This window comes from Photobacterium sanctipauli (assembly GCF_003026495.1).
In the GTDB taxonomy this organism is placed as follows: Bacteria; Pseudomonadota; Gammaproteobacteria; order Enterobacterales; family Vibrionaceae; genus Photobacterium; species Photobacterium sanctipauli.
The window spans coordinates 57,672-256,579 of sequence record NZ_PYMA01000006.1; the positions used below are offsets into that span (position 1 = coordinate 57,672).

Genomic DNA, 198,908 nt, shown 5'->3' on the forward strand with positions numbered 1-198,908 from the left:
ACACGCGGCGGCATTGATATGTCGCAAGACAGCAAATTCAACTATGGCCTTTTGTATAAAATCGGCTCATGGGCAGATACCCGTATTAGCTATGAGCGAGGCAACACTTGGACGTTCGGTTTTAGCTTAAGTACCAACTTCAACAATTTGAAAGCCAGCTGGCAAGATGAGCCCGCTCCCACTTACAAACCTCAAAATAGCAAGGCTGCCGATGAACTAACCAGCAATGAATGGAACCAACTGGCTCAAGATCTTCACCAAATCGCAGGCTATAAAGATCCAACCATTTATGCTGATGATAAGTCCATTACCGTCGTGGCTGAGCAGAACAAATACCGCGATCGAAATGATGCCCATCACCGGGCTGCCACAGTCATTGCCAACCAAGGTGTGGCTGTTGATCAATACCGCTTGGTCGAAACGTCTAACAAACAGTTGGTCACCGAAACCCAAATCGACAGTCAACAGTTTGCCAAAGCGGCCAATCATGAATATTTCGGTGCTTCCGTTGAAGATGCAACAATAGTTACGAACCCGAAAGAGCCTGAAGGTGAGCAATATGCCGCTGCAGACAAACCTTGGGAAGTGAATGTTGCCCCTACCCTTCAGCAATCCTTTGGTGGTTCAGAGAGCTTTTACCTATTTAATCTTGGGGTAAATGCAGGTGCCAACTACTGGTTTGGTAACCATGTTGAACTAGGTGGCTCGGTTTACTTTAATATTTACGATAACTACGACAAGTTCCTATACGAAGTACCTAGGGATGCCACCGATAACATTCGTGTCCGTACCTTAGTGCGTCAATATATCAGTGATAACCCCGTTCGCCTTGATAACTTACAGCTGACTTGGATGGATCGCCTCGCGGATAACTGGTATGGCCAAGCCTATGCCGGCTACTTGGAGATGATGTTCGGTGGCGTGGGCGGTGAATTACTCTACCGACCTCAAGGCAGCAACTGGGCATTTGGCGTTGATGCCAACTATGTGGTTCAGCGTGATCCAGACTCGCAATTCGGTTTCTACACCGAGGACACGATTACCCAAGAAGGTGAAACCTATCAGGTACAAACCGGTACTGTGACAGGCCATGCAACCGCCTATTACCAACCTCAATGGAGTTGGCTGCCAAATACACTGTTTAAAGTAAGCGCTGGTAAGTACCTTGCAGAAGACATTGGTGTGACTATCGACTTCTCTAAACAATTTGATAGTGGGGTGATCGCCGGTGCCTTTGCTGCCCTAACCGACATGTCGGCTGACGAGTTCGGGGAAGGCAGTTTCAACAAAGGCTTCTACATTTCTATCCCGTTTGATGTGATGACAGTGAAGCCAAGTACTAACCGAGCGACTATTTCGTGGCTACCACTCACCCGTGATGGCGGACAGATGCTAAACCGTAAATATGAATTGTTTGGGGTAACGGACCCAAGATCACCTTGGTACGGTCGCAAGCCTATGAACTAAGCTGTATATGTTTCATCCAAAACTAATAAAGGGGTATTTTCAAAATATCCCTTTTTTGTAGAAGCCACCTCAACAATCAAAGTGTTTTGATTAGTTCAACAGCTTTACCACTATTTTGTGACATTGAGCCTATATCTTTTCGAATCAATACTATTTGTACGCAAAACAAGCTATCATCCACCTATTAATATAAGTGTCATTAATGACGCAGCTTAAATTTATATCATTATCAATACTTTATATAGAAGAGGTAGAGCATGTTTAGGGTGTATGCTCGTTTTTCGGTGAACTATCCTATTGTTCATAAACTAAATATTCTGCTAGTCGCAGCAATATTTTTGTTAAGTTGTTACCAGCTACTTGCTAATGAAAACCTTTTATTTGGTATCAGCTTATTACTTATCACAATACCAACATTTATTTTTGCCAAGTCATCAGACTATAAGCGAAAGTACCTAAGCACTAATAATTAGTTGAAGTAATTAACATTTTCTGTTTAACAATAAAAAAAGCACCCGAGGGTGCTTTTTTTATCAAATCTTTAATCGCTTTCTAGACAGCATGTTGCTGAAGCTGTTGCCACATATCACGCACAATCAGTTGATCAGCCGGTGCCAATTCAGATTGTGCAGTTGCCAGGCTTGCATCAACCTCCTCCACCATTTGCTCTACCGTTGCTTTGCCAGCCAGTTCACAATTGGCAGCAGACAGTGAAATATGGCCTCTAAGGTAGCCGCCAGCAAAAAGCTCGTCATCCGATGCTGTTTCTACCATCTGGTCAATCAGGGTAAGCAACTTTTCTTCAAATTGCTGGATCATAATTCTCTCTCAAAGTCTGTCGGTTTTAGTGGCCCAACCTGATAAAACTCACGTAAGGCATTAGATAATGTGTGGGCGCGTTCGGGAATACCTTGCTCTAGGTAAGCCAACACTTGCTCATGCACTTTATGGGTAAACGCAGCCCTATCAGGCTCACAGTCACCACTGAGGTTATCACAGCTCACTCTAAAGCGAAAACCACAGCTGGCTGACAAAATCCACTCTATGGCTTGCGGTTTTACTTCTACTTTTTCAAATTCAGCTTGTACCTCGGCGGTCCGCCCATCAGGCTCATACCAGTAACCATAGTCTTCTAATAAGCGTCGTTTAGGGCCTGCAATACACCAATGCGCAATTTCATGAAGTGCCGATGCAAAGTACCCGCGAGCAAAAATAATCCGGTGATGAGGGTGCTGCTCGCCAGCGGGTAAATAGATAGGCTCCTCGCCACCTAATACCAACTCAGTGTTATACGATTCAATAAATACTTCGTTAAATAGCGCAATCAAGTCGGCATTGTTATGCTCAACCGCTTGTTGAGCAACTTCACCCTTGCACTCTCCAGCGAGTATTTCACAACAAACACTCATACTAACGCTTCACCCTATCACCCGCACCTTTACCAATTGCCGTTTGCAGGATGTATGAAAAATATGCCGACAAGGTGAAGGTATCTATCATCTCTTTATCTAGCTCCGCCAACTTGGTCGGAGTTGACATATCAACCCCATTAATTTGCGCTAAGCCCGTAATGCCTGGTAACACATCCATCACACCTCGTTTTTGGCGCTCTTCTATCAACTCCGTTTGGTTGAACAAACACGGACGAGGGCCAACAAAGCTCATCTCGCCTTTCAACACATTAATAAGCTGCGGCAATTCGTCTAGCTTGGTTTTGCGCAGAAAGTTGCCCAGCTTTGTCACCGAACTGGCATCAACTAAGTGGGTAGCCACAGATTCGGTGGCCACGGGCATGGTACGGAATTTATAAAGCGTGAAGGGCTTTCTATACTTACCTACTCGCTTCTGGGCAAACACAGGTGAGCCGGTATCATACAATCCCACCAGATAAATTAGTCCCCAAAATGGAATGGTTAAGCAAATTCCAACCAATGCCAAGAAAACATCGAGAACCCTAAAAAATGGTGACTGCATACAGCTACTACCTATCAATAAATTTGAAGGGCAAGTCTAAAGCTGTGCCTAGCGAAGTGCAAGGCAATATCGGTCATATATTAGCCATCAACTTAGCTTGATCAATAGTATAACTGGCTTGATTCATGACAAGCATTTAAAATGTTTAAGCTATCCATTGGGTGTACCGGTACCGATATGTTTCAACCTATTTTAAGCTTGTTCAGTGCTAAACGTGTTACAAAGCGAGTGATTACTGTTCTCTATGATATTCTGGCAATCAATTTTGCTTTATATGTCGCTATTGCACTGCGGACAGGCAGATTAACTATACCGTTTGGGCCAGAGGAAGTGACTAGCTTTGTCGTTACTGTACTGGTTACCATTGTCGTTTTTGCCAAGCTAGGACTATATAGAGCCGTACTAAGGTACATGATTGTCCCTGCCTTAGGCCATATTGCCCTAGCTGTCATTCTTTCTGCCTTTGCCCTAGCCATTTCCAGCTTCTATACCCACTCGTATATTCATCGTAGTGTTCCTGCCATTTATGCTGGCATTGCAGTTCTTTTCCTAGGGGCTCCCCGGGTTTTGGTCCGCATGTACTTCGACCGTTTCTACCGCAAAGGAAAACCGCATGTACTTATTTACGGTGCAGGTGCGACAGGCCGAGATCTTGCCTATGCACTAAGGCAAGGTTCTGAGTATCATCCCGTTGCCATGCTAGACGATGATAAAAAGAAATGCGGTAACATTATCTACGGTTTAAAGGTGTACCACAGCAGTGAATTCGAAAAACTCAATGGACTCTACCAACCTGTAAAATTGCTGCTGGCTATCAATAATATCAGTACCGGGGAACGTTTAAGACTTGTTAACAAACTCTCGAGTTGGCCTCTAGAAATTCAATCCGTACCCTCTGTTGAAGATATCGCTTCAGGAAAGTCCAGCTTAACGGAAATCAAAGATCTTGAGGTGTCTGATTTACTGGGCCGCGATAGTGTTGAACCGCAAGAAAGCTTAATGAAGGCTTGTATTGAATCAAAAGCTATCATGATTACAGGTGCAGGTGGCTCGATTGGCTCAGAGTTATGCCGTCAAATTGTTCGTCGTAAACCCAAGGTGGTTTTGCTATTCGAATTAAACGAGTACAACCTGTATAACATCGAACGTGAACTTCAGCAGTACATCAAGTTTACTAAGCAAGAAATAAAAATAATCGCCGCATTAGGATCTGTTCAGCATAAAAAACGCCTCGAAAACTTAATGCTCACCTATGAAATCGACACCGTATATCATGCGGCTGCATATAAACACGTACCTATTGTCGAGCACAACACTATCGAGGGCATACGTAATAATATATTTGGAACCTGGTTTACAGCTGAAGCGGCAATGAATTCGGGTGTAAGTAACTTTGTCCTAATCTCTACCGATAAAGCAGTTCGCCCAACCAATGTTATGGGTGCGAGTAAGCGCATGGCTGAACTAGTACTGCAAGCATTAGCAGATTCAGGCAGCAATACAAACTTTACCATGGTTAGATTTGGCAACGTATTGGGCTCTTCTGGCTCTGTTGTTCCGCTATTCCGAGAGCAAATTAAGAAAGGCGGACCTGTTACTGTCACCCACCCAGATATAACTCGCTACTTTATGCTTATCCCTGAAGCTGCACAGTTAGTCATTCAGGCTGGTGCTATTGCCCATAACGGACAAGTTTTCGTGCTCGATATGAGTGAACCAGTGAAAATTCTTGATCTAGCCAAGAGAATGATTCAATTAATGGGGCTTAGTGAAAAAGTGGGCGAGGATTGCGACGGTGACATTGAGATTAAATTCACAGGCTTAAGGCCAGGTGAAAAGCTCTATGAAGAGCTACTCATCGGAGAAAATGTCACCGGTACAGAGCACCCAAAAATTATGACCGCCCAAGAAGACAAGTTAAGCTGGCCTGAAATGGAAAGTGTTTTGAATGAACTTGACGAAGCTTGTCATCAAACTGATCTGGTAAAAGTTCGTGATATATTGCTAAAAACACCGACAGGTTATGTACCAGAAGGCAATATCTACGATCACCTTTATAAAGAGGCCTAACAAATGGGCATACCGAATCAGTTCGGTATGCCATCATTCGCTCATGCTACTTCTTGATAAAAGCGGTATCTATACAACTAGTAGGATTCCATCCAAGTCGTTTCCTTGCCTTCGCATTACTAATTTCTAAATCATCAAATAATTGGGAAGCTAGCGAAGATTTACCTACCAAACCAGCCACAAACTTCATTAAGCGAACAGGAATAGGCAACTGAATCAGACTGACGCCCTCAGCTTTTGCAAGGGCATCCACTAACTGCCTTGTTGATATTGTTTCGTTATCAGCAGCTAAAAAAGTTTGACCCGCTGCATCAGGATGGTAAATACACAATTCGAGAAGCGATACCAAATTATTGATAGAAACAAAACTTTTACGGTTATTCACCATACCAAATGGTAGTAAAGGAACCTTAGTCACTAAGCCCCTTAGCCGCTCTATGTTACCCGGGGCTGCTTCCCCATAAACTAATGCCGGCCTGACAATCACTAGCTCAATACCCAGTTTTTCTGCTTCTAACGTGAGTTGTTGCTCGGCTTCATACTTAGATATTGCATAATCTGAGATAGGATTAACTTTCTGATCTTCAGAAAATGCTTCACCATGAGTAACAGCACCGTTAACACCTATCGAGCTAACAAAAACAAACCGTCTAACACCCGATGCAGCGGCCTGGCATAATAACTCAACAGCACCATCACGGTTAACGTTTCGGAACTCACTCAAGGGGTTAACCGCCGATTCACTGGTAACGTGTGCTCTTGCTGCCAAATGAATAACAGTGTCTACTTTCTCAACAGCCTCATGCCAATCAGTATCTTTTGTAATATTTCCAACACTTACAAGGCCTTCCGCTGTTGTAGACAAGGGGGGATTTAGCTGTTCCGCGTTGCGTACAGCAGCTCTTACTTTGTAAGTACGCCCTAACGCGCCAACTAATGACTTACCGATGAAACCATTAGCACCTGTTACTAGTACTGTTTTCAATGACAACACTCTTAATAGCTAGATAAATATGATATATTATTCTATCAACTTTATTGGTGGTTATCATGTGGTCTATTAGCAACAAGAACAAGTTTCTAATTCAGCGTTTTCTTGACGCAGCATCTGGTTTTTTCCTGTCTTTTTTCTACATTTTCGGCAAAAGAAATAAAAGAATCATATTAAATTCGACAGTTAATAAAGACTTTACCTTTAATTCAAAATACTTGTTTATCAACCATAAAGAAGAATTTGAAAATGCAGGTTTTGAAGTAAAGTTTGTTATTAATGATACAGAAAAAAGACAAGCACTCACAAAAAAATATGGTAGCTATTTTATAAGTACAAAAGGTGTTAAAAACAAAGCTTATATTCTTAGTGCTAATTGTTGGGTTATGAGTACCATGGATCCGCCCATCAGTGGATTATTTATGAAATATAATCGGTTGGTAATACAACTTGGACATGGAACTCCAGTAAAGAATATTGGTTTGATGGATCAATCTGCAAGTAAACTTAAAAAGCTGTACTATCGACTGATGAGTACAAACATCACATACTATCTGAGCCCTTCAGAATTCTTCGCGGAATACATAGGTAAAGCTTTCGGTGTTCGCCAAAATCAAGTTCTCGTTGCAAGACAGCCAAGACTTGATTCAATGTCTTCAGGAAAGTCAGAATTCATTGAAAGCTTCAGATGCAATGATAAAACTAAGTTTATTCTATATAGCCCTACTTGGCGACCATATGGCGATGTACAGCTATTTCCATTTAAGGATTATGAAAAGAGTGAGCTTGAGAAAATGCTTGAACAAAAAAATGCATTTATCTTCTTACGTTTACACCCTAAGTTTGAAGTAGATCTATCAGGGTATTTAAGCTCGCGAGTCATCAATCTAGATTCAAGTAAAGCAGAGGATATTACTGAACACCTTAATCAATTTGATGCCTTAATTACTGATTACTCAAGTATTTATTGTGATTTTGCGATGCTAGATAAGCCTGTCGGGTTTATCCCATATGATCTAAGTGAATACTTAGAAAATGTCGGCTTTTCGCATCCATATGAAGAACTAACATGGGGTACCGCTATTACACAACAAGGTGAACTAGTTAAAATGCATAATAAACAGGATATAAAAGTGGCTAACTTATTGAATATTTCTGAAGACAGAAAAAATATCAGCCACTTAATTATAAATCACTTCTGAAAATAATCTCTGCGTAGGGCTTTTTGAGAAGTAAAGATCGTACGTAGAGATGTTGTTGATATTCTGGCCACTAAAAGAATGAGAATAGCTACCAATATATGGATAGACTTCACAAACAGAACAGCAACAATGCCCAAGAAGAAAATCAGATACAAAATTCCATTACAAACTTGAATAAATTGATTATTATCCAGGTTTAGCATCTTAAGCAATCGTGTTTGATGTGGAGAAAATAACAAATATTCAAGCAATAGAAAGTAACTAACTACAACCGTAACATAAAACAACGCATAATGAGGACTAAGAAGAGTAAAAACTAAAATTGATGCAAGTAGCACTAAAATATCAGAAACTATTTGGCAATAAGGGTTATACGTTCTTAGAACTATCTTTTTCTCAACATCTTTATTATCAAAATGATATTTAGCTTTATTAATGATCGTCTTTTGGTGGTTTGCTATTTTACTTTTATATATTTTTGCCACCATATCAAAAGCATATAGAACAATAACAATAAAAATCATTATACTAATATAAACATTACGCCCTAAAGACTGCTCGATATCCGCTAAAAATGGAATATTTTTTGCTCCTGATAGCAAAAATAACAATTTGATCGGAATGAACATTACTACCATATTTACATATTTACTAAAAAAAATGAAAAATGATAGCTTATTGACTTGTACACCTACCTCATTATTAAAGAATGGAAATAAGTTACGAAGCAAAGAAAAAAAAGCTGTTGTTCTTACAACAGCCGTATTTAGTTTAGATAATATACTCATCATTAATAAATATTGTTAAATATTCTTTGTGATTTCAATAATCTCTGTCGTTGAGATTGATGGAGTTCGAGGAAAGTAGATAACTTCACAGATATCTTTAAATTCATCAAACTTACCTTCCCAGTCATCACCCATCGCTAAAATGTCTGCTTTGTAAAACTCGATATACTCTCTCTTCTTCTCAAGTGAAAGCTCAAAAAAGACCTCATCTACAAACTTTAAAGACTGAACAATCTTCATTCGGCTTTCTTGATCGTAAATAGGATATCGGTTTTTTTTCTTGTGGTTTAAGTCGTCGCTTGAAACCCCAACTATCAGAGTGTCACCAAGAGTAGCACAACGCTCTAGGATGTTAATATGCCCCACATGAAACACGTCAAAGGTGCCAAAAGTAATAACACGTTTAGACATAAGTCACTCCAGTTACAAGAATTTCTCAACAACACGTTTAGCAGAATTACCATCTTCAAATGGGTTAAACTGCAAATTAAAGTCATCATAATTAATTTCTGATGGCGATTTTATCGCATTCGCCAAAGAAATTCTATCAGTATAAATTGGACCTGGTAGATCACGATCAATGTTCAAGTAAAACCCTCTGACATCATCTTCATATGATTGTCTATCATACATGTAAAAGAAGATAGGGCGTTCTAGTATTGCATAATCAAAGAAAACACTGGAGTAGTCAGTTATCAGCATGTCAGAAATCAAATAAAGATCATTAACATCATCATAATCTGAAACATTTTTAAATGAATCGAGACCCATTAAACTTTCAGAGAAATAGTGACCTCTAAAGAGAAAAAGATAGCTTTCATCAAACTGCTTTAAAAACTCAATATCCGAGAGTTGGTTATTGAAATAATATGTACCTTCTTTCGAAGAGAATTGCTGATCTCGCCATGTAGGTGCATAAAGAATAACTTTCTTTTTTTTATCTATTCCTAGCTTACTTTTAATACTATTTATTTTTTCTAGGTTATCTTTATTACAAAATAATGAATCATTACGAGGATAGCCTAACTCAATAATTTTATCATAAGAGAAATTAAACCCAGAACAAAAACGTTTACTAGCATATGTACTTGGTGAAATAAAGTAGTCGTACCTTTCAGAGTCAATAGTATAGCTATAACTACGCCCTTTGATACTTGATGTTACATACTTACCAACTTCGATATCACAACCAAGTTTTTTTAAAGGCGTACCATGCCAACATTGTACATACTTTTGTTCTTTTCTTTTATAAAACCTAAATGGTAAGCGGCAATTAACAACCCAAAACTTTGACGTTGCATATTCATATTCATACTCTTTAGAGTTATAAATAACAACACTAGTATCTGATTGATTAGTAATATAATTAAACTTTTCGTGTTCTTTGCTATTCAAAACCCAAATATAAGAATAGCCTTTATAGTTGTTTCTAATATAATTATATATTGCTAACGGTGAATCACTACAGTTCCTACCTTGAAAGCATTCAAAAATTATTTTTTTATCGTCAACCTTATAATTCTTATATTTAATATGAAATATGAATCTGGATAAGTTTATAGCTATGAATTTGGAAATTAGATCTATATAGTCATTACTTGCTAGTACTTGCTTCAGTTTTCCTACAATTTTTTGCTTAAATTTCATAACTTGTTAAACCAGTAAGGCTAATTTTAAACTAACCTATCACTTTAAATAAAATCTCTTCAAAACTATATGAGCATTGTCATTCGTATAGCTTATACATATTTAAATGCCATATAACGTAATGATCACCCATCAACCTCATCCAAGAAATCATCCAGATACTCTTCGTCCACAGGCTCTTCGTCTATGCTCTTGTTGCCTTGAGCACGGAAGTTCTTGTTCTGGATGTATGCATCTCGGGTGAAGATGTATGGATCTGGTGAGTCGTTAAGCAGCGCTTCTTGCTGAACCAATGCAGCGCGGTCTTCCATACCTTCGAAGGCCCACTTTCCTAGACCTTGCCAGAAGGTCAATAGGTTTAGTGGGAAGTAAAGGCCATCGACAACATCACCAGCCCCTTCACGCAAGGTGATCGGACCGTAGAATGGTACCATAAAGTATGGGCCATTGCCGACCCCGTAATAGCCCATTGAATCACCAAACACTTGCTCGGAAGGTTTGCGGATGTCGGCTGCCGAGGCGATATCAATCAAACCAAACAGGCCAAAGGTTGAGTTAATCCAGAAACGGTTGAAGTGAGTCACGGCTTTTTCACCGTCTTGCATAAGCAAGCTGTTAACCATACTGGCTGGCTCATCTAGGTTCGCCAAGAAATTACGGATACCGCTTCTCAATGGGGATGGGGTGTACTCAACATAGGCTAAAGAAACAGGGCGTACCAACCATGGGTCAAGGTAGTTGTAGTTGATATCCCACATGGCACGGTTAAAGCCTTCAAGGGGATCATACACACCAGAAACATTGTACTCACCGTCACTGGCCTCGAGCTCTGCGAAGATTTCCGCTTCCAGCTCAGCATCGGTTTCATAACCGTCATCGGCGCTAGCTTCACTAGTATCCACCGCGACGATATTGTCTTCAAGCGATGAGGAAGTATCTGTCGTTACGACAGTGCTTGGCGTTGACACTACCGTTTCATCTGGAGAGCCTGCGCATGCCGATAAGGCAAATACAGTAACAAGAACGACGAGCTGTTTGATTTTGAATGCTTTATCCATAGTATCGTTTTGTTTTTTGTCCCTGAATGACGATAGCGAATCCTGAAATAAAAACAGGCTGAATACTACAATAGTATTCAGCCTGTTTATAATTTACCAGCTTAGCGTTTACTCGTGTAGCACTATTTTGATCAAGTGCTTACAACTGTATGAAATCAATACTGCTTATCAATAACAACCGTTGCACTATCACCCAAAGCAACCACCTCGCTTTGACCATACCAGTCACCCGCTTTGCTGCGCAGGCTTCCGTCAGCATCAATGCGCGCTTTGATCATCACTTCCGATAGCGACGTCATCGGACGCTCAGGGATCATGCTATTACTATCATCCAGCGTCAGCGTCATCGGGAATGCAGACAACGGTAGACGCTGTGCCGCAATCGGCATTGGCGCACCATCGGCCGAGTGAACGGATACAAAGACGATACCTTGTGATGGCAACTCAACGTTCGCACCCAGTTCAACCGTCACCGACACCGAATCAGCTGGGTTTTCACCTTTGGTTAGCTGTGATTGAGCACGGGCGATACTACGATCCAGCATGGTCGCGCGCGGATCATCTTCACCCACCAAGTTCTTCATCATTGTCCAGTAGGCAATGGCAGAAGAGAACTCACCACGTTCGAATGAATCGAATGCCAGCAGCGACATTGCGCGAAGGTTGGTGTGATCTTGCTTGATAACCGCACGCAGTAGGCGACGAGCATTATCGCTTTGTGCCGGGTCACCAATCATCATCAGTGTTTGCGCATAGCTCAACTGGATTTCAGGATCGTTTGGCTCAAGGCGGTATGCACGGTTCAGTGCATCTTGTGCTGTGGTCGCATCACGGTTCGCCATGCCGATACGGCCAAGCAGCAACCAGCCCGTTGCATCATCAGGAGTATCGTGAAGACGGGTACGCAGTGCCAACGTCAGATCATCCATCTCTTGCTCAGAGAGTGGATCCGCACCTTGCTCGTCCATCAAACGCTGCGATAGCTCTGGCAGACGAGTTACCGTTTCTTGCCAAGCGGCCACTTTGTCCAAGCTACCAGTCTTCATGTACAAACCGTAACACACCATCACCAGAACAAGTAGACCAGGGATCAGCATCACCGTACTGACTGTCGCTTTATGCTCTTTGGCATTTTCAGGTACGTCATCAAGCAGGGATTGCTGAAGCTCGACAACCAGCTCGTCTTGGTTAACAACCAAGCCTTCGCTGTTTTCTTCTTTCAGCTCGTCCATCCGATCTTTAAAGAAGGCCTTGTTCAACTCATCGCGACTAGCTACCTCATCGTGCTCTTTGCCTCTGTACATAGGTACAACGAACAATAAAGCAGCAACCAGTACCAAGAAGGCTGTGATCATCCAAAACAGTGTCATTACTTCACCTTCCCACTTTGGTTACTTGATGAATCTTGCTTATCCATTTCAGCCATTAGTTCTTTCAGTCGAGCCTGCTCATCAACCTCAAGTTCTTCATTCGAAGACGTTGCTTCCGACGGTTTACGCGAGCGCATTACCAGCACGGTAAAACCAATCACAATAAAGATAACCGGCGCAGCCCAAAGAATAATGGTTGAAGCCATAATCGGCGGATTATAGGTCACGAAATTGCCGTAGCGAGCAATCATGTAGTCAACGACATCTTGCTTGCTCTTGCCTTCGCTCAACATATCGTAGGCTTTCTGGCGCATATCTTGCGCCAGTTCCGCATTGGAATCGGCGATATTGTTGTTCTGACATTTCGGACAACGCAGCGTCATCGTCAGCTCGCGAAACGCTTTCTCTTTTTCAGCGCTATCGAAGTCGTAAACATCAATGGCAGCCACGGCGGGCATTGCACTTATTGCCGTCACGCCTACACCACCGACTACAACCCCTAGCGCCAGCAACGGCGCTAGTAGTAATCGGGAAAAACGTCGAGATAACTTACTCATCCCTTCGCCTCCTCAAGCATTGCGTCATACATTGGTTTCAGCGTGTCGTTCCAGTTACGGTCGTTCACATCACCAACGTGGCGGTAGCGGATAATACCTTGGGCATCAATCAAGAAAGTTTCCGGCGCACCGTACACACCCAGGTCCATACCCAACATACCGTTGCCATCAAACAGGCTGTGGATGTACGGGTTACCCAATTCGTTCAACCAACGCACAGCTTTAAGGCGATCGTCCTTGTAGTTAAGGCCGATAATTTTAACGCCTTCGCTAGCCAACTCGTTCAGGTAAGTGTGCTCTGCGTAACAGGTTGGGCACCATGTCGCCCAAACGTTCAACAGCAGCGGCTCACCGGTGAAAATGTCTTGTTCGTAAAGCTTGCCTGCTTCAACAAGATCTTCCAGCTTAAACTCAGGTACCGGCTTGCCAACCAGCACAGATTCCAGCTTGGTTGGATCATCACCACCAGCATTTTTGTTCAACTGGATCATGAACATCACGACCAGTGCCAAAAAGAAAATCAGCGGAATAAACAATAACTTTTTGTTCATTAGTTAACTTCAGCCTCTTTTTTTGCAGTCTCGACTTTCTTCGCCGATGGCGCTTTCTTGCGGAAGCGGTAGCGTTTATCGCTGATAGCGAGTGCACCACCCAATGCCATCAGGCCTGCGCCGAACCAAATCCAGTTAACAAATGGCTTGAAGTAGATACGAACCGCCCAAGCACCGTTATCCAGTTTCTCACCCATTGCCACATATAGGTCACGGGTAATACCACTATTGATTGCCGCCTCGGTCATCATCGAGCCAGCCACGCTGTAGAAGCGCTTTTCAGCATGAAGGGTCGTGATGTACTTGCCGTTACGAGTGATATCGAAATCAGCAATGTAGCCGTCGTAGTTAGGACCATCAGCATCACGTACACCGTCGAAGTAGAAGTCGTAGCCCTGAACCGTGTAGGTCTCACCCGGCGCCAAACGCACATCCCGCTCGATATCGTAGTTCGAAACGAGGGAGATACCAATAACGGATACCGCCAAACCAATATGGCCCAGTATCATTGCCCAGTGGCTACGACCTAGTTTGCCAAGGCCAACCATAAAGCTGTGACGGTGAGTTGCACGCTCATACAGCTCGAAACCGTGCATCACAACAATCCATATCGCCATTGCCATACCCAGTACCGCCATAGGCTCAAGTACTTCGGTAAACAGCTTCACAGACAAATATGCAAACGGCAGTGTTATCAAGCCAGAAATCATCATCTGCTTGCTGATGTTAGACAGCTTGTCGCGCTTCCAGCGAACCAGAGGACCGATACCCAAAATAAAGGCAAACGGGATCATCAACCAAGTAAACAAGGTATTGAAGAACGGCACACCGATTGAAACCGAGCCAAGGCCGATTTGCTTGTGGACGAGCGGTAGCAGCGTACCAATCAATACCACCAATAGCGCCGCAACCAAAAGCAGGTTGTTAGCAAGCAGCAAGTTCTCACGGGAAAACAGGCTGTAGTTACCACGAGAGCGTACCTGACCACCGCGTAGGGCGTACAACAGCAACGAGCCGCCGATCACCACAACAAGGAAGCCAAGAATAAACATACCGCGGGCCGGATCAGAGGCGAATGCGTGAACCGAGACCAATACGCCCGAACGAACCAGGAAGGTACCTAGCAAGCTTAGCGAGAATGCCGAGATCGCAAGCAGTACCGTCCATGCCTTGAACGTACCACGCTTTTCGGTAACGGCCAATGAGTGCATTAGCGCCGTACCCGCCAACCAAGGCATGAAAGAAGCATTTTCTACTGGATCCCAGAACCACCAGCCACCCCAGCCGAGTTCGTAGTAAGCCCACCATGAACCCAGTGCGATGCCCAGAGTCAGGAACGACCATGCTGCAATTGTCCAAGGACGAGACCAACGTGCCCAAGCAGTATCAAGGCGACCCGTCATCAAAGATGCGATAGCAAAGGCAAACGCAACCGAGAAGCCAACGTAACCCATGTAAAGCAGCGGCGGGTGAATGATCAGACCTGGATCCTGCAGTAACGGGTTAAGGTCGCGGCCATCAACCGGGAAGAACGGCAGGGTACGGTCGAACGGGTTTGACGTCACGATGATGAACAGCAAGAAGCCAATCGCAATCATACCCATGATAGACAGTACGCGAGCCAGTGATTCAAGCGGCATACCGCGGCTATAAATCGCCACCAGTACCGCCCAACCTGCCTGGATCAAAGCCCAAAGCAACAGTGAACCTTCGTGGCCACCCCATACCGCAGACAAGCGGTAATACCAAGGTAGCAATGAGTTAGAGTTACTTGCTACGTAAGCGATGGTGAAATCGTTCGAGTAGAAACCCCAAGACAGGATAATGAATGACACCAACGTCATCCCGAAGATGCCGTACGTTAGCGGGCGAGCCATACGCATCAGGGACTGGTTGCCCACCGATGCACCATATAGCGGATAGATAGAGACGAGGATCGACAGACCCAATGCCACTATCAGACTAAAATGACCTATTTCAGCAATCATTATTGTGCACTGCCTTGTAGTTGTTTATCAGTGTACTGAAGCGGCTCATGAGTTTTCTGCATGGCTTCTGCAACTTCTGGTGGCATGTATTCTTCATCGTGTTTCGCCAGTACTTCAGAAGCAACAATCGTTGTTTCATCCACTAGCTCACCCTGTGCCACGATACCCTGACCTTCACGGAATAGATCAGGCAGAATACCGTTGTATTTCACGGTTACCGATGGGCCAACATCTGCCACATCGAAACTGACCTGAAGCGATTTTGGATCACGCACTACTGTGCCTTCAACAACCATACCGCCGATACGCAGGCGCTGGCCAACCTGAGGTTTGGTACCGTCAGCCTTACCATTAACCAATTCCGTCGGGGTGTAGAACAAATCCATATTCTGATTTAGTGCATACAGCAGTAGACCGATTGTTGCACCGAGGCCAACAACTAGCGCCAATACCAACGTCAGGCGCTTTTTACGTCTCGGGTTCATAGTGTGTTCTCCAATTTTTCCGCTTCTTTAATACGTTGCTCGCGCGCAATTTTGTTTTTGATTTCCGCCGCCAAACGGCGTTTGGTGTTGAGGCTGGAAATAATCAGCCATAGCAATGCGCCAAATGAAATGCCATATGCCGCCCAAACGTACTGGGCATAGCCGCCCATGGCTAGAAAGTCACTAAAAGAGTCAAAATGCATCATGGCCTCACTTCATCAATTCACGCACCCAAGGGCGGTGGCTTTCACGAGCAATAATTTCGTTACGCAGACGAACCAACGTCACTGCGCCAAACAAACAGGCAAAGCCGACAATGTTCAACAACAGTGGCCAAAGCATGCTGGTATCCATTGATGGCTTATCAAATTTGGTGATGGTTGCGCCCTGGTGAAGGGTGTTCCACCACTCTACCGAGAAATGAATGATAGGCAGGTTAATCACACCTACCATTGCCAGAATACCCGCCGCTTTCGAGGCCGTTTTCTGATCATCAAATGCGTTGTATAGTGCGATAACACCAAGGTATAGGAACAAAAGGATTAATTCAGAGGTTAGGCGTGCATCCCATACCCACCATGCGCCCCACATCGGCTTACCCCAGATAGCACCGGTAAGCAGTGCGATAACGGTAAAGACGGCACCGATTGGCGCCATTGCCAATGCCGCAAGATCAGAAAGGCGAATTTGCCATACGATACCGATGAATGCCGCGATGGCCATCGACATGTAGGCCCCCATCGACCAAATCGCTGCAGGCACATGCAAATAAATAATTCGGAAACTGTCACCTTGCTGGTAATCCGTCGGGGCGAACATCAATCCCCAAACCGATCCCACTAAAATGGCAACTAAGGCAATGATTGAAAACCAAGGTAACAAGGTACCGCAAAGACGGTAGCAATTTTCAGCTTTCGCGTAGGGATGTAACCACTTCCACATAATTTTGCTCTACTCGTGTAATAGTAATAAGTACGTTTATTCGGCTAGCTTTGGTTCTGATTTCAGATAAAATCATTACCGAACAACGTTTTTCATCATTATTTGGCGCTGACCCACCGGATATAGTCGGGTGACATGCCTTACTTATCCAGATCGGCCTTGCAAGTTGAATACTCCTTAAGGGGTAATCAAAAAACTAACGCCTGCTTCCTTGTTCTTGCTCAAATTGTCTCATGAGATCGTGTCTCATGAGACAGGGCGAATAACTCTAATTGTAATCATTTATTGCACATTGCTGTGTCTTTATTGAACACTTATACGCAATGAGGCTGCAACCGCGAACGGCGATAACGTTGCCGAACCCACCAACATGGCCCCCATTAGGGCCAGCTGGCCATTGTATGGCATCCCTAGGCTTGCGGCATCAATTGCGGAGGTCGCGAATATAAGCACAGGTATATAAAGCGGCAAAATGAGCAAGCTCAATAAAACCCCACCTTTTCGCAAGCCAACGGTTAACGCCACCCCAATCGCACCTAGAAAGCTTAACGTTGGTGTACCGATTAGTAGGGTCAGTACCACCGCTTTCCATGTCGGCCAATCCAGCGACAGCAAAATAGCCAGCAACGGGCTGATCAGAAGCAACGGCACACCGGTTAACAGCCAATGCGCCAACATCTTGGCAAACGCCAGCACCGGCAAGGGCGTTGGCATCATCAACATCTGCTCTAGCGAGCCATCGACGAAGTCATCACGGAACAGGCGCTCCATCGATAACAAGGCGGCCAGCAATGCCGCCACCCAAACAATCCCCGGTGCAATTCGCGCCAACAAGTTGGGCTCCGGGCCAACACCCAGCGGAAACAAGGTGATGACAATAATAAAAAACCACAACGGGTTAAACACATCCGCCTGACGTCGAAAAGCAATCAACAACTCGCGGCGAATTACTTGTGAAACAGCGCTCAACATCATCCCTTTCCTATCGTCCCAATTTTATTTTTCTTAGGTGATCGCTATCAGCGAACATATCTTGGTGCGTAGTCAGGATAACAATACCGCCACGCATCACATGGGAAAGGAACAACTGCTCCAACACTTTTACCCCTTGCTTATCGATAGCCGTCAACGGCTCATCGAGGATCCATAGCTTATGGTTGCTCAACCACAGCCTTGCCAACGCCACCCGGCGCTGCTGCCCGGCCGATAACTGGCCTGCCGGTACATCCTCTCGCCCAGCCAGCCCAACGTGGGCCAATGCCTGCCACAGGCTGTTTTCACCATGCACCTTAGGCTCACCCTGCAAGTCATTGCTTTCGTTGCTCACATGCATGTTTTCGAAAAACGCCAGATTCTCAAATGCTGTGAGCTCTCGCTTAACACCGGTTTGGTGGCCAAGAAACAGCAAGTCCTGGTAGTAATCCTCACGTGCGGATTCAATATTTTCATTGTGCCAGCACACTTTGCCGCTATCTGCCCGTCCGAGCCCCGCCAGGATCCTTAACAAGGTGGTTTTACCCGCGCCGTTATGGCCTTCAATCTGGACCAGCTCGCCAGTTGATACCGAAAATTGCAGGTCATCGAACAATACCCGTTCGTCTCGGGTACAACTTAACTCTTCTACAGACAACATAAAAATGATGTATCCTAGGTGACACAATTAAGGTCGCATAGTACCACAGCGCTGTTACTGATTGTTAGCGACAAGGTTCGATTGACGTGATCCCAAGGTGATTTATTGTGAACTCAATTCGTGGTGATCATCAGTCCATTGCAGTACAGACCAAAAATGGACAAGCTGATGTAAAAAAAGTGCCACAAGATACAAAAAAAATGTCGACAAATGTTGTCGAGCGCACACAACTGCCCCAGAGTGTACAGTTAACCCCCACCTCTAGCGGGGTCAATACCAAGCACACACCGTTGTCGCAGCTGAGCCAGTTATTACAACAAATGAATGTTTTGCAACGATTATTTACAACTATCAATCCTGCAAGCAACGCGTCCACCCCGCCAGTGGCCTCACCTCTTTCCCAGCTGTTTTCACAATTGTTGCAACCATCGAACCAAGCCTTACTCATTCGCTGGTTACAACAAGGGGCGGGAAAAAATGCCCTTATCGAGCTATTGACCCAACGCCAAGATCCTAACAGTGCACTTCGGCAGTGGTTGGGGCAGCTGCCCCAGCAACAGCAAGAAGAAACCCTCGCTTTGCTGAAGTTGGCTATCGAGCAAAGGCTCGCACCACTCCCTCCGAGCCGCGAACCAGAGTCCATCATGCTCTACTGGCCGCTATTACAGCCAAATGGCAGAGAAGCGAGGATAGCCGTTTACCAACAACACCAAGAAAAGAGGAACGGGCAGCCAGGCAAACCCAAGTGGAAAGTGAAGCTTACCTTGCCCATCGCAACCAACGATAGCCTAGAAGCAACAGCAAATTGGAACGGGGAGCAGCTTGACCTGCTGTTTGAATCTGGCAACGGTCATGTTATTCGAAAAACCGAACAACTGGCCCCGCTGCTCGAAGCCAGACTTGAAATGTTGGGACTAAAAGCGAACAGCATTCAATACAACCAGCTAGAACCTGCGCCACTCACCCCAACGGCAACCACAACATCAGGAATTTTGGTCACAGTATGAATAAACGTGCCATTGCACTGCATTACAGCGGCGGTTCGGATGCGCCCACTGTCGCCGCCAAAGGCTACAACCAGTTGGCCGAACACATTATCGAACAGGTAAAACAGCAGGGGGGCTTGATCCACCAAGACGACGAGCTGTCGACATACCTCGATAAGCTCGAAGCCGGTGATGCCATCCCCGAGCAGCTTTACCGGGTAATTGCCGAGCTGATCGCATTTTCCTGGCTCCTAAACGGAAAAACCCCTCCCGGGTGGGAAGGGTTGGAAGGCATTGATGAAACCGTGTAGCAAGGCTGCTCGGCGAAAAACACCTAAAGCCCAATCAGCGGCGCCGCGGTTGCGCCATCTTTTGCTGTAAGCGCAGCAGCAACTCAGCCTCGGCCTTGGGCAAATCGCATTCTTCCATCAGCTCATTGACATCCGCCCCGAGCTCGACCATTTTGCTAGCTCGGCTGTAAAGCTTGCCATCGGGATCCTGCATTGCCATCTCGCCTTGCCTGTCAGCGATCATTTCCAGGTGCTGGGCCATTTCGGCCAGTTTCTGGCTCATCCCCATCGAGCCAGCACGCAGCTCGTTGAACTGCTTGAGCAAACTCTCATGCTGGTGACGGGCATTTTTCAACACGGTTTCCGTCGCTGCAAATTTGCTTTCAAGGGCCTGGCGTGCCAAACGCTCGCGTTTGACCATTAGCCAAGCGATAAAAACGGCCAGCAACGAAACAGCCAGCGGAAGCCATTGCAACAACATATCAAGCATTATAGGTACGCCATTTCGTCCCATTCATCATCAGAAAGCAGCTTGTTCAAATCAACCAAGATCAGCAACTCGCCATCACGGTTACTTACCCCTTGGATAAATTTAGCACTTTCCTCAGTACCGACACTTGGTGTGCTGTCGATTTCAGAGCTACGTAGGTAAACCACTTCCGCAACGCTATCAACAAGAATACCAATCACCTGCTTTTCAGCTTCGATGATCACAATGCGGGTGTTGTCAGAGATTTCACCCGGCATCAAGCCGAAACGTGAACGGGTATCAATCACGGTCACCACATTGCCGCGTAGGTTGATAATACCCAATACGTAATCCGGCGCGCCTGGCACGGGTGCAATTTCAGAGTAACGCAGTACTTCACGTACCTGCATGACATTGATACCGTAGGTTTCGTCTTCCAGCTGGAAAGTAACCCATTGCAGTACCTGATCGTTACCGTCTTCTTTTTGTATTTCGGCGACACTCACCTGAGACATGCTGTTTCCTCTTTACCTAATTTGCAGCTTTAATATTTACAGCCTTAACATCTAATCCCGCATTAAGCATCGAGATCAGTTCGCTAACATGAATTAGCGCACACATTTTTTCTTTTACCATACCGGCAAGCCAAGGGCGCTTACCGGCCTTTTCCCGCCAGCGCACACTGTGCTCTGTCAGGTTCTCGGTTCCTTGCAGGGTATTACATGCCAGCCCCCACTTACTTTCACCCAGCATCACAAGATAGCGATACTCCTCGCGGTGTTCATCGTCGGCGAGTTTTTCCGGCATCACCCAGCGCGCGGTATCCACCACATCGAGTTGGTGGTCGCGGTTAGTCATCAAGCCAAGGTACCAAGGCGGTCTGCCAAGCAAGTGGTTTACCTCACCAAGTTGGTGAATGCCTCCCAGCTCGGTCAGTGGAACCGCAAAAGTCACACCGTTTACTTCAAAAAACAGTGCCTGAAATTCATTGCCCAGCTGATGCTGTTGGTGCCATTGCTCGGGCGGCTCATCATCCCCCGCCTGAGTCTCAAGGGCCGACGCTTGCAGCTGTGCCTCTTCGTCTGCGCTGTCAGCACTGGTACCAGTGCCATCATCCCCCAGCTCGAGCTCCTCGGAAGGCTGCGATTCTGCCTCATGGGCCATTACCTGTTGCCATTCATCACTGAGGGTTTCGGTTGGCTCCTCAGCCTGCTCCTGAGCTTGCGCCCCTGGTAGCAAACTGTTCATTTGGCTCAGCAAGCGCTGTACATCTTCCAAGTGCTCTTTACTGGTAGGCTCTGGCTCGTACCACGTCAACGCAGGCTTGGCATCGCTGGCTGGCTGTGCCTCGCTAGCAGGCTTAATGTCCAATACCGACTTTGGCGCCAACGCTGGCTCAGGGTGATCGCCTTCCCCGTTAAGGGAATCAAAGTCAAACGGTTGAGCCTGCTCCTGCGGTGCTATAGGCCCAGCAGGTGAAGATACTTCTTGGTGATCTGGCCTGGGTAAGTCCTGATGGCCAGCCTCTTCGCTATTATCCTCAGCACCGATAGCTTCCCCGCTAGCACAGATAAGCTCATCGGCCGTTGGCTCGCCAGCCACTTCAGCTTGACTAGCTTCTTGCTCGGGCGGTTCCTCGGCACTGCCAAACAGTTCCGGCTCCGCCAGCAAATCCAAGAAGTAATCATCCAGCGCCTGTTCGCTGGACAGGCGTGCATTATCGCTCATCCTGCTCCAAACGCTCCAAATAATTCAATAATGTCTTGTAGGCAAATACACCACGGCAACTGCGCGCAAACAATGATGGCGGCATATGTTTGATGCTGGCATCACGGAACTTGGTATCAATGGGTACCGCCGATGCCCAAACTTGGTCCGGGAAGCGCAGTTTCAGCTCCTGCAATGTCTGCAATGAAGCGCGGGTACGCTTGTCATACATGGTCGGCACTATGGTTACCTTGAACCCCGAAGGACGCGACTTTTGCATGATCTGCAAGGTACGCATCATTCGCTCCAGCCCCTTCATCGCCAAGAACTCGGTCTGTACCGGGATCAGTATGCGATCACTGGCTGCCAGGGCATTGACCATCATCACCCCAAGAATAGGCGGGCAGTCGATCAGGACATAATCGTAATCATCGGCCAGGCTGTTCAGGGCTTTTTTCAATATCAAGCCCATGCCACCGCGGTTGCCCATCACCCTGTCCAAGGTCGCCAGCGACATATGGGCAGGAATGATATCAATATTCTTAAACTGGGTATTCAAGATCACCGGCTTGACCGTGTCGCGGTTGATCTCAGTCAACTGGAACAGGTCAAACAAGCTCGCCGGCAGTGCATCCGCATCAAAATTCAAGTAAGTCGACAATGATGAGTGCGGATCGGTATCAACCAACAGTACCCGCTTGTTTCGCTCACTCAGCAAACCAGCCAAGGTGACCGTTGTAGTGGTTTTACCGACGCCGCCTTTCTGGTTGGCGATACTCCAGACAATCACAGTGGGCTCCCTAAGCCAAACCAACTTCGACCAAGATACGCTCGGCGATACGATCTAAAGGCAAGTCTTCGGTTGAAATGCCCGCCTTAGCCACCGCTTGCGGCATCCCGTAAACCACGCAGCTTTCTTCGTCTTGCGCCCATACCGTGGAGCCATTGCTTTTCAACATCCGCGCCCCTTCCCGGCCATCGGCACCCATGCCGGTTAATACCATCGACAATACTTTGTCATGGTAAACCTTGGCTGCCGAGCCGAAGGTAACATCCACACACGGCTTGTAATTCATGCGATCGCCGCCATCTAAAATACGCAAGCGTGACGAGCCAGCTCGGCCATCAACCATCATTTGCTTGCCGCCTGGGGCTAGGTAGGCCATGCCCGGCTTGAGCACATCGCCATCCTCGGCTTCCTTCACGCCGATCTTACAAAGGTTGTTCAAGCGCGAGGCAAATGCCGCAGTGAAGGTCGCCGGCATATGCTGGATAAGCACAATCGGATAAGGGAAGTTGGCCGGAAGCTTGGTCAGGACTTTCTGTAGGGCAACCGGGCCGCCGGTTGAAGTGCCAATCGCCACTAGCTGGTATTTTTTCCCCGACGCCTTAAAGCGCACAGGGGTTTTCGCAGGCGCAGTACGGACTGGCTGGCGGGTCGCCGTCGCTGCAGGTCGAGCCGATGACAGCGGGCGTGCAGTATCACGGCCCGTTGCCGATGCTGCAGCCTGAGCCGATGCCGCCGTTCGCAACGGGCGGCGCATAAAGACACGCTTGCGCGACAATTCATTCACGCGTTTTTGCAGCAGCCCCACCGCCTCTTCACGGTTACGAGCAATATCTTCAAACTTCTTCGGTAGGAAGTCCAACGCCCCGGCATCCAGTGCATCAAGCGTGGCTTTTGCCCCTTCATGGGTCAATGAAGAGAACATCAAAATCGGTGTTGGTGCCGCCTGCATGATTTCACGCACGGCGGTAATACCGTCCATAACCGGCATTTCAATGTCCATGGTGATCACGTCAGGCTGAAGGCGCTTGGTCATCTCAACCGCCTCTTTACCGTTGACAGCATTACCCACGACTTCCAAGCGCGGGTCTGCGTTAATAATTTCACTTACTCGACGGCGGAAAAAGCTTGAATCATCCACCACCAATACTTTTACAGCCATGTTAACTTTTCATCCCGTTATGAGTTTGCCCTAGCCATTTTCTCGCTGATACTGCTGATATAGAGCAAGACGAATTGAGCAAGATTATTTTGCAAGACCTATCGAGCAAAATCTGTTTAGCAAGGCCTATTCCTATTAAGCAAAGCCTAGAGCGATAGCGCCCAATGACGACTTAATGGCTCCGCCTCGACAGCGCAGCCATTAAGCCCATTCGTTTTTATTTTTAGTTATATTTTCAAGCCTCTAGGGCTTAAGTGGGGGCATTAGCGCCCCGCATAATGTTTCAGCAAATTTGGTACATCCAAAATCAGGGCAATGTGACCATCACTGGTGATGGTTGCACCCGCCATGCCCGGCGTACCTTGCAGTAAATCATCGAGCGGCTTGATAACCACTTCTTCCTGACCAATCAGGGTATCGACCACAAAGCCAATACGCTGGTGACCAATCTGGACAATGACCACGTGGCCGTGCTCACGCTCGCGCTTTGGAATACCGACATTCGATAACCAATCTTGCAAGTAGAACAGTGGGATCGCCTTGTCACGAACCACTATCGTCAACTGGCCATCAACCGTGTTGGTCTTGCGCAAATCCAAGTGGAAGATCTCGTTCACGCTGGCTAGCGGCAAGGCAAACGGCTGCTCGGCAACGCCCACCATCAGGGTTGGCAGAATCGCCAATGTCAGCGGCACCTTGATATCAATACGGGTGCCCTTGCCCAGTGCGGAATCGATACTGATTGAGCCGTTCAACTGGCTAATGCCGGTTTTCACCACGTCCATGCCGACACCGCGACCAGAAATATCGGAGATCTCTTTTTTGGTCGAGAAGCCAGGGGCAAAAATCAGGTTATAGCATTCGCTGTCCGTCAATCGCGAAGCCGCATCGGCGTCCATCACACCACGGTCAACCGCAATGCCGCGCAGCTTGTCCGGATCCATACCGCCGCCATCGTCTTCAATCGACAGCAAGATATGATCACCTTCTTGCGAAGCCGATAGCATCACGGTACCAATACGAGGCTTGCCCGCCTTCTCGCGCACATCCGGCATTTCGATCCCGTGGTCAACCGAGTTGCGCACCAGGTGGATCAACGGATCGGCCAGTGCCTCAACCAAGTTCTTGTCGAGATCGGTTTCTTCGCCGCGCATTTCCAGCACGATTTCTTTTTTCAGGTTACGCGCCAAATCACGAACAACACGCGGGAAACGGCCAAACACCTTCTTGATTGGCTGCATGCGGGTTTTCATCACCGCGCCTTGCAGATCAGCCGTTACCACATCAAGGTTGGCCACCGCCTTCGACATTTCTTCGTCGTTGCTATTTAGGCCAAGGCTAACCAAGCGATTGCGAACCAATACCAGCTCGCCCACCATGTTCATGATGGTATCCAGCGTCGAGGTATCAACACGAACTGTTGCCTCTGCCGGTTTGCCTTTCTCTTTTGCCGCAGCAGGCTTTGCCTTGCGCTCCGGCGCTGGCTTCGCTGCCACTGGTGCAGGGGCTGCAACAACCGGTTCAGATACTGGCTGGCTGACTTGTGGCTGTGCTTGGGCAACCACAGACTCGGCAAATGCATTGACCTCATCCAGCATATCTGCCACAGGCTTGGTGGCGAAATCCAGCTCTTCTGCCGACGGGCCTTTGCCGCTGCCATGCAGTTCGTCAAGCAGACGTTCGAATTCATCATCTGTCATGATGTCATCGTCGTCGTTGGTTGCGCCGGTATCAGCCGGTACGCTCGATACAGGTTCAGCCGGAGCAGCTACTGGTGTAACGGTTGAAGCTGGCGTTGTTGATGCTGGCGGAGCAAGCTCACTGTTGCCTGGCCCTTTACCCGCGCCATGCAGCTCATCCAGCAAGCGCTCGAATTCATCATCGGTGATGTCGCCAGTTTCCGATTGGATTTGGCTCACAACGCCACCAGCCGGTACTGGCGCTTCTGGGGCTGGGGTGGCAACAGGCTCAGCAGAGGCCGATGGCCCATTGCCAACGCCATGAAGCTCATCAAGTAGACGATCGAATTCATCTTGAGTGATATCGTCGATGGCATCACCCGCAATGGCCGCCGATGGCTGTGGCGCCACCTCCGGCGCAGGTTGCTGGGGTGCCGGCGCTTCAACAACCGGTGAGGCAACTGGCTCAACAACAGGGGCAACTGGCGCTTCTGGCGCAGCAGCCTGTGCCAATTCTTCGGCTGTTGGCGGCTGGCTAAAGCGGTGAAGCGCATCCAGCAAGCTTTGCTCGGCGGGGTCAACAGGTTCACGGTCCTGAACTTGGCCAAACATCACGTTAATGGTATCCAAAGCTTCTAGGATCACATCCATTAGCTCTGGCGTGACTGCGCGTTTGCCGGTTCTTAGCAGGTCGAAAATGTTTTCTGCACCGTGGCAAGCGTCAACCAGCTCGGTGAGAGAAAGGAAACCTGCACCACCTTTTACGGTGTGGAAGCCACGGAAAATGGCATTGAGCAACTCTGAGTCTTCAGGGCTACGCTCAAGCTCTACCAGCTGCTCCGAAAGCAACTCAAGAATCTCTCCTGCCTCGATCAAAAAGTCCTGCAGGATATCTTCGTCTAAATCAAAGCTCATATAATTCCCCTAAAATCCAAGACTCGACAGCAAGTCGTCGACATCATCCTGGGTGGACATCACATCTTCGCGCACTTCGCTATTCACAATCGGTCCTTCAGGCGACAATACGCGTTCTTCGCGCAACTCTTCAGTTCTGTCTTCCTGATCCATGCCGAATGCTTTTAGGATTTCAACCAGTTGATCTTCTACTTCATGCACAAGTTCGATAACCCGGCGGATGATCTGCCCGGTCAAATCTTGGAAATCTTGTGCCATGAGGATTTCAGTGAGTTGGCTGCGTAGCACAGTGCTGTCACCTTCAACTTGGTCAAGAAGGTGATCGATGTCGTGACAAAGCGACTTGAACTCGGCAAGGGCAATCTGCCCGCCCATCAATCGCTTCCATCTCGGATGTACTTGCTGCAAGGTGTCCCCTAACCTGTCGGCCAATGGTTGAATACTATCAACTGCGTCCATGGTTTTGTTTGCTGCAGCTTCCGTTTTATCAATGACATATGACAAACGGTCGCGGGCATCGGGGATTTCAGTTTTCGCTAAATCATTAATACGAGGATCAAGGCGGAAATTTACCAGCGAATCATGTAGCTGACGGGTCAGCTTACCTACTTCGGCGTAAACAGGGTCTCGGCTGTCTGCAACAAGACTTTGTACCAAGGCGTCTGCTTCAGCCTGCTTATCATTTTCAAGTAGATCAACAAGCTGTTTTGCCTGATCAAGTGAAATCATTATTGTAATAATCCTTTTAGCGCCAAACTGGCAATTACTGCATGCGCTCGAAAATCTTATCTAGCTTTTCTTTCAAGGTCGCAGCAGTAAATGGCTTAACGATGTAGCCATTCACACCAGCTTGTGCCGCTTCGATGATCTGCTCACGCTTCGCTTCTGCCGTGATCATCAGTACCGGAAGGTGCTTCAGATCCGCATCGGCACGGATGTGCTTGAGCAGATCGATGCCCTGCATGCCAGGCATGTTCCAGTCAGTCACGACAAAATCAAAGCCGCCTTTCTTTAACATTGGAAGGGCAGTTAATCCATCATCCGCCTCCTGAGTGTTGTTAAAACCCAGGTCACGTAGCAAGTTCTTGACGATACGGCGCATTGTTGAGAAGTCATCAACAATGAGGATTTTCATGTTTTTATTCAAAGTTGCCTCCACTGAGGTCCCAGTGTTCTTAATCTAATGGGTATTACACAGTCCAAGCTTTGAGCTTCGACCGCAAACGTTGCATCGCCTGACTATGAATCTGGCAAATTCGGGATTCACTGACCCCGATCACAGCACCTATCTCCTTGAGGTTTAATTCCTCGTCATAGTACAGAGATAGAACCAAAGCCTCTCTTTCAGGCAGGGTCTTGATGGCATCCGCTAATGAATGACGGAAATTATCATCTACAACCCCCTGAAATGGAAGATTTTCTTCTAGTGATTCTTCACTTGCTACCGCATCCTCAGACACACCTAGATCTTCCATACCTACTAATCGACCACAATTAACATCATTTAAGGCTTGATGGTACTGTTCGAGTGTCATTTCGAGATGTGTAGCGATTTCCTGATCGTTAGGGTCTCGCCCCAACTCACCTTCAAGCAACGAAATCGCTTCTGTGATACGGCGGCTGTTCTTGTAGACTGAACGCGGTACCCAGTCGCCGCGACGAATATCATCGAGCATGGCACCGCGTATACGGATCCCGGCAAAGGTCTCGAAACTCGCCCCTTTACTCGGATCATAATTTTGTTGAGCTTCAAGCAGGCCAATCATGCCTGCCTGGATCAAATCTTCAAGGAGAATATTAGGCGGAAGCCGCCCCATCAAATGATGGGCAATGCGCTTTACCAAAGATGAGTATCGTTCAATAAAGGCCTGCGGACTTTGCTGATATTGCCCGTATGTCAGAGCCTTATTCACCAATTGGAGCCTCTCTCGGTTCGCGCTTCACCAGTAGTTTCTCGACGAAGAACTCGAGGTGGCCGCCTGCGCTGGTCGGCACCGGCCAAGTCATGGCCTTGTTTGCCAGCGAGGTTAACGCCAATGCTGCCGGGCTGCGCGGGAAGGCTTCAACCACGATCTTCTGGCGCTTAACCGATTGGCGAACCCGATCGTCTAGCGGCACACATGCCACCAGCTCAAGGTTGGCATCAAGAAAACGCTCCGTTACCCGGGTCAACTTGGCGAACAAATCTCGGCCTTCACGGTAGCTACGCACCATGTTCGCGACAATCTTGAAGCGCTGGACATCGTACTCGCGGCTGAGGATTTTGATCAGCGCGTAAGCATCGGTGATAGAGGTTGGCTCGTCGCACACCACCACCAAGACATCCTGGGCAGCACGGGAGAAGCTCAGCACCATGTCGGAGATACCCGCTGCCGTATCAACCAATAGCACATCGATTTCTTCTTCGAGGCTGCTAAATGCTCGGATAAGCCCCATGTGTTGTGCTGCCGTCAGCTCAGCCATTGTCTGGGTACCCGATGACGCAGGGACAATTTTCACCCCGTACGGGCCTTCGACAATGATGTCCTTAAGGTCGCACATCCCGGCCAGTACATGTGACAGGTTTCGGCCAGCACGCAAGCCCAGCATCACATCGACGTTCGCCAAACCAAGATCAGCATCCAGCACCATCACCCGCTTGCCTTGACGCGCCATGGAAATTGCCATGTTCAAGGTTACGTTGGTTTTACCTACCCCGCCTTTACCGCCGGTTACAGTAATGACTTTGGTCGAGGTTAGTTGTGTCATACGGCGCAAGCCGCTTGCTTGATCGTACATGCTATTCTCAATCATAGAAGTCTGCCGCCTGGTTCTCCGAGCTGTCACTGCTCCAGAAATGGGATTGCTGGCTCAACTCTTGTTCTAATAATTCATTTGCCCGTGCAACTAGGTAGTTACCCGTGGCGACCTTAATATCTTCCGGTACGCGCTGCCCATCGGCCAAATACGCAATGGGCAAGGCATGCTGTATCGATACGCAAATCACCTCGCCCAAGCTCAATGATTCATCAAGCTTGGTCAGCACGCAGCCCGATAACGGAATACGGCGGAAGTGCTCAATGGTTTCATGCAATACCCGGCGCTGTGCCGTCGCCGGTAGCACCAAGAAGCTTCTAATCTGCGAACCACTGTTTTGCATCAGGGTATCTAGCTGCTCAGACAGGCGAATATCGCGCTGACCCATCCCTGCGGTATCGAGCAACACTAGGCGACGATGCCTTAACTGGTGAAGTATATCGGCAAGCTCTTCCGCATCTTTAGCAACTCTTACCGGACAACCCATAATTCGGCCATAAGTCGCCAGCTGTTCATGGGCACCAATACGGAAGGTGTCCGTGGTGACCAAGGCAATTTGATCCGGGCCAAAGTCCATCGCGGCACGGGCGGCAAGCTTGGCGATAGTGGTGGTTTTACCCACGCCGGTTGGGCCAAGCAGGGCAACCACACCACCGGTTTCCAAAATGCAGTCTTCAGTCGTGATCAGCTGGTCGGCTAGCAAATCAAGCAATGCCGGCCACGCCTCGTTGCTCGGCACGTCTTCAGGAATATAGCAAGCCAGCTGATCGGCAAGTTCAGGCGATAAGCCCATTTTTTCCAAGCGCTTGATCATCATCGCCCGCATTGGCTCTCGACGTTCGACTTCCTGCCACATCAGGCCCGAAACCTGATGCTCCAGCAGGCGGCGAATGGATGCCATTTCATTGCGCATCGCATCGATTTCATCGTTGCTGTACTGGCTGGCCTTGGCATCGTAACGGCTTGGATCCAAGCGGTTGCCACCGCGGTTTGGTTCTGGTTTACGGCTGCCAAACCCGCCATGGCTGCGATCTTGGCCCAGCGGCTCTGGCTTTTGTACTGACGGACGGCGGTAATCACCCACATCCAGAGAGTGCTGAGGCTGGCGCCCCATTTGGCTTCTAGACGGTTCTTGGCGCAAGTCGCGGCGTGGTTCGTGACGGGAAGCGCCGCCGTCTCGCTGACCGCCAAAGAGCCCATCTCGGCCGTAGTTATTGTTGCGCGATGATTGCTGCTCACGCTGGCTACCGCGCGCAGGTTCGCGATCGTAGCCTTGATGGTTGTCACCATGGTGCTTCGATTGGCGCTTAAGCAATGCCGAAAGTGAGTCAACCTCGGTTTCTGGCTGCTCGGACGACTCATGCTGGCCAGTGCCTTTACCAGCGTCTTTACCGGTATAGTTTTGCAATACGTTGGCAAAGCGGCTAACGGCAGGTTTTTGCAGTTGCACCCTATCATCGGCAAGCTTGCGCTTTGCCTGACCTAGGCGCTCAGCCAAGGCGTCGCGTGCCTGTGGTGCCGCTGGCGGCTCATTGGCCACATCGGTATCGACCGCGGCAACAATCTCGACGCCACCGGTCACTTTCTTATTCGACATGATCACCGCGTCTGCACCCAGTTCTTCCTTGACCTGGCTCAGGGCTGTTCGCATATCTTTTGCAAAAAAACGTTTAATCTTCAATGCTATATTCCCGTTTCATCCGCTATTGCTTCGGCATCAGCCCCACAAAGCCACTGTCCTTCATTGCCACGCGCTAGTTAGCGATGTCACTCTTAGTTCCCCACCGCATTCACGATGCGTATCTGCTTTTCATCAGGCACTTCCTGATAAGACAACACACGTAACGACGGGATAGTATTCTTAACAAATTTCGCCAGCGTCGAGCGCAGTACACCCGAGGTCAACAAGACCGCAGGCTCGCCTTTCAACTCTTGCTGCTGGGTTGCCTCAGTCAGTGAACGCTGCAGGCGCTCGGCCAAACCAGGTTCGATACCTGTCGATTCACCACCGGCGGACTGCATAGTCTTATGCAATATTTGTTCCAACTCAGGCACCAATGTAATCACTGGCAGCTCTGGCTCTATACCATTGATTTCCTGACAAATAAGTCGTTTCAAGCCGATTCGTACTGCGGCAGTGAGGATGTCAGGATCTTGACTCTTACTCGAGTATTCAGACAAGGTCTGAACAATGGTACGGATATCCCGGATAGGGATCCCTTCATGCAGCAAGTTCTGCAGCACTTTAACGACCACGCCAAGCGATAGCTGATCAGGCACAAAACCCTCCACCAACTTCGGTGTGTTCTGGCCCAGCATCTCAAGTAGGTTCTGCACTTCTTCGTGGCCAAGTAGCTGAGACGCACAATTGGTCAGTATCTGGCTTAAATGGGTCGCCAGTACGGTTGCCGAGTCCACCACGGTATAGCCCAACGCCTGCGCATGCTCGCGCTGCGACTCCATGATCCAAACCGCCTCAAGGCCAAATGCCGGATCGGTGGTCGCTTCACCATCAATGGTGCCGAACACCTGCCCAGGGTTGATGGCCAGCTCCATATTCGGGTGAATATTGGCTTCGCCGCAGGCAACCCCCATTAAACTAATACGGTAGGTATTGGGCGGCAATTCCAAGTTGTCACGAATGTGAACAGGGGGGATAAGAAAACCGAAATCTTGCGACAGTTTCTTACGAACACCTTTAACTCGCTCAAGCAACTCGCCACCCTGTTCTTTATCCACCATCGGGATCAAGCGGTAGCCAACTTCCAGACCGATGATATCAACCGGCTGAACATCGTCCCAAGACAGCTCTTTTTGCGGCTGTTGGGTGGCCAGCTCGGTTGAGGGTGCCTCGGCTTCTGCCACTGCAGCAGCTTGTTGTTTCTTGATCCGCCAATAGGCAATACCGCCAATCATGGCTGCCAACAGCAGGAACGGTATGTGCGGCATCCCCGGTACGATACCCATAACGAATAAAATGACCCCAGTGATGATCAACGCCTGCGGGTTGTTGAACATCTGGAAAGCCATTTGCTGGCCCATATCTTCGTCAGTATTTTGACGCGTCACCATCATTGCCGCGCCAATTGAAAGCAATAGCGAGGGTATTTGGGCTACCAGACCATCACCGATGGTCAGCAGGCTGTAGATTTCGATTGCCTCACCAAAGCCAAGGCCGTGCTGGCTCATACCGATGACCAAGCCACCGATGATGTTGATACACAAAATCATGATACCAGCAATGGCATCACCCTTGACGAATTTCGACGCACCATCCATTGAACCGTAGAAGTCGGCTTCTTTTGTCACTTCAAAACGGCGCAAACGTGCTTGGTCTTGGTCAATCAAACCGGCATTCAAGTCGGCATCGATTGCCATCTGCTTACCCGGCAAGGCATCAAGGGTAAAGCGGGCACTCACTTCGGAAATACGGCCGGCACCTTTAGTAACGACCATGAAGTTAATAATCATCAAGATCAGGAAGACAACCAAACCCACGGCGTAGTTACCGCCAATCACCACCGAGCCAAAAGCATCGATAACCTGGCCGGCGGCATCTGGTCCTTCATGGCCATATAGCAGTACCACGCGGGTAGATGCCACGTTCAGGGCAAGGCGCAACAAGGTGGCTATCAAAAGTACGGTAGGAAAAGCAGCGAAATCGAGCGGGCGACGGGTGTACACCGTTACCAGCAATACCACCAGCGCTAACGCGATATTGAATGAAAATGCCATATCGAGCAGCAACGGCGGCATCGGCAAAACCACCATTGCCAACGTGGCCAGTACCATAACAGGGGCACCGACCGACGGCATGGATTTCAACCGTTCTACAGGCAGTTTTTCAAGAAAAGGTAGAGATAACTTCATTAATTCTAATTATTGAGTAACACCGCGCCGCCACTACATGGGCATGTATCCATGCCAATATAAATAAGGACAATTCAGTCGCAGAAGCCGAAACAAGCATACCAACCAACATATATTGGGCTGGTACAAGAATGGGTATTTTACCGCCATATCCCGTAAATCGAAACTAGATTAGCAAGATTCATTCCCGCCAAAGCGACAATAATTTGACATTCACATATATACCTGAAAGGCATGAAATTAATATTGATAATCTTTCGGTATATTCACCGCTTCCTTGGAGAGAACCGGTTTTCTGCCACGCCCTTTACGGTATTGCTTAAGCTGGAAAATATAAGCCAACACCTGAGCCACAGCACTGAATAAGCCGTCTGGGATCTGCTGTTCAAGCTCTGCGGTATGATAAAGCGCACGGGCTAACGGCGGTGCGGGCACAATATCAATTTGGTGTTCATTGGCAATTTCACGGATTTTAAGCGCGAGAAAATCTGTTCCTTTGGCAACGACAACCGGCGCTGAATCTTTTTCAGGGTCATAACGCAAGGCCACAGAGAAGTGCTCCGGGTTAGTAATGACCACATCGGCTTGCGGGACATCCGCCATCATCCGGCGCTGGGCCATTTCACGCTGAAGCATGCGGATACGCCCCTTCACTTCAGGCTTACCCTCGGTATCCTTGTACTCGTCTTTCACTTCCTGCTTGGTCATTTTAAGCTGCTCATTGTGCTGCCAAATTTGGTAGGGCACATCAATGGCGACCACGACCAGCAAGGAGCAGCAAATCAGCAATACAAAACCAAGCAAGATATCCAGCGCATGAAACAGGTTTTGCGGATAGACTTCGACCGTCAGCTGGAAGAGATCCTCCAGGTTGCCGCGCATCAGTACGAACGCTACCCCGGCCACCAGCGAGACTTTCAGAATAGACTTGATTAGCTCAACAATACTCTGCTTGCCGAGCATTTTCTTAAAGCCGCTGATCGGGTTCATTTTCGACATTTTCGGCATCGCTGCTTCCACCGAGAAGCTGATCCCCCCGAGGCCTGCCGCACCCAGTACCGCCGCGCAAAACAAAAAGGCCAAGACCAAAAACAGCGGGAAGGCGATATGCCAAATCGATGCCCAAATGACCGCAAACAAGCGGTTGAGATCGAAGATCTCCTCGCGGGTCAGCGAGAACATCTTGGTCATGACATCGGCCAATCCCTTGCCAAGTGATTCACCAAACCACATCAAGCCGACGGCACCCGCCACCAGCACAGCGACTGAAGCTAATTCTCTTGAGCGCGGTACTTGCCCCTTTTCCCGCGCCTGCTGAAGCCTTCGGGGCGTGGCATCTTCGGTACGTTCCTGACCGTCGGACTCTGCCATTAGCAATCCACCCTAATCAAACTACATACCTGACCAAAACCCAGCTCCCAGCTGTATTCATACTGCGGCATGATCCCCGCCACCAAGAACCAGCTGATCAAAAGACCTATCAGCAAGGCAAACGAAAAGCCCAAAGAAAAAATATTCAGCTGCGGCGCCGCCCTTGTCATCACACCAAAAGACAGGTTCACCGTCAGCAGGGCGATGATCCCCGCCAGGGCCATATTCAGGCCCATTTGGAACATCAAGCCGAACCAGCTGGCCAACTGGTAGTAATCAACCGGCCGCAGCATCGACTCGCCAATCGGCAAGGTCGTAAAGCTCAATACCACCAGGTTTAGCATGGTGAGGTGGCCATCGGTGGCCAAAAACAACATCACGGCCAACATCATATAGAACTGGCCCAATACCGGGGTATTCTGGCCGTTGGCCGGGTCGACCATAGAGGCAAAACCGATACTCGACTGCATACCCAAGATCTGCCCCAATAACACAAAGGTCTGGGTCACAAATTGGGTCACCAGCCCCATGGCGATACCGATCAACACCTGTTGCCCGGTGGTGAGGAACCCGGCAAAAGAGAGCAGTTCAATGTCCTTGGTGACGGCAGGCAAAATTGGCATCACCGCAAACGTCATGGTCACGGCAAGATACAAGCGGATCTTGGCCGACACAAAGCGCGCGCCAAAGAAAGTCATCACCATCATCATCGACGAGATGCGCGTCAGCGGCCAAAAGTAATTGGCAATCCAGTCGAGTAATAAGGCGGAAGAGAAGTTCATCGGCAATAAACCATGCTCAATAGAGCAGTTGCGGGATCTGCTCGATGATGCGATAGAAATAATCCATCAGCATCTGGGTCATCATATGACCAAAGAACATCAGTGCCAGCAGGGTGACGATCAAACGAGGGAGGAAACTCAACGTCTGTTCGTTTATCGACGTGGCCGCCTGAAAGACAGCCACAATCAAGCCGATCAACAAGCCCGGTATGACGATGGCACACACCATCAGCAATACCATGTACAAGGCTTCTTGGAATATCTCGACAAACGCTTCTGGGGTCATGTTCCGAAACTCCCCGCCAAGGTCGATAGGATCAGGTTCCAGCCGTCAACCAACACGAACAACATCAGCTTGAACGGCAACGATACAATCATCGGCGAAAGCATCATCATACCCATGGCCATCAAGACCGATGCCACCACCAAGTCGATGATCAAGAACGGCAAGAACAGCATGAAGCCAATCTGGAAGGCGGTCTTTAGCTCGGACGTGATAAAAGCAGGGATCAATACCGTCATCGACACTTCTTGCGGATCCGTCGCGGTCGAGCCCGACATGTTAACGAAGCTTTCGAGATCTTTGACCCGTGTTTGCTTGAGCATGAATTGGCGAAGCGGCTCCTGCGCTTGCTCCAACGCCTCAACCGCCGTCATTTCTTCGTTAATGTACGGCTGTACCGCATTGGTATTAATCTGGTCCAGCACCGGCGACATGATGAAAAAGGTCAGGAACATGGCGATACCAATGATCACCTGGTTCGACGGCGTTTGTTGCAGGCCCATGGCCTGGCGCAAAATCGACATCACCACCACAATCCGGGTGAACGAGGTCATCAAAATGACAATCGCGGGCAAAAAGCCCAGCGCCGTCATCAGCGCCAATATTTGCAATGTTATCGAGTAGTCTTCGGTACCATCGGGATTGACGGTGACAGAAAATGCCGGGATCCCACCGCCAGCGCCCTTGGCGGTGACCATTTTGGTTGCCCCGCCCTCGCTTTGCATCTCGCTGACCGTCACACTGCTCGCGGCTTCAGTTTCCGCCATCACGGGCAATGTGAACAACAGACTAAAAACCGCCAGAAGGGCGGCTATCACACTATTTCTTATCATCTTTTTTTAATAGTTTGCCCAGCTGGTTGGCAAAGTCTTGCCCGCCGGACACCTCATCCATGGCGATTGGTTGTTCCAACTTACCTAACAACGAAATATTTTGTTGCGTTACCCCAACCAGCATCTGCTCGTCACCCACTTGGAGCAGGACGATACGCTCACGCTGTCCAACGGGCAATTGGCGCAATATGCGCAACGAAGCATCACCCGATTGTACCCCCGGAAACTTCATCCGCTTAAGCAGCCATGCCAGGAACAGGATCACCGTGACCACCAGCACCAGGGAGGCCAATGTTGTTGCGATGTTTAGCTCTGGCGCCGCCGCGGCAGCTGCCGGTAGTGGCAATAGCCCAAACGCAACAATCAGCCCGAAGGCTGATTTAGAAAAACAATTAAAGAGCGTCATTCGTTTCATTCTTAGCGCAATTTCTTAATTCGCTCGGTTTGGCTGATCACATCGGTTAGACGAATACCAAACTTGTCGTTCACCACAACCACCTCGCCGTGGGCGATCAAGGTACCGTTAACCATCACATCCAGCGATTCACCGGCAACACGGTCAAGCTCAACCACCGAACCTTGGTTCAATTGCAGTAAGTTACGGATACTGATTTGGGTACGGCCCACTTCCATCGAAATGGTGACCGGGATATCCATGATGGTATCAAGCTTACGGCGCTCGTCTTCACCAAACGGCGCGGCATCGTCGGTCAATTCTTCCAGCGGTGCGGGTTGCGCGCTATTTTCCTCAGTTGCCTGCTCGGCCAGGGCTGCTGCCCAGTCATCCGCAATTTGTTGGTCATTCTGAGACATTTTTCTACCTACTCTTCATCTTGGCTGTCACTGTGGATATTCAACAGTGCGGTGCCTAATTCGTCACGGTCAAGGAAGGCCAGATCACTTTTCACCATGTCTGGTCGCTTGAGCTTCTCTGTAATTTTCAGGGCGACGTTATCACCCGATTTACCCATCTTGGCGCGATAGGTCGGCAAGTCTTCCACAAATACCGTTGCCGCTTCCGGCATATCAATCGGGATCACATCGCCGGGTTGCAACTCCATCAAGTCACGTAATGACAAGTCCACATCGAGCAGCTTGGCGCGCATATTCACCGGAACATCCATGATTTCATCACGCAATGCCTTGCTCCAGCGAACATCGGTATCCATCTTGTCACTCTGGACACCGGCGTCCAGCAATTCGCGGATAGGCTCAACCATGGAATAAGGCATCACCACATGGAAGTCACCGCCCCCGCCGTCCACTTCGATATGGAAGGAGCTCACCACGATCACCTCGGTCGGGCTCACAATGTTTGCCATGGTCGGGTTAACCTCAGAATCAAGGTATTCGAACTCGACCCCCATCACCGGCGACCATGCCTCGCGATAATCTTCAAAGACTAGCTTCAGCAGCATTTGTACAATACGGCGCTCGGTTGGGGTAAATTCCCGGCCTTCGATTTTGGCATGGAAACGGCCATCACCACCGAAGAAGTTCTCCACCAAAATAAAGACCAAGCGCGCTTCCATGGTGATCAGCGCCGTGCCTTTCAAAGGACGGAACCTCACCATGTTCAAACTGGTCGGTACATACAGGGTATTTTGATACTCACCAAACTTGAGCATCTGTACCCCGTTTATCGATACCTCTGCGGTTTTTCGCAGCATATTAAACAGACTGATCCGCATATGGCGCGCAAAGCGCTCGTTGATCAGCTCAAGGGTGGGCATCCGCCCACGAACAATCCGGTCCTGCGATGAAAAATCAAATGATATGACACCCGATTCGCTCTGGCCGCCATCATCCTCATCTTCTACGTCATCGACACCATGTAACAGCGCATCAATTTCGTCTTGGGTTAATAAGTCGCTCACATTAAACCTATTGCATTACAAAACCAGTAAATAGCACCCGTTCAACCACTTGTTGCCCGGCTACTTTCATCATCGCATCCTGGACCGATGACAATGCCTGCTGACGTAGGTCAATGCGCCCTGTCGGCGTTCTCAATTGCTCTACGGTCGCGGCGCCAAATGTTTGCAACAAGGTACTTTCAATCAATGGAATATGCTGGTTGGCCGATGCCTCGTTGGCATCACCACGCACCATTAGCTGTACCTTGACCTGCACGAGCCTGTCGCGTTGATCACCCGTTACATTAAAGATAAAAGGCTGGGGCAAAATGACATAATACGCTGGCTCACTTGCCACCGGCGCTGTGGACGTTTGGGCTTGTGCCATTTCCGGATCACTGCTGTCATCGCTCATGAAAAACCACCAAGCACCGCCCCCTAAACCGCCAAGCAAGAGGACTGCTGCAACGATGATAATAATCAGCTTCTTCTTTCCGCCGCCGTTTTCTTCATCTGCCATTTGGAATTATTCCTTTCACTCTATGTTCTTATCGGAGCAGTATAACATTATGCATAGTAATCGACGCCCTCTTTAGGCGCGGTTGCCCAAAGCTCATTCACATCGACGCCATGGAAGTCGTCGTCACCCCCAGGCCCTGCGTTGCTACCTTGCTGGCTGCCATTGCCTTGTTGGCCGTTACCCTGCGCTTGGTTCTGCTGACCAGCAAACTGACGGCCGCTATCTTGCTGCACCGACGTCTGGGCTAATTGCACCCCCTGCTGGCTTAGCAATTCGCGTAGCCTTGGCATCGCCTGTTCAACCAGGTCGCGGGTTTGCTGGTTGCCCACGGTAAACTGCACCGAGGCTTGATCGTTATTCATCGATAGCTTGATCTGCAGCTTACCCAACTCTGGCGGATCCAAACGGATATCCACATGCTTCAAGTTCTTCGACAGCATCATTTGCATCCGCTCTGCCAACTGCTCACCACCCTGCTCTTTGTTCAATGGCAGTGGCGGCTGTGTTGCCGCTTGCGCCTGATCGGTAGTGCGTGCTTGCAGCAGTGACTGGGCTGATGCCGCCGTCATGGCTGATTGCTGGTTACCTTGATCTGCACCCGTGTGGTTTTGGCCCGCCGAAGTCGGCTCAAGTTGGTTTTGGCCTAACCCTGCCGCTAAACCTTCGATACCGGCCTTACCCATCTCAGGGTCTACAGCTTCTTGGCTATCAGTTGGTTGCATTTGCCCCATAAAAGCGGCCATTGCCGGGTTCTGCGGCTGATTTAAGCTATTTGGTGCCGTAGTCGCGTCCGCACTAGCTGCTTGGCCTGCAGTAGATGCATTAATCAATGCGTTGGTTGCGGGCTGGCTATTCGCACTTCGGGCACCTACCTGTTGGCTATCCGCTGCTCGCAGGCTCTGCTCGGCATTTTTTGCCAGCTCTGTATTTTCTGCATTTACTGTACCCGCGTTAGCAACACTGCCACCAACAGCAGCTGTGGCGGCTGTATCGTCACCTAACGCTTGGTGCTGCTCAGGCGAAAGCTCACTGTCCACAGCCTTAGTTTGATCCTGCTGTTGACGCGAACCAGCCCCTTGCTGGGCAAACACCTGCGCCAACTGCTCGTCAGTCAGTCCCGTGCTTTCACCTTCTTCTGCCACCATAGCTGGCGACGAATCAGGTGCCAAACTAGACACAATAGCCGCTTCTGCCTTCGCCTTGTCCGGCGCAACATTATCGGCCAGCACAGTTTGTCCTTCCGGCGGCAAAGAGTTGCCTTCTTGTCGCAATTGGCTGGCTTGTCCATCACTATCAACTGCCTGAAGCTGCCTATTCGAATCGGACAAGCGCTTGAGCAACTCTTCACCTTCACTCATGGCTTGTTGCTTATCCTGCGCCGCCGCTGAGTTGCTCTCATTTTTGGCTGACGCAGCAGCATCCGCGCCAGCCGTATGACTGTTGGCCGCCTGAGCTGTTGCCGTTGAGCTAGCCTTCGTATCCAGCTCGATATCAGCCTCTGGCTGGGTTGATGGTGGCTGGACTGATTGCGACTGATCCGCTGCCGCTTTGCCTTCCGTTTTAACAGACGTGGTTTGCTCGGGAGTGCTGCTATCTTCCTGACTCACTTTGCTATTTTTAGCGTTCTCATTAGCCTCGGCGCTCTCTTTTGCAGCCTTAGCCTCGGCTGACTGAGCGTTGCTTGGCTGAGCCGTATTTTCTTTTGCGGTTGCTGCCGCGCCGTCAACAGAAGATCGAGCCTTATCCTGAGGCTTGGCTTCTGGGTTGCCTTTAGCAGCCTTGTCTTTTACCGCACCTTGCAATTGAGCAGAAAAGCCCGGCTTGGATTCATCCGCACTGGCAGGCTTGTCTGTTTGACCAGCTGGCGCAGGCGACGCCCCTTTGGTCGATACCGGTTCTGTTGTCAATAAACGGGATGAAAGCATACGGGCCCTTGCTGAGTAACACTTGGTTTAATCATTAATTACCCAATAGCAATGCAAGAATCACACCATCTTCGCGCTACATTGATAGCCTTCTTTATCGCGAGATACCGGCACTAGCGGGCGGAAGTCATTCGACGGGCAAACTGCAAGGTGGCAAATTCATCCATCAACTTTTGCTCTTGGCGATCAAGTTGCTGCTGTCGTTCTGTTTGCTTCTTATCTAGCAACCACTCAATCGAGCGGCGCTTCTTGCGTACTTCGTTCCAATGCTCGCTGCATTGCTCGATCTGCTGTTCAAACTGCTGGCCTGCCGCCTTCTGCTTGACCAGTGTTTCATCAAGTTGGTTGAGGAACTTCTGCAAATGGCCATATTCGCTGGCCGTCAAACCCTCCTGCCCGCGCACAGACAACTGCTTACAATAATCCAAGCGATATTGTTCAATCTGCTGCAATTGTTGCAAGTAGCTTTGATGCTCTAGCCGAGCTTGGTTCAGTGCCAATGCCGCCTTGTGCTCATCGTCACGGGTACGCTCGAGAATAAATGCGAGGGCTTCATCGGCCATGTGCTTTTCTTCCTTTATTGATATAACCAGCCGCTAAATTCATTTTACGAGCCACTAAGAATAGAGCGCAGCATGTTAACGCACATCTCGTAAGGAACAGACTCCTTCATCTGCTGCTGGAGGTAACCGTCCAATTTCGGTTTAAAGGTAAACGCCTGATCAATCCCCTGATCAGTACCTGGCTTATAGGCACCAATAGAAACCAGATCCTGGTTCTTGCGGCAAATCGACAAAATTTGGCGTACCGCCTTGGACATCAACATGTGCTCTTCGCTGACAATCGCTGGCATCACTCGGCTCACAGAGCGCTCGACATCAATCGCCGGATAATGGCCGGCATCCGCCATTTCACGGGAAAGTACAATATGACCATCCAGGATAGCCCTTGAGGCATCGGCTATCGGATCTTGCAGATCATCACCTTCGGTCAATACCGTAAAAAATGCCGTAATAGATCCTTGGTGCTCACCGCCATTACCGGCCCGCTCCACCAAGGCAGGCAACTTGGCAAACACCGACGGCGGGTAGCCTTTGGTTGCCGGCGGCTCACCCACTGAAAGGGCTATCTCACGCTGCGCTTGGGCAAAACGGGTGAGCGAATCCATCAATAGCAGCACATCCAAGCCTTGATCCCGGAAGTACTCGGCAATGGTGAGTGCCGTCTGGCACCCTTTTAAACGCATCAATGGCGAGGCATCAGCGGGGGCTGCAACCACGACTGCACGCTGGCGGCCTTCCGTCCCCAAAATTTCGTCAATAAATTCTTTTACTTCTCGGCCACGCTCACCAATCAGGCCGACTACCACCACCTGGGCCGTGGTGCCCCGGGTCATCATGCCCAAGGTCACCGACTTACCAACACCTGAGCCGGCAAACAAGCCAATCCGCTGCCCTTTACCGACCGTCAACAGGCCATTGATTGCCTTCAAGCCAACATCAAGCGGCTCTTTGATCGGCTTTCTTGCCAGTGGGTTAATCGGCTCGGCATTAAATGACGCGCGATCAGCCGTATAGATAGGCCCTAGCCCATCGAGCGGGTTACCGACCCCGTCAATCACTCGCCCGAGCAACTCCATACCCACAGGCAAACCGCTCGCATGCAAGATAGGCGTGACCTTCGCGCCCGGCATCACCCCGGTTAGCTGCTCGCTAGGCATCAAAAATAAGGTTTCGCCCGAGAAGCCAACCACTTCCGCTTCCATCTCGCCATTAAGGGTTTCGACTTTACATAAGCTGCCGACTGGCGCGCGGCAGCCGACCGCTTCTAGGGTCAAGCCAACGACACGCACCAAGCGGCCAGACGCCACCGGACGGCAAGCCGTATTTTGGGTTTGATAGCGGGAGAGGCGCTGTGCCAACGATGCCATTACTGGCCTCCGGCAGGCAACTGACTGTTAATACCGCTAAATTGCTTGAGAAGATGGCGAATGCGCTCTTCTAGTTGGTAGTCGACACTTGAGTCACCAGAGTGAACCTGAAGATCGCCCCGGCTCATCGCAGGCTCAGCCTGTAGCGACCATTTGCGCTCAGCTAGGTTATCCTCGCCGTAAGCATCCTTGACCAGAGCCAAATCATCCGGATGCAGGCTCAATGTAATTTGCTGTCCGGCAACCGGCAGTGTTGCCACCACTTCCCGCACGGTATTGAGGATCACCTGCGGGTTAGTTTGAACTTCGACCCGGATCAGCTCCCGGGCCAAGCTTGTTACCATTTGGATAACTTGCTCTTCAACTGCGCTGTCGACTTGCTGCAGTGGATTGGCCATCTTCTCAACTAACTGAGTCAAAAAACCAACCTGCTCGTCAATACGCTGCTGGCCTTGCTCAAGACCTTGTGCCAAGCCTTGTTCAAGCCCCTGAGCCAAGCCTTGCTCTAAGCCTTGTGCCGTACCCTGCTCCAAGCCTTGCACAAGACCGGCCTCACGTCCCTCAGCCAACCCTTCTTCGTAGGCAGATTGGCGGATCTCTTCAAGATCGGCCGCCGTCAGCGGCGGAGGGCCTTGCTCTTCCTCTTCCTCCATTGGCTGTGAATGCCATTGGGGATCATAGTTAAGTGCATTGTCGGTAACTTGCGGATTCTCATCGGCATAGTCCGGATACGCCCAACGCTCAAGCTCTTCCGCCTGATGCTCGGCTACCCGCATAAACCCACGACGACGCTCAGTTGTCATGGCGATTTACCGTGCTTGAAAAACGCTGCTGGCAGGACTTATAGGAACTCATCTGCGCCTCCGCCTGTGAGCATCAGCTCGCCAGAGTCAGCCAAGCGGCGGGCAATAGATAGGATTTCTTTCTGGGCCGCTTCCACATCCGCGACACGGATTGGTCCCATGGCTTCCAGATCATCTTGCAACATTTCAGCCGCACGCTTAGACATATTACGCAAGATTTTTTCGCGCAACATATCGTCGGCACCCTTAAGGGCTTTCTGCAATAGGTCTTGCGGCACATCACGCAGCAATGTTTGGATACCACGATCGTCGACTTCGGCAAGGTTGTCGAACACGAACATCAGATCTTCAATCTGGGTAGCCATGTCTTCATCGTTCTCGCGAATGCTATCCATCAACAAGCCTTCGACATTGTTGTCTAGGTAGTTCATGATTTCTGCCGCAGCCTTCAGGCCGCCAATTTTCGCGGCTTGCGCACCGGCTTGACCCGCGAACTGTTTCTCCATGATGTCGTTAAGCTCATGCAGTGCCGCCGGCTGAACTTCTTCAAGGTTGGCAATACGCATCATCAGATCCAGTCGAACCCGCTCAGGGAACTGGGCAAGGATTTCCGCCGATTGTTCCGGCTCAAGGTATGACAAAACAATGGTCTGGATCTGCGGGTGCTCGTTCAAAATAATGCTGGCAACCTGACGCGGATCCATCCACTTCAATGAGTCCAAGCCACGAGAGCCGCTCCCCATCAAAATTTGATCAACGAGGTTGTTGGCCTTATCTTCGCCCAGTGCCGCCACCAGCGTATTACGGACAAAGTCTTCGCTGCCCATACCAATGCTGGTGTACTTCTGGATATCCTCAAGAAAATGGCGGTGAACCGCAGAGACTTTTTCCTGATTCAGATCGGCCATGGCCGCCATCACCCCACCCACGCGCTGAACTTGCTTAGGCTCCAAGTGGCGGATAATACTCGCCGCATCTTGCTCGCTCAGGCTAAGCAGCAAGATTGCCGCCTTATCAGCCCCGGTGAGCGTGGTGATATCAAACTTTTTTTCGTCTGTGGTTGCGACTTCGTTAGCCATCTTCGTTTACCCAACTTTTCACGACCTGAGCGGCCAGATCCGGTTCATTTGCCACCAGGGCACGGACGGCTTTCAGTAGATCTTCATCTTTATGCAGGTTCGGCAAATCCAAACTACTGCTACTTAACTCGAGCGTATCGGCCCCATCCAACTCGGCGCCAATCAAATCAATGCCGTCGTTATCACCGGCCAACACTGGCAAGCCATTCTCATCCAACGGCGTACCATCTGCCGCCTGATTCGGGTAAAGCAGCTTGCGCATGGCCGGACGCACCAGCACCAACATCACAACCACAATCACCAACGCAGCCGCCAACCAACGAACCCACGAACTGAAATTCGGGTGCTCCCAAATTGGCAGATCGGCCACAATTTGCTCTTCCGGCAAGGCAAATGGCACAGAAATCACTTCCAGCATATCACCACGGGCTTCCGAGAAACCGACACCGCCCATCAACAGGCGGGAAATTTTCGCCAGCTCGGCTTCGGTAACAGGCACTCGCGTAATTTCACCGGTTTCCGGGTTAACCACTTGCTTATAGTCAATGGCAACAGAAACAGTTTGGCGCTGAACAGTGCCGGTTTGGGCACGTTTGTGGCGAATCGTGGTATCTAGTTCGAAGTTACGAGTTGCTTCACGGTGAACCGAACCGTTGTTCGAGCCGGCACCAGACTGCAAGTCGGCAATATCTTGCGGTATGGCGCTGTCAGCCGGAGGCTGGTTACTCAATGCCCCCGGAATACCAGCTACTACATTACCGTTGTTGTAATCTTCGAGCGTGTATTCACTACGGGTGGCTGGGGTATTAGGATCGTATTGCTTACGCGTTTCTTCGACGGCACTGAAGTCCATCGATACATCCACTTGGGAGGTATAGTTCCCCAGACCCAAAACCGGGATCAGAATAGCGTCAATCTTCTCTCTTAATGCCTGCTCTTGCTTGCGCTCTAACTCATATTCTTTACGGCGCGCCGTTGCGCTCGGATCTTCGGTACCCGAGCTCAGCAAACGGCCATGCTGGTCGGTTACCGTCACACGGGTCGGCCTAAGGCCAGGCACAGCGGTTGCCACCATATCAACAATCGAATCAACTTCTTGCTGGCCCAGACTGCCACCGGTGCCCAGCGTCAGGAATACCGTTGCACTCGCTTCCTGGTTATGGCGTACAAACACACTCTGCTTTGGCATTGCCAGCAAGACTTGCGCTTTACGCACTTGGCGGATCTGCTCGATAGCACGCGCCAGCTGGCGCTCGCGGCTGAGTTTCAAGCGCTCACGCTCAAGGCGTTGCGAGACACCGAAGCCCATGTCCTGCAGCAGGATATCGTCACCTTCGGCAACACTGTTATTCAAGCCCGCGCGGGTCATTTCAAGCTTGGTCGAAGAAAAAGAATCGGCTGGCACCCGGATGGTATTGCCATCGAGTGTATAAGGAATTTTTTTCTGGTCGAAATGGTCGAGGATCGGGATCAACTCAGCGGTTTCATAGGTGCCAAGCGGGCGCATCTCCGGCTCTTTGATCCAAGAGATAACAAGGACAATCAAGGCTACGCAGATAGCAACAGACAGCACCAAGATCACTTGGCGCAATAAGTCGAGGTTGCCAAGCATGCTGTCAACGCGCGAGGCACTCTTCTCTTCTACATCCGAGTTTTGCAGCTCTAGCTCAGAGTCTGTCACAACAGGTGCAGGCGCATTGCCTGCCACCGCGAGCTCATTGTTGGTTGATGGTTCCGACACTCAAAAATTCCTGACTTAAACCGGCATATTCATTAGTTCTTTGTACGCTTCGACCATTTTATTGCGTACTTGGACGGTCGCTTCAAAAGCCACACTCGACTTGTTTCGGGCGATCATAACATCTGACAAAGAAACACTGCGGTCGCCTTGGTCAAAGCGGGTCTGCAACTCACTCGATTGCGACTGCAAGCCGTTCACCGATTTAATCGCATCACCCAGTACGGCACCGAAGTCGGCGCTGACTTGCTGCCCGGTGGCAGGACGTGACGCATTCTGTGCTTCCAGCATCATTGCCTGCAGCTCATTCTGTAATCCATTTACCTTCATCTAATGCTCCAGACTGTCAAAAAATTGTCAGTGTAAAATATAAAAAATATATTCTTGGCACACGGCTAATTAACTAATTTATTAGCAGTATGCCGTAAAATAGTACGCTAAGTGATGCTTAAACTGGGATGTCAATTCCAGCATCACGCATTTTCGCCAATTTATAGCGTAATGTGCGCGGGCTGATCCCCAATTTCTCGGCAACATCTTTACGACGCCCGTTACAGGCAAGAATGGTGTCTAGAATAATGGAAAACTCTTGTTCTCGCAGCTCATTTCCTAACCCTTCTGCAGCAGCTGGCTGCATCGTGCCCTTTTCTGTTTCTTGAGCAGGGACCACATTCGGCACCACCGCCGACTCAACCACGTGCTGCAAGCCACCCGCATCCAGCCAATCTAGCCCTTCGAGCAGGATATGCTCGCAGTGAATGGCATGGCCGTCACACAGGATCAAAGCACGTTGGACAACATTGTCTAGCTCGCGAACATTCCCCGGCCAGCTGTACTGCTGAAGCTTTGCCAAGGCTGTGTTATCTAGCTGGGGCACGGGCATTCCCTGCTTCATGCAATGGCGCTCGATGAGGTAAGTTGCCAACGGGGCAATATCCCCCGTGCGCTCTGCCAATGCAGGCCAGGCAATCGGGAACACATTCAAGCGGTAATACAGATCTTCGCGGAAGTTGCCTTCACTGACGTATTGTTTAAGGTCGCGGTTACTGGTTGCCAGCACACGAACATCAAGCTTGATACTCTTTCGGCTACCTAGCCGCTCGACTTCACGCTCTTGCAGTACCCGCAGTAGCTTGGCCTGCAGGTTTAAATCCATTTCGCTAATTTCATCAAGCAAGATGGTGCCTCCCTGCGCTTGCTCGAACTTACCCGGACATGCCTGTACCGCACCGGTAAATGCGCCCTTTTCATAACCAAACAGGGTCGCTTCCAGCATGTTATCCGGAATTGCCGCACAGTTAATGGCAACAAACGGCCCATCATGACGATTAGAATGGCTGTGGATATAGCGCGACATCACCTCTTTGCCCGAGCCACTCGGCCCCAAGACCATCACGCTCGCATCGGTCTTGGCCACTTTTTCCGCCAAAGACAATAGCTTGATCGATTTCGGATCGGCCGCTATCGCTTGTCCCGATTCAGCTTTAACCGGTGCATAGCGGCTAACCATATTAAGCAAAACTTCGGGAGCGAAAGGTTTAGCCATGTAATCAATGGCCCCTTCTTTCATCGCCGAAACCGCATCTTCGATATTGGCGTAGGCGGTCATTAGCAACACCGGTAATTTAGGCCAATGCTGCTTAATACTGCGCAGCAAACCCAAACCGTCCATGCCTGCCATTTGCACATCGGAAACAACAATATCAACAGGTTCAGACTTCAGTAACAACAATGCCTGTTCGGCACTGTCAGCTTCTAGCCACTGATAACCTGCCAGTGCCAGGGTATCGACTAGCGCTTCGCGCAAGCCTTCGTCATCCTCAACAACCAATACGCGGCTCTGATTCATTGTTGTTCTCCAGTTTTTTGTTCTTGTTGGTTATCAGTTGTCGGACTGTCTGGTGCTATATTCAATTCGGCCAACGGCAATGTCACTGTAAAGCAGGCCCCTTTCCCTAGCTCTGACTCCAATGACAGCCGCCCCTTGTGGGCATTCACTACCGTCTGCACCACCGCAAGGCCTAGCCCGGTGCCTTGCTGACGGCTGGTATAAAAGGGTTCAAAAATCTTCTGCTGCATGTCCGGCGCAACACCCGGCCCGTTATCCAACACGGCGATATGTACCCACTGCTCATGAATAACGGCTTTCAATGCCACCTTACATTGCTTGCCCGCCATCTGAATCGCATTGGTGATCAAGTTACTCACCGCACTTGCCAACGCGTTGGCATTGCCCAGTATTTCTTGCTGCTCATCATCACAATCAATGCTGAAATCCACCTGATTGCTCAACACTTGGGTCTCGACCATGGCCTCAAGTTCATTCAGCAAAGTTTCCAGGCTAAAACGCTCAACAACCTTGTTATCACCGCCTTTGGCGAACAGCAGCATGTCATTGACCTGCTTTTCCAGATCATGGAGTCTATCAACGAGCTTGGTCTGGAAGCGATCACGCGTTGCCGCATTGAGGTTCGGCGAACCCAAGTTACTGGCATACAACATGGCACTCGACAGCGGCGTCCTCACCTGGTGGGCCAAAGACGCAACCATCCTGCCCAGTGACGACAAGCGCTGCATTTCACTGATACGGGACTGCAATAGCCGGGTTTCCGTCATGTCGGTCATAAAAATAAGCTGTCCGCTTTCTGACGCGGAAATAGCCAGCTTGACTCGGCGACCATTTCGCAGCGAGACCTCATGGCCATCATCTTCACGGGGCGAGAAAGCCCGTTGGATCACCTGGAACCAACGCTCACCTTCTAGCGGCTCCCCCAACAAGCGGTAAGCCTCGGGGTTGGCTTCGCGCACGATACCTGCAGAATCAAGGAAGATCACCCCTGATGGCATCACATCGAAAGCTTGTTGATATCGACCAACTTGTTGTGCCAGTGTACCTAGCGAGGAATGACTCTCTTCCATTGAATACCCGAAATACGCGCAAAAATATAATTACCAATGGTAGGTAAGCATAATTTATGCCAATAAAAAACTAATTTTATCAGGGTGTTGGAAGTGGGAAAAGAAATTTGACGGCGCCAAGAATTTGACACCGCCGGTAGTCACAGCCTAGCGAAGTGCTTCTTTGCTCAGGCCATATTTACGCATTTTCTCAACAAGAGTAGTACGTCGCATACCCAGCATATCGGCAGCGCGCGCAACGACCCCAGATTGTGCTTCCAATGCCTGTCGGATCATCTCTACTTCAAGTTCAGCGAGCATTTCCTTCAGATTCAACCCTTCCGGTGGTAAATCGTTCATGCCAGCCTGATCCTCAGGCTCTGCATAATGGCTGGCAAACATGTCAGCCAAAGCGGCACGCTCCTGATCTTCGACCGACAAGAAGTTATCCTCCGGCTGGAAATCAGGCAGTTCGCTGTAACGATACTTCATCGGCAAATGGCTCACATCCACCATTTCACCCGGGTAGAGGATAATCAACCGCTCAATCAAGTTCGCCAGCTCACGGATATTGCCAGGCCAATCGTGATCCATCAAAGAGGTAATCGCACGCGGGGTAAAGTGAATAGGCTTCGCCCCTTCAGCTTCCATTCGAGCAAGCAACTCTTGCAGCAGCAACGGAATATCTTCGATGCGCTCACGCAGTGCCGGCATCTCGATTGGGAAAACATTCAAGCGGTAGTAAAGATCTTCGCGGAATTTCCCCTCGCTGATCATGTCTTCCAAGTTGCGGTGAGTCGCGGCCACAATACGGACATTCGCCTTGATGGTTTCGCTGCCGCCAACACGCTCAAAGCTGCGCTCTTGGAGCACGCGCAGGAGTTTTACCTGCATTGAAGACGGCATATCACCAATTTCATCCAAGAACAGCGTGCCGCCCTCGGCTAACTCAAAGCGACCTTTTCGTGCCGAGATCGCGCCGGTAAACGCGCCTTTTTCATGGCCAAACAACTCACTTTCAAGCAAGTCTGGCGGGATGGCACCACAGTTGACAGGGACAAACGGCCCCTTGCCTCGTGATGAATGGTAATGGATATTACGTGCGACAACTTCTTTACCGGTGCCAGATTCACCCAGAATCAGTACGCTGGCATCGGTTGCTGCCACTTGCTCAATCAAATGGCGGATCTGGCTGATCGCTTCGCTGCGGCCAACCATACTACGGAATAAGGTATTTTTACGTCCTAGCTGGGGCGTTTGGAATGCGCGTTTACCAAGGAACTCTTGGCAGTGACGAAGGGCATCGGTAAATTGACCATAATGCAATGGCAACTCTAAAGACCCCACATAATTGGGTAGCCCAGCCAGCTCACTGTCGTGATTGGCCAATGCAATCACGGGGATGTGGTTATGAATGCGAAGAAAATCGAGAATTCGATTCAACAATTTACCGGAACTAATATTACCCAGTAAACAGGCTCCCCACGCATTTTCCCACAGCGAATTATCGACCTCGGATGATGACAATGTTTCATGCTGCTCACCAACAAAGTTCAAAATGACACTTAGATCATGGCGATGCTGTTGATCATCATCAATAACGAGAGTTTTAGCTAAAGCTTGCATAGGAAAGATATTGCCTGCCTTTATAGGATTTATTCTATTTATGGCTTGTAGACCAAATATGACACCACATTCGGCATTAGTTTACACCGAAAAATGTGAGATCACCGAGAACCAACGACCAAATAATTAGGACATTGTAATAAAAGCACAGGATAAGGCAACTGGGGACACGCAAAAGCTGTGACCCCAGTACAAAGGAAAATACAAACCAGCGTGGATTCTGGCTGTTTTTGACGGTGGGTGCTAACGTACCAAAGGCAATTAGCCGAGTTGCGTCATATTGTGATACTCCGCTGGGATCTGATCCCATGCCGATTTGATCTCGCGAAGCATTTCAATGACATCATCAAGCGGCTCTGGCTGGTTTTCTTGGTTAGCCTTGTAGATCTGCTGGATCATGAAATCATACAGTGCATCAAGGTTGGTGGCGATTTCCGCCCCATCTTCCATCGATAAGCAGCTGCGCAAGCTGATCACAATGTCCAACGCCTTGCCTAGACGTTCGCCCTTAACAGCGATCGAACCCTGCTCCATTGCTGCCTTGCCCTGGATCAAGCGCTCAATTGCCCCTGCCATCAGCATAGAAATCACACGGTGTGGTGATGCCGATGTTAATTGACTATCTACCGAGACTCGCTTGTAAGCCTGTAGAGATCCTCTCATTGCCATTGTTCTAACCTACCGAAATTTATTGTAAACCTGCATCGAGCGTTGCCCGTGCTGTAGTCGCTGTACTTGTGCTGCCGATCGTTCGCGATGCTGGCGGATACGCTCAAGTATTCCCGACGTACGCTCTATAGCTTGTTGCCATCGCTGCTTTTCCAGCTTGTCAGGCTCAGCCATCAATTGCTGTAACACCAACTCGCGTTGCTCCAACAGTTGTTGAAGCTGTACCGAATCAACGTCGTCCGACGCCGCCAGTACCCACTCAAGTTGCTGATCAATCTGTTCCAATTTTTTCATCTCGACTCCCGCAGCCCCGTCGTTATGACGGCATCATGCTCATCATCGAGTTCAACTGACTTTTCATTTGTCCCATGGCGTTATCCATGGCGGTGAACTGGTCATGGGTACGCTTTTGCACGCTCTCCATACGGCGGTCTAGCCTTGTCTGTTCACTGTTAAGGCGCATATTCTGATCATTGAGGCTGTTTTGGCGCCCTTTGATACTGCCGGTGATGCCGGTGTGAGCGTGGATCAAGTCTTCAATCTTGCGGGCAAAGCCGTCACGGCTGCCAAAAAATTCACCGACATCGGCAAAGTTTTGCTCCAGCTGGCGATCCAAGACGTCATAGTCAATTTCCAGCCGCCCTTCCATCGTTGTCATCACCCCGAGCTCACTCAAGGTTTTGATCGACTCAGGAGCACCTTCAACCGGGGACGCAAACGCATTACGCAGTTGGTTATCCACGGTACGAACAATACTGTCGCCTACCAGCGGCCCTTTTTCTTGGGTCTCGGGATCAAACTTACCCAGCTCTTGCGACACCGAAAAAAACTGGTTGTAAGCATTCACAAACTGTTCAATCGCACCGCCCACAGCATTACGATCGTAAGCCACATCAACCAAGATATCTTTTGGAACAACCCCGTCTTTGGCTTCCGGCACCGCCAGCAAATTTAGGTCAACGCCATCAATCGCATCTTCAATGGTATTGGTATCGCTGGTCACGACCGCCAAGCCGTCAATCAGTACCCTGGCATCGCCAGCTGCCTGCATTTCGGTCATCGAATTGAGGTCGCTATTGGGGTTGAAGCCAAATTTTTGCAACGTACTCGTGACGGGCGCATCCACCCTGACCTTGATTTGGTTTTGCTCACCACTTTTATCGGCCGTCAACACCAGCCTTGCCCCGACATCGTCCTTAATCACCGATGCCATGACCCCGGAATTTGAAGGGTGGCGGTTGATTAAGCGTACAACGTCAATAATTTTGCTTTCGTCCTCAGGGATCTCGACATCAAACATGCCTCCCCCGAGCGAAACCGTCATCTTACCGGCACCTAGCTTTTGGTTTTCATCAAAAGTGCCCGATACGATTTTATGCGATTGCGCGAGTTGCTCGACCTTAACATTGTACTTGCCCGGAATGGCTTCATGATTAGCCGATGCCGTGATGATATCTGTGTTGTCACTGGTGACGGTACGGGCTGCAAGGGTGTGATTACGACGAAAATCCGCCATCATGTATTTCATTTCATCCAATGCGCTTTTCAGCTTGCCATAGGCACTGACGCTGACATCAATACTCTCGCGCTGCCGATTAATACGCTCCTCTTTGGGCGTACGCTCAGCATCAACGATGGTTTTCACCATGGTGTTGATATCAAGACCGGAAGCGGTGGCTGCTGCGCCTATGTTCATTGACTACCTCGAAATACTAGACTTTCGTCGTTACCAACCCCCCCGAATTTGCCGCTAGCCGGCGGGACAGCACTAGCAAGTCTTCATCCGGAATTTGACGAACCACTTCACCGGTCCGCTTGTCATAAATCGTGACAATGTTCTTTCCAGATTCTTCATCGATTCGAAACGACAGCCCTTTATTGATAGTAGAGCCGACAAACTCCTCGATGCGTTCCACCACCTTTTCCAATTCCTCGCGCTGCATTTGATGCTGCTTTTCAACATTCGGCGATTGTTCGATACGTCTAACATCGCTGTGGCCGCCATCGCTGCTTTTGCTGGTTGCCTGTTGTTGACCCGAGGTGGCAAGGGGTGTCCCTTGAGAATGACTTACCGTTTTATTAGCAATATTTGTGCCAACGGCTGATTGTGAATTGGAAGATGTACGAGAAGAAAAGGAAGAGGAAGAAGTAGAAACGGGTTTGACATCCATATTCTCTCACCTTTTTAAAGCGAAAAGCGGCAAGGTGGTAACACCTTGCCGCTATTGCGAGGGATTAACCTAGTAGGCTTAGTGCCGCTTGCGGCGCCTGTTTTGCTTGAGCCAAGATAGAAGTAGAAGCCTGCTGTAGGATCTGGTTCTTGGTCATGTTAGTTGTTTCTTTCGCAAAGTCAGTGTCACGGATACGGCTGTTAGACGCGTTCACGTTTTCATTAACGTTGTTCAAGTTGTTGATAGTGTGGCTTAGGCGGTTCTGAGAAGCACCTAGCTCTGCACGGTTAGAATCGATGTATTTCATCGCGCCATCAAGTACAGCAACCGCTTGCTGAGCACCGCCTACTGACGTTACATCAACTTGTGCAACCGTTGTATCAGCGGCTGTACCTGCAATCGATGCGTCTACTGCATTACCAGCAGCATCAGTCATTGCGATAGTACCAGTCGTCACGCCAACAGTACCTGCGTCAGAGAATAGCTGTAGTTCGCCGTTTTCTGAAACAGACGCATTGATCTGGTCATTCTGACCGTTAATTCGAGTTGCAATTTCTTCGATGTCGTCACCGGCAACCAGGCCAACATTAATCGCTGTTGCATTACCCGCGCTGTCAGTTACAGATAGCTCGATAGCAGTATCAGCGTCTAGCGTAGAATCTGCAGTCGCAGCATTGCTTGAAACCAGTAGGCTACCACCCATTTTCGCTTCGTCAGCACGGATGTTGTTGAAGCTCATTTGAACCGCTTCACCTGAGTCTGCACCTACCTGGAATGAACGAGAGCCGAAAGTACCGTTTAGAAGCTTAACACCACCGAAAGAGGTCGTTTCTGCGATACGGTTTAGCTCGTCCTGTAGTGCGGTAACTTCCTGCTGGATTGAATCACGGTCTTCTTGCGAGTTAGAGCCGTTAGCAGACTGTAGCGATAGATCACGCATACGCTGCAGGATGTTAGTGGTTTCCTGCATTGAGCCTTCAGCAGTTTGCGCCATTGAGATACCGTCGTTTGCGTTACGTACGGCAACGTCAAGACCACGGCTCTGAGTTGTCAAACGGTTAGAGATCTGAAGACCTGCAGCATCGTCTTTTGCACTGTTGATTTTGCTACCCGTTGCAAGACGCTCCATCGAAGTTGCTGTTGCGTCAGTCGCCTGACCCAGGTAACGCTGAGCGGTCATTGCAGAAACGTTAGTATTTACTGTAACTGCCATAATGTATCTCCTTGTGTATTCAAAATGGCTTGACCAGCCCAGCCGGAAAAACCTTGTTATTCTTTGTACATGGTCTGTAACGGCATGAGTTCAGAAACCTTTAAGACTTTTTTCGATTTTTTTTATAAAGAAAATAAAACGTGATCTAATTCATAAAATCCAGGCAATAAAAAAACGGCAAGAGGTTGCCTCTTGCCGTTTTCAGATTGATTCCTAAGCGAAAAGCTTACTGCAGTAGGCTCATTGCCGCCTGAGGTACCTGCTTCGCCTGGGCAAGAATAGACGTACTTGCCTGCTGTAGGATCTGGTTCTTGGTCATTTCCGTGGTTTCTTTCGCGAAATCAGTATCGCGGATACGGCTGTTAGAAGCCGACACGTTTTCAGACACGTTGGCCAGGTTGTTGATGGTGTGGCCAAGGCGGTTTTGCTTGGCACCCAAGTCAGCACGCTGGCTATCGATGTACTTCAGCGCCGCATCGATGATTGGCACAGCACTCTGTGCACCACCAACGGTTTCAACATCAATTGAAGCCACAGTCACTGCCGTTGCTGGTGCTGATAGGTCAACCGCCGTGGTTGTACCATCTTCATTGTTCATTGTGATGCTACCCGTTGCCAACGCAACGGCACCTTCACCAGAGAACACCTGAAGTTGGCCGCTTTCGTCCACTGACGCATTCAGTTTGTCGTTCTGGCCATTGATTCGCGTTGCGATCTCTTCGATGTCATCACCGGCCACCAGCGTCACGTCAACAGTGCTTACGTTACCCAAGCTGTCTGTCACGCTAAACTGAATCGGTGAATCCGCGCCCAGTTCAGCACCGGCTTGCACAGGCGTGGTTGACTGCAATAGGCTGCCGCCCATTTTGTCGTAGTCGGCACGCACGCTGTCCATACCCATGATGATTGCTTCACCAGAATCGGCACCGATCTGGAATGCTGCTTCACCAAAAGTGCCATTTAGTAGCTTACGGCCACCAAATGCAGTGGTTTCTGCAATACGGTTTAGCTCGTCTTGCAGTGCGTTAACTTCTTCCTGGATCGCCACGCGATCTTCATCAGAGTTTGCACCGTTTGCCGACTGCAGCGACAGATCACGCATACGCTGTAGGATACTGGTCGATTCCTGCATCGCACCTTCTGCGGTTTGAGCAATCGAGATACCGTCGTTTGCATTGCGCATTGCCACGTTAAGGCCGCGCGTCTGCGCAACAAGACGGTTCGAGATCTGTAGACCCGCCGCATCGTCTTTAGCACTGTTGATCTTGCTACCTGTCGACAAACGTTCCATCGAGGTATTCAGATCACTGGTTGCTTTGCCCAGGTAACGCTGCGCAGTCATGGCAGAGACGTTAGTGTTAACAGTTACAGCCATTTTTCTCTCCTTTGACTTTCGCTATTAAGCGAACAGCCTACCCGCAACATCCAAACTCAAAGACAATGAAGCGGGGCCAGCTATAAATAATGAATTCTTTTGGCAATATCACGATAAACCATTGCCACCAAGCACCTAAATGCAAACCTCATGCCAACTTTAAATTACCAGTTTTTCATAAGCTTAAGGCTAGAATTGCATTTTTTTGCGTTTAAACGGCAACTTGGTGCCATCTCATTTACAAAATTTGCCGTTTTTTATGAAGTGTTGCCATGTAACTGGCAATACTTCCCCTGTTACGCGCTAGATATAGTTGAACAGGTTTAAGTCTTTGGTCTTGGCAAACGCCTGCTGCGACGCTTGCAAGGCCATCATGTTTTCATTGAGCTCAATCACCGCCGTGGCATAATCCAGATCTTCCAGTGTGCCTCGCGCCTGGCTCATCACAATCTTGAAGTCTTGGTGCATATCTTCCTGGCGATCCAGGGTTTGCAATCGGGTACCGATTTCAGAGCGGGTTCGGTTGATGTGCTTAAAGCCCTCCGATAACTCAGCTGCGGCCTGGTGCAACTTTGCCGTTGCCGAGGCATCGGATACATCGCTGTCCGATAGTTCGATACTGCGGCGGAAGGCATCAAAAATGTTGACGCTTTCCTGGCGGGATAAGTCAATCACATCCCCATTTTTGATCTCGCCCTCCAGCTCGACCTGCAATGTACCAAACTGGATACCCACGCTCGGATCATAAGGCGCATTGCTCACCATGTTGCCATTCTGGAATAACTGGTAAGAGGTACCGGCATCCGAGGTTGCAAACTCAATCCGGTAGGCCGATTGATCTTGGTTGTTGGTATTCTTAGCCTGCGATAACAACAACAAAGATCCACTCTGCAGCTCATAGTCCGGCTGGTAATCGCCATAAGGGTTAGGTACTTCCATAAACAGCTTGTCACCCGCATCATTGACGGGTATTTCAACCGAAGGGGCAATTTTGGCCATTCGCTGGTAACTATCACCGGCGTAACTCACATTGCCGTTGTTGTCGCGGAAGAACGGTTGCTTGCTGTACTGGTTACCGGCAAAAACAAAATTGCCAGACTCATCCTTGGCGTTTACCACATTCATGAACGAGTTGAACAGCCCCTGCATATCTTGCTTGTGGGCTACCCTGTCATCGCCAGACAATGAACCGTTCACCATCATCATCGACTTACGCTTGGCTTCATCGAGCAGGTTTTCCACCTCGGAAATGGCCGCCTCTTCGTTGTTCAGGCGGTTGCGGGCCAAGGTGATGGACTTCACCGCCTGATCTATCTGGGTGTTCTGCTGGTCAAAGTTCTGGATATAAATCGATGACACTGGATCATCACCGGCAGTAAGCAGCCGCTTACCCGAGGCAAGTTGCTGTTGGTTTTCCGCAACTTTCACCTGCTGGCGATTCATGTCGTTGGCAACATTCTGGTAGTTATGGAAGCTGGCAATTCGGCTAATCATGATCAGTCAGTCTCCTTAACGGGATGCATTAAGCAAGGTGTCGAATGTTTCATTGGCCACCGTCATGATCCGCGACGATGCCATGTAGGCTTGTTGGAACTTCATCATATTGGCCGCTTCCTCATCGAGGTTAACGCCGGCAATTTCTGCCACCCGCCCTTCAGCCGCCTGCTTCTCAACAATACCCACCTCTTTAAGACGGGCAGCCGATGCCTTTTGCACGCCCATTTCGGTATTCAGGCCTTGGTATACGTCAATCACGGTCGAGCGACCGTCATCCATAAATTTGTTCGTTTGCAGCCCCTGCATTTTTATCAGGTTGCCGTTATCACCGTCTGCTGGGTTCAAGCTCACGGCAAACACATCCCCCCCAACAGCGCCCCCAGATAAGGTAAAGCCTGTCCCGCCCACCACGACTTCACCCGCTGGTGGGTACGGCAATGGCTGCTGCAAGATGTTGCCTTTCATATCGAGCACGGCAAATTGGCTGGCATCGGGTGAAACCGCGACTTGGAACTCGCTCAGCCCACCCTTGGCGGTGATACTGAAGTCGGCTTCACCTTGGGTTTTCGTCGCGGAGCTTAGATAACTCTGGGCGGCAATTTTTGCCGGGTCGGTCATTGCCACACTGATATCGCCTGCCGCCGTGCGGGTCGGGCGAAGGATGATCTTCTCGCCGGCGCGCATTGGCGCGTCCATCTCTACCCGGAAGCCATCCACCGAAAAGGCAGGCGGATTGCCGCTTGGGATCACTTTTTGATTGGAGCCGTCAGGGAGTGCCAAGGTGTGCTGGCTACCGTCGAAGGTTAGGTCGTATTCGCCAACCTTCACTGCACTGAGATCTTCAACAAACACTTTAAGCTTGGCATCAGAACCTGCTGGAAGCATGGCGCGAGAAGCGGCAATCGCTGGGTCATTCATATCGCGGAACATCTCGGTACCCACCTGACCATTCAAATCAAGGCCCTGCTGCTGCAGCTCATTAACCGAATGCGAGAAGCCCATCGCAATACGGCCAATCTCATCCATTGCATGGTTAAGAGTCTCGTCACGATACTGGAACAAGGCCGCCATTTTGCCGCCGATGTCTTCATTATTGATGACCTTTAGGGATTGTCCTTCAACAATGGCTAAGCGCGTTTGCTGGGGATCAGGCTTGCCGTTCACCATCCGCAGCTCACTGGCTTCCGTGCCCGAAACCAATGTGTGGCCACTGCCAATCATGATGTTAAAGCTCTCATCATTCTTACGGGTCACCGTCACCTTGGTGTATTCGGACAGCTCATTGATTAAATTTTGGTGGCGATCAAGCAAATCGTTGTCGTGCCCGGCAATGGGTGTTTTAACCAGTGCCTTGTGTACATCCACCAGCTCTTTGGCGATATCATTAACGCGGTTTAGGGTTCTTGAAAGTACTTCGCTCGTTTCTGATTTCTGGCGCGACAAGACATTGAAATTGTCGTTGAGACCCGCAGCAACCATCTTGGATTTTTCGAGTACAACAGTACGTGCCCCCATGTCGTTCGGGGTATCTGACATTGCCTTAACCGCGTCGTACCAGCTATTCATGTCTTCGGGGATTTTCTTGGCACTGTTCGCCAACATATTATCCAGCCGGCCCAGCTGGCCTTCGCGCTCGGTAGCGTAGCTCAAGTTGGTCGTGGTGAGGTTCAGCTCGTTGGTGGCAAACTGATCATACCCGCGGCGAACTTCTGCCGCATGCACGCCAGTACCATACTGGTTGCCCCCCCACCACACAGGATCGTTGGTTTTTTGTACGACTGACTGGCGGCTATACCCTTCGGTATTAACATTATTGATGTTATGGCTGGTGGTATTAAGCTGCCGCTGAGCAGTTAACACACCTTGCGTGCCCATATTGAGCAGGTCAAACGCCATGTAGCCTCCAGTTCCAGGAAAAAATCTCTATCCAACTTAGTAATGCAAAATACATTCCAACTTTTATTTTAATTTAAACGCTTGAATTTTAATGGGATAAAGATTTATAGAGGCAAGCTCTTGCCGAGTATATCGACAGAAACGTCATCACTAAATAGGGGAAGTGTTTGTTAGCACGTAGCAGCAAGTAACAAGTGGTAACAAAAAAAGATCATTGTGATCAAACTATCACAACAGGTAATTAAAAGGTTAATTATATTCCCATCCCTGCATAGCCACGCTAATAATAAGGTTAACAATAATAAAGAAAGCCAACACAACTACGACGAAGAGAGGGCAAAGGAATGCTAATTCGAGCTTATGCGAAATTTTCAGTAAAACACCGATTTATTCACCTATTAATTAGTATTGGTGTACTCATTAGTTTCATTGTTAGCACAATCGGTGTTCTGGCATTAGAGAATTACTTTTTTGGGTATGGCTTTTTAATTAGCTTATTCGCCATACCATTGCTGGCATTCTCTTCAAATTACAAGAATAAATACCTAAATAGAGAAGCCTAGCAATCTTGTTAAATGACCTTAAAGATAGCCTTACCAGTACTCACCTTATGTAAGGCTATTCCATCAAGCCTTTCACTGTTCCCATCACACTAATGATCTTGTCCGAATAGTTAGGGTCGGTCGCATACCCGGCCTTGTGCAAGTTGCGGATGAACTGCGAAGGATCGGCCGGTTGCTCTAGTGCCTTGGCATAGCGCGGGTTGTCGTTGAGAAAACGCACATAGTCGTTGAAGCTATCTTGATAAGAGCCGTATGAGCGGAAAGCCGCCCTTTCCTGTACCGGAATGCCGTTGTGAAATTCAAGGGTATTGGTCGCGACCTTGTTACCTGCCCAACGGGGGTCGGCTTTGATGTTGAACAGGTTGTTACTCGAACCAGCGGCATTCTTGATCACCTTCTTGCCCCACCCAGTTTCAAGGGCGGCTTGAGCGATCAACACCGACGGGTCGGTTCCCAGCGCATGGGCCGCCTTTTCAGCATAAGGCTGCATGCGGGAAACAAAATCTTTGGGGGTTTCAAAAGGTGCCTCTGCATCTAGAGGCGCAACTGGGGCTGCAGGTGTCAATGTTTGTTGTTGCTGCTGCCTTTGCATCATGATTGCAAACGCATCGTCGGCGGCTTTTTCAACCGTGGCATGATCAGGCTTGTTGCCCTCGGCATCCACAGGCAAGCGTAAAGCAGATGCCTCATTGAAGGTGCGGCGAATCGCCAACTCGGTTTCAGCATCGTCTGCTACCGTTTTGGTTTCCGCTTTTTCTTCTTCGCCACCCAATTGCTCAACAATCAGATCTGCCAAGCCTAGCGAGCCCGTTGTGCTCAGTTCGCTTGCCATCTGCTCGTCATGCATTTGCTCGAAGAACTTGGTGTTACTGCTACTCATCAAGTCGGACTCAAATGCCTCGTTGGCTTGGCGCATCGACTTAAACAACATCTGGGTAAAGATAGCCTCGAACTGTTCAGCTGCCGCCCGCAACGACTGATCACTATCTTCCCCCACCCCTGCCCGCAAGCGGTCAAGATTGGAGATATCATGGATGAAACCCGGTGATGTTGTTTTCATAGCAGTCACTCGTGCCCGTAATTAAATAATGATCAGCTGACCTTCAATGGCACCAGCTTGCTTGAGCGCCTGAAGGATAGCCATCAAGTCAGAAGGAGCAGCACCCACCTGATTAACCGCACGTACCAGCTCATCAAGGGTAATGCCCGGCTCGAACTTGAACATACGCGAGTCTTCTTCTGTTACCTGAATATCAGAATTTGGTACAACAACAGTCTGGCCACCAGAAAAAGCATTTGGCTGGCTGACCGAGTAATTTTCTTTGATTGAAACCGTCATGCCACCGTGGGTGATTGCAGCCGGCTTGAGCTTCACATGCTGGCCCACCACAATGGTGCCCGTGCGGGAGTTAACAATGATTTTTGCCGCGCCGTCAGCCGGGTCAAACTCAAGGTTTTCAATAGTTGCCAAGAAGGCAACGCGTTGACTGACATCGCGAGGGGCACGCACACGCACCGACGTTGCATCGACAGCAGCTGCCATTTGCGGGCCTAGAAACTCATTCACGGCATCGGCCATACGCTGGGCGGTGGTAAAGTCCGATTCAAACAGGTTAAACGTTAAGAAATCACCGCGGGCAAACGGGTTTGGCACTTCCTGCTCCACCATCGCACCGTTGGTGATACGGCCAACCGTAGGAGTATTACCCACCACTTTCGAGCCATCGGCACCAGTAGCACTGAAGCCGCCCACAACCAAGCTGCCCTGGGCTACGGCATACACTTTGCCGTCGAGGCCTTTCAGGAAAGTCTGGAGCAAGGTACCGCCACGCAAGCTCTTTGCAGAACCAATGGAGGACACCGTGACATCAATTGATTGGCCTTGCTTGGTAAACGGCGGCAAGGTAGCATTCACCGCAACGGCGGCAACATTCTTTGTTTTCGGCTTGGTACCCGGCGGTAGCTGGATACCAAAGTTTTGCAGCATGGCGTTGAAGCTCTGGTCGGTAAACGGCGTGGTTTCGCCGGTGCCCGGCAAGCCGACAACCAGCCCATAACCCACCAGTTGGTTACTTCGCACCCCGGCCACTTCCGACACATCTTTGATACGTGCGGCGTGCAGCGGCAAGCTAACTAGCAGGATTAAACCGTATAAGAATGTTGTTAATTTCACGTTCTAACCCTATTAGATACTGACGTTAAAGAAGCGAGCAAGCCAGCCCTGCTCTTGTATATCTTGTCGCGCACCGGTGCCCGAGTACTGGATGCGTGCATTGGCAACACGGATTGACGGGATGGTGTTGTCCTGAGTGATATCATCCGGGCGGATAGTCCCGCTTAGGCGGATATATTCATCGCCAGTATTCAAGGTAAGCCAGCGCTCACCACGAATCAGCAGGTTGCCGTTCGGCAGGATCTCCACCACCTCAACCGTGATAGAGCCTTGCAGGCTGTTGCTCTGATCGGCAGAAGTACTACCCGCAAACTTGTTGGCATTGCTTAGCTCGTACGATAGGTTGCGGTCACCAATCGTCACGTCCTGGCCACCCAGCATCAACGGATCCATCGACAGGTCGGTTGATTTGTCCGTATCGGCACTGGCACTCTTTTTCGCTTGGGTTTTCTCTTCCAGCATTACAGTCACAATGTCACCGAGCCCGCGGGGCTTGGTATCATCGTAAAGATCTTGAACATGGGATGTGCTGAAAAGCGAGCCTGTTGCGGTAGCATAATGCTCGGGTTTTTCCTGCGGGCGGATGCTCGCCCATGCCGGATCGCCGGCTTGCGGATCTTCACGGCGACGGATCATATCAATCAAGCCACCGCTTGAGTCTGTCGACCCCTCGACCGCATCCACATTGGTGGTTGCCTGCTCGACATCCGACTCAATGTCTTCTGGCATCGCGACACAGCCCGATAGAAGAATTACCAGCACCACTAAACACTTTTTCATCGCTGCCCTACCCCGTTATAGCTGCTGGTTGACGTAGCTAAGCATTTGGTCAACGGTTGAAATCACCTTGGAGTTCATTTCATAAACTCGCTGTGCCTCAATCATGTTAACCAACTCTTCGGTGACATTAACGTTTGAGGTTTCCAGCATCGACTGGCGGATAGCCCCCAAACCTTCCAAGCCAGGAACCCCTTCTTGTGGATCACCGCTTGCGCCTGTCGGCAAGAATAGGTTCTGACCGATTGGCTCAAGACCGCCTGGATTGATAAAGCCAACCGTGGTGATCTGGCCCAGCACCTGGTTTTCTTGCTGGCCACGGATACGGGCAGAAACCTCACCATCGGTCCCCACCGTAATGCCTACCGCATCTTCCGGAACGGCAATTTCTGGCTGCAGTACATAACCGGAGCCTGTTGTCACCAGCTGGCCTTCCGCGTTAATGGTAAACTGGCCATTACGGGTATAACCCATGTTGCCGTCTGGCATCAGGATCTGAAAGAAGCCCTCGCCTTCAATCATCATGTCCATGGCATTGTTTGTTGTCTGGGTGTTACCTTGGGTGTGGACTTTTTGGGTCGCCACAACCTTAGAACCGGCACCCAGCATCAAACCGGTTGGTAATTCAGTATCTTGGGTTGACTGGCCACCCGGCTGGTTGATGTTCTGGTAAAACAGATCTTCAAATACCGCACGGCTTTTCTTAAAGCCAATCGTTGAGGCGTTCGCCAAGTTATTGGAAATGGTCGAGATATTCGTCTGCTGGGCGTCAAGACCGGTTTTACTTACCCATAAAGCTGGATGCATGTTCTGTTCCTTTTATCGGTTTAGCCTAAACGCAGCAGTGATGAGGATGCGGCATCCATTTCTTCTGCGGTTTTCATTAACTTCACTTGCATTTCGAAGTGGCGCTGTAAATCAATCATGCTGGTCATTTCGCCGACGGCATTCACGTTACTGCCTTCGAGCGCCCCCTTCAGCAAGGTGACGTTGGCATCCGCATCAAAAATCTCACCCGGATTCTTTGATTTGAACAGGCCGTTGACGTCTTTATAAAGACCACCGTTATCTGGCCGAACCAGTTTTAAACGGTCAACCACTTCGATGGCATCCGGCGGCGCGCCCTGCGGTAACACAGAGATAGTGCCATCGTTGCCGATTTCAATTTTGCTGATTGGGAGAGGAATAAAGATAGGGCCACCGTTCTCGCCGACCATCAAGTTACCGTTGCTATTTTGCAGCATGCCAGTTTCGTCGATATTCAAATGGCCTGCGCGGGTATAGGCTTCCTGGCCGGAGGCATCAAGCACGGCTAACCAACCGTCACCTTCGACAGTCACATCGAGGTCTCGACCCGTGGTCATTACCGCCCCTTGGGAGAAATCTTGCCCAGGGCGCTCAGTCATGGCAAAAACACGCGACGGCAAACCTTCGCCGTATGCCTGCATGCTTCTGGCCTGCTCCAGATCGGCACGAAAACCTGTTGTTCTCACGTTGGCAAGGTTGTTGGCATGCAGTTGCATCCCATACATATCTTGCTTTGCGCCACTCATGGCTAAATACAGTGCACGATCCATTATCGACTCTCCAATCACAATCTGGTGATCAGACAAGCAATAAGTATGCCACTATGAGTAATGTGTTTTATATCAATGGCTTGTTGACGTATAAGAATAATTCGTCAAGAGGAGGTGCCAAATTTATGACAAATACGGAAACCCATTGCCGCCTGAAAAATACCGGCGGCAATGGGTATCAATGAAATGAGTACGCTAGATTAGCGGATCTGCAAGATAGTTTGCTGTAATTGATTATCCACTTCAAGGGCACGGGAGTTAGCCTGGAAATTACGCTGTGCGGTGATCAAATCAACCAACTCCTGGGTCATATCAATGTTCGATTGCTCCAGGGTACCGCTCTTAACTGCACCGAAGGCACCCTGTGTTGCCTCACCCCAAATAGCAGCACCTGAATCTTGGCTTGTAACCCATTGAGTACCGCCTTTCGACACCAAGCCTTGCTCATTCGGTACGCGCACCATACCCACTCGGCCTAGCGTCACGTTTTCACCGTTGCTGTATGTCGCAACGATAGAGCCCTTCGAATCGATATCAACCTTCGCTAGGTAACCGGTAGTGGCACCGTCTTCGTTAAAGCGACGGATTTCAAACGGTGCAGCATATTGGGTTGGCTCATCAAAATTGATGCTCAAGGTCTGCTCGGCATTGGCACCGTTCATTTCCAAGCCTGCACCGCCTTCATCTTCAGGTAGGCCAAGTGGCTGGGTAACAATTGGGTTGCCGTTATTAATGGATCTCACCGAACCATCCGTATTGAAGTCCATGTAGTGGCCTTGGTGCCCTGCGCTGATAGGGCCATTGGCGTCGCCCGTTGCCACCTCGCCATCACCTTCCGGTGTCATGTTAACGTCTACCGCCTTCTCGCCGGTTGCGTCGGTCACGGTGTAGTACACCGCCCAGCGGTTTTCCGCATCAGTGCCAACAGGTGCAATCGGGTTACCTTCCGCATCCAACTCCGGCGAACCACCGTTGTCCTTCACATAGTACGTCGTCATCTTGTATGGCTGACCCAATGAGTCATACATGGTTAGCGACGTCGACTTGTTATAGGTATTGGCATCATTGAAATCAAACTTTGCCGGATCTTTAGCTGGGGCAGATGCCGGCAGGTTTACACCGATCTCAATATTCTGCGACTCACGCGGCTGGCCGAACTGATCTGGCACTTTCAGCGCTTGGGATTCGTATGACGTTACCTGATCCGTTTCCTGATCTACCTGGTAGCCAAGCAGGTACTGGCCTTCCGAGTTGACGATCTGGTTGTCTTTATCCAGGTGGAAAGCACCATTACGGGTCAAGCTGTTGTTTTGCGGCTGCAACTTGTCATCAGCAACGGCAAAGAAACCACTGCCCGAAATACGGAGATCCATTGGGTTGTTGGTATAAATACTTGACCCTTCATGGAACTGCTGGGCAACCGTCGAGGTCTGTACACCGCCACCGGTAGTGGTTTTTGAGTTCGAGAAAATCGAGCTTGAGTAAACATCGCCAAACTCTGCACGCGACTCTTTGAAGCCGAAGGTATTGGCGTTGGCAATGTTATTACTGGTGGTGTTGAGGTCTTTCTGCGATGCCCCGATACCACTCAGTGAAATATTAAATCCCATGGTATGAATCTCCTAAATTACCGGTTATACCTGGCCGACTTCCAATACGTCGGATAGTTTGAATGGCGAGTCGAAGCCCGCAAGATTTAGCATGACGTTACCATCACCATTGCCCAGCAGTACGCTGTTCACATTGGCGTAAGTCGATACATCAAACTCGCGGCTTTCACCGCCAACCAAGCCAGCTACCTTCAACGTGTAGCGGCCTTCCGGCAAAACATTGCCATTTTCGTCAGTGCCATCCCATTCGATACGGTGTTCGCCCGGTGGCTTGGAGCCCATATCGAAGGTTTTAAGCAGTTGACCTTGTTCGTTTTCAACCCTGACCATCATGTTGTCGAGTGCCTGCGGCAATCGCACCATGCCTGCCATCGCCCCTTCGGCTGCCTTAACACTCGTTGAGCTAGGGATCAGCACATCGCGCCCCACCAACGAAGAAGCCTGCAAAGCCTGGTTCGATGTCATGGCAGAGTTCAAGCTACCAAATTGCTCATTCATCTGGGTAATGCCATCAACCGTGGCAAAGGATGCCATCTGGGCGATCATCTGATCGTTGCCCACCGGTTTGAATGGGTCTTGCTGGGCCAGCTGCTTGGTCAACAAGGACAGGAAGTCTTCTTGTTTTAGCTCGTTCTTTCCTGTCGCCTTTTGCTCTTCCTGCAGCTTTTGCTCTTGCATGCCCTTAAGCTGGTCAAGGTAAGATAAGTTGCCAGATCCAGCGCCATTAATACTGCTCATCACCGTTACTCCTTATCCTTATTTACCCATCTGCAATGTCTGCATCAGCATTTGCTTGCTGGCATCTGCAACTTGCACATTGCTCTGGTAAGAACGTGAAGCGGAAATCATGTTGGCCATTTCTTCCATCACGTTAACGTTCGGCTTGTAGATATACCCTTCTGCATTGGCAAGCGGGTGATCCGGGTTGTATTCAGCACGAAGCGGCTTTTGGCTCTCAACGATGCCTTTCACCTGCACCGGGACGCTGTCTTCACGCTGGTAGCTCGCACTCTCAAGCGCCGCAGCAAAAATCGGGTGGCGCGCCTTGTAGGTTTCATCGGCAGAGCTGCTCACGCTGTTGGCGTTGGCCAAATTACTCGACGTGGTATTCAAGCGCACAGATTCGGCGCTCATCGCTGAACCGGAGACATTAAAAATGTTAAACAAACTCATCGATTATTCTCCTTTTAATGCCTTGCTCAGGTTTTTGAATTTCGAGCCTAAGAAATCAAGCGATGCCTGGTATTCCAGCGAGTTTTGCATAAATAAGTTCTGTTCTAGCTGAGCATCGACCGTGTTGCCGTCGCCGGTATCCGGTTGGGTTGGTACGCGGTACTTTTGCTCACCCATTACTTTGGTAGAGGCAGAGATATGCCGACCATCAGTACGGCTTAGGCCAATCTTTGCCTCTGACGTTGCCGCATTCAATGCTCGCTGAAAGTCGATATCTTTTGCCTTGTACCCAGGCGTATTGGCATTGGCCAAGTTACTAGCCAGTGTCTCTGCGCGCTTGGCACGGACACCGACCGTGTGCTGGTGCACACCCAATGCTTTATCAAAAGAGATGGACATATCTGCCTCCAAAATTCGTTAGAATTATATAAGCAAAGGCTATGCCAGTTTTGTAAATTAAAGAAGGAAAGAATAAAGAAAGGAGTAACGAACAATTAGAGAGGGCATTCCCTCTCTAATCAAAAGATACGAGACTCAAGCTACGCAAGCCGCGTGTATTACTTCAGCTTGTAGATAATACCCGGATTACAGCGAATCATCTCAAACTTATCGGTGAGGCCAGTCAGTGACTCAGATGCGCCAAGCAACAAGTAACCGCCAGGGTTCAAGCTTGCCGCCATTTGGTTTAGTACCTTGGCTTTCATTTCCGGAGAGAAATAAATCAGCACGTTACGGCAGAAGATAATGTCGAACTTGCCCAGTAAGGCATAGCTGTCTTTCAGGTTCTGCGGACGGAAGTTCACCATACGCTTCACCTTGTCATTGACCTTCATACGACCATCGCCGTTGTTCTCGAAGAACACACGGCGGCGCTCAGGCGACAAACCTCGGCTCAGAGCCAAATTGTCATAAACCCCCGTTCGGCAAGTATCAAGCATGGTCTGGGAAATATCCGTTGCCGTAATCTGGACACCACTGGTGAGCATACCCGGGCGTCGGTTCTGGGTTTCCAGCACCGTCATGGCAATAGAATAGGGTTCCTGCCCCGAAGAACTCGCCGAAGACCACACCTTGATTGGGCGCTTATTGGCCGCCAGTTCAGGCAACAGCTTGTCGGCAAGCACCGTATACGGGTAGGTATCGCGAAACCAAAGGGTCTCGTTGGTTGTCATCGCATCTACCGCGGCAACACGGAGCTCGCGGTTTCGACCCGAGATCACAACCTGCAATAACTCAGACAGTGATGATAGCGAATATCGGCTGACCAACGGAGTTAAGCGGCTACGAACTAAATACTGCTTACTGGCACCAAGTACGATACCGCACTGCGCTTCAAGGAAGCGGCAAAAATCACGATACTCCTGATCGTTTATAGTTATAGCTGTCATCTACTACTCTAAATTCGTTATTATTCTGGCATTGCCGCTTTTACCGCAGCACCAAGCTCGTCAGGGTTAAACTTAGGAATAAAGGCATTGGCCCCTACTCGCTCAACCATGGCTTGGTTAAACACACCGCTCAGCGAGGTGTGTAGGATAACATGTAAATCTTTCAATTGGGGATCATTACGGATCTCAGCCGTTAAGGTGTAACCATCCATTTCCGGCATTTCAATATCTGAAATCACCAACGCCAACTGCTCGTAAATACTTGCGGTGTTGGCCATTTCACGTAGCTTTTCAATGGCTTCTTTGCCGTCTTTCACCAGCACACATTCACAGCCAATCGCTTCGATAGCACGCTGCACCTGCTTACGGGCCACACTGGAGTCATCGGCAACCAGTACGCGACGGACGGCTGGCATTGATTCAATCAACTCTTCCAGCACAGTATCGGTAATGTCGGTATTCACCGGCGAGATTTCATCAAGGATTTTCTCAACATCCAAGATTTCAACCAGCTCATTGTCAATTTCTGTCACCGCTGTCAGGTAGTTTGCCTTACCCGCACCTTTTGGCGGCGGCAAAATCGATTCCCAGTTCATATTGATAATGCGCTCAACCGACGATACCAGAAAGCCCTGAATAGAGCGGTTAAACTCTGAAATGATCACAAAGCAATTGTCGAGATCATCAATCGGTCGGCCACCGGTTGCCAGGCTCATATCAATCACCGAAATCGTTTGACCACGAATATGAGCAATTCCCTTCACCAACGGATGTAAGTTCGGCATGGTTGTTAGCTTCGGGCATTGAAGGACTTCTTTCACTTTAAAGACGTTAATACCGTAGCGCTGGCGTCTGTTTAGTCTGAAAGTTAGGAGCTCAAGACGGTTTTGACCGACGAGCTGGGTGCGCTGATTGACTGAATCCAGGATCCCCGACATAAGGATGACTCCGTGTTATTCGTTTTTATAATTTGATACGTGTTCAATGGGAAATATTTTTACAATTGGCATATCATACCAAATTCAAGCATGCTCTGGTTACCTAACAAGGTATCCAGAACCTCATGCCTAATTTTAGCGACAATCTTGGTAAAAACAGAGCGAAAACCGTGACCCAAAAAACACACTTACCACTCTTACCATTGTTCATCGGCCTGTTAGCCTGTTTCTTTAGCACAATTGTACCTGCTTCGTCAGAAAACATCACCGTTACAGTACAGCGTGCAGCTGAAGCGTTTGTTGCTGAACAAATCACGGTGCCTGAGCGCGGCGAACTTCGAGTCACAGCCGCGACACTCGATAGCCGCCTGCGGCTGACAGAGTGCTCTGCGCCACTCAACACCAGCATTCCCGGCAAGCAATCTTTAACGGGAAATGTGACCGTCCTTATCAATTGCGTGCCAGAAAATTGGCAAGTTTACGTACCTGTGCGCACCCAGCTGCTGCTGCCCCGTGTTGTCGCAGCAAAACCATTGGCACGCGGCATGGTGCTCGGCACCGATGATCTCACAGTCCAGCAGGTGGAATTGCGATTCCAGCGCGGCGTGGTCTTTGAGCGCCCGGAGCAAATCATCGGCTCAAAAATGAAGCGCACCGTTAACATGGGCGAAGCGGTTCAGGGGGGCGATATTTGCCTCGTTTGTCGCAACGACTCGGTTAATATCATCGCTGGCAATGGCGGCCTCAGTATTATTACCAAGGGGAATGCCCTTTCCGACGGCTCGCTCGGCGAACAAATCAGAGTGCAAAACAGCAAGTCAAAGCGAGTTATCGATGCCGTGATCACCGGTGTTGGCGAAGTTACCGTCAATTATTAGGGGAAACCGATAAAATATTGGTACAATTAATACTAAAGTTTCTCCGTGCCCTGCCGATGTAGAGGCTGTCACTAGTATATTGTTCAAAGGCTCACTATATATGGCAAGTATCGATCATCTTCGCTCCGGCCACCCGATGACAACATCGCGCAGCAACCATGGCAATGTGTCAAACGCAGGTACCGGCTCCTCCAAAAGCACCACCAGCTCGTCAATTGGCAGCAACCAAGGCGATGCGGTTTCATTAAGCTCGCAGGGCAAGGCTGTCGGCCAAATCCACCAGCAACTTGCTGCCGAGCCAAGCTTTGACAGCGCAAAAGTCGCGGCAATCAAAGATGCCATCAGCAACGGCTCATACGTGGTTGACGCCGAGAAGCTTGCGGCCAATATGATCAAATTCGAAGATGAGTTGCGCGGCCTTTGATACAGCCGACGGCTACAACCAGCGCCCCGCAGCCCAGCCATGATGAAGAGTGAACCATGTCGCAATCAATTGAACAATTACTAGATCTGCAGCAAGCAACCCTGGTATCACTCTCACGCCTGCTCGAGCAAGAAAAGGCGGCTATTGTCGAACGTAAGGCGGGGGAGATCTCGCAGCTGGCTACCGACAAACTGGCGCTGATCCACAAGGTGCAGCAACAAGACCACCTGATTGCCAGCCACCCGAACCGCGAACAGCTTACCGCATCCCAAGATTTGGCGGTTCGTGTCGAGCAGATCAAAACCACCGTTGCCCGTTGCAAAGAAATCAACGAAGTCAACGGTGAAGCACTGCAACGCGCCCAGCTCAGTTTTCATAAGCTCAATAACCTATTCCAGCAGAGCCGCGGCAAACAACAGATGACCTATAACAGCGAAGGGGTGGCACAAAATATCCGCTCGCTGGGTACTAATATCAAGGCCTAGGCAGCGTTTATCAACACTAGGATCAAAAAGCGGGAGCCATGTGGCTCCCGCTTTCATATCTTCGCTAGCAATGGTGATTTTTCAAGTCAGGTGTTTCAGTGCTCCAAACACGTTAGAATAGCGTTTCTTGGTTAGTCGGCACCTGGTAGACCTCACCGTGCTTCTTCATACGCTCCATCTTATTCAGATCAAGCTGCATCTCGGTCACAAAGCTATCACCTACCGGGTAGCTACGAATAACTTCTGCACCCCGAATAATGCCATCCGCCGCGCCATCGGTACTTTCCACGCCAAGCTGCTGATCTTCCATACCCGCTCGCGCACTGATGCGCATACCGTACACTTGTTCGGTTAGCTCGCGGTAAGCGTCAATCTTGGAGGCACGCATTGCCCGAACGCGCTTCTCCTCTAAAGTTCGGCCACGCTGCTCGCTAATCGAGGCATAGCCCACGGCAGTAATCAAATCATCATTGCGGATTTCGGTCAGAGGCTGGCAACCCACTAACGCGACCAATACCACCAGAAACCAGTAACGCATATTCACTCCTAAGGTTTTAACACCACGGTGTTGCGATCGTAAGTTGTCTTATCATCACGAATGATCACACCGTTTTGGATACGCATTTTATTCAAGGTATCAAGGTCGCGTCCAATCCTATCTGCTGGCAAGAAGCCTTGTGCCGAAGCGATCACAACCCGAGAGCGCATACCGATAATACGCGCATTCACCAGCACACCCGCTCCCTGGCGAAGCATGGTGCCCGTAAGCACGTAATCTACAGGTTGCTCGGCGACTAGCTCGCGCCAGTCTCGGCTAATAGAGAAATCACCATCGGGGGTCACTTTAATCGCCCCTGTCGCCTTGTAATCAACAACGGTATATCCACGCTGCTGCATCTGGTACATGAAGCTTTCGGTCACGCTATTGCCCAACCAGTTTGTTTCGCCCATCTCCTGCAAATCAACAAAAGAAGTGACGGCTAACGGCGTTTTTGCCGTCAAATACTGGTTCGACGTAATAAGCTGCTCGGTAAGCCCTTCAACAAAGAAGTCCATGGTATGACGCGGGGTTTCCTTCAACAGAAAAGAACTGCCCGTGTAAGGCTCCTTACCATTATAAATTGGGGAGTATGTGCATGATACGGTCATCATTGCCAGTATCAGGACTATCCATTTTTTCATTCTAACCAGCTCCAGATGAAAAGAGACTTACTGCTCTTAGCCTGTTATCGTACACAGAGAGAAAAACTTTACCGATTACGTTCAAAAATGCTAATGGGAACACTCTTTGCATAACACTTTGCACAAGGTAACCCCATTATGGGGTTCATCGGTTGCCATCACATACGGCAAGTTTTATCTTTAGCTGGTAGTACACTAGCAATTTTCATACCCAAGTTGACCAGAGTTGGAATAAATGAGTAAAAAATACTTAACCCTGCTCAGTAGCCTTAGCCTGCTGCTCTCCTCACAATCCTTTGCCGCCTGGTTTGAGGTGACGGGTTCGGCAGTCCAACTCGAAAGCGAATCCACGGCAAGGAAGAATGCCCTAGAGGATGCTGTATTTCAGGCAATGAGCTACTCTGGCGCAGACATTTCAACCTTTGGCTATCTGCAGCCTTATCTGGAAACAGAACGCAGCGAATACCAGTTCAGCGGTAACGAAGTACGCCATGTTTCCGTCGTCAAAACACGAAAGCGAAGCGGCAAATATTACCTGACGGCGAGAATTGACATCTACCCATCGGCAAAGACTTGCCACAAGGTACAGTACAAAAAAGGGCTACTGCTTGGTGAGTTCTCTATCGCCTACCCGCAACACGCATCACTGGGCGGGATATACCAACTGGGTGAGTCTTTTACCTCTATATTGAAACGTCAAATCGAGCGCCGCTCGCAAAGTTTTGTTGTCAGCAATACTACCCGGGTACCCATCTCCCCAGGGCAACCTGCGATGATGACCATGCTCGCCGAAGACAACGACGCGCAATACATCATTAGTGGTGAAATTACTGATTTGACTTCGACACTTGACCAAAAACTCTTGCGAAGCGATCAAATCAACCGCCAATTTGCCGCCAACATCCAAGTGATGGACGGCAAGACCGGCGAAACCCTGATGCAGAACAACTATCGTGAAATCGCAGAATGGCCGTTTGATCGGATCAGTACCCTTGATACCCAAAGCGCGCGTTTCTGGCAATCGAGCTACGGGCAAGCCGTGCAGCGTGTTAGCCGCAATATGATGTTAGACCTAGAAAGTACCCTTGCCTGTAGAGCAAGCTTACCTGAAGTGGTCAACACCCATGGCAGCATGGTGCAGGTTAATGTCGGACGTATCCATGGTGTTAAGGCCGGTGATAAGCTCGCCTTGTGGCACAGTGCAGGCTTTATTGATCAGCAAGGCATTCCGCGTAACCGGATGATCCAAACCGATATCACCCTCACGGTTGATCGTGTTTACGAGAAGTCGGCCGAGCTGTTGGTCGAACAACCCGATCTCGCTGCCAGCATCCAGCCAGGTGATTTACTGACCAAACAGCGCGCCGAATAAGATAATCACTTAATATCTTTGAAAATCTTTGTATAATAGCCACTCAAGTTCATACTTGAAGCTCCCTTAGCTCAGCTGGATAGAGCGTCCCCCTCCTAAGGGGAAGGCCACAGGTTCGACTCCTGTAGGGAGCGCCATCAAATTCGAAAGCCCAGCATAATGATATGCTGGGCTTTTTCTCATCTGCCAGAAACAAAAAAACCTCGCAGTGCGAGGTTATTTTATAAATTACCTGTATTGAAAATGATACAAGTAAGAAGAATTTTGGTGGAGCTATGCGGGATCGAACCGCAGACCTCTTCGCTGCCAGCGAAGCGCTCTCCCAGCTGAGCTATAGCCCCAAAACGTAGAATTGATAATAAAAACTTAATGTTTTCATGTCAATACAACATTTTTAAGATTTTCAGCCTTAAACCATAAACTGAGATAGCAGTCACACCTAACAGCAGCCAAAGGCTAACACTGTTAGCATAGTGCTTTTACAGCAAGCACTCATACGCTCTTATTAAGATCTGAAAAATATGATCTTGTCCTAACATTTAATTGTAATTTACTCACCCCATGCAAAATAGCGTGAGTTGTTTATCTTTTTACAATGAAAATGGAGAGAGTGTTATGAAGAAGTTTGCTGCTTTTTGCGCTGCAATGATGTTATCAGCTAGCTTTAGTGTCTCCGCTTATACCCTTGCTGGTACAGCAACAGAGATTCCAGAAGGTGCGTTGAAATACTGTGCAACATCAAAAAATTTCTGGGTTTGTGTCAATAACTATAAGCAGATGCATAAAGACTAACAACTCACCTATAATCGACAAAAAAGCGGAAGCCACATGGCTTCCGCTCTTAATTTTTGCCTAGCTAACCAGACAATTAGCTGTTTGCTTCACGCTCAGCAATGAAAGCAAGTGCCATCTTGATACGTGCTGCAACACGTTCTTTGCCAATCAGCTGCATAACGGCATCAACCGATGGTGACTGGCCTTGGCCCGTTACAGATACGCGTAGCGGCATACCCACTTTACCCATACCTAGCTCAAGCTCTTCACAGGTTTCCTTGATCACATTGTGAAGGTTCTCTGTGGTCCACTCTTCTAGCGCTTCAACTTTTGCCAAAGCCAGTGCCAGTGCTTCTTTCGCGACTGGGCGTAGGTGCTTCTTCGCCGCACCCGCTTCAAACTCACTGAAATCTTGGTAGAAGTAGCGAGATTGCTCAGCAAGCTCGATCAGGGTATTACAACGCTCACCAACAAGCTTGATCACTTCGGTGATAGCAGGGCCGTTAGCAATGTCGATTTCTTTCTGATCTAGATGCCACTGCAGGTATTTCGCCACATACTCGGGCTCTGCCGTCTTGATGTAGTGGTTGTTCAACCAAAGCAGTTTGTCTGTATTGAAAGCTGACGCAGACTTGCTGATAGAATCCAGGCTAAATAGCTTGATCATCTCTTCGAGCGAGAAGATTTCCTGATCACCATGAGACCAACCCAGACGAACTAGGTAGTTCAATAGTGCTTGCGGTAGGTAACCTTCATCACGGTATTGCATCACGCTTACCGCACCGTGGCGCTTAGATAACTTGGCACCATCATCACCTAGGATCATTGCACAGTGGGCAAACTCAGGTACTGGTGCACCTAGCGCTTCGTAGATGTTGATTTGACGTGGCGTGTTGTTGATATGGTCTTCACCACGTACAACCTGAGTAATACCCATATCCCAGTCATCAACAACAACACAGAAGTTGTATGTTGGGCTACCGTCTGTACGGCGGATGATCAAATCATCCAGTTCGCTGTTAGCGATTTCAATACGGCCACGAACGTGATCGTCAAAAACAACCGTGCCTTCTTTCGGGTTACGGAAGCGAATGACAAACGGAGAGTCTTCGGTAGCCGCGGCATTGGCAGCCATCACTTTAGGGTGGTTAGCATCGTAACGTGGCTTAACACCCGCAGCCATTTGCTCTTCACGGATTTCGTCTAGTAGCTCTTTCGGGCAGTAGCACTTGTAAGCCTTGTCTTCTGCAAGCAGCTGGTCGATTAACTGGTTGTAACGATCAAAACGTTTAGTTTGGTAGTAAGGTCCTTCATCCCAGTTCAGGCCAATCCACTCCATACCTTCAAGAATGGCGTCGATCGCTTCCTGTGTTGAGCGCTCAAGGTCTGTATCTTCGATACGAAGTACAAATTCGCCACCCATATGTTTAGCAAACAACCAAGAATACAGTGCTGTACGAGCACCACCGACGTGCAAGAAGCCTGTTGGGCTCGGTGCAAAGCGAGTTTTAACCGTCATTGAACATTACCTAATTAATGAAGGAGCGCAGCCATTGTATGTCGCTGCGATAAAGATGCGGGGTATTTTAACACTGTCATGCAATTCTACAATCGTTGCTCGAAAGCAGGTGCCGACATATTGCCGATAAATGCAAACAGGGGGAGGCATTGCGGCCTCCCCCTGCGATAAATACTTTAGCTAACGCTTACTTTAGGTTACGCATTGCCCACTGCATAAACTGCTGCTGCTCTTCGGCAGAAAGCTCAGCAAACCCCGTTTGCATTATGGCTACTTTGCTTGCTGCTGCGTTGCCTGTTGCTTCGGCAACCGTTGTTTTAGTCGCTTGTGCTGTCTTTTGTGGTTTCACCGCAAGATCATCAACCATGGTAGGGTCAACCACAGCAACGCCATCACCAACCATATTGTACTCTTCAAGCGTTCTTGCATATTCAGGGAAAATACCCAACCCGCTTACATGTAATAACTCCGCTTGGTAATCAACCGGGGCTCCCTTGGTATCGGTTAAAACAAAATCCAGTGTTTTACGGAAGGCCTTGGCATCATCAACATGCTTAAACACCGGGTAGCTTAATTGTAATGGTGACTCAGTAGCATCAAAGCGCATAACCACTGGCGTGAACTTTAATTTAGAGCGGCGCCCATCATCAATAACCAACTGATCAAGAGAAAATAAAATCTGATTCGTCCCCGCCTCTAACTCAAGGACATCTTTATTCTTAAACAGTGGCGAGTCCACTTCTTTTCCATTCAAGACGTGAAGGTCAATCTCTTTAATTACTTTTAATTCACTTGCCAAACTTGGCAAAGAAAGTGCACCTGCCAATACAGCCACAAGCCATTTTTTATTCATCAATTGCCTCACTAAAATCCGATATTTACTTTCTTATACACTAATTTCAAAAAGGCGGCCAAAGCCGCCTTCTCATTATTAGCTATTTCTAAAGTTGAAATTAGAAGTAGTATTCAACACCAACAGATGCTTCATCAAAGCTATCTGATTTCCAACGGCCTTGGTAAGAATCGCCCAAGTCATTGATTGCGTAACGTGCGTATAGAACCGCATTGGTATCGACAAAGTACATCATCTGGAATGAAGTTACGTTATCTTCGGTGTTTTCAATATCTTTACCGTCAACTTCTAGACCAAGGTTTTCAGCGCGAGCTACTTTAGCCTGCCAGTTACCGAAGTTGTAGGTCATACCCACTGAGTACGAATCTTCACGCTCGTCGACACCGCGATCATTATCTGCTTTAGCAATACGGTAGTAAGCGAAATAACCTAGGCCATTAGAAAAACCACCCTGAGAGCCAATCAAGTAAGTTTGGTTATCCCAATATTCAGTGCCACTAACAGGTTCACCTTCTGTATCTACAGTACCAGTAGGGTAAGAGCCTTTAGTTTTGTAGTTCATTTCATAAGCTAGATCGAACTGAACCCAACCCCAGTCACCTTTAAACTGCTGGTGAGCAGCCATACCATGCCAGTAGTTGCTTCCTGCTTTTTCGCTATCGGTTGCACCGGCACGATCTTGCCCAGCACCAACGGCGATATCCATGGTGAAACCTTTCCATAACTCGTTAGTATCCCAACGAATTGTATCCGACTGACGGTCATTGAAGTTGTTACCGCCAATAGTACCACCCCAGTCCCAAACGTTACCCATGCCCGGGTTGGTTGCAGGCCAGTCGATTAGCTCGTAGATTGGTGTTAACACGCGACCAACACGTACTTGACCAAAACGCTCATGCTCAAAACCAACAAACGTATCACGGTGACCAAGCAGGTTTCCGCCGTCTTCAGGACCAAATGACGGATCGACATAGCCAGATTCAATTTGCCACAAGAATGTCCAATCTTGTAGGTTGTCAAATTTAGCAGTACCTTTCCAACCAAGACGAGATTCGTGGTTTGCTTGCGTACCGTTATTGTTCTTTTCATTGTCATACTGGCGATCAGCTACCTGCATAGCGATAACACCGTAGATACCGTGCTCGTATTTACCTTCTGCTTGAGCTGGTACAGCTGCAACTGCGGCTGCCGTAATCGCTGCACCTAATAGAGTACGCTTGAAAATCTTATCCATGGAAAACTCCTAGTATTTATAGCTGTGTCTGATTGAGCCCCAGTTGGCCGCCGAAGGAACAATCAGAATTAATTATTGATTTTGAAATCGTGGATAAGATTAACCGCTTTTTTTTTATCGTGAAGATAGCCCCCAAGAAAATATGATGCTGTTCAAAACACTGAAACCTAAAACAAACAAAAATAAATCAAAACAACAACTTAAACCCAAAACATAAAGTAATTAGCGTTTTCAATCATCACTAAAAACCTCGATACGATCACAACATCGCTGGCAAATTGGTGCTTTTTAGAAAAATAATTAGAACTATTGAGATCTAATTATTTTCTTTGGCAGAATTTATTACTAAATAAGTGATCATGCTCTCACAAGTCATAGATAAAAATGAACCAAATCGTTTTTTGTTAACTTGTTTTGACGTTTTTACCTACCGCCTTACATTCATAAGCTTTTTCCGAAAACCACCTATAAACAAAGCCAATAACAACAACTGAAGGTATACGCCATACCTTAAAATGATAAAAAAGCGATGCTAAGTTTCCTTATTGCGTATGTTTTTTGGCATAAAAGATGAACACTGTGACTAACCCCTTATAACCATGACATCATAATGAATAGTCCTTTTTAGATGTGGTGCATCAAAGTAAAATTGTGATGAAAAATATCTTTAAGGATTTAGTTGCTTTTGAATGCAACTGACAAGGAGAAACTATGAAATTGAAACCGACAGCCTTAGCCATCGCATTACTATCACCACTATCCTTTCCTGTTATGGCTGAGGTGACACTTGAACTGCCTGACAATATCCGCTTACTTGCCGTCAATGAAACGGAAGTGAATAAAGGCTGGGGAAGTATTTTCAAAGCAACTGAAGATTCAATCACTCTGGAAGATGGCAAGAACCAAATAGTTTATCAAGTTGATCATTACTTTTATAAAGGCGACAAACAAAGCGAGCGATACCGTTCAGGCCCGCTCATTTTGACTTTTACAGCAAATAATGAAGAACTATCGTTAGCTATTCCAAACTTCTCCGACAAAGTTCAGGCTGAGAGCTATGCCGAAAAGCCAACCCCAAAATTAACTGATGCAAAAAGCGCAAGCTATCCGTTCAAGCATGATCATCTCGCATTGAAAGGACTTTCAATCAATCATGATTATGCTGAGTATGTGAAAGCCTACAATCAAAAAGGCGGTGTTGCTGCAGTGACCGGCCTTACCGCGCCAGTAGCAGCTACTAAAGTATCAGCAACTGAACAATCACCAACTGTTGAAAAAGCAGCTGTAGCTACTAAAACAGCTCAAGCTGAAAATAAAGGCAGCCAAGCAGATCTCGCGGGCGAGAACCTAAAGTATTGGTTTGAACAGGCAGATCCACAAACAAGAAAAGAGTTCGTTAGCTGGGCAGTACAAAACCTATAGCATCATATGCAAACCACCTATAGCTTTATTAACTAAAAAAGAAGGGATATCCCTTCTTTTTTTTATACCAATCCCTACTACCAATCTAGATAAGTCATTAATCTATGTATTACACAGGAAAAATAAAGAAATAATAGATGGGGTTGGTGTTAGTTTTAGATAACAACAAAAAACGGGAGCTTTAATAAGCTCCCGCAAATAAGACAGTATCGTTAACTAAAGATTAGAAACCGTATTCAATACCAACACGTACTACGAAGGTCTCAGTTTGTTTCGCGTCAGCACCTGTACCAGACTTAATGTCACGCTGAGCTAGACGTAGGTAAGGAACAAAGCCGTTATGAACATACATTAGCTGACCAGAAATCACGCTATCCTCGTCACCATTTTTCATACCATCAGTTTCAGATTCTAGGTTCTCTGTATAACCAACTTTAACGCCCCATGGACCGTTCCAGTACTGGCCGATCACAACCCAAGAATCCTGCTCTGACTTATCGCCCCCTGTCACATCACTTTCGCCAGACTTATAGGCGCCCGCTAGCCCAAAGCCTGCTGGTAGCGAAGCTTCGAAACCAACAATGTAACCGAAGGTATCTGCAAATTGTGCTGCTACTGATTCGGTCAACTCAGATTGACCATTTTCATCAAAGCCCCATGACTCTTCAACAGCATCGGATACCTTACGGTCTGTTTCCGTTTCAAATGCAGCATGCAGCGTTACCATGTCAGCTACACGGTAGTGAGCTGCCGCGCCGTACCAGTTGTTACCATCTACCGACTTGTCACCGCGACCTGTAGCAATATTGAAGTTAAAGCCGTTGAAGTTAGGCGAATCGTAGCGAGCCATGTCACCATGGCGGTCACGGTTGAACTTAACATCGCCGCCCCAGTCCCAAGAAGCACCAAGGCCTGGGTTTGCATATGGCCAGTCGATTATCTCATACATTGGCGTCAGCATACGACCGAAACGAACCGTACCCCAGTCACCTTTCATACCGATGAAAGTATCGCGGTTACCAAGCGTACCACCAGTACCATCTTCACCTACGTAGCCAGATTCAACCTGCATGAAAACAGTGAAGTCATCAAACATTTCTTTACCAGCTCGGAAACCGATACGTGATTCATTCTCGTAATCGTAACCAGTATAAGTGTCTGTCTTAGCACCAGTGCTATCTGTCTCTTCACCATCGTAGTTAACGATTGAAATCGCTGCGACACCGTAAACTTCAACGTTGAAGTCGTTGTTCTCACCGATTTGGTAAGCATTTGCTGACATTGACATTAGCGCTGCTGCTGCAACTGCTGTACCCAAAACCGAACGCTTGAACATCTTTTCCATGGAATAAAACTCCTAAAAATACTAGCTGTGATACTTGTGCCCTAAAGGTTGGCCGCCGAGGGCATCAAGTATTCCTCCCGATATGTCAGTCAGGCTCACGCCTAACCAATTCATATTTTTTTAGTTCTGAACTGAACACTTGTCTTGCTTCATGTCTAAGACTACTTTCACATCAAAAAACATCAAACAGAACTTAATTTATTATTCAAAAAATATGAGCCAGTGCAAAGTTTGACCGATTTAGTGATCGAGATCATACATAATGACACAAACATCAAAATAAACATCAAAATCACTATATAACAATTAGATACAGGGCAAACCATTAACTAACAAACCATTTTTGTATCGACTTTCCAAGCTAAAAAATAATAAAAGACCGCCATTACCCGTTACTATAAAAACGCTAAAACCCTTAAAACCGCCCACTTAAAACACGTCAAAAAATAATTAACAACAGTAAATAAAGAATACAAAAAAAGCCCTTAACAACAATGTGTTAAGGGCTTTAAATCATTTTATCTCGTTAAAATTTAGATTTTGACGAAATTAACGAGACATAAAATCAACCAATGCCTGCTCATCCCAGATTTCGATGCCAAGCTCTTGAGCTTTCGACAGTTTTGAGCCAGCTGCTTCACCAGCTACCAGCAAATCCGTCTTTTTAGACACACTGCCTGTTACTTTTGCACCTAGCTTTTGCAATGCCGCTTTGGCATCAGAGCGTGTTAATTGCGATAGTGAGCCGGTCAATACAACCGTTTTACCATCAAGTGGGAGCTCAGCGCCTTCGTCTGCTTTTTCAATCGCCGGCCAATGAATACCTTCAGCCAATAACGCTTTGATCACATCAAGGTTGTGCTCTTCACGGAAAAAGTTAAATACATGCTCAGCCACAATGTCGCCAACATCTTGTACTTTGATCAACTGCTCTTTATCTGCCGCTTGGATAGCTTCCAAGGTTTCAAAATGGTTGGCAAGGTTGGCGGCAGTTGCTTCGCCCACCTCTCGGATACCCAATGAATACAAGAAGCGAGGCAGGGTTGTTAACTTAGAAGCAGCAAGTGCATCAACAAGCTTTTGTGCCGATTTCGGCCCCATTCGCTCGAGAACTGTCACCACGCCCGGTGATAATTTAAATAAATCGGCCGGGGTCGCCACCATTTCGCGATCCACCAGCTGCTCGATAACCTTCTCGCCACAGCCGTCAACATCCAGTGCCTTGCGCGACACAAAATGTTTCAACGCCTCTTTACGCTGGGCTTGGCAAAACAAGCCACCGGAACAACGGGCAACAGCCTCGCCTTCAACCCGTTCAACCTTTGATTCACACACCGGACAAGCTTCTGGGAACACAATTTCCTTGGCATCGGCAGGGCGTCGGGATTCAACTACCGCGGCAATCTGCGGGATCACATCACCCGCGCGGCGAATAATCACAGTATCCCCTACCATCACACCCAGCCGCTCGATTTCATCAGCATTGTGCAATGTGGCATTGCTAACTGTTACCCCGCCAACAAAGACTGGCTCAAGCTTGGCAACTGGCGTGATCGCCCCGGTACGACCAACCTGAAACTCCACATTATTAAGTAACGTCATTTCTTCTTGGGCAGGAAACTTATAGGCAATCGCCCAACGTGGCGCACGGGCAACAAAACCCAGACGAAGTTGAATAGCAACGTCGTCAGTTTTAATCACCACACCGTCAATTTCGTACGGTAAGGCTTCACGCTTCTCACCAATTTCCTGATGGTAAGCGATCACGTCATCCATGCTCGATAACTGGCGAATTTCGGGACACATCGGCAGCCCCCAGCCTTTTAGCTGAAGCAAGCGATCATACTGACCACCTGCCAGCTCCATGCCTTCAACCACACCAACAGAATAGGCGTAAAAGCTGAGTGGTCGGGTTGCAGTCACTTTAGAGTCAAGCTGGCGCAAGCTACCGGCAGCGGCGTTACGCGGATTGGCAAATGTCTTTTCGCCTTTCTTGGCCGCTTTCTCGTTGAGTGCCTCAAAGCCTTTTTTCGGCATAAAGACTTCGCCACGAACTTCTAGGCGAGCTGGCCAGCCTTCACCGGTCAACTTAAGCGGGATAGAGCGGATAGTGCGCACATTCTCGGTGATGTTCTCACCCGTGGTACCGTCACCTCGGGTTGCAGCCTGGATAAGCACGCCGTTTTCGTACATTAAACTTACCGCCAAGCCATCGAGCTTTGGCTCACAGCAATAAGTCAAAGCGCTTTCAGACAGCAAACGATCGAGCATGCGCTTTTCAAATGCATGAAGATCGTCATCATTAAAGGCATTATCCAGCGAGAGCATCGGAATTTCGTGGGTGATTTGCGTAAAGCCATCAAGCGGCTCGCCACCCACACGCTGGCTCGGCGAATCCACCGTCACCAGTTCAGGGTTGGCTTTCTCAATCGCCAGCAGCTGCTGCATCATACGATCGTATTCAGCATCGGGGATCTCAGGGTTATCTTCTACGTAGTAGCGATAGCCGTGGTACGCTAACTGTTCACGCAGTTCATCTAATTGCTGCTGAATATCATGACTCATTGTTTTTCCTATCATAATACGCCCCTGACGAGCTGGGGTATTAATAAAAATAAAGCCCTTTATACCTTAATGTATAAAGGGCCAAATTGTTTTATTTTTGGCGAGTACCGCTTAAGCGACAGTGTACTTCAGCGCCTTCTCGCGGTATGCGCTAATGCGGTGCGGTGTGATAAGCGCACGCTCATGGTCGAGTACATCGGCACCTAGGGTATCTGCGATTTGCTGAACTGTCTGAAGCATATGTTTAAAGTGCAGATCAGCACGACCAACCTGAGTAGGCAGCATCAAGTAGAATGCTACCCCCGGGGTTTCGAAACTATCATTACCGCCTTCCGGGAAGTGGGCTGGTGCAACCATGTTTGTTACCGAGAAGATCACCGGGCCAGTACCCGCTACATCAGCGTGATAGTGGTAAACCGAGTTCTCGCCAAAAACAAGATTGTGCTGCTCAAACGCATTAAACAGCTTAGTGCCGCGCAACAAATCGCCATTGCGCGCATGTACATTCAAGACAAGGTAATCTGGTGGAAGCTGCTCTTGCTGCTTTTCTACAACAGGCGCAGCAATTTCCGGCTCGGCTTTCTCTTCTTCTACAAGTTGCGGCTCGGCAGCGGCAGTTTCCACTTGGCTTTCTTCAAGTGTTGCACTTGGCTCAACCACAATCATTTCTTCAACTGAAACGGTTGGCTGATCACGCTCAATATCTTCAATGGTCAGGGTTGGCTCAAACTCAGAGCTAATCGACGCAGAAACAGTTTCTGCGGGTGTCGCAACCAACTGCTCGGCCACTTGCTCTTTTTGAAGCGGCGCTTCCATTGATTGACGCGCAGTCTGGATCACTTCAGCAGCCAGCGTCGCCTCTGCGGTTTCTGCGGCCCTAGTAGTTTCTGGGTTAGCAGAAACTTGCGGTTCAACAACACTTGCCGGAGTTTCTACAACTGTTTGTGTTTCAGGTTGAGCAGCTTCTGCTGCTGGCGCGGCTTCAACCTGAGGAGCAACCACCGGCTCACCAGTTGCCGTCATTGAAGGCAGGGGATCATTGGCTGAAGCAATAGGCTGGCTATCCATCAAAGGATCAGCTTGTAACTTTTGGCCGAAATGAAGTTCAGGCTCTTTACGCTCAGGACGGCTAACCTCTGGTTCACTGCTGGCTTGATTCACCACCCTAACATTGCCAATGCCGTCTTGATCAAATCCTTCTTGGTCACGGGCAGACTTGTCTAACTTGCCTAATGGCTTTTCGCCAAACTTAGCGGGTTTTTCCTTACGGCTGCTCCATAAGCCATGCAACAACAAAGCTGCAATCGCTAGCGCACCCACAATAATAAGAACCAGACGCAATTCCTGCATACGAATACTCTGAATTTACCTGTTACCCCATAGGGGAAAATCAACTTTCGTGTACCATTGAGCGTTATCCTCAACCTTCAATGCTACCACTTCATTACTGCCCTTCATTTTGTACTTTTTTGCTTACCGACTACACAGCCAAGTAAAGCAAATAAGAAGGGTTCAACCTCTAATGTATCAAAACTCAAAACGAAATGAGAAGACCAATATCGTTATTCGTGCAAGATAGTGCAGCTGAGCACAAAATCGGATAATCCTTGAGCGATTTTTTTGCTATTTCAGCATTTGAACCTAGGTGGAATTTGCTTCCAGGCAAGTAAGCCCGTTAATATCAGTCAAATAATCATTAACCCTAGCAATATCGCAAGTCTGGCGCTAAGCAAAATAAAGCCTCCAGAGATAGCCAAGGAGCTAATATGCAACAACTAGGTAATAACCCCACCACGGTAAGTGGTGCCGGCTATTTTTTCAAAGGCATGTCATTGGCAATGCAACCAGGGACACGCCGTTTCGTTTTACTGCCGCTGCTTGTCAATATTGTCTTATTCGGCACCGCTTTCGGTTTGGTATTGACGCAACTTGGCACATGGATTGATGGCTGGATGAGTTACCTGCCGCAATGGATGGATTGGCTATCTTATCTACTATGGCCGCTACTTGCCGTCGCGACCCTGGTGACCTTCTCCTATTTGTTCAGCACTATTGCCAACTGGATTGCGGCGCCGTTTAACGGACTGCTGGCTGAACACCTCGAGGCCAAGCTTACCGGCAAACCCGCACCGGATACCGGCGTGACAGAGATCGTCAAAGATCTCCCCCGGATCATGAATCGCGAATGGATCAAGCTAAAATACTACCTACCCAAAGCTATCGGCTTGTTTATCCTGCTCTGGATCCCGGCGATTGGCCAAACCGTTGGTCCTGTTCTGTGGTTTTTGTTCAGCGCATGGATGATGAGCATCCAGTACGCAGACTACCCGTTTGACAACCACAAGGTGCCATTCCCCACCATGCGCGATGCACTAAAGGCGAATCGCGGAAAATCACTCAGCTTCGGTAGCCTGGTAATGCTCTTTACCATGACGCCATTGTTAAACCTTGTTGTCATGCCAATTGCCGTCTGCGGTGCCACGGCGATGTGGGTTGACCACTACCGCGCTCAATACCGCCTCCATTAAGCTCATTGGCCATAACGCCTCTTTATATAGCCAGGCTATTTGCCCATTTTGGTCAAACCAGCCTGGCTATATAACATTAAGCTATATAACAATAAGATATAACCACAAGTTCCTTTTCAACTTCAATTCAGGCGTTATGCTTAATGACACACATCAAATCATGTCATTTACTGAACGTGTTACGAAGGAACGACAACAATGAGCAAGATTTACGAAGATAACTCCCTAACTATTGGTAACACACCGCTAGTTCGCCTAAATCGTGTCAGCAAGGGCAACGTTCTTGCTAAGGTAGAAGCTCGCAACCCTAGCTTCAGTGTTAAGTGTCGTATTGGCGCAAACATGATCTGGGATGCTGAAAAGCGCGGCATTCTAAAAGAAGGTGTTGAACTGGTTGAGCCAACCAGTGGTAATACCGGTATCGCTCTTGCCTTTGTTGCAGCGGCACGCGGCTACAAGCTAACGCTTACCATGCCTGAGAGCATGAGCCTTGAGCGCCGCAAATTGCTGAAAGCCCTTGGTGCCAACCTAGTTTTGACCGAAGCCCCTAAAGGCATGAAGGGTGCTATCGAAAAAGCAGAAGAAATCGTGGCTTCAGCGCCTGAGAAATACCTACTGCTTCAGCAGTTCAATAACCCTGCCAACCCAGAAATCCACGAAAAAACCACTGGCCCAGAAGTTTGGGAAGCTACCGAAGGTGAAATCGACGTATTCGTTTCTGGCGTAGGTACCGGTGGTACGCTGACGGGTGTAAGCCGTTTCATCAAGCAGCAAAAAGGCAAAGCCATCACGACTGTGGCGGTAGAACCAAGTGAGTCACCAGTGATCACTCAAACCCTAAATGGCGATGAAGTGAAGCCGTCTCCGCACAAAATCCAAGGTATCGGCGCAGGATTTATCCCTGGCAACCTAGACCTTGCACTTATCGACGAAGTACAACAAGTTAGCTCTGAAGATGCCATTAACATGACCCGTCGCTTGATGGAGGAAGAAGGTATCTTGGCAGGTATTTCTTCTGGTGCAGCCGTAGTAGCAGCAAATCGCGTTGCAGAAAGACCGGAATTTGCAGGCAAAAATATCGTAGTCGTTCTACCAAGTTCAGGTGAGCGTTACCTATCATCTGCACTATTTGCTGGTATCTTCACCGATAAAGAAACCCAACAGTGATCACATTTTTTGATGATAAAACATCATTAGCAGTCTAAAAGCTCCCCACGGGGGGCTTTTTTGTTGCATTTGTAGCGTAGCTTTAATATAACTGCCATGTGTTTTATTTTTAGCTTCGAAATAAAAGGTCAATTAACGACCATTTCGAAGTAAAGGAAAGAGAGAAAAGTCACAAAAGATTGACTTGGATTAACTTCCGACACCTAACTGATGGGGTAATTTATACTCCAAGTTAGCGAGCTTAGCATAAAGCGGTTAAGCTTACTTTCAGTTACGTCAAATTATTAAATAATATCTATATCGGGGTGAAAAATGTATCAGAAGCAAGTTGAGATCACTGCAGAAAACGGCCTACACACTCGTCCAGCTGCACAGTTCGTTAAAGAAGCTAAAGCATTCGACGCGGACATCACAGTGACTTCAAACGGTAAAAGCGCAAGCGCTAAGAGCCTATTCAAGCTTCAGACTCTAGGTCTAGTTAAAGGCACAGTAGTTACTATTTCTGCTGAAGGTGCTCAAGCTCAACAAGCTGTTGACCACCTAGTTGCTCTAATGGACGAACTGCACTAATACGCAGTCTGTTTATTACTTCCCCTAGTTTTAAGTATATTTAAGGTAAGGCTATGATTTCAGGTATCCTGGCATCTCCTGGTATTGCTTTTGGTAAAGCACTACTTCTGCAGGAAGAAGAGATTGTTCTAAACAAAGCTCCAATCGCTGCAGACCAAGTTGAGAGCGAAATTCAGCGTTTCTTCGACGCTCGAAAAAAATCTTCTGAGCAACTAGAAGTTATCAAAGAAAAAGCACGTGTGACCTTCGGTGAAGAGAAGGAAGCAATCTTTGAAGGCCACATTATGTTGCTGGAAGATGAAGAGCTTGAAGAAGAAATCATAGCCTTCATTAAAGAAAACAATGCATCTGCTGACTTGGCGATCCACTCTATCATTGAAGAGCAGGCATCAACCCTTGAGTCGCTAGATGACGAATACCTAAAAGAGCGCGCAACCGACATCCGCGATATCGGTAACCGTTTCGTGAAAAACGCACTGGGTATCAGTATTGTTAACCTAAGCGCTATCAACGAAGAAGTGATTTTGGTTGCTAACGACCTAACACCTTCTGAAACTGCGCAAATCAACCTAGATTACGTTCTTGGCTTTATTACTGATATCGGTGGCCGTACTTCGCACACCTCTATCATGGCACGTTCTCTAGAGCTACCAGCTATCGTTGGTACTAACGACATTACAGCTCAGGTTAAGAACGGCGACATGCTTGTTCTTGATGCAATCAACAACACGATTGTAATCAACCCATCTGATGATGAGCTAACCAAATTCAAAGCTATCCGCGACGCGCACATTGCTGAGAAAGAAGAACTAGCTAAGCTAAAAGATCTTCCTGCAATCACGCTTGACGGCAAGCAAGTAGAAGTTTGCGGCAACATCGGTACAGTTAAAGACTGTGACGGCGTTAACCGTAACGGCGGCGAAGGTGTTGGTCTTTACCGCACTGAGTTCCTGTTCATGGACCGTGATGCCCTTCCAACTGAAGATGAGCAATACGCAGCTTACAAAGAAGTTGCTGAAGCCATGCACGGCGAGCCAGTGATCATCCGTACTATGGATATCGGTGGTGACAAAGATCTACCATACATGGATCTGCCAAAAGAAATGAACCCGTTCCTAGGTTGGCGTGCAGTACGTATCAGCCTGGACCGTCGCGAAATCCTACGTGACCAGCTACGCGGTATTCTACGTGCATCTGCACACGGTAAGATCCGCATCATGTTCCCGATGATTATCTCTGTTGAAGAAATCCGCGAACTGAAGAAAGCTATCGAAGAATACAAAGCAGAACTACGCGCTGAAGGCCACGCTTTCGACGAAAGCATCGAAATCGGTGTAATGGTTGAAACACCTGCAGCGGCAGCAATTGCACACCACCTAGCGAAAGAAGTTGAGTTCTTTAGTATTGGTACTAACGACTTAACCCAGTATACTCTTGCAGTTGACCGTGGTAATGAGCTGATTTCTCACCTTTACAACCCACTATCGCCTGCGGTACTTACTGTGATCAAGCAAGTTATCGATGCTTCTCACAAAGAAGGTAAGTGGACAGGTATGTGTGGTGAGCTAGCTGGTGATGAGCGTGCAACCCTACTACTTCTAGGTATGGGTCTGGACGAGTTCAGCATGAGCGGAATTTCTATTCCACGCATTAAGAAAATTATCCGTAACGCTAACTTTGCTGATGTAAAAGCTATGGCTGATGAAGCTCTAGCAATGCCTACTGCTGCTGAGATCGAAGCACACGTAGAAAAATTCATCGCAGAAAAGACCATCTGCTAATATAGCAGCAGATAAAATAAAAACGCTTAGGAGCAACGATATGGGTCTGTTTGACAAATTGAAGAAGCTGGTTTCTGACGACAACGCTGAAACTGGTGCTATTGAAATCATCGCACCACTTTCTGGTGAAATCGTAAACATCGAAGATGTGCCAGATGTAGTTTTCGCAGAGAAAATCGTTGGTGACGGTATCGCTATCAAACCAGCTGGCAACAAGATGGTTGCACCTGTAAACGGTACTATCGGCAAAATCTTCGAAACTAACCACGCTTTCTCTATTGAGTCTGACGACGGCATCGAGCTATTCGTTCACTTCGGTATCGACACTGTTGAACTGAAAGGTGAAGGCTTCACTCGCATCGCTGAAGAAGGTCAAACTGTAAAAGCTGGCGACACTATCATCGAATTCGATCTAGCTCTTCTAGAAGAAAAAGCGAAGTCAACTCTTACTCCAGTTGTTATCTCTAACATGGACGAAATCAAAGAGCTGAACAAGCTATCTGGTGCAACAACTGTGGGTGAAACTCCAGTTCTACGCATCAAGAAGTAAGATTGTTTCAATCTTTGCTAAAAGCGCTGCCCTCGGGTGGCGCTTTTTGTTTGCCGATAAAAAATCCCCGATCAGCGATCGAGGATTCATTCAAAGTCTAGCTCCATAGGGCCATAGAGCCGCTTTTGCTCTTCCGTTCTTATAACGAATTCAGCATCTCAACCGACGGTGCAAAGAAGTATGCCCCTGTTACAGCGGTGGTGAATCGCAGCAGCTGGTCAGTCTTGCCGTCTGTCGCACCGTACATGCTCTCCAACATCGCATTGAAGTTATGCTGGGTATTACAGTAGGCAATGAACAATAAGCCGTGATCACCGCTTACCGTGCCGTATGGCAGGCTGTGACGTACAATCTTCAGCCCCTTGCCTTCTTCTTTGATATCAACACGGCCTACATGCGAGGCTGCAGGTACATCTTCCAGCTCAACAGAGTCAGGCTTGGTACGGCCCACGACTTTTTCCTGAGCTTGGATATTAAGGCGGTTCCATGCAGGTAGGTTGTGCACAAAGCGCTGCACCATCACAAAGCTACCACCGGCGAAGTCACCGTCTTGGATCAATGCGACATCTTGGCGCGCTTCTAGTGTTTTAGGGTTTTCGGTACCATCGATAAAGTCGGTCATATCACGAGAGTCTAGGTATTTGAAACCGTAAGTCTCGTCCATGATTTCTACGAACTCGGCAATTGGCTGCATGAACTGGCGAAGTAGGTAGAAATTCAGATCGTGGCGGCTAGAGTTAACGTGCAGCAAGATATCACCACCTGTCGCAGGCGCCGTCACGTCCCCTTCACCCAGCGCCTTGAAATCTTCAAAGCCTGCTGGCGTGCCTTTCTCAAGCGCATGCCAGAACGTTTTGCCAAAGGCCACACTTGCACGTAGATCAGCATGTGGCTGCTGCTCGTTCAATGATGAAACTAGCTGGTGAAGCTGCTGACATTGCTTAACCACCGCCGCATTCTCAGCCGTGACCTTCATCACGACGTAAAGGGCGAATGGACCTGCTTCAGGTAAAATCAAAGGTTGCGCCGTTGCCATAATATTCTCCTAGTATGAACAGCTTATTATTTTATTGCTCCTGATTATAACTCGAAAACACGGCCTGACGTTGATCATCGTCAGCCTGTTTCCCGACATCACTGATTAGGAAAGAAAAAAGGGTTCAGAAATAAAAAAACGCCCCATTAAGGAGCGCTCTTTAGCCAATCATTCAGTCTTATACCGATGTCACTTCAACCTGAAGCTTCACTTGTTTGTCGCTGCTATCATCCACCGTCTCAAACAGTGCCGGCGAGTTAAGGCCCGTCGACAAGGTTGGTGAGATAATGGTACGCCAACCGCCATCGTCCAGGCGTTCTTGCACCTTGAACGCAATCTTCACTTCCTCGGCCGAGACTTCCAACAGCTCAGCACTGCCAACCAGTTCGCGCTTGGATTGGTTCGCTTCATCACCAGTACCAAAGAATACAGTTTCTTCGCCTGGTAGCAAAGATAGCGATGTATTCACCGACTGCGTGTTACCACTGGCACCGGTGAGTTCAAAATTCACATCGAGCAACCAGTCAGCCATGGCTAACGGGCTTAATAGAGCACTAAACAGGACTAAGCCTTTACCCCATTCGTTCATTTGTCTTTACCTCTCTAAGGGCTTATCAGCAAATGTATTTTTTACCCGTGAGCTGCGAAAGAGATAGATCCCTAACCAAGTTGTCAGCAGTAAGCTGATAGCCCGGGCCCAGCTAAACTCCCCGTGGGATAGAATCAACTGGTACACTTGCAAAGCACAATCTGTCGTATAGGCGACCAACAAGATTTTTCTGCCGTGGTGCCAAACGTAATTTATTAATTTATTATTTTTGTGTCGTTGTCCGGTCAGCCACATCAACACCATGGCGGGAAGACCGATACCCATGCCGAGATATAGGTTCTCTGGCAAGGGATACAATATTTCTAATACTTGCGCGCCCTGCTGTCGGCTTGCTCCTGCCATGGCAAATATCACCCACGCCTTGGCACTGAAAAAGAAGCACAGCCACAACATTTTTGATGGCTTAAGCAGGCCATGCTTATCGTAAGCCTCAATCATGTAATTCAAACTCGTTCTCCAAACGCTATTGCTATTAAAGCAATGGTGGTTATCGAACGCATTTTCAATAGTTGGGGCCTACCACGCTAGCCGTTATTTGAGTTCAACGTGGAACTGCATCACTCATATTGTGTAGACACGATAAATCATCTCCACTTTACTACCAGCGACAGAGGTAAATTCTGTGGTTCAACGCACTATTTGGTTCATCATCTTGTCGGATGGATCACGTTTTGTGGGATGAGAAACACCGTTTTTCTAGTTTTATTTCAGAAACAGACAACAGCCCCATCAAGGCATGCTTTAGTAACCAAGCCAGACACTGCCATTAACTTTCATGCACTTAGCGATTTATCCCACCAATCACACCCTGTACATATTTTGTTCACATGTTGAAATATTCCTACGGGAAATACTTTTCCTGTCATTTTAAAACAAAATAGTCCCCGCCTGTTTTGATGCGATTGCAGCCCTGTACCCATCAATCCAAGTCGGTATAATTGGCCTAACACCCACTACTTGTGATTACCAATGGCGATAAAAAAACAACAGAGCACGCCTTCTCCAGAAACGCAGGCTGAGGCGATGAAAATTGCCCGTGCAACGCAAAAGCCGGGCCAGACCAAAGAACAAACCAAGCTGATTGCCCAGGGGATCCAGCACGGGATCGAGCAATATAAAAAACAGCAAAAGGCCAAAGCCCGTGAGCGCGACAAGCTTCGCAAGAAGCAAGCAAAAGATAAAGTTCAGCTTCAAGCCGAGCCGTCACACGACGCAGAACTAAGCTCGGCAACACAGCCTTCAGGCCAACCAGCACCACAATGGCTACCGTGGGCACTGTTGGTGCTGTCATGGGTTGGTTTTATCGCTTACCTGCAACTCGGCTAACGATATATACCCAGCAACTGGGTATATCACCTTAAGGAAGAGGGATGTTATGACACACTTTCATTACCGCTATATCGGCATCGCCCTGTTATCAACTGCATTAATCGGCTGCAGCGACAGCAGCAGCCAAGCCAATACCGATGCCGACTCACTCTCAAGATATCGAATCGATCAGATTTGCGGCGAGAAGCCCAACTGTGTTTCGACCCTTGATACACGGGAGGATCACTATCTTGCCCCCTATGAACTAACACAAAGCAATAGCACTAGTTGGGACAAGATCAAACAGCTTGCGCTAACTTTACCTGGGGTTGCTCTCGCAGAAGAAAAAGAGGGATATTTTCGCCTTGAAAGCACCAGTAAAGTCTTCAAATTTGTTGATGACTTTGAGGTCAAGCTTTTGGAACAACAGCTCGAGGTACGCTCGGAGTCCCGTGTCGGCTATTCCGATTTTGGTGTCAATCGCGAAAGAGCCGAGCAGTTTCGCCAACGCCTTGAACAAGCCGATTATATACAAAAAAGTGAATAGTAATAATTGATAATGATTATCAATTAGATCTATACTGTATTTATCAATTTTGAGGTAAATACATGAATCGGATCAGCTTCTTGCTCTTTTGTATCTTAGGGTGCGTATGTATTGCAGTACTTCAGATCAGCGATATGCTTATTTCTCAACATTCAGTGGCAACGTTCCTGCTTGAATGGGCAGCACTGGATCTTATCTGGCTCGTCATACTGACAATAGGTGTTCACCACTATCGCGTGCACAAGCAAGCAACCAACCAAGTCGATAAATATAAAAAAACCATGCCTTAATCAATAAAGCATGGTTTTTGTGCTCGCCTGTCGGCGGCATACCAATCAAGATAAGCTGGTATTAGATATTTTTGTCTTTACCTAGCGATAGCAACCACACTGAACATGCAGCTACTGCAATAAAGCCAGATAAAATGATCACTGGCATGGCCGCATAGCCAAGAACATGCCAAATGATGGATTCAAGTGTACTCATTTCACACCTCGTTTAGCTTGCTTATTGCCAACCTTCGATACCCGACATATCTGGCAGTTTATGGGCAATACCCTTGTGACAATCTACACAGGTCTTGTCGCCAGAAGCCAGTGCTGTTGAGTGCTGCTTGGCACTGCGGCTGCCCTGCTCTGAGAAGTCCATGTATTCGAATTCGTGACAGTTACGACACTCCTGCGAATCATTTTCTTTCATTCGGTGCCACTCACGATTCGCCAGGTAGCCCCGCCGTTCTTCAAACTTCTCTTCTGTACTGATGGTGCCCATGGCAAATGCCACCAGCTCTTTAGAAGCCTGAACCTTGCGAACAATCTTATCTGTCCAGTTGTGCGGTACGTGACAGTCAGAGCAGATAGCACGCACGCCCGAGCGGTTTGCAAAGTGAACCGTCTCACGGATTTCCTTCACAATCGGTGCGTGACAGCCAGCACAGAACTCTTCGGTGTTGGTTGCTTCCATACCGGTGTTGAATGCACCCCAGAACAGCAAGCCGCCCATAAAGCCCATAAACAACACCAAGCCTACAGCCACTTTACTTGGCGATTTCAGCCGACGCCAAAATGTTTTCAATAATTTCATCTTATAGCCTCTCTGGCACTAATAGCTAAAATTAGCGCAGCGCGTCGACACGCTGGAAGTCGTTGCCAACCAATGGCTTCGCATCTGCCTGAGGAACGTGGCACTGTAAACAGAAGTAACGAGCAGGTGACACATCAGACAGCACCTGACCTTCGCGTGGCGACTGGTAGTGAGTCACGCTGATTTTAGTCGCGCCCATTTCGTTGGCGTTTTTCCAGCTGTGGCAAGCCAAGCACTTGTTGGCATTCTTAGAGACTTCGTAGTTGCGAATGGTGTGCGGTACCAACGGCGGCTGGTATACGTAATCGCTGTCAATCGTGCCCTGATCACGCGGGTAGCGCTTCATAGGATCGGCTGCGCGGGTTGCTTCCAACTCGCTTGCACCGCGAAGTGATTCTAGGCCACCGATGCCGCCTGGGTTGTGCAGCTCTTCTGCACTGTGCACAGCACCGGCTAACATCAAGCCAAATGCCATAACTGCAAGAACTAATCGTTTCATTGTCTTCTCCGCCTAAAGGCTAAATTCAGGTCAAGGAAGGGCTGTCCGGCCAATTACCAGACAGCCAACCTATTCAATTTGTTGCGATTTATACTTTGGTGATCTTAACCGGGCACTTCTTGAAGTCGGTCTGCTTCGATAGTGGATCCGTTGCATCCAAAATCAGCTTGTTCACCAAAATACGGGCATCAAAGAATGGGATAAATACCAAGCCCGCTGGCGGACGGTTACGACCACGGGTCTCGACACGACAACGCACTTCGCCACGGCGAGAGGCAACCAATACTTCGTCGCCACGGCGTAGGCCACGAGCCTGAGCATCGTCAGGGTGGATGTAACACAGGGCATCCGGCACGGCTTTATACAGCTCAGGAACACGGCGAGTCATGGTGCCGGTGTGCCAGTGCTCAAGTACACGGCCCGTTGACATCCATAGGTCGTACTCTTTATCCGGCACTTCCGGTGCTGGCTCAAACGGTGCAAAGATGATGTTTGCCTTACCGTCTTTATGACCGTAGAAACGGAAACCTTCACCGGCAGGCACGTAGGAATCATGACCTTCAGAGAAACGCCATTTGGTTTCTTGGCCATCAACCACAGGCCAACGCAGGCCGCGAACCTGGTGGTAAGTATCGTAAGGTGCCAAGTCGTGCGCTTTGCCACGGCCAAACGTCGCGTATTCCTCGAATAGGCCTTTCTGAACATAGAAGCCCTGTGCTTGAGCATCATCGTTCAATGGCTGAGTTTCACTTAGTGGGAACTTATCAACCTGACCGTTCTTGAACAGCATGTCGTACATGGTCTTGCCACGGTACTGAGGGGCTTTCGCCAGTAGCTCTTCGCCCCATACTTCCTCAACGGTGAAGCGCTTCGAGAACTCCATGATCTGCCAAAGGTCAGACTTAGATTCCCCTTGGGTTTCAACCTGCTGGTACCAAGCTTGGGTACGACGCTCGGCGTTACCGTACGCACCTTCTTTCTCTACCCACATTGCTGTCGGCAGTACCAAGTCGGCAGCCTGAGCCGTTGCCGTTGGGTACGGATCAGAACATACGATGAAGTTTTCTGGGTTGCGGTAACCAGGCAGACGCTCTTCGTTAATGTTCGGACCAGCTTGCATGTTGTTGTTACACATGACCCAGTAAGCATTGATCTTACCGTCTTTCAGCATACGGTCGTGCAATACGGCGTGGTAACCTGGTTTTGGCGGAATCGTGCCTTCAGGCAGTTTCCAAATTTTCTCTGCAATCGCACGGTGCTTAGGATTCGCTACCACCATGTCTGCTGGCAGACGGTGGGCAAAGGTACCGACTTCACGCGCCGTACCACATGCCGATGGCTGGCCAGTTAGCGAGAACGGGCTGTTACCCGGCTGAGAGATCTTGCCGGTTAGCAGGTGAATGTTGTAAACCAAGCTGTTCATCCACACACCACGGGTGTGTTGGTTCATGCCCATGGTCCACAGCGACATCACCTTGGTATTTGGATCGGCGTACTGCTTAGCCAGTTCGATCAGCTTCTCTTGCGATACACCTGACATTTCTGACGCTTTCTCTACGGTGTATTCGGCAACAGACGCCTTGTACTCTTCGAACGTCATCGCGTGCATTGCACCCGAGTTAGCGTTCTTCGCTTTCTTCTGGCGAGGATCTTCGTCACGCAGGCCGTAACCGATATCCGTGTCAGCACGCTTGAAGTTAGTGTGCTTGTTCACGAAGTCCCAGTTAACCGCATCATTCTGGATGATGTAGTTAGCAATAAAGTTACCAATCGCAAGGTCGGTCTGCGGCTCGAAAATCATGCCGTTGTCAGCCAACTCAAACGAGCGGTGGTAGTAAGTCGACAGGACGTTTACTTTTACGTGCGGGTTGCTTAAGCGACGATCGGTCAAGCGAGTCCATAGTACTGGGTGCATTTCTGCCATGTTCGAGCCCCACAGCACGAACGAGTCAGCGTTTTCGAAGTCATCGTAGCAACCCATTGGTTCATCGATACCGAAAGTACGCATGAAGCCCACAACCGCCGATGCCATACAGTGGCGTGCGTTAGGGTCGATGTTGTTCGAGCGGAAACCCGCCTTCATCATTTTGGCCGCCGCGTAGCCTTCCATTACTGTCCACTGACCAGAACCAAACATGCCCACACCCGATGGACCGTGCTTCTCCATCGCAGCCTTCCACTTCTCGGCCATCACATCGAATGCTTGATCCCAAGACACTGGCTGGAAGTCACCCTCTTTGTGGTACTTGCCATCTTTCATACGTAGCATCGGCGTCTGAAGACGATCCTTGCCGTACATGATCTTAGATAGGAAGTAGCCCTTGATACAGTTCAGGCCCTTGTTCACAGGTGCTTCTGGATCACCCTGAGTCGCGACAACGCGACCATTCTGGGTACCCACCAGAACAGAACAACCCGTACCACAAAAACGACAAGGCGCTTTATCCCACTTAATTTTTGTTTCATCAGAGCTAACAATTAAGTTAGTGGCTGTTGCCGGCAAAGAAATGCCCGCGACAGCAGCTGCCGATGCAGCGGCGTTTGCTTTCACAAACGCGCGTCTTGTCATTTTCATGAATCATCCTCAGATTGCGAGTCAAAGTGTTCGATTTGGTGATACACTAAAAACGTGTTTAGAACGTGTTCTAAATTATTTATTTTATCAATGGTGTCAGTCACATAGCCTTGATTTTCAGTTTCAAGAACTACAATAACCTTCCCCTCTTCACTGTCGCCGTAAATTTCAGCATTGGGCATCGCTGCGATTTGTTCCTTCACCGATGCCAAAAACTCCGGCTTTACATGAACAACCAAGCTTGAGATGTGTACTTCTTGTAATGCCATCGCTAATTCTCTTCGTTATTATTTGTCACCATGGTTATTGCCGATGTCGGGCATACCGAAATACATGCCCCACACCCCGTACAGGAATCCGTTTCCAAGTTAGGCTTGGCAACACCACCAGGCTGTAGCTTGAACGTAATCGCCTGCATTTCGCACATGTCGCCGCAACTGCGGCACTCAATGTTGCTCAGTGCCAAGCACCCTTCATTGATTTGTGCGACCTGTTGCCACGGTTGCTCCGCTTGCGGGTGAAACAGCAGCTCAGGGCAAATGTCGGCACAGCGGTAGCAAAACGTACATTCACCACGGTCAAAGTCGACAACGGGAAACCCACCGTCGCCCTTGGTAATAATTTGCGTTTCACAGGCATTGATACACTTGTTGCAACGGGTACATTTATCAACAAACGTATCTTCTTCGACAACCCAAGGCATGCGTTGCAGTACTGGCCGACGTCGGGTTAGCAAGCGACGACGAGAGCGATCAAACATTGACTCCGTCCTTCGTAAAGATTTATGAATAAAAATGATGATTACGAGATTATGCCAGCTTAACTTATTGACCTAATGCCTGTGTGACAACCTAAAACGACCCTCTTCATTAATAAGTTGTCATTTTTTTACACGGCAAGTGTAAATCCAGTAACAAATGCTTAAATACCCAGTTAGGGCTAATTGGCGGGGTAAATTGTTTTGGATCAATAAATTCAAACCATAAGAATCACACTATTAACACGCAAACATATAAACGGCGTTAATAATCAATCAGCAAAGCGCATAAAAACACCATATATAATTACTATAGACCAGCCTAGGTCGGATATACTATTAACACGCCACTAAGCTAAAGATTAATAAGGAAAAAACGTGCAGAATAGGCCGCAAAAGCCCGTTACCACCACGATAGCCCGTGCTATGCTCGCAATACTGCTTTTGTCGGTTGCGACCACCAGTTTTGCCCTTCTTACGCTTGCCTCGAGCTTAAACGATGCTGAGGCCGTGAATGTGTCCGGCTCGCTGCGCATGCAAAGCTATCGCTTGGCCTATGACATCGAAACAGAATCCCCGGCCCTGCTTGAGCACCTCGACCAATTCGAAAAGTCCCTTTTTTCGCCATCAATGGCGGCGCTTGAGCACTGGACTGTTCCCACCGATATCAAGGTGCATTACTACAACCTGATTGGCCGCTGGGAGAGCTTGCACCCGCTCCTGAACAACGGCAATGAACGAGCCTTCCTGGCCGAGGTCGAGCAATTCGTCGATCGGATTGACCAATTTGTTTACGAGCTGCAAGAATTTTCGATCATCAAGCTTCAGGTGCTTTCGGTGGTGGGAGGGCTTGGGCTTAGCCTTATTTTGATTGTCGCCCTGTTCACCATTCACTTTACCCAGCGAAAAATCGTTGCCCCGCTCACTGAGCTGGTCAGCGCCAGTGAACAAATTCAGGAAGGGCAATTCAACCTGAGCCTTAAAGTCAAAAGTGATAATGAATTGGGGATCCTGGCCGATACCTTCACCACAATGGCGGCAGAGCTTGGCAAGCTATATCGCAATCTCGAAAAAACCGTCGATGAGAAAACCCGCCGCCTAAGGCAGGCTAATGACTCGCTTCAAGTGCTGTATGACTGCTCGCAAGAATTGAAAGAGAGCCGGCTGACCTCGAAAAACTTCGCAGCCATGCTTGATACTTTGCTGGCCATTGAAGGGCTCACTGCGGCTAAGCTGATCATCGAAGAAAGCAACGGCGTTAACACTGAAATTAATTCAGGCACGCCAACTGAGGGCAACTGGCACTACCAGGACCTTGAACTCGATGGCCAGAGCCTCGGCCAGCTATGGTGGCAATACACCCTGCCGTGCCCCGATCAGCATTTGCTGGAAAATATCTGCCGTACCCTTGCCCGTGGCATTTACTACAGCAAGGCACAAAAACAGGCAGAACAATTATTATTAATGGAAGAGCGTGCTACGATTGCGAGAGAGCTCCATGATTCATTAGCACAATCACTGTCTTACTTGAAAATTCAAGTAACCTTATTGAAGCGCCAACTGGGAGCAAACGACAAGGAAAACGCCATGATAATTATCGGTGACATCGACACCGGATTATCAAATGCCTATACCCAGTTACGCGAGTTGCTAAGTACTTTCCGCCTCACCATCAAGGAAGCTAACTTTGGCGAGGCGCTGATTGAAATGCTCAAACCGCTCGAAGAACAAAGCGATGCCCTGCTTATCATTGATAACCAGCTGTCATCACTCAACCTTGACGCCCAGCATCAGGTTCATTTGCTGCAGTTGATCAGGGAAGCGGTGCTCAATGCGATAAAACATGCGAAGGCAGACGAAATTATTGTCACCTGTCGCCAAGATAATTGCGATGTCACCATTAGCATCAAAGATGATGGTGAAGGGTTCAACCCCCATAATGAAAAGCTCAACCATTACGGGCTCGCTATCATGGCTGAACGTTCATCGCGATTAAACGGAAACTTAGATATTAAAACAACCCAAGGTGCGGGTAGCGAAGTCATCCTCGACTTCCAGCTGGCACCCCAAGGATAAAAGTATGACGTGCTGGAAAATTATGATTGTGGATGACCACCCGCTGATGCGCCGTGGAATAAGCCAGTTATTAAGCTTTGAAAGTGATTTCGAAATCATTGGTGAAGCAAGCAACGGTGCCGATGCCGTCCAGCTTGCTTGTGAAAATGAACCCGATTTGATCTTGCTCGATCTCAATATGAAAGGCATGTCCGGGTTAGATACACTCAACGCCATGCGTGCCGAAGGTGTGCAGGCCAGTATTGTTGTGCTGACCGTATCTGATAGCCGTGCCGACGTGAAAGCACTGATCAATGCCGGTGCTGATGGCTACCTACTAAAAGATACCGAGCCAGATCAACTGATCGCCCTACTTAAGCAGGCACTATGCGGTGGCAAGGCATACAGCGACCTTGTGCGCCAGTACCTAGAAGAAAGCAACGATCAAGACTCGCTGCTAGACAGCCTGACCGACCGTGAAATGCAGATCCTGCAGGAAGTCGCCAAGGGCTATCGCAACAAGCAAATAGCCGATTCGCTATTTATCTCTGAAGCGACAGTAAAAGTACACATGAAGAGCCTTTTGAAGAAACTCCAGGTGAAATCGCGTACTGCTGCCACGGTGCTTTACCTCGAGTCACAAGACCAATAACCGGTGCGGTTCTCGAAATATGCCCTACTGTTGTTAGCAGGGCTGGCGCTTTCTGGCTGTAGCGTGAAGCCGCTTATGCCCGAAGCCCAGTCCGTCGACATCCTATGGGGCAACCAGCCCGAGCTGGCGCAATGCACCAAGCAATCAAGCCTGATTGGCACCGAGGGCCACTGGTACACCTTCTGGTTCATCAGCAACAAAGACTTGATGCGAGGGGCGCTAAATGATCTGCGCAACCAGGTACACCTGTCGGGCGGCAATACGGTGCAGCTTTATAGCCCGCAAGCATTCGACACGTCAGTGACGATACTCGGCAACAGTTACTACTGTGCTCCGCAGGCAACAAATTAAAGGCAATAAAAAACCGCATCACTGCGGTTTTTTTATTAGCTTGATACGGAAGAGATAATATCCCTTTCTCGCGATTCAACCCATTGTAGATCAAACGGTCCCCAGTCACTTAATTGGTAATAACCATCATTGTGACGTTTACCGTCTTGAACAAACGCTAACTCAATGCCAAAACCAGGTAGGGCTTTTAGTACATCTTGAATGGTACGACGTGGCCAACCAGTAATTTCAATCAGTTTTGGTACGTTGGGGCGCTCAAGTTGCTCAACCAACAATGCAAGATAAAGACGACGGGCAAAAACCGGATTCAATTCCATTTAGACCTCCATAATTTGAGGTTTTATTATTCCGTCTTCTGCAAAAGGGGTGTTGAGTTTGATCAAAAGGAGGGAGGATTCCCCCCCTCTTCTAGCACAGACAAGTGAGTTTGATCACAATTCTTTTTATTCCCTAGCACATTGGTAACAAAAAGTCACAATCAATCAATAACTTGCAAACAAGGCACGTGAAAGATGTATTGGTATCTTCAATGAGGCTTAACAATAATTAAAAACTGTAGCCCACCGACAGCATGAACACCCAAGGGTCGATGTCTGTTTTCACCTTCTTATCAACGCCATCTTGCTTGAAGGTCACATCAGTGCTGATATCGGCATACCAAATAGAGCCGCCCACAAACCATTTGTCGTCAATCATATAATCAAGGCCCACATTTGCTGCCAGCCCCCAGGAATCATCCAGCGACAAATCACTCAGGCCAACGCTCTTACCGGTGCTATTGAACTCTTCGTTAAAGAAAGTTGTGTAGTTAATACCGGCACCAACATACGGGCGCAATTTACTGCTACTGTCCATGAAGTAGTATTGCAGCATAAAGGTTGGTGGCAAATGCTCAACCTCGGCGATATCGCCAGTGGCATCCAAAGAGACCTTATGGCTGAAAGGTGTCGCAGCCAGCACTTCGATACTAATGTTATCTGTCAGCATGTAGCCGAACGTCAAGCCTAGCTGGGTATTTGAATCGACACTGAACTCGCCTAGATTCCCCACCCCATCAAGGATCACATCGTCACTGCTCTCGTTCGGCGAAACGACGGCGGCACCCGCGCGGACAATAATATCGCCTTTCTTATGGGCAAGGGCTTGAGGGGCTGCAACAACGGCTGCCATGACGGCAAGGGCACAAAGGGTCTTTTTCATTATTATTGACTCCATTCTTATTTTAATTGGGTAAGCCTGTTTTTGGCTTATCGACTTCACTTTTGAACGGAGCAAAATGTAACCAGTTTGATATCAAGCTGTATTGATTGAAATCAATTTACAAAAATTAACAATAACAAATAACTTTTGATACAGATCAATAACTTAAATAGCACTGCTTTTTATAGGTGAATAGACAAACAAAATGTCACCAATCTGGCCCATTCTATCCGACCCACCTCACAGAACTAGCACGTAAAAATAGCGCCAACACTCTAATCAACCAACTGCATTGCACTTAATTGCTATTTCGAAAAAACACTATTTACCGTCCCCGCTATCAACAATACCGTCCCCGCTATCAGCAAGCTGGCTAACATCAGTGATACAGCCTGCTTGCCAAACCTCTCCTACACTAATGGCAGGTATTTCCCAGCAAGCCGGAGACAACTATGACCCCTGCATTTTGGTGCATCCTGATCATTATATTCTTCAATTACCTCCTAGCAGGGATAGGTGGCTGGTTAACCATCAAACAAACGGGCAAATTCGATATCAACCAACCCAGGGTGCAAGCCAGGGAACTGACCGGCGCGGCGGCAAGGGTCAAGGCAGCCCAAGCTAATGGCTGGGAAGTCACGGTTGTTTTTGCCTGTTGCGTGTTCATCGCCCATTTCGCCGGCGTGCCGGAAACCGAGGCCACCCTGCCCGCCTCGGTGTTTGTGGTGTCTCGCTTCTTATATATGGTCTGTTACGCCTGCAAGCTCAGCCCATGGCGCACCATTATCTTCTTGGTCGGCCTCGCCGCCTGTTTCTGGCTTATTAAACTAGCGGTGACATACAGCGCCTAAGCCATTGCGAAGGCTTGGCAATCCCGCTATAAAGGAAGGCTAACTCCAAAACTAACAGTCAGTCGAAGAAACACTATGAGTACAATTGCCTACGGGATTAAGAACTGCGATACCATCAAGAAAATGAAGAAGTGGCTAGAAGCAGAAAGCATCGAATACCGCTTCCACGACTACCGCACCGATGGCCTAGACCGTGACATGCTAGTTCAATTTGAGCAGCAGCTTGGCTGGGAAGCCATGGTCAACAAACGTGGCACCACCTATCGCCAGCTCAGCGATGAACAAAAGGCAGGCCTAAACCAGGAAACAGCCATTGCGCTGATGCTGGAGCACCCGGCAATGATCAAACGCCCGCTGCTAGTCCACAACGACAGCTACCACCTAGGCTTTAAGCCAGCTCAATACCAAGAAATTTTCCAAACTAATTAATGAAGGATACAAGGATGTCTGACAGCCCGGTGATCGCACTCGCCAAAGATTTTATTAGCCGCCAGTCCGTCACCCCGGAAGACGCTGGTTGCCAGGACGTAATGATTGCGCGCCTTGAGCAACTTGGCTTCAAGATTGAAACCATGGTGTTCGAGGATACCACCAACCTTTGGGCCCGCCGTGGTACCGAGGCCCCATTGTTTGTGTTTGCCGGACATACCGACGTGGTACCCGCTGGCTCACTCGCGCAATGGCATACCTCGCCATTTGAACCAACCATCATTGATGGCTACCTGCATGGTCGCGGCGCGGCAGACATGAAAGGTTCGCTGGCATGTATGATTGTCGCGATCGAACGCTTTATTGCTGAAAACCCTGATCACAAAGGCTCTATCGCGCTGCTGATCACCTCCGACGAAGAAGGCCCGTTTATCAACGGGACTACCCGCGTGATCGATACCCTTGAAGCCCGCAACGAGAAAATCGATATGTGCATCGTGGGTGAACCATCGAGCACCCACGCCGTGGGCGATGTGGTCAAGAATGGCCGTCGTGGCTCAATTACCGGTGATGTTATCGTTAAGGGCACACAGGGCCATGTGGCCTACCCGCATCTTGCCGATAACCCGGTTCACCGTGCAATGCCTGCACTGGCCGAGTTGGCAGCGACCACCTGGGATAACGGCAATGCCTACTTCCCGCCAACCAGCTTCCAGATCGCCAATGTGGCCGCCGGCACCGGTGCCTCGAATGTGATCCCGGGGGAATTCCATGTGCAGTTCAATTTCCGCTTCAGTACCGAACTGACGGTGGATGATATCAAGCGCAAGGTACACTCGGTATTGGATGCTCATGGCCTGGACTACGATCTTAAATGGACCTTCAGCGGCCACCCGTTCCTTACCGACGAAGGCACCTTGCTTGAAGCGGTTGTTGAAGCCATTGAAGAAGTGAATCACAGCAAGCCAGAGCTGCTCACGACTGGCGGTACGTCCGATGGTCGCTTCATTGCCCGTACTGGCGCGCAAGTTATCGAACTTGGCCCAGTAAACGCCACTATCCACAAGGTGAATGAGTGCGTGAAGGTGGCTGACTTGGAGAAGCTAACCGATATGTACCAAAAGGTACTGGAAAAAGCCCTTTAATGTTCAAACACCCTACCGAAGTCCGGCAGCATACTGCCGGACAGCTTACCGGCCAGAAAGACACCCACTTGGTGCCTTTCAGGCAACACTTTATCCACCAGCAGGTGGCCGCGCCGTTAAAAGCCCTACAGGATGCAGCCCAGCTCGCGGGCTTTGATCTCCAGCTTGCCAGCGCCTTTCGGCCGTTCGAGCGCCAATTGCTGATTTGGAACAACAAGTTCTCTGGCAACAGGCCGCTGCTCGACAGTTGCAGCCAGCCACTGGATCCGAGCAAGCTCGATGAGCTTGAAAAAATACACGCTATCATGCGCTGGTCGGCACTACCGGGGGGTAGCCGCCACCATTGGGGAACTGACATTGATGTTTATGCCGCCAATTGCCTCCCCGAAAACACCCAGCTACAACTTGAGCCTTGGGAGTATCAAAAGGCAGGCCACCAAGCGGAATTCAGCCAATGGCTTAATGATAATATGGCCGAGTACGGCTTTTACCTTCCCTACCAAGAAGACAGGGGCGGTGTCGCCATAGAGCCTTGGCATATCAGTTACTTCCCAGTTAGCAAATACTTGCTTCGCCAGCTAACCCCAGACATGCTTGAACGCACACTTAGCGAAACTGAGATAGCAGGAAAGTCGCAGATTCTGAAAAACCTTGATAGTCTCTATAGTAGGTACATAGAGAATATCTGTGAGGTGTAAATGGAATGGCTATTAAACCCGTGGGTTATTTCCATCATTATCGTAAGCGTAGTGGTGAGTAATATTGCGGCGTTAAAGTACACCGCAAACATGAAATTTGGCTATAAGGACAAAGTCAAATACATGCAAGACAAGCACAACCGCGAGCAGCAGCTTGATGAGCTGATAGAAAAGCAAGCCGCGAATGATGTGAACAAAGAAATAAGAAAGCTGAAAGATCAGGCATAAAAAACGGGAACCCTAGGTTCCCGTTTTTACATCTCAATACAGCCCATCCCCAACGAACTACAAAGAGGAAGCGCGGAGTTTACGGACGTAAATGAGCACTTCCGATGTAGTTATCGCATTAACTGGCGACGATAAATCAATTAAGCTCGTGGGAGGTAATCAGCGATCCCTACCCACTTATAACTTGTCAGCTCTTCCAGCCCCATTGGGCCACGTGCGTGTAGCTTCTGGGTAGACACCGCCACTTCTGCACCCAGGCCAAATTGGGCGCCATCGGTAAAGCGGGTCGACGCATTCACGTATACTGCTGCCGAGCCAGCTGCATTCACGAAACGCTCTGCTGCTTGCAGATCGTTGGTCATGATGGCATCTGAATGGCTCGCGTTGTGCTTGCGCATATGAGCAATGGCTTCTTCGACGTCTTTAACTACTTTGATACCCAGGGTGAAGCTTAACCACTCGGTATCGAAATCGCCTTCGGCCACTTTACGCAGGCTTGCCGCCTTGCCTTCTAGCAGGGCATAGGATGCCTCATCGGCAACCAGCTCAACCTTGCTCTTGTTCATACGCTCGGCCAGGCGGGCGAGGAAAGCTTCAGCAATGGCTTCGTTCACCAATAAGGTATCGAGCGCATTACAGGCCGACGGGCGCTGCACCTTGCTGTTTTCAACCACGTCAAGCGAGCGTGATAGATCTGCCGAGCTGTCAACATACACATGGCTGATCCCAAAACCACCGATGATCACAGGGATGGTGCTGTTTTCTTTACACATCTTGTGAAGGCCTGCACCACCACGCGGGATGATCATATCCACGTACTGATCCATTTTAAGTAGTTGAGATACCAACTCGCGGTCCGGCTTTTCAATGTACTGTACCGACGCTGCTGGTAGGCCTGCCTTCTCCAGTGCCACTTGGATCACCTTTACCAACTCCATGTTGGAATGGAAGGTTTCGCGGCCACCGCGCAGGATGCTGGCATTACCGGTTTTGAGGCAAAGTGCCGCAATGTCGATGGTCACGTTTGGACGCGCTTCGTAAATCACCCCAACCACACCCAGAGGTACACGGCGGCGGCTCAGGCGCATGCCGTTTTCCAGCACCTTGCTGTCAAGCTCGGCGCCCACTGGATCGTTGAGGCCGATCACGTTTCGTACATCGTTGGCAATACCTGCCAGACGTGCCTCGTTCAGTAGCAAGCGGTCAATCAGCGCATCGGCCATGCCCGCTTCACGGGCGGCATCGATGTCTTTGGCATTGGCTGCCAAGATAGCCTCTTGGTTGGCTTCCAGTTCATCGGCGATGATTGCCAACGCTTGGTTCTTCTGCTTGGTTGCTGCTGTCGCCAGTTCAAACGCGGCCTGTTGCGCCTGCTGGCCCATCAGTTCAAGATTCATGTGCTATTCCTTTTAATTCTGGTTAGTTATCACGTTTAAATGACCACAAGATCATCGCGATGAACGGCTACAGGGCCATATTCGTAACCCAGTACCTTATGAATGTCTTGGCTGTGCTTTCCTGCAATCTTGGCCAGATCCGCACTTGAGTAGCGGCTGATCCCGCGGGCTAGCAATTCGCCTTTGCTGCTGAAGATACGTGCCACCTCGCCACGCTCGAACTCACCACTGACGCGGGTGATCCCTTTCGAAAGCAGGCTACTGCCACGCTGTTGCACTGCCGCAACCGCGCCATCATCAATCACAATATCCCCTGCTGGCGGAGGGCCGGCCAAGATCCAACGCTTACGGCTTTCAAGCGGTGACTCCAACGGCAGGAAGCGCGTGCCCACCGACTCACCCTTCACCAAATCGGCAATCACATCGGTACGGCTACCGGCAGCAATGATCACTTCGATACCCGCACGGCGAGCCACGTCAGCAGCTTGCAGTTTTGTCGCCATACCGCCCGTGCCCAAGCCGCCCACGCTACCGCCTGCCAGTTTACGCAGGGTTTCATCGATGGTGTGCACTTCGCGGATCAATTCGGCGTCCGGGTTGTTGCGAGGATCCGCGGTGAACAAGCCTGGCTGATCGGTCAAAAGCAGCAGCTTGTCGGCACTAGCCAAAATACCAACCAAGGCCGACAGGTTGTCGTTGTCACCCACTTTGATTTCGGTGGTGGCAACCGCGTCATTTTCGTTCACCACAGGGATAATACCGTTATCCAGCAGGGCCACGATCATATCTCGGGCGTTGAGGTAGCGCTCGCGATCGTCCAAGTCAGCGCGGGTCAGTAGCATCTGGCCAACATGCAGGCCGTAGATACCAAACAGGCTTTCCCACTCTTGGATCAGGCGGCTTTGGCCAACAGCGGCCAGCAACTGCTTGCTCGCCATGGTTTTGGGCAGTTCGGGGTATCCTAAATGCTCACGTCCGGCTGCAATTGCACCAGACGTCACAATAATCACTTTATGCCCCTGGCGGCGTAGCAAGGCACATTGCCTTACCAGCTCAACCATATGCGCACGATCAAGCTGCAACGTGCCACCAGTCAATACACTGGTGCCAAGCTTAACCACGATCGTTTGCGAGCCAGAGGAAGATTGCTTGACCGCTTGGTTTCCTTGCTCAGATTCAGAGCGAGTTGCCGCCAAGCCTGTCTTTTGTACATTTAGGGAATTGATATCTGCCATTGGGATCAAACAATAAATATGAAGTAGGGCAATGTTGTATCAATACGCTTGTAAAATCACAAGAAAAATGCGCCTATTTGGCGCATTTTTTCCGCATAAATTATTTCGCTCTATTCTAAGCAGCGCTGCCCAGCTCTGCTTCTTCCAGTGCTTTCGAGGCAGTTAGGCTTAATTCAAACTCATCTTGCAGCAAAGCGGTCAATTTTGGATAAAAATCATCAAGGGTTTGCTGCACCGCCTGCTCATGTTTCGCCGGCACTGGCTCTTTCCGCCATTCTCCTTCAGCATCGTAGCGGCCGAAGTAGTATTGGTACTCAAAACCACTGTCTGTTGCATCGAGCTCCAGCCACCAGCCCCAAAACTCGCGCTCTTCAGGCGCTTTCTTGGCACTAATGCAACTAGAGAGGCAGTCAAAGAAAAAATGACCTTCTGAAGAATGCTGCTGACGTAGGTACGGGCCAATTGCTGTCAGCTTTGTCATGAGGCGGCCATGCGGAGGAAAAGTCGTCTGCGTTGTCATAAGTGTATCTCCATCCCTAGCAATAACTATCAGCCAAGTACCGAGTTGCTTAATAGCACCTGACTAGCGCGTAAATACCATTTAAGCCATAAATCGCATCTATAGCAACAATTTATTTACATAACCGCGCAGGAGCACCAGCCTGATGGCATGGGTTGCCACCAGGGCCAACTTACTCACCCGCTAAGCCATTTTATCCTTAAGCCATTCAAGCACGGCGGTCATCGAGCGGTGATAGCCATCGTGAAGAGGCTTTTCAGGTAATTGCACTGCCTTGCCACCACGGCTCGACATGGCTATCAATTGGTTATCCATATCACTGCAAACTGGATCGCCTTTCAGGCTAATCCCCAGCATCGGGACATCCACCTTGCGACGGCCTAGCAAGCCCTGCAATTTCAGTGACCATGCCGGTAGGTGTGACGTCAGGCTCGCCTTTGATACCCCATGCTTGCCCATCCGCGAGGCAATCATGTCCAGATACATGCGCGGCATCGCATCAAGGCGCTTAGGCTCGGTTAAAACACTATTGATAATACCGCCGACGCTGATACAGGTTCTCAACCGGCTTGGCTCAAGGAAGCCGAGGCGAATGGCAGCATTGCCACCGAAGCGCAGGCCCAACATCGCCACGCGGTGGTGATCAACCCAAGGCACGTCTTTCACTTGCTGCAGCAATGCCTGGTGCAAACGACTGGTATCCTCGGTCAGGCTCCAGGCTGCACTATGGCCAACAGACGGCATATCAAGCGTGATCATGGCATAGCCAGCCGGGCCAAGGTAATCATGGTATAAACGCCAGAGATCCGATTGCAGGGTATCAAGCCCCCCGCTCACAATCACCGTCGGGAGTAGCTTGTCGGTACGAGGCAAGTGAATGAAGGCTTGGAATGTCTTGTTCTCGTACTTCACATCAATAGTACGCATCTGATGCGGCATACTTTCCATTGCCTCGCGGTAGGTCTGGTTGGCCTGCAGCTCAGCTTGGGCTGCCAGATCATCCCCCTTGATATGCGGATAGGCAGCAATGCTGTAGTACATGCTGGCAGTTAATAGCTTATCGGCCGCCTTGGACTTATCGCCATTACTGAGCAAAGCCCGACCCGCTTTCTGGTAGGCCGCTGCCGACTGGCACCACTCGTATACCCAGTTGCCCGGCTTGTAGCCAATCACGGTATCAAGCAAGTCATCCCGGGTGCGCGGCGCGTCTGATTTCGCCATGCGGGCAAAGATGGCCTCCATCTCGATAGGATCGACGCCTTGCCAAGCCCACTGCGGGCGGCGAAGTACCCGGTACCACCCGGCCTCGCTATCACCGTCAAGGGCGTTATGCACAGGCTTGTCTGCAACATTGGCCAGCTTCACCAAGCTTGAGGTTTCTTTGGAAGTCTGCCTAGGGGCAAATAGCTTTTCAGAAAGGTTCTGTTTCGACGTTTCAGACACGATAGGCTCCACAATTCAAATCGAAATGAGTAGATAAAAATACATAGGTGCCCCATTGCGATGACAAGGCAATCCGTTAAAAGCATCTATTCATGACCCACCCGAGTCGCTGATTTATCATTTGTTCTCAGCCGCTCGGGGTTAATATAAAAATTATATCATTCAATTAGGTACTATTTAGGAAACAAGCTCAAAGACTCAAACAATGGGCGAAAAAAAAGGAGCGAAACGCTCCTTTTTTGACTTCAGTGTAATCAGGCGATTACTGCTTAGCGATTGGATCAACGAAAGTAACAGCCATATCCCATGGTTGCTCAATCCAAGTATCCTGAGCGATGTCTACCACGTAGTCATCAACTAGGTGCTTACCAGCAGGCTTCGCACATACTGTAACGAATTTTGCTTTAGGGTACATCTGACGGATCATTTCCGCCGTGCCGCCTGTATCTACTAGGTCATCGATAACAATGAAGCCTTCACCGTCACCGTCTGCTTGCTTAAGAACTTTCATGTCACGCTGATGATCGTGGTCGTAGCTTGAGATACAAACCGTATCAACATAACGAATACCCAGTTCACGAGCTAAGATCGCAGATGGAACCAAACCACCACGGCTAACGGCAATGATACCTTTCCACTGATCGGCAGGAAGAAGTTTCTCTGCTAGCTGGCGGGTGTACATTTGCATGTTGTCCCAAGTGATGATGAACTTATTACTCATATCCGATGAACCTCTGAGTCAGCGGCTTAACCGCTGGGTGTATTTATAAACTGTTATAGGAAAATAATCTTAGCGATAAACAGGGCAGCAATCACCCAAACGCTAATATTCACGTCTCGTCCCTTGCCACTCATTACTTTAACAGCAGCATAGGTAATAAAGCCAAGGCCGATACCTTCAGCAATAGAATATGTTAACGGCATCAGCAGACAAACTACAACTACAGGCGCCGCTTCTGTCAGATCACGCCAATCGATGCTTACTAGGCCCGACATCATCAAGATCGCAACATAAAACAGTGCACCTGCCGTCGCATAGGCCGGAACCATGCCTGCCAATGGTGCAAAGAATAATGCAAGCAGGAATAATACGCCAACAGTAACTGCAGTTAAACCTGTACGTCCACCTACTGCAACACCCGATACACTTTCAACAAAAGAAGTGGTATTCGATGTACCCAACACCGCACCAACAGACGTTGCAGTACTGTCGGCCAATAGCGCACGGTTAAGGCGTGGCAGCTTACCATCCTTATCCATCAACTCTGCTTTGGTCGCAACACCAACCAGGGTGCCTGCCGTATCGAACAAGTCAACGAACAGGAATGCAAAGACTACAGAGACCAAGCCCACCTCAAGCGCGCCAGAAAAGTCCATTTGCATGAAAGTTGGGGCAACACTTGGTGGCATAGACACGATACCGGCGTACTGTACTTCACCAAATAGGATACTCAGAACAGTGACCGCCAAGATTGCGATCAGCACAGCCGCCTTGTAACCGCGGTGAACCAATGCAATGGTCAGGAAGAAGCCCAGTGCCGCCATCGCAGCAGGGAAACTGGTGAAATCACCAACCTGTACCAGTGTCGCCGGGTTATCAACCACGATGCCAGAACTTTGCAAGGCAATGAATGCCAAGAACAAACCGATACCCGCTGAAATACCTGTACGCAAAGCCAGAGGGATAGCATTGATGATCCACTCGCGCACGCGCAATACGCTTAGCACAATGAAACACAGGCCCGATAGGAATACTGCCGCTAGCGCAACCTGCCAAGTGTGGCCCATACCCAACACGACACCGTAGGTGAAAAACGCATTCAAGCCCATGCCTGGCGCCTGTGCTACAGGGTAGTTTGCCACGAAGCCCATGATGAAACAGCCAACTACCGCAGCCAAACATGTCGCAACAAAGACTGCGCCCTGATCCATCCCCGTTGCCGACAGCATCGTCGGGTTAACGAAAATGATGTAGGCCATGGTTAAAAAGGTCGTCAGACCCGCTAACAACTCGGTACGTACATCCGTACCGTGCTCTTTCAGTTTAAAAAGTTTCTCAAGCATTGCTCTCGGTTCCTTGGAGATATTTCAGCATTGTTTAAAGCCTGATGACGTATTAACTTCGACCAGCCACCAAGCCTAAAAAAGGAAAATAGAAAACGATTGCGTCCTCTATTTTTGGGTGGCGATTATAGGCGTGATGAAAAGCAATTTCCAGCAAATAAAGCAATTATCAGTAGCACATGACAATAACCGAATAAAAAACCAACCGCACAAGAAAACAAAAAACAATAAATCATTAAAAATCAATGCATTAACATCTCATTATCATGTGTGTTTTTTAATCACTTAATATTTTTTACTGCCGCGCAAACGTTTTATCTCAAGCTTGTTAACACCGAAATTAAAGGCTTGATGAAAATGTAATGGAATACAGGCAAAAGGATAAGAAATCGAGGCAGGTCAGCTAATAATAACGGTAGTCAACTTACTGCATACCAGCGGAAAAAGAGATAAAAAAACGCCACTTCAAACTGAAGTGGCGTTAAGAATGTACTGATAACTGATAGCCAGTTAAACCAAATTCTCAAATAAGGGGGGTGAACAATACTGTTGCGATCCTTTGCCTCACCTTAGCGACGAATGAGGCAAAGCATCAAAATTAGTAGCCGAACGTGCTCTGGTACAAAAAGTTACCAGTGTATACAGCGCGGTTATTCCAATAGTTGCTTGAAGATTCAAATACTTTCATTTTTATCACCTTAATTATTAAGTTGTCTTAACACATAAACGTCGTGCTTAGCCATCATGGCTTGACTTAATCTCGGTTCCTTGGAGGCGATATCTCGGGCTCATCCTAGAGCAGTTTCTATGTCGTTCACTCTTCGCTCAGAAGATGAGGAAACTATAACCAACCGGTAATAAACTTTCAAGCATTTTCTTTAACCCCGTCACACTTTTCTTTTAAAAACCCAAATAACACGCAAATATTGTAATTTTATTACAGAATTACGGTTGACCCGGCTTGATACACGACTAAAGTGTAACTATATGCCTCTTGATTCACTTGGCGCTGGCAACATATCCTAGGGCGATAACAAAAAAACGGATAATAATGAAAAAGGATGTAGTCATAGCATGGAGCGATTTCATACCCTCAGAGCCATCTCTATCAGTAAGCGCCTGTACTTATTGGGTGCCACCATTACCCTATTAACCTTAATTCCGCTGTTCTTATTTGTGGCAAACTACCAACATAACTTGATGGAACAAAAACGGATCAAAACCCGCCACCTTGTAGAAACCGCCCACACCCTTGTCGACCACTATTACCGACAAGTGCAACAAGGCACCCTTTCTACTGAGCAAGCACAGCAGCAAGCGATATCCTCTATCTCCAACCTACGCTACGAGCAAAAAGACTATTTCTGATTGCATGACTTCAACACCAACATGATTATGCACCCTTTCAAGCCAGCACTAGATGGCACCAGCCTCAATAGTTTCACCGGCCCCAACGGCACCACCCTTTTTGTTGAGATGACCCAACTGGTAAAACAGCAAGGTAGCGGCTTTGTCGATTATTACTGGGAAAAGCCAGGCCACTCCCAACCCGTCGAGAAAATATCTTATGTAAAAGGCTTTACCCCGTGGGGCTGGATCATCGGCTCAGGTATTTATGTCGATGATGTGCAAAGCTTGTTTTATAGCGAGATGAAGCAGCTTGCCTGGATCCTACTCGGCTCCCTGGCCATCACTTTCATCTTGGCATGGTTTATTGGCCGCTCCATTACCGCCCCCTGCGACGAAACGGTCAAAGCGATGCAAGATATCGCAGACGGCGACGGTGATCTCACCAAGCGCCTACCTAATTTTGGTAATGACGAACTGAGCCAGCTGGCCACCGCCTACAACCTTTTTGCCGATCACCTTGCCAATATGCTCAAAGATATTTCACCAGTGAGTGAACAAATCAGCGCTGCCGCCACACAACTAAACAGCGTGGCAACCGAAACGGCGGGCAGCGCCAAGGCCTCTTACCAAGGTATAGACAGCGTCGCAGCAGCCATGGTGCAACTTCACACCAACAACCAAGATGTCGCCAAATCAGCCCAGCAAGCGGCTGATTCGGCCGTAACGGCCCACCAGCACAGCGACGACAGCATCGAAGTTGTCACCAACTCATCGAATGAAATGCATGCGCTGCTTGCCCTGCTCGATGAAACCAACAGCAATGCGCTACAGCTTGAAAAAGACTCGATCGAGATCGGGTCGGTACTGGATGTGATCAGAAGCATTGCCGAGCAAACCAACCTACTGGCGCTTAACGCCGCGATAGAAGCGGCGCGTGCCGGTGAGCAAGGGCGAGGATTCGCCGTGGTGGCAGATGAAGTGCGCACCCTTGCCACCCGAACCCAAGCCAGTACCAACGAGATAGAAGAAATTATTGCTAACCTACAGTCACGGGCGAATACGGTAAGTAAGGCACTGACCCAAACCCGAGAACAATCGGCCAATACCGCAGAGCACGCCAACCAAGTCGCCAATACATTGGCAGATATCGGCGAGCATATCAGCACGATAAAAGCGCTTAACCAGCATATCGCCGAAGCCAGCGAGCAACAAAACGCCGCAGCAGAAGAGATAAATTGCAACCTTAGCCAACTAACTACACATAGCCATAATACCGTCGAGCAAGGTGACCATATTGCCAGTGCCAGCGAACAGCTGCTAGCAAGCGGGCGCAGCCTAGCAAATCACGTCAGTCACTTTAAGATTTAACTGTTACAGCCTCAGACACAGTGGTATCCTTGAGGTTAACCGTGATAGATAATAATGCTGAAAGTTTTTACATTTACGTCAACTTTCGGCTAATAAGTCACAAAAGACCAAAAGTTTATAAAGGAGACTGCTGTGTCTGAAATCAGTCAACTGTCACCACAACCTGTGTGGCAATTCTTCGATCAAATCTGCTCAATCCCACACCCTTCGAAGCACGAAGAGCAACTTGCTCAGCACATTATCAAGTTCGCCGAAGGCGAAGGCCTTGAAGTGCGCCGCGACAGCGTCGGCAACGTCTTTATCAAAAAGCCGGCAACACCGGGGATGGAAGACCGCAAAGGTGTGGTTCTTCAGGCTCATATCGACATGGTGCCACAGAAGAACGAAGATACTGACCACGACTTCACAACAGATCCTATCCAACCTTACATTGATGGCGAGTGGGTAACCGCAAAAGGGACAACCCTTGGTGCCGACAACGGTATGGGTATGGCGGCTTGCTTGGCAGTGCTTGCATCAAAAGACGTTGAGCACGGCCCATTGGAAGTGCTGCTGACTATCGATGAAGAAGCAGGCATGACCGGCGCATTCGGCCTTGAAGAAGGCTGGCTGGAAGGCGATATCCTGCTAAATACTGACTCAGAGCAGGAAGGTGAAGTCTACATGGGCTGCGCCGGCGGTGTTGACGGTGCAATGACACTGGAAATCAACCGTGAAGCTGCGCCAGCTGGCCACCAAGCGGTGAAGCTAGTGGTTAAAGGCCTGAAGGGCGGCCACTCGGGTTGTGATATCCACACCGGCCGTGGCAATGCCAACAAGATCCTTGGCCGATTCCTATTTGGCCACGCTGAAGAGCTAGGCCTGCGCATCACATCGATGACCGGTGGTAGCCTTCGAAATGCAATCCCGCGTGAAGCCAATGCCGTGGTTACCCTGCCAGCAGAAAACGTTGATAAGCTAAACGAGCTATTTGCTCACTACCAAGCGCTATTGGTTGCAGAACTTGGCCGCGTAGAAACCGATATCAACCTGTTCACTGAAGCCGCAGAGCTGCCAGCAGACGTGATTACGGCTGGTGACCAACAACGTTTCATCAACATGCTGAACGCGTGCCCGAATGGCGTGATCCGCATGAGCGACGACATCGAAGGCGTGGTTGAAACTTCGCTGAACGTGGGTGTTATCACCACCGAAGCCGACAAAATCACCGTGCTTTGCCTGATCCGCTCGCTAATCGACTCTGGCCGCAGCAATGTTGAAGGTATGCTGAAAGCCGTCGCTTCGCTTGCAGGCGCATCATGCGAGTTCTCTGGCACTTACCCAGGCTGGAAACCAGATGCCGATTCCGAGGTTATGCACCTGTTCCGCGAAACCTACAAGGACATCTACGGTCGCGTACCAAACATCATGGTGATCCACGCCGGCCTTGAGTGCGGCCTGTTCAAGAAACCATACCCGAACATGGATATGATTTCTTTCGGCCCAACTATCAAATTCCCGCACTCGCCAGACGAGAAAGTTCAGATTGAAACTGTTGCCCTATTCTGGGAGCAAATGGTGGCTATCCTGAAGAATATTCCAGTTAAGGCGTAAGCCGTTAACAGGACATATGGTTTTACCAAGCGGGCTTTCGAGCCCGCTTTTTTATTAGCCATAACTCGCTAAACCCCATCCTAGCCTTCCCCCTTCTATGCCGAAATAATGAAAGTGCCAATACAAGGGGGAGTTGGTGAGGGAGTTAAAACCCCTCAAAAGAAAGTTGCTGGGCACGGACACCATGCTCTAGGCCGACGCTAATCCCAATCAAGCGGATCTCCCTGTCTTTCTGCCTGGTTAGTGCTTCTTTCAACAAGCCGACAAATTGGGCTTTATCCAGCTTGGGTTGGATATGCTCCACCGTGGTCTGCTGGAAGTCGGCAAATTTCACCTTCACCCCTTGCTTGGAGATATTCAGCTCAGGGCGAACTTGCTTAAGCCGTCGCTCAAGCTCGGGGTAGAGGCGCTCTACCACCGCCCAGCATTCATCGTAGCGACTAATGTTTTGCGAGAAGGTGCGCTCTACCCCCACGGATTTCCGGGTACGTTCAACCACCACCTCGCGGGTATCAATACCGTGGGCGCGAGACCACAAAGACTGGCCAAACTTACCAAACTCTTGCAGCAACTGATGGCGGTCATACTGTTGAACATCGCGCCCCACATACAACCCTTTATCGTGGAGCTTTTGGATAGTCACCTTGCCGACCCCCGGGATCTTTTCCAACTTGAGATCCGCGACGAACGCAGGTACATCACCGGGGGTCACAACATACTGGCCATCAGGCTTGTTGAGATCGGAAGCCACCTTGGCAATAAACTTTACCGGCGCAACGCCGGCCGAGGCCGTCAGATCAAGCTCTTCCCTTATCGCACGACGAATGTCTTCGGCTATCAAGGTCGCTGAGCCATGCAGGAGCTCACAGTCAGTCACGTCCAAATAGGCTTCATCCAGCGAGAGCGGCTCTATCTTGTCAGTGTAACGCTGGAAAATAGCCCGGATTTGCTGCGACACTTCCTTGTATACCGACATACGGCCTGACACTAAGGTGAGGTGCGGGCATAGCTGCATTGCGCGAGCCGTCGGCATTGCCGAGCGTACCCCGTATTTTCGTGCCAAATAATTACAGGTACTGATCACCCCCCGCTGCTCAGAGCGGCCCCCGATGGCTATCGGGATATCCTTTAATGCTGGGTTATCGCGCATTTCAACCGCCGCAAAGAAGCAATCCATATCGACATGGATGATTTTACGTTGGGTCGTTTCAGGCTGGGTTGGGGATGGTAGTGTCATACCGGCTTAACTGTTTTTATATACAGTATCCATTATAGATACCTCGCCGAGCCCTGTGAAGCCACATTTAAGCCGATAACCAGTCAAGATAGGTTTTTATAAAAACCACAAGTATAAAAAAACCCGAGGAAACTCGGGTTTAATTGCAAGGTGGATACCAACGAATCAATTAAATGATCTGGTTTTTCTTCCACTCAGCCTGACGTGCTTCTCGCGCTTCACGCTTTTTGCGTGCATCGCACGGCTCTGGGCAATCACACTCTTTTGCGATACCGATGCCGTCGAGACCACCACAGCTACCGCTCACGGTTTTACGCTGGAAGATGTAACCAACAGCCATCGCAACGATGACCAACAAGAATACCGCAAACGTTGTTAAATATATGACCATGGTAGTTCTCTATTTCTTTTGCAAGTATGGAGCAAACGCTTCAGAGATAAACTCTTTGAAGCCCTGCTCTGTTTTCACCACCAGCAAGACTGGGAAGTTCTCTTGCTTGGCAAGTGCCATCGATTCTTCTTCGCCCATCACAGAGAAAGCGGTTGCTAGCGCATCTGCCGTCATGCTCGATGGGTGTAGTACTGTGACCGATACCACGTGATTCGAAATCGGCTTACCGCTCGAAGGATCGATCAGGTGCGAATAACGCACGCCGTCTTCCTCGAAGTAGTTTCGGTAATCCCCTGATGTTGCCACAGCCATGTCACCCGGTTCAATCACTTCTTGAATGGCGCGGCTGCCATCTTCCGTTGGTTTCTCGATAGCAATACGCCATGGCACACCTTCAAGGTTGTTGCCTTTCAGGCTCAGCTCACCACCGATTTCAACCAAGTAGTCCGCGGCGCCCAATTCATCGAAGTAATCGGCAATCACATCAACGCCAAAGCCCTTGGCTATCGATGATAGATCAACGTACAGCTCAGGGATATCTTTGATCAGTGTATTGCCTTCCACACTCAAGTGATCGATACCAACAATTTCACGGCGCGCCGCTAGTTCTTCGTCTGTCGGTGTCTTTTCTGGGCGTGCTTCAGGGCCAAAGCTCCAAAGGTTCACAATCGGGCCCACAGTCACATCTAGGGCACCGTTGGTGAGTTCGGCAAGGCGAATCGCCTCGGTCACCACCTTGGCCGTGTCCGCCGAGACTTCGAACGGCTCAAGGGTACGCTGTTGGTTAAATTGGCTGAGCTCGGAATGCTTACGATAAGTCGACATCTGATCGTTCACCAGCTCAAGGCGGCGATCGATTTCTTCCTGCATGTCGGTTGGTGTCGGTAAGCCTTCCTGCTTAATCAACTTAATTGAGTAATAGGTTCCCATTGTCGAGCCTTGCAGGTGGATCAGTTCACGCTGATCGCCACAAGCTGACAGAGTAAAAGCCAAAACAAGCATCATCAGTGCTTTGTTCAGGAACGTCTTCATTTACTACTCCCACAATGAAGGGCTGATAGGGTTTTCACACGGAAAGACCGTAAGAAAATTGCTTTTATTCACTGCTACGACGAAAAAAGGCTGACCCCGAAGGATCAGCCATTTTATTTAAGGTCGCAGCTAATTAGCCACCGAAGTCATCCAGTAGGATGTTTTCGTCTTCAACACCAAGATCTTTCAGCATGCCGATAACAGCTGCGTTCATCATTGGTGGACCACACATGTAGTATTCACAATCTTCTGGTGCTTCGTGATCTTTCAAGTAGTTCTCGTAGATCACGTTGTGGATGAAGCCTGTGTAACCATCCCAGTTATCTTCTGGTAGTGGATCAGACAGTGCTACGTGCCACTCGAAGTTGTCGTTGTCCGCTGCTAGCGTATCGAAATCTTCAATGTAGAACATTTCACGCTTAGAACGCGCACCGTACCAGTAAGTCATCTTACGCTTAGATTTCAGGCGTAGAAGCTGGTCGAAGATGTGCGAGCGCATTGGAGCCATACCAGCACCACCACCGATGAATACCATTTCGTTGTCAGTTTCTTTCGCGAAGAACTCACCGAATGGACCAGAGATAGTACAAGTGTCACCAGCCTTAAGTGACCAGATGTAAGATGACATTACGCCAGGTGGTACATCTGGGTTGTTTGGCGGCGGCGTTGCAATACGTACGTTCAGCTTGATGATGCCTTTCTCTTCTGGGTATGACGCCATAGAGTATGCACGGATTGACGGCTCTTTAACGATAGACTCGTAACGGAACAGGTTGAACTTGTCCCAGTCTTCACGGTATTCGTCAGGTACATCGAAATCAGCGTACTTAATGTGGTGCGGTTCAGCTTCAATCTGGATGTAACCACCCGCGCGGAACGGTACTTCTTCACCCTCTGGGATCTGAAGAACAAGTTCTTTGATGAAAGTAGCTTCGTTATCGTTAGAGATAACAGTACATTCCCACTTCTTCACGCCGAAGATTTCTTCTGGAAGCTCGATGTCCATGTCAGTCTTAACGTTAACCTGACACGCTAGACGCTCGCCTTCACGCGCTTCACCTTTAGTGATGTGGTCAAGCTCTGTTGGCAGGATATCGCCGCCACCAGATTTAACTTTCACGCGGCACTGGCCACATGAACCACCACCACCACACGCAGATGATACGAAGATACCGCTAGCTGAAAGAGCATTTAGCAGTTTGCTACCGGCAGCGGTTGTAATCGCTTTTTCCGGATCGCCATTTACTGAGATAGTAATGTCGCCTGATGGTACCAGCTTAGATTTAGCGAATAGGATCACTAGAACTAGAGCCAGGATAATCAGGGTGAACATGACTACGCCAAGAATAATATCCATTGATTATTCCTTATTACCTGATTACAGCTGAACGCCGGAGAAGGACATGAAGCCCAACGCCATAAGGCCAACGGTGATGAATGTAATACCTAGGCCACGTAGACCAGGAGGTACGTCTGAGTATTTCATCTTCTCGCGAAGACCCGCAAGAGCAACGATTGCTAGCATCCAACCGATACCAGAACCTAGACCGTAAACCACAGACTCAGCGAAGTTATAATCACGCTGTACCATGAAAGATACACCACCGAAGATCGCACAGTTAACTGTGATCAATGGTAGGAAGATACCTAGCGCGTTATATAGCGGCGGGAAGAAGCGGTCCAGAACCATTTCCAGGATCTGTACCAGTGCCGCGATAACACCGATGAACGTAATGAAGTTCAGGAAGCTAAGATCAACACCCGAAACGATAGCGCCATCTTTTAGCAGTAGGTTGTAGATTAGGTTGTTCACCGGTACAGCAATCGTTAGTACAACGATTACCGCTACACCCAGACCGAAAGAAGTTTTAACTTTTTTCGATACTGCCAGGAATGTACACATACCCAGGAAGAACGATAGTGCCAAGTTCTCGATAAAGATCGAACGAACTAGAAGGCTTAGATAATGTTCCATGTTCCCCTTACTCCTTCGCTTCGATTTGTTCTGGACGGATGATACGGATAGCCCAGATCATGAAACCAATCAGGAAGAATGCTGATGGTGCTAGGATCATCATACCGTTTGGCTGGTACCAACCACCGTCAGACACTAGCGGCAGGATTTCCACGCCGAATAGCTTGCCTGAACCGAATAGCTCACGGAAGAAAGCAACTGTGATAAGTACGAAGCCGTAGCCTAGGCCGTTACCAATACCATCAACAAGTGATGGAAGTGGCTCAGACTTCATTGCGTATGCTTCTGCACGACCCATAACGATACAGTTGGTAATGATTAGACCAACGAATACAGAAAGCTGTTTAGAGATATCGTAAACGAATGCTTTAAGTACCTGGTCTACCACGATTACCAATGATGCGATGATCGCCATCTGAACGATGATACGCACGCTGTTTGGAATATGGTTACGGATCAGAGATACGAACAAGTTAGAAAACGCACATACGAATGTTACCGCTAGGGTCATTACGAATGCTGTTTCTAGTTTGGTGGTTACCGCAAGTGCAGAACACACACCAAGAATCTGAAGCGCGATCGGGTTGTTGTCGATAAACGGCGCAAACAGAATCTTCTTCATTTCTTTAGTATCAGCCATTGTTTAGGCCTCCTTCACGAACTTTAGTCAGGAATGGACCAAAGCCCATGTCGCCTAACCAGAAGTCGAAGGTGTACTGAACACCATTCGCTGTCAAGGTTGCGCCAGACAGACCGTCTACGCCATGGATGTCACCTTCAGGTGCACCGCCTTTAACAACACGAATTGCTGGCTTGTTGTTTTCATCAAACAGTTCTTTACCAACAAACTGTGCACGCCAGTTCGGGTTCTCGATCTCACCACCAAGTCCAGGAGTTTCACCCTGCTCGTAGTAAGTGATACCTGCTAGCGTGTTGCCGTCAGTTTCAACAGCGATGAATGCGTACATCATTGACCACAGACCACCACCGTGTACCGGTAGGATCAGCTTCTCAACGCTGTCGTTTGCATCTTTCACTAGGTAAACTGTTGCAACGTTTGCACGACGTAGGATCTTAGCCGCGTCTTGATCAGCCGTTAGGCGGATAGACTGCGCAGGATCTTTAGAAGCGTTACGCTGGCTGTATTCTGTCGCTGTTTGACCAGCTTCAGTTTGTTCAATGAAGTCACCAGTGTTTAGATCAACAAGCTTAGGCTCGATGAACTGCTCGTAGGCTTCAGTGATGTTTGTGCCATCTTCAAGAAGACCGGCAACAGATAGGATGTTGCGCTGAACATCAAGTACAGCATTTTGCTGCTGTAGTGGACGCAGAGCAACCGCTGCTGCTGATACCACGATAGAGCACACTAGGCTCAATGCGATAACAACAATTAGCGTCTTTTTAATGCTATCGTTATTACTTGACATGACGAGCTAGTCTCCGCTTGATGTTGCCCTGAACTACTAGGTTGTCAAATAGAGGTGCGAATAGGTTAGCAAATAGGATTGCTAGCATCATACCTTCTGGGTACGCAGGGTTAACCACACGAACCATAACAGCCATTGCACCGATTAGTGCGCCGTACCACCACTTACCTTTGTTGGTAAATGCGGCAGACACTGGGTCGGTAGCCATGAACATCATACCGAATGCGAAGCCACCTAGAACTAGGTGCCAGTGCCATGGCATGCTGAACAGAGCGTTGGTGTCAGAACCGATAATGTTGAATAGCGTCGCCGTTGCGATCATACCAATCATAGTACCCGCGATGATGCGCCATGAAGCGATGCCCATGTAAACGATCATTGCGCCACCAAGCAGGATAGCAAGCGTAGAAACTTCACCGATAGAACCAGGAATGCGACCGATGAACGCGTCCATCCAGCTTACCGCTTCGCCAGTTACAGTGTTAACAACTGCAGCCTGGCCACCGATAGCCCACTGGCTAAGTGCCGTTGCGCCCGAGAAACCATCCGCCGCAGTCCATACTAGATCACCAGAGATCTGAGCTGGGTATGCGAAGAATAGGAACGCACGACCTGCCAATGCAGGGTTAAGGAAGTTACGACCCGTACCACCGAAGATTTCCTTCGCAACAACAACACCGAAGGTAATACCTAGTGCTGCCTGCCAAAGAGGTAGTGTTGGTGGAACGATAAGTGCGAACAGGATAGAAGTAACAAAGAAACCTTCGTTAACTTCGTGCTTACGCACCATACAGAAAAGTACTTCCCAGAAGCCACCTACTGCGAATACCACAGCGTAGATAGGTAGGAAGAAGGTCGCACCAAGTAGCATCTTGCTACCCCAACCAGCGTCTGCTGATAGGGTGCCGCCTAACATTTCTGTTAGCCAGTAGTGCCAATCACCTGCGATTACCGCAGCAAGTTGCTCCCCCACGTACATGTGGTTAAGCGCAGTGATGGCCTGGTGACCTGTGTTGTACATACCCCAGAACATAGCTGGGAAAACGGCAAACCACACCATGATCATGATGCGTTTTAGGTCAACGCTATCACGAACGTGTGCACTTGAACGCGTTACCTGGCCTGGCGTGTACATAAGAGTTGCAAACGCTTCGTAAAGCGCAAACCACTTCTCGTGCTTACCACCCGGCTCAAAGTGGTGTTCAATCTGCTCTAGGAAATTCTTGAGGCTCATGAATTACCCTTCCTTCTCAATTGTGTCCAGGCACTCACGTAGCAGTGGACCAAATTCATACTTACCTGGGCAAACGAACGTACATAGCGCTAGATCTTCTTCATCCAGCTCTAGTGCACCTAGCTGCTGAGCACTGTCAACGTCACCAGCACATAGGTCACGAAGAAGCAGTGTAGGTTCGATATCAAGCGGCATTACTTTTTCGTAGTTACCGATTGGCACCATTGAACGCTCAGAACCGTTCGTAGTCGTTGTCATGTTGAACAACTGACCTGGGAAGAACTGGCTTAGGAAAGAACGAGTAACAGAGAACTTGTTTTTACCTGGCGCAATCCAGCCTAATAACTCTTTCTCACGACCTTCACGAAGTGCTGTCACCTGTAGGTGGTAACGGCCTAGGTAAGCGTGAGGACCAGCTGCGTGAACACCGTTCAGTACAGAACCAGAAAGCACACGAAGCTCGCCTGGCATCATTTCTGAATCAGCAATTTGTTCGATAGACGCACCGATCTGAGTACGAACTAGACGAGGGTTGTTAACAACCGGACCCGCTAGAGATACCACACGGTCTGTGTAAAGCTCACCAGTCAGGAACAAGTTACCGAATGCGATAACGTCCTGGTAGTTGATGTGCCATGCCACGTGCTCAACGCTTGCACCAAACAGAGTATGAATGTGCGTACCAACAAGACCAGCTGGGTGCGGGCCGTTGAATACGTGCTCTTCAATGTTTGATTCGTTTGAACGAGGAAGGCTAGCACCAGACTTACAAACCAATACTTTGCCGCTTGTTAGGCGAGACAGTAGCGTCAGGCCAGCAACGAAAGCATCGCTTTGCTCGTTGATAACAACTTCTGGGTTTGCTGCTAGAGGGTTGGTGTCGATAGCTGTAACAAAGATAGCCTGAGTTTCAGCGTCGATAGCAGGTACCTTGCTGAAAGGACGCGTACGAAGCGCAGTCCACATGCCAGACTCAACAAGCTGGTCAACAATTGCCGAGCGCTCAAGTTGAGCTAGCTGGCTTGCTTCATAGCTGTTGAATGTTACTTGCTCATCGCCTTCTACATCAATCACTACAGATTGTAGAACACGCTTCGCACCACGGTTGATTTCTGCAACCTTGCCGCTGGCTGGAGCAGTGAACTTAACGCCAGGGTTCTTCTTGTCTTCAAAAAGAACCTGACCTTTTTTCACTACATCCCCTACGCGGATATGCATTGTAGGACGCATACCAACATATTCTTCGCCAAGCAAGGCGACACGTGTGATGGCCTTGCCATCATTTATCGCCTGGGCAGGAGTCCCTGAAATTGGGATATCCAGACCCTTCTTTATTGTAATCATACGCACTTGCACTACATTAACGGGAAAAAAAATTTTCTATTGCGCAATTTAGACACGACTTTCCTTCGTCCGAAGCCGGTTCGATCCGCGACCAGCACCGCAACATCCTATTCACTCACTCGTAACACTTTTTGGTTCGAGTAATTTTGAGCCCGCGATTCTAGCATTATTTTATTGGATTTTACCATGCCAAACCGCGCTAAACAGACTGAAAATCGGCTAACACTTTAAACGCAACCTATTTGTTTGGTAATTATTTTGACCTAACGCACAAATGTTGAAATCCACACGATTTATCATGTTTTTTTCACTTGCATCAGCTAGTTAATAAACTCACAACATCTCAAAAACACTCACAACAAAGGGGCAATATGCCCCCGATTTTGTATGTTTCAAATCTGTCTCGATGTTAACGAATTTATAGTACTTGAACGATAGCGTTACAAAATATTCGAATTCAAAGACTTACCTCATGGGTAATCAGCAATCGCTATACTGGTGGCGGTTACGCCTAGCCCGCCTTTATTACGCAGTCTCCAGTATAGACGCCATTACGTATATCGCTAAGCGAGCCACATCATTTCCATCGGCGAATTATTCTACCTAACGCTAAACATAAATGATGTAAGGAGATTCAAACTTCGCGCATAAAAAAACCGCAACTTGTGCGGTTTTTATCAGGCAAGATCTTGTCCATTAACCAATTTTCGAGCCGCCCATGCAATTTGGCGATGAAGGTGCCCCTTCACTCATGCCCTGCCACTCGGCCTCGGTGTAGGTATGCATCGCCAACGCGTGGATATCATTGGCCAACTCTTCAGCCAGTACGCCGTTGACCGAACGGTGGCGGCCAATTAAGCGAACACCTTCAAATTGCGCGCTCACAATCACAACCTTAAAATGACTTTCGGAGCCTTCAGGCACTGCGTGCATGTAGCTTTCGTTAATCACTTCCAGGTGCAAAGGCGAGAACGCGTCTTGTAGCTTTTCTTGTATACGTTCTTTGATCATAACTTTACTTTCCTCATAACGACTGATTTATCGCAAAAGCCACACCAGGCGCTAATAAGCTAAACAGAAAAGCTCAACACCTTATCGCTATAAGGCTATTAGCTATACCAGTAAAGGAATAAATAAGTTTGCAGCGATGGCGGGTTCTGCGAAAATAACCATTAAACCGTAAACATACCGTAAAGTAACCAGCAATGAAACCAGAGCTAACCCTGCACGAGCGTACACTTCAGCTATGCCGCTACCCTGTGCGTGACAACGATCCCCTGCAAGCTTGGGATGCTGCAGACGAGTACCTTATCAACCATGTTCAAGAGCAAGATCTGAACCTTGACCCGACCCGGCCAATCCTTATCTTGAACGATAGCTTTGGCGCCCTTAGCTGCTGGTTTGCAGAAAAAGGCAAGGTCACCACGGTGACCGACTCCTTTGTTGCCAAGCAAGGCATTCTCAACAACCTGGCGGCGAACCAGCTGCCTGACATTAATATCATCGATCCGCTTGCTGAGTTACCAAAGCAACCGCAATTGGTGTTAATGAAGCTACCGAAAAACAACCGCCTGCTAGTTTGGCAATTGCAGCAGCTTTGCCAGTTGCTGCCCGATGATTGCACAGTGGTTGCTGCCGACAAAGCAAAACAAATTCATACCTCGACCCTGAAGCTGTTCGAAAAACACCTGGGCGAAACCAAGACGTCATTGGCCGTTAAAAAGGCACGCCTGGTTTTCTGTCAGGCCAATCCTAATCTGGCCCAGCCGTTACCCGAGCCACAGCAATGGGCCGTGCCCGAGCACGATATGACCATTGCCAACCATGCCAATGTGTTCTCCAGCGATAGCCTGGATATCGGTGCCCGCCTGCTACTAGAGCATATTCCAAGCCACAATCGCTACAAAGGCATAGTGGACTTGGGCTGCGGCAATGGCGTGATAGGTATTAAGGCTGCACGGCTAAACCCCGAAGCAAAAGTGACCTGTGTCGATGAAAGCTACATGGCCGTTGCTTCGTGCAAGCTCAATGCGGAACAAAACCTCGACAATGCCGAGCAGGTTAATGCCGTGGTCAACAACTGCCTTGACGGGTTTGAACCGGAAAGCAACGATCTGGTGTTGTGTAACCCCCCTTTCCACCAGCAGAATGCCATTACCAGTCACATTGCGTGGCAAATGTTTTGTGATGCCAAGCGCGTTCTGAGAGCGAAAGGCCAGCTAATTATCATAGGAAACCGCCACCTCGGCTATGATGAGAAGCTCAAGCGCTTGTTTGGCAATGTAAAACTGATTGCCCAGAATAATAAATTTGTTGTTTATCAATCGAATAAATAACTACACTATGCCCTGTTTGGTTGCTGCCAGCAGCAACCCTTTAATTTTAAGGATAAAGTCATTATGAAAAAGCTACTTCTTGCAGCTTCAGTTCTTGCCCTTACGGCCTGCTCAGCACCTTCTGAGCCTCAGTTGACCATCTCTCCTGAACCAGTGATTGCAGCTCAACCAGTGGCGAATGGCCAACCGGTATCCATTGACAGCCGTGACCTGCGTACAGCCCAGTTTGTCGCTGTAGTCGACAGCGGTCGCCAAAATGTTCAGCCAATTCACGCCACGCAAAACCTGCGCGTAACGCTGGAAGATGCCCTGACCCGCCAGCTAAGCGCACAAGGCTACCGCGTGACTGAAGACAGCGAAGGCACGCTGCGCCTTGATATTCTTGAAGCCATGGTCAATGTTAAACATAGCGTGATGAGCCATGACCTAAACAGCAAGCTACAGTTACAACTGGTTGTCGAAACACCAAAAGGCAAGTTTGTTAAGCGCTACTCGGGTAAATCTGAGCGCTCCGGTGCCATGAGTGCCTCGGTTGAAGATATGGAACTGGCGATGAACAACCTCATCACTGCCGTACTGAAAGACATCTATGCCGATCCTGAGCTAAACACCTACATGCAGGAGAACCTATAAATGAAGCGTTTTCTAGCCGCCCTGATGCTGTGCCTTGCCCTGCCGGTAAGTGCTGCCACTCAGGTACTCGTGACAACCAGCCTTGGCGACTTCACCATCGAGCTTGATGAAAAGAATGCGCCAATTTCAAGCCAGAACTTCCTGCGCTACGTGGAAGATGGCAGCTACGTCGACACCATTTTCCACCGCGTGATCCCGGGCTTTATGGCACAGGGCGGTGGCTTTGACCAAGACATGAAGCGCCGTTCGAGTTACGAGCCAATCAAAAACGAATCCACCAATGGTGTGAGCAACGCGCGCGCAACAGTGGCAATGGCCCGTACCCAAGCCCCTGATTCAGCCACGCGTCAGTTCTACATCAACTACCAAAACAACAGCTTCCTCGATGCCAAAGGCAGCCAGCCTGGCTATGCCGTGTTCGGAAAAGTTGTGAACGGGTTCGCAGTTATTGAAAAAATGGCGCAAATTCCGACCACAACCATACGCTCTATGGGTATGAAAGATGTACCCCAGCAACCTATAGTTATTAAGGCTATTAAAATTATTAAAAACTAGGCATAGGCAGATTGTCACCTGATCATCTGTTTATGATCAGGTGACCACCATGCTTAAGCTCGTTTCATCTCAGCCTGAGGTTCCTTCCGAGCAGATCAGTCAGCACATTGCCGACTATGCCCCAGCCATTGCACTCAGTGCCCTTGGCACAGTGAATGGCGATGTTAACTATGACTCGATGAAAGTCACTGTCACCGAACACCTCCACGATTGGTGGAAGTTGTCCGTGCCTTCCGGTACCCCGGACGATAACTACGAATCCGCCTACTGGTACCTTGTCCATTTGCTCGAATCACTGGAAGAGCATGAATTATTGGGCAATAACTTTATGCAGTTCAAAGTCACCTCTACCGCGCAATACTTGCTCGGCGTTGGCGAGCACCAAACCAAGATGCAAGGGATAAGGCCCTGATCCATTCCGCCCTTCCCTATTTTGATGAACCCGACGCACTTCGTCTCTTTTTCTTGCCAAGCTATGACCAAACACGGCCTATCAGCATCTGTGATAGGCTTTTTAACTAATTTTGACTGTATTTTTACGCAATAACCCAGTAGCTTAGCTTTATAATTTGCTACCAACATTAGGAAAACCGGGGAAGACATGGAGCAATCAATTGACGAAAACAAACTAGGCTGGCGAGTCTACCTCGAAAAGAAAGTGCTGATTTTATTGGCCTTGGGGTTTTCATCAGGCCTGCCGTTACTGTTGGTTTTTGGCACCTTGTCATTCTGGCTGCGCGAAGCGGAAGTTAGCCGGACAGACATTGGTTTTTTTAGCTGGGTAGCGCTGGCTTACGGCTTCAAATGGGTATGGTCGCCCCTTATCGATCGCTTCCCGATTCCCATCCTTTCGTCATTGCTGGGGCGGCGCCGTGGATGGATGGTGTTCTCGCAATTACTGATTATCGCCTCTTTATACGGCATGGCAGTCAGCAATCCCCAAGTTGATTTACTGCAACTGGCAATCTTCGCCGTGATTGTAGCTTTCTCCTCGGCATCACAAGACATCGTGATTGATGCCTACCGTATTGAAATGGCATCAGAGCGACTTCAGGCAGCGCTTGCAGCAGCCTACATGACAGGCTACCGGCTGGCGATGATCATGGCCGGCGCGGGCGCGCTTGCCTTTGCTGCCTGGTTTGGCTCCGACACCGGATACGATCCAACTGGCTGGAAGTATGCCTACCTCATCATGGCTGGCTTTATGCTGGTTGGCTTGATCACCGCGTTGTGCATCCACGAGCCAGATGTTGATAGCTCGCAAATGGACAACGTGGAAAGAGAATACCGCCAGCAGCTAATCGATAAGGGAACAAGCCCAAGAGTGGCAAGGCTCACCGCTTGGTTCTACACCGCTGCCGTGATGCCATTTAAAGACTTCTTTGAGCGCTACGGCAAACAAGCCCTGCTCATTTTAGCCTTGATTGGCTGCTACCGTATTTCAGATGTGGTGATGGGCGTGATGGCCAATGCCTTTTATGTGGATATGGGCTTTACCAAAACCCAGGTCGCCTCAGTATCTAAAATCTATGGGGTGATCATGACCTTGGTCGGAGCGGGGCTTGGCGGGATTTTGGTCAGCAAATACTCGACCATGCGAATTCTGGCGTTGGGTGCCGTACTTGCGGCAATCACCAATATGGCCTTTATGATGTTCACCTATATTGGCAACAGCGTGCCAATGCTGACCGTGGTCATTTCGCTGGACAACCTCAGTGCGGGGATCGCAACGGCCGCATTTATTACTTATATGTCTAGCCTGACCAACGTGGCATTTTCTGCCACCCAGTATGCTTTGTTCAGCTCTATCATGTTGCTGTTCCCGAAATTCATTGCCGGCTTCTCGGGGCTATATGTCGATCAGTTTGGCTATAACATCTTTTTCTTCACTACCGCGTTAATTGGCCTGCCTGTACTTGGGCTCATTTATATCGTCAATAAGCACAATCCTCACTAGTGTAATCCACGCAATTTACTGCCTATATGCAATCAAATTAATTTAAAGGCGTATATCTGTTGATCAGGTATACGCCTTTTTTAGCTTTTGCACACATTTCATTGGCGTAAGCAATATAAATTGCCGCGTTAGATGGGCTACTTCTCACTTAGTTCAGAAAAAATACATTTAAATTCTTAAAAAATAGGATCAAGATCACCAAACCCCTAAAATGAAATCGATTACAAGAGATCAAGATCACATTTAGCAAAGGATTGCGCAAACGTTACATTCACAAGCGTGACATAAAACAATAGAATTGCCGCCAACAAAACACGGACACCCTAAAAAGTCCGGTTAAATAACACAATTAGCGAGAGTTCACCCATGCGTAAATCACTAGTAGCACTAGGCGTAGTTGCAGCAACAGTTGCAGCAGTTCCAGCACAAGCTGAATACCTATACGGTTTCGGTAACGTAAGCGTTAACTACCTAGATTGGTCAAACGGCACTGAAAACCGCTCAGGCAAGGAAGATTTCCTATACCTAGAGCTTGAAGGTGGCGCAGGCTTTACTTGGGGTGAGCTATACGGTTTCTTCGATCTTGAAAACGTACAAGACGGTGCGGGCGAAACTCGTGCTGCAAGTAAAGGTTCTATCGCGGTTAAGACTGGCCTTGATGAGCTACGTGTATACGCACAAACATACTCTACTGAAAACGGCGGCTGGCACGTACGTAACAACGTACTAGGTCTATCTTACAACATGAGTGGTGACGGCTGGTTCTTCAACCCATTCGTGGGCTTCCACCACACTAACACTGCTGGCTTTGTTGGCATGAACGGTGGTATGGCTGGTTGGGTAGCTGGCTACAACTTCAACGCATTCGGCGAAAGCTTCATGGTGTCTAACTGGCACGAAACTGAGTTTGCACGTAAAGATGGTTACGTAGCAGCTTCTGGCGAATCTGACGATCTAACAGCTAACGGTGCAATCGCACTATGGTGGAACGCAACTGATACAATCACAACTGGTGTTCAGTACCGTTACGCAGAAAACAAGCTAGGTCAATCTGGCTACGACAACGCTGTTATCTATACAGTTAAGTACAACTTCTAATCCAAGTTGTTACGATAAAAAAAGCACCTCCGGGTGCTTTTTTTGTGCCTGATACCTAGCCCGCCCGCTTTCTCTCAAAAATAAGATAGAAGTTATCTTCAAGACAACGCCGCTTTGTCATTCATTTTCCAACCAATTTTTTCTTCGCCTTCATTTTAAAGGCAAGATCCTTGCCTAGCCTTTAAGACCGTGAACCAAGGTTGAGAAATTCCGCTAGCCTTTATAACAATGAAGAAGCTGTGTTTTGCTCCTTCACTTCCACCGCTTCAACACCGTGATGACTTCAATCGATAACAGCATCAAACCTACGCACATTATTACAACGCAGTAGGTAACGGGTCGAAGAATAAGCAATGGCAAATGGCTAGCGAGACGTGATCATGCATAAAACTTTGACAGCTATCAGTATCAGCTCTGCCTTGGCCTTATCTGGCCACAGTTTCGCCGTCGACTACTCCGACGATATACATAAAAACGACTATAAATGGTTCCAATTTAACTTGATGTACGCCCTCGAAGAGTTGCCTCGCTCGCCGGATGCGCGTTCAGGCCATGACTACCTCGAAATGGAATTCGGCGGCCGTTCCGGTATTTTCGATTTATATGGCTACGTCGATGTTTTCGACCTAACCGACCACGATGCCAGCGATAAAAATGACCGGGCAAAAATATTCATGAAGTTTGCGCCTCGGCTATCGCTTGATGCCATGACAAAAAAAGATTTGTCTATCGGGCCATTCCAGGAATTTTACATTGCCACCCTGTTCAACTGGGATGGCGGATATTCAAAAAATAGCGACTTCCCGCCGGTTAATAACTCTTTTTGGGGCATAGGTAGCGACGTTCAAGTGCCTTGGTTTGGCAAAGTTGGCCTCAACCTATACGGCACCTATGACATCAACAATAAGGACTGGAACGGTTTGCAGCTTTCCACCAACTGGTTCAAGCCCTTCTATACCTTCAGCAATGGAACCTTTATGGCCTACCAAGGCTACATCGATTACCAGTTCGCTGCCGACGATACCTTCAAGGGCAATGATCAAGCCAACCATGGTGGGGTCATGTTCAACGGCTTCTACTGGCACTCCGATCGCTATTCGCTAGGCTATGGTTTCAAGCTATACCATGATGTTTACTTAATCGAAGATAGTGCAGACCTTGAATCTACGGGCATCAGCCATTACTTCTCAGCCATCTACAAATTCTAGCCATAGCCAAAACCTATCTAGATTAACCATACCTACCCAGCTCATGGAAGAGCTGCACTTTCCACTTTAGGGTTTTCCCACTCCCCAGTGCTATGATGCGTTTGTCTTCTTTATGCCTGACATGGAACAGTAGCAATGAACATCACCGTTGTGGGTGCGGGAGCTGTGGGCCGCCTTTGGGGTAGTCAACTTAGCCGGCATCACAAGATCCAGTTTTGGACCCGCCAGCCAGTAGACAATATTCGTTTTAGCTTTAATACGCTTGACGGGATCACCCATCCCTTGGCTTTTGTTGCCAATGACGCAATGCAGCTTGCTAGCAGTGATTTAATTATTGTGACCGTAAAAGCTTTTCAGGTGGAAACCGCCCTCGGTCAACTAAAAGCAAAGATACCCACTTCAACACCTGTGGTTATCATGCATAACGGAATGGGGACCCACAAGCGGGTAGAAGCACTGCTACCGGAGAATCCAATTATCTATGCCACCACCGCCCAAGCGGCATATCGGCCGGATGAAGACACCTTAGCCCATACCGGTATTGGCCAAACATGGCTCGGTGGGCTAAACCTGCGAGCAAAAAAACTGAGCGATCTTGCCGGGCACTTCGAGCTTGCCCTGGCACCAACGCAGTGGCATCCAGACATTTTCCAGCCCTTATGGACTAAGCTAGCGATAAACTGTGCCATCAATCCACTGACCGCTATTCACCAGTGCCGCAACGGCGAGCTGGCTCAGGCAGGGTACCAAACACAACTCGCCACCATTTGTGATGAGGTTGCCATGGTGATGAGCGCCGAAGGCTACCCCACCAGCGGGCCATTACTGAAGCAGCAAGTGGATAAGGTTATTTTGGCAACAGCCAGTAATTTTTCTTCAATGAATCAAGATGTTTGCCAACAAAGAGCCACTGAAATCGACTATATTACCGGCTACCTAGTCGAACGTGCCAAGGCGCACGGTATCGAGGTTGCGGAAAACCTCAGGCTATGGCAACAGATCAAACAACTGGAGCAACAATACCATGACAGATAACGTATCCGCCCCAATCAAGGTTGCGGTGTGCATCGCCCCCGGCACCGAAGAAATGGAAGCCATCACGACCATTGATATCTTGATCCGTGCAGGCTATGAAGTCACGACAGCGAGCGTCGCCTCCGACGGTGCACTGATCATGACGGGCTCCCGTGGTATTAAGTTGGTCGCCGATACGGCATTGGTGAACATTGCCGACGACCCTTTCGATTGTGTGGTACTACCCGGCGGCGTGGGCGGTGCGGAGTGTTTTCGTGACAGCCCGCTGCTGGTTGAGTTTGTTAACCAGCATAAGTATGACGGCAAGCTAATTGCGGCTATCTGCGCTGCACCAGCTGTGGTACTTGAGCATCACAAACTCTATCCAGACGCACTGATGACGGCTCACCCGGCGTTTATTGAGCAGATCCCTGAAGATCGCCGTCGCACCAAGCGGGTATTATACGATGTGAACAACCATTTGCTGACCAGCCAAGGTCCCGGCACCGCGCAAGAGTTTGCCTTTGAAATCATCGTCAAGCTCAGCAGCAAGGAGCATGCCGCCAGCGTGGCCGAGCCAATGGTGGTATGGCCGAACATGCACTACGGTATTTTGCCGAGAAAGTAAGGCTTACAACCAGAGAAAGGCATAAAAAAAACGAGAGCTAGATGCTCTCGTTTTTATTTTTGTATCAGCTAGTTACTCATAGGAGCATAGCTTCACGGTACCGCTGTTAAGGACGGTAAACCTTAACGTTCTCATAGCCATTTTCTTTCAGGTACAGTGCCTGAAGGCGGCTCATTACGCCACGGTCGCAATACAGCAAGTAAGTCTTGTCTTGCGGTAGCTCGCCGAACTGGGTTGCCAGCTTGTAGAACGGTAGGTGCTTCACTTCTACGTCGTCGATCTCCAGCGGGTTCTCGTCTTCTTCATCCGGGCTGCGGATATCAAGGACGATGGCGTTGCTGTCGATTTGATCAACCAGTTCAATTTCCGGTGCTTGTTCCTGACTTTCTTTTTCGATGTCACGAATATCCATCACACGGGCCTCTGCTACCACACGCTCAAGCACGGTAAAGTCAAACTTCGCTTCTTCTGCTTCCAGTTTTTCTTTCACCGCTTTCACTGTCGGGCTCTTCGAGATCACACCGCAGAACTCCGGCATGGTCTTGGCAAACTCTTCAGTACCGATATCACGGGCGACATCAATGATGTCTTCTTTGTCCCAGTTGATCAGCGGACGCAAGATCAACGAATCGGTCACACCATCGATATGGCGAAGGTTGGTTAGCGTCTGACTAGACACCTGGCCCAATGCTTCACCCGTTACCAGCGCTTGAATGCCAAAGCGCTCAGCTACCATGCCCGCGGCGCGCATGAACATACGCTTCAGTACCACGCCCATTTGGCCATCATCGATATTCTCTAAGATTTCGCCCACAACAGGATCAAAATCGATAGCGATGAATTTCACCTTGGCTGACGAGCCATACTTCTTCCAGAGGAAGTGGGAAACCTGCTTCACACCGATTTCATGGGCCGGGCCGCCAAGGTTGAAGAAACAGTAGTGAACCTTACTACCACGCTTGATGTGCAGGTAGCTTGATACACCCGAATCGAAGCCACCAGAAATCAGGCTCAATACGTCTTCTTGGGTCCCCAGAGGGAAGCCGCCAAGGCCTTTGTGACGAGCAAGGATTTGGTGCAGTGTATCGTTAGATACTTCAACACGTACCGTCACATCTGGGTTCTTCAGCTTCACAGAAGCAGACTCAATCGCCTGATTCAAGCCGCCACCCACGTAGCGCTCAAGTTCAATCGATGTAAAGTCGTGCTTACCCACACGCTTGGCACGCACGCAGAAGGTCTTGCCTTCCAGCTGATCACGTACGTGATCTAGCGTCTGCTCGTAGATATCGTGCAGATCGGTAAATGTCGTCTGCTTCACCTCAAGCACATGGTGGATACCCGGTGTTTGAGTCAGAACCGCCAACACATCATCACGTAGGCTGTCGTCTTTGCCCGATACTTCAATGTGGCTACGACGGTTGTGAACCGCAATGGAGTCAGACAATCGCTGAAGAATGATGCGGATGTTGCATTCCAAAATTTTGGTAAAACGCTTACGAACCGATTCACTTTTTACAAAAATCTCAGGATGGGGTTTAACAATAAATTTCATAACACGCTTCGCTACACAGGGCCAAACAATACCAAAAAGGATCAAAGGCGCGAATTATACAGCAAGCAGGCTGTCGCTGAAACAAGGATATAGCTTCAAGTCACTTTGGTATCTATGGTTACAGTAAGATTAGCCCGCTGCAATTAACTATAGTGTAGGCATAAAAAAAGCAGCGACCATAAAATGACCGCTGCTTCTGAATGAAATTACCCGTATCGAGTGCCGGCACTTACGCTGACGGGCTACTGCTCAACTCTTCCGAATAGTGCGGTTCACCCTGCATAATGGAAATTTCCACCCTGCGGTTAGCCTTGCGCTCTTCCGGAGTACGGTTTTTATTAAGAGGTGCGGTATCAGCCAATCCCACCACCCGAAGGCGCTGGTGATCAAAGCCGTCTACCTGCTCCATTTCCTGGGCGACCGATACTGCACGTTGAGCAGATAGATCCCAGTTAGATCGGTATAGCTCCGAGTCCAGCTTCTGGTTGTCGGTATGGCCCGTCACCCGGATCACCCCCGGTACATCTTTCACGAGATCGGCCACTTGGCGAACCAGCGGTCGGAATTTAGGTTGCAGGAAAGCCGACCCTTCGGGGAAGGCTCCTTTTTCCTTGATGCGGATCACCACCTGCTGGCCGAGGTTCTCCACTTCCACCGCGCCTTCATCAATTTCGCGGTCAAGTGCCTGCTTGAGCACTTCCAGCAGTTGCTGCTGGGCCTCCGACATTTCCTGTTCGCTATTTTGGTTTTCCTGAGTGGCAATATCGGCACTCTGACCACCGGTTAGCTTACCGGCATCGCGCTTGGTGCCGCCGGCACGCTCGGAATCTCCTTCGTGGAAATCCAGCGTTCGCTGGGTCATGTCAATGGTTTGCTGCATGATCACATCAATCGGCGTCGGTTCAGGACGCCCCGGACGAAACTCCTGTGCAATCACACTGGTCCCCTTGGGAATATCTTTCACCTCAAGCATATTCTGAACACCAAAGGCGAACTTCATCGAACCGGCAATCTGCTTGAATTTCAGTACATCCATCTCCGAGAACGACAGCAACAGTACAAAGAAGCACATCAGCAAGGTACTCAAGTCAGCGAAGGTACCCATCCATTGCGGTAGCCCCGGAGGGGGGCACTTATGTTCCTCATCCATCTCAGGCTCCTTTACTCATCACCGTTGATGGTACGTTTCTTCTCGTTGAGGTAGTTCTTGAGGTAGCCGTCGATCACCCGTGGGTTCTGCCCATCCTGAATTGCCAATACCCCATCCAAGATCAGGCGGCGGTTAAGCTTTTCTTCGTCTTTGCGAAGTGCCAGCTTGGCGGCAATCGGCAGCATCACCATGTTGGCCAAAATCGCACCGTAAAGCGTCGTCAAAAGTGCTACCGCCATGGCCGGGCCGATCGATTTCGGGTCGTCCATGTTCGACAGCATAGCAACCAAGCCAATCAGGGTACCAATCATACCCATCGCCGGCGCGACATCCCCGAGGGCTTTGAAAATACCGATCCCCTGCTCGTGGCGCTCATTGGTAAGGCCAATGTCTTTTTGCAACGTTGAACGTACGACATCGGCATCATGGCCATCGACAAGCAAGTCGACCCCTTTGCGCAAGAAAGAGTTCTCTACCTCCATCTCTTCCAACGCCAGAAAACCACCTTTACGTGCCGCATCGGCCATTTCAACGATTTTAGCAATCAGATCTTCAGGATTGTCGGTCTTGAACATAAACGCCTTGGCGGCAATTTTTGCCCCGCCGAAGAATTGCCCAACACTGTATTGCATCAGTGCAACAAACAAAGAACCACAGACTACGATCAAAATCGACTGGGTATCGACAAACATACTGATGCTGCCACCAAGCACCATGGCCATGATGACAAAGACAAAAGCGCCGATTAATCCTATGAGGGTCGCCAAATCCACTTGATAGTCTCCAAACTTGTTACACAGTGAGCATGATCTTTCTGCTGCACATTCTATCTAATTGCTACTTTATCGGCATCAATCAATTTAGATTTAGCTTTCTTGGTTCAAAAGATGAAAATTACTGTCTGTGACACAGATTACTGTGCGATAATTTGACCCTGATTAAGCTCTACGTTATTTTTCTTGCACTTAAAAAGAAGCGATATAGTTATGGCAGCCAAAAAACCAGAAAATATGGCCTTTGAAGCCGCACTGGACGAACTAGACAGCATCGTTAACGAGCTGGAGTCCGGTGATATTGCATTGGAAGATGCGTTGAAAAAATTCGAACGTGGCATTGCACTTGCTCGCAGCAGCCAACAAAAATTGACTCAAGCAGAGCAGCGTGTAGAAATCCTGCTGCAAGCAGACGACCAAGCTCCCCTGACTGAATTCGATGCAAGTAATGAATAACACTCCTTCACTGTCGCAATCCCTTGGTTATTACCAGCAGCGAAACAATCAACAGCTAAGCCAGTGGATCGAGCAGCAGCCGTTTTCCGACCTGCCGCTAATCAAGGCCATGAAGCACGGTACTTTGCTGGGCGGTAAACGCGCGCGCCCTTACCTGACCTATATCACGGGTGAAATGCTTGGTGTCGAACTCGACCACCTTGATACCCCGGCGGCGGCAGTGGAGTGTATCCATGCCTATTCGCTGATCCACGATGATCTGCCAGCCATGGACGACGACGATCTACGCCGCGGCCAACCGACTTGCCATATCGCATTTGATGAAGCGACAGCCATCTTGGCCGGCGATGCCTTACAAACATTGGCGTTTGATATCTTGGCCTCTGGCCCGCTTAGCCATGACGGGGAAACCCAACGTGTAGCCATGGTAAAAGAACTGGCCCAAGCCTCAGGTGCCAGCGGTATGTGCATGGGACAAGCCCTCGATATTGCAGCCGAAGGCAAACACGTCGATCTTGAGCAGCTGGAAACTATCCACAAGCATAAAACCGGCGCCCTCATCCGTTGTGCAATCCGCCTAGGTGCACTGGCAGCTGGCGACAAAGGGCTCGCGGTTCTTCCGCAATTAAATCAATATGCCGATGCAATTGGATTGGCGTTTCAAGTCCAAGACGATATTCTTGACGTAATAAGTGATACAGAAACCCTCGGCAAACCTCAGGGTTCCGACCTCAAGCTGGACAAAAGTACCTATCCAGCCTTACTTGGGTTAGATGGCGCGAAGGCAAAAGCACAACAATTATATCAAGATGCGCTACACGCATTGGAAGCAATACCCTACAATACAGACCAATTAGAAGTTTTTGCCCGATACGTCATCGAGCGCAACAACTAAAAACAGTAAAGCGCCGTGAATGTTATGACACTGGATATTTCAAAATACCCGCATTTGGCCCTAGCGAATACGCCAGATGAACTTCGTCTTCTGCCTGTAGATAGCCTACCAGCAGTGTGTGACGAACTACGTAACTACCTATTAAACTCTGTTAGCCAAAGTAGTGGCCACTTTGCCTCCGGCTTAGGTGCCGTCGAGCTAACAGTAGCCTTGCACTATGTCTACAACACCCCGTTCGATCACCTGATCTGGGATGTAGGCCACCAGGCATACCCACACAAAATTTTGACGGGTCGCCGCGAGCAAATGACAACCATCCGCCAAAAAGACGGTATCCACCCGTTCCCTTGGCGTGAAGAAAGCGAGTACGACGTTTTGTCTGTCGGCCACTCGTCGACCTCGATCAGTGCCGGCCTAGGCATGGCTATCGCCGCCGAGAAGGAAGGCCTTGGCCGCAAAGTGGTCAGCGTTATCGGCGATGGGGCGATTACCGCCGGTATGGCATTTGAGGCTATGAACCATGCCGGTGACGTGCACTCAGATATGCTGGTGATCCTGAACGACAATGAAATGTCGATTTCGGAAAACGTGGGCGCCCTGAACAACCACCTTGCCCGCCTACTTTCTGGCAACCTTTACACCACTATCCGTGAAGGTGGCAAGAAAGTACTGGCTGGTGCTCCGCCTATCAAAGAGCTGGTAAAGCGTGCCGAAGAGCATATCAAAGGCATGGTCGTGCCGGGCACCATGTTCGAAGAGCTGGGCTTTAACTACATTGGCCCTGTAGACGGCCACGATGTGGACGAGTTGGTTAAAACGCTGAAGAACATGCGTAACCTGAAAGGGCCGCAGTTCTTGCACATCATGACCAAAAAAGGCAAGGGCTATGCCCCTGCCGAAGCAGATCCAATCAACTACCATGCGGTACCTAAGTTCGATCTGGCCCAAAACCCTATTCCTAAGGCCAAGAGCCAGCCAACATTCTCCAATGTTTTCGGTGATTGGCTGTGCGATATGGCTGAGCAAGATAGCAAGCTAATGGCTATCACCCCAGCGATGCGCGAAGGTTCGGGTATGGTGAAGTTCTCGAAAGAGTACCCAAGCCAGTACTTCGACGTGGCGATTGCAGAGCAACATGCCGTGACCCTGGCAACCGGTATGGCAATTGGTGGCTACAACCCTGTTGTGGCTATCTACTCAACCTTCTTGCAGCGCGGTTATGATCAGCTGATCCACGATATTGCCATTATGGACTTGCCGGTGATGTTCGCTATCGACCGCGGCGGCTTGGTTGGTGCTGATGGCCAAACTCACCAAGGTGCGTTTGATCTCAGCTTTATGCGCTGTATTCCGAATATGGTGATTATGGCGCCGAGCGACGAAAACGAATGTCGCCAAATGCTATATACCGGCCACCAACACCAAGGCCCGAGTGCCGTGCGCTATCCGCGCGGCAGTGGCACGGGTGTCGCACCTGAGCGCGAAATGACGGCACTGCCAATCGGTAAGGGCATTGTGCGCCGTGAAGGAGAGAAAATCGCGATCCTTAACTTCGGTACCACGCTGAGCTATGCCCTTGAAGCGGCAGAGAACCTTAACGCGACGGTTGCCGATATGCGCTTTGTTAAGCCGCTGGATGAAGCATTAGTCCTTGAGCTGGCAGCCACCCACGATGTGCTTGTCACCGTTGAGGAAAATGCCATTGCAGGCGGTGCGGGCAGTGGCGTCAACGAGTTCTTGATGAAGAGCAAGACCCTCAAACCGGTGCTGAACATTGGCCTGCCCGATCGCTTTATCGAACAAGGTACCCAGGCTGAATTGCATGCCGCGCTGGAAATCGACGGCCCAGGTATCGAGAAGCAAATCCGCGCCTATATCGACTGAGTTATTTTCAAAAAACCAATCGAGCGGCATCCTGAACAAGCGCCCCGAGCAATCAAAGTTGCTTGGGGCGCTTTTTATTTACCTTCGCTCTGCCTCATTGGGGTTCGTTTTAATATCACGCCCTGATAGCCTGCCAGGGTGATCGTCTTTACCTTTGGTCCTAAGCTACCATCAACACTCACTCGTTGGTAATAGCCATCAAGACTAACAACCAGTGGCTTAGCTTTGAAAAAAGCCACGTCATTGCGCTCCCTCACCCCGCGATAAAGAACCAAGCCATTACTATAGCGCCGGGCTATCACTCCTTGCTCGGGAAAATCACCAAACCAACCGCTACGCTGGAGCCAATACCAGCCCGATGGCTGGAGAGGGATTGCACCAATTGTCGTTGCCGCGGAATCAGCCCTGCTTTCTTTATCATCGAACACGACCCGCTCCGTACCTTGCGGGGTTGGTTCGGGAATGCCTATATCGACCCCCAACATCGCTGTCGGTTGGTAGGCTATATTCTTGGCTATGCCTGGCTGTGCCCAATTCGCAGCATCAGTCTGGCCGCTACCGTAGCGATAACTTTGGTTCCAGCTGTGGTAATAGGTTTGGCCGGGGATATTAAACAGATAATAGAGTGCCAAGCCTGTTTCAATGTCTAATTGCCATGCCAGAAGATCGGCTGGTGAATGTTGGCTTCTTCCCCCTTTGGTCGAGGCCATGATCAAGCTCTTGTCTTGTTGGCTTGCCAGGGCAAAATTATCCCAATAGCGTTGAAGCCGCCCGAGTCCAATAGCAGGCGTGAGGTAGTGCTCCCGTAGCCAAACGTCTATGACTTGCCGCATTATTGGTGGCCAGGGCGCATAGTGCCATAAGTTAAGTTCGGAGATATTCGAGGCTAGCCATCGGGTTCCGGTCAGGGATTTTACCTGCTGGAGAAAAACCGCAAGCTGTGTCGCATACTCATACTCTGCCTGCTGGCTACCAGCCGCATACGGTAACTCACTGATGGTACCGCCGGATACCACCTCGAACTGGTTACTGCCCAACAGCTTAGCCATGTCATCGTTGTATGCACCGGAAAGCCCCTGCCGTTGCCAATCTTGTTGGTACCACTGCGCATGAAGTCGGTTGATGTCGCTATCGAGAAAATTAACCCGGTACCAGCAAGTTCCTGGCCAAAGGTAGCCTGCTGGAATGAGTCTTGACTGGTGACGAAAACGGGCTGATGCTTGATGGTTAGCCCGAGAGGCATACTCGTAACGATCAACATAGCCATCGCTATTTTTATCGTTAATAGGATCCCAACCAGGAATGGCAAGCACTAATTGCTTATCACTTTCAGTCACCTCAAGCCAAGGACTGATTGCCAAACTTTCAACCCGGCTTGCTTGCTGCCATGCTAACTCCAGCATCCAAACCCTGAGCCCGGCGGCCAAGCCCGGTTCACCACTGTTTAACTCCCGCCCTTGATACCTTGGCTGCGCACTGTGCCATGCACCACTCCAATCAAGTTGCCCGCTATACCCCCTACCTCCTCCTTCTTGTTGGTGCCACTCTACGTCAACAGGCTGCCAATGACTGACTGTGCCTTGTTCATTGATCTCATGGCGAGAAATTTTGGGTAGCTTTTCTGCCTTCAGAGATAAACCATCAAAAGGGGAAGAGGCAATAAGCACGATCTTGTCAGTTGGCTCTAGCTCAATGGGTAAGCGTGCAGTTGAGTACTGCCCATCACGGATCAACAGCAAATGATAAGCCTGCCCCGCCAGCAAAAAATCCAACCCACTGCTGGGGTTATCAAGCAGCAACTTAGTATCTTCTGCAAAATGCAGGTAGGCCTCTTCTAGATCGAGACCAGAAAGATAAGCCTGCTGGCTTAGCCATGCTTCTTGAAGGCCAGGGCGGCAATCGAACTTATGGGCATACATATACCCCATCGCATTCATTTTCTGGTTCATTTCGCGATCTTGCATGCTGCCAAAAACCACATCAGCATGCTGGCTTTCCCATAATTTCAGTTGCTCAGCTGTTATCACCCCGCCCGAACTCACCGTATCTTGCCAACTGCCTAGCAAAACCCAAGCCGTTCCTGTCGAAGGATAAACTTGGGCCAGACTCATCGGCGTTAGCAGCGCAAGCCAAGCCCCCCAGACTATCTTCTTTAATACACTCAATCAGCAGCCTCCATAGCACAACTCTCCGTACTCTATGAAAGCTTAGTCCATTGAATTAGATATAAAAAAGCCGCGCAACTGCGCGGCCTTTCTATCAATAGGTCAGCATCCTTGTATTACCAGCCCATCCAGTGGCCAACACCCCACAGGGCAATCATTGCCATGAAGCCAGCCAAGATGTCATCAACCATAATGCCCAGGCCGCCATGGACGTGCTTGTCCAGCCAGCTGATAGGCCAAGGCTTCACCATATCGAAGAAGCGGAACAAAACAAAGCCAGCCAATACCCACTGCCAAGTCACCACAGGCACAATCGCCATGGTGATCCAAAAGCCAACAAACTCATCCCACACGATACTGCCGTGATCATGCACGCCCATATCATCAGAGGTTTTTTGGCAGATGGTAATACCGATAAGCGCAGCAACCAGTGTCAGCAACAGGTACACGGCAAATGGCAACTGCACCATCAGCAGGTATAGCGGGATCGCAGCAACCGTGCCCATCGTACCTGGGATAATTGGTGATAGGCCGCTACCGAACCCGGTTGCTAAAAAATGCCAAGGATTCTTTAAGTTAATGTAATCTTTTGGGTTTCCCACTATTTACTCCGCAAAGTGATCATAGCCTTGAAGCTGCCAGTCAAGCGGGTTGCCATCACGCAATAGCGTGATCCCGCTGCCCGGACGTAGCTGGCCAACACAGGTCGCGCTTACCCCGGTATGGGCTAGCGCAGTTTCAACCGCACCGCGATTTTGCTCTGGCACAGTAAAGCACAATTCATATTCTTCACCGCTCGTCAGCGCGAGTTGCAGTGCTTTATCCTGCAAGGGCTCGAATGCTTTCAATTCCGGCGAAAGAGGTAATTTATCAACTTCAATCACCGCTGCAAGCCCAGAGCGTTTCAAAATGTGTCCGAGATCAGACACTAAACCATCAGAAATATCCAACGCCGCCGACGCCACCTTGCGTAGCGCCTGTCCCGTCAGTACCCGCGGCTGGGCCATGAAATGGCGCTCAACCAAGGTTTCCGCCAACTGCTTGTCTTCCAGTTCAGCCTGGCCGAGCAGGACAGCCAACCCCGCCGCGCTATCGCCAAGGTTGCCTGTCACGTAGATCCAATCGCCCGAACTGGCACCGTAGCGTGTCAGTGCCTGCCCCTGGGGAACAAAACCATGCACCGTCAGGGTAATGCTTAGCGGCCCCTTGGTAGTGTCGCCCCCGACCAGCTGGACGTTGTAATACTCCGCCAAGGCAAAAAAGCCCTCGCAAAATTTCGCGAGCCAAGGCTCGTCGGGTTCTGGCATCGTCAGGGCAAGCGAAACCCACGCCGGGGTCGCGCCCATCGCGGCCAAGTCACTGAGGTTGGATGCCAATGCTTTGTGGGCAACACGAACAGGATCGGCATCGGCCAGAAAGTGAGTACCTGCTACTAGCGAATCCGTACTAACGGCAAGCTGGCTGCCAACGGGCACTTCCAACAGGGCACAATCATCGCCAATCGCCAGTGGTACATCACTGCGGTTGACCGCCTGCCTCTCAAAATACTGAGCAATTAAATCAAATTCGTTACTCGCCATATTCCTTGCTTCCCAGAAAGAAAAAAGGCCAGCGATGCTGGCCTTTTGAAATCATATTCGATTACTTCTTGCGAAGTGATGGTGCTGCTTTATCCAACACACCATTGATAAACTTGTGACTGTCTTCTGCGCCGAAGGCTTTAGCCAGCTCGATCGCTTCGTTGATCACAACTTTGTATGGTACGTCATCACGCTTAACCATCTCGTACATAGCAAGACGAAGAAGCGCTAGTTCCATCTGATCTAGGTCTTGTAGCGGACGCGACAGGTATGGACGCATTTTGCTATCCAGCTCCTGGTGGTTCAGTACAACGCCTGTTAGTAGATCACGGAAGTAGGCAACGTCTGAATGCGGTGCTGCAAGCTCAGGCGCGTCGGCCTTGTGCTCTTCTTCTTCAAAATTATCACCCGATAGGAAATGCTGCTCGATATCGGCTACATTGCCTTTGGTGATTTGCCAAGAATAAATTGCTTGTACAGCAAACTGACGTGCATTACGACGTGCGGCTGGTTTCACACTAACCCCCATTAGGATTCAATTTGGGACAGGACATTAACCATTTCAAGCGCGCTTAGTGCAGCCTCTGCCCCTTTATTACCAGCCTTGGTACCGGCACGCTCGATGGCTTGTTCGATAGAATCTACAGTCAGAACACCAAATGCTACTGGAGTATTGTACTCAAGAGCGATTTGCGCCAGACCTTTATTACACTCACCGGCAACATAATCAAAGTGCGGCGTACCGCCACGGATCACAGAGCCAAGCGCAACGATAGCGTCATAACGATCGCTTTTAGCAACCTGCTGAGCAACAAGCGGAAGCTCGTATGCACCTGGGCAACGAACAACGGTGATGTTGTCTTCACTTACTTGACCCTGACGTTTCAGAGCGTCTAGCGCGCCTGAAAGCAGGCTTTCGTTGATAAAGCTGTTGAAGCGTGCGATTACGATAGCAACTTTTGCGTTTGGTGCCGCGATGGCGCCTTCAATTACCTTCATGGGCCTTCCTGTGACTATGTCTTTTTCCGGTATGAGAAACCGCGGGAGTCTATCACACTTTATGCGTTATACCAATTGGCATATTCAACAGACTCTCACTGCGTCGGTAACTCATTCCAACATTAATAAATTTAGTGTTAAATCCATCAAAGCCCCCTGCTTTAGTGCGTACTTGCGATAAGGGAGGCTTGGACAGTTGGCAGTTCCCTGCCGAAATTATTCGCAGATATACTCAACCGCTTCTAGGCCGAAACCCGATAGCGAGTGGTAGCGTTGGGTGCTCGATGAAAGCAGGCGCATTTTCGACACCCCCAAATCAGACAAGATTTGCGAACCCACGCCTACCTGGCGTGATTGATCTTTCGGGTTCAGCTTCACCATTGGCTTGCCGTCAGATTGCGCAGCCAAATGGTTCACCTTGGTGATCACCGACTCCTGGCTCTCGTGCTTGCTCAGCACAACCAACACGCCTCCTTCGTCAGCAATGCGCTTCATTGCAGCAGGCAGTGTCCACTGCGATGCACCTGAGTGCAAGATATCCTTGAAGGTATCTTGCAAGTGAACGCGCACTAACGTCGATTTACCGTTTTTCACTTCGCCTTTTTGCAGGGCATAGTGGATCTGGTTATCAATGGTATCGCGGTATGTGATCATATCGAACTCACCAAATTCGGTTGGCAGTTTGCAGTGGCCAACACGCTCGATGGTGGTTTCATTGTTATTGCGGTACTCAATAAGATCCGCAATCGTACCTAGCTTCAGGCCATGCTGCTCAGCGAACACTTCAAGATCCGGGCGACGCGCCATGGTGCCGTCTTCGTTCAAGATCTCGACAATCACACTGGATGGCTCCAAGCCCGCCAGACGGGCAACATCACAACCTGCTTCAGTGTGGCCGGCACGGGCTAATACCCCGCCTTCTTGCGCCATCAATGGGAAGATATGGCCCGGCATCACGATATCCGCAGCCGAGGCATTCGGTGCCACCGCCGCTTGAACGGTACGGGAACGGTCAGCTGCCGAAATACCGGTCGTCACGCCTTCAGCCGCCTCGATAGACACAGTGAAGTTGGTACTGAACTGCTCGGTGTTATCCTGCACCATCAATGGCAGGTTCAACTGCTTACAACGCGACTGGGTCAATGTAAGGCAAATCAGGCCGCGACCATACTTGGCCATAAAGTTAATTGCATCCGGGGTGATCTTATCGGCCGCGATAATCAAATCACCTTCGTTCTCACGATCTTCATCGTCCATCAGGATCACCATTTTACCCTGGCGGATGTCTTCGATGATGTCCTTCGCGCTGCTCAATGCCATAACAGTACCTTTATTTTGTATTTAACCAAGGAAGCCGCTTTTCGCCAGCAAATCCATGGTCACTTCGGATTTCTTTTCTGCCGCCTTTTCACCGAGCATCAATCGCTCAAGGTAACGGGCAATCACATCGACTTCCAAGTTCACCTTGCGGCCAACCTTGAAAGATTCCATTGTAGTTTCGGCAGCTGTATGCGGGACGATAGTCAGCTTGAACTCGTCACCACGGATCGCATTCACGGTGAGGCTGATTCCGTCAATCGATACCGAGCCTTTTTCAGAGATGTATTTCGCCAAATGTGCAGGGGCCTTTACCCAAAACTCAATCGCGCGTCCGGTGTGGGTTCGCTCAATGATTTCAGCCACCTCATCGACATGGCCCGATACCATATGGCCACCAAAGCGGGTTGTCGGCAGCATGGCTTTCTCAAGGTTCGCCTTCTGGCCCGCCTTATAGCTTGCAAACGCAGTACGTTGCAGTGTTTCCAGCGAGAGATCGGCCACATAGCCCGAGCCTGTCAGCTCGACAACCGTCAGGCACACGCCGTTGGTGGCAATGCTATCACCCAATTTCACATCGGATAGATCCAGCTTGCCGGAATCAACCGTGACCGAGATATCTTTCCCTTTCGGGGTGAGTGCTGTAATCGTTCCTACAGCTTCGATAATGCCAGTAAACATGGAAACCTTTCTTAAATTTCATTGAGTCGGGCTGTGATCCGAATATCGGGTCCAACCATTCGCACATCAGTAATCGTCAATTCAGGGACATCAGACATTGCCACCAAGCCTTCAAGATCAACCAAACCACGGCTGTCGCTTCCCATCAGCTTAGGCGCTTGGTACAAAATTAGCTCGTCAACCAAGCCTGCCGACAACAAGCCCCCCGCCAACTTGGCCCCGGCTTCCACCCATATATGGTTGATGTCATGGGAAACCAGTTCATTCATCAAGCTATCGAGATCGATACCACTTTGCTCGCCCTCAGGGGCTGGCAACACCAGTTGCTCCACCGACTCAGGCCAAACCTGCTCGTCAGCCTGGTTACGTACCAACAGCGTTTCGCCCGCTAACCCCACCAGCTTATGTGCCGGAGTCACTCGGTTACGGCTGTCAATCACCACGCGCTTCGGCTGGCGCAAGTTGCCTTGCGGATAGCACTCCTGCACGGCCTCGCCCAGCTCGCTCCAGCGGATATTCAGTGACGGGTCATCCGCCAATACCGTGGCGCTGGTCGACAGTATCGCCCCCGCCTTGGCACGGTAACGCTGGACATCAGCCCTTGCCGCCGGCCCGGTGATCCACTTGCTTTCGCCGTTAGCCAATGCCGTTCGGCCGTCAAGGCTCGCCGCCAGCTTAAGCTGGACAAACGGCTTGCCGGTTTTCATCCGCTTGATGAACCCCTGGTTTAAGTCGATGGCGTCTTGCTCAAGTAATCCGGTTTGCACTTCAATACCGGCAACCTGCAGCATTTCAATACCACGTCCCGCCACTTTCGGGTTTGGGTCCACCATGGCACAGACTACGCGCCCCACCCCGGCTTCAACCAAGGCCTTGGCACACGGTGGCGTTCGGCCAAAGTGCGAGCATGGCTCAAGCGTGACATAAGCAGTTGCCGCGCGCGCGCGTTCGCCAGCTGCCTGCAGGGCATACACTTCGGCATGGGGCTGACCTGCTTGGTAATGATAGCCTTCACCGACAATTTCATCGTTATGGGCAATGACACAGCCAACATTGGGATTGGGAGCAGTGGTATAAACGCCGTTTTTTGCCAGCTCGATAGCACGGCGCATCATGGCATGGTCAATAGGTGAGAACATCTGACTTTGATATATCTATGGCGCCTCGGGGTCGCTTGCCCCGAGCGCAATTTATTTTTCTAGCTTAGCGATTTCTTCGCCAAACTCACGAATATCTTCGAAACTGCGATAAACAGAAGCAAAGCGAATGTAAGCGACCTTATCTAACTCTTTCAGCGCTTCCATTACCAAGTTGCCGATCATCTCTGATGGGACTTCACGCTCACCCGTTGCGCGCAGGCGAGACTTGATCGTGTTGATGGCACGCTCGATATCATCGGCGCTAACCGGACGCTTTTCCAATGCACGCTGAATACCGCCACGCAGTTTTTCTTCATTAAACGGGTCGCGGTTGCCATTGGTTTTAATCACGCGAGGCATCACCAGCTCAGCCGTTTCAAACGTCGTATAACGCTCGCTACACGCCAAGCACTGGCGTCGACGACGAACTTGGTGGCCATCTGCCACCAAGCGGGAATCAATTACTTTGGTGTCATTTGCACCACAAAAAGGACAATGCATCTTGCCTCCTAGTTTTCGTCATCCCAGTGTAACTCATTTCATTCGTATATAGAGAGCTTTAGCCTGTTTTTTCTACTGGTTTAGCGATATTTCGCAGTTTCATCCCATGCCATTCCGGTAACGGAGCCCTTTTACAACCACAAAAAAGGGCTTGCCCAACGGCAAGCCCTGATTCAGTTCTCAAGGCCAGCAAGAAGCTGGCCCGAAAGCCTATTATGCGTAAACCGGAAGGCGCTTACAGATTTCCAGTACTTTCGCCTTGGTCGCTTCGATAACTTCTGGTTTGTCAGTGTTATCCAGCACGTCACACATCCAGCCAGCAAGTTGCTTAGCGTCATCTGCAGTGAAACCGCGGCGAGTGATCGCAGGCGTACCCACTCGGATACCTGAAGTCACAAACGGGCTGCGTGGGTCGTTTGGCACGCTGTTCTTGTTCACGGTAATGTTCGCAGCACCCAGTGCGGCATCCGCTTCTTTACCTGTGATGCCCTTGTCGATCAGATCCACCAGGAACAGGTGGTTCTCGGTGCTGCCAGAAACAATCTTGTAGCCGCGCTCTAGGAACTCGCCTACCATGACCTTGGCATTTTCTACAACGCGTGCTTGGTATTCCTTGAACTCAGGCTCCATCGCTTCTTTGAACGCAACCGCTTTAGCGGCAATCACGTGCATTAGCGGGCCGCCCTGGCCGCCTGGGAATACTGCTGAGTTCAGCTTCTTGTATAGGTCTTCGCCTTCGCAAGACAGGATCAAGCCACCACGAGGGCCGGCAAGGGTCTTGTGCGTTGTGGTTGTTACCACGTGTGCGTGTGGAACCGGGTTAGGGTAAACACCCGCAGCGATAAGGCCAGCAACGTGCGCCATATCAACGAAGAAGTAAGCGCCTACCTTGTCAGCGATTTCACGCATACGCGCCCAATCACACACTTGTGAGTACGCCGAGAAGCCACCAATGATCATCTTTGGCTTGTGCTCAAGTGCCAAGGCTTCCATTTCGTCGTAGTCAATTTGGCCCGCTTCATCAATGCCGTAAGGGATGATGTTGTAAAGCTTACCCGAGAAGTTCACAGGCGAGCCGTGAGTCAAGTGACCACCGTGCGCCAAGCTCATGCCTAGCACGGTGTCGCCCGCGTTTAGTAGCGCCATGTAAACGGCATTGTTAGCCTGAGAACCAGAGTGCGGCTGTACGTTTGCGTACTCAGCACCAAACAGTTCACATGCGCGGTCGATAGCCAGCTGCTCTGCTTTGTCGACGTACTCACAACCACCGTAGTAACGCTTGCCCGGGTAACCTTCAGCGTACTTGTTGGTTAGCTGAGAGCCTTGCGCTTCCATTACACGTGGGCTGGTGTAGTTCTCAGAAGCAATCAGTTCAATGTGCTCTTCCTGACGCGCAGTTTCTTCCTGAATAGCTGCAAATAGTTCGGCGTCGTAATCGGCAATGTTCATCTCGCGCTTTAGCATCTGTATCTCCTGACTCAGATTATATTTGTACCGTTTTGGTTAAATTTTCCGAATAACCAAAACAGGCTGTAAACATACATTTTCGGGCAAAAAACAAAAATTCGTAAAGCTAGGCGCCACGTGGACGCAAACGTTTTCGTCATGCTTGTATATAACGCCGTATTTTACCGAATTTGATCTAAATCAGGTAGCCCCAAAGTAACTTTTTATCGTTATTTATTTCAATGCTGGTATGAATTGTTTTCATCTTGGTGGGGGAGCAACCAACACTCGACATAATTACGTTTCATTTTTTACAACCAAGCAGCAAAATTAGTTTTTTACAATTGCGTATTTATTTTTGTACACCGCAAAAAACAGCTATTTCAAAGTTAGACTCTTATTTTTCATGTTTGGGCATTATCATGGCGGCCTTCAACTATAAGGAGTGTTGTTTTGAGCGGTTACCATCATTCACTGAAAGAAAATATCATTGCCATTCTGACGGGGACTTTCATCGTTGCCCAAGGTGTTTTCTTTTTGCAGCAGGCTGACTTACTGACAGGCGGGACAACCGGCCTCGCACTGCTTGCCAGCCAATTTGTCGACCTTACCTTTGGTCAGCTGTACTTTTTGATGAACTGCCCATTTTACCTTATGGCCTGGTTCCGCATGGGCCGTAGCTTTGCTATCACCAGTGTGATTTCTGGCGGTATGGTATCGGTGATCACCGACAACTTGCACCATGTATTGGAAATCAGCCGCCTAGAGCCGCTGTACTGCGCCGTGATCGGTGGCCTGCTGATGGGCTTGGGGATGCTTATCCTATTCCGCCACAAGACAAGCCTTGGCGGGTTCAACGTATTGGTGCTGTTCCTTCAGGAGAAGTTTGGCTTGTCTGCGGGCAAACTGCAGATGGGTATTGATATCAGTATCCTGGTTGCCTCATTCTTCTTGGTCAGCCCGATGGTTCTTCTGTTCTCGGTGATCGGCGCCTTCATGCTGAACCTGGTACTGGCGATGAACCACAAGCCGGGCCGCTACAGCGGCGAGCTGAAGCCACAGGCAAGCAGCTAAGCCAAACGAAATCCAAACCAGACACAACCAAAAAGGCTTGCCAATCGGCAAGCCTTTTTAATACAGCCAAGCAGGCAAATCGCCTTAGTTTAGATAGCGTCTTCGTCTTCCTCGCCGGTACGAATACGCACCACGCGCTCAACATCGAACATGAAGATCTTGCCGTCACCGATCTTGCCAGTTTGGGCGGTTTCGATAATGGTGTCGATGCACTGCTCTGCGACTTCATCGGCGACAACGATTTCAAGCTTCACTTTTGGCAGGAAGTCGACCATGTACTCTGCACCGCGGTACAGCTCGGTGTGGCCTTTCTGGCGACCGAAGCCTTTCACTTCTGATACGGTCATACCTGTGATCCCTACATCGGCTAGGGCTTCACGAACATCATCAAGCTTGAATGGCTTAATAATGGCTTCAATTTTTTTCATTTTCATCATCCTTTGCTGAGCAGAGGTCACTGGCGTAATGCTTGGGCTCGGTCTGGCCTGTTTCTCGCCAACTGCCTGATTAATATTGGGGGCAGTATATCAAATGGAACGTATTGGGTTCAGCATTTTTCAACTGGCAGGACGACATCATCGTCCATCATTTTTAGCAGTACCAGCACTGAAAACACCAACACCGAACTGTTGAGCAATACGATTGAGAATGGCCTTAGATCCGGGCTAACCAGCGAAGGAAGGTACGGGATCATGCTATAGCCGAAGAACATGGTGATGGCCGGGATAAAGAAGTACAGCGGGATGAAGCCCCAACGGTCGCCACGGCCTAGGCCGACGATGGCTGAAATGCCTGACAGCAGCACAAGCATGGCTATGATATTGGGAACAATACCGACTTGGTTGAAGCTTACGACTGTGACGAAGGTCTCTGCGTACCTGAGTAAGCAAATAGCCACTAGCACCGCCAGCCCCTTGGCAGTATTGACTAAGATATTCCGTTTGTGATCCATTTTCGTCTCTCTTCCATGAAAGCTAATGGGGTAAGGTGGCTGGAAAATAAGCGCACATTCTATGCGGGTAATTTAACCAACACAATATATATAGCCAAGTTACTTCAAGATGAAATAGCTTGGGTATATAGTAATTTATTATTGGCCTCCTTATTAATTGATTAGACATAAGCCTAAGTTATAGTTCAGTTGGTTTTATTGATTTTAATTAATCTTTATTCCTAAACTATTGATGTCAATATTGAACCTTGACCAAATCGACAAAACCATCGAGGGTTCTGACAACCCGGGTACTGACCTTGGTATCGAAGCGATGGCGGTTCAACCATACTGCTTTCAACCCTGCCTGTTGCGCCGCCTCGGCATCATTAATTGGGTGGTTGCCAACAAACCAGCAATCCCCGGCGTGTGCCTTGGCCGATTTAACTGCCTGTTGAAAAATAATGGGATCGGGCTTGGCGACACCGACCTGCTCGGAGGTCACGACGAAGCGGAAAAATTCGCTGATGTTAGTGTCTTGCAACTTTGCCTGCTGCTGGAACGCAAAGCCATTGGTGATCACCGCCAGCGGCGAGACTTGCTGCAGTTGGGTGAGTGCCGGCACAACGTCGGGAAACAAGCGCCAATGCAGGCGGTAGATTTGGTAATACTCGCTCACCAACCGATCGGCTTGCTCGCTGCTAAGGGGGCTCTTGAACAATTCGCTGATCCTCGCCCGGCGCAACTCTTGGAAGCTCAGCTCCCCTGCCCGCCAGCGGATACGCTGCCTGTCCGTTATTGCCCGCCACACCGTTTCCGGTGATTGCCGCGCCTCATCACTGACTTCGTCAATGTATCGGGAAACGAACGTCCGAATCGCATCCTGCTCGGCACCATCGTGATCGAGCAACGTATTATCAAGGTCGAAGAAAATCATAAGCCTCCCCCAATAGCGAACCGAAATGCTACAAGTTCAGCTTAATCATACTCTTGTGATTTAGGCGAGAAATTTATATGAAAAATGTTGTTAAAAACAAAAAACCGCTCAAAAGAGCGGTTTTTTTAATCAAACGAACATCGCTGCTTAGCCAATATTCACTCGAGCATTACGGAACATGCGCATCCATGGGCTGTTCTCGTTCCAGTCATCTGGGTGCCAAGAGTTAGCCACTGTGCGGAATACACGCTCTGGGTGAGGCATCATGATAGTCACGCGGCCATCTTGGGTTGTCAAACCCGTGATTGCATTCGGTGAACCATTCGGGTTGTTCGGGTACTGCTGGGTTGGGTTACCGTGGTTGTCCACGTAACGTACCGCAACCGTACCAGATGCCTCGATAGCAGCAAGGTGGTCTGCATCACGCACTTCCACGCGGCCTTCACCGTGAGAAACCGCGATTGGCATGCGAGAGCCTTCCATACCGTTGAAGAAGACAGAGTCAGACTTCTGCACTTCCACCAAGCTAAAGCGTGCTTCAAAGCGCTCAGACTCGTTACGCACGAAGCGCGGCCACAGGTCAGCACCCGGGATCAGCTCTTTCAGGTTCGATAGCATCTGACAGCCGTTACACACACCCAACGAGAAGGTGTTGTCGCGGTTGAAGAAGGCCTGGAACTGCTCACGCGCCTGGCCATTGAACAGGATAGACTTCGCCCAACCTTCACCGGCCCCCAGTACGTCACCGTAAGAGAAGCCACCACAAGCCACTAGGCCGTGGTACTCATCCAGTACCGCTTGGCCTGTCAGGATATCGCTCATGTGAATATCGGTTGCTTCAAAGCCAGCACGGTCAAATGCCGCCGCCATTTCAACGTGGGAGTTAACACCTTGCTCACGCAAGATAGCCATCTTAGGCTTAGCACCCTTCGCAATGTAAGGCGCCGCCACATCTTCGTTGATGTCAAAGCTTAGCTTGGTATTCAGGCCCGGATCGCTGTTGTCTTTCTTGGCTTCGAACTCTTGGTCAGCACATGCTGGGTTATCGCGTAGCCCCTGCATCTTGTGTGTTGTTTCAGCCCAGATAGTACGTAGCTCGGTACGAGAGCGTTCAAGTACCACAGCCTCGCCTGAGGTAATCACCAGGCTATCTGACGCTTCAACACTACCGATAACGTGCGAGCAAGCTTCTAGGCCATTTGCTGCCAATACCGCTTTAACCGCTTCTAGGTCGTCGTTCTTCACCTGAACCACCGCACCTAGCTCTTCATTAAATAGCGCAGCAAGAGCATCATCGCCTAGAGCAGCAACGTCCGCTTTCACACCACAATGACCCGCAAATGCCATCTCTGCCAGTGTCACGAACAGGCCACCGTCGCCCTTATCGTGGTAAGCCACCAGCTTGTCGTCGCGAACCAGCGCCTGCATGGCGTCGAAGAAGCCTTTTAGCTGCTCTGCGTTGTCAACGTCGGCTGGCTTGTCACCCAACTGCTTGTACACCTGCGCCAGTGCCGTTGCACCCAGGCGGTTCTTACCGTTACCCAGATCAACAAGAAGCAGCGACGTTTCGCCCTGATCCGTGCGAAGCTGAGGTGTCACCGTCTTGCGTACGTCTTCAACACGGCCAAAGGCGGTGATGATCAGCGACAGCGGCGAAGTCACTTCTTTGTTCTCGCCGTTGTCTTCCCACTTGGTCTTCATCGACATTGAGTCTTTACCAACAGGGATAGTCAGGCCCAGTGCCGGACATAGCTCTTCACCAACGGCTTTCACCGCTTCGTAAAGGCCCGCGTCTTCACCCGGGTGGCCTGCTGGAGACATCCAGTTCGCAGACAGTTTAATATGCTTGATATCGCCGATATCCGTTGCAGCGATGTTGGTTAGCGATTCGCCCACAGCCAAGCGCGCAGAAGCGCCGAAGTCTAGCAGTGCAACCGGTGTACGCTCACCCATCGACATGGCTTCGCCGTGGTAAGAGTCGTAGCTTGCCGCCGTTACCGCACAGTTCGCCACAGGGATCTGCCATGGGCCAACCATCTGATCGCGCGCAACCAGGCCCGTCACCGTACGGTCACCGATAGTAATAAGGAACGTCTTCTCGGCAACGGTTGGCAGGCGAAGCACACGCTCGGCCGCTTCATTGATTTCGATACCGTCGCGGGCGATTGCCGGGCTGTCTACCTTCAGCGTTTTCGCGTCACGGTGCATCTTCGGCGTTTTACCCAATAGGATATCCATTGGCATATCGATTGGCGTATTGTCGAAGTGCGAATCTTCCAGTTTCAGCTCACGCTCTTCAGTGGCAATACCAACAACCGCGTACGGTGCACGCTCACGCTGACAAATCGCGTCGAACGCCGCCATGTTTTCAGGCGCCACTGCCATAACGTAACGCTCTTGCGACTCGTTACACCAAATTTCCAGCGGGCTCATTCCCGGCTCGTCGTTTGGCACGTCGCGAAGCTGGAAGATACCGCCACGCTCGCCGTCATCGACAAGCTCAGGCAAGGCGTTTGAAATACCACCCGCGCCCACATCGTGGATAAAGGCGATTGGGTTGGCATCACCTAGCTGCCAGCAACGGTCAATTACTTCCTGGCAGCGACGTTCCATCTCTGGGTTTTCACGCTGTACCGATGCAAAATCCAGATCTTCCGCCGACTGGCCCGAGGCCATTGAAGAAGCTGCACCGCCACCAAGGCCGATGTTCATCGCCGGGCCGCCCAATACGATCAGGCTTGCACCAACCGGGATCTCTTTCTTCTGCACGTGTTCGCCACGGATATTACCCATACCACCGGCAATCATGATTGGCTTGTGGTAGCCACGAACCTCTTCGCCTGCATGCGAAGTCACTTTTTCTTCGTAGGTGCGGAAGTAGCCAAGCAGGTTAGGACGACCAAATTCGTTGTTGAATGCCGCGCCGCCCAGCGGGCCTTCTAGCATGATGTCCAGTGCATTAACGATACGACCCGGCTTACCGAAGTCGGTTTCCCATGGCTGTTCAAAACCAGGAATACGCAGGTTAGATGTGGTGAAACCAACCAGACCGGCTTTTGGCTTACCGCCGATACCTGTCGCGCCCTCGTCACGAATCTCACCACCAGAACCGGTAGATGCGCCCGGCCACGGGGAAATAGCCGTTGGGTGGTTGTGCGTTTCAACCTTCATCAGGATGTGCGCATCTTCGTTGTGGTAGTTGTACTGGCGAGTGTCCGGATCAGGGAAGAAACGGCCCACTTTCGAACCCGTCATGACTGCCGCGTTATCTTTGTAGGCAGAAAGTACGTGATCAGGCGTGGTTTCGAACGTGTTCTTGATCATCTTGAACAACGACTTCTCTTGCTTAACGCCGTCGATTGTCCAATCCGCATTGAAGATTTTGTGGCGACAGTGCTCAGAGTTCGCCTGTGCGAACATCATCAGCTCGATGTCTGTCGGGTTGCGCTCAAGCTTAGTCACAAAGCTCTCAAGCAGGTAATCAATCTCATCTTCGGCAAGGGCAAGGCCGAGTGTGACGTTTGCTTCTTCCAGTGCCTTGCGGCCACCTGAAAGCAGGTCGACATCAGCCACTGGCGCCGGCTCTGCCACTTGGAAAAGTGCCACAGCGGCATCGAACTCGGTGAACACCACTTCCATCATGCGATCGTGGATCAGGCTTTTCAGCTCGGTGACTTGCAGCGCAGAAAGCTCAGACGATGTTTCGATGTAGTAAGCCGTACCGCGCTCCAGGCGCTTAACCTGAGCCAGGGCACAGTTGTGGGCAATGTCGGTTGACTTAGAAGACCAAGGAGAGATTGTTCCCGGACGCGGGGTAACCAGTAGCAGTAGGCCAGAAGGCTCGTGCTCTGCAATCGTAGGGCCGTAAGTTAGCAAGCTTGCCAGCTTGCTTTGCTCCTCCGCGCTTAACGGCGCAGACAGATCGGCAAAGTGCATGAACTCAGCATAAATGCCAGTCACAGGCAGTTCCAATTCGCGGCAGCGCTCTAGTAGCTTGTTAACGCGAAACTCAGACAGTGCGGGTGAACCACGCAAAATTTCCATGTGCGTACGTCTCTCGATTAGCAGTTGAATGAAGGTGATATTGGCCTAACCCCCAGCCTAAAACTGGGATAATTACGTCAATGCCACCTCGTTTCACAAAATTTTCAGAGGCGATGTGCTCATGATGGAGCGTAGTATAAGGGAATTTTTTTTGTGACGTAACACCTGACGCAACCGTTTGCGTGTTTTTTTTTCAATCAGTGCGAAAAACTGGTCGATTCACCCTGCCCTTATTCCCATTTCGCAGTATTTTGCATGTAGCAAAGGTGCGTTCTTGTCTCATACCCGGCAAAGTTGACTATTGAGTAGGTCGATAATTTTGCGGATCCGCCGAGCTTTGGTATAAAGAACACCCTATTTTTACGTGAGCATTGTTCGTTGAGTATTATCCGACCGATAAAACAGTTACGGCGCCTGACCGCTGTCGTCTTTGGCCTACTCCTATTAAACGGCTGCCTGTGGCAGGAAGAGCCGCAAACCGATCTTGAGCGTATTCGCGAAGATGGGGTGCTGCGTGTCGGTACGCTCAACAACCAACTTTCATACTATATCGGCAGCGAAGGGCCAACGGGTCTCGACTACGAGCTGGCTCGCCTGTTCGCCAACAAACTGGGTGTGAAACTTGAAATGAAGCCGATGTTCACCCTGTCGCGATTGTTCCCCGCGCTTGAGCGTAACGAAGTCGACTTGCTGGCAGCCGGCCTCACCATGACCGAGGAGCGCCTGGCTAATTTCCGGGCCGCCCCTGCTTATTACTATGCCAGCCAAAAAGTGGTCTATAAGAAGGGCCAGTGGCGCCCGAGGGATCTGGCGGACTTAGCGCAGATCCAAGGCGACTTCACCATAGTGAAAGGTTCTAGCTACGAGCTTACCCTGCAAGCGCTCAGGGAGCAGCACCCGGATCTGACTTGGAACACGGTGGAAGAGACCGATAGCGACGAGCTATTGCGCCAGGTGGCAGCGGGCGAGTTGGACTACACCATGGCCGATTCGGTGAACATCGCCTTAAACCAGCGCATTAACCCGGACATCGCCACGGCGCTGGAGCTAACAGAAGACGAGCCGATAGCCTGGTTCGTCAACCAAAACAGTGACGACAGCCTGTATGGCCTGTTGATCGAATTCTTCGGCGAGATCCAGCAAAGCGGAGAGCTGGCCAAACTCGAAGAAAAGTACTTCGGCCATGTCGACAAGTTTGACTATGTCGATACCCGCGCCTTCCTGCGCGCCGTTGAAAGCAAGCTGCCGAAATGGGAAGGCTTGTTCAAGCAATACGCTGAAGAGTTTGACTGGCGCCTGATCGCCGCCCTGTCTTACCAGGAATCGCACTGGAACCCTCGCGCTGTTTCGCCGACAGGGGTTCGCGGCATGATGATGCTGACCCTGCCAACCGCGAAGTCCGTCGGAGTGCAAAACCGCCTTGATCCGGAGCAGAGTATCCGTGGTGGTACCCAGTACCTGCGCAAGATGATCAACCGCATTCCGGACAGCGTCGAAGAGCACGAAAAGGTCTGGTTTGCCCTTGCTTCGTACAATGTGGGTTTTGGCCACCTGATGGATGCAAGGCGCCTCACCAAATCGCAAGGCGGCAACCCAGATGCTTGGAGCGATGTAAAACAGCGCCTACCGTTGCTTCGCCAACGCCAGTATTATAAGCAAACCCGCTATGGCTACGCCCGTGGTGATGAGGCGCTAAACTATGTTGAGAACATCCGCCGCTACTACCAAAGCATTGTCGGCTACGAGCAAACCCATAGCCAAAGCCCACAGCAAGAAGAAATTGAGCTGGTTGACGGCCTGCATACCATCACCCCGCCGTCTATGTCGGGTGCACAAGGTACCGTCGCGCCGGAAGTTGCGGTGCTGGAGCAAGCCTTGGAGCAGTCTGCAACGCCAGCAAAAACGGCAAGCAACTAAGCTTTTCTCACCGCTCGCAGCGGCAAGGTACAGATAAAACAAAAGGGCCAATTGGCCCTTTTTTTATGATCACTATTGCTGGGTTATCCGGCGGATTAATTACCTTAGCCGCTTACAACGCTAGTCTTGGGCTTGGCTTTTCTCGGCAGCTTGGCGCGCTTTCTTCTCTGCCTTTTTCTCGGCACGGCGGCGCTTGAAGAAGGCTTGCAGCTGGGCACGGCATTCGTCGGCCAACAAGCCCGATTCAATCGCAACGTGATGGTTAACCTGCTCATAGCTTAGCAAGTTCATAATACTGCCCGCTGCCCCGGTTTTTAGATCATGGGCACCAAACACCACCTTGCCAATCCGACTATGGACCATCGCCCCGGCACACATCGGGCAGGGCTCCAAGGTGACATACAATGTCGCATCCAGCAGGCGATAGTTTTTGAGCACTTGGCCCGCTTGTCGCAATGCCATAATTTCGGCATGCGCCGTCGCATCATGCTGGGTGATAGAGCGATTCCAGCCCTCACCAACCACCTTGCCATCATGGACGATCACCGCCCCCACCGGTACTTCGCCCTCAGCTTCGGCTTTTGCTGCCAAAACCATGGCGCGACGCATAAAATCTTCGTCGGTGTACTGGGGTTGCTGGTTCGATTCTGTCATTGCGTACTCTGTGTGGTTCTGTTTTGCCGGGGCGACGATTATACCCAAACCTTAGCAAGAAGCGAGACTCGGCCGCCTCCTGCTTTTGTTAAGCCAGCTCACTCGCTAAGTGATCAACCAGCAAGCGCACTTTTGGCGACAAGTGGCGATTATGCGGGTACAACGCCCAAATCCCCTCTTCCGCCTCTTGGAAGTTTTCCAGTGCTGCCACCAACGCCCCCGTAGCCAAGTCATCGGCAATATAGTAGTCGGGCAGCTGCACCAAACCGATCCCCTTCAAGGCGGCATCACGCAATGCAAAGCCGCTATTACAGCGCAGGTTGCCACTGACACGGACACTGCGCTCTTTATTCCCCTCCTGGAACCGCCAATGATCGTAATTACCGACCAAGCAGTTGTGGTGGCGCAGCTCTGACAATGAATGGGGGATCCCGTATTTCTCCAGGTAGGCAGGCGCGGCACAGACATACTGGGTACGCGTCGTCAGCTTCTTTGCCATCATCGATGAGCTGGTCAATTTGCCCAGGCGGATAGCCAAATCAAATCCCCCCTCGACCAAATCGACCTGGCGATTGGTTAATTCAACCGTCACTTCAATCTCTGGGTATAGCAGCATAAAGTCAGCCACCAGCGGCATCACATATTGCTCGCCATAGGTCACCGGCGCCGTTAGCTTGAGGTTACCTTGCGGTGTCCCCCGGCGGTCACTGATCGCCCGCTCGGCTTCTTCGAGTCCGTCTTGCAATTGGCGGCAGTGGCGGTAATAAATACTGCCTTCTTCCGTTAGCGAGACTTTGCGCGTCGTGCGGTAAAACAACTTGGTATTCAACCGATTTTCCAGTGCGCTGATCTGGCGGCTTACCTGTGCCGTCGAGATCCCCAGCTGCTTAGCTGCCGCAGTAAAACTCTCGGCCTCTGCCACCGCAACAAACTCGCTGACCCCTTCCCATAAAAACATAACCGCATTATTACCTGTGAGTAAAAGTAATTTGCATTTTAGAGTAATTATCATTTCATTGGGAATAAATATACTAAGCACCATCAAAACAAACGACGGGGCTCACAGTAATTTCCTCGTCGCAAAGCAAAATCTCTCCTACTTTTAAAGCTAACCAAGGTAGGGACGAAAGAGGGCAAAATTGCCCGCTCACAACTAAGAGAGAATGTTATGTCAGAGCAATTTATCAAATCCAAAGCCGCTATTGCATGGGGTCCGAACCAGCCACTGTCTGTCGAAGAAGTGGATGTGATGCTACCTAAAAAAGGCGAAGTGCTAGTACGCATTATCGCGACAGGCGTATGCCACACTGATGCATTCACTCTATCTGGCGACGATCCTGAAGGTATCTTCCCAGCGATCCTTGGCCACGAGGGCGGCGGTATTGTTGAAATGGTTGGCGAAGGCGTGACAAGTGTGGAAGTTGGCGACCACGTTATTCCACTTTACACTCCAGAATGTGGCGAGTGTAAGTTCTGTAAATCAGGCAAAACCAACCTGTGCCAGCAGATCCGCGAAACCCAAGGCAAGGGCCTAATGCCAGACGGCACCACCCGTTTCTACAAAGACGGCGAGCCAATCTTCCACTACATGGGTTGCTCTACCTTCTCTGAATACACAGTACTGCCAGAGATCTCGCTGGCGAAAGTAAATAAAGAAGCCCCGCTTGAAGAAGTCTGCTTGCTGGGTTGTGGCGTCACAACAGGTATGGGCGCGGTGCTGAAAACGGCCAAAGTACAGAAAGGCGACACCGTGGCGATTTTCGGCCTCGGCGGTATCGGTCTATCAGCCATCATTGGTGCGACCATGTCGGGGGCTAGCCGTATCATCGGCGTCGATATCAACGAAAGTAAGTATGCACTGGCGAAAGAGCTTGGCGCGACCGACTGCATCAACCCAAATGACTACGACAAGCCAATCCAGGAAGTCATTGTTGAAATGACCGATGGCGGCGTCGACTTCTCGTTCGAGTGTATCGGTAACGTCAACGTCATGCGCTCTGCCCTCGAGTGCTGCCATAAAGGCTGGGGCGAATCCGTGATCATTGGTGTTGCCGGTGCCGGCCAAGAGATCGCCACCCGCCCATTCCAGCTTGTGACTGGTCGCGTATGGCGCGGCTCGGCCTTCGGTGGCGTAAAAGGTCGTTCGGAGCTACCTGAAATCGTCGAGCGTTACATGGCTGGCGAATTCAAACTGGATGACTTTATCACCCACACCATGGGGCTTGATGCCATCAACGAAGCCTTCGACCTCATGCACGAAGGTAAGAGCATCCGCTCCGTTATCCACTACGACAAGTAATTGTGGCCAATTCGCAGGGCGCCTAACCGCGCCCTGCCTTTTATGAGATCGGATATGACCATTGAAAATATTAGTTGCAACAAGCAATTTGGTGGCTGGCACAAGCAATACACCCACCAGTCCGACGTGCTTGGTTGCGAAATGCGCTTCGCTATTTACCTACCACCACAAATCGCAATGGGTGAAAAGGTGCCTGTTTTGTACTGGCTATCAGGCTTAACCTGCACCGATGAAAACTTCATGCAAAAAGCAGGTGCCCAGCGCATTGCAGCAGAATTGGGCATCGCGATTGTTGCCCCCGATACCAGCCCTCGCGGTGAAGGTGTTGCCGACGATCCGGAAGGTGCCTATGACTTTGGCTTGGGCGCCGGCTTCTACGTCAATGCAACCGAAGCGCCATGGAGCCGTCATTACCATATGTACGACTACGTGGTAAATGAGTTACCTGCGATTGTCGAGGAGCACTTCCCCGTCAATCAAGAGCGCTCAATCAGTGGTCACTCAATGGGCGGGCATGGTGCATTGATGATTGCCCTGCGCAATCCGGCTCGCTACCATTCTGCGTCGGCATTTAGCCCAATCAGCAACCCGAGCCATTGCCCTTGGGGCCAAAAAGCCTTTACCGGCTACTTGGGTACCGATAGCAATAACTGGAAGCAATACGATACCACCGAGTTGATCAAGCAGCACCAGCAAGCCGTGCCAGCCTTGGTGGATCAAGGCGACCAAGACGGTTTCCTCGAAGAGCAGCTCAAACCTGAAGTACTTGCAGCGGCAGCCGAATCTGTGGATTACCCGCTGGAGCTGCGAATGCAGGAAGGCTACGACCACAGCTATTACTTCATCGCAAGCTTTATTGAGGATCACCTGCGCTTCCATGCCCAGTACCTGAAATAAGCCAGTAAGCTAACCAAACCTTCGATGGCGAAAAGGTATGAATATTAAAAAGCCCGTAGCATTCGATGCTACGGGCTTTTGCTTTTATGGCTTACTTTACCAGTCTGCGATTAGAAGCCTAGCGGAATGTTGAAAGCGAAGAACGCAACCAGAACCGATGTCCATACCGTTAGGAAGGCAATCGAGTAAGGTACCATCATGGCAATAACGTCGCCGAACGATAGCTCAGGCTTATACTTACGCATGAATGCCAAGATAACACCCGCGTAACTCATCATCGGGGTAATGATGTTGGTTGATGAATCCGCAACACGGTAGGCCGCAGTCACTAGATCCGGTGTCATATCCGGGTTCACTTGGTACAACATCGGTACAAAGATAGGACCAAGCAGCATCCACTTCGACGTCAAGCCACCCACGAACAGGTTGATAACAGCGGTCGTCAGGATAAAGCCGATGATCAACAGGATTGGGAACTGCTGCAAGCCCAATGCCGCTAGGAACGTCGCACCTAGGTAAGTCACGTAAGTACCCAAACCAGAGAAGCCCAGTAGCGCCAAGAAGTTGTAACAGAAGAAAGTCAGTACAAGGATATAGCCCATGGTATTCATCTGGGTCACCATGGCTTTCACCACGTCCTGCAGCGACTTAAACTTGCCCGTTGCCACACCAAAGAAAATACCCACAACCGCGAATACCATTGCGATTAACAAAATCACGTTATCCAGGTACGGGGTTACCTCACGGCCAGCTTCATTGGTGTAAGTCGCCAGAGGGCCCATTGCCAGCGCAGCTACCGCACCAAGCGCAATGATCAAGCCAATCCCTGCCGCTTTAAGGCCTTTGTTTTCTGCTTCAGTAACTTGGAAGTCATCCAAATTCAGATCTTCTGGAAGCTGGTAAGACATTTTCTCAAGACGAGGGGCAACAAAACGCGTTGTGACCCATGCGCCCAAGCCAGCCAATAGGAAAGTCGAGATAAAGATGAAGTAGTAGTGCATCGTCGCCGGGTTGATCGCTTCACCCGCCGCGGTTTCAAACGGAATACCCTGAGACTCAGCAAAGATGCGCGCGTTTGCACCCAAAATCACATCAACAGGCGTTGCCGGGATCAGGTTGGCACTAAAGCCTGCCGATACACCAGCAAAAGCCGCAGCCATACCGATCAGCGGGTTCTTACCCAAGCCAGCGTAAAGCAAACCCGCTAGCGGGATAAGGATCAGGTAACCCGCATCCGTCGCAATTGAGCTCATGATACCCAGGAAAACCACCAACAATGGCAGGTAACGATCATTGATACGCAGGCCGACTTTTTTAATAACGGCAGAAAGCAAACCCGAGTTTTCTGCAATGCCCACACCTAGCATAACGATCAGGATGACACCCAGTACACCGCCACCAAAGGACAGCCAGTTAGTCAGCAAGGCATTATCGAACATCCAGCGCACATTCTCCGCAGCTAGCATATTCTTGATGGTATGCGTAATCGCGCCACCGTCAGCACCTGTTGTTTCAAACTGTAGGCCACCGATCACACCTGTTAGTACCAAACAAAAGGTAAACAGAAACATGAAGATAATAACGGGATCGGGGATTTTCTTGCCGGCGCGTTCAATGAACGCAATGATTCCCTTCTGCGAGGGAGCGGGAGTAATGGTTTCACTCATGATCGTACATCCTTACCACTTCGATTGAGTTTTTATGTTGTGTTCTGTAAAAAAAGTAACAAATCGCTACTGCAGTGTAAAACACCAAAAAGAGGAACAAAAAAGCACGATCAACTGGATTGGAGCATCAGTATCACTACTAACCCCCACAAATGTACTAGTCTAAGAAAGCACCCGCCAATAATTGAGCCATATGCAGAATTTATTACCGCAAGATAAAATTTTAAATTTATTTTATTTAGCAGTTGTTAATATCATGTAAATCATAAATAACGCCCACCTATAACTACTTTTTATACAATTTGTAGATAAAAAAAGCCCCGCTTGATAGCGGGGCTTGGTGTATTGCGTCAGCTTACAACTTACATTGTGTAAGTGTAAGGTGCCTGAATACCTAGAGGAATACCTACTGCCCAGTATAGAAGCAGGAAGATAGTCCATACGATGGTTAGGGCAATCGAGTATGGCATCATTAGTGAAGCCAGTGTACCGATACCAGAGCTCTTCACGTAACGCTGGGTGTAAACAACAACCAGTGGGAAGAACACCATCAGAGGTGAAATGATGTTAGATACAGAGTCACCAACACGGTATGCAGCCTGAGTTAGCTCAGGAGAGATACCTACCGCCATTAGCATTGGTACTAGGATAGGACCAATCAATGCCCACTTCGCAGATGCCGAACCAACTAGAAGGTTAACAAACGCGGTAAGTAGAATCATACCAACGATGGTTACCTGGCCAGGTAGGTTCATTGCTTTAAGCAGGTCAGCACCAGAAAGAGCAAGTAGCGTACCTAGGTTAGAATCGCTGAATGCAGCCAGGAACTGTGCACAGAAGAATGCCATTACGATGTAGCCGCCCATGGTGCCCATGGTTGCAGACATCGCCTTGATGATGTCATCGCTTGACTTGAACGTACCCGCAACGCGGCCGTATACCACACCAGGGATAACGAACAGGATGAAGATCAGCGGTACGATTGACTGCATTAGCGGTGCAGTGAACGCGGTGATTTCACCTTCTGGCGAACGTAGAGGAGAAGACTCAGGGAATACAGAAAGCACAAGCAGCGCGATACCGCCCATCATTGCCCAACCTGCAGCGCTGAATGCTTTAGACTCAGTTTCTGTGAAAGAACCTAGATCCGGTGCTTCTTCAGCATCTTCATCGATTGGCGTTGATTTTAGACGCGGCTCGATAACACGCTCAGTGATGTACCAACCCACACCCACAACAACAATTGAAGATAGGCCTGTGAACATTAGGTTCGACAGTGGGTTAACGATGTACTCAGCATCTAGGATCTGTGCAGCTGACTGGGTGAAGCCCGCTAGCAATGGGTCGATGCCCGATGGGATGAAGTTCGCAGAGAAACCACCAGATACACCAGCAAACGCAGCAGCGATACCCGCAAGAGGGTGACGGCCTGCAGCGTGGAAGATGATACCACCTAGAGGAATAACCAGTACGTAGCCCGCATCCGCAGCAGTGTGCGATACGATAGCTACTAGGATAAGCATTGGTGTTAGTAGCTTAGCCGGCGTGAAGTTAAGCATCTTCTTAAGGCCAGTATTGATGAAGCCAGACGCTTCAGCAACACCTACACCCAGCATCGCTACAAGTACGATACCCAGTGGTGCGAAGCCGGTGAAGGTCTTAACCATACCAGCAAGGAAACCTGCTAGAGATTGACCGGTAAGAAGGTTGTTGATTTCGATTGCTTGCCCAGTAACAGGGTGGATCAGTCCAAATTCGAACTGTGAGAATAATGCAGACAAGCCCCAGACAATGATAAGACCCCAAAAGAATAGGAGCGCTGGATCAGGGATTTTGTTACCCGCACGTTCGATAAAGTTTAGAAACTTATCCATTGCACCCGGTTTGGAATCCGGTGCTTTATTTACTGCTTGATTACTCATGGGAACTCCATGGTCGTTAGTGATGTTGTAAATTTGCGGCGCTACATGTTGTCGTTTTATCGCCGTTAATCCGATCTTTCTTATTCAGAAAAAACCTTGCGGAGGATTGTAATAAAAAGTTCAGACCAAAACGCACGATCGACTAACTAATAACAAAAATGCATTAAGCAACTTTGTAAACAAATATTAATACGAAACATCATGCTAACAAGAGAAGCACATCACAATATCACAAGCACAACATTACTTTCATCACAAAACGCATCATATAGCAAACAAACCGCATATCAGAGCCAAAACTCACACCTTGGCAAATTCCGCCATCCCTGCCTTTCGCATGCACCCAAGTAACCATTAAGCCCTGTGACTTGAAGTTACTTGGATATAGTTTAGCCAAAAACAAAAGAAGCACCCGAAGGTGCTTCTTAAATTTATGTGCTACAGGCAAGTTTGCCTGCATAAAGTGGATGAATAATTATTCCCACTCAATTGTCGCTGGCGGCTTACCAGACACGTCGTAAACAACACGTGAAATGCCGTCAACTTCGTTGATAATACGGTTGGAAACCTTACCTAGGAAGTCGTATGGCAGGTGTGCCCAGTGCGCTGTCATGAAATCGATGGTCTCAACAGCACGTAGCGATACCACCCAGTCATATTTACGGCCATCACCCATTACGCCCACTGAGCGCACAGGTAGGAAAACAGTAAATGCCTGAGACACTTTGTTATACAAATCAGCTTTGTGTAGTTCTTCAATGAAGATAGCATCGGCGCGACGTAGCAGGTCACAGTACTCTTTCTTCACTTCGCCCAGTACACGTACACCTAGGCCTGGACCTGGGAACGGGTGGCGGTAAAGCATGTTGTAAGGCAAGCCAAGCTCTAGGCCAATCTTACGTACTTCGTCTTTGAACAGCTCTTTTAGCGGCTCAACCAAGCCCATTTCCATGTCGTCCGGAAGACCACCCACGTTATGGTGAGACTTGATCACGTGTGCCTTACCGGTTTTCGATGCCGCCGACTCAATGACGTCTGGGTAGATAGTACCCTGAGCTAGCCACTTCGCGTTTGACAGTTTCTTCGATTCTTCGTCGAAAACATCAACGAATACGTGACCGATGATCTTACGCTTCGCTTCCGGCTCTGCTTCGCCCGCTAGCGCGTCAAGGAAACGATCTTCTGCTTTAACGTGAACAATGTTCAGGCCGAAGTGGTCGCCGAACATTTCCATAACCTGCTCACCTTCGTTCAGGCGAAGTAGGCCGTTGTCCACGAATACACAAGTTAGCTTGTCGCCAATTGCGCGGTGGATAAGCATTGCAACAACAGAAGAGTCAACACCGCCAGATAGGCCCAGGATAACTTCGTCATCGCCCACTTGTTCTTTGATACGTGCTACTGCGTCATCAATGATGTTCGCCGACGTCCATAGCTTTTCACAGCCACAGATGTTTAGCACAAAATTCTCGATAATGCGCATACCCTGGCGCGTGTGAGTCACTTCTGGGTGGAACTGCACACCGTAGAAGCGCTTCTCTTCGTTCGCCATTGCCGCGTAAGGACAAGTTTCAGTCTCTGCCACTTTGACAAAGTCAGACGGGATCTCAACCACTTTGTCACCGTGGCTCATCCATACGTCAAGCAGTGCTGTACCGTCTTCAGAAACCGCATCTTCGATGTTCTTGAAGAAGGCTGTTGGCTCAACCACTTTCACCTGCGCGTAGCCGAACTCACGCTCAGTAGAACCAGCAACTTTACCGCCCAGCTGCTCTGCCATGGTCTGCATGCCGTAACATACGCCGAACACTGGCACGCCAGCTTCAAACACGTACTGAGGCGCACGAGGAGAACCTTCCTCTGTCACACTTTCCGGACCACCTGAAAGGATAATACCGTTTGGATTGAAATCACGGATATCGGCTTCGTCAACGTCCCAGCTCCATAGCTCACAGTAAACACCGATTTCACGGATACGGCGCGCAATTAGCTGCGTGTACTGAGAACCAAAATCAAGGATAAGGATGCGTTGATCATGAATGTTTGTCGTGGTCATTATCGAGCTGTCTCAAAAATAATTGAAATTTGGGGGCCAAAAAACGCCCCCATCTTATACAAGTTTTCCGTTTAGGCAAACGTTTTCGTCAGGTGGTTACCCACCTGCTGAAAATTAACCCATACGGTAGTTCGGTGCTTCTTTGGTGATGGTCACATCATGAACGTGTGACTCTTTCATGCCAGCACCAGAAATACGCACAAACTCAGCCTTGGTACGCAGGTCTTCGATGGTTGCAGAACCGGTTAGACCCATGCTTGAACGCAGACCACCCATTTGCTGGTGTACGATTTCTTTCATGTGACCTTTATATGCTACGCGACCTTCGATACCTTCCGGTACCAGCTTGTCAGCCGCGTTGTCAGTCTGGAAGTAACGGTCAGAAGAACCTTTCGACATTGCGCCCAGTGAGCCCATGCCACGGTAAGATTTGTAAGCACGGCCTTGGTACAGTTCAACTTCGCCCGGTGCTTCTTCAGTACCGGCAAACATTGAACCCACCATCACGCAAGATGCGCCGGCGGCGATAGCTTTACACATATCACCAGAGAAGCGGATACCGCCATCGGCAATAACAGGAATACCGTACTGGTCGGCAACGGCAACGGCATCTGCGATAGCCGTAACCTGAGGAACACCCACACCAGTCACAATACGCGTGGTACAGATAGAGCCAGGGCCAATACCCACTTTAACCGTACTTACACCGGCTTCGATAAGCGCGCGTGCACCTTCGGCAGTTGCCACGTTACCACCCACAATCGGTAGTTCTGGGAATGCTTCGCGAGTTTCGCGAATACGCTGAAGCACACCTTCAGCATGGCCGTGCGAAGAGTCGATAAGCAGCACGTCTACGCCAGCTTCAACCAACGCCTTAACACGCTCTTCGTTACCCGCACCAGCGCCAACCGCAGCACCAACGCGCAGACGACCACGATCATCTTTACATGCATTAGGCTTGCGTTCTGCTTTTTGGAAGTCTTTTGCCGTGATCATACCGCGAAGCTGGAAGTCATCATTGACTAGCAGTACTTTTTCAACGCGGTACTGCTGCATGATAGCTTCTACTTCTTCACGTGATGCACCTTCTTTCGCTGAAGCCAGCTTGTCTTTTGGTGTCATCACTTCTTCTACTTTCAAAGAAAGATCAGTAACAAAACGCACATCACGGCCAGTAATAATACCCACCAGCTCGTTGTTGTCAGAAACTACCGGGTAGCCAGCAAAGCCATTTTCGATAGTCAGGCGCTTAACATCTTCGATAGTGTTGTAAGGCTTCACCGTTACCGGCTCAGAAACAACACCCGCTTCGAATTTTTTCACCATGCGAACTTCATTGGCTTGCTGCTCAATAGACATGTTCTTGTGGATGAAACCGATACCGCCTTCCTGAGCAAGGGCGATAGCCAAACGACCTTCTGTCACAGTATCCATTGACGCTGACACCATAGGGATGTTTAGCGTAATGTCTTTCGTCAGACGGGTGCGCAGATCGGCAGTGTTAGGCAGTACAGTTGAGTGGGCTGGAACCAGCAGGACATCATCGAAAGTCAAAGCTTCTTGTTTGATTCGTAACATTGCAATATCTCACACCAAGTAGAGGTTTAAAGAAGGATAAAATATTGCGAACAAAGTATACGTAGGAAGCAATCGATTGGCTAGTAATTTTTTAAATTTTTTTATTGACTAATTTTGCTTGATGTGTAGTATATGTCGGTTAAGTTTCCGGTGCTGCGGTCGGCATTTTACGACCAAGATCTGTCCATCGATCTGTCTCGGCTTTGGCAACGCACGTCTGCCTATTGCCCCCGCTCACTTCTTAGCCGCCCGATAACAGGTGTCTCGCCTCGTGACTCTATTCGCCCAACAGACCCAAAGCAACGACCGAATCTATACCGTTTCTAGCCTCAACGCCCAAGTTCGTTTGATCCTTGAAAACGAAATGGGGGTAGTTTGGCTGATTGGTGAGCTTTCCAACCTTTCCATGCCGGTTTCCGGCCATTGGTACTTCACCCTGAAAGACTCGCGCGCCCAAGTAAAATGCGCCATGTTCCGCGGCAACAATCGCCGGGTGACCTTCAAGCCAAGTAACGGTACTCAGGTACTGGTCAAGGCCAGGCTTTCGCTCTACGAACCGCGCGGTGATTACCAGCTGATCATCGAAAGTATGCAGCCTGAAGGTGACGGCCGCCTGCAGCAGCAATTCGAGCAACTCAAGATGTCGCTGGCAGCCGAGGGGCTGTTTGCCCAGTCACTGAAAAAACCGCTGCCGGAGCAACCCAAGCGGGTCGGTATCGTCACCTCGAAAACGGGCGCAGCCCTGCATGATATCCTGAACATCTTGCAACGACGCGATCCTGGGTTGCCGGTGGTGATCTACCCAACCATGGTGCAAGGCGAAGGTGCCGCCATTTCCATTGCCCAAGCCATTGGCCGCGCCAATGCCCGCCAAGAGTGCGATGTGTTAATTGTTGGCCGGGGCGGGGGCTCGTTAGAAGACCTATGGGCGTTCAATGAAGAAATCGTTGCCCGTACCATTGCCGCCAGCGAAATCCCGATTGTCAGCGCCGTGGGCCATGAGGTCGATGTCACCATCGCCGATTTTGTTGCCGATGTGCGTGCCCCTACCCCTTCTGCCGCTGCCGAATTGATCAGCCGTGATATGACCCACCAAACTCAGGCAATCAGGCAAAAGACCCAGCAACTGCACCATGCCATGCGCCATTACCTGGCGGCAAGGCAATCGCAAACCGTGCGCTTGCAGCATCGGTTGGATCGACAGCACCCGCAAGTACGGCTCAACCAGCAGCAGCAACAGCTGGATGAGTTTTCGTCTCGGTTGGAAAACGCAATGCTGCGCCTGCTAGCTGGCCACCAGCAGCATATTGAGCGTAACAACTACAAGCTGTCGCTGTACTCCCCTGCACAAACCATCAAGGTTCAGCAATCGCAAGTTGAGCAAACCCAGCGCCGTTTGCTGGATGCCATGGATCGCCGCTTACTCAATGCCAGCCACAAGCTGGCAATGGCGGCGGAAAAGCTGGAAACCGTCAGCCCGCTTGCCACCCTAGGCCGCGGCTACTCCATTACCCGTGATGCCAAGGGCAAAGTGATACGCAGCCACGAGCAAGTCAAGGCCGGTGATACCATCACCACCAAACTGGCCGACGGCGATATCCAATCGGTCGTGAGCCAATAACCGCCATAATCAAAGGCGCCGCTGGTAAAACAGCGGCGCCTTCCGATCATACTTGCTATCTAGCTGACCTGAGCCCAGCAATGGCCATGCCCTACGGCTGCATCTCGAACACAATTTCGACTCGCGACTTCGACTTCAGTTCATTGCAGCTGTTACAGAAATAGCTCGCCGAACCACATGCCAACAGTTTTTCAGTCTCGGCATGGCAGTCGGGACAAAGCGCTTTTTTCTTCACCCCCGACTGGCAATAATCACAATAATATTGGTCGTCCTTCCACGCTAATTCACTGCTACATTCAGGACAAGTGTTCTGGCTCATGATTCATTCCTTCATCATTGTATCTGCATGGTGACATCTTATAACAAATCGATAAAAACGGCTTTTGATCCAACTCAGGATCCGATTATGTCGATCGATATCACAGAATGCAGCAAAAAATGAAACCGGTTTCTGTAACCGGTTTCATTTTTATCTTAAGCTTGCCCTATTCTCACAGAGCATCTTGCATTAGAGGTAGTGACCGATGACGAACAAACCCACTTCAGCATTTCCCGACGATTTTCTTTGGGGGGCGGCAACAGCAGCCTACCAAGTTGAGGGCGGCCATGATGCCGATGGCAAGGGGCCCTCTATCTGGGATATTTATTCCCACCTGCCGGGTACCACCCACGCGGGTACCAACGGTGATGTCGCAGCCGATCACTACCACCGTTTCAAGGAAGATGTCGCATTGATGGCAGAAGCAGGCCTCACCAGCTACCGCTTCTCTATCAGTTGGCCCCGCTTGTTGCCCCAAGGACGCGGCACTGTTAACCAAGCTGGTATTCAGTTCTACAGTGATCTGATTGATGAGCTGCTAAAGCACAACATCAAGCCGATGATCACCCTATACCACTGGGACCTACCGCAGGCGCTACAGGATATCGGCGGCTGGGAATCCCGTGTCACCGTTGAGGCATTCGAGGAATACGCCAAGCTGTGCTACCAAGCATTTGGCGATAGGGTCGAGCTTTGGTCAACCTTTAACGAGACCCTGATCTTCATTGGCATGGGCTATTTTACAGCCACCCACCCGCCGGGTATAAGCGATCCCAAACGCGGCCTCCAAGCTTGCCACCATGTGTTTGTTGCCCATGCCAAGGCCGTGCAGGCATTTCGCCAATACCAACAATTTGGCACCGTGCCAAGCAACGGGCAAATTGGCTTTGTAAACGTAATGCAGCCCCATGATCCCATCAGCGACAGCTCTGAAGACGTGGCGGCCTGCAACATGGCCGATGACCTGCTTACCCACTGGTTATACGATCCGGTGCTAAAAGGCGAATACCCAACCCACATCCTCAACCTGGCCCAGGCGACATGGGGCGCCCCGGTCTTCGCCGAAGAGGACGAAATGCTGCTAAAAGACAATATTTGTGACTTTATCGGAGTTAACTATTACAAACGCGAGTGGATTGCCGCCAACCCGGATGTGGAAAACACCAAAATCAATACCACGGGAGAGAAAGGCTCCGGCCAAGAATTCGGCTTTAAGGGCTTGTTCAAGTTTGTTCGCAATCCAAACTCCACCTACACCGACTGGGACTGGGAAATCTACCCCGAAGGGCTGTGCGTTGGCATGATGCGGCTAAAAGAGCGCTATGGCGATATTCCGTTTTACATCACCGAAAATGGTTTGGGTGCCAAGGATCCCATCATCGACGGGGAAATTGTCGACCAACCGCGTATCGAATATCTTTCAAGCCATATTGCCGCCGCCGAGTCAGCCATCAAGCAAGGGGTCGATGTACGGGGCTACTACCCTTGGTCTTTCATCGACCTATTGAGCTGGCTCAACGGCTACCAGAAACAATACGGGTTTGTGTATGTCGATCGCGACAACCACCTTAACCGTAGACGTAAAAAGTCTTTCTTCTGGTATCAAGACGTTATCAAATCAAACGGGGCTGTACGTTAAGGTCGTATTTACTTCGGCAATGGTTGATCCAACCGCCATGAATGCCCGACAATACCGCGTGTATTGTCGGGCATATCAGTAACAGTAAGAGAGCAGTAGGAATGGCAACAATTAACGATGTATGTAAGCTGGCCGGTGTATCCAAGGCCACTGTTTCTCGCGTACTGAACCAGACAGGGCAAGTAAAGCAAGCCACAACAGAGAAGGTGTACCAAGCAATGGCTGAGTTGGGCTACCAGCCCAATAGCCTGGCCCGGGCACTGGCCTCCAACAGCAGCAACTCGCTGGGGCTGGTGGTTTCTGCCTTCGAAGGCGCCTACTTCAGCAGCCTGATGAGCCAAACCGCAGAAGCGGCTAGCCAAGCGGGTAAGCAACTCTTCATCATGGACGGCGGGCACAGCAACCGTTCTGAAACAAAAGCCATAGAAAATCTTGTCGAGCGCAAGGTAGACGCGATTATTCTCTACACCCGCAAGCTAAGTGAAAACGAACTGATTGAGCTAATGCGAGTACTGCCCGTCCCATTGGTAGTCATTAACCAAAAGGTCACCGGTTTTGAAGATCGCTCATTGTTTTTCGACCAATACGGTGCAGGCCGCAAGGCTGCCAAGCACCTGCTTGATCACCAGCACAAGCACATCGCTTGTATTCGCGGCCCACAGGATTCTGCCAACTCAACTTACCGCCTCAATGGCTTTCTAGACACCCTCGCCAAACATAACATCGAAGTGGCCCATATCGCCGAGGGTGATTATTTCCTTGCGGGAGGGTATCAGGCTTGCAAGTCATTGCTTGATAATAACGTTAATTTTACCGCCCTGTTTACGGCCAACGACAACATGGCCATCGGTGCCATCAGGGCGATACATGAATCCGGCTTGTCGGTGCCGCACGATATATCGGTTATCGGTTTTGATAATGATCCCGTTGGTGAATTCACCGTGCCTAGCCTGACCTCAGTCATGCTGCCCATCAATGAAGTCGCATCCCATGCAGTGAAGCAGGCGCTACAGCTCATTGAGCAGCTGCCATGCAGCCCTTTGCAGGATACGTCTGGTACGTTGATCGTTCGCGAATCTGTTGATCAACCTAAAAAGCCAACGTGATCAGCGATCAGGTATCAAAAGAATATTTATCAATACACATCCCGAAAGCATAAGTTACATATTCTGTTTTTGGATTTTAAGCGATATTTAAAACTGCAACTTCCAAGGCTAACCCAGTAGATCTAGTGGTTTGTAAAATTGCAGTTTTAGGATCGCTTTACTGCTTTAAGCGGCTACGGTCCGGGTTAGCATGATTAACTCTTGGTCGCTAACAACTTGAAATGAAACAGTAATCTCTTGGTATTCGACCAGTGATTGCACATGGGTTCCCCCGCATGGGATTTCTACCAGCCCTTCTTCGCCCAGATCACATTGCCAATAGCGGGAGTCTGTCAACGCACTCCCCTCACGGCGCATAACAACCTTAGCGCCCATCGCGCGCCATTGTTCTAATTGCTGGTTAATATGCTCGGCAATTTGCGGCAAGGCCTCCAGCATATCTGCCGAATTTAAGCCGCGCTTGCGTAATGTCTTCCCCAGACGATAGGTATCCGTGCTGCAATCTTCTGATACCCGGCTCTCCGTTTGGGCGTAGCTATGGAAATCATAGTGCCCCAGCTCATCCTTGCGCGACGCATCTTTCCGCCAGTAGTCGTGATGCAGGACCTTGTTCAGTGCTAGCGAAGATAAATGCCCTGCGCTGTGTCCGCGACTAAGGGATAGCTGATAATCCCGCTCCACTTCGAGCTGCACGGTTTCGCCAACCAAGTCGGCAGGCAAGGCTTGCTCCGTTTGATGTACCACGACAAATACCCAACCTTCCTCATTGCGCTTCACAGGAATGTCGCTGCCGACAAACAGTTGGTGGCTTGCAAGCTCGACAGCACCGTAAAAGCACCCCGTTACCCTTTGTTGGGTACCGCGCACTGAGACTGAGCCCCAATCGGCTGGATGATCGGGCCAGATATGGCTTACCGGGTGAAAGGGGGTCAGGGCTGTTACCAACCAGCTGCCGCCTTCAGGCTGGGCAACAACCATCTGCACAACAGATTCAGCCGTATATTGGCGCTCGGTAAAAACAACTTCGGTAGGGGTAACAGCTGGCATGGTATTCCTTATACAACTCGTAGACATAACAAGATCGGGCACGATCTTCTCCGCGGGCATTATACAAAAAGACCGCCAGCAATAACCAATACAATCAGCGGGCATAAAAAAACCCAGCACAAGGCTGGGTTTTCAATGTCTTTAACCAGATAAGGATTACTTATCGCGGTTTTTCAGCGCTGTCGCCAGGCGCTTACGTTGACGCTCTTGAGAGACAGTCAGCTTCTGCTTCTTGCCTTCGAACGGGTTATCGCTGTTCTGGAACTGGATACGGATTGGTGTACCCATCATTTCCAGCGACTTGCGGTAATAGTTCATCAAGTAGCGCTTGTACGAGCCCGGCAGCTCGTTCACCAAGTTACCGTGAATAACGATAATCGGCGGGTTGTAACCACCAGCGTGGGCATACTTGAGTTTCACGCGGCGGCCGCGGATCATCGGCGGCTGGTGATCATCCTGTGCCATCTGCATGATGCGGGTCAGCATTGACGTGCTGATACGCTTGGTTGCAGACTGGTAAGCTTCCTGTACCGACTCGTACAAGTGACCAACACCCGTACCGTGCAGTGCAGAAATGAAGTGGATACGGGCAAAATCGACAAAGCCCAGACGACGGTCAAGTTCAGACTTCACGCGATCTTTCACTTCGTTATCCAAGCCATCCCATTTGTTCACTGCAATAACCAGTGAACGGCCGGCGTTCAGGGCAAAGCCCAACAGGCTCAAATCCTGATCTGAGATATTCTCGCGCGCATCGATAACCAGCAACACCACGTTGGCATCTTCCACCGCTTTCAGGGTTTGGATAACCGAGAACTTTTCAACCGCTTCGTGCATATTCTTACGGCGACGGATACCCGCGGTATCGATCAGCACGTAGTCCTGTCCGTCACGCTCCATCGGAATGTAGATAGAGTCGCGGGTGGTGCCCGGCATGTCGTAAACAACCACACGGTCTTCACCAAGAATGCGGTTGGTCAGCGTTGATTTACCCACGTTCGGGCGGCCGATGATCGCCAGTTTGATTGGCTGCTCCTGAAGGCGCTTATAAGCCGCCTCCGCATCCGCTTCAGACAGGTTGGCCTTCTCGATATCTTCAACCGAGGTCAAATCTTCGATGCTAATTTCATCGCTGTCTTCAGCCGTTGCTTTCAGGTTTTCAGCAAACGGCGCAAGCGCACGCTCCATCAGTGCTGTTACACCGCGGTTTTGCGCGGCTGCAATCTGGTACATCGCATCAACGCCCAGCTGCCAGAAATCGGCACAAGCACTGTCGGCATCAATACCGTCAATCTTGTTAACCACCAAGAAAGTTGGCTTTTCACGGCTACGCAGGTGCGCGGCAATGGCTTCGTCAGCCGACGTTAACCCGGCACGGCCATCAACCAAGAACAGTACCACGTCTGCTTCTTCGATTGCTGCCAGCGACTGCTCAGCCATTTTTGTCTCGACGCCTTCTTCAGTACCGTCGATACCACCGGTGTCGATTACAATAAATTCGTGCTCTTCAAGCTCTGCTTTACCGTATTTACGATCCCTTGTTAGGCCAGGAAAATCTGCTACCAGCGCATCCCTTGTACGGGTAAGACGGTTGAATAACGTCGATTTACCCACGTTTGGGCGCCCGACTAGGGCAACAACAGGAATCATAACTACCTCTTACTTTTCATCGTCTTAATGACATAGTGTCCATTCATTCTTGTCTCCAGCCACACATTTTGTGACCTTCATCCGACAATAATATCGCGAATGGATATAACAATAACGGCTCCTGACTGTATCCACAGCAGGAGCCGACAAATTAGAATGGCGCGTATTATACCGACTATTTACGGCATTTGCATTTTGTTAATACTGCCATCACGAGTGATAACCAAATAGCCATCGCTCATGCGCATTGGCGGTACGGCAATACCGCTACCATCCGTTGCCTGCTGAGCAACAAAGTCACCGGTATATGGGTCGAGCCAATGCAGGAAGCCTTCGCTGTCACCCACCACGACGTAGCCGTCGATGATAGAAGGTGCACTTAGCAGTCGGTATTCCAGATCATTGTTAGCCCAAAGCTCAGTACCACTGCGCGCATCTACCGCAACAATATGGTCTTGATCTGTGATCAAATATAGCTGATTACCATCAACCACAAAGTCGGTTGCAGAAGAATAAGCACGTTTCCATGCCGCCTGGCCCGTACGAAGCTCGATCGATACCAAGTTACCGTTGTAGCCAACCACGTAGAGTCGCTCGCCCTCGATAACCGGTGTCGCATCAACATCGACCAAACGGTCAATTTCCGTCGCGCCTTTTGGCGAGCCAATCGGCTGTTGCCACAGCATCTGGCCATTGCCCATCAAGGCACCGGCCAATCGGCCGTTGGCCTGTCCCCAGAAAACACCACCAGAAATCGACACCGGCGAGCTGTCACCACGTAGGGTTAGGGTTGGTAGCTCACTACCTAGCTGCCACTTGCTCTCGCCAGTATCTGCATCCATCGCCTGCAAAATACCACGGCTGGTATTTACAATGACAAGGCCTTCATCCACCAGCGGCTTCGACAGCACCTCACCTTCTACGGTGGTGCGCCACAGCTCTTCGCCCGTTTCCTCGTCAAGCGCAATCACCTCAGCATTTTCGCTGCCGATGAATACCTTGCCGTAAGACAAAGCAATACCGCCCGAAAGCCTGGCACTGATGTCGGTTTCCAGGTCAATCTCCCACAGCACCTGGCCATTGTCAGGGTCCAGCGCCTTAACTACACCGTCGCGATCGGCGACAAACAGCTTGCCGTAACCCAATGCAGGAGAAAGCTTAGAGAAGTAATGGCCTACGCCATCCCCCACTTGCGCTTTCCAACTTTGCGCCGGAACAAAACTGCTTTCCACCACCGGCAAAGGTGCCATCTGGATAGTATCTTCTTCCCCGGCACAACCTGCCAGGATCCCTACCGCCAGAGCAACAGAGATAGCTTGCTTTAACACCTTCTGCATACGCTCAAACCTTACTGTGCTAGATCGTCAAGCTTGATCTGAAGCGCCGGAGAAGCACCCGCTAGCTGCTGTGCAGCCACGTAGGCTTCGCGTGCAGCAACAGTGTCGCCTTTTTGCAACAACACATCACCGCGAAGTTCAGATACTTTCGCTTGCCAGCTTTGCGCAGTCACTTTATCCAGCTCAGCCAGTGCTTGGTCAAACGACTGCTGTTCAGCATAAATGCGTGCCAGACGCGTTTGAGCGACAGGAAGAATCGCTTCATCTTTGGTGTTACCAATTGCCCAGCTCAACTGCTCGGCAGCAGCATCAAGATCGCCGTTGGCAACCTGTGCTTTTGCAAGCTGAAGCGCTGCCAACACCGAGTATTGGCTACTTTCATGGGCAGCAATAAACGCCTGCACATCGGCAACAGCACTGTCGCTGCCGCTTTCAAGGCGATTAATTACTTGGGTATACGCATCTGATGCCTGTTCCTTAGCAGACTGGACTTCGGCTTGATAGTAACGCCAGCCAGCCAAACCGCCCAGACCAATCACAGCACCAAGAACAATGGCTTTGCCGTTTTCTTTCCACCAAGCCTTAATCTGTTCTACTTGTTGTTCTTCTGTGATATTGCCGTCCACTTCCTGTCCTCTCTTAAATCAATTCAGCGAGTTTCGCTGCTACATCGTCTTGTGACATTGTGGTTTGATCACCGCCACGAAGATCTTTCACTACCACGGTATTTTCAGCGATTTCGTTCTCGCCCAATACCAGCGCAATAGCCGCACCTACGTTATCGGCACGCTTGAACTGTTTCTTGAAGTTGCCACCACCGAAGTGGCTCATCACGCGTAGGCCAGATACTTCTTCACGCAGTTTCTCAGCCAGTTTCATACCAGCTAGCATGGTACCTTCACCCGCCGTTACCATGTAAACGTCAACTGGACGACGTACATCAGCAAGCTCTAGGGTTTCCATCATCAGAACCAAGCGCTCTAGACCCATGGCAAAACCTACAGCAGGCGTTGCCTTTCCACCAAGTTGCTCAACCAGGCCATCGTAGCGACCGCCGCCACAAATCGTACCCTGAGCACCCAAGCTTTCGGTGATCCACTCAAAAACAGTGCGGTTATAATAATCCAAACCACGAACAAGACGTTCATTTACTTGGTATTCGATGCCCGCAGCGTCTAATAGTTCACATAAACCAGCAAAATGTTGGGTAGATTCTTCATCCAAGTACTCTGAAAGCTTAGGCGCATCTACCAAAATTTCTTGTACTGCTGCGTTTTTGGTATCAAGAACACGTAGCGGGTTAGTGTGCATACGACGCTTACAATCTTCGTCAAGCACGTCGATGTGCTGCTCAAGGAAAGCAATCAAGGCTTCACGGTAGTTAGCACGCGCTTCTAGCGAACCAATTGAGTTCAGCTCTAGGCGAACATGCTGGTGAATACCCAGCTGGCGCCACATACGCGCTGTCATCATGATCAGCTCGGCGTCAACATCAGGGCCATTAAGGCCAAACACTTCAACACCAAACTGGTGGAACTGGCGGTAGCGGCCTTTTTGCGGGCGCTCATGGCGGAACATCGGACCTGTGTACCATAGGCGCTGTTCCTGGTTGTATAGCAAACCGTTCTGGATCCCCGCACGCACACAGCCTGCAGTACCTTCAGGGCGTAGCGTTAGGCTATCGCCATTACGGTCGTCGAATGTATACATTTCCTTTTCAACAACATCAGTCACTTCACCGATTGCCCGACTAAACAAATGCGTTGATTCAACGATTGGCATACGGACTTCGCTGTAGCCGTAAGCGCTTACTACTTGTTTAATGGTACCTTCCACTTTTTGCCAAAGCGGAGATTGCGTTGGTAGGCAGTCGTTCATGCCTCGAATTGCTTGAATTTGTTTCGCCACGTTTATTCTCGTTAACCGATGGGGAATGGAGTTGAATATATAGGTTATAACGCAAATAGTGAACCACCCCAAGTATTCAGGGGTGATTCACTGATATTTCGTTATTTTTCTGTCACATCAATGCGGTTGTTGGTATCTAGCATTGTTGCTTTAGCGCGGATTTTCGCTTCGAGCTGGTCGATAACATTGTCGTTATCGAAACGCTCTTTCTGACGTGTACCGTCTTCGTAGAATGCGCTCTTGCGGTTGCCGCCGGCAATACCCAGGTGCGACACTTCCGCTTCGCCCGGGCCATTGACCACGCAACCAATCACAGAGACATCCATTGGAACTGTAATATCTTCCAAGCGCTGCTCGAGCTCATTGACGGTGCCAATGACATCAAACTCTTGACGCGAGCAGGTTGGGCAGGCAATGAAGTTAATACCGCGGGAGCGGATGCGCAATGACTTCAAGATATCAAAGCCCACTTTGATTTCTTCGACCGGGTCGGCTGCCAAAGACACACGCAAAGTATCACCGATACCTTCGGCTAGCAGCATACCCAGGCCAACAGCAGACTTCACCGCACCAGCACGGGCACCACCTGCTTCGGTGATCCCCAGGTGCAACGGCTGCTTGATTTGCTGCGCCAGCTTACGGTACGACTCAACGGCCAAGAACACATCTGACGCCTTTACGCTCACTTTGAACTGGTCAAAGTTAAGGCGGTCCAGAATATCGACATGGCGCATCGCCGACTCAACCAAGGCATCCGGCGTTGGCTCACCGTATTTCTGCTGGATATCTTTCTCTAGCGAACCACCGTTCACCCCGATACGGATCGGGATGTTCTTGTCGCGGGCGCAATCAACCACGGCACGGATGCGGTCTTCGCGGCCGATATTACCCGGGTTAATACGCAAACAATCAACACCGTACTCGGCCACCTTAAGTGCGATACGGTAATCGAAGTGGATATCAGCCACCAGCGGGATATTCACCTGCTGCTTGATCTGCTTGAACGCTTCTGCCGCGTCCATCGTCGGTACGGATACACGAACAATATCAGCACCCACGTTTTCCAGCGCTTTGATCTGTGCCACCGTTGCCTCAACATCGGTGGTACGGGTATTGGTCATCGACTGAACTGCGATAGGCGCACCGTCACCGATTGGCACATCACCGACATAAATGCGGGTAGATTGACGGCGGATAATTGGAGATTCGTTATGCATTACATTCACTCTATTATTGCGGCAGTTTCAATCGCGCAACTTTACCTGCAGGGTAGCCGCTAAGATCAACCGGCTCACCTTTATAACTCATTGTAACCACGCCAGGCGCACCCAGCACTACCCTGAACGGCTCATTGCCATCCAGTTTCAATACATCACCGGCTTTCTTGATACCGGTATCCAGGCGCTTACCGTTCGCATCACGGATGTCGATCCAGCAATCGCCACTGAAGCTCAGCTCAAGGGCAGACTCGACAACCACAGCTTCGCTTTCTTCTTCGCTGATCACACCAGCGAGTTGCTCACCCGCCAGGCTATCGGCACTGTCGACGTCATCGCTAGCGGTAAACTCGTCAACTGGCGCTTCTTCAGTAAAGCTGTCTTCAAAGCTTGCCGTTGGCTCTTGCACCTCAGCAGTCACCACAGGCTCAACATCGTCTGTGGTTAAGGTCGAAACCACGCTCGCTTCTTCCGACGGGTTTGCTTCCAGTACCGTAACAACATCTGATGTCGTTTCGGTTACGCCCGTTGCCAACGACTCGTCCAACGGCTGGGCTTGCTGGGTGCCCGCACTGTTTGCCAGCTCGGTATCCGGCGATACTTGCAAGCTCTGCCACCACCACACGCCGGTCAAACCGATAAACAATGCCGCCAGTGCCCACGTCAGGCGCATGATACGGCTATCATGTGCTTCGCGCTTCGTGCGACGTGAAAAGCTTTGCATTTCTTGTTCTTGTGGTTGGGCATGGCCAAAGTGGTCAAGTTTTGCCAGTACTTCGGCTTCATCTAGGCCGACAAACTTGGCGTAGGAGCGCACGTAACCACGGGTAAAAGTGGCCAGTTGCGCTTCTTCAAAATTGTTTTGCTCGATATCATTCACCACCGAGAGGCGAAGCCTCAATCGGCTGGCAACATCCTTCTGCGAATAGCCTAATTTTTCACGAGCCTGACGCAGCATATCCCCTGGAAGAATGACGTCTTCTGTTGATCGTTCTTCGTTCTGTTCAGTATTCATTGGCTAGGTATTTTTGATATTGCTTTGAGTTTGGGAACTGCTCTTTAAGCAGAGCGGCATATTTGTCGGCTTGGCTTCGCTGACCGGACAGCGTTTCCAACTGGATCAACAGCCAAAGACTGTCTGCCTTGTACCCGAACCTCTTATTAAATTTAAACAACATGGCACGCGCCTCTTTGAGGTTGCTCTCTTCAACCTCCAGCTGGGCCAGTTGCAACATGGATTTCGGCCGATACGGATCATAGGACAACGCTTTTTCAAAGTAGGCTCTCGCTTCCACCTTGGTGCCCGCTTTCAAGCTGCACAGCGCCGCATTTTCGTAACTCGCCGAAGTCAAATAATAATAGGGTTGCTTAATGGCTTTCTCGAAAGCGCTAATGGCTTCGTCGTAGCGTGCTTGGCTACACAAGAATACACCATAATTATTTTGCACATCACCGTTTTTCGGTGAATCGCGAAGGGCCTGACGGTAAATGGCCTCGGCCGCTTCCGGTTCATCAACCCTTTGATAATAATAGGCCATTGCGTTCTGTGCCCGATAATATTTCGGCGCATACTCCAATGCCAGTTCCAAATTATCACGGGCGCGCTGCCACTGACCGTTCTCTAGGTAGCTTAGCCCCAGGGAAATCCTTGCTTCAGCAGCCTCGACTTTATCAACCGTTTGTTGCTTATTGCCTGCTTCATCGACGGTAACACAACCGACCATTAAACTACACAATAATGGGTACATCGTCCACCGCACCATAATTGCCCCGCATCAATATCCATATCAATGCCCGGCCAATTTTAGAAAACTGGCCGGGAAACCAATCTTTTAGACTGATTTTACCGGGATTTGTTCACCGTTGTGCTGTTTTGCTTGGGTGCGTTTCGTGCGGTCAATCACATCGCCGACCAATTGTCCGCATGCCGCATCGATATCATCGCCACGCGTCTTACGAACGGTTACCGTAAAGTCGTACTCCATCAAGGTTTTCATGAAACGATCGATACGGGAATTGCTTGGTTTTTTGTATGGCGAGCCCGGGTACGGGTTGAACGGGATCAGGTTCACCTTGGCCGGGGTATCTTTCAGGGTTTCAGCCAGCTGGCGGGCATGCTCCATGCCATCATTAACATGATCCAGCAAGATATACTCGACGGTAACGCGACCACGGTTGGCATTCGACGATGCAATGTAGCGACGTACCGAGGCCAGGAAGTCATCGATATCCCAGCGATCGTTGATTGGCATAATTTCAGAGCGCAGCTCGTCGGTTGGCGCGTGCAATGAGATAGCCAGCGCAACATCAATGTTGCCTGTCATCTGGTCAAGGCCGGACACCACGCCCGAGGTCGAGACCGTGACACGGCGCTTCGACAAGCCGAAACCAAGATCGTCCAACATGATTTCCAATGCCGGGATCAGGTTCTTCATGTTCAGTAGCGGCTCGCCCATCCCCATCATTACTACGTTGGTAATTGGGCGGCGGCCAGTTTCTTTCTCAACACCGATCTCTTTGGCTGCACGCCAAACCTGACCGATGATTTCAGAAACACGCAAGTTGCGGTTGAAACCCTGCTGAGCCGTCGAGCAGAACTTACACTCCAATGCACAACCTACCTGGGAAGAGACACATAAGGTCGCACGATCATCATCTGGGATATAAACCGTTTCAACATCCTGATCGCCTACGCGCATCGCCCACTTAATCGTACCATCTGACGAATGCTGGGCTTCCGATACGTAAGGGGCGCGAATTTCAGCCACTTGCTTTAGTTTTTCACGTAACTTCTTGTTGATGTTAGTCATCTGGTCGAAGTCATCACAACCGAAATGGTACATCCACTTCATGATTTGATCGGCACGAAATGCTTTCTCGCCTAGCTCTTCAGCAAAATACTTACGCAGGCCTTTGCGATCAAAATCCAGCAGATTAGTTTTTACAGTTGTCATCGGGTGTTGCCTCTTTAAAATTACGTGACGTTATCTGTGCCTTGGGCATGCCATTGATTGATGGCACACGACAGGACCTTGTACTGAATATGCAGGTTAGTAGCACCTGAATTTCAGTTTGGTTTTAAGGCGCGAAATTGTACAGGCTTTGCCCGCGACTTTCCAGCCGTTAAAGTCCTCGAGCCCTTTTCGCCCAAGGGGTACAAAAAACGGGAAGCCAAGGCTCCCCGTTCGTTTATCTATCTTTACCTATCTACTTATCTGGCTGCTTGCCCGGCGTGATTTATACCGCCGCAAAGGGCTAGTCGCGCGGGCAAAGCTCGTCGCTGGCAAAGAAGTAGGCAATTTCGCGCTCAGCCGACGCAGGGCTATCTGCACCGTGTACCGAGTTATGGCGCATGCTCAGAGCGAAGTCGGCGCGAAGTGTTCCGCAGGCAGCGTCTTCCGGATTGGTCTTGCCCATTAGCTCGCGGTAACGGACTACGGCATTTTCCCCTTCAAGCACCTGAACCATAACAGGCCCCGAGGTCATGAATGCCACTAGGTCTTCGAAGAACGGCTTGCCTTCATGCTCGGCATAAAAGCCCTTCGCTTTGTCGGCATCCATGTGGATCATCTTGGCTGCGACCACTTTTAGCCCAGCACTTTCGATGCGCTGGTAGATAGCACCAATAAGGTTACGCTTCACTGCGTCTGGCTTTACGATTGAGAATGTTCTTTCAATTGTCATTATTATAGTTTCCCTTTTGAATCTAATTTATTCGGCGACAGTACACCGGTGTCTTGCCTGCCGCCTCCCTTAGGCTTATTGCTAAAGCAGCAATGCTGCAATATTGGCTACACCTAGCCCGGTTGCCCCCGCAGACCAACGGCTATCGGCACTATCGCGGAAGCAGGAAGCCAAATCAAAGTGCACCCAGCTACTGTTGTCGGTATCAACAAAACGTGACAGGAATGCCGCGGCATTCGATGCCCCGCCCATGCCACCGCCTTTCTGCGCACGGCTGTTGGCCGTGTCAGCATAGTAAGATGGGCAGTTTGACTGGTGCCATTTTTCTAGCGGTAATGGCCAAGCCGGCTCATTCACCAAGTCTGACAGTTGCTGCGCCTTCATGAGTAGCTCTTTGTCGAAACCAAACAAGGCATTGTAATCCGGGCCAACGGCCATCATTGCGGCACCGGTTAGGGTCGCGGCATTGATGATCAGCGGCGCTTTGGTTTCAGAGGCAGCAATCAAGCCATCGGCCAATACCAGTCGCCCCTCGGCATCGGTATTGACGATTTCAACTGTCAGGCCATTTTTATACGTTAACACATCACCCAGCTTATAGGCATTACCGGCAATCATGTTCTCTGCGCAGCACAAGATCAGCTTCACACGCTGGCGCAATCCTTGCTCGATGGCATAACCCAACGCCGCAGTCACCGTAGCGGCACCGCCCATATCGCACTTCATGGTCACCATGCTTGCGCTTGGCTTGATGCTATAACCGCCCGAGTCAAAGGTGATCCCCTTGCCTACCAGGCAAGCCGCAACCGGCGCGTTGCTATCGCCCGTTGGGTTATAATCGACTGTCAGCATGACTGGCGGACGGCTGCTGCCACGGCCAACGTTGTAGGTACCCGCCCAGCCCTGCTGAGCCAACGCCTCACCCACAACGACCTCGTGACTAATGTGCTCACCAGCAATGCCATTGAGGAAAGAAAGCGCTTCATCAGCCAGTTTTTCTGGATACATATCTTCTGGCGTGGCATTCACAACCTGGCGCACCCAGTCAGCACTGCGGCGACGGGCATTGAGCAGCTCCAGTTCGTCTTCGTCAATGGATGCCCATTTCAGCTCCACTGCTGCCTTAGTGGTAGCAAAGCCACAGTAAAACGCCCACTGTCGCTCATAGCTCCAGCCTTCGCCCTCTAGGCTTGCCGCCACCACACCTTGGGATTGCAGCTGACGCGCAGCCTGCTGAATGCGACGAAGCGGGTAGTCGCCGCTGTAATGAACCACGGCACCGTCAGACTCGAACGCCACCAGTGCGTTGTCGCCCCAAACACCACTATAGGCTTGATCGGATAATGAAACCCTTATCATGATACTTCTTCCTTTTGGGCTGCCACCCAATAACGCGTAGTGGCAGCAACTGACTTTTCTATTTTATTGCTTTAGTAAGGCTAACTTATTCTTCGTTATCGCACAGGATATTCGCCAGGGTACGAACGCCCATACCGGTTGCACCGGCAGCCCACTTATCGTTGGCCGATTTACGGTAGGTACCGCTGGCATCGATGTGCATCCAACCTGAGTGGTAATCTTCAACGAAATAAGACAGGAATGCCGCAGCCGTACTTGCGCCCGGCATAAAGTCCCCTTGAGAGATATTCGCCAAATCAGCAAAGTTCGAAGGCATCATCGCACGGTGGTGCTCCGAAAGCGGTAGTGGCCATAGGCCTTCATGCTCTTCGCTCGCCGCCATCAATGCCTGCTGAGCCAACTCGTGGTCGAAGCTGAACAGCGCGTGGTAATCGTTGCCCAGTGCATTCTTCGCCGCACCGGTCAGGGTGGCACAGTCGATGATCACTTCAGGGTTTTGCGCATTGGCGTAAATCAGACCGTCAGCCAATACCAAGCGGCCTTCCGCATCGGTGTTTAGGATCTCGACGGTTTTGCCGTTCTTGTAGGTAATGATATCGCCCAGCTTGAAGGCACGACCCGACACCATGTTTTCAGCACAACAAAGGATCAGCTTGATGCGCTTGTTGGTGCCGCGCGCGATTGCTAGCGCCAGGCCACCGGTTGCCATTGCCGAGCCACCCATGTCTGCCTTCATCGCAGTCATGCCCGCAGACGGCTTCATGCTGTAGCCACCTGAATCGAAAGTAATGCCCTTACCAACCAAGCAAGTATGCACGGGTGCATCCGCATCACCGGTTGGGTTGTAGTCTAGGCGAAGCATCGCAGGTGAGCGCTCCGAACCACGGCCAACGGTATGGATACCGTTCCAGCCTTCATCAAGCAAATCATTACCCTTGATGATTTTGTAAGTCACATGCTCTGGGGCCAGTGATTTAATGAATTCGCCGGCACGGGCAGCCAGTTGCGAAGGACGAACAATTTCTGCCGACTGGTTAATGATCTCGCGAACCCAGTTGGTTGCCGTAAGGCGCGCTTGAAGTTCCGCTTCTTCTGCTTCAGGCAAAGCCGCCCAGCTTACATCATTGCCCGGTTTAGCATTGCGGTGGCCCTGAATAAAGGCCCAAATCGTTTCCAGCTCCCAACCTTCACCAACTAGCTCTACCTGCTTGATCCCTTGGCTATCAAGCTTGCGTCCCGCACGCTGTATCGATGCCAGCGCATCGCTTTCATTGACGTGAACAACAGCGCCTTCAGCTTCGAAAGTCACCAGGGCACCTTTGCCCCACTTCTCATCAGCAGCTTCCGTAGTTAGCAGAACGTTCATTTTGGCGGACATGAATAACTCCTTGATATTTGATAACCACCAGCAAACGGCTGGCGATTAATGGGTCTCAGCGTGAAAACCACCCTGTACCGTCTTAATGCATTTGGGTAACAAACCAATGACAATAACGTTACCACACATAACAGTTGGTATGGGGGCAGAATCAGGTATTACAAGGGGGCAATCAGCTGATAATACACATAATAGGCAAATAGCCCTGAAAGAACGGTAAAAACAAAGTTAATTATTTTGCCAATAACCCTGTTTTCAGAATTATCCATACTTTGCCTTGCCAAAACATAATAAACAAGGCGTTTACAACAAGATTAAGAGCAAGATCAGATCAAAGGGAAGAATCTGTGCCTTAGCAAGCCGTGGCAGGTAGGTGGCTAGCGTGATAGGCGCCTATAATAAGACAGCGAAGTGAACAGAGGAGCAGTGCGCTGATCAGTCTGCTTCTTCTATCCAGCACATTTGGACCGCTTCCAATACCCGCTCGCTACAATGGTTGGGATCATCATCGAACGCTTCCAGCTCGAGGATCCATTCTCGCAGGTCGGTAAAGCGAATAGTGGTTGGGTTTACGTCAGGGTGCTGCTCGGACAGCTCGATTGCCAATTCTCTTGAATCAATCCATTTCAAGCCCATTGGAACCTCCTTCTGTGTTGAGTGAATATCCATTCCGTTAGCTTCTTGCAAGCTCACCGCTTGGCGGTATAAAGAGAAGATAAGGGAATGCATATTAGTGTAGCCGACCCGCTAGTAACCGGTTGTCTCAGTTACTAGCGGGGCTAACCACGGTTAGTGGTTTTCTGATGCTAGGTTCAGTGTATACTTCGGAATTTCTACCACTAGATCCTCATCAGCCACTTTTGCCTGACATCCCAAGCGAGACTCAGGCTCAAGGCCCCAAGCCTTGTCCAGCATGTCATCTTCAAGCTCGTCACTTTCTTCCAGTGAGTCAAAGCCTTCACGTACGATACAGTGGCACGTGGTACACGCACAGGATTTTTCACACGCATGTTCAATGCCAATACCGTTGCGCAGTGCCACGTCAAGAATGGTTTCGCCTTCTTGCGCTTCTAGCACTGCCCCTTCCGGGCAAAGCTCATCATGGGGTAATACAACAATCTTAGGCATGCCTAAACCTCATCAATCGACTGGCCAGCCAGTGCCTGACGAATAGACTGATCCATTCGGCGGGACGCAAATTCCTGGCTCGCTTTATCTGTTTTCTTAATACCGGCTTCAATCGCGTGCGGGTCTGTACCCTGGCGCAATTGAACCAATTCCATCATGACGGCTTCCAGCTCGTCGCGCTCTTCTTTTGTCAGCAGCGTATCACCGTCTGCTGCCAGCGCTGCAATCAATCCTTCCAGCACGCGATCCGCTTCCACTTGTTGCTCTGCAAGGGCGCGGGCGTCTTTATCGTCCTGGGCGAATGTCATTGAATCGCGGATCATAGTCGCGATTTCATCATCAGTGAGGCCGTAAGATGGCTTCACCTGAATAGAAGATTGTACCTGGCTGCTCTTTTCCATCGCGGTAACAGACAGCAGGCCATCGGCATCGACTTGGTATGTCACGCGGATATGGGCAGCGCCCGCTGCCATGGCAGGGATGCCACGCAGGGTAAAGCGTGCCAAAGAGCGGCAATCGCTGACCATTTCACGCTCGCCCTGTACAACATGCACAGACATTGCGGTTTGGCCGTCTTTGAAAGTCGTGAACTCTTGGGCACGAGCGACAGGGATCGTGGTGTTGCGCGGAATGATCTTCTCAACCATGCCGCCCATGGTTTCGATACCCAGCGATAGCGGGATCACGTCAAGCAGCAGCATTTCTGAGTCAGGCTTGTTGCCCGCCAGAATATCGGCCTGAATTGCCGCACCAATGGCAACGACCTGATCAGGGTTAATCGAAGTTAGCGGTGCCTTACCGAAGTAATCGCCCACCATCTCGCGCACCAAAGGCACACGGGTCGAGCCGCCAACCATAACGGTTTCAATCACTTCTTCTGCTGTGACATCGGCATCTTTCAGCGCGCGGCGGCAAGCCATCAAGGTTTTCTTCACCAATGGCTTAATCAGTGCTTCAAACTGATCGCGGGTCACGGAGCCCTGCCAGCCAAGCACATCAACCGCTGTTTCGTCAGCAGATGACAGCGCCTCTTTCGCGGCCTGGGCAGCATCTTGTAGTGCACGGTGCTGTTGCGCCGTACGCTCAGTATCCATGCCAGCCTGCTCGGCAATCCAATCAGCCAGCAAGTGGTCGAAGTCATCACCGCCAAGGGCTGAATCACCGCCGGTCGCCAATACTTCGAATACTCCCTTCGACAAGCGAAGGATAGAAATATCAAACGTACCACCACCAAGGTCATAAACGGCAATCACACCTTCTTGGCCCGAATCCAAACCATACGCGATTGCAGCCGCTGTTGGTTCGTTCAGTAGGCGCAATACATTGAGGTTTGCCAGCTTCGCGGCATCTTTGGTGCCGGCACGCTGTGCGTCGTCAAAGTACGCAGGTACCGTTATCACCACGCCTTCCAACTCGCCACCCAGCGTTTCTTGCGCACGCTGGTTTAGGTTGGATAGGATTTCAGCCGATACCTGAACTGGGTTAACTTCCCCGGAGCGGGTGATCAGTTGCGGCAAACCGTTATCGGTTGCAGAAAACTGATAAGGCATTTGCGGGTAGCGTTGCTGGATGTCAGCCAAAGAGCGTCCCATCATTCGCTTCACCGAAATGATGGTATTCAGAGGATCTTGCTGAGCGATAGCACGAGCTTCGTGACCAACAACAATGCCAGTCTCGCCATAGTGAACCGCCGACGGCAGAATGCTTCGTCCTTGTTCATCATTTAGCGTTTCAGGGACGCCGCTGCGAACTGCAGCCACGAGCGAGTTAGTAGTACCCAGATCAATACCCACCGCCAGCTTATGTTGGTGCGGTGCAGCACTTTGACCGGGTTCAGCAATCTGTAACAGTGCCATTATCGTTCCTGTGGAATGTTAATACCGGGATCGGAAAAAAGGTTAATCAAGCAGGCTATCTTCAAGTCGCTCAACTTCATAACGCAGCTTAACAATAAACTTAAGCTTACGCACGGCATCCGCCGCACTCTCCCAGCTTTCATCAAGTAGTAGTTGTTCTAGCTCAGCCAGCTGGGTCTTGTACAGTGCGCTGGCCTGCTGTTCGAAGTCAAACAAGGCCGCCTCGGGATCGCTTGCATCAGGGATCTCTTCAAGGGCTTCTCGAAGCTCCATCTGCTGCATAAGGAAGGCTGGATCCTGAAGGGTCTTTTGTTCACCCCTGATATCGTGGCCCTGCTCCGATAGCATGTATTCAGCACGGGATATCGGGTTCTTCAACGTTTGGAATGCATCGTTGATTTGCGCAGCCTTTTGCACGGCCATCAAACGATCGCGTTCTGAAGCGGTGGCAAAGTTGTCAGGGTGAAAGCGACGCTGTAGTTCTCGGAACTGAGTTGCAAGAAGGCTACCGTCCAGCGGGAACTGAAATGGTAGCCCAAATAATTCGAAATGATTCATAGCATCTGTATCTATAAAGACTGAACCTGATGACTACGCTTTAGCAGGCAGTGATCAGGCTCAGTAAACACAGCGATTAAACGTTGAAGCTCTCACCACAACCACATTCGCTGGATACGTTAGGGTTATTGAACTTGAAGCCTTCGTTCAGGCCTTCTTTGGCAAAATCCAGTTCCGTACCTTCTAGGTAAACCAAGCTCTTGGCATCAACAATGATCTTAACGCCCTTTTCTTCGAATACCTGATCACCTTCTTCAAGGTCATCTACAAACTCAAGTACATAGGCCATACCCGAACATCCTGAAGTGCGGACGCCCAACCGGAGGCCTAGGCCTTTACCACGGTTTTCAAGGAAAGTAGCTACGCGACCTGCCGCCGCTTCAGTAATAGATATGGCCATACAACAACCTTTAGGAATTAATTTTCTTCGTGTTTCTTTTTGTAATCGCTTACTGCTGCTTTGATTGCATCTTCTGCAAGAATCGAGCAGTGAACTTTTACAGGTGGTAGCTCAAGTTCTTCAGCAATAGCCGAGTTCTTGATCGCTGCCGCTTCATCAAGGCTCTTACCTTTCACCCATTCGGTGATCAGTGAGCTGGATGCGATAGCAGAACCACAACCGTACGTTTTGAACTTGGCATCTTCGATAATACCTTCTTCAGTCACTTTGATCTGAAGCTTCATTACGTCGCCACAAGCAGGTGCACCCACCATGCCGCTACCGACGCTTTTATCATTTTTATCAAACGAGCCCACGTTACGCGGGTTTTCGTAATGATCGATAACTTTTTCACTATATGCCATGACAGTTTCCTCGAATACGTTATGACCGCAGGATTAGTGGTGTGCCCACTCGACCGTGTTCAGGTCAATACCTTCTTTGTACATATCCCACAACGGAGACATATCACGTAATTTATCTACCGCGCCACGGATCTGTGAAACGGCATAGTCTACTTCTTCTTCCGTCGTGAAGCGACCAAAAGAGAAGCGAATTGAGCTATGAGCCAACTCATCATCTAGACCAAGTGCACGAAGTACGTACGATGGCTCTAGGCTCGCAGATGTACATGCAGAACCTGACGATACCGCCAAATCTTTCAGTGCCATTAGTAGCGACTCACCTTCAACAAAAGCAAAGCTAATGTTTAGGTTGTTTGGCAGACGCTGCTCCATATCACCGTTGATGGTCATCGCTTCGATGCCTTCAAGGCCGGCTAGCAGGCGGTTACGCAGTGCAAGCGCATGCTGGTAATCTTTTTCCATGTCTTCTTTAGCCACACGGAAGGCTTCGCCCATACCCACGATTTGGTGAGTTGCCAGAGTACCAGAGCGGAAACCACGCTCATGGCCGCCACCGTGCATCTGCGCTTCAAGGCGGATACGTGGCTTACGACGAACGTAAAGTGCGCCGATACCCTTAGGGCCGTAAATTTTGTGTGCCGATAGCGAGATCAGGTCAACTTTCATTTCCTGAACATCGATTGGCAGCTTACCTGCAGACTGAGCGGCATCAACGTGGAAGATCACTTTCTTCTCACGGCACATCTCGCCAATGGCATTGATGTCTTGGATAACACCGATTTCATTGTTCACGTGCATGATTGACACAAGTACCGTGTCTTCACGCATCGCGTCACGTAGCTTGGCAAGATCCAGCAGGCCGTTTGACTCCGGCTCAAGGTAAGTCACCTCGTAGCCTTCGCGCTCTAGCTGGCGACATGGGTCAAGTACAGCTTTGTGCTCAGTCTTCAGGGTAATAACGTGCTTGCCTTTCTTACCGTAGAAGTGCGCAGCACCTTTAATTGCAAGGTTGTCAGACTCTGTCGCCCCTGAGGTGAATACAATCTCACGTGGGTCTGCATTCAGTAGGTTAGCGATATTTTCACGAGCAGTATCAACCGCTTCTTCGGCCTGCCAACCGTAGCGGTGAGAACGAGAAGCCGGGTTACCGAAGTTTCCGTCCATGGTCAGGCATTGCATCATTGCTTCAGCAACGCGTGGGTCTACCGGGCAAGTTGCAGAATAATCAAAATATATTGGCAGTTTCATCTTCATCTCCGAAAACACGGACGTCTAGTCTCTAGGAGCGAACATCGACACCGATTGGGGTGCTGTCGTGTGTTTTATTATGTCCAAATGACGCTTTGGTTAGTACTTGATCTTGGCGTTCCGAGATCTCTTGTACGTCATTATCTTGCATCAACTCACCAAGAGTGATGTTGTTCAAAAAGCCGCTAATACGGGAGCTCAAGTCACGCCATAGCGTGTGTGTCAGGCAGCGAACCCCGCCTTGACAGTCACCTTTACCGTGACACTTGGTTGCATCGACCGATTCATCGACAGCGGCAATCACCATGCCAACCGCGATATCATTAGCGTCTTCGCCTAGGCGGTAACCACCACCCGGACCACGCACACTAGCCACTAGGCCAGCCTTGCGCAGGCGAGAAAAAAGTTGTTCCAAATAGGACAGTGAAATACCTTGGCGCTCTGAAATATCAGCCAGAGGCACAGGCCCATCCTGAGAATGCAAAGCCACATCCAGCATAGCTGTGACTGCGTATCTTCCTTTTGATGTCAATCTCATAACACACCGCTACCCACGTTTGTTTATGGGTGGAGTGTCGCATACCTGACTAAAACGGTCAAGTATTTACCTGACTGTTTTAGTCAGGTTTTTAGCCATAAAGATTATGTGTCTATTTATCTTTATATTCGAGTGACTTTTCAACCGAAGACAAGATACCACGCAGGATATTCAACTCCTGTGCTTCAGGTCGCGCTCGGGTAAATAGGCGGCGTAGTTTGGCCATCACCATACCCGGGTGGTTCTTGTTTATAAACTGGGTTTGCGTTGTGACTTTTTCAAGGTGCTCGTAGAACATTTCTAGTTCTTGTACGCGTGGGTATGCTTCAACAGCTGCAGTCTTGCCGTGCTTTTGCTGCTCCAGGAAGGCCATACGCACTTCATAGCTCACGGTCTGAACCGCCATTGCCAAGTTCAGTGAACTGTACTCAGGATTGGCAGGGATATACACATGGCAGTGGCAACGCTGCAGCTCTTCATTGGTTAGGCCGGTACGCTCACGGCCAAACAGGATAGCCACTTTGTGCTGGTTAGCTTCGGCAATCGACTTAATACCACATTCGCGTGGGTCGAGTTGCGGCCACTCCAAAGTACGGGAGCGCGCACTCGAGCCTACCACCAAACCGCAGTCGGCAATCGCTTCATCAAGGGTCGGAACAATCTTGGCGTTTTCAACGACATCAGCCGCACCGGCCGCCAAGGCATAAGTTTTCTCGTCGATTTCACAGGCAGGGTCAACCAAGATCAAGTTGGTTAGGCCCATCACTTTCATTGCGCGGGCTGCCGAGCCGATATTGCCCGGGTGAGAAGTACCAACTAGCACTACACTGATTTTATCTAACATAGAGACGCATATTTCCGACAGTTTCAATAAAGCCGAAAGATTTTAGCACAGAGATTTTAAAAAAGGTGAAAACATGTAAAAACATTATACCAATTCCCTTGTTCCCCCTTTTACCGAATGCTTTGCGTACAGTAGTGGCAATAATTCGTAACGGGCAAAAAATAACCACTTCCCTTTTGGCCCAGCTCTGATATACTCGCCGCCGCTTTTTAGTTCTTTAACATCCGTTGGGAAGATCCTATGCATCCGATGCTTAATATCGCCATTCGTGCTGCACGAAAGGCTGGTGACCATGTCATTAAATCACTAGAAAAACCTCAAGCTATTGAAGTAGCTAACAAAGGTACTGATGTTGTTACCAATGTTGATCATGAAGCAGAAGCTATCATTATCGACACTATTCTTAAGTCTTACCCTGAGCACTGCATCATTGCAGCTGAGAGCGGTACTAAAGAAAACCGTGACAAAGAATGTCAGTGGATCATCGACCCAGTGGATGGCACCAAAAACTTCGTACGTGGCTACCCTCACTTCGCTATTTCTATCGCGCTACGCATGCGTGGCCGCACAGAAGTCGCTGTTGTTTACGACCCAGCACGTAACGAACTATTCACCGCAACACGTGGTTCTGGCGCTCAGCTAAACAGCCAGCGTATCCGTGTTTCACAGCCTCGCAACCTAACTGGTACGACTCTAGCAACTAGCCTTCCTTTTGCTGCTAAACAGCACGCTGAAAGCTACATGAAGATCCAGAGCGCTCTATTCGTAGAATGTGAAGATATGCGCCAGTCAGGCTGTGCTGCTCTAGACCTATGTTACCTAGCCGCTGGCCGTGTTGACGGCGTATTCAAACTAGGCCTTAAGCCTTGGGAAGTAGCAGCAGGTGAACTGATCGCGCGTGAAGCAGGTGCTATCTGTACTGACTTTACTGGCAACACTAACCACCTAACCACTGGCAACATCGTTGCTGGTAACGCACGTGTAGTGAAGCCAATGCTTGCTAAAATCCGTGAAAACGGTAGCGAAGCACTGACTAAGTAATCACTGATTACTCATCAATTTTAAACGCCCCGGCGAGTGATCGCCGGGGCGTTTTTTTATGCCGCCTTCCTTTATCAATAATGCCCAAAACACTAACCATATACGCAGATTAGTCCTTCCCCTTTATTCGTGGAAAACGGGAGAGCGATAAAGCTAATAGAAGGGGGTTGGTACCTTGTTGTTGAACGCTTGCGGTGGGGATTGGTGGTTTAACCCCTCCCTGCCTTGTATCTACATGAGTAGGCTGTTTAGCTAGTAGCCTATTCGTTTATAGCTTGGTAAGCGTGTTCCTGGCCAAAGTACTTAGATGCTGTAGGGGAGATTAATCTACCAAGCTATTCCTTATCAT

195 protein-coding genes, 2 tRNA genes and 1 pseudogene (1 of these 198 only partly in view) are annotated in these 198,908 nt (G+C 49.7%); 51 read left to right on the forward strand and 147 right to left on the reverse strand.

Annotated features, from left to right (window positions below; translation table 11 throughout):
* Positions 1-1,467, forward strand: the 3' portion of a protein-coding gene (locus C9I98_RS11315; protein WP_036816363.1) for a YjbH domain-containing protein. The gene continues 711 nt to the left of window position 1, outside the view; 1,467 of the gene's 2,178 nt are visible here — the last part of the coding sequence; its start codon lies off the left edge, out of view; it ends in the stop codon at positions 1,465-1,467.
* Positions 1,468-2,019: 552 nt separating this feature from the next.
* On the opposite strand, the gene C9I98_RS11325 is transcribed toward C9I98_RS11315, so the two are convergent.
* Genes C9I98_RS11325 through C9I98_RS11335 form a run of 3 tightly spaced genes read right to left on the reverse strand, consistent with a single transcriptional unit; the run spans position 2,020 to position 3,441 of the window.
* A complete protein-coding gene (locus C9I98_RS11325) occupies positions 2,020-2,286 on the reverse strand; it encodes a YfcL family protein (protein ID WP_036823633.1) in 267 nt (88 codons plus the stop codon).
* Positions 2,283-2,876 (reverse strand): elongation factor P hydroxylase, encoded by a 594-nt coding sequence (locus C9I98_RS11330; RefSeq protein WP_051902249.1) that lies wholly within the window; start codon positions 2,874-2,876, stop codon positions 2,283-2,285. Before C9I98_RS11330 ends, C9I98_RS11325 begins: the two co-directional genes overlap by 4 nt.
* A gap of 1 nt (position 2,877) precedes the next feature.
* Positions 2,878-3,441 (reverse strand): sugar transferase, encoded by a 564-nt coding sequence (locus tag C9I98_RS11335; RefSeq protein WP_036823636.1) that lies wholly within the window; start codon positions 3,439-3,441, stop codon positions 2,878-2,880.
* Positions 3,442-3,618: 177 nt separating this feature from the next.
* On the opposite strand from C9I98_RS11335, the gene C9I98_RS11340 reads away from it, so the two are divergent.
* Positions 3,619-5,511 carry a polysaccharide biosynthesis protein gene (locus tag C9I98_RS11340; RefSeq protein WP_036823646.1) on the forward strand — a complete coding sequence of 631 codons (1,893 nt, stop codon included), beginning with the start codon at positions 3,619-3,621 and terminating at the stop codon, positions 5,509-5,511.
* A 46-nt stretch (positions 5,512-5,557) separates the two neighbouring features.
* Here the strand turns inward: C9I98_RS11340 and C9I98_RS11345 are convergent, their stop codons facing one another.
* Positions 5,558-6,496 (reverse strand): NAD-dependent epimerase/dehydratase family protein, encoded by a 939-nt coding sequence (locus tag C9I98_RS11345; protein WP_036823638.1) that lies wholly within the window; start codon positions 6,494-6,496, stop codon positions 5,558-5,560.
* Positions 6,497-6,561: 65 nt separating this feature from the next.
* On the opposite strand from C9I98_RS11345, the gene C9I98_RS11350 reads away from it, so the two are divergent.
* Positions 6,562-7,704 carry a CDP-glycerol glycerophosphotransferase family protein gene (locus C9I98_RS11350; RefSeq protein ID WP_107271999.1) on the forward strand — a complete coding sequence of 381 codons (1,143 nt, stop codon included), beginning with the start codon at positions 6,562-6,564 and terminating at the stop codon, positions 7,702-7,704.
* On the opposite strand, the gene C9I98_RS11355 is transcribed toward C9I98_RS11350, so the two are convergent.
* The 13 genes from C9I98_RS11355 to ccmA all read right to left on the reverse strand — a co-directional run bounded on the left by C9I98_RS11355 (position 7,695) and on the right by ccmA (position 18,723).
* The gene (locus C9I98_RS11355; protein ID WP_107272000.1) at positions 7,695-8,495 is read right to left on the reverse strand and encodes a hypothetical protein; all 801 of its coding nucleotides are present in this window, start codon (positions 8,493-8,495) and stop codon (positions 7,695-7,697) included. The two genes, C9I98_RS11350 and C9I98_RS11355, sit on opposite strands and share 10 nt — an antisense overlap.
* A 12-nt stretch (positions 8,496-8,507) precedes the next feature.
* Positions 8,508-8,903 (reverse strand): FAD synthase family protein, encoded by a 396-nt coding sequence (locus C9I98_RS11360; protein ID WP_036828562.1) that lies wholly within the window; start codon positions 8,901-8,903, stop codon positions 8,508-8,510.
* 12 nt (positions 8,904-8,915) lie between these two features.
* The gene (locus C9I98_RS11365; protein WP_245907143.1) at positions 8,916-10,139 is read right to left on the reverse strand and encodes a CDP-glycerol glycerophosphotransferase family protein; all 1,224 of its coding nucleotides are present in this window, start codon (positions 10,137-10,139) and stop codon (positions 8,916-8,918) included.
* Between the two features lie 125 nt (positions 10,140-10,264).
* Positions 10,265-11,197 carry an MlaA family lipoprotein gene (locus C9I98_RS11370; RefSeq protein WP_245907144.1) on the reverse strand — a complete coding sequence of 311 codons (933 nt, stop codon included), beginning with the start codon at positions 11,195-11,197 and terminating at the stop codon, positions 10,265-10,267.
* Positions 11,198-11,352: 155 nt separating this feature from the next.
* Positions 11,353-12,567 carry a c-type cytochrome biogenesis protein CcmI gene (gene ccmI / locus C9I98_RS11375; RefSeq protein WP_036818717.1) on the reverse strand — a complete coding sequence of 405 codons (1,215 nt, stop codon included), beginning with the start codon at positions 12,565-12,567 and terminating at the stop codon, positions 11,353-11,355.
* The gene (locus tag C9I98_RS11380; protein ID WP_081878870.1) at positions 12,567-13,124 is read right to left on the reverse strand and encodes a cytochrome c-type biogenesis protein; all 558 of its coding nucleotides are present in this window, start codon (positions 13,122-13,124) and stop codon (positions 12,567-12,569) included. The genes ccmI and C9I98_RS11380 overlap by 1 nt, the downstream gene beginning before the upstream one ends.
* Positions 13,121-13,675: a DsbE family thiol:disulfide interchange protein gene (locus C9I98_RS11385; RefSeq protein ID WP_036818720.1), complete on the reverse strand. Its 555-nt coding sequence runs from the start codon at positions 13,673-13,675 to the stop codon at positions 13,121-13,123. Before C9I98_RS11385 ends, C9I98_RS11380 begins: the two co-directional genes overlap by 4 nt.
* Positions 13,675-15,663, reverse strand: a complete 1,989-nt coding sequence (locus C9I98_RS11390) for a heme lyase CcmF/NrfE family subunit (RefSeq protein WP_107272001.1) — start codon at positions 15,661-15,663, stop codon at positions 13,675-13,677. The genes C9I98_RS11385 and C9I98_RS11390 overlap by 1 nt, the downstream gene beginning before the upstream one ends.
* A complete protein-coding gene (gene ccmE, locus C9I98_RS11395) occupies positions 15,663-16,148 on the reverse strand; it encodes a cytochrome c maturation protein CcmE (RefSeq protein WP_036826362.1) in 486 nt (161 codons plus the stop codon). The genes C9I98_RS11390 and ccmE overlap by 1 nt, the downstream gene beginning before the upstream one ends.
* Entirely contained in the window at positions 16,145-16,351 is a 207-nt protein-coding gene (gene ccmD / locus C9I98_RS11400) for a heme exporter protein CcmD (protein ID WP_036826367.1), read from the reverse strand. Before ccmD ends, ccmE begins: the two co-directional genes overlap by 4 nt.
* A gap of 7 nt (positions 16,352-16,358) precedes the next feature.
* Complete coding sequence (locus C9I98_RS11405; protein ID WP_036826359.1) at positions 16,359-17,090, reverse strand: heme ABC transporter permease; 732 nt, start codon at positions 17,088-17,090, stop codon at positions 16,359-16,361.
* A 303-nt stretch (positions 17,091-17,393) separates the two neighbouring features.
* Positions 17,394-18,062 (reverse strand): heme exporter protein CcmB, encoded by a 669-nt coding sequence (gene ccmB, locus C9I98_RS11410; RefSeq protein ID WP_036826356.1) that lies wholly within the window; start codon positions 18,060-18,062, stop codon positions 17,394-17,396.
* A 10-nt stretch (positions 18,063-18,072) separates the two neighbouring features.
* The gene (gene ccmA / locus C9I98_RS11415) at positions 18,073-18,723 is read right to left on the reverse strand and encodes a cytochrome c biogenesis heme-transporting ATPase CcmA (protein WP_036826353.1); all 651 of its coding nucleotides are present in this window, start codon (positions 18,721-18,723) and stop codon (positions 18,073-18,075) included.
* 107 nt (positions 18,724-18,830) lie between these two features.
* Between ccmA and C9I98_RS11420 the strand changes: the two genes are divergently transcribed.
* Positions 18,831-19,730, forward strand: coding sequence for a hypothetical protein (locus C9I98_RS11420; RefSeq protein WP_107272002.1), 900 nt, complete (start codon positions 18,831-18,833; stop codon positions 19,728-19,730).
* Complete coding sequence (locus C9I98_RS11425; RefSeq protein ID WP_036827686.1) at positions 19,727-20,020, forward strand: EscU/YscU/HrcU family type III secretion system export apparatus switch protein; 294 nt, start codon at positions 19,727-19,729, stop codon at positions 20,018-20,020. Before C9I98_RS11420 ends, C9I98_RS11425 begins: the two co-directional genes overlap by 4 nt.
* A gap of 34 nt (positions 20,021-20,054) precedes the next feature.
* On the opposite strand, the gene C9I98_RS11430 is transcribed toward C9I98_RS11425, so the two are convergent.
* From C9I98_RS11430 to C9I98_RS11675, 49 genes are all read right to left on the reverse strand, one after another.
* Positions 20,055-20,489, reverse strand: coding sequence for a DUF2802 domain-containing protein (locus C9I98_RS11430; RefSeq protein ID WP_036827689.1), 435 nt, complete (start codon positions 20,487-20,489; stop codon positions 20,055-20,057).
* The gene (locus C9I98_RS11435; RefSeq protein ID WP_036827692.1) at positions 20,489-20,983 is read right to left on the reverse strand and encodes a chemotaxis protein CheW; all 495 of its coding nucleotides are present in this window, start codon (positions 20,981-20,983) and stop codon (positions 20,489-20,491) included. Before C9I98_RS11435 ends, C9I98_RS11430 begins: the two co-directional genes overlap by 1 nt.
* A gap of 16 nt (positions 20,984-20,999) precedes the next feature.
* Complete coding sequence (locus C9I98_RS11440) at positions 21,000-22,196, reverse strand: chemotaxis protein CheW (protein ID WP_036827695.1); 1,197 nt, start codon at positions 22,194-22,196, stop codon at positions 21,000-21,002.
* Positions 22,186-22,965, reverse strand: a complete 780-nt coding sequence (locus tag C9I98_RS11445) for a ParA family protein (RefSeq protein ID WP_036827698.1) — start codon at positions 22,963-22,965, stop codon at positions 22,186-22,188. Before C9I98_RS11445 ends, C9I98_RS11440 begins: the two co-directional genes overlap by 11 nt.
* 10 nt (positions 22,966-22,975) lie before the next feature.
* Positions 22,976-24,124 carry a protein-glutamate methylesterase/protein-glutamine glutaminase gene (locus tag C9I98_RS11450; RefSeq protein WP_036827701.1) on the reverse strand — a complete coding sequence of 383 codons (1,149 nt, stop codon included), beginning with the start codon at positions 24,122-24,124 and terminating at the stop codon, positions 22,976-22,978.
* Positions 24,125-24,387: 263 nt separating this feature from the next.
* Entirely contained in the window at positions 24,388-26,718 is a 2,331-nt protein-coding gene (locus tag C9I98_RS11455; protein ID WP_036827703.1) for a chemotaxis protein CheA, read from the reverse strand.
* Positions 26,719-26,727: 9 nt separating this feature from the next.
* Positions 26,728-27,447, reverse strand: coding sequence for a protein phosphatase CheZ (locus C9I98_RS11460; RefSeq protein ID WP_036827706.1), 720 nt, complete (start codon positions 27,445-27,447; stop codon positions 26,728-26,730).
* Between the two features lie 34 nt (positions 27,448-27,481).
* Positions 27,482-27,853 (reverse strand): chemotaxis response regulator CheY, encoded by a 372-nt coding sequence (gene cheY / locus C9I98_RS11465; RefSeq protein WP_036827714.1) that lies wholly within the window; start codon positions 27,851-27,853, stop codon positions 27,482-27,484.
* Positions 27,854-27,908: 55 nt separating this feature from the next.
* Positions 27,909-28,631 (reverse strand): RNA polymerase sigma factor FliA, encoded by a 723-nt coding sequence (locus C9I98_RS11470; RefSeq protein WP_036827717.1) that lies wholly within the window; start codon positions 28,629-28,631, stop codon positions 27,909-27,911.
* Complete coding sequence (locus C9I98_RS11475; protein ID WP_107272003.1) at positions 28,624-29,511, reverse strand: MinD/ParA family protein; 888 nt, start codon at positions 29,509-29,511, stop codon at positions 28,624-28,626. The genes C9I98_RS11470 and C9I98_RS11475 overlap by 8 nt, the downstream gene beginning before the upstream one ends.
* A complete protein-coding gene (gene flhF, locus C9I98_RS11480; protein ID WP_107272004.1) occupies positions 29,504-31,195 on the reverse strand; it encodes a flagellar biosynthesis GTPase FlhF in 1,692 nt (563 codons plus the stop codon). The genes C9I98_RS11475 and flhF overlap by 8 nt, the downstream gene beginning before the upstream one ends.
* 92 nt (positions 31,196-31,287) lie before the next feature.
* Positions 31,288-33,384: a flagellar biosynthesis protein FlhA gene (gene flhA / locus C9I98_RS11485; protein ID WP_036830971.1), complete on the reverse strand. Its 2,097-nt coding sequence runs from the start codon at positions 33,382-33,384 to the stop codon at positions 31,288-31,290.
* A 240-nt stretch (positions 33,385-33,624) separates the two neighbouring features.
* Positions 33,625-34,755, reverse strand: coding sequence for a flagellar biosynthesis protein FlhB (gene flhB / locus C9I98_RS11490; protein WP_036830969.1), 1,131 nt, complete (start codon positions 34,753-34,755; stop codon positions 33,625-33,627).
* The gene (fliR, locus tag C9I98_RS11495) at positions 34,755-35,537 is read right to left on the reverse strand and encodes a flagellar biosynthetic protein FliR (protein WP_036830967.1); all 783 of its coding nucleotides are present in this window, start codon (positions 35,535-35,537) and stop codon (positions 34,755-34,757) included. The genes flhB and fliR overlap by 1 nt, the downstream gene beginning before the upstream one ends.
* Before the next feature lie 16 nt (positions 35,538-35,553).
* Complete coding sequence (gene fliQ, locus C9I98_RS11500) at positions 35,554-35,823, reverse strand: flagellar biosynthesis protein FliQ (protein WP_036830965.1); 270 nt, start codon at positions 35,821-35,823, stop codon at positions 35,554-35,556.
* The gene (gene fliP / locus C9I98_RS11505; protein WP_036830964.1) at positions 35,820-36,653 is read right to left on the reverse strand and encodes a flagellar type III secretion system pore protein FliP; all 834 of its coding nucleotides are present in this window, start codon (positions 36,651-36,653) and stop codon (positions 35,820-35,822) included. Before fliP ends, fliQ begins: the two co-directional genes overlap by 4 nt.
* Positions 36,640-37,059: a flagellar biosynthetic protein FliO gene (fliO, locus tag C9I98_RS11510; RefSeq protein WP_107272005.1), complete on the reverse strand. Its 420-nt coding sequence runs from the start codon at positions 37,057-37,059 to the stop codon at positions 36,640-36,642. Before fliO ends, fliP begins: the two co-directional genes overlap by 14 nt.
* Before the next feature lie 11 nt (positions 37,060-37,070).
* Entirely contained in the window at positions 37,071-37,466 is a 396-nt protein-coding gene (fliN, locus tag C9I98_RS11515) for a flagellar motor switch protein FliN (protein WP_036822914.1), read from the reverse strand.
* An 8-nt stretch (positions 37,467-37,474) separates the two neighbouring features.
* Positions 37,475-38,530 (reverse strand): flagellar motor switch protein FliM, encoded by a 1,056-nt coding sequence (gene fliM / locus C9I98_RS11520; RefSeq protein ID WP_036822911.1) that lies wholly within the window; start codon positions 38,528-38,530, stop codon positions 37,475-37,477.
* Between the two features lie 7 nt (positions 38,531-38,537).
* Positions 38,538-39,029, reverse strand: a complete 492-nt coding sequence (gene fliL, locus C9I98_RS11525) for a flagellar basal body-associated protein FliL (protein WP_036822908.1) — start codon at positions 39,027-39,029, stop codon at positions 38,538-38,540.
* 47 nt (positions 39,030-39,076) lie between these two features.
* The gene (locus C9I98_RS11530; protein ID WP_107272006.1) at positions 39,077-40,954 is read right to left on the reverse strand and encodes a flagellar hook-length control protein FliK; all 1,878 of its coding nucleotides are present in this window, start codon (positions 40,952-40,954) and stop codon (positions 39,077-39,079) included.
* Positions 40,955-41,067: 113 nt separating this feature from the next.
* Positions 41,068-41,517, reverse strand: coding sequence for a flagellar export protein FliJ (gene fliJ / locus C9I98_RS11535; RefSeq protein WP_107272007.1), 450 nt, complete (start codon positions 41,515-41,517; stop codon positions 41,068-41,070).
* Between the two features lie 44 nt (positions 41,518-41,561).
* The gene (fliI, locus tag C9I98_RS11540) at positions 41,562-42,884 is read right to left on the reverse strand and encodes a flagellar protein export ATPase FliI (RefSeq protein WP_036821008.1); all 1,323 of its coding nucleotides are present in this window, start codon (positions 42,882-42,884) and stop codon (positions 41,562-41,564) included.
* Positions 42,884-43,687 (reverse strand): flagellar assembly protein FliH, encoded by an 804-nt coding sequence (gene fliH / locus C9I98_RS11545; protein WP_036821011.1) that lies wholly within the window; start codon positions 43,685-43,687, stop codon positions 42,884-42,886. Before fliH ends, fliI begins: the two co-directional genes overlap by 1 nt.
* Positions 43,688-43,725: 38 nt before the next feature.
* Complete coding sequence (gene fliG / locus C9I98_RS11550) at positions 43,726-44,766, reverse strand: flagellar motor switch protein FliG (protein ID WP_036821014.1); 1,041 nt, start codon at positions 44,764-44,766, stop codon at positions 43,726-43,728.
* Positions 44,759-46,507 carry a flagellar basal-body MS-ring/collar protein FliF gene (gene fliF / locus C9I98_RS11555; RefSeq protein ID WP_036821017.1) on the reverse strand — a complete coding sequence of 583 codons (1,749 nt, stop codon included), beginning with the start codon at positions 46,505-46,507 and terminating at the stop codon, positions 44,759-44,761. The genes fliG and fliF overlap by 8 nt, the downstream gene beginning before the upstream one ends.
* Before the next feature lie 15 nt (positions 46,508-46,522).
* Entirely contained in the window at positions 46,523-46,834 is a 312-nt protein-coding gene (fliE, locus tag C9I98_RS11560; RefSeq protein WP_036821019.1) for a flagellar hook-basal body complex protein FliE, read from the reverse strand.
* A gap of 118 nt (positions 46,835-46,952) precedes the next feature.
* Positions 46,953-48,353, reverse strand: coding sequence for a sigma-54-dependent transcriptional regulator (locus tag C9I98_RS11565; RefSeq protein WP_036821023.1), 1,401 nt, complete (start codon positions 48,351-48,353; stop codon positions 46,953-46,955).
* Positions 48,350-49,423, reverse strand: coding sequence for a sensor histidine kinase (locus C9I98_RS11570; protein ID WP_036821026.1), 1,074 nt, complete (start codon positions 49,421-49,423; stop codon positions 48,350-48,352). The genes C9I98_RS11565 and C9I98_RS11570 overlap by 4 nt, the downstream gene beginning before the upstream one ends.
* Positions 49,424-49,570: 147 nt before the next feature.
* Entirely contained in the window at positions 49,571-51,028 is a 1,458-nt protein-coding gene (locus C9I98_RS11575) for a sigma-54 dependent transcriptional regulator (protein WP_107272008.1), read from the reverse strand.
* Between the two features lie 261 nt (positions 51,029-51,289).
* A complete protein-coding gene (fliS, locus tag C9I98_RS11580; RefSeq protein ID WP_036821041.1) occupies positions 51,290-51,691 on the reverse strand; it encodes a flagellar export chaperone FliS in 402 nt (133 codons plus the stop codon).
* A gap of 15 nt (positions 51,692-51,706) precedes the next feature.
* Positions 51,707-51,991 carry a flagellar rod protein FlaI gene (locus C9I98_RS11585; RefSeq protein WP_036821032.1) on the reverse strand — a complete coding sequence of 95 codons (285 nt, stop codon included), beginning with the start codon at positions 51,989-51,991 and terminating at the stop codon, positions 51,707-51,709.
* Positions 51,992-52,013: 22 nt separating this feature from the next.
* A complete protein-coding gene (gene fliD / locus C9I98_RS11590) occupies positions 52,014-53,393 on the reverse strand; it encodes a flagellar filament capping protein FliD (RefSeq protein ID WP_036821035.1) in 1,380 nt (459 codons plus the stop codon).
* Between the two features lie 16 nt (positions 53,394-53,409).
* A complete protein-coding gene (locus C9I98_RS11595) occupies positions 53,410-53,868 on the reverse strand; it encodes a flagellar protein FlaG (RefSeq protein WP_036821038.1) in 459 nt (152 codons plus the stop codon).
* Positions 53,869-53,932: 64 nt separating this feature from the next.
* On the reverse strand, positions 53,933-55,081 hold the full coding sequence (locus C9I98_RS11600) for a flagellin (RefSeq protein ID WP_107272009.1): 1,149 nt from the start codon (positions 55,079-55,081) through the stop codon (positions 53,933-53,935).
* A gap of 226 nt (positions 55,082-55,307) precedes the next feature.
* Positions 55,308-56,456, reverse strand: coding sequence for a flagellin (locus tag C9I98_RS11605; protein ID WP_107272010.1), 1,149 nt, complete (start codon positions 56,454-56,456; stop codon positions 55,308-55,310).
* 303 nt (positions 56,457-56,759) lie between these two features.
* The gene (gene flgL / locus C9I98_RS11610; RefSeq protein ID WP_036824308.1) at positions 56,760-57,950 is read right to left on the reverse strand and encodes a flagellar hook-associated protein FlgL; all 1,191 of its coding nucleotides are present in this window, start codon (positions 57,948-57,950) and stop codon (positions 56,760-56,762) included.
* Positions 57,951-57,965: 15 nt separating this feature from the next.
* A complete protein-coding gene (flgK, locus tag C9I98_RS11615; RefSeq protein ID WP_107272011.1) occupies positions 57,966-59,849 on the reverse strand; it encodes a flagellar hook-associated protein FlgK in 1,884 nt (627 codons plus the stop codon).
* 618 nt (positions 59,850-60,467) lie between these two features.
* Positions 60,468-61,472 (reverse strand): flagellar assembly peptidoglycan hydrolase FlgJ, encoded by a 1,005-nt coding sequence (flgJ, locus tag C9I98_RS11625; protein ID WP_036827562.1) that lies wholly within the window; start codon positions 61,470-61,472, stop codon positions 60,468-60,470.
* Positions 61,473-61,493: 21 nt separating this feature from the next.
* On the reverse strand, positions 61,494-62,585 hold the full coding sequence (locus C9I98_RS11630; RefSeq protein ID WP_036827559.1) for a flagellar basal body P-ring protein FlgI: 1,092 nt from the start codon (positions 62,583-62,585) through the stop codon (positions 61,494-61,496).
* Between the two features lie 12 nt (positions 62,586-62,597).
* Complete coding sequence (gene flgH / locus C9I98_RS11635; protein ID WP_107272013.1) at positions 62,598-63,365, reverse strand: flagellar basal body L-ring protein FlgH; 768 nt, start codon at positions 63,363-63,365, stop codon at positions 62,598-62,600.
* Positions 63,366-63,380: 15 nt separating this feature from the next.
* Positions 63,381-64,169: a flagellar basal-body rod protein FlgG gene (gene flgG, locus C9I98_RS11640; RefSeq protein ID WP_036831762.1), complete on the reverse strand. Its 789-nt coding sequence runs from the start codon at positions 64,167-64,169 to the stop codon at positions 63,381-63,383.
* A 20-nt stretch (positions 64,170-64,189) separates the two neighbouring features.
* Positions 64,190-64,939: a flagellar basal-body rod protein FlgF gene (flgF, locus tag C9I98_RS11645; RefSeq protein WP_036831760.1), complete on the reverse strand. Its 750-nt coding sequence runs from the start codon at positions 64,937-64,939 to the stop codon at positions 64,190-64,192.
* Positions 64,940-65,139: 200 nt separating this feature from the next.
* Positions 65,140-66,549 carry a flagellar hook protein FlgE gene (gene flgE, locus C9I98_RS11650; RefSeq protein WP_036831758.1) on the reverse strand — a complete coding sequence of 470 codons (1,410 nt, stop codon included), beginning with the start codon at positions 66,547-66,549 and terminating at the stop codon, positions 65,140-65,142.
* Between the two features lie 24 nt (positions 66,550-66,573).
* Positions 66,574-67,287 (reverse strand): flagellar hook assembly protein FlgD, encoded by a 714-nt coding sequence (gene flgD / locus C9I98_RS11655; protein WP_036831756.1) that lies wholly within the window; start codon positions 67,285-67,287, stop codon positions 66,574-66,576.
* Between the two features lie 18 nt (positions 67,288-67,305).
* Entirely contained in the window at positions 67,306-67,722 is a 417-nt protein-coding gene (flgC, locus tag C9I98_RS11660; RefSeq protein WP_036831755.1) for a flagellar basal body rod protein FlgC, read from the reverse strand.
* 3 nt (positions 67,723-67,725) lie between these two features.
* Positions 67,726-68,121 carry a flagellar basal body rod protein FlgB gene (flgB, locus tag C9I98_RS11665; RefSeq protein ID WP_036831754.1) on the reverse strand — a complete coding sequence of 132 codons (396 nt, stop codon included), beginning with the start codon at positions 68,119-68,121 and terminating at the stop codon, positions 67,726-67,728.
* 158 nt (positions 68,122-68,279) lie between these two features.
* The gene (locus C9I98_RS11670) at positions 68,280-69,110 is read right to left on the reverse strand and encodes a CheR family methyltransferase (protein WP_036831752.1); all 831 of its coding nucleotides are present in this window, start codon (positions 69,108-69,110) and stop codon (positions 68,280-68,282) included.
* A gap of 20 nt (positions 69,111-69,130) precedes the next feature.
* The gene (locus tag C9I98_RS11675; protein ID WP_036831750.1) at positions 69,131-70,048 is read right to left on the reverse strand and encodes a chemotaxis protein CheV; all 918 of its coding nucleotides are present in this window, start codon (positions 70,046-70,048) and stop codon (positions 69,131-69,133) included.
* 170 nt (positions 70,049-70,218) lie between these two features.
* On the opposite strand from C9I98_RS11675, the gene flgA reads away from it, so the two are divergent.
* The 3 genes from flgA to C9I98_RS11690 all read left to right on the forward strand — a co-directional run bounded on the left by flgA (position 70,219) and on the right by C9I98_RS11690 (position 71,835).
* The gene (flgA, locus tag C9I98_RS11680) at positions 70,219-70,926 is read left to right on the forward strand and encodes a flagellar basal body P-ring formation chaperone FlgA (protein WP_036831766.1); all 708 of its coding nucleotides are present in this window, start codon (positions 70,219-70,221) and stop codon (positions 70,924-70,926) included.
* A 100-nt stretch (positions 70,927-71,026) separates the two neighbouring features.
* A complete protein-coding gene (flgM, locus tag C9I98_RS11685; protein WP_036831747.1) occupies positions 71,027-71,350 on the forward strand; it encodes a flagellar biosynthesis anti-sigma factor FlgM in 324 nt (107 codons plus the stop codon).
* A 56-nt stretch (positions 71,351-71,406) separates the two neighbouring features.
* Positions 71,407-71,835, forward strand: coding sequence for a flagella synthesis protein FlgN (locus C9I98_RS11690; RefSeq protein ID WP_036831745.1), 429 nt, complete (start codon positions 71,407-71,409; stop codon positions 71,833-71,835).
* A 112-nt stretch (positions 71,836-71,947) separates the two neighbouring features.
* Here C9I98_RS11690 and C9I98_RS11695 read toward each other — a convergent pair whose 3' ends face one another.
* Both C9I98_RS11695 and C9I98_RS11700 read right to left on the reverse strand, forming a co-directional pair.
* Entirely contained in the window at positions 71,948-72,373 is a 426-nt protein-coding gene (locus tag C9I98_RS11695; protein ID WP_036831742.1) for an LPP20 family lipoprotein, read from the reverse strand.
* Between the two features lie 8 nt (positions 72,374-72,381).
* The gene (locus C9I98_RS11700; protein ID WP_036831740.1) at positions 72,382-73,017 is read right to left on the reverse strand and encodes a FlgO family outer membrane protein; all 636 of its coding nucleotides are present in this window, start codon (positions 73,015-73,017) and stop codon (positions 72,382-72,384) included.
* 235 nt (positions 73,018-73,252) lie between these two features.
* Here C9I98_RS11700 and C9I98_RS11705 point away from each other — a divergent pair, with 235 nt between their 5' ends.
* Positions 73,253-74,389, forward strand: a complete 1,137-nt coding sequence (locus C9I98_RS11705; protein WP_036831739.1) for a flagellar assembly protein FlgT — start codon at positions 73,253-73,255, stop codon at positions 74,387-74,389.
* A 60-nt stretch (positions 74,390-74,449) separates the two neighbouring features.
* Positions 74,450-74,526: transfer RNA gene (locus tag C9I98_RS11710), tRNA-Arg, on the forward strand.
* Between the two features lie 128 nt (positions 74,527-74,654).
* Here C9I98_RS11710 and C9I98_RS11715 read toward each other — a convergent pair.
* Positions 74,655-74,730 (reverse strand) — tRNA-Ala (locus C9I98_RS11715).
* Positions 74,731-75,004: 274 nt separating this feature from the next.
* On the opposite strand from C9I98_RS11715, the gene C9I98_RS26650 reads away from it, so the two are divergent.
* A complete protein-coding gene (locus tag C9I98_RS26650) occupies positions 75,005-75,181 on the forward strand; it encodes a hypothetical protein (RefSeq protein WP_170111217.1) in 177 nt (58 codons plus the stop codon).
* A gap of 76 nt (positions 75,182-75,257) precedes the next feature.
* Here the strand turns inward: C9I98_RS26650 and gltX are convergent, their stop codons facing one another.
* The 3 genes from gltX to C9I98_RS11730 all read right to left on the reverse strand — a co-directional run bounded on the left by gltX (position 75,258) and on the right by C9I98_RS11730 (position 78,769).
* Positions 75,258-76,682 carry a glutamate--tRNA ligase gene (gene gltX, locus C9I98_RS11720; protein WP_036823008.1) on the reverse strand — a complete coding sequence of 475 codons (1,425 nt, stop codon included), beginning with the start codon at positions 76,680-76,682 and terminating at the stop codon, positions 75,258-75,260.
* Positions 76,683-76,869: 187 nt separating this feature from the next.
* Positions 76,870-77,535, reverse strand: a complete 666-nt coding sequence (locus C9I98_RS11725) for a YccT family protein (protein ID WP_036822993.1) — start codon at positions 77,533-77,535, stop codon at positions 76,870-76,872.
* A 100-nt stretch (positions 77,536-77,635) separates the two neighbouring features.
* Positions 77,636-78,769, reverse strand: a complete 1,134-nt coding sequence (locus C9I98_RS11730; protein WP_036822979.1) for a porin — start codon at positions 78,767-78,769, stop codon at positions 77,636-77,638.
* Between the two features lie 711 nt (positions 78,770-79,480).
* Here C9I98_RS11730 and C9I98_RS11735 point away from each other — a divergent pair.
* The gene (locus tag C9I98_RS11735; RefSeq protein ID WP_051902548.1) at positions 79,481-80,191 is read left to right on the forward strand and encodes a YccT family protein; all 711 of its coding nucleotides are present in this window, start codon (positions 79,481-79,483) and stop codon (positions 80,189-80,191) included.
* Positions 80,192-80,414: 223 nt separating this feature from the next.
* On the opposite strand, the gene C9I98_RS11740 is transcribed toward C9I98_RS11735, so the two are convergent.
* From C9I98_RS11740 to zipA, 3 genes are all read right to left on the reverse strand, one after another.
* Positions 80,415-81,536, reverse strand: a complete 1,122-nt coding sequence (locus C9I98_RS11740; RefSeq protein ID WP_036827053.1) for a porin — start codon at positions 81,534-81,536, stop codon at positions 80,415-80,417.
* A 549-nt stretch (positions 81,537-82,085) separates the two neighbouring features.
* Positions 82,086-84,101: an NAD-dependent DNA ligase LigA gene (ligA, locus tag C9I98_RS11745; RefSeq protein ID WP_036818144.1), complete on the reverse strand. Its 2,016-nt coding sequence runs from the start codon at positions 84,099-84,101 to the stop codon at positions 82,086-82,088.
* Between the two features lie 111 nt (positions 84,102-84,212).
* Positions 84,213-85,451 carry a cell division protein ZipA gene (gene zipA, locus C9I98_RS11750; protein WP_036818146.1) on the reverse strand — a complete coding sequence of 413 codons (1,239 nt, stop codon included), beginning with the start codon at positions 85,449-85,451 and terminating at the stop codon, positions 84,213-84,215.
* Between the two features lie 416 nt (positions 85,452-85,867).
* On the opposite strand from zipA, the gene cysZ reads away from it, so the two are divergent.
* The 5 genes from cysZ (at position 85,868) to crr (ending at position 90,697) form a co-directional block, all read left to right on the forward strand.
* On the forward strand, positions 85,868-86,629 hold the full coding sequence (cysZ, locus tag C9I98_RS11755; RefSeq protein ID WP_036818148.1) for a sulfate transporter CysZ: 762 nt from the start codon (positions 85,868-85,870) through the stop codon (positions 86,627-86,629).
* Positions 86,630-86,827: 198 nt separating this feature from the next.
* On the forward strand, positions 86,828-87,796 hold the full coding sequence (gene cysK / locus C9I98_RS11760) for a cysteine synthase A (RefSeq protein WP_036818150.1): 969 nt from the start codon (positions 86,828-86,830) through the stop codon (positions 87,794-87,796).
* A gap of 312 nt (positions 87,797-88,108) precedes the next feature.
* Positions 88,109-88,366: a phosphocarrier protein Hpr gene (ptsH, locus tag C9I98_RS11765; RefSeq protein WP_036817512.1), complete on the forward strand. Its 258-nt coding sequence runs from the start codon at positions 88,109-88,111 to the stop codon at positions 88,364-88,366.
* Positions 88,367-88,419: 53 nt separating this feature from the next.
* On the forward strand, positions 88,420-90,147 hold the full coding sequence (ptsI, locus tag C9I98_RS11770; RefSeq protein WP_036817510.1) for a phosphoenolpyruvate-protein phosphotransferase PtsI: 1,728 nt from the start codon (positions 88,420-88,422) through the stop codon (positions 90,145-90,147).
* 40 nt (positions 90,148-90,187) lie between these two features.
* A complete protein-coding gene (gene crr, locus C9I98_RS11775) occupies positions 90,188-90,697 on the forward strand; it encodes a PTS glucose transporter subunit IIA (protein WP_036817509.1) in 510 nt (169 codons plus the stop codon).
* 139 nt (positions 90,698-90,836) lie between these two features.
* Here the strand turns inward: crr and C9I98_RS11780 are convergent, their stop codons facing one another.
* From C9I98_RS11780 to C9I98_RS11790, 3 genes are all read right to left on the reverse strand, one after another.
* Positions 90,837-91,733, reverse strand: a complete 897-nt coding sequence (locus tag C9I98_RS11780) for a Dyp-type peroxidase (RefSeq protein WP_036817507.1) — start codon at positions 91,731-91,733, stop codon at positions 90,837-90,839.
* Between the two features lie 178 nt (positions 91,734-91,911).
* On the reverse strand, positions 91,912-92,322 hold the full coding sequence (locus tag C9I98_RS11785) for a hypothetical protein (protein ID WP_036817505.1): 411 nt from the start codon (positions 92,320-92,322) through the stop codon (positions 91,912-91,914).
* A 6-nt stretch (positions 92,323-92,328) separates the two neighbouring features.
* Positions 92,329-92,781, reverse strand: coding sequence for a DUF2919 domain-containing protein (locus C9I98_RS11790; protein ID WP_245907146.1), 453 nt, complete (start codon positions 92,779-92,781; stop codon positions 92,329-92,331).
* Positions 92,782-93,312: 531 nt separating this feature from the next.
* Between C9I98_RS11790 and C9I98_RS11795 the strand changes: the two genes are divergently transcribed.
* From C9I98_RS11795 to C9I98_RS11805, 3 genes are all read left to right on the forward strand, one after another.
* Entirely contained in the window at positions 93,313-93,669 is a 357-nt protein-coding gene (locus C9I98_RS11795) for a DUF2956 domain-containing protein (protein WP_081879062.1), read from the forward strand.
* A gap of 49 nt (positions 93,670-93,718) precedes the next feature.
* Positions 93,719-94,198, forward strand: a complete 480-nt coding sequence (locus tag C9I98_RS11800) for a DUF1499 domain-containing protein (RefSeq protein WP_107272015.1) — start codon at positions 93,719-93,721, stop codon at positions 94,196-94,198.
* Between the two features lie 62 nt (positions 94,199-94,260).
* On the forward strand, positions 94,261-94,488 hold the full coding sequence (locus C9I98_RS11805; RefSeq protein ID WP_107272016.1) for a hypothetical protein: 228 nt from the start codon (positions 94,261-94,263) through the stop codon (positions 94,486-94,488).
* Positions 94,489-94,549: 61 nt separating this feature from the next.
* Here C9I98_RS11805 and C9I98_RS11810 read toward each other — a convergent pair whose 3' ends face one another.
* From C9I98_RS11810 to napF, 6 genes are all read right to left on the reverse strand, one after another.
* Positions 94,550-94,684 (reverse strand): TIGR02808 family protein, encoded by a 135-nt coding sequence (locus C9I98_RS11810; RefSeq protein ID WP_081878961.1) that lies wholly within the window; start codon positions 94,682-94,684, stop codon positions 94,550-94,552.
* A gap of 21 nt (positions 94,685-94,705) precedes the next feature.
* Positions 94,706-95,281, reverse strand: coding sequence for a NapC/NirT family cytochrome c (locus C9I98_RS11815; protein ID WP_036823838.1), 576 nt, complete (start codon positions 95,279-95,281; stop codon positions 94,706-94,708).
* Positions 95,282-95,312: 31 nt separating this feature from the next.
* Positions 95,313-95,756: a nitrate reductase cytochrome c-type subunit gene (locus C9I98_RS11820; RefSeq protein WP_420848098.1), complete on the reverse strand. Its 444-nt coding sequence runs from the start codon at positions 95,754-95,756 to the stop codon at positions 95,313-95,315.
* 112 nt (positions 95,757-95,868) lie between these two features.
* Positions 95,869-98,355 (reverse strand): periplasmic nitrate reductase subunit alpha, encoded by a 2,487-nt coding sequence (gene napA / locus C9I98_RS11825; protein ID WP_036823833.1) that lies wholly within the window; start codon positions 98,353-98,355, stop codon positions 95,869-95,871.
* Complete coding sequence (locus C9I98_RS11830) at positions 98,352-98,624, reverse strand: chaperone NapD (protein ID WP_036823830.1); 273 nt, start codon at positions 98,622-98,624, stop codon at positions 98,352-98,354. Before C9I98_RS11830 ends, napA begins: the two co-directional genes overlap by 4 nt.
* Before the next feature lie 2 nt (positions 98,625-98,626).
* A complete protein-coding gene (gene napF / locus C9I98_RS11835; protein WP_036823827.1) occupies positions 98,627-99,115 on the reverse strand; it encodes a ferredoxin-type protein NapF in 489 nt (162 codons plus the stop codon).
* A gap of 375 nt (positions 99,116-99,490) precedes the next feature.
* Between napF and narQ the strand changes: the two genes are divergently transcribed.
* The 3 genes from narQ to C9I98_RS11850 are packed head-to-tail and all read left to right on the forward strand — an operon-like array spanning position 99,491 to position 102,170.
* The gene (gene narQ, locus C9I98_RS11840) at positions 99,491-101,188 is read left to right on the forward strand and encodes a nitrate/nitrite two-component system sensor histidine kinase NarQ (RefSeq protein ID WP_036823824.1); all 1,698 of its coding nucleotides are present in this window, start codon (positions 99,491-99,493) and stop codon (positions 101,186-101,188) included.
* Between the two features lie 4 nt (positions 101,189-101,192).
* On the forward strand, positions 101,193-101,819 hold the full coding sequence (locus C9I98_RS11845; RefSeq protein WP_036823820.1) for a response regulator: 627 nt from the start codon (positions 101,193-101,195) through the stop codon (positions 101,817-101,819).
* A gap of 3 nt (positions 101,820-101,822) precedes the next feature.
* The gene (locus C9I98_RS11850; protein WP_051902258.1) at positions 101,823-102,170 is read left to right on the forward strand and encodes a DUF4156 domain-containing protein; all 348 of its coding nucleotides are present in this window, start codon (positions 101,823-101,825) and stop codon (positions 102,168-102,170) included.
* Positions 102,171-102,205: 35 nt separating this feature from the next.
* On the opposite strand, the gene C9I98_RS11855 is transcribed toward C9I98_RS11850, so the two are convergent.
* The gene (locus C9I98_RS11855) at positions 102,206-102,487 is read right to left on the reverse strand and encodes a winged helix-turn-helix domain-containing protein (RefSeq protein ID WP_036823818.1); all 282 of its coding nucleotides are present in this window, start codon (positions 102,485-102,487) and stop codon (positions 102,206-102,208) included.
* Positions 102,488-102,716: 229 nt separating this feature from the next.
* Positions 102,717-103,370, reverse strand: coding sequence for an outer membrane protein OmpW (gene ompW / locus C9I98_RS11860; RefSeq protein ID WP_107272017.1), 654 nt, complete (start codon positions 103,368-103,370; stop codon positions 102,717-102,719).
* Between the two features lie 452 nt (positions 103,371-103,822).
* On the opposite strand from ompW, the gene C9I98_RS11865 reads away from it, so the two are divergent.
* From C9I98_RS11865 to C9I98_RS11885, 5 genes are all read left to right on the forward strand, one after another.
* Positions 103,823-104,221: an MAPEG family protein gene (locus C9I98_RS11865; protein WP_036824119.1), complete on the forward strand. Its 399-nt coding sequence runs from the start codon at positions 103,823-103,825 to the stop codon at positions 104,219-104,221.
* A 75-nt stretch (positions 104,222-104,296) separates the two neighbouring features.
* Positions 104,297-104,650: an ArsC family reductase gene (locus tag C9I98_RS11870; RefSeq protein ID WP_036824116.1), complete on the forward strand. Its 354-nt coding sequence runs from the start codon at positions 104,297-104,299 to the stop codon at positions 104,648-104,650.
* A gap of 14 nt (positions 104,651-104,664) precedes the next feature.
* Entirely contained in the window at positions 104,665-105,795 is a 1,131-nt protein-coding gene (gene dapE, locus C9I98_RS11875; RefSeq protein WP_036824113.1) for a succinyl-diaminopimelate desuccinylase, read from the forward strand.
* Complete coding sequence (locus C9I98_RS11880; protein WP_107272018.1) at positions 105,795-106,493, forward strand: M15 family metallopeptidase; 699 nt, start codon at positions 105,795-105,797, stop codon at positions 106,491-106,493. The genes dapE and C9I98_RS11880 overlap by 1 nt, the downstream gene beginning before the upstream one ends.
* A complete protein-coding gene (locus tag C9I98_RS11885) occupies positions 106,494-106,721 on the forward strand; it encodes a DUF2897 family protein (protein WP_036821850.1) in 228 nt (75 codons plus the stop codon).
* Between the two features lie 140 nt (positions 106,722-106,861).
* Here C9I98_RS11885 and C9I98_RS11890 read toward each other — a convergent pair whose 3' ends face one another.
* The 6 genes from C9I98_RS11890 to C9I98_RS11915 all read right to left on the reverse strand — a co-directional run bounded on the left by C9I98_RS11890 (position 106,862) and on the right by C9I98_RS11915 (position 113,380).
* Positions 106,862-108,118, reverse strand: coding sequence for a glutamate-5-semialdehyde dehydrogenase (locus tag C9I98_RS11890; RefSeq protein WP_173424679.1), 1,257 nt, complete (start codon positions 108,116-108,118; stop codon positions 106,862-106,864).
* Positions 108,119-108,153: 35 nt separating this feature from the next.
* Positions 108,154-109,353, reverse strand: coding sequence for a glutamate 5-kinase (gene proB, locus C9I98_RS11895; RefSeq protein ID WP_158262681.1), 1,200 nt, complete (start codon positions 109,351-109,353; stop codon positions 108,154-108,156).
* Positions 109,354-109,468: 115 nt separating this feature from the next.
* Complete coding sequence (gene crl, locus C9I98_RS11900) at positions 109,469-109,873, reverse strand: sigma factor-binding protein Crl (RefSeq protein WP_036831383.1); 405 nt, start codon at positions 109,871-109,873, stop codon at positions 109,469-109,471.
* A gap of 183 nt (positions 109,874-110,056) precedes the next feature.
* Entirely contained in the window at positions 110,057-111,316 is a 1,260-nt protein-coding gene (frsA, locus tag C9I98_RS11905) for an esterase FrsA (RefSeq protein ID WP_036831386.1), read from the reverse strand.
* A 262-nt stretch (positions 111,317-111,578) separates the two neighbouring features.
* Positions 111,579-112,037 (reverse strand): xanthine phosphoribosyltransferase, encoded by a 459-nt coding sequence (gene gpt, locus C9I98_RS11910; protein ID WP_036831389.1) that lies wholly within the window; start codon positions 112,035-112,037, stop codon positions 111,579-111,581.
* Between the two features lie 53 nt (positions 112,038-112,090).
* Entirely contained in the window at positions 112,091-113,380 is a 1,290-nt protein-coding gene (locus C9I98_RS11915) for an NCS2 family permease (protein WP_036831392.1), read from the reverse strand.
* 1,200 nt (positions 113,381-114,580) lie between these two features.
* On the opposite strand from C9I98_RS11915, the pseudogene C9I98_RS26835 reads away from it, so the two are divergent.
* From C9I98_RS26835 to C9I98_RS11925, 3 genes and pseudogenes are all read left to right on the forward strand, one after another.
* Positions 114,581-115,237, forward strand: a pseudogene (locus C9I98_RS26835) (cache domain-containing protein); the annotation flags it as partial.
* 147 nt (positions 115,238-115,384) lie between these two features.
* Positions 115,385-116,098, forward strand: a complete 714-nt coding sequence (locus C9I98_RS26840) for a methyl-accepting chemotaxis protein (RefSeq protein WP_281260955.1) — start codon at positions 115,385-115,387, stop codon at positions 116,096-116,098.
* A gap of 132 nt (positions 116,099-116,230) precedes the next feature.
* Positions 116,231-117,691 carry an aminoacyl-histidine dipeptidase gene (locus tag C9I98_RS11925; RefSeq protein WP_036827951.1) on the forward strand — a complete coding sequence of 487 codons (1,461 nt, stop codon included), beginning with the start codon at positions 116,231-116,233 and terminating at the stop codon, positions 117,689-117,691.
* 145 nt (positions 117,692-117,836) lie between these two features.
* Here the strand turns inward: C9I98_RS11925 and dinB are convergent, their stop codons facing one another.
* The 10 genes from dinB to bolA form a co-directional block, all read right to left on the reverse strand.
* A complete protein-coding gene (gene dinB, locus C9I98_RS11930; RefSeq protein ID WP_107272019.1) occupies positions 117,837-118,928 on the reverse strand; it encodes a DNA polymerase IV in 1,092 nt (363 codons plus the stop codon).
* A 169-nt stretch (positions 118,929-119,097) separates the two neighbouring features.
* Complete coding sequence (gene nqrM, locus C9I98_RS11935; protein ID WP_036831982.1) at positions 119,098-119,319, reverse strand: (Na+)-NQR maturation NqrM; 222 nt, start codon at positions 119,317-119,319, stop codon at positions 119,098-119,100.
* Positions 119,320-119,328: 9 nt separating this feature from the next.
* Positions 119,329-120,324: an FAD:protein FMN transferase gene (locus tag C9I98_RS11940; protein WP_245907148.1), complete on the reverse strand. Its 996-nt coding sequence runs from the start codon at positions 120,322-120,324 to the stop codon at positions 119,329-119,331.
* 160 nt (positions 120,325-120,484) lie between these two features.
* Positions 120,485-121,708: an NADH:ubiquinone reductase (Na(+)-transporting) subunit F gene (nqrF, locus tag C9I98_RS11945; RefSeq protein ID WP_036831978.1), complete on the reverse strand. Its 1,224-nt coding sequence runs from the start codon at positions 121,706-121,708 to the stop codon at positions 120,485-120,487.
* Between the two features lie 21 nt (positions 121,709-121,729).
* Complete coding sequence (nqrE, locus tag C9I98_RS11950; protein WP_036831975.1) at positions 121,730-122,326, reverse strand: NADH:ubiquinone reductase (Na(+)-transporting) subunit E; 597 nt, start codon at positions 122,324-122,326, stop codon at positions 121,730-121,732.
* Positions 122,327-122,333: 7 nt separating this feature from the next.
* A complete protein-coding gene (locus C9I98_RS11955; protein ID WP_036831972.1) occupies positions 122,334-122,966 on the reverse strand; it encodes an NADH:ubiquinone reductase (Na(+)-transporting) subunit D in 633 nt (210 codons plus the stop codon).
* Positions 122,959-123,753, reverse strand: a complete 795-nt coding sequence (locus C9I98_RS11960) for a Na(+)-translocating NADH-quinone reductase subunit C (RefSeq protein WP_036831969.1) — start codon at positions 123,751-123,753, stop codon at positions 122,959-122,961. The genes C9I98_RS11955 and C9I98_RS11960 overlap by 8 nt, the downstream gene beginning before the upstream one ends.
* Entirely contained in the window at positions 123,743-124,987 is a 1,245-nt protein-coding gene (locus C9I98_RS11965) for an NADH:ubiquinone reductase (Na(+)-transporting) subunit B (RefSeq protein ID WP_036831966.1), read from the reverse strand. Before C9I98_RS11965 ends, C9I98_RS11960 begins: the two co-directional genes overlap by 11 nt.
* 3 nt (positions 124,988-124,990) lie before the next feature.
* Complete coding sequence (locus tag C9I98_RS11970) at positions 124,991-126,331, reverse strand: Na(+)-translocating NADH-quinone reductase subunit A (protein WP_036831963.1); 1,341 nt, start codon at positions 126,329-126,331, stop codon at positions 124,991-124,993.
* Positions 126,332-127,027: 696 nt separating this feature from the next.
* Positions 127,028-127,342 carry a transcriptional regulator BolA gene (gene bolA, locus C9I98_RS11975; protein ID WP_036831961.1) on the reverse strand — a complete coding sequence of 105 codons (315 nt, stop codon included), beginning with the start codon at positions 127,340-127,342 and terminating at the stop codon, positions 127,028-127,030.
* Between the two features lie 194 nt (positions 127,343-127,536).
* On the opposite strand from bolA, the gene C9I98_RS11980 reads away from it, so the two are divergent.
* The 9 genes from C9I98_RS11980 to C9I98_RS12020 all read left to right on the forward strand — a co-directional run bounded on the left by C9I98_RS11980 (position 127,537) and on the right by C9I98_RS12020 (position 135,760).
* Positions 127,537-128,667: a methyltransferase gene (locus tag C9I98_RS11980; protein ID WP_036831958.1), complete on the forward strand. Its 1,131-nt coding sequence runs from the start codon at positions 127,537-127,539 to the stop codon at positions 128,665-128,667.
* Positions 128,668-128,730: 63 nt separating this feature from the next.
* Positions 128,731-129,300: a YajG family lipoprotein gene (locus C9I98_RS11985; RefSeq protein WP_036831956.1), complete on the forward strand. Its 570-nt coding sequence runs from the start codon at positions 128,731-128,733 to the stop codon at positions 129,298-129,300.
* Positions 129,301-129,855, forward strand: a complete 555-nt coding sequence (locus C9I98_RS11990) for a peptidylprolyl isomerase (protein WP_036831953.1) — start codon at positions 129,301-129,303, stop codon at positions 129,853-129,855.
* A gap of 49 nt (positions 129,856-129,904) precedes the next feature.
* On the forward strand, positions 129,905-130,267 hold the full coding sequence (locus tag C9I98_RS11995; protein ID WP_036831951.1) for a hypothetical protein: 363 nt from the start codon (positions 129,905-129,907) through the stop codon (positions 130,265-130,267).
* Positions 130,268-130,456: 189 nt separating this feature from the next.
* Positions 130,457-131,812 (forward strand): AmpG family muropeptide MFS transporter, encoded by a 1,356-nt coding sequence (locus C9I98_RS12000; RefSeq protein ID WP_036831949.1) that lies wholly within the window; start codon positions 130,457-130,459, stop codon positions 131,810-131,812.
* 366 nt (positions 131,813-132,178) lie between these two features.
* A complete protein-coding gene (locus C9I98_RS12005) occupies positions 132,179-132,910 on the forward strand; it encodes an outer membrane protein OmpK (protein ID WP_036815901.1) in 732 nt (243 codons plus the stop codon).
* Positions 132,911-133,290: 380 nt separating this feature from the next.
* On the forward strand, positions 133,291-134,118 hold the full coding sequence (locus C9I98_RS12010; protein ID WP_036815904.1) for a nucleoside-specific channel-forming Tsx family protein: 828 nt from the start codon (positions 133,291-133,293) through the stop codon (positions 134,116-134,118).
* A gap of 135 nt (positions 134,119-134,253) precedes the next feature.
* The gene (gene panE / locus C9I98_RS12015; RefSeq protein WP_036815906.1) at positions 134,254-135,153 is read left to right on the forward strand and encodes a 2-dehydropantoate 2-reductase; all 900 of its coding nucleotides are present in this window, start codon (positions 134,254-134,256) and stop codon (positions 135,151-135,153) included.
* A complete protein-coding gene (locus C9I98_RS12020) occupies positions 135,143-135,760 on the forward strand; it encodes a DJ-1 family glyoxalase III (RefSeq protein WP_036815907.1) in 618 nt (205 codons plus the stop codon). Before panE ends, C9I98_RS12020 begins: the two co-directional genes overlap by 11 nt.
* Before the next feature lie 106 nt (positions 135,761-135,866).
* Here the strand turns inward: C9I98_RS12020 and thiI are convergent, their stop codons facing one another.
* The 3 genes from thiI to pomA all read right to left on the reverse strand — a co-directional run bounded on the left by thiI (position 135,867) and on the right by pomA (position 139,238).
* Entirely contained in the window at positions 135,867-137,315 is a 1,449-nt protein-coding gene (thiI, locus tag C9I98_RS12025) for a tRNA uracil 4-sulfurtransferase ThiI (protein ID WP_036815908.1), read from the reverse strand.
* A gap of 229 nt (positions 137,316-137,544) precedes the next feature.
* Positions 137,545-138,465, reverse strand: a complete 921-nt coding sequence (locus tag C9I98_RS12030; RefSeq protein ID WP_036815909.1) for a flagellar motor protein MotB — start codon at positions 138,463-138,465, stop codon at positions 137,545-137,547.
* An 11-nt stretch (positions 138,466-138,476) separates the two neighbouring features.
* Positions 138,477-139,238, reverse strand: a complete 762-nt coding sequence (gene pomA / locus C9I98_RS12035; protein WP_036815910.1) for a flagellar motor protein PomA — start codon at positions 139,236-139,238, stop codon at positions 138,477-138,479.
* A 213-nt stretch (positions 139,239-139,451) separates the two neighbouring features.
* Between pomA and xseB the strand changes: the two genes are divergently transcribed.
* Genes xseB through dxs form a run of 3 tightly spaced genes read left to right on the forward strand, consistent with a single transcriptional unit; the run spans position 139,452 to position 142,473 of the window.
* Positions 139,452-139,694: an exodeoxyribonuclease VII small subunit gene (gene xseB, locus C9I98_RS12040; RefSeq protein ID WP_036815912.1), complete on the forward strand. Its 243-nt coding sequence runs from the start codon at positions 139,452-139,454 to the stop codon at positions 139,692-139,694.
* On the forward strand, positions 139,687-140,589 hold the full coding sequence (gene ispA / locus C9I98_RS12045; RefSeq protein WP_036815927.1) for a (2E,6E)-farnesyl diphosphate synthase: 903 nt from the start codon (positions 139,687-139,689) through the stop codon (positions 140,587-140,589). The genes xseB and ispA overlap by 8 nt, the downstream gene beginning before the upstream one ends.
* A gap of 24 nt (positions 140,590-140,613) precedes the next feature.
* Complete coding sequence (gene dxs / locus C9I98_RS12050) at positions 140,614-142,473, forward strand: 1-deoxy-D-xylulose-5-phosphate synthase (protein ID WP_036815914.1); 1,860 nt, start codon at positions 140,614-140,616, stop codon at positions 142,471-142,473.
* Positions 142,474-142,547: 74 nt separating this feature from the next.
* Here the strand turns inward: dxs and C9I98_RS12055 are convergent, their stop codons facing one another.
* From C9I98_RS12055 to glyA, 10 genes are all read right to left on the reverse strand, one after another.
* A complete protein-coding gene (locus C9I98_RS12055) occupies positions 142,548-144,638 on the reverse strand; it encodes a hypothetical protein (protein ID WP_036815915.1) in 2,091 nt (696 codons plus the stop codon).
* A 116-nt stretch (positions 144,639-144,754) separates the two neighbouring features.
* A complete protein-coding gene (gene pgpA / locus C9I98_RS12060) occupies positions 144,755-145,240 on the reverse strand; it encodes a phosphatidylglycerophosphatase A (protein ID WP_036815917.1) in 486 nt (161 codons plus the stop codon).
* A 3-nt stretch (positions 145,241-145,243) separates the two neighbouring features.
* Positions 145,244-146,218, reverse strand: coding sequence for a thiamine-phosphate kinase (thiL, locus tag C9I98_RS12065; RefSeq protein WP_036815918.1), 975 nt, complete (start codon positions 146,216-146,218; stop codon positions 145,244-145,246).
* A 61-nt stretch (positions 146,219-146,279) separates the two neighbouring features.
* Positions 146,280-146,747, reverse strand: a complete 468-nt coding sequence (nusB, locus tag C9I98_RS12070) for a transcription antitermination factor NusB (RefSeq protein WP_036815920.1) — start codon at positions 146,745-146,747, stop codon at positions 146,280-146,282.
* Positions 146,747-147,217 carry a 6,7-dimethyl-8-ribityllumazine synthase gene (ribH, locus tag C9I98_RS12075; protein ID WP_006646664.1) on the reverse strand — a complete coding sequence of 157 codons (471 nt, stop codon included), beginning with the start codon at positions 147,215-147,217 and terminating at the stop codon, positions 146,747-146,749. The genes nusB and ribH overlap by 1 nt, the downstream gene beginning before the upstream one ends.
* Positions 147,218-147,433: 216 nt before the next feature.
* A complete protein-coding gene (ribBA, locus tag C9I98_RS12080) occupies positions 147,434-148,537 on the reverse strand; it encodes a bifunctional 3,4-dihydroxy-2-butanone-4-phosphate synthase/GTP cyclohydrolase II (RefSeq protein ID WP_036815923.1) in 1,104 nt (367 codons plus the stop codon).
* Between the two features lie 21 nt (positions 148,538-148,558).
* A complete protein-coding gene (locus tag C9I98_RS12085; protein ID WP_036815925.1) occupies positions 148,559-149,215 on the reverse strand; it encodes a riboflavin synthase in 657 nt (218 codons plus the stop codon).
* An 11-nt stretch (positions 149,216-149,226) separates the two neighbouring features.
* Entirely contained in the window at positions 149,227-150,354 is a 1,128-nt protein-coding gene (gene ribD / locus C9I98_RS12090) for a bifunctional diaminohydroxyphosphoribosylaminopyrimidine deaminase/5-amino-6-(5-phosphoribosylamino)uracil reductase RibD (protein ID WP_107272020.1), read from the reverse strand.
* A 51-nt stretch (positions 150,355-150,405) separates the two neighbouring features.
* Positions 150,406-150,855 (reverse strand): transcriptional regulator NrdR, encoded by a 450-nt coding sequence (nrdR, locus tag C9I98_RS12095; RefSeq protein WP_036818680.1) that lies wholly within the window; start codon positions 150,853-150,855, stop codon positions 150,406-150,408.
* A gap of 213 nt (positions 150,856-151,068) precedes the next feature.
* Positions 151,069-152,319 carry a serine hydroxymethyltransferase gene (gene glyA, locus C9I98_RS12100; RefSeq protein ID WP_036818682.1) on the reverse strand — a complete coding sequence of 417 codons (1,251 nt, stop codon included), beginning with the start codon at positions 152,317-152,319 and terminating at the stop codon, positions 151,069-151,071.
* A gap of 435 nt (positions 152,320-152,754) precedes the next feature.
* On the opposite strand from glyA, the gene C9I98_RS12105 reads away from it, so the two are divergent.
* On the forward strand, positions 152,755-153,375 hold the full coding sequence (locus C9I98_RS12105; protein WP_036818684.1) for a YitT family protein: 621 nt from the start codon (positions 152,755-152,757) through the stop codon (positions 153,373-153,375).
* A gap of 89 nt (positions 153,376-153,464) precedes the next feature.
* On the opposite strand, the gene glnB is transcribed toward C9I98_RS12105, so the two are convergent.
* The 4 genes from glnB to purL form a co-directional block, all read right to left on the reverse strand.
* Positions 153,465-153,803 carry a nitrogen regulatory protein P-II gene (glnB, locus tag C9I98_RS12110; protein ID WP_036818686.1) on the reverse strand — a complete coding sequence of 113 codons (339 nt, stop codon included), beginning with the start codon at positions 153,801-153,803 and terminating at the stop codon, positions 153,465-153,467.
* Between the two features lie 119 nt (positions 153,804-153,922).
* Positions 153,923-154,327: a hypothetical protein gene (locus C9I98_RS12115; RefSeq protein ID WP_036818688.1), complete on the reverse strand. Its 405-nt coding sequence runs from the start codon at positions 154,325-154,327 to the stop codon at positions 153,923-153,925.
* Positions 154,328-154,562: 235 nt separating this feature from the next.
* Positions 154,563-155,243: an HAD family hydrolase gene (locus tag C9I98_RS12120; protein WP_107272021.1), complete on the reverse strand. Its 681-nt coding sequence runs from the start codon at positions 155,241-155,243 to the stop codon at positions 154,563-154,565.
* A gap of 147 nt (positions 155,244-155,390) precedes the next feature.
* The gene (gene purL / locus C9I98_RS12125; RefSeq protein ID WP_036820799.1) at positions 155,391-159,287 is read right to left on the reverse strand and encodes a phosphoribosylformylglycinamidine synthase; all 3,897 of its coding nucleotides are present in this window, start codon (positions 159,285-159,287) and stop codon (positions 155,391-155,393) included.
* A 378-nt stretch (positions 159,288-159,665) separates the two neighbouring features.
* Between purL and mltF the strand changes: the two genes are divergently transcribed.
* A complete protein-coding gene (mltF, locus tag C9I98_RS12130; protein WP_081878914.1) occupies positions 159,666-161,204 on the forward strand; it encodes a membrane-bound lytic murein transglycosylase MltF in 1,539 nt (512 codons plus the stop codon).
* 120 nt (positions 161,205-161,324) lie between these two features.
* On the opposite strand, the gene tadA is transcribed toward mltF, so the two are convergent.
* Both tadA and C9I98_RS12140 read right to left on the reverse strand, forming a co-directional pair.
* Entirely contained in the window at positions 161,325-161,858 is a 534-nt protein-coding gene (gene tadA, locus C9I98_RS12135; protein WP_036820795.1) for a tRNA adenosine(34) deaminase TadA, read from the reverse strand.
* Positions 161,859-161,946: 88 nt separating this feature from the next.
* A complete protein-coding gene (locus C9I98_RS12140; RefSeq protein WP_107272022.1) occupies positions 161,947-162,816 on the reverse strand; it encodes a LysR substrate-binding domain-containing protein in 870 nt (289 codons plus the stop codon).
* Between the two features lie 210 nt (positions 162,817-163,026).
* Between C9I98_RS12140 and C9I98_RS12145 the strand changes: the two genes are divergently transcribed.
* Both C9I98_RS12145 and fghA read left to right on the forward strand, forming a co-directional pair.
* Positions 163,027-164,157, forward strand: coding sequence for an S-(hydroxymethyl)glutathione dehydrogenase/class III alcohol dehydrogenase (locus tag C9I98_RS12145; RefSeq protein ID WP_036824540.1), 1,131 nt, complete (start codon positions 163,027-163,029; stop codon positions 164,155-164,157).
* 54 nt (positions 164,158-164,211) lie between these two features.
* Positions 164,212-165,054 (forward strand): S-formylglutathione hydrolase, encoded by an 843-nt coding sequence (gene fghA, locus C9I98_RS12150; protein WP_036824544.1) that lies wholly within the window; start codon positions 164,212-164,214, stop codon positions 165,052-165,054.
* A 110-nt stretch (positions 165,055-165,164) separates the two neighbouring features.
* On the opposite strand, the gene C9I98_RS12155 is transcribed toward fghA, so the two are convergent.
* From C9I98_RS12155 to guaB, 4 genes are all read right to left on the reverse strand, one after another.
* Positions 165,165-166,721, reverse strand: coding sequence for an AbgT family transporter (locus C9I98_RS12155; protein WP_107272023.1), 1,557 nt, complete (start codon positions 166,719-166,721; stop codon positions 165,165-165,167).
* A 362-nt stretch (positions 166,722-167,083) separates the two neighbouring features.
* Entirely contained in the window at positions 167,084-168,643 is a 1,560-nt protein-coding gene (locus tag C9I98_RS12160; RefSeq protein WP_107272024.1) for an AbgT family transporter, read from the reverse strand.
* Between the two features lie 475 nt (positions 168,644-169,118).
* A complete protein-coding gene (gene guaA / locus C9I98_RS12170; RefSeq protein WP_036817968.1) occupies positions 169,119-170,699 on the reverse strand; it encodes a glutamine-hydrolyzing GMP synthase in 1,581 nt (526 codons plus the stop codon).
* Between the two features lie 114 nt (positions 170,700-170,813).
* A complete protein-coding gene (gene guaB, locus C9I98_RS12175) occupies positions 170,814-172,277 on the reverse strand; it encodes an IMP dehydrogenase (protein WP_036817966.1) in 1,464 nt (487 codons plus the stop codon).
* A 271-nt stretch (positions 172,278-172,548) separates the two neighbouring features.
* On the opposite strand from guaB, the gene xseA reads away from it, so the two are divergent.
* Complete coding sequence (xseA, locus tag C9I98_RS12180; RefSeq protein ID WP_036817965.1) at positions 172,549-173,898, forward strand: exodeoxyribonuclease VII large subunit; 1,350 nt, start codon at positions 172,549-172,551, stop codon at positions 173,896-173,898.
* 91 nt (positions 173,899-173,989) lie between these two features.
* Here xseA and C9I98_RS12185 read toward each other — a convergent pair whose 3' ends face one another.
* Positions 173,990-174,217, reverse strand: coding sequence for a zinc ribbon domain-containing protein (locus tag C9I98_RS12185; RefSeq protein WP_036817963.1), 228 nt, complete (start codon positions 174,215-174,217; stop codon positions 173,990-173,992).
* A 205-nt stretch (positions 174,218-174,422) separates the two neighbouring features.
* On the opposite strand from C9I98_RS12185, the gene C9I98_RS12190 reads away from it, so the two are divergent.
* The gene (locus C9I98_RS12190) at positions 174,423-175,856 is read left to right on the forward strand and encodes a GH1 family beta-glucosidase (protein WP_036817961.1); all 1,434 of its coding nucleotides are present in this window, start codon (positions 174,423-174,425) and stop codon (positions 175,854-175,856) included.
* A gap of 101 nt (positions 175,857-175,957) precedes the next feature.
* A complete protein-coding gene (locus C9I98_RS12195) occupies positions 175,958-176,962 on the forward strand; it encodes a LacI family DNA-binding transcriptional regulator (RefSeq protein WP_107272025.1) in 1,005 nt (334 codons plus the stop codon).
* A gap of 165 nt (positions 176,963-177,127) precedes the next feature.
* On the opposite strand, the gene C9I98_RS12200 is transcribed toward C9I98_RS12195, so the two are convergent.
* The 21 genes from C9I98_RS12200 to trmJ form a co-directional block, all read right to left on the reverse strand.
* The gene (locus tag C9I98_RS12200) at positions 177,128-178,009 is read right to left on the reverse strand and encodes a metal-dependent hydrolase (protein ID WP_036828232.1); all 882 of its coding nucleotides are present in this window, start codon (positions 178,007-178,009) and stop codon (positions 177,128-177,130) included.
* A 156-nt stretch (positions 178,010-178,165) separates the two neighbouring features.
* The gene (gene der / locus C9I98_RS12205) at positions 178,166-179,659 is read right to left on the reverse strand and encodes a ribosome biogenesis GTPase Der (protein WP_036828230.1); all 1,494 of its coding nucleotides are present in this window, start codon (positions 179,657-179,659) and stop codon (positions 178,166-178,168) included.
* A gap of 179 nt (positions 179,660-179,838) precedes the next feature.
* A complete protein-coding gene (bamB, locus tag C9I98_RS12210) occupies positions 179,839-180,996 on the reverse strand; it encodes an outer membrane protein assembly factor BamB (RefSeq protein ID WP_036828228.1) in 1,158 nt (385 codons plus the stop codon).
* Positions 180,997-181,007: 11 nt separating this feature from the next.
* Positions 181,008-181,622, reverse strand: coding sequence for a YfgM family protein (locus C9I98_RS12215; RefSeq protein WP_036828226.1), 615 nt, complete (start codon positions 181,620-181,622; stop codon positions 181,008-181,010).
* 13 nt (positions 181,623-181,635) lie between these two features.
* The gene (hisS, locus tag C9I98_RS12220; protein WP_107272026.1) at positions 181,636-182,904 is read right to left on the reverse strand and encodes a histidine--tRNA ligase; all 1,269 of its coding nucleotides are present in this window, start codon (positions 182,902-182,904) and stop codon (positions 181,636-181,638) included.
* A gap of 101 nt (positions 182,905-183,005) precedes the next feature.
* Positions 183,006-184,121 (reverse strand): flavodoxin-dependent (E)-4-hydroxy-3-methylbut-2-enyl-diphosphate synthase, encoded by a 1,116-nt coding sequence (ispG, locus tag C9I98_RS12225; RefSeq protein ID WP_036821882.1) that lies wholly within the window; start codon positions 184,119-184,121, stop codon positions 183,006-183,008.
* A gap of 13 nt (positions 184,122-184,134) precedes the next feature.
* The gene (rodZ, locus tag C9I98_RS12230) at positions 184,135-185,136 is read right to left on the reverse strand and encodes a cytoskeleton protein RodZ (protein WP_036821885.1); all 1,002 of its coding nucleotides are present in this window, start codon (positions 185,134-185,136) and stop codon (positions 184,135-184,137) included.
* Positions 185,126-185,884 carry a type IV pilus biogenesis/stability protein PilW gene (gene pilW, locus C9I98_RS12235; RefSeq protein WP_036821888.1) on the reverse strand — a complete coding sequence of 253 codons (759 nt, stop codon included), beginning with the start codon at positions 185,882-185,884 and terminating at the stop codon, positions 185,126-185,128. Before pilW ends, rodZ begins: the two co-directional genes overlap by 11 nt.
* 69 nt (positions 185,885-185,953) lie before the next feature.
* A complete protein-coding gene (gene rlmN, locus C9I98_RS12240) occupies positions 185,954-187,075 on the reverse strand; it encodes a dual-specificity RNA methyltransferase RlmN (protein WP_036821891.1) in 1,122 nt (373 codons plus the stop codon).
* A 301-nt stretch (positions 187,076-187,376) separates the two neighbouring features.
* Positions 187,377-187,805: a nucleoside-diphosphate kinase gene (gene ndk / locus C9I98_RS12245; RefSeq protein ID WP_036816632.1), complete on the reverse strand. Its 429-nt coding sequence runs from the start codon at positions 187,803-187,805 to the stop codon at positions 187,377-187,379.
* An 81-nt stretch (positions 187,806-187,886) separates the two neighbouring features.
* Complete coding sequence (gene pepB / locus C9I98_RS12250; RefSeq protein WP_036816634.1) at positions 187,887-189,164, reverse strand: aminopeptidase PepB; 1,278 nt, start codon at positions 189,162-189,164, stop codon at positions 187,887-187,889.
* Positions 189,165-189,249: 85 nt separating this feature from the next.
* Complete coding sequence (gene pepB / locus C9I98_RS12255) at positions 189,250-190,542, reverse strand: aminopeptidase PepB (RefSeq protein WP_036816636.1); 1,293 nt, start codon at positions 190,540-190,542, stop codon at positions 189,250-189,252.
* Positions 190,543-190,977: 435 nt separating this feature from the next.
* Positions 190,978-191,178, reverse strand: a complete 201-nt coding sequence (iscX, locus tag C9I98_RS12260; RefSeq protein ID WP_036816637.1) for a Fe-S cluster assembly protein IscX — start codon at positions 191,176-191,178, stop codon at positions 190,978-190,980.
* 153 nt (positions 191,179-191,331) lie between these two features.
* The gene (gene fdx / locus C9I98_RS12265; protein WP_036816639.1) at positions 191,332-191,670 is read right to left on the reverse strand and encodes an ISC system 2Fe-2S type ferredoxin; all 339 of its coding nucleotides are present in this window, start codon (positions 191,668-191,670) and stop codon (positions 191,332-191,334) included.
* Between the two features lie 2 nt (positions 191,671-191,672).
* On the reverse strand, positions 191,673-193,526 hold the full coding sequence (gene hscA / locus C9I98_RS12270) for a Fe-S protein assembly chaperone HscA (protein WP_036816642.1): 1,854 nt from the start codon (positions 193,524-193,526) through the stop codon (positions 191,673-191,675).
* Between the two features lie 42 nt (positions 193,527-193,568).
* Complete coding sequence (gene hscB, locus C9I98_RS12275) at positions 193,569-194,084, reverse strand: co-chaperone HscB (RefSeq protein ID WP_036816644.1); 516 nt, start codon at positions 194,082-194,084, stop codon at positions 193,569-193,571.
* A gap of 76 nt (positions 194,085-194,160) precedes the next feature.
* Positions 194,161-194,484 (reverse strand): iron-sulfur cluster assembly protein IscA, encoded by a 324-nt coding sequence (iscA, locus tag C9I98_RS12280; protein ID WP_036816646.1) that lies wholly within the window; start codon positions 194,482-194,484, stop codon positions 194,161-194,163.
* Between the two features lie 17 nt (positions 194,485-194,501).
* Complete coding sequence (gene iscU / locus C9I98_RS12285; RefSeq protein WP_036816649.1) at positions 194,502-194,888, reverse strand: Fe-S cluster assembly scaffold IscU; 387 nt, start codon at positions 194,886-194,888, stop codon at positions 194,502-194,504.
* Between the two features lie 33 nt (positions 194,889-194,921).
* Complete coding sequence (locus C9I98_RS12290; RefSeq protein WP_107272027.1) at positions 194,922-196,136, reverse strand: IscS subfamily cysteine desulfurase; 1,215 nt, start codon at positions 196,134-196,136, stop codon at positions 194,922-194,924.
* Between the two features lie 31 nt (positions 196,137-196,167).
* Positions 196,168-196,674, reverse strand: coding sequence for a Fe-S cluster assembly transcriptional regulator IscR (iscR, locus tag C9I98_RS12295; protein WP_036824693.1), 507 nt, complete (start codon positions 196,672-196,674; stop codon positions 196,168-196,170).
* A 112-nt stretch (positions 196,675-196,786) separates the two neighbouring features.
* Positions 196,787-197,518, reverse strand: a complete 732-nt coding sequence (gene trmJ / locus C9I98_RS12300; RefSeq protein ID WP_036824695.1) for a tRNA (cytosine(32)/uridine(32)-2'-O)-methyltransferase TrmJ — start codon at positions 197,516-197,518, stop codon at positions 196,787-196,789.
* 240 nt (positions 197,519-197,758) lie between these two features.
* Between trmJ and suhB the strand changes: the two genes are divergently transcribed.
* On the forward strand, positions 197,759-198,559 hold the full coding sequence (gene suhB, locus C9I98_RS12305) for an inositol-1-monophosphatase (RefSeq protein WP_036824698.1): 801 nt from the start codon (positions 197,759-197,761) through the stop codon (positions 198,557-198,559).
* Positions 198,560-198,908: the final 349 nt, after the last annotated feature.

Coding starts and splice junctions, on each gene's coding strand:
- gpt (WP_036831389.1), bottom strand. CDS start 112,037: ATGAGTAATAAGTTCATCATCACTTGGGACAACATGCAAATGTACACC.
- C9I98_RS11725 (WP_036822993.1), bottom strand. CDS start 77,535: ATGAATAAAAAATGGCTTGTGGCTGTATTGGCAGGTGCACTTTCTTTG.
- proB (WP_158262681.1), bottom strand. CDS start 109,353: ATGGCAGATATCAATTCCCTAAATGTACAAAAGACAGGCTTGGCGGCA.
- ispA (WP_036815927.1), top strand. CDS start 139,687: ATGAATAACACTCCTTCACTGTCGCAATCCCTTGGTTATTACCAGCAG.
- C9I98_RS11890 (WP_173424679.1), bottom strand. CDS start 108,118: ATGAATCTTGAACTGATGGGCCAGCAGGCGCAACAGGCCGCGTTTGAA.
- guaA (WP_036817968.1), bottom strand. CDS start 170,699: ATGACCACGACAAACATTCATGATCAACGCATCCTTATCCTTGATTTT.
- der (WP_036828230.1), bottom strand. CDS start 179,659: ATGATTCCTGTTGTTGCCCTAGTCGGGCGCCCAAACGTGGGTAAATCG.
- panE (WP_036815906.1), top strand. CDS start 134,254: ATGAACATCACCGTTGTGGGTGCGGGAGCTGTGGGCCGCCTTTGGGGT.
- iscU (WP_036816649.1), bottom strand. CDS start 194,888: ATGGCATATAGTGAAAAAGTTATCGATCATTACGAAAACCCGCGTAAC.
- hscB (WP_036816644.1), bottom strand. CDS start 194,084: ATGAATCATTTCGAATTATTTGGGCTACCATTTCAGTTCCCGCTGGAC.
- dinB (WP_107272019.1), bottom strand. CDS start 118,928: ATGACACTACCATCCCCAACCCAGCCTGAAACGACCCAACGTAAAATC.
- C9I98_RS12005 (WP_036815901.1), top strand. CDS start 132,179: ATGCGTAAATCACTAGTAGCACTAGGCGTAGTTGCAGCAACAGTTGCA.
- flgD (WP_036831756.1), bottom strand. CDS start 67,287: ATGAGCAGTATTAATGGCGCTGGATCTGGCAACTTATCTTACCTTGAC.
- C9I98_RS12155 (WP_107272023.1), bottom strand. CDS start 166,721: ATGAGTGAAACCATTACTCCCGCTCCCTCGCAGAAGGGAATCATTGCG.
- C9I98_RS11915 (WP_036831392.1), bottom strand. CDS start 113,380: ATGCTTGAGAAACTTTTTAAACTGAAAGAGCACGGTACGGATGTACGT.
- nusB (WP_036815920.1), bottom strand. CDS start 146,747: ATGGGGGTTAGTGTGAAACCAGCCGCACGTCGTAATGCACGTCAGTTT.
- C9I98_RS11670 (WP_036831752.1), bottom strand. CDS start 69,110: ATGACAGCTATAACTATAAACGATCAGGAGTATCGTGATTTTTGCCGC.
- ccmD (WP_036826367.1), bottom strand. CDS start 16,351: ATGCATTTTGACTCTTTTAGTGACTTTCTAGCCATGGGCGGCTATGCC.
- gltX (WP_036823008.1), bottom strand. CDS start 76,682: ATGACGGTTAAAACTCGCTTTGCACCGAGCCCAACAGGCTTCTTGCAC.
- C9I98_RS11885 (WP_036821850.1), top strand. CDS start 106,494: ATGGAATGGCTATTAAACCCGTGGGTTATTTCCATCATTATCGTAAGC.
- C9I98_RS11690 (WP_036831745.1), top strand. CDS start 71,407: ATGTCGCAATCAATTGAACAATTACTAGATCTGCAGCAAGCAACCCTG.
- C9I98_RS26840 (WP_281260955.1), top strand. CDS start 115,385: ATGGTGCAACTTCACACCAACAACCAAGATGTCGCCAAATCAGCCCAG.
- flgJ (WP_036827562.1), bottom strand. CDS start 61,472: ATGAAAACAACATCACCGGGTTTCATCCATGATATCTCCAATCTTGAC.
- C9I98_RS11360 (WP_036828562.1), bottom strand. CDS start 8,903: ATGTCTAAACGTGTTATTACTTTTGGCACCTTTGACGTGTTTCATGTG.
- pepB (WP_036816634.1), bottom strand. CDS start 189,164: ATGATAAGGGTTTCATTATCCGATCAAGCCTATAGTGGTGTTTGGGGC.
- nqrM (WP_036831982.1), bottom strand. CDS start 119,319: ATGGTCATATATTTAACAACGTTTGCGGTATTCTTGTTGGTCATCGTT.
- bamB (WP_036828228.1), bottom strand. CDS start 180,996: ATGCAGAAGGTGTTAAAGCAAGCTATCTCTGTTGCTCTGGCGGTAGGG.
- C9I98_RS26650 (WP_170111217.1), top strand. CDS start 75,005: ATGAAGAAGTTTGCTGCTTTTTGCGCTGCAATGATGTTATCAGCTAGC.
- flgM (WP_036831747.1), top strand. CDS start 71,027: ATGGCAAGTATCGATCATCTTCGCTCCGGCCACCCGATGACAACATCG.
- C9I98_RS11955 (WP_036831972.1), bottom strand. CDS start 122,966: ATGGCTGATACTAAAGAAATGAAGAAGATTCTGTTTGCGCCGTTTATC.
- C9I98_RS11695 (WP_036831742.1), bottom strand. CDS start 72,373: ATGCGTTACTGGTTTCTGGTGGTATTGGTCGCGTTAGTGGGTTGCCAG.
- C9I98_RS12200 (WP_036828232.1), bottom strand. CDS start 178,009: ATGCCAGCTGTTACCCCTACCGAAGTTGTTTTTACCGAGCGCCAATAT.
- C9I98_RS11995 (WP_036831951.1), top strand. CDS start 129,905: ATGCTTAAGCTCGTTTCATCTCAGCCTGAGGTTCCTTCCGAGCAGATC.
- flgG (WP_036831762.1), bottom strand. CDS start 64,169: ATGCATCCAGCTTTATGGGTAAGTAAAACCGGTCTTGACGCCCAGCAG.
- C9I98_RS11455 (WP_036827703.1), bottom strand. CDS start 26,718: ATGAGCTTTGATTTAGACGAAGATATCCTGCAGGACTTTTTGATCGAG.
- ribH (WP_006646664.1), bottom strand. CDS start 147,217: ATGAAGGTAATTGAAGGCGCCATCGCGGCACCAAACGCAAAAGTTGCT.
- C9I98_RS11810 (WP_081878961.1), bottom strand. CDS start 94,684: ATGAGTACACTTGAATCCATCATTTGGCATGTTCTTGGCTATGCGGCC.
- C9I98_RS11735 (WP_051902548.1), top strand. CDS start 79,481: ATGAAATTGAAACCGACAGCCTTAGCCATCGCATTACTATCACCACTA.
- C9I98_RS12115 (WP_036818688.1), bottom strand. CDS start 154,327: ATGGATCACAAACGGAATATCTTAGTCAATACTGCCAAGGGGCTGGCG.
- tadA (WP_036820795.1), bottom strand. CDS start 161,858: ATGACAGAATCGAACCAGCAACCCCAGTACACCGACGAAGATTTTATG.
- fghA (WP_036824544.1), top strand. CDS start 164,212: ATGACCATTGAAAATATTAGTTGCAACAAGCAATTTGGTGGCTGGCAC.
- fliS (WP_036821041.1), bottom strand. CDS start 51,691: ATGAGAGGATCTCTACAGGCTTACAAGCGAGTCTCGGTAGATAGTCAA.
- iscA (WP_036816646.1), bottom strand. CDS start 194,484: ATGGCCATATCTATTACTGAAGCGGCGGCAGGTCGCGTAGCTACTTTC.
- napA (WP_036823833.1), bottom strand. CDS start 98,355: ATGAAAATGACAAGACGCGCGTTTGTGAAAGCAAACGCCGCTGCATCG.
- C9I98_RS11705 (WP_036831739.1), top strand. CDS start 73,253: ATGAGTAAAAAATACTTAACCCTGCTCAGTAGCCTTAGCCTGCTGCTC.
- crr (WP_036817509.1), top strand. CDS start 90,188: ATGGGTCTGTTTGACAAATTGAAGAAGCTGGTTTCTGACGACAACGCT.
- C9I98_RS11340 (WP_036823646.1), top strand. CDS start 3,619: ATGTTTCAACCTATTTTAAGCTTGTTCAGTGCTAAACGTGTTACAAAG.
- fliO (WP_107272005.1), bottom strand. CDS start 37,059: ATGACGCTCTTTAATTGTTTTTCTAAATCAGCCTTCGGGCTGATTGTT.
- xseB (WP_036815912.1), top strand. CDS start 139,452: ATGGCAGCCAAAAAACCAGAAAATATGGCCTTTGAAGCCGCACTGGAC.
- ispG (WP_036821882.1), bottom strand. CDS start 184,121: ATGCATAACGAATCTCCAATTATCCGCCGTCAATCTACCCGCATTTAT.
- pepB (WP_036816636.1), bottom strand. CDS start 190,542: ATGTCCGCCAAAATGAACGTTCTGCTAACTACGGAAGCTGCTGATGAG.
- C9I98_RS11855 (WP_036823818.1), bottom strand. CDS start 102,487: ATGGAATTGAATCCGGTTTTTGCCCGTCGTCTTTATCTTGCATTGTTG.
- ccmA (WP_036826353.1), bottom strand. CDS start 18,723: ATGTTGTCTGTAGAAGAGTTAAGTTGTACCCGAGACGAACGGGTATTG.
- trmJ (WP_036824695.1), bottom strand. CDS start 197,518: ATGTTAGATAAAATCAGTGTAGTGCTAGTTGGTACTTCTCACCCGGGC.
- C9I98_RS11355 (WP_107272000.1), bottom strand. CDS start 8,495: ATGATGAGTATATTATCTAAACTAAATACGGCTGTTGTAAGAACAACA.
- C9I98_RS11830 (WP_036823830.1), bottom strand. CDS start 98,624: ATGGCATTACAAGAAGTACACATCTCAAGCTTGGTTGTTCATGTAAAG.
- ligA (WP_036818144.1), bottom strand. CDS start 84,101: ATGAGTCATGATATTCAGCAGCAATTAGATGAACTGCGTGAACAGTTA.
- C9I98_RS11985 (WP_036831956.1), top strand. CDS start 128,731: ATGAAAAAGCTACTTCTTGCAGCTTCAGTTCTTGCCCTTACGGCCTGC.
- fliI (WP_036821008.1), bottom strand. CDS start 42,884: ATGGCATCGTTGGCACAGCGCCTCTCCCGCTATCAAACCCAAAATACG.
- crl (WP_036831383.1), bottom strand. CDS start 109,873: ATGACAACGCAGACGACTTTTCCTCCGCATGGCCGCCTCATGACAAAG.
- ccmB (WP_036826356.1), bottom strand. CDS start 18,062: ATGTTGAGCGCTGTTTCACAAGTAATTCGCCGCGAGTTGTTGATTGCT.
- fliE (WP_036821019.1), bottom strand. CDS start 46,834: ATGAAGGTAAATGGATTACAGAATGAGCTGCAGGCAATGATGCTGGAA.
- C9I98_RS11605 (WP_107272010.1), bottom strand. CDS start 56,456: ATGGCTGTAACTGTTAACACTAACGTCTCTGCCATGACTGCGCAGCGT.
- C9I98_RS11575 (WP_107272008.1), bottom strand. CDS start 51,028: ATGCAAGCTTTAGCTAAAACTCTCGTTATTGATGATGATCAACAGCAT.
- C9I98_RS11800 (WP_107272015.1), top strand. CDS start 93,719: ATGACACACTTTCATTACCGCTATATCGGCATCGCCCTGTTATCAACT.
- C9I98_RS11565 (WP_036821023.1), bottom strand. CDS start 48,353: ATGAATCAGAGCCGCGTATTGGTTGTTGAGGATGACGAAGGCTTGCGC.
- C9I98_RS11435 (WP_036827692.1), bottom strand. CDS start 20,983: ATGTCTCAGGTGAGTGTCGCCGAAATACAAAAAGAAGACGGTAACGAT.
- C9I98_RS12140 (WP_107272022.1), bottom strand. CDS start 162,816: ATGTTTTTATGGGAAGGGGTCAGCGAGTTTGTTGCGGTGGCAGAGGCC.
- thiI (WP_036815908.1), bottom strand. CDS start 137,315: ATGAAATTTATTGTTAAACCCCATCCTGAGATTTTTGTAAAAAGTGAA.
- C9I98_RS11390 (WP_107272001.1), bottom strand. CDS start 15,663: ATGATTGCTGAAATAGGTCATTTTAGTCTGATAGTGGCATTGGGTCTG.
- C9I98_RS11600 (WP_107272009.1), bottom strand. CDS start 55,081: ATGGCAGTTACAGTAAATACTAACGTTTCTGCAATGACCGCTCAGCGT.
- nqrF (WP_036831978.1), bottom strand. CDS start 121,708: ATGGATATTATTCTTGGCGTAGTCATGTTCACCCTGATTATCCTGGCT.
- fliQ (WP_036830965.1), bottom strand. CDS start 35,823: ATGACCCCAGAAGCGTTTGTCGAGATATTCCAAGAAGCCTTGTACATG.
- bolA (WP_036831961.1), bottom strand. CDS start 127,342: ATGATCAAAGAACGTATACAAGAAAAGCTACAAGACGCGTTCTCGCCT.
- suhB (WP_036824698.1), top strand. CDS start 197,759: ATGCATCCGATGCTTAATATCGCCATTCGTGCTGCACGAAAGGCTGGT.
- ptsH (WP_036817512.1), top strand. CDS start 88,109: ATGTATCAGAAGCAAGTTGAGATCACTGCAGAAAACGGCCTACACACT.
- glnB (WP_036818686.1), bottom strand. CDS start 153,803: ATGAAAAAAATTGAAGCCATTATTAAGCCATTCAAGCTTGATGATGTT.
- C9I98_RS11845 (WP_036823820.1), top strand. CDS start 101,193: ATGACGTGCTGGAAAATTATGATTGTGGATGACCACCCGCTGATGCGC.
- C9I98_RS11350 (WP_107271999.1), top strand. CDS start 6,562: ATGTGGTCTATTAGCAACAAGAACAAGTTTCTAATTCAGCGTTTTCTT.
- C9I98_RS12085 (WP_036815925.1), bottom strand. CDS start 149,215: ATGTTTACTGGCATTATCGAAGCTGTAGGAACGATTACAGCACTCACC.
- C9I98_RS12030 (WP_036815909.1), bottom strand. CDS start 138,465: ATGGATGAGGAACATAAGTGCCCCCCTCCGGGGCTACCGCAATGGATG.
- C9I98_RS11370 (WP_245907144.1), bottom strand. CDS start 11,197: ATGGATAAAGCATTCAAAATCAAACAGCTCGTCGTTCTTGTTACTGTA.
- C9I98_RS11880 (WP_107272018.1), top strand. CDS start 105,795: ATGTTCAAACACCCTACCGAAGTCCGGCAGCATACTGCCGGACAGCTT.
- ccmI (WP_036818717.1), bottom strand. CDS start 12,567: ATGACACTGTTTTGGATGATCACAGCCTTCTTGGTACTGGTTGCTGCT.
- C9I98_RS11675 (WP_036831750.1), bottom strand. CDS start 70,048: ATGTCGGGGATCCTGGATTCAGTCAATCAGCGCACCCAGCTCGTCGGT.
- C9I98_RS11585 (WP_036821032.1), bottom strand. CDS start 51,991: ATGAAAAAATTGGAACAGATTGATCAGCAACTTGAGTGGGTACTGGCG.
- C9I98_RS11595 (WP_036821038.1), bottom strand. CDS start 53,868: ATGGATGTCAAACCCGTTTCTACTTCTTCCTCTTCCTTTTCTTCTCGT.
- flhA (WP_036830971.1), bottom strand. CDS start 33,384: ATGAAGTTATCTCTACCTTTTCTTGAAAAACTGCCTGTAGAACGGTTG.
- C9I98_RS11780 (WP_036817507.1), bottom strand. CDS start 91,733: ATGGCAACGGCGCAACCTTTGATTTTACCTGAAGCAGGTCCATTCGCC.
- pilW (WP_036821888.1), bottom strand. CDS start 185,884: ATGGTGCGGTGGACGATGTACCCATTATTGTGTAGTTTAATGGTCGGT.
- C9I98_RS11815 (WP_036823838.1), bottom strand. CDS start 95,281: ATGAAATTATTGAAAACATTTTGGCGTCGGCTGAAATCGCCAAGTAAA.
- C9I98_RS11450 (WP_036827701.1), bottom strand. CDS start 24,124: ATGGCTGTAAAAGTATTGGTGGTGGATGATTCAAGCTTTTTCCGCCGT.
- fliN (WP_036822914.1), bottom strand. CDS start 37,466: ATGTCTCAGAATGACCAACAAATTGCGGATGACTGGGCAGCAGCCCTG.
- C9I98_RS11380 (WP_081878870.1), bottom strand. CDS start 13,124: ATGAGTAAGTTATCTCGACGTTTTTCCCGATTACTACTAGCGCCGTTG.
- C9I98_RS11790 (WP_245907146.1), bottom strand. CDS start 92,781: ATGATTGAGGCTTACGATAAGCATGGCCTGCTTAAGCCATCAAAAATG.
- cysZ (WP_036818148.1), top strand. CDS start 85,868: ATGCAACAACTAGGTAATAACCCCACCACGGTAAGTGGTGCCGGCTAT.
- fliL (WP_036822908.1), bottom strand. CDS start 39,029: ATGGCAGATGAAGAAAACGGCGGCGGAAAGAAGAAGCTGATTATTATC.
- C9I98_RS11820 (WP_420848098.1), bottom strand. CDS start 95,756: ATGGCATTTGGCTTGATGTTAGCCGGTGCTGTGCACAGTGCAGAAGAG.
- C9I98_RS11430 (WP_036827689.1), bottom strand. CDS start 20,489: ATGCTTGATATGTTGTTGCAATGGCTTCCGCTGGCTGTTTCGTTGCTG.
- C9I98_RS11980 (WP_036831958.1), top strand. CDS start 127,537: ATGAAACCAGAGCTAACCCTGCACGAGCGTACACTTCAGCTATGCCGC.
- fliP (WP_036830964.1), bottom strand. CDS start 36,653: ATGATAAGAAATAGTGTGATAGCCGCCCTTCTGGCGGTTTTTAGTCTG.
- C9I98_RS11730 (WP_036822979.1), bottom strand. CDS start 78,769: ATGGATAAGATTTTCAAGCGTACTCTATTAGGTGCAGCGATTACGGCA.
- dxs (WP_036815914.1), top strand. CDS start 140,614: ATGACACTGGATATTTCAAAATACCCGCATTTGGCCCTAGCGAATACG.
- C9I98_RS11960 (WP_036831969.1), bottom strand. CDS start 123,753: ATGTCAAGTAATAACGATAGCATTAAAAAGACGCTAATTGTTGTTATC.
- C9I98_RS11530 (WP_107272006.1), bottom strand. CDS start 40,954: ATGCTTTCATCCCGTTTATTGACAACAGAACCGGTATCGACCAAAGGG.
- flgF (WP_036831760.1), bottom strand. CDS start 64,939: ATGGATCGTGCACTGTATTTAGCCATGAGTGGCGCAAAGCAAGATATG.
- C9I98_RS11365 (WP_245907143.1), bottom strand. CDS start 10,139: ATGAAATTTAAGCAAAAAATTGTAGGAAAACTGAAGCAAGTACTAGCA.
- flgH (WP_107272013.1), bottom strand. CDS start 63,365: ATGAAAAAGTGTTTAGTGGTGCTGGTAATTCTTCTATCGGGCTGTGTC.
- fdx (WP_036816639.1), bottom strand. CDS start 191,670: ATGCCTAAGATTGTTGTATTACCCCATGATGAGCTTTGCCCGGAAGGG.
- C9I98_RS12020 (WP_036815907.1), top strand. CDS start 135,143: ATGACAGATAACGTATCCGCCCCAATCAAGGTTGCGGTGTGCATCGCC.
- nqrE (WP_036831975.1), bottom strand. CDS start 122,326: ATGGAACATTATCTAAGCCTTCTAGTTCGTTCGATCTTTATCGAGAAC.
- flgC (WP_036831755.1), bottom strand. CDS start 67,722: ATGAGTTTGTTTAACATTTTTAATGTCTCCGGTTCAGCGATGAGCGCC.
- flhB (WP_036830969.1), bottom strand. CDS start 34,755: ATGGCAGAGTCCGACGGTCAGGAACGTACCGAAGATGCCACGCCCCGA.
- fliR (WP_036830967.1), bottom strand. CDS start 35,537: ATGAACTTCTCTTCCGCCTTATTACTCGACTGGATTGCCAATTACTTT.
- dapE (WP_036824113.1), top strand. CDS start 104,665: ATGTCTGACAGCCCGGTGATCGCACTCGCCAAAGATTTTATTAGCCGC.
- C9I98_RS11700 (WP_036831740.1), bottom strand. CDS start 73,017: ATGAAAAAATGGATAGTCCTGATACTGGCAATGATGACCGTATCATGC.
- fliD (WP_036821035.1), bottom strand. CDS start 53,393: ATGAACATAGGCGCAGCAGCCACCGCTTCCGGTCTTGATATCAACACC.
- C9I98_RS12160 (WP_107272024.1), bottom strand. CDS start 168,643: ATGAGTAATCAAGCAGTAAATAAAGCACCGGATTCCAAACCGGGTGCA.
- ompW (WP_107272017.1), bottom strand. CDS start 103,370: ATGAAAAAGACCCTTTGTGCCCTTGCCGTCATGGCAGCCGTTGTTGCA.
- C9I98_RS11865 (WP_036824119.1), top strand. CDS start 103,823: ATGACCCCTGCATTTTGGTGCATCCTGATCATTATATTCTTCAATTAC.
- C9I98_RS12145 (WP_036824540.1), top strand. CDS start 163,027: ATGTCAGAGCAATTTATCAAATCCAAAGCCGCTATTGCATGGGGTCCG.
- C9I98_RS11965 (WP_036831966.1), bottom strand. CDS start 124,987: ATGAGCCTCAAGAATTTCCTAGAGCAGATTGAACACCACTTTGAGCCG.
- C9I98_RS12010 (WP_036815904.1), top strand. CDS start 133,291: ATGCATAAAACTTTGACAGCTATCAGTATCAGCTCTGCCTTGGCCTTA.
- ccmE (WP_036826362.1), bottom strand. CDS start 16,148: ATGAACCCGAGACGTAAAAAGCGCCTGACGTTGGTATTGGCGCTAGTT.
- hscA (WP_036816642.1), bottom strand. CDS start 193,526: ATGGCACTGTTACAGATTGCTGAACCCGGTCAAAGTGCTGCACCGCAC.
- C9I98_RS11570 (WP_036821026.1), bottom strand. CDS start 49,423: ATGGAAGAGAGTCATTCCTCGCTAGGTACACTGGCACAACAAGTTGGT.
- C9I98_RS11385 (WP_036818720.1), bottom strand. CDS start 13,675: ATGAACAAAAAGTTATTGTTTATTCCGCTGATTTTCTTTTTGGCACTG.
- glyA (WP_036818682.1), bottom strand. CDS start 152,319: ATGCTAAAGCGCGAGATGAACATTGCCGATTACGACGCCGAACTATTT.
- purL (WP_036820799.1), bottom strand. CDS start 159,287: ATGGAAATTTTGCGTGGTTCACCCGCACTGTCTGAGTTTCGCGTTAAC.
- C9I98_RS11405 (WP_036826359.1), bottom strand. CDS start 17,090: ATGTGGAAGTGGTTACATCCCTACGCGAAAGCTGAAAATTGCTACCGT.
- ribD (WP_107272020.1), bottom strand. CDS start 150,354: ATGTTCTCACCTATTGACCATGCCATGATGCGCCGTGCTATCGAGCTG.
- C9I98_RS12000 (WP_036831949.1), top strand. CDS start 130,457: ATGGAGCAATCAATTGACGAAAACAAACTAGGCTGGCGAGTCTACCTC.
- C9I98_RS11970 (WP_036831963.1), bottom strand. CDS start 126,331: ATGATTACAATAAAGAAGGGTCTGGATATCCCAATTTCAGGGACTCCT.
- C9I98_RS12195 (WP_107272025.1), top strand. CDS start 175,958: ATGGCAACAATTAACGATGTATGTAAGCTGGCCGGTGTATCCAAGGCC.
- ptsI (WP_036817510.1), top strand. CDS start 88,420: ATGATTTCAGGTATCCTGGCATCTCCTGGTATTGCTTTTGGTAAAGCA.
- C9I98_RS12290 (WP_107272027.1), bottom strand. CDS start 196,136: ATGAAACTGCCAATATATTTTGATTATTCTGCAACTTGCCCGGTAGAC.
- C9I98_RS11460 (WP_036827706.1), bottom strand. CDS start 27,447: ATGATTTCACTTGATCAGGCAAAACAGCTTGTTGATCTACTTGAAAAT.
- iscR (WP_036824693.1), bottom strand. CDS start 196,674: ATGAGATTGACATCAAAAGGAAGATACGCAGTCACAGCTATGCTGGAT.
- rodZ (WP_036821885.1), bottom strand. CDS start 185,136: ATGAATACTGAACAGAACGAAGAACGATCAACAGAAGACGTCATTCTT.
- fliG (WP_036821014.1), bottom strand. CDS start 44,766: ATGGCTAACGAAGTCGCAACCACAGACGAAAAAAAGTTTGATATCACC.
- iscX (WP_036816637.1), bottom strand. CDS start 191,178: ATGGGCTTGAAATGGATTGATTCAAGAGAATTGGCAATCGAGCTGTCC.
- C9I98_RS11475 (WP_107272003.1), bottom strand. CDS start 29,511: ATGATTGAGAATAGCATGTACGATCAAGCAAGCGGCTTGCGCCGTATG.
- C9I98_RS12190 (WP_036817961.1), top strand. CDS start 174,423: ATGACGAACAAACCCACTTCAGCATTTCCCGACGATTTTCTTTGGGGG.
- nrdR (WP_036818680.1), bottom strand. CDS start 150,855: ATGCATTGTCCTTTTTGTGGTGCAAATGACACCAAAGTAATTGATTCC.
- C9I98_RS11805 (WP_107272016.1), top strand. CDS start 94,261: ATGAATCGGATCAGCTTCTTGCTCTTTTGTATCTTAGGGTGCGTATGT.
- C9I98_RS11740 (WP_036827053.1), bottom strand. CDS start 81,536: ATGGAAAAGATGTTCAAGCGTTCGGTTTTGGGTACAGCAGTTGCAGCA.
- rlmN (WP_036821891.1), bottom strand. CDS start 187,075: ATGACAACTGTAAAAACTAATCTGCTGGATTTTGATCGCAAAGGCCTG.
- C9I98_RS12185 (WP_036817963.1), bottom strand. CDS start 174,217: ATGAGCCAGAACACTTGTCCTGAATGTAGCAGTGAATTAGCGTGGAAG.
- zipA (WP_036818146.1), bottom strand. CDS start 85,451: ATGCAGGAATTGCGTCTGGTTCTTATTATTGTGGGTGCGCTAGCGATT.
- C9I98_RS11325 (WP_036823633.1), bottom strand. CDS start 2,286: ATGATCCAGCAATTTGAAGAAAAGTTGCTTACCCTGATTGACCAGATG.
- thiL (WP_036815918.1), bottom strand. CDS start 146,218: ATGGCGAGTAACGAATTTGATTTAATTGCTCAGTATTTTGAGAGGCAG.
- C9I98_RS11330 (WP_051902249.1), bottom strand. CDS start 2,876: ATGAGTGTTTGTTGTGAAATACTCGCTGGAGAGTGCAAGGGTGAAGTT.
- C9I98_RS12120 (WP_107272021.1), bottom strand. CDS start 155,243: ATGATTTTCTTCGACCTTGATAATACGTTGCTCGATCACGATGGTGCC.
- C9I98_RS11940 (WP_245907148.1), bottom strand. CDS start 120,324: ATGATGCTTGTTTTGGCTTTTACTCTGTCAGCTTGTGGCGATCAGCGT.
- cheY (WP_036827714.1), bottom strand. CDS start 27,853: ATGAAAATCCTCATTGTTGATGACTTCTCAACAATGCGCCGTATCGTC.
- ribBA (WP_036815923.1), bottom strand. CDS start 148,537: ATGGCATTGAGCAGCGCGAAGGACATCATCGAAGACATCCGCCAGGGT.
- C9I98_RS11990 (WP_036831953.1), top strand. CDS start 129,301: ATGAAGCGTTTTCTAGCCGCCCTGATGCTGTGCCTTGCCCTGCCGGTA.
- C9I98_RS11870 (WP_036824116.1), top strand. CDS start 104,297: ATGAGTACAATTGCCTACGGGATTAAGAACTGCGATACCATCAAGAAA.
- C9I98_RS11785 (WP_036817505.1), bottom strand. CDS start 92,322: ATGAACGAATGGGGTAAAGGCTTAGTCCTGTTTAGTGCTCTATTAAGC.
- flgL (WP_036824308.1), bottom strand. CDS start 57,950: ATGATTAGCCGAATTGCCAGCTTCCATAACTACCAGAATGTTGCCAAC.
- C9I98_RS11425 (WP_036827686.1), top strand. CDS start 19,727: ATGAATAAACGTGCCATTGCACTGCATTACAGCGGCGGTTCGGATGCG.
- napF (WP_036823827.1), bottom strand. CDS start 99,115: ATGTTTGATCGCTCTCGTCGTCGCTTGCTAACCCGACGTCGGCCAGTA.
- ndk (WP_036816632.1), bottom strand. CDS start 187,805: ATGACAATTGAAAGAACATTCTCAATCGTAAAGCCAGACGCAGTGAAG.
- flgK (WP_107272011.1), bottom strand. CDS start 59,849: ATGGCGTTTGACCTGCTCAATATGGGCACGCAAGGTGTGTTAACTGCT.
- fliJ (WP_107272007.1), bottom strand. CDS start 41,517: ATGGCCGATGAAGCCCTCGCATTTATTCTCGAGCGTACCCGTGACGAT.
- fliH (WP_036821011.1), bottom strand. CDS start 43,687: ATGACAACTGAGCGTCGTCGTGGGTTTATGCGGGTAGCCGAGCATCAG.
- C9I98_RS11795 (WP_081879062.1), top strand. CDS start 93,313: ATGGCGATAAAAAAACAACAGAGCACGCCTTCTCCAGAAACGCAGGCT.
- C9I98_RS11335 (WP_036823636.1), bottom strand. CDS start 3,441: ATGCAGTCACCATTTTTTAGGGTTCTCGATGTTTTCTTGGCATTGGTT.
- C9I98_RS11440 (WP_036827695.1), bottom strand. CDS start 22,196: ATGAGCGATAATGCACGCCTGTCCAGCGAACAGGCGCTGGATGATTAC.
- cysK (WP_036818150.1), top strand. CDS start 86,828: ATGAGCAAGATTTACGAAGATAACTCCCTAACTATTGGTAACACACCG.
- guaB (WP_036817966.1), bottom strand. CDS start 172,277: ATGTTACGAATCAAACAAGAAGCTTTGACTTTCGATGATGTCCTGCTG.
- flgE (WP_036831758.1), bottom strand. CDS start 66,549: ATGGGATTTAATATTTCACTGAGTGGTATCGGGGCATCGCAGAAAGAC.
- flgB (WP_036831754.1), bottom strand. CDS start 68,121: ATGTCCATCTCTTTTGATAAAGCATTGGGTGTGCACCAGCACACGGTC.